The following is a 226084-nucleotide window of genomic DNA, read 5'->3' on the forward strand; positions in this document are numbered from 1 at the left end:
AACGCCGACGAACTCCGCATTGTCCGCAGGCACACGAACCGTCAGGTCGCCCTGGGCGACCTTGAGCACCAAGTAGGTCTTGTCCACGCCTTTGATCTGGCGAGTTTCGATGGCCTCGATCAGCGCGGCCCCGTGATGGGGATAGACCACGGTGTCGCCAACCTTGAACGTCATGTGACAGGTACCCCTTCCGTGGCTATCCAGGGTAACACGAGAACTGACTGTTATGAATGGCGTTTTCGCAGGTCAGGGCACATCTCGGGGCTTGACAACAGCGACACGAACGTGCTGCGAAGGGCTTCCGGAAGGGGGTATTCGCAGGTCGGAGGCGCTGTGCGGACCAGCCGAATCGACCACGTTACACCTGACGGACGAGCCCACCAGTGTGACGTACGTCCCGTTTTGCCGGGTTCTGAGTCGGGAAACCGAAGTACTCCGTTCGACTGGCGGGCACGCGTACGGAGCGGGTTCCGGCCCAATCCCGAATTGATCACGGATCGGCGTTCGAGGGAATCCGGAAATTGATCACCGCGCCGCGTCCGGAGGTTATGGGAATGCAAGATCGCGGGGCGGGTGCGGCACGGGGCGCGCGCAGCGGAGGGTCGGGTGCGGGGGCGGGGCGGCGGCTCGGTAACCTAAGCGCGCTGACACACCCTTAGGGCGGCTTTACCTCGGCCGTCCCGAGAGCCCACCCTCCCGTCCGTACGTCCTAGGAGTTGCCGCAGCCGTGAGCCGCAGCCTTCGACGCGGCGCCCTCGCCGCTACCGCCATCGTGTTCTCGATCGCCTCGCTCGCCGCGTGCGGTGCCGGCAACGACGCTCAGACTCTCCAGATCAAGCCGGACAACGCCGCCGCCACCAAGGGCGACATCAAGGTCCAGAACGTACTGGTGATCAGCCAGGGCGAGAAGGGCAAGAAGGGGCCGGCCGCCGTCTCGGCGACCGTCTTCAACACCGGCGAGAAGCCGCAGGTCCTCAGCGGCATCACGCTGCCGGCCACCAAGTCCAAGGTGGTCCTGAAGGGCGCCGGCGGCGCCGACAAGGTCATCGTGCCCCCGGGCGGCTCCGTGGTGCTGGGCGGCAAGGGCAACGCCTCCGCCTCCATCGAGGGCGGCATCGCCTCCGCGGTGGAAGCGGGCAACATCGAGGAAGTCGTCTTCCAGCTGAGCAGCACCGGTGACGTGCCCGTGGGCGCGCAGGTCGTACCCGCCGCCGGCATGTACGCCGGCTTCGGCCCGACCGAGGCCCCGGCCGCCCCGGCCGCCGCCCCGTCGGGCTCCCCCTCGGGCTCCCCGTCCGGTTCCCCCTCGGGCACGCCGTCCGGCTCCCCGTCGGGCGCCGCGGGCGCCTCGGCCTCCGGCACCCCGTCGCCGTCGGGCAGCGCCTCGCACGCCGCCGGTCACTGACACCGCGGGACGAAAAAATGGGGAGGGCCCCGGCCGCTGATGCGGCCGGGGCCCTCCCTTTTCGTCCGTACGCCCGCCGGCCTACGGCTCGAACTTGTAGCCGAGGCCGCGGACCGTCACCAGGTAGCGCGGGGCACCGGGGTCGGGTTCGATCTTGGCCCGGAGCCGCTTGACGTGGACGTCGAGGGTCTTGGTGTCGCCGACGTAGTCGGCGCCCCAGACCCGGTCGATCAGCTGCATGCGGGTGAGCACGCGGCCGGCGTTGCGCAGGAGCATCTCCAGCAGGTCGAACTCCTTCAGCGGGAGGTCCACCTTGGCGCCGGCGACGGTGACCACGTGCCGGTCCACGTCCATCCGTACCGGACCCGCCTCCAGGGCCGCCGGGGTGACCTCCTCCGGCTCACCGCGGCGGCGCAGCACCGCGCGGATGCGGGCGACGAGCTCGCGGGAGGAGAAGGGCTTGGTGACGTAGTCGTCGGCTCCTATCTCCAGCCCGACGACCTTGTCGATCTCGCTGTCCTTGGCGGTCACCATGATCACGGGGACGTTGGAACGGCCGCGCAGCTGCCGGCAGACCTCGGTGCCCGGCAGGCCGGGCAGCATCAGGTCGAGGAGGACGAGGTCGGCGCCGTTGCGCTCGAACTCGTCGAGCCCGTCGGGCCCCGTCGCGGCGATCGCGACCTCGAAGCCTTCCTTGCGGAGCATGTAGGACAGGGCGTCGCTGAAGGATTCCTCATCCTCGACGACGAGCACTCGGGTCACGGAAGGACCTCCGGGGCAGGGATGACTGGTTCTGTTTCACGCAGGGGTGGGGCGGGTGCCGTGGCCGTCGCCGGCGCCGGCACGGCGGCCTCCGGCAGGCGCAGGGTGAACGTGGAGCCCTGGCCCTCCGAGCTCCATACCGAGACCTCCCCGCCGTGCGAGGCCGCCACGTGCTTCACGATCGCAAGGCCCAGTCCGGTTCCGCCGGTGGCGCGGGAGCGGGCCGGGTCGACGCGGTAGAAGCGCTCGAAGATGCGCTCGCGGTCCTTCTCCGGGATGCCGATGCCCTGGTCGGTCACGGCTATCTCGATCAAGTCTCCACCCGGCGCGGTCACCCGGCGCGCGGCGATGCCGACGCGGGTGCGGGCGGGACTGTAGTTGACGGCGTTCTCCACCAGGTTGCCGAGGGCTGCCGCGAGCTGGCCCCGGTTTCCCCATACCCGCAGCTCGGCGGTGCCGCCGGCGGCCATGGTGATCTGTTTGGAGGTGGCCGTGTGGCGGCACCGGTCGATGGCCTCCGCCACGAGCGTGTCCACCCGTACGGGCTCGGCGTCCTCCAGCGGGTCGTCGTTCTGTACCCGGGAGAGGTCGATGAGTTCCTGCACGAGGTTGATCAGGCGGGTGGACTCGATCTGCATGCGGCCCGCGAAGCGGCTGACCGCCTCGGGGTCGTCGGCGGCGTCCATGACCGCCTCCGAGAGCAGGGAGATCGCCCCGACGGGGGTCTTCAGCTCGTGCGACACGTTCGCGACGAAGTCACGGCGGACCGCCTCGATGCGGCGGGCCTCGGTGAGGTCCTCGACGAGCAGGAGCACCAGGCGGGAGCCGAGCGGCGCCACCCGGGCGGAGACCGCGAGGGCCTCGCCGCGGCCGGTGCCGCGCCGGGGCAGGTCGAGCTCGATCTGGCGTATCTCCCCGTCCCGGCGGGTGTCGCGGGCCATGTGGAGCATGGGCTCCACGGCCAGCTTGCCGCCGCGGACCAGCCCCAGGGCGTACGCCGCCGAGCTGGCCTTCACCACCGCGTCGCCCTCGTCGAGGACGACGGCGGAGGAGCGGAGCACGGAGAGGACGGTGTCCACGCCGGGCGGGAGCACCGCGTTGATGTCGGGGCGCATGGAGCTCCGGGTGGGGCGGGCCTGGTCGCGCTCGCTCCAGCGGAACGCCAGCATCGCGATCACACCGGTGCACAGACCGGCGATCGCTGCAGCTGCGGCGACCGCCGCGTTCACGTCCATGGATCCAGGTTAAGCAGGCCGAACGACACTTCCACAGCCGTTCGGGTGCCAGCTCGAACACTCGTCGCCCAGAGTTCACCCTGGCGACGGGGTTGATTCACTTGTGATGCCGGAGTCGGACGCGTTGGCACCCGAACGTGTAGAACGTGGGGCCAGGAGCCACGCAGCATACGAGCAGGCAGTAAGACCGGCAGGAGAGGGACACCACCATGCGCGACGCGTACCACGAGGAACTGGACTCGATCGGAGAAAGCCTCGTCGAGATGGCCCGGCTCGTCGGTTCCGCGATCGGGCGGGCGACCACCGCGATGCTCGACGCCGACCTCAAGCTCGCGGAGAGCGTCATCGCCGCCGACCAGAAGGTCGACGACCTGCAGCACGACCTCGAAGCCCGCGCCATCGCGCTGCTGGCCCGCCAGCAGCCCGTCGCGACCGACCTGCGCATCGTGGTGACCTCGCTGCGCATGAGCGCCGACCTGGAGCGCTCCGGCGACCTGGCCCAGCACGTGGCGAAGCTGGCGCGGCTGCGCTTCCCGGACCGGGCCGTCCCGCGCGACCTGCACGCGACCATCCTGGAGATGGGGCAGCTGGCGCAGCGGCTGATGGCGAAGGCGGCCGAGGTCATCATCACGAAGGACGTCGACCTCGCGCTCCAGCTGGAGCAGGACGACGACGAGATGGACCAGCTGCACCGCACCCTCTTCCAGCACCTGATGGACGACCGCTGGAAGCACGGCATCGAGACGGCCGTCGACGTGACCCTGCTGGGCCGCTACTACGAGCGTTTCGCCGACCACGCGGTGTCGGTGGCGAAGCGCGTGGTGTACCTGGTGACGGGTGAGCACGCGGACGAGCTCCAGCAGCCGACGCAGGTCGACGGGGTCTGACCGTCCGCTTCCGCGCCCCAATGCGCCGTTGACGCGCCGGTGTGGCTGGGCATGAATGAGGCCAAGGCGCTACCACTTCCCGTACGCCGCCTGCGAGGAGGAACCATGCCCGATTCCCCCGTTCCCATCACCCCGGAGCAGGAGCAGCCGCCCCGTCCGCCGGAGCCCCTGCGCCTGCCGCTGCTCGCGGCCTGCGGCTGCGGGTCGGGCTGCGGCTGCGGCTGCCAGTCCGGCGCCCCCTGCCAGTGCGGGGGCTGACCCCGCTCACGGAGGCACCTGTGGAGGGCCCCGCCGGACCTGGCCGGTCCGGCGGGGCCCTTCTGCGTGTCGGTCAGTCGCCGGTGTTGGTGGCCCAGACCGGCTGGTTGGCGCTGTTGTAGACGACGGCGTTGCCGTCGTCCTGGATGGACAGGTAGTGGCCCTTGTGCCAGGTGCCGGCGGCCCAGACGGGGTTGCCGTTGCTGTCGTAGACGACGAAGTTGCCGTCCTCCTGGAAGACGGCGCTGTTGGCCTTGGGCCAGACGCCCGGCGCCTGCCAGGCCGCGCGGCCGTCCTTGTAGAGGACGAAGTTGCCGTCGCTCTGGACGCGCAGGACGGTCCGGCCGTTGCCGGAGGTCCAGGCCTGGTTCTTGTGGAGGGTGGAGCCGCCGTAGAAGTGGGAGTCGCTACGGGCGGTGGGGGCGGCGGCCGCGGGCGCGGACGAGGCGTCGGCGGCCGGGACGGAGGCGAGTACGGGCAGGAGCGCGAGGGCGAGCACGGGGAGACCGCGCCGCACGAAGTGCTTGATCATGGACCGGAGTTCTAGCCGGGCGGCCCGGGAGGCCGACAGCGCAGAAACGACACACTCACCCGTCCGGCCCAGCAAGCTCAGCGCCGAAACGCCACTGCACACGTACCCGGCACCCCTCTCCCCCATCTCAAACCGATGAAAAAGCCCCACCCCGGCGCAGAACCGTCGCCCATCCCCCGCGAAGCCCCGCCCGGGGGAAAACCGCTGGTGGGAGGCCACTCATCCACCGGCACGGCTGGACGTGAACGTACTGCGCGGTGTGCGGGGACCAGCCCTGGGGCCCGCAGACGGCCCCGGGGCGGCGAGAAGCCCCCCGCCCGCCGGGAAACGGCAGGTGGGGGGCTTCTTCGTGGGTAAGGGTTACTTCTTGCCCTGGTTCTTGACGGCCTCGATGGCGGCGGCCGCGGCGGCCGGGTCGAGGTAGGTGCCGCCCGGGTTGAGGGGCTTGAAGTCGGCGTCCAGTTCGTAGGCGAGCGGGATGCCGGTGGGGATGTTCAGGCCCGCGATGTCGGCGTCGGAGATGCCGTCCAGGTGCTTGACCAGGGCGCGCAGGGAGTTCCCGTGCGCGGCGACCAGGACCGTGCGGCCCGCGAGGAGGTCCGGGACGATGGCGTCGTACCAGTACGGGAGCATCCGGACGACGACGTCCTTGAGGCACTCCGTCTTCGGGCGCAGCTCCGGCGGGATGCTCGCGTAGCGCGGGTCCTCGGACTGGGAGAACTCCGTGCCGTCCGCGAGGGCCGGCGGCGGGGTGTCGTAGGAGCGGCGCCACAGCATGAACTGCTCCTCGCCGAACTCGGCGAGGGTCTGGGCCTTGTCCTTGCCCTGGAGGGCGCCGTAGTGGCGCTCGTTCAGGCGCCAGGAGCGGTGGACCGGGATCCAGTGGCGGTCGGCGGCCTCCAGCGCGAGCTGGGAGGTGCGGATCGCGCGCTTCTGGAGGGACGTGTGGACCACGTCGGGGAGGAGGTCGGCGTCCTTCAGGAGCTCGCCACCGCGGACCGCCTCCTTCTCGCCCTTCTCGTTGAGATTGACGTCCACCCAGCCGGTGAACAGGTTCTTCGCGTTCCACTCGCTCTCGCCGTGACGGAGGAGGATCAGCTTGTACGGTGCGTCGGCCATGCGTACGAGCCTAATGGACGTGCCGCCGCGCCCGCGCGCGGCACCGGAGGGCCGCGGAGGGCCTTCGATTGACGGGCGGCGTCAATCCAGTGGCGGCCCGACGGGCGTCCTCGTAACGTGCCGAGAGCAGGAGGGACGCTTACATCATCGGGGGGATTCCTTATGTCCGTCAGCAGGTTGAGACAGGCCGCGCGGGAGAGCGTGGCGGGGCTGCCGAGTGCCTTCTGGTGGCTGTGGGCGAGCACGCTGGTGAACCGGCTCGGGGCCTTCGTCGCCACGTTCATGACCTTGTACCTGACCCTGGACCGGGGTTACTCGGCCTCCTTCGCGGGACTCGTGGTGGCCCTGCACGGGCTGGGCGGGGTGATCTCCTCGCTGGTGGCCGGGGTGATGACCGACCGGCTCGGACGGCGGCCGACGATGCTGGCGGCGAACGTGTCGACGGCGTTCTCGGTGGCGCTGCTGGGGTTCATGGAGCATCCGGCGGCGATCGCGGCGGTGGCCCTGCTGGTCGGGATGACCTCGAACGCCTCGCGCCCGGCGGTGTCCGCGATGATGGCGGACATCGTCCGGCCGGAGGACCGCGTACGGGCCTTCGCGCTGAACTACTGGGCCATCAACCTCGGCTTCGCGATCAGTGCGGCGGTGGCGGGGCTGGTGGCGGAGTACAGCTACCTGGCCGGATTCCTGGGCGAGGCGGCGCTGACGCTGCTCTGCGCGGTGCTGGTGTTCGCGAAGCTGCCGGAGTCGCGGCCGGTGCGGAACGCGGCGCAGGAGGAGGCGGCCGGGCCTGAGGTCGGGCTGGGGGACGTCCTGCGGGACGGGCGGTTCATGGGGGTCGTCGGGCTGTCGTTCCTGATCTCGCTGATCTTCACGCAGGGTTCGGTGGGGCTGCCGGCGGCGATGGGCGCGGCGGGGTTCTCCCCCGGTGACTACGGGCTGGTCGTCGCGGTGAACGGGGTGCTGATCGTGGCGCTCCAGATCCCGGTGACGCGGTTCATCGAGCACCGGGACCCGCAGAAGCTGCTGGTGATCTCGGCGCTGCTGGCGGGGTACGGGTTCGCGATGACGGCCTTCGCGGGGCCGCTGTGGGCGTACGCGCTGACGGTGGCGGTGTGGACGCTGGCGGAGATCGTGAACTCGCCGACGCAGATGGGGCTGGTGGCGCGGCTGTCGCCGGTGCACGGGCGCGGGCGCTACCAGGGGATGTACACGATGTCGTGGGCGGTGGCCGCGCTGGTGGCGCCGCTGATGGCCGGCTTCGTGATCGACCGGCTGGGCGCGGCGTGGCTGTGGGGGGCCACGGGGGTCCTGGGGACGGTGGCGGCGGCGGGGTACTGGCTGCTGATGCGGGGGCTCTCCGAGGGTGACGCGGGGAGGGTCGCGGCCGGGTCCGGCGGCCCGGGCTCCGCTGCGGCGCCGACGGCGGTGGCGGCTTCCGCGGAGGCGTAGCACCGGCCCGGGCGGCGCCGGGGCCGGGCCAGGGCCGGGGCCGGCCCCGGCGCCGGGGCCCGGATGCGGCAGGCGCGTCGGCGCGGCCGGATCCGCCGGGCGCAGGGGCGCCTCAGGCGGAGGGGCGCGTCAGGCGCAGGAGCGCGTCGGGCGCAGGGGCGCGTCAGGCGCAGGGGCGCGTCAGGCGGAGGGGCGCGTCAGGTGCTTGAAGGCGTCCAGGTTGCGGGTGGACTCGCCGCGCGAGACGCGCCATTCGTACTCGCGCCGGATCGCGCTCGCGAAACCGAGCTCCAGCAGGGTGTTGAAGGCGCCGTCCGCCGCCTCCAGGACGGACCCGAGGAGGCGGTCCAGGTCCTCCGGGGTGACGACCGACAGCGGGAGCCGGGCCGTGAGGTAGACGTCGCCGAGGGGGTCGACGGCGTAGGCCATGCCGTACAGCTTGAGGTTGCGCTCCAGCAGCCAGCGGTGGACGCCCGCCTCGTTCTCGTCGGGGTGGCGGATGACGAAGGCGTTCACCGAGAGGGAGTGCCGGCCGATCCGCAGCGAGCAGGTGGTGCTCAGCTTGCGGGTGCCGGGGAGCTGGACGACGTAGCTGCCGGGCTGGGGGCTCTCCCAGCTCAGCTCGGCTCCGGCCAGCGTGGACTCGATGATCGCGGCGGTGTCAGCCATGGTGGGAGCGTACGCGACGGCGGTGGTCGTGCATGGCCGCGGTGTACACGTCCGCCGTACCGCTGGCGGCGGTGTCCCAGCCGAAGGACTGCGCGTGCCGTGCGGCCTCGGCGCCCATCCGGTCCGTGAGGCCCGGCTCGTCCACGAAGCGGCGCAGTTCGCGCGCGTAGTCGACGGGGTCGTGGCCGGGTACGAGGATGCCCGTCACCCCGTCGTCGACGGCGACGGGGAGCCCGCCGACCGAGGCCGCGAGGACGGGGGTGCCGGTGGCCTGGGCCTCGATGGCGACGAGCCCGAAGGACTCGCTGTACGAGGGCATGACCAGGACGGAGGCGGCCCGGAACCAGTCGGCGAGCTGGTCCTGGCGCACGGGCGGGTGGAAGTGCACGAGGTCGGCGATGCCGAGCTTCGCGGCGAGCTTGTGGAGGCCCTCGGGCTTGGCGAGGCCGCTGCCGCTGGGGCCGCCGACGACGGGGACGAAGAGGCGGGTGCGCAGCGAGGGGTCGCGGTCGACGAGCTCGGCGACGGCGCGGAGCAGGATGTCGGGGGCCTTGAGGGGCTGGATGCGGCCGGCGAAGAGCGGGATCACGGCGTCCTGCGGCAGCCCGAGGCGGGCGCGGGCGGCGGCGCGGCCGTCGCCGGTGGTGAAGCGGTCGAGGTTGACGCCGGGGTGCACGACGGCGACCTTGCCCGGGTCGGCCTCGTAGTGGCGGACGAGTTCGTCGGCCTCTTCGGCGGTGTTCGCGATGAGCCGGTCGGCGGCGGCCACGATCTGGGTCTCGCCGATGACGCGGGCGGCCGGTTCGGGGGCGTCGCCCTCGGCGAGGGCGGCGTTCTTGACCTTGGCCATGGTGTGCATGGCGTGCACGAGCGGGACGCCCCAGCGTTCGGCGGCGAGCCAGCCGACGTGTCCGGAGAGCCAGTAGTGGGAGTGCACGAGGTCGTAGTAGCCGGGGCGGTGGCCGGCCCAGGCCTGCATGACGCCGTGGGTGAAGGCGCACAGCTGGGCCGGGAGCTCCTCCTTGGCGAGGCCCTCGTACGGGCCCGCGTCCACGTGCCGGACGAGGACGCCGGGGGCGAGCTCGACGACGGGCGGCAGGCCGCCGGTGGTCGCGCGGGTGAAGACCTCGACCTCGATGTTGATCGCGGCGAGGCGCTTGGCGAGCTCGACGATGTACACGTTCATGCCGCCGGCGTCGCCGGTGCCGGGCTGGTGCAGCGGTGAGGTGTGCACGCTGAGCATGGCCACGCGGCGCGGCTTGCGGTGGTGGCCGACGGCCGGCAGGCGCAGGCGGGGCGGGTCGTGGCGGGTGCCGCGCGCGGCCGCGATGCGGCCGCTGATGCTGCCGCCGAGACGGGACACGTACTGGCTCAAGGGAGCAGTTCCTCTCGCTCGGATCGCTCGGACGACGGGCGGGGCAGCGCATGCGGGGCGGCATGGCTGCGGGAGCGCGGTCGGCGCCCTGCAAGGAGTGCAACCCGGATGGCGGTCCCCCGCATTCCGGGGGGCCGGGACTTCCTGCTCGGTTTGCCGGTTTTTTATCTTGGCGGGCCGCTCGGCATACGCTCGGCGCATGGTCTCCCGCAGCACTCCGCCGTCTCCCAAGCGCCCTGTCGGCACCGTGACGCGCGGGACCACGAACCCGAACCGGCTGCGGCGCATGGACCGCTGGATCGCGGCCTCGCACGGGGCGGCGCTGCGCCGCGCCGACGCTCCGGTGGCGGTGGACCTGGGGTACGGGGCCGCGCCCTGGACGGCGGTGGAGCTGCTGGCGCGTCTGCGGGAGGCGGCGCCGCGGGTGCGGGTGGTCGGCATCGAGATCGAGCCGGCGCGGGTGGCGGGGGCGAAGCCGTACGAGCGGGAGGGGCTGAGCTTCCGGCACGGTGGCTTCGAGGTGCCGCTGGAGGGCGGGGAACGCCCGGCCCTGATCCGTGCGGCGAACGTGTTGCGCCAGTACGACGAGGAGCAGGTCGCGGAGGTGTGGCAGCGGCTCTGCGCCCGGCTGGCCCCGGGCGGGCTGCTGGTGGAGGGGACCTGCGACGAGATCGGGCGGCGGCACGTGTGGGTCGCGCTGGGGCCCGAGGGGGCGCGCACGGTGACGTTCGCGACCCGGCTGGGCTCCCTGGAGCGCCCCTCGGACCTGGCGGAGCGGCTGCCGAAGGCGCTGATCCACCGGAACGTGCCGGGTGAGCCGGTGCACGCCTTCCTGCGGGACTTCGACCGGGCGTGGGCGGCGGCGGCCCCGTACGCCTCGTACGGGGCGCGGCAGCGGTGGATCCGTACGGCGCGGGCGCTGGCGGTGGACTGGCCGCTGGCGGACGGTCCGGCGCGGTGGCGGCAGGGGGAACTGACCGTGCGCTGGGAGGCGTTGCGCCCGGCGGGGTGAATGTCGGCGCGCGGGGAACCGGTTGTGGGGACCGTCCGTTGAGTCGGCTGGGGTGGGCGGGACGTGGGCGGTCATGATCGGAGCGGCATCCGGAAGGGTGTTGGAATTCACCGAGTCGTGGCACCATCCCGGTGACAGTGCCAAGTTACTGATGAATAGTCAGATCTGATGTCGGGTGATGTCCGGTCTGGCTCGGGGCGCCTGGGGGAGCCATGGGGACCGCGAAGCGAGCGTCGTCACGCGTGCAGGGAGTGTCCGCTCTCGCGCTGCTGTGCGCGATGGCGATACTGACGGCACCGGGGCTGGCGGCGGGCAGCGCGTACGCCGCGCCCGCGGCTCCTGCGGCTCCTGCGCCCGAGCCGGAGGGCAAGTCCCTGGACCAGGTCCGCAAGGAGATCGAGGACCTCTACCGGCAGGCCGGGACCGCCACGGACGCGTACAACCTCGCGGTGGGCGAGACCAAGGCGCAGTCCGAGCGGATCGTCGAGATCGCCAGGCTGGTGGTGGCGGGCCAGGACCGGATCACCGGCCTGAAGGACCGCGCGGGCGCGGCCGCCCGCGCCCAGTACCGCTCGGGCGGACTGCCGCCGGGCGCGGCGCTGGCGCTGAGCGACAGCCCGTCGGCGTACCTGGACGGCGCGGGCCGGCTGCGGCAGGGCGAGAAGGCCACGACGGACCTGCTGTCCGAACTGAACCGGACCCAGACCGACTTGGAGCGGTACGCGAAGGACGCGGGCGCGCTCTGGCAGAAGATGGAGGAGAACCGGGTCAAGCAGGAAGCCGCCAAGAAGCAGATCGAGGACAAGATCAAGGCGGCGGAGGCCCTGGAGAGCCGGCTGGCGGCCGAGGAGAAGGCCCGGCTGATCCAGCTGGAGCAGGAGGCGCAGTACAAGGCGCAGACGGCGTGGCTGTCGTCGGGCGCGATGAAGGACGTCAAGGGTGCGGCGACGGACGCCGGGAAGCGGGCCGTGCAGTTCGCCACCGCGCAGATGGGCAAGCCGTACGAGTGGGGTGCCGAGGGGCCGGGCTCGTTCGACTGCTCCGGACTGACCTCGCAGGCCTGGCTGGCGGCCGGGCGGCCCATCCCGCGCACCTCGCAGGAGCAGTTGCGGCTGCTGCCGAAGGTGGCGCTGAAGGACATGCGGCCGGGCGATCTGATCATCTACTTCGACGACGCGAGCCACGTCGGCATGTACGTCGGTGACGGCGCGATGGTCCACGCCCCGCGCCCCGGCCGCAACATCACGATGGCGGGCGCAGGCTCGATGCCGATCAAGGCCGTGGTCCGCCCCGACGCGTAAGCCCTGGCCGGGCGGTCAGGGGGCCGGGTCCGGGGGCATCCCCCGACCTGGACCCCCGGCGCGCCGCCGCCACCGGCCCCACCCGCCGCCACCGGCCGCCCCGGCCCCACCCGCCGGGACCGACCCGGCGGGGCGCCGCGGGGTCTCGGTGGGCGGACGGCGGGTGGTGACGTTGGTCATCCCGCCAACCCGGTCATCCCCCGTGATAAGGGCATATGACGGAGGCCCTCCCGCACCCCCGCCCCGATCGCCATTCCGCTCGCCGCCACCCGCCCGCTAGGGTCTGCGCATGAGCGCACCCTCGGGGGGAGGGAAGGAACCGGAAACGATGGCCGTACCCGTACCCGTACCGCGGCAGAGGGAGATCCCGGTCGCGGAGAGCGGTGCGGCGGCCGAGCCGCCGGTCACCGCCACCGCACCCCCGGCCTCACTCACCCTGCTGGTGATAGAGGACGACCCGGCGGGCGGACTCACCGTCCCCGAGATCCTCGACGCCGACGGCCACCGCATCCGCCTGCGCAGCGCCCGCAACCTCACCGAGGCCGCGCGCCTGCTCACGCCCGACGTGCACTGCGTCCTGCTGGACCTGGGCCTGACCCCGTCCGGCCCGGCCACCGGCCCGGCCGGTGGCTCCGAAGACGACGGCCTCACCGTCCTGCGCCAGGTCCTGCGCATCGCCCCACGGCACGCGGTCCTCGTCCTGACCTCCGAGGCGGACGCCGACCGCGCCGCCGCGGCGGTCCACGTCGGCGCCCAGGACTTCCTCTTCCGCGACGAGCTCGACGGCCGGCTCCTGAGCCGCGCCATCCGCTACGCCGTGGAGAGAAAGCGGGCGGACACCGCCCAGTACAAGCTCGCAGAATCGAAACTGCGCGCCCAGGAGAACGCCCGCCTCGAACGCGGCCTGCTCCCCACCCCCCTGCTGGACGGCTCCGACCTCCGCTTCGCCGCCCGCTACCGGCCCGGCCGCAGCCGGGCCCTGCTCGGCGGGGACTTCTACGACGCCGTCCGCACCCCCGACGGCACCGTCCACGCCATGATCGGCGACGTCTGCGGCCACGGCCCCGACGAGGCCGCCCTCGGCGTCGAGCTGCGCATCGCCTGGCGCGCGCTGACCCTGGCCGGGCTGTGCGGCGACGACCTGCTGGCCACCCTCCAGGAGGTCCTGGAGGTGGAGCGGCCCTGCGAGGAGATCTTCGCGACGCTGTGCACCGTGGACATCTCCCCCGACGGCCGCCGTGCGGGCCTGTGCCTGGCCGGCCATCCGGCCCCGCTCATATCGAGGCCGGGCCGCCGCGCGCAGCTGCTCCCGTACGAGAACAGCGGACCGGCGCTGGGACTGCTGCCCCGGGCCCGCTGGCCCCGCCGCCAGGTCGACCTGGGCGGCACCTGGAGCCTGATGCTCTACACCGACGGCCTCATCGAGGGCCGGATCGGCGACGGCCGCGAACGGCTCGGCCAGGACGGAATGGTCGAGATGATCAACCGTCACCTGGAGCGCGGCCTGAGCGGCGAGGGCCTCCTGGAGGCCTCCGTCACCGAGGCCCGCCGTCTCAACGGCGGCGAGCTCACCGACGACGTGGCGGTGGTCCTGCTCTCCCGCGCGGCGGGCTGATCCGTCCCGCCGGCACCCGCCGGTACCTAGCGGCCGCCGTTGTACGGGCCGTACGGTCCGTCGCTGCTGCTGCCGCCGCCCCGGCGGCGGCCGCCACCGGAGACCTGCTTGAGGGCGGGGCGCACGTCGACCATGAACACGATGCTCGCCACCAGGCCGGCGATCTGCAGGAACAGCATCCCGAGGAAGAAGTCGACCAGGACCGCGACGCCCAGGAGCACGCTCCAGAACGTCTTGGTCTGCTTCTCGGCGGCCCGGTACGCGTCCTCGCGCGCCGTCACCGCGAAAACGAAGGCCACGACGGCGAGCGCCAGCATGGCGTAGCCGAGCAACGGGAGCACCCCGTTGTTGAACCCCTGCATCAGCATCGTCCGGACCGCCTTCTCACCTCGGGCACACCTGACTCCACGCTACCGCCGGAGTCCCTTTCCCAAACGACAACGAACCGGGCACCGCTCGGGTGCCCGGTCCGCCGTGCGTCGATCAGCTCTCGCCGCCGGAAGCGGCGGCGGCCTTCTTGCCCGGGCCGGACGTCCCGCGGCGCGCGGTGGTCTTCCGCCCGGCGGGCTTCTCCTCGGCCCCGGCGGAGGCCTCGGCGGGCTCGGCGGCGGGCTCGGCGTCCGTCGCGGCCTGCGGCTCGGATGCCTCGGGCTCCACGGCCCCGGCGATGTCGACGATCTCGTCGGCGACCTCGCCGCGCCAGGACCGCACGGCCTGCTCGCCGTGCTCGGCGACCTTGTCGTAGGTCTCCTTGGCCCGTACGGCGTACTCGGCGGCCACGCCGACGCCGCGCAGCGCCAGGTCCTGGGCGGTCTCGCCCAGCTTCTTCGGGTCGATCGCGCCGAGGACCTCGTTGAACTTCGCGGTGACCGCCTCCTGGGCGACCTTGGCCTTCTCCTGCACGGCCTTGGTGTCCGCGTTCTTCACGGCCTCGATGCGCGCGGGGGCCTCGGCGCGCAGCTGCTCGATGATGCCGGGCACCTTCTTCGCCTGCTGGACGGCGAGGTCGGCGGTACCGGCGGCGAAGTAGAGGGGGGTGGGGTCGGTGAGGGTCTTCTTCAGGTCATCGGCGATGGCCATGTGCTGGTCCTCCCGGATCACAGTCAGTTCGTAGGGGGCACCGCGGTGGTGTCGGAGTCGGCGCCGGAGCCCTTGCCCGGAGCGGGATCGGGACCCGGAGCGGGAGCGGAGCCGTCCGTAGCGGCCCCATCCTCCTCCTCCAGGGCGTTCTCCCTGCGGAACGCGTCGTAGATCTGGAGCAGCACCTGCTTCTGCCGCTCGTTGATCGACGGGTCGGAGAGGATGACGGCCCGCGTCTCCACCTCGTCCCGGTCCCGCTCGTCGAGGATCCCGGCCTGCACGTACAGCGTCTCCGCGGAGATCCGCAGCGCCTTGGCCAGCTGCTGGAGGATGTCCGCGCTCGGCTTGCGCAGCCCGCGCTCGATCTGGCTCAGGTACGGATTCGACACCCCTGCGGCGTCGGCGAGCTGCCGCAGCGAAAGCTGGGCCTGCCGCCGCTGCTCGCGGAGGTATTCGCCGAGGTTTCCGACGTTGAGCGATGCCATACGCCGATCCTGCCGGACCTTGCTAACTATTGCAAGCGGATGCTTGCAATAACTCCCAGCACCCCCGCGCCCCGTCCCCCGGCACCCACTTTTTTGTGGGTACTTGGCCGGGTCCGGCGTCCGGGTGAGGCTTGTCCCGGGTGGCCGGGCCGGAGGTCGTGAGGAGGCGGGACTAGGTCCTGTCCGATGGGTCGAGTGACGCTCCCGCTGGGAACTCGTTCCGTGAGACATGGGGCGGGGAGATCTTTCGGATGAGGAGTGGGCTCGGCTGGAGCCGCACTTGCCGACGAATCGCGGGCGGGGTGGACGCTGGCAATGCCACCGTCGTGTGATCAACGGGATTCTGTTCCGGCAGCGGACCGGTCTCCCCTGGAGGGACCTGCCTACCTGCTTCGGTAGCTGGAAGACGGTTCACGACCGTCATCGAAGGTGGTCGGCGGACGGCACGTGGGACAGAATCCTGCGGGCCGTCCAGGCCGACGCCGATGCCGAGGGCCGGATCGACTGGAGCATGGTCAGCGTCGACTCCACGACCTGCCGCGCTCATCAGCACGCGGCTGGTGCCTCCACCCGCGCCCCGAGGATCCCGGGCCGGCGCAAGGGCCCGGCGCGCCACCGATCCGATGAGGCCCTGGGACGCTCGCGAGGCGGGCTCACAAGCAAGATCCACCTTGCCGGAGAGGGCGGGCGTCGCCCGCTCGGGTTCGTCATCACGCCCGGCCAGTGGGGAGACGCACCACAGATGATTCCCGTTCTGGAAGAGATCCGCGTGCCCCGGCAGGCTGGTGGACGACCGCGCACCCGGCCCGACCATGTCGGGGGCGATAAGGCGTACTCGTCACGCCGTAACCGGCGTCACCTGCGCAGACGCCAGATCAAGCACACGATCCCCGAGCCGAGAGACCAGCGGGCCAATCGTCAGCGCCGCGGCAGCCAAGGCGGCCGACCCGCAGGGTTCGACAAGGCGATCTACCGTCGACGCAACGAGGTCGAGCGGACCATAAATCGGCTCAAGAACTTCCGCGCCGTCGCTACGCGCTTCGACAAGCGGGCGTACGTCTTCCACGGAACGGTCACCGTGGCCGCGATCCGCCTATGGCTCCGTCCTGAGTGAAGGGCTCCGGCTCAGAGGTTCTTGGCACCCGGGTAGTGGTAGCGAAGTTCGCTGAGTACGCGCTCGTCGACAGCCCTGACGTCCCACAAAGAGCTGTCGAACTCGGTCAGGACGACCACCACCTCGTCCCCGGCGAACCCACGGGCTTCGGCGTCGATCAACTGGAGGAAGGGGGTCGTCAACGACAACAGCGTCAACGTATCCATGCCAGCGTCGGCTGACCTCTTCTCCATCTCGACACAGCGAGGATCGACAATCTCGTCGAACTCGACCCGCCACGTCAGGTCCAGGCCGAAGCTCCCAAGACGAACCACCAGCTCAGCCAGGGTCACGTAGTGCTTTCCGTGCCAGGCAGGAAACGTGACCCCCTTCATCCCCGCCCCTGCTTCGCCGGCATCGCGTGACATACAGCCCCCTTCATCCCAACGAACCCTAGGCCACTGCCCTGATCAGCCCACACGACCCATCGGACAGGACCTAGGAGGCCGGGCGGCCCTCGGGGGCCGTGGTGAGGCGCTCCAGGCGGCGGTGGCCCCAGTCGGAGACCGGGGCCAGTGCCTCGGAGAGTTCGCGGCCGAACCCCGTCAGGGAGTACTCGGTCTTCAGCGGCAGCACGTCGTGCACCTCCCGGTGCACCAGGCCGTCCGTCTCCATCTCGCGCAGCGCCTGGGTCAGCACCTTCTCGGTCAGCCCCGGCAGCAGCCGGCGCAGTTCGCCGGGCCGTCGCGGACCGGATTCCAGCAGCCACAGCAGCGCGGTCTTCCACTTGCCGTCGATCACGGCGATCGCCGCCGTCACCCCGCAGACGTTCGGGTCCAAGGCCCGGCTCCGCGTCATCTCCACCCCTCACAGCCGTCGATTCCCGTTGCTCCAGAAGGAGTTCCACCATGCAGTCTGCCGTCACCGTGCTCGGCCTGGGCCCGATGGGCCGGTCCCTGGCCCGCGCCTTCCTGGACGCCGGCCTGTCCGTCACCGTCTGGAACCGGACCCCGGGCCGGGACCACGAGCTGGTCGAACGCGGGGCCGTGGGCGCCGCCTCGGCCGAGGAGGCCGTCGCCGCGAGCGGGCTGACCGTCATCTGCGTGGTGAACTACGACGCGGCCGACGCCGTCCTGCGGGCCGCGGCCGTCGCCCGCGCCCTCAAGGGGCGCACCCTCGTGAACCTCAGCGCCGACACCCCCGAACGGGCCCGGGAGACGGGCGCCTGGGCGGACCGCCACGGCATCCGCTACCTGGACGGCGCGATCATGACCCCGACCACCACCATCGGCACCGCCGCCTCGGTCTACCTCCACAGCGGCCCGGAGGACCTCTACCGGGAACACCGCCCCCTGCTGGAGGCACTGGGCGGCACCCACACCCACCTCGGCGAGGACATCGGCCGGGCCGCGGCCTACGACATCGCCCTGCTCGACGTCTTCTGGACGGCCATGGCGGGCTACGCGCACGCCGTGGCGCTCGCGCGGGCCGAGGGCATCACCGCGCGGGAACTCGCCCCCTTCGCCCAGGGCATCGGCGCGATCCTGCCGCCGCTGTTCGCGCAGACCGCCGCGGACTTCGACGACGGCGGCTTCTCCGGCGAGGGCAACCCGCTCACCTCGGGGGCGTCGAGCATGGCCCACATCGTCCACGCCTCGGAGGCGCACGGCATCGACGCGGGCGTGATGCGCGCCGCCGAGGGGATGGCCCGGCGGGCCATCGGGCTGGGCCACGGGACGGACGGGTTCATCCGGGTCGCCGAGGTCCTCGGCCGCCACCGCTGACCCCGGCCGGCGGGCACCGGCGGGCACCGGCGGCACCCGCCGGACATTCGTTCCGGGAAGTTGTCACATCCGTACGGCGGCGCGGGTCAAAGGGATGTCGAACGAACGAGACACCGCCCCGAAGGAGCCCCCGATGTCCACCACCGCCACCGTCGTCACCCTGGTCGCCGCCTTCATGGCCGGATTCTCCGGGGTCTCGGTCTTCCTCCGCGCCACGTTCGTGGTCGAGCCCCTCGCGGAGTACGGCGTCCCGCGCCGCATCTGGAACCTGCTCGGCGCCGCCAAGGCCGCCGGGGCGGTCGGCCTCCTCGTCGGCTTCGCCGTCCCGGCCATCGGGATCGCCGCCGCCATCGGCCTGATCCTCTACTTCACCGGCGCCGTCATCACCGTCCTGCGGGCCCGCGCCTACGCCCACGCGGTCTTCCCGATGATCTACGCCGCCCCCGCCGTCGCCGCCCTCGCCCTGATCGCCTGAGACCAGGGCGGGGACGGCCGGCGGCCCGTCCTCAGCCTTGCGGGTCCAGGGCCGTCAGGTCCAGCGACTTCAGCCGCTCCGGGTCGGACAGGACGTCGATCGCGACGATCTTCCCGCCCACGACGGTGAAGGCCATCACCGACACGGCCCGGTCCTTGCGCACCACCACGACGCCCGCGGCGCCGTTGATCAGCGCCGGGCGGACGAACGGGGTGAGCGAGCCGTACGTGACCGCCTGGCCCGCCACCGTCCGCGCACCGTTGAGCACGACGGTGAGGGCCCCGCCCACGCCGCCGTCGGAACGCAGCACCACGTCCGGGTCGAGTACGGACACCAGCGCCTCGAACCGGCCGTCCCGCGCGGCGGCGAAGAACGCGTCCACCGCCTCCCGCTGCCGCCCGAGGTCCGGATCGGGCGCCGGGGCCTGCCCCTGCACCTTGCGCCGGGCGCGGGTGGCCAGCTGCCGGGTCGCCGCGGAGGTCTTCTCGATCAGCGGGGCGATCTCGTCGAACGGCACCGCGAACATGTCGTGCAGGACGAGCGCCAGCCGCTCCGCCGGCGACAGCGACTCCATCACCACCATCAGCGCCAGTCCGACCGAGTCGGCCAGCAGCACCTCCTGCTCCGGGTCGATCCGCCGCTCGGAACCGATCAGCGGGTCCGGGATCCGGGTCTCCGCCCGCTCCATCGGGTCCTCACGACGCTGCTCGCGCGAGCGCAGCAGGTTCAGGCAGACCCGCGACACCACCGTCGTCAGCCAGCCGCCGAGGTTCTCGATCCCGCTCGCGTCGGTCCGGTCCAGCCGCAGCCACGCCTCCTGGACCGCGTCGTCGGCCTCGCTCAGCGAGCCGAGCATCCGGTAGGACACCGCTCTGAGATGACTGCGGTGCTCCTCGAAACGCTCGGCCAACGAGGCCGTCACCTCGGGCGCCGCCGCCGGGGCCTGCGGGGGCGTCGGGGAAGAACTTCCGTCCACGTGTCACATTCCTTCCTCACTGCGGGTCAGTGCAGTAGACCCCGCTCACCCGGACGGGGTTGTAGCCGGGAGGCCAACTCCCGCTCCACCGATCGGAGATGAACCGAATGGCGCAGACGAACGCATCCCACGGCCCGCTGCTGGTCACCGGCGGCACCGGCACCCTCGGCAGCCTCGTCGTCCCCCTGCTGCGCGCCGCCGGACACCCCGTGCGCGTGCTGACCCGTACGGCCCGCGAGGACGCGGACGGGGTCACGTACACGAGCGGGGACCTGGTCGCGGACCGGGGCGTCGACGCCGCCGTGGAAGGCGTGGAGACCGTCCTGCACCTCGCGGGCGGGGCCAAGGGCGACGACGTCGCCGCCCGGAACCTGGTGCGCGCCGCGAAGGCGGCCCGTGTGCGCCACCTCGTACTGATCTCGGTGATCGGCGCGGACACCGTCCCCCTGGGCTGGTTCCGGGCCAAGCTGGAGGCCGAACGGGCCGTCACCGGCTCCGGGCTGCCGTGGACGGTCCTGCGCGCCGCCCAGTTCCACGAGCTGGCGTTCACCGTGGCCGGGAAGCTGGCCGGACTGCCCGTGGTGCCGGTGCCGGGCGGTCTGCGCTGGCAGCCCGTCGACTCCCGCGACGTCGCGCAGCGGCTCGCCGAGCTGGCCCTCGGGGAGCCCGCCGGGCTCGTCCCCGACCTGGCCGGACCCGACGTCCTCGGCCTGGGCGACCTCACCCGCGACTACCTCCGGGCCCACGGCCGCCGCCGCCCGATGCTGCCGGTGCGGATGCCCGGCAAGGTCGGCCGCGCCTACCGCGCCGGGGTGAACCTCTCCCGCGACGGCGCCCTCGTGGGGGAACGGACCTGGGAGGCCTTCCTCGCCGAACGCGTGCGCTGAGAGCCGGAGACCCGGGCCCGGGCCCCAAGCCCGAGACCCCGGCCCCCGGCCCCCGGCCCCCGGTCAGCCCGCGGCCGGCGCCGTCCCGATCACCACGGTCGCGTACCGCTCCTCCGAGGTGACCGCCCGCACCGCGAGCCCGCCCGACGTCAGGGCGGACGCCGTCAGCGGCGCCTGCCGGGCACTGGTCTCGATCAGCAGCCGGCCGCCCGGGGCCAGCCACCGCACGGCGTCCGCGGCCACCCGCCGGTGCACGTCCAGGCCGTCCGCGCCCCCGTCCAGGGAGACCAGCGGCTCGTGGTCGCGGGCCTCGGACGGCATCAGCCCGATCTCCTCCGTCGGCACGTACGGGGCGTTGACCACGAGGACGTCCACCCGCCCGCGCAGCTCCGCCGGGAGCGCCCCGTACAGGTCGCCCTCCCAGACGGAGCCGCCGTACGGGGCCACGTTGCGCCGGGCGTACTCCAGCACGGCCGGGTCGATGTCGGCCGCGTGCAGCTCGACCCCGCCCGGCACCTGGGAGGCCACCGCCGCCCCGAGGGCGCCGACCCCGCAGCACAGGTCCAGCACGACCGCGCCGCGCCCGGCCAGCGCCACCGCCTCCTCGGCCAGGAACTCGCTGCGCCGGCGCGGTACGAAGGCTCCCGCGCCCACCTCCACGCGCAGCCCGCAGAACTCCGCCCAGCCCACGACGTGCTCCAGCGGTTCACCGCCCGCCCGGCGGGCCACCAGCTCCGCCAGGTGCCCGTCGTCGGTGGCGGCCGCGACCAGCAGGTCCGCTTCCTCCTCGGCGAAGACGCAGCCCGCCGCACGCAGCCGTTCCACGATCGTCAACACGTCACTCTTCTCCTGGTTCCTCACGATGGTGTCAGAGCGGCGGATCAGAAGACGTCCGGGCACCACGGCCTGCGCGCGGTCCGGAACACGGCGTCCGCCAGCTCCACGGCGCCCGGCCGCTCCCCGGCCACCCGGCCGAGCTCGGCCAGCCGCACCGCCGAGGTGTCGCCGAGGTACAGGGCGCCCAGCGCGGACACGTCGAGCCGCAGGTCCACGGCTTCCTCCGTACGGGCACAGGTGCCGGCGCCCGCGTCGAGCCGGTAGCGCCCGCCCGCCGGGCCGTCCGGGTCGAGGACCTCCAGGACGAGCGTGCCGGGCACGGCGTACGTCCGCGCGGACAGGGCCCGTACGACGTCCAGCACGCGCACCCACAGGAAGTCGGCGGCGGTCACCAGCCTGGCCGCGCGCGGGTCGGGCAGCAGGTCCGGCACGAGGCTGTCGGGGGCGCGGTAGCCGGTGCGGACCTTCAGCACCCAGTCGATGGAGCACAGGAAGTGCCACAGGGCCCGCTCCGCCGCAGGGGTCGCGGCGATCAGGTCCGTGACGAACAGGGTCTGCTGCGGGACCTTCGCGTCGGTCCAGTGGTCGTCGGCCCGGTAGACGGCCAGCCCGGCCACCTCGCCGTCCGCCGTCCGGTACACCGCGAACATCTTCTGCTTGTAGGGGCGGTGGGACATCTGCGCCATCCCGGTCGTCAGGTCCCACCAGCGGTCGTCCCGCCCGATCGTGCCGTGCGCGCCCGCGCGCAGCCGCTCGTGCAGGGCGGGCCCCACCCGGCGCGCCTCCGCGGCGTCGACGAGGTCGATCCGGCTCCCGTCGGCGGGCAGCGGCCGGTGCCGGTCCAGTCCGGTGCGCGCGACGTCGATCTCCCACTCGGCGAGGGAGGCGGCGGGCCCGAAGCCGTAGCGCCCGTAGATCGGGTACTCGGCGGCGATCAGGGTGGCCAGGACGTCGCCGCGGGCCTGTGCGGCGTCGAGTTCGGCAGCCATCATGCGGGTCAGCACGCCCTGGCGGCGGTGGGTGGCCAGCACGGTGACGTTGGAGACCGCGCTGCACGGGACGGTGGCCCCGCCGGGCACGGTCAGCTCCTGGGCGAAGGAGCGGAAGGTCGCCACGCAGCGGCCGGTGACGGGGTCGAAACCGCCTTGTATGCGGGCGAGGTCACTGTGGGCGGCGCGCTGCGCCACGTCGGATTCGGTCGGGGTGGCCGGGGTGAGGAATCCGGTGTTGAGGGTGGTCAGCCAGTCAGGGAGTTCGGATGCGGCGATCGGCCGGACGTCAGCACTCATAACCGGCCACGCTAACCGCCGCACCGCGCCGGGTCGCCCGAATTTCCGCTGGTGGGACACAGGGTGGCGAAAGGTGTGCCGGAGGGTCTGCCGGAGGCTGTGGCGAAGGGTGCGCCGACGGGGGTGCCCGCGGGCCTGCGGACGGGCCGCCGCCCGCTACGCCAGCAGGTCGTCCACCTGTGCCTCGCCCTCCCGGTAGCGGCGGGTGATCTCCGCGCTGGAGTCGTCCGCCGTGCGCTGGAGCTGCTGCCGGCGCCGCGAGACCTGCTGTTCGTACCCGACCAGCCGGCCCATCGCGTCGTGCAGTTCGGCGTCCGTGCGCGCGGCCAGGTCCGACAGTTCGACCTCGGACAGCATCTCCGCCGCCAGCAGCCGGAACTCCTCGTTGTGCGGGGTGCCGAGCGTGACGTGCCGGGCGGAGGCGCTGCGGCTGGAGGGGGCGTCGGCGAGGATCTCCGAGAGCCGGTCCACCACCGGCGTCTCGGGGTCCGTACGGCGGGCCAGCTCGGCGCGCAGGATGTCGATGCGGCCCTGCAGGAGTCTGCGCACGTAGCTCAGGTCGGCCTCGTCGCGCTGGGCGTCGCGGCGCAGCGCGCGCAGTTCGGGCAGGCCGAGCGCGGTGGCGGGGGTGGTCGGCCCCGGGTCGCCGGTCCGCTGCGCGGGTGGCCGGGCCGCCGGTGCGGCGGCCTGTGGCACGGGTACTGCGGGTGCTGCGGGTGCAGGTACGGAGGTACCAGGAATATTCATGTGAACGTGTCCGTCCCCTCGACCGGTGCTGGGGGCACCGCCTGCGTGCATGGTGCCACTCCGCGTGGTGTGGACGCAGTCCCACGCCACCCGATCGGCCCCGGACGGGTGCACGCCTGGTACACAGGTGGTATGCGAGCAGTGGTGCAGAGGGTGGACGGCGCGAGCGTCGTGGTGGCCGGCGAGACGGTGGGCGAGATCGTCGGCGAGGGCTTGTGCGTGCTGGTGGGGGTGACCCACGACGACACTCCGGAGAAGGCGGCGCTGCTGGCGCGCAAGCTCTGGTCGGTGCGGATCCTGGAGGCGGAGAAGTCCTGCAGCGACATCGGCGCGCCGCTGCTGGTGATCTCCCAGTTCACGCTCTACGGGGACGCCCGCAAGGGCCGCCGCCCCACCTGGAACGCGGCCGCGCCCGGCCCGGTGGCGGAGCCGCTGGTCGACGAGGTGGTGGCGCAGCTGCGGGCGCTGGGCGCGACGGTGGAGACGGGCCGGTTCGGCGCGGACATGCGGGTCTCGCTGACCAACCACGGCCCGTTCACCATCGTCATCGACATCTGAGGCCGTGAGCAGCGCCCGTCAGGGCGCTACGACGACCTCCTGCGCGGCGGCCGTGTTCCCGGCCAGCAGCGGGGCGTCGACCGGCACGTTCCGCTTGACCAGCGCGAGGGCGATGGGCCCGAGCTCGTGGTGGCGCACGGCGGTGGTGACGAAGCCGAGCTGGCGGCCGTCCTCACCGTCGGCCGCGAGCCGTACGGGCGCGCCGTGCGGCGGGAGCAGCACCTCGGAGCCGTCCAGGTGCAGGAAGACCAGGCGGCGCGGGGGCTTCCCCAGGTTGTGGACGCGGGCCACCGTCTCCTGGCCGCGGTAGCAGCCCTTCTGGAGGTGGACGGCGGTGCCGAGCCAGCCCAGCTCGTGCGGGATGGTGCGGTGGTCGGTCTCCAGGCCGAGCCGCGGCCGGTGGGCCTCCACGCGCAGGGCCTCGTAGGCGAGGAGTCCGGCGGCGGGGCCGTGCGCGGCGGCGAAGTCCTCCAGCGCCTCGCGCGGGAGGAACACGTCGCGGCCGTGGGCGGTCTCGCGCACGCGGTGCTCGGCGGGGACCTCGGCGATGGAGCCGGCCGGGAGGTGGACGACGGCGAAGGCGTCGGTGCGGTCGGCGACCTCGACGCGGTAGAAGAACTTCATCGCCTCCAGGTAGGCGATCAGCGCCTCCTGGGTGCCGGGCTCGACGTGGGCCCACACGGTCTCGCCGTCGTCGACGAGGTAGAGGGCGTGTTCGATGTGCCCGTTGGCGGAGAGGATCAGCGCCTCGGTGGCCTGCCCGGCCGGGAGGTCGCTGACGTGCTGGGTGAGCAGCAGGTGCAGCCAGGCGAGGCGGTCCGGTCCGGTGACGGTGACGACCCCGCGGTGCGAGAGGTCGACGAAGCCGCGGCCGTCGGCGAGGGCGCGCTGTTCGCCGTAGAGCTCTCCGTAGTGGGCGGCGACGCCCTCGTCACGGCCTTCGGCCGGTACGGCGCCGCTGAGGTGGAGCAAGGGGCTGCTGGTCATGGCACCCAGCCTACGACCCCGCCGGCACCGTCACCGAGGGCGCTGGGCGGCGCACTTCGCGCACCGGCCGAAGATCGCGAAGTGCTTCATGTCCGTGTCGAAGCCGAAGGTGGCGCGGAGCTTCGCGGTGAACTCGGCGGCGACGTCGAGGTCGGCCTCGATCACCTCGTTGCAGTCGCGGCAGACCAGGTGGATGTGGTGGTGCCGGTCCGCGAGGTGATAGGTGGGGGCGCCGTGCCCGAGGTGGGCGTGCGAGACCAGTTTCAGCTCTTCGAGCAGCTCCAGGGTCCGGTAGACGGTGGAGATGTTGACCCCGGAGGCGGTCTTGCGCACCTCGACGAGGATCTCGTCGGGGGTGGCGTGTTCGAGGGCGTCGACGGCTTCGAGCACGAGCTGGCGCTGCGGTGTCAGCCGGTAGCCGCGCTGCCGCAGGTCGGTCTTCCAGTCGGTGGTCGCCACCCGGCCAGTGTAAGCGCGGGAAGGGGACCGTGGGCCGGGCCGCGGTCCCCTTCCTCACGTCTGCGTGCGCGGCGGGCTCAGCGGAAGAAGGCGATGCCGTCCTCGGGGAGCTCCGGGAGGTTGCGCGCCATGTCGGCGATCTCCTCCGGGGTGACGACCTTCTTGAGCTGGGCCGACATGTAGGGGCGCAGCTCGACCTCGGGGGTGGCCTTCTCGCCGACCCACATCAGGTCGCTCTTCACGTACCCGTAGAGGCGCTTCCCGCCGCTGTACGGGCCGGAGGCGGCCGTACGGGCCACCGCGTCGGTGACCACGTCGATCTGCGGCTTCTGGTCGGCGAGCTCGCCGTACCAGACCTCGACGACGCCCTGGTCGCGGACCATGACGATCTCGACCTTGCGGTCGGCGTCGATGCGCCAGTAGCCCGACTCGGACTCCAGCGGGCGCACCTTGTTGCCCTCGGCGTCGAGGACCCAGGTGTGGGAGGTGTACTCCAGGAAGTCCCGGCCGTCGTGGCTGAAGACGACTTCCTGGCCGAAGTTGCACTTCTCTTCACCGGGGAAGTCGAAGACGCCGGCGCCTTCCCAGTTGCCGAGGAGGAAGGCGAGGGGGACGAGGCCCGGGTTCAGGTCGGACGGGATCTGGATCATGGTTGGCTGCTCAGGCGATCTGTGGGAGGGGTTCCGGGGCGGTCGGCCGGTCGGCTGCTGCTCAGCGCTGACCCTGGTACAGCTTCTTGACGGCCAGGCCGGTGAAGGCCATGACGCCGACGCAGACCAGGACCAGCAGGGAGGTGAAGACTGCCTCAAGCACGGTGTGCTCCTCGGAGGATTCGGTGCGGTGTACGGGCCGGTCCCCAAGCCTACTGGCCCGGGAACCGGCACACCCTATGAGGTGGCCGTACCGGCCCTGCGCCCGGGTGGTCAGCCGAGCAGCTGGCCCTGGAGGATCACGGCCTGGTGCAAGGGGACGGCAGGGGTCGCACCCTTGCGGCTCTGCAGGATCACGGCCTGGACGTCACCCGACTGCACGCAGCCGGCCCTGATCTGCTCGTCGCCGAACGGGACGGATTCCTCCAGGACCGTCACGTCGTCGGTGGTCGGCGCCGCCTGGGCGACCCGGGCCTTGCCCCAGAGGTCGTCCGTCTCGATCCGGTTGACGCCGTTCAGGTTCATGTCGGCACTGCAGCCCTGGAAGACGTCGGCGAACCCGGAGGCGTGGAAGCACAGGGCCGTGCCGGCGAGGGCGCCGAGGACGAGGGCGGCGGCGATCAGGAGCGTGGTGCGGCCGCGCGACGGGCCGGGCGCGGCGGGACGGCGGCATCGGCGGCCGCGTCCGCGTCCGCCGGGGTTTCCACATTTACCGGCGGAAATTCGGGAGTGTCCGATTCCGCTCCGTTCTCCGCCGCTTTCCGCAGCTCGGGAACGGTCTGTTCGTGTTCCAAAGAAGTCCCCCCACAGGACTGAAGGCGGCGGGTTCATTTACCCGCGCACACCGAAGACACCTTCGTCCGGGAGGCAGTTGTACGCATCTTTATTACGGTCTTATATAGGCCCGATTCAGTCCTCGTGGCGCCGCTTTCCGTCCAGTTCGTCCCACCATTCATCCGATTTCGGATCCCCGGAGGGGTCGTCCCACCAGCGGTCGTCGGGGCCGCGGCGGTTCGCGACCATCGCGGCGATCGGGGGGATGACCATGGCGACCACGCACAGGGCCACCGCCGCCTCCACGGAGAACAGGCGCACGAAGGACCAGGCGGAGACGAAGAGGAACAGGCATCCGCCCATCAGCAGGAAGTAGGCGCGTCGGCGCCGGGCGTACATATCTCCAGCGTAGGGCCGTCCCCCGCCGGGGCAAGGGCTGTGGACGGCACGAAGGGCCGCACCCCGGTCCAGTGGCGTCCAACCCCCGGGGGTGCGGCCCTTCGGCCGGTTCAGCTGTCGGTCGCTCAGACCGCGATCGCGACGTCCGTCACGCCGCCGGCCTCGGCGACCACGACGGCACGGTCGGCCTGGGCACCCGGGACGAGCGCGCGCAGCGTCCAGGAGCCGGTCGCCGCGTAGAAGCGGAACTGGCCGGTCGCGGAGGTCGGGACCTCGGCGGTGAACTCGCCGGTCGAGTCCAGCAGGCGGACGTATCCGCTGACGGGCTCGCCGTCCTTGGTCACCTGGCCCTGGATCGCGGTCTCACCGGGCTTCAGCGTCGCGAGGTCGGGCCCGCCGATCTGTGCTCCACACATGTTCTCTGTCCTGTCCTAGAGAGGTTCTGCTGCTACGGGGCGCCGGGCGTCGCCTGCCCGGTCCGCCGGCGGGATTACTTGTTGGGGCCGAGCTCGATCGGCACGCCGACCAGCGAGCCGTACTCGGTCCAGGAGCCGTCGTAGTTCTTGACGTTCTCCTGGCCCAGGAGCTCGTGCAGCACGAACCACGTGAGCGCGGAGCGCTCACCGATGCGGCAGTAGGCGATGGTGTCCTTCGTGTCGAGGTCGACGCCCTCCGCCTGGTACAGGGCGGTCAGCTCGTCGTCGGACTTGAAGGTGCCGTCGTCGTTGGCGTTCTTCGACCACGGGATGTTGCGGGCGCTCGGCACGTGGCCGGGGCGCTGCGACTGCTCCTGCGGAAGGTGCGCCGGGGCGAGCAGCTTGCCGGAGAACTCGTCGGGCGAGCGGACGTCGACCAGGTTCTGGACGTTGATCGCGGCCAGGACGTCGTCGCGGAAGGCGCGGATCGAGGTGTCCTGCGGCTTGGCCTTGTACTGGGTGGCCGGACGGTTCGGGACGTCCTTGCCGTCGACCAGGTCGCGGGAGTCGAGCTCCCACTTCTTGCGGCCACCGTCGAGGAGGCGGACGTCCTGGTGGCCGTAGAGCTTGAAGTACCAGTAGGCGTAGGACGCGAACCAGTTGTTGTTGCCGCCGTAGAGGACGACCGTGTCGTCGTTGGAGATGCCCTTGGCGGAGAGGAGCTTCTCGAAGCCCTCCTGGTCCACGAAGTCGCGGCGGACCGGGTCCTGGAGGTCGCTCTTCCAGTCGATCCGGACGGCGTTGGTGATGTGGTTCTTGTCGTACGCGGACGTGTCCTCGTCCACCTCGACGATGACGACATTGGCGTCGTTCAGGTGGGCCTCGACCCAGTCGGCGTCTACGAGGACGTCGCTGCGGCTCATGATGTTCTCCTCCGGGGCAGTGTGCGGCGGGGCGGTGCTGGTGCAGCTGCGGGGCGGTGCTGGTGCGTACGTGCCGTTCCGGGTGGCGCGCTCGGGACCTGCGCGGGGAGGCGACAGGGGGCAGGAGGCGGGGAGCGGGGGCGGTCACGCCGCGGATGAAGGGCCGTCGTCCGGCCGGTGGAGCGGAAGGCTCACACCACTCAAATGGAGCGACAGAGCATGGCGGCGACGCGACACAGGTCTACTGCCCGCCGCTTCGTGAGGTCCGCCTGCTGATGCTTCATAGCCATGGATCGTAGGGACGAATCAGCCGCCCTGTCACCGGCGTGTCATATTTCGAGACAGGATCGTCCGCATGGCGGGATGAGAAAGCCCCGGACGGCCGCCTCGCGGCCCCCGGGGCTCTTCGTGCGGCCCGCCCTTCTGCAGGTCGGACCGCGTCGTCTCACTATCCGGCCAGCACCACGTCCGTACCGCTCAGCGTGACGTGTACGCCCTCCGCGTCCGAGGTCAGCCCGGTGAGGGCGAGTCCGGACGGCAGGCCCGCGTCGATGCGGCGGTCGAAGTCGGTCCGCTTGCGGACCGCGCTCTCGACGCCGGGTATCCCCTCGCCCGGCACGGATTCCGCGCGCACCCGGACGACCTTCCCGTTCTTCCCGTCGTTCGCGTCCACCAGGGTGACGGTCGACACCACGTCACGGGTCAGGCGCTTACCGAGGAACTCCACCGTCGCGGTCACCTTCACCTTGCCCGGCGCACCGCCGTAGGTGAGGTTCACGCCGCTCTGGGAGGCCTCGGTGAGGTCCGCGTAGGAGATCAGCGCGGAGCCCTCCGCCCGCTTGGCGGTGCCGCCGCTGTAGCTGCCGTTCAGCTTCACCTCTCGGAAGCTGGCGTCGAGCTCCGTCAGACGGGTCTTGCGGCCGTCGGCGGCGGCGTCGACGCCCTTCAGCTTCAGGTCCACCCGCTCCAGGTCGTGGCTGAGCGCCTGGGTCAGGAACGGGAAGCCGTGGATGTTCACCTCCACGCTCCCCGCGAGCCCCTGACGGGCCTGGAGGCGTTCGGCGAGCCGGTTCTCGGCATAGCCGACCGCCCAGCGGTCCGCGCCCACGAACAGGGCCCCCAGAACCACTCCGACGATCAGTACGAAGCGCAGGAAACGCAACGGACCCTCCCCCTACTTATCGGTACGTGCGTTCTAGTGGACCATGGTCCGCCGTCGGGCCCCCGTCAGCTCAGCCCACCACCCGGCCCAGCAGGTAGACGGCGGGCGCGGCCACCGCCAGCGGCAGCGCGACACCGGCCGTCATGTGGACGAACTTCGACGGGTAGTCGTACGCGGCCACGCGCAGGCCCACCAGCGCGCAGACCCCGGCGGCCAGGCCGAGCAGCGCCCCGCCCGCCCCGATGCCGGTCAGCCCGCCCACCGCGATGCCCGCACCGGCCGCGGCGGCCAGCGAGACGCCCACGGAGGGCACGGTCGGCAGCGGCAGGGCCCGCGCGAACACGGCGACGGCGACGGCGGCGGCGCCGACGCTCACCGCCTCCCCGTCGGCGGCCAGGAAGCCGGCGCACACGATGGCCAGGGCGGCGGAGGCCACCGAGGCCATGAGCCCGTACATCCGCTCGTCGGGGTCCGCGTGGCTGCGCAGCTGGAGCACCAGCGTCAGCAGCACCCAGGCCCCGAGGGTGCCGATGATCGCGCCGGGGCCGTACGGCTCGTCCACCGCGAGCACCGCGCCGTCCGCGACCACGGCTCCGGCGAAGGCGAGGGCGATGCCCTGGCGGGCCGGCCACATGCCGTTGAGGCGGAACCAGCCGGCCGCGGTGAGGGCCTGGAGGGCGATCAGCGGCAGGAGCAGGGCGTACGAACCGAACGCGGCGGCGCCGGCCAGCAGCAGCCCGAGGGCGGCGGTGAGTATGGCCGACTGCGGACCGGGGTCGATGATCGGCGACCGGCCCTCGGCGCGGGCCTGGGCCGGGTCGACGGCGCGCAGGGTGTTCCCGCCGAGGGTGGGCGGCGAGTACTCGGCGTCGGGGCCGGCGGGCCCGGACGCGGGAGCGGGGGCCGGGGCCGGGGCCGGGGCGGAGGCCTGCGGGGCCGCGGCGGCGGACGGCACGGGCGGCAGGTACGCCGTCCGCTCCGCCGCCGCGTCGGGGGCGGGCGGCTGGGGCGGCAGGTAGGCCGTCCGCTCGGCGGCGGCCTCCGTCACCGGCGGCAGGTAGGCCGTCCGCTCGGTGTCCCAGGCCTGCGGCTGCGCCTGCGCCTGGACGGGGGGCAGGTACGCGGTCTGCTCGGCGGCGCTGTCGCGTACCGGCGGCAGGTACGCCGTCTCGGCGGCGGCGTCCGCCCCCACCCCCGGGCCACCCGGCCACGGCGTCTGCGGAGCGGCCTGCTCCCGTACCGGAGGCAGGTACGCCGTCTCGGCCGCGGCGTCGGCCCCGGCACCCGGGCCACCCGGCCACGGCGTCTGCGGAGCGGCCTGCTCCCGTACCGGAGGCAGGTACGCCGTCTCGGCCGCGGCGTCGGCCGCCGGGGCCTGCTGCTGCCACGGCGCGGCGTGCCGGCCGTGGGACCGGGCCGGCGCCGGGGCCTGCGGGGCCTGCGGGGCCTCGTCACGGAACCAGCCCTCGGGTACCACCGGCTGCTGCTGCCCCTGGGGCTGCTGGGGCTGCTGGGGATGGGGCTGCTGCTGCACCGGCGGCAGATAGGCGGTCTGCTCGGCGGCACCGGCACCGGCACCCGCACCCGTGGCGTCCGGCCACGGCGCGGCGCCGGCCGGAGCCGCCCACTGCTGCTGCGCGGGCGGCGGGGCCTGCGGCGCGGCCTGGGCCTCGTCGCGGAACCAGCCCTCGGGCGCCACCGGCTGACCCGGCACGGAGCCCAGCGGCCGCTGCACGGGCTGGTAGCTGGTGTCCCAGGTGTCGGACTGCCAGGTCTGGGTCCCGTACGGGTCCTCCTGCGCGGCCCGCTGCTGTTCTTCGGGAGTGCTCATGGTCTCCGCTCACCCGCCCGCGAACGGCGGGAGCACCTCTACGGTGCCCCCCTCGGTCAGCGGTACGGCCTCGTGCGGGCGCTTGCCCACCGGCTCGTCGTTCACCAGGAAGGAGCAGCGCAGGAGAACCTGGGTCAGCTGCCCCGGGTGCCGTTCCCGCACGGCTTCGAGCGCCTCGGCCAGGGTGTGCGCCGAGTACGGCTCCTCCGCCGTACCGGCCGCGGCCTTGGCCGCCGCCCAGTAGCGGATGGTTCCGGTTGCCACTGCTGCTCCTCTTCGTAGGCTCCGTCGGCTCTCTATCGTCGGCCTCCATGATGACCCCTCCGGGTCACCACCCCGGCGTGCGTCAGCGCGCCCCGTGTGCGCCCGGGGATCCCTCCGGGGGTCCACCGATCCGGTGAAACCAGGGCATACGCAGGGGGAAGGCGTGGCACGAACCACAGAACGCGGTGTGCGGCAGCCCTCGGCCCCGAAAGGGAGGGTGGGCTATTCTGGCGGCGTAGAGGATCCGGGCAACGTAGCCCCCGGGTCCTTTTGTGCTTTCAGCACGTTGAACGAACCGAGAACAGTGGTATCCATCCGGACCCCAGGGCGCGGGGGCCGGGCCGGACGCCAGGCCATTCGTACGAAGCAGTACCACGCACGTCCTCGACGGGACCGAGGAGGAACCGACGTGATGGACCAGCGAACCGTGCACCCGCACGTGCACGACCACCCGACGCGGGCAGGTGGTCGGGCATGAGTTCTCTCCTGCTGCTGACCAATGCCCTCCAGCCGTCGACCGAGGTGCTCCCCGCACTCGGCCTGCTGCTGCACAACGTGAGGGTCGCCCCGGCAGAGGGTCCGGCCCTGGTGGACACCCCCGGCGCCGACGTGATCCTCGTCGACGGCCGCCGCGACCTGCCGCAGGTGCGGTCGCTGTGCCAGCTGCTGCGGTCCACCGGACCGGGCTGCCCCCTGATCCTGGTCGTGACCGAGGGCGGCCTCGCGGCCGTCACCGCCGACTGGGGCATCGACGACGTCCTGCTCGACACCGCCGGACCGGCCGAGGTCGAGGCGCGGCTGCGGCTGGCCACCGGCCGCCAGCAGCTGGGCTCGGACGACTCCCCGATGGAGATCCGCAACGGCGACCTGTCGGTCGACGAGGCGACGTACAGCGCGAAGCTGAAGGGCCGGGTCCTGGACCTGACCTTCAAGGAGTTCGAACTGCTGAAGTACCTCGCCCAGCACCCGGGCCGGGTCTTCACCCGGGCCCAGCTCCTCCAGGAGGTGTGGGGCTACGACTACTTCGGCGGGACCCGGACGGTCGACGTGCACGTACGACGGCTGCGCGCGAAGCTCGGCCCCGAGCACGAGTCGCTGATCGGCACGGTCCGCAACGTCGGCTACCGCTTCGTGACGCCGGAGAAGGTGGAACGGGCGGCGGCGGAGGCGGCCGAGCGGGCCGCGGCGAAGCAGGCGGCGCAGCAGGCGGCGGCGCAGCAGGCGGCGTCGGGCGCGGCGCAGGGCGGCGACCGGGCCGCGGCGGCCCCCCGGACGGAGGAATCCCCTGTGACCATCCACTCGGCAGGACGCCCTGCCCAGAGGTAGGTCACCCCGCGTAGACTGCCGCGCGTGGCCAAGGTGACGCGGGATGACGTTGCACGACTTGCGGGTACGTCTACCGCCGTCGTGAGCTACGTCATCAACAACGGACCCCGGCCGGTTGCCCCGGCCACGCGCGAGCGTGTCCTCGCCGCGATCAAGGAGCTGGGCTACCGCCCGGACCGGGTCGCACAGGCGATGGCGTCACGACGCACCGACCTCATAGGCATGATCGTCCCGGACGCCCGCCAGCCGTTCTTCGCGGAGATGGCGCACGCGGTCGAGCAGGCCGCCGCCGAGCGCGGGAAGATGGTCCTGGTCGGGAACTCCGACTACCGCGACGAGCGCGAGGTCCATTACCTGCGGGCCTTCCTCGGCATGCGGGTGTCCGGCCTGATCCTGGTCAGCCAGGGCATGAGCGAGCGCGCCGCCTCGGAGATCGAGGCGTGGGACGCCCGCATCGTGCTGCTGCACGAGCGGCCCGAGGCGATCGACGACGTCGCGGTGGTCACGGACGACATCGGCGGGGCCCAGCTCGCCACCCGGCACCTGCTGGAACACGGGCACGAGTACGTCGCCTGCATCGGCGGCGTCGAGAACACCCCGTCCGTCGGCGACCCGGTGGCCGACCACGTCGAGGGCTGGCGCCGGGCCATGCTCGAAGCGGGCCGTTCGGTGGAGGGCCGGCTCATCGAGGCCCCGTACAACCGCTACGACGCCTACACGGTCGCCCTGGAGGTCCTGGCCCGGCCCGACCGGCCGACCGCGATCTTCTGCGCGACGGACGACCAGGCCATCGGCGTGCTCCGGGCCGCCCGCGAGCTGCGCATCGACGTCCCCGAGCAGTTGGCCGTGGCCGGCTTCGACGACGTCAAGGAGGCGGCCCTGACGGACCCGCCGCTGACCACGATCGCCTCGGACCGCCCGGCGATGGCCCGCGCGGCCGTGGACCTCGTCCTGGACGACGCCCTGCGCGTGGCGGGCTCCCGCCGCGAGCGCCTCAAGCAGTTCCCCTCGGCCCTGGTGATCCGCCGCTCCTGCGGCTGCCGCTGACCGCCGCGCGCGCCCGGCCTGCCGGGCGTGCGGCCCGCCTCCTTATATCGGGCATACACGGTTCTGTCGGGCTTCTCAGCCGGGACTCAGGAAGCTCTCATGATCCGGCGGGACAGTCGGAGACATGACCGACAGCTTCCGCCGCGAAGGCGAGTACCCGCAGGAGAACCGGCCGGCCCAGAACCCGCCCTTCGGCGAGGACTGGCAGCGCGGCCGCGACCGGTTGGCACAGGACACCGGGGCCGGGGCGTACCCGCCGCCGCCCGCGTACCCGCCGGCCGCGCCGGCACCGGCCCCCGGCTGGCACGAGGCGCACCAGCCCCCCGTGATCCAGGGCGAGACCGTCCCGGCCGGCGGCGACGGCGACACCGGCGGCCATGGCGGCCACGGGGGCGGCGGATGGGCCGCCTGGGGCTCCGCCGCCCCGGCGGCACCCGCCGCCCCCGCCCATGCCGCCCGCGCCAAGCGCCCCGTCGCGCTGCTCGCCGCCGTCGCCCTCGCGGCGGCCGTGATCGGCGGCGGGACGGCCGCCGCCGTCCAGCAGTTCCTCGACCACCAGGGCTCCGCGGGTGGCGGCTTCAGCGGCACCAACGTCTCCCAGTCCAGCAACGGCACCGTCTCGGGCGTCGCCGAGCAGGTCAGCCCCTCCGTCGTGCGGATCGACACCCGCACCGGCTCCGGCCAGGGCACCGGCTCCGGCATCGTGATCACCGCCGACGGCGAGATCGTCACCAACAACCACGTCGTCAGCGGCGCCTCCGAGATCCAGGTGACGATGAGCGACGGCAAGAAGTACGCCGCCAAGACCGTCGGCACCGACCCCGACAAGGACCTGGCGCTGATCAAGCTCCAGGGCGCGAGCGGCCTGAAGCCCGCCAAGCTCGGCAACTCCGACCAGCTGCGCGTCGGCGACCAGGTCGTCGCCATCGGCTCCCCCGACCGCCTCACCGGCACCGTGACCAGCGGCATCGTCTCGGCCCTGGACCGGGACGTGAACGTACCGAAGTCGGAGCAGCAGCAGTCCCCGCAGCGCGGGCAGGGCGGCGGCTGGCCGTTCTCCTACGACGGGCAGCAGTTCAACGGGAACACCGGCTCGAACACCACCTCGTACAAGGCCATCCAGACGGACGCCTCCCTCAACCCGGGCAACTCCGGCGGCGCCCTCGTCAACCTGAACGGCGAGATCGTGGGCATGCCCTCAGCGATCTACTCCCCCTCCAGCGACAGCTCCTCCGCGGGCAGCGTCGGCCTCGGCTTCGCCATCCCGGTCAACACGGTCAAGGCCGACCTCGACGGCCTCCGCAAGGGCGGCACGGGAGGCATCGGCGACTCCGGCAACGGCAACGGCACCGGCTCCGACGGCTCGGGCAGCGGGCGCTCCGGCACCTCCTGGTTCTGATCCCGCCGGCCCCGCCACCGGCCCCGCGCCCGGTACGGCAGCCGCCCCCGGGCGCAGCCGCACCGGGCCGCGGCGCTCCCGTGCGACGCTGGGGGCAGACCTCCGCGGGACGGATCCCGCACGTCCGCCGCCCGCGGCCGGGGCCGGGGCCCCGGCCGCGGACACCACCACGACCACCACCCAGGGGGACCGCCGATGAACGCCACCGAAGGCGAACCGCAGCGCATCCTCGTCGTCGACGACGAGCCGGCCGTCCGTGAGGCCCTGCGCCGCAGCCTCGCCTTCGAGGGCTACGGGACCCGGACGGCGGTCGACGGACTCGACGCCCTCGACCAGGCGGCCACGTACGCCCCGGACCTGATCGTCCTGGACATCCAGATGCCCCGGATGGACGGCCTGACCGCGGCCCGCCGGCTGCGCGCGTCCGGCAGCGTCACCCCGATCCTGATGCTGACCGCCCGCGACACCGTCGGCGACCGCGTCACCGGCCTCGACGCCGGCGCGGACGACTACCTCGTCAAGCCCTTCGAGCTGGACGAGCTCTTCGCGCGCGTCCGCGCCCTGCTGCGCCGCAGCTCCTACCGCGCCCCCTCCGCCGCCCCGGAGAGCTCCGCCGACGTCCTGTCCTTCGGCGACCTGCGCATGGACCTCACCACCCGCGAGGTCACCCGGGGCCACCGCGCCGTGGAACTGACCCGGACCGAGTTCACCCTGCTGGAGATGTTCCTCGCGCACCCGCGCCAGGTCCTGACCCGCGAGCAGATCCTGAAGACCGTGTGGGGCTTCGACTTCGAGCCCAGCTCCAACTCCCTGGACGTGTACGTGATGTACCTGCGCCGCAAGACCGAGGCCGGTGGCGAGCCCCGCCTCGTCCACACCGTGCGCGGGGTCGGGTACGTCCTGCGCGCCGGCGAGGGCGGCCCCGAGTGAGCCCGACCGCCAGATTCCACGCGCTGCCGCTGCGCTCGCGGCTCGCGCTGCTGGTGGCGGTCGCCGTGGCGGTGGCGGTGGCGGCCGTCGCCGCCGTCGCCTGGGTGATGGTGCGCACCCAGCTGCGCGACCAGCTCGACCGCTCCCTGATGTCGACGAACGTCAGCGCACAGGTGGCGCGGACCCTGCGGGAGGGCTGCGTCGTCCAGCCGCCCAAGCCCACGCAGCAGATCGCCGGGAACCTGAACGCGACCGTGCAGATCGTCCTGTCCGACGGCACCCGCTGCTGGGTGGGCGGCCAGCCCGACCTGCCCGTGACCGGCGCCGACCGGCAGGTCGCGGCGGACGTGGAGGCCAAGCCCGTCCTGCACGACGTGACCACCCCCGACGGCGTCGACATGCGCGTCTACACCCTCCAGGCCAACCCGGCCGGGCCCGCCTTCGGCGTCTCCATCGCCAAGCCGCTGGGCGACGTGGAGAAGCCCCTGTCCACCCTGGCCTGGGTGCTGCTGCTGGTCAGCGGCATCGGGGTGGTCGGCGCCGGGGCCGCCGGACTGTGGGTGGCCCGGACGGGGCTGCGGCCGGTGGACGAACTGACCGGCGCCGTCGAGCACATCGCCCGGACCGAGGACCTGACCGTACGGATCCCCGACGAGGGGGACGACGAGATCGCCCGCCTGTCGCGCTCCTTCAACTCCATGACGGCCGCCCTGGCCTCCTCGCAGGAACGCCAGGCCCAGCTGATCGCCGACGCCGGCCACGAACTGCGGACCCCGCTCACCTCCCTGCGCACCAACATCGAGCTGCTCGCGCGCAGCGAGGAGACCGGCCGGGCCATCCCGCCGGACGACCGCCGCGAGCTGCTGGCCTCCGTGAAGGCACAGATGACGGAGCTGGCCGCGCTGATCGGGGACCTCCAGGAGCTCTCCCGCCCCGACGCCGCCCCGCACGGCCCGCTCGGGGTGGTGGCCCTGCACGAGACCGCCGCCGCCGCGCTCTCCCGGGCCCGGCTGCGCGGCCCGGAGCTGGTCTTCACCTCCACGCTGGAGCCCTGGTACGTACGGGGCGAGGCGGCGGCGCTGGAGCGGGCGGTGGTCAACGTCCTGGACAACGCCGTGAAGTTCAGCCCGCCGGGCGCGGCCGTCGAGGTCTCGCTGCGCGCGGGCGAGCTGACGGTGCGCGACCACGGGCCGGGCATCCCGGCCGAGGACCTCCCGTACGTCTTCGAGCGGTTCTGGCGCTCCCCGTCGGCCCGCGCGCTGCCCGGCAGCGGACTGGGCCTGTCCATCGTGGCCCGTACGGTCCAGCGCGCGGGCGGCACCGCCGTGCTGCGCGCCGCGGCCGACGGGGGCCGGGGCACGGAGGCGGTGCTGCGCCTGCCGGGCGCCCCGACGCCGCCGCCGTCGACCGCGTCAGTTGTGCCGGATCAGTGATTCGACCAGGCCGGACCGGGTGTTGGGGAAGTCCATCGGGACGATGCCGAGGCCGGTGCGGCCGGCCAGTTCGCCGCCGTCGACGAAGGAGTGGACCTGCGGGTTGAGCCGGTCGGAGTTCCAGCGCGGGGGCATGTAGGCGGCGGTGCTGACGTAGTTCACGAACAGTTTCCCGGGCTGCTGGACGGCCTTGCGGAACTGGTTCTCGATCCGGCCGCGCTTGGCGAAGGGCTCGGTGTTGTAGTCGTCCTGGACGTCGAAGACGTTGCCGTCGGCGTAGCGCAGGCCCGGCAGACCGCCGTTGTCGGCGAGGAGCACCACCTTGCCGCGGGCCTGGCCCAGCGATGCGGGCAGGGTGTCGGCGATGCGGAAGAGCGGGCGCCAGCCGCGGTGGTCGAGGTAGTCGTCGAAGACGGCGCGGAAGGTGGCGTCGCTCTCCTCGGAGTACTCCTGCTTGACGCGCATCAGGACGGTCTCGGAGGGATGCGCGGCGAGGAAGTTCCAGCAGGCGACCAGGACGTCCCCGAACATCAGGTCCTGGAAGAAGGCCGCGTGGTGGATGGCGAAGGAGCCGCCCGTCACCCGGCAGCGGACGTCCAGGAAGCGGATCCCGGAGTCGAGCTGCTGGGCTATCGAGGTGTTCTGGCAGGCGACGTAGAGCCCGCCCTTGGTGGCGCCCGAGTCGTGGGTGCCGGGGATGGTCATCCGCTGGAGCGGGGTGGAGTCGGCGAGGCCGGCCATCCAGTCCTGGCTGCCGAGGGTTCTCGCGGAGGCGGGGGCCGCCGTCCCGAGTCCCGTGAGCGCCGCGGCGCCCACCGCCGTCGCTCCGGTCAGAAAAGCCCGCCGATGCAGTGCCATGCCCGCCCCTTCGCCGCTCCGCTGTCGGGACGGGATTATGGCGTGCGCGGACCCGCCTTCACTACCCGTCGGTAGGCACTGATTCTTCGAGCAGCTCCACCATCCGCCGCAGCCCGCGCACGAGTTCCCGCCCGGTCGGCGCCTGCTCCTCGTCGGTCAGGGCCTGCACCATCACCCCGCTGAGCAGCGCGAGGTGCACCGATCCGAGGGCCCGTACGTCCTCCTGCGCGACCTCGTCCTCGGGCACCCCGGCCAGCTGCGCGGCGACCATGCGCCGGGACCGGCGCTGCCCCTCGGCGAGCACGGCGAGCAGCTCGGGCGAGGACTGGGCGTGCACGAAGGCCTCGATGTTGGCGAGCCAGAGCCAGCGCATGTCGAGGAAGTCCCGGCTCTTGCGGTCCCAGGTGTCGGCGTAGCGCTCCTCGGCGGTGGCGCCCTGCCCGGCGAGCCGGCCCGAGCCGGCGGCCCACTCGTCGATGGCCGCGAACAGGGCCTGGTTGAGCAGGGCCTCGCGCGATCCGAAGTGGTAGCCGATCGCGGCCATGCTCACCTGCGCCGCCGAGGCGATGTCGCGCACGGTCGTGCGCGCGTACCCCTTCTCCTCCAGGCAGCGGCGCGCTCCGGCCAGCAGGTCCTCGCGATTTCCCATGCCGGGATCGTATCCGCGCCAGCATTTTGGGCGTGCGCCCAAGACGATCGTATTGCGCGCTTGCCCAAATCCTGGCAGGGTTGACCCCGTCACCACAGGAGACGCACGCAGGACACACAGGGGAGAGCGGAACCATGCGCCACACGCTGACGATCGACGACCGCACGCTGTCGTACCTGGACTTCGGCGGCCCCGGCCGCCCGCTGCTCGCCCTGCACGGGGGCATGTCCGAGGGCCTCGCCTTCGCCGGCCTCGCCGAGGCCCTGGGCGACGAGTGGCGGGTCATCGCCCCCGACCAGCGCGGCCACGGAGACTCCGACCGGGCCCCCGACTACAGCCGCGCCGGATACGTCGCCGACGCCGTCGCCCTCCTCGACCACCTCGGACTGGACGCCCCCGTCGCCCTCCTCGGCTACTCGCTCGGCGGGCTCAACGCCGTCCACCTGGCCGCCGCCCACCCCGACCGGATCTCGGCGCTCGTCGACATCGACGGCGCCGTCGAGGTCCACCCCGCGGGCGGCGCGTGGATGGACTTCCTCAAGGGCATGCGGTACTCCGCCCCCACCCGGGAGGAACTCCTCGCCGCGGCCGGGCCGATCGGCTCCCAGTTCGTCGCCCAGGCGCTGCGCCCGCTGCCCGAGGGGGGCTGGCGGCTGCCGTTCCACCCCCAGGACATGCTCGACTCCGTCGAGGCCTGCCGCGGCGACCACTGGGACGCCTGGCTCGGGAGCACGTGCCCGGCCGTACTGGTCCACGGCGTCCGCAGCACGTCCCTCCCGCAGGCACAGGCCGACGCGATGGTCTCCCGGCGGCCCGGGACCTCGTACACGCCCCTGGAGGGCGACCACTTCGTGCCCTTCACCGACCCGGCCGGCGTCCACGGGGCCGTCGCGAAGTTCCTCGCGACGCTGTAGCCGGGGCGCCTGCCCCGGCCGACGCGCCGCGAAACGCCGGAGGGGCGGCGGGCCGGAAGGCCCACCGCCCCTCCGGGCGCGCCGTACGCGGGTACTACTTGACGACCGTGATCCGGTCCGCCGCCGGCGGGGCGATCGGGGCCGCGGCCGAGGACTTCCCCAGGAGGTTGTTGAAGGCCTCCAGGTCGGGGATGCCGACCAGCTTGTTCTTGTGCTCCTTCAGGACGGTGAAGCCGTCACCGCCGCCCGCGAGGAACTCGTTCATCGCGACCCGGTAGGTCTTGGCGGGGTCGATCGCCGCGCCGTTCAGCCGCACCGAGTCCACGACGATCCGGTCCGCGCCCGACTTCGTCATGTCCAGGGTGTACGTGAAGCCCTTCGACACCTGCAGGATCTTCGGGTTCGGGCCGTTGACCGTACCGCTGACCTGCTGCTGGAGCGCGGTGATCAGCTGCGCGCCCGTCAGGTCCACCACGTTCATCAGGTTGTTGAACGGCTGGACCGTGTACGACTCGCCGTACGTCACCACGCCGTCGCCCTCGGCGCCCGCGGCCTTGTACGCCAGGTCGGCCCGGATGCCGCCCGGGTTCATGATGGCCAGCTGCGCGCCGCCCCGGTCGGCCGGGGACGTGGCGTCCAGCTGCGCGTCGGCGATCAGGTCACCGAGCGGCTTCTCCGGCGCCTCGGAGCCGCGGCCCGCGATGTCGGCGGAGATGTAACCCATCGGACGGCTCGCGACCGGGGCCGCCAGCGCGTTCCAGCGGGTGATCAGCTCGGTCATGTCCGGGGCCTTGGGCAGGTCCCGGGTGACGACCTTGTTGACCGGCTTCGGCGACTTGACCGGCGTACGGACGATGTCCTTGGTCTGCCGGTCGTAGGTCAGCGTGGTGTCGGTGAACAGCCGGCCGTACGAGGCGGCCGAAGTGACCGTGCGCGGGTTGCCCGCCGGGTCCGGGATGTTGCAGGAGTACGCCTGGTGCGTGTGGCCGGTCACCAGCGCGTCGACCTTCGGGTCGACGTTCTTGGCGATGTCGACGATGGCACCCGAGATGCCGGCGCCCGCGCCCGGGACGTCACAGTCGTAGTTGTACGCGCCGCTCGCGGGCAGACCGCCCTCGTGGATCAGCGCCACGATCGACTTCACGCCCTGCTTGTTCAGCTCGGCCGCGTACTTGTTGATCGTCTCGACCTCGTCGCCGAACTTGAGGCCCTTGACCCCGTCGGCGGTCACGACGTCCGGAGTGCCCTCCAGGGTGACGCCGATGAAGCCGATCTTCACGTCCCCCTTCTTCCAGATGAAGGTGGGCGACATCAGCGGACGCTTGGTCTTCTCGTCCGTGACGTTCGCGGCCAGGTACTGGAACTGGGCGCCCGTGTACTCCTTGCCGTACTCGAAGCAGCCGTCGACCGGGTGGCAGCCGCCGTACGCCATGCGGCGCAGCTCGGTCTTGCCCTCGTCGAACTCGTGGTTGCCCACGCTCGTCACGTCGAGCTTCATCTTGTTGAGGGCCTCGACGGTCGGCTCGTCGTGGAAGAGACCGGACAGCATCGGACTGCCGCCGATCATGTCCCCGGCCGCGGCCGTGACGGAGTAGTCGTGGCCCTTGCGGGCATCGCGCAGCGCGGTCGCGAGGTACTCGGCCCCGCCCGCGGGTATCGCCTTGGTGGTGCCGTCTGCCTGACGTTCGGTCACGGTGCCGGAGGAGCCCTGCGGGGGCTCCAGCGTGCCGTGGAAATCGTTGAACGACAGCATCTGTACGTCGACGGTGCGGCCCGGAGCCGCACCGCCGCCACTCGCGGCACCGGCCGGCAGTGCGGCGGCGACCATCGCCCCGGCCCCCGCCGTGAGGGCGAGGGCGGACAGGGTCAACCGGCGTGCAGTGCGGTGCCGTTGTGGCTTCGCTGACATTTATTCCCCTTTGTGGACAGCGAGACAACTTGGGAGGTCCGCCGCAGCCTATGGTCAACGCGCGTAGCACGACAGGGGGTATCGGGTTGCGAGCTGGTTACGCACAGCCGTCCGCCGCTCCGGCCGCGCTCGGGTCCGCGTCCAGGAACCCACGGGGCCCGGACCTGCGGAAGGCCCCGACACCGGGCGTCGGTCGTAGGCTCAGAGCATGACTGACGCAGCAGCGGCCCTGGAGCCCGGACGGCACATCGAGATCCTCGACGAGCTGACGGAGGAACAGGCCGGATCCGTACTGGACCTCATCCACGAAGCGGCCCGCACGGACGGCACCACCGCCGTCTCCGAACAGGGCCGCCTGCAGCTGCGCGGCGGCCCGCGCGAGGGGATCCGCCACTTCCTCCTGACCGACGCCGGCCGGCTCGCCGGATACGGGCAACTGGAGGACACCGACCCGGTGGAGGCCCCCGCCGCCGAGCTCGTCGTGCACCCCGCGCTGCGCGGACGCGGCCACGGCCGGGCCCTCGGCTCCGCCCTGCTGCACGCCTCCGGCAAGCGGATCCGGGTGTGGGCGCACGGCGGCAAGTCCGCCGCCCGGCACCTGGCGCAGGTCCTCGGCCTGACCCTGTTCCGCGAACTGCGCCAGCTGCGCCGCCCCCTGGGCCCCGGGGCGGCGGGCCTGCCCGACGCCGCGCTCCCGCCGGGCGTGACGGTCCGCACCTTCGTCCCCGGCCAGGACGACACCGCCTGGCTCGCCGCCAACGCCGCCGCCTTCGCCCACCACCCGGAGCAGGGCGCGCTCACGCAGCGCGACCTGGACGACCGCATCGCGCAGCCGTGGTTCGACCCGAAGGGCTTCTTCCTCGCGGAGCGGGAGGGCGAGCTGATCGGCTTCCACTGGACGAAGGTCCACGCGGAGGAGCAGCTCGGCGAGGTCTACGTGGTCGGCGTCCGCCCGGGCGCACAGGGCGGCGGCCTCGGCAAGGCCCTGACCGCGATCGGCCTCCACCACCTGGCCGCGTCGGGCCTGCCCACGGCGATGCTCTACGTCGACGCCGACAACCCGGCGGCCCTGGCGGTCTACGAGGGCCTCGGCTTCACGACGCACGAGGTGGACCTCATGTACCGCACGGAGAGCTGAGGGCTCAGGGGGGCGGGGCGAGGTCGGGGCCGGGGGACGGCGGGACTCGGCCCCGACCCCGCCCCGCCCCCCTCCCCCGCCCCGCACGCCCCCGTCGACCCCCGTCACGCCCCACCGCGCCCCCACCCCCGGGAACCGCCCGCCAGCCGGAGCCAGGAAGCCATACGCCATTAACCGGGCATTAAGACGCGCTTGCCAGTCTCCGGACATGCAGCACCGCCTCCGCCCGACGGCGGACACTTCCGACGCGCCTGTCCTCCCCCGTGCGCGGAAGAATGGAGACATGAGCCACCAGCCGAGCGCGAGCCCCGCGGGCCCCACCGAGGTCCCCGCCCAGCAGCCGTCCCGCAACGCCGCCAGCACCGGCCCCGCAGGCCCCACCGGCCCCGCCGCCGCCCCGGCGGCGGTCCCGTCGGCCCTCACCCGGCCGACCGCCGCGCAGACACCGGCGCAGGCCAAGGCCGAGGCCCAGGCGCAGACGGCCCGGACGCGGGCGCGCCTCGGCTCCATAGCCGCGCACCGCCCCCACGCGGCGGACCTCGATCCCGACCTCGACGCCGATCTCGACGCCTACGAGGACAAGGACGACGACGGCGAGCTGCCCGCGAACCGCTTCCTCGACCGCGAACGCAGCTGGCTCGCCTTCAACGAGCGCGTCCTCGAACTCGCCGAGGACCCCGCCACCCCGCTCCTGGAGCGCGCGAACTTCCTGGCGATCTTCGCGAGCAACCTCGACGAGTTCTTCATGGTCCGCGTCGCCGGCCTCAAGCGCCGCATCGCGACCGGCGTCGCCACCCGTTCGGCCTCGGGCCTCCAGCCCCGTGAGGTGCTGGACCTGATCTGGACCCGCTCGCGCGAGCTCATGGCCCGGCACGCCGCCTGCTACCAGCAGGACATCGCCCCGCAGCTCGCCGAGGAGGGCATCCACCTCATCCGGTGGCCCGACCTCACCGAGAAGGAGCAGGCCCGCCTCTTCACCCTGTTCCGCAACCAGATCTTCCCGGTGCTCACCCCGCTGGCCGTGGACCCCGCGCACCCGTTCCCGTACATCTCCGGCCTGTCCCTGAACCTGGCCGTCGTCGTGCGCAACCCCGTCAGCGGCCACCGCCACTTCGCCCGCGTCAAGGTCCCGCCGCTCCTGTCCCGGTTCCTGGAGGCCTCCCCGCAGCGCTACGTCCCGCTGGAGGACGTCATCGCCGCGCACCTGGAGGAGCTGTTCCCCGGCATGGAGGTGCTCGCGCACCACATGTTCCGCGTGACCCGCAACGAGGACCTCGAAGTGGAGGAGGACGACGCCGAGAACCTCCTCCAGGCCCTGGAGAAGGAGCTCATGCGGCGCCGCTTCGGCCCGCCGGTGCGCCTGGAGGTCGAGGAGTCCATCGACCCCGGCGTCCTGGACCTCCTCGTCCAGGAACTGAAGATCTCCGCCGCCGAGGTGTACCCGCTGCCCGGCCCGCTCGACCTGACGGCCCTCTTCGGGATCTCCTCCCTGGACCGGCCCGAGCTGAAGTACCCGAAGTTCGTCGCCGGCACCCACCGTGACCTCGCCGAGGTGGAGTCCGCGTCCGCGCCCGACATCTTCGCCGCGCTGCGCGAGCGCGACGTCCTCCTGCACCACCCGTACGACTCCTTCTCCACCTCCGTGCAGGCCTTCCTGGAACAGGCCGCCGCCGACCCGGACGTCCTCGCGATCAAGCAGACGCTCTACCGCACCTCGGGCGACTCCCCGATCGTCGACGCCCTGATAGACGCCGCCGAATCCGGCAAGCAGGTCCTCGTACTCGTCGAGATCAAGGCCCGCTTCGACGAGCAGGCCAACATCAAGTGGGCGCGCAAGCTGGAGGAGTCCGGCTGCCACGTGGTCTACGGCCTGGTCGGCCTCAAGACCCACTGCAAGCTCTCGCTCGTCGTCCGCCAGGAGGGCGACACCCTGCGCCGCTACAGCCACGTCGGCACCGGCAACTACCACCCCAAGACCGCACGCCTGTACGAGGACCTCGGCCTGCTCACCGCCGACCCGCAGGTCGGCGCGGACCTCTCCGACCTGTTCAACCGGCTGTCCGGCTACTCCCGGCGCGAGACCTACCGCCGGCTGCTGACCGCCCCCAAGTCCCTGCGCGACGGACTGGTCTCGCGCATCGAGAAGGAGGCCGACCACCACCGGGCCGGCCGCCCCGCGTCCGTCCGCCTCAAGATGAACTCGATCGTCGACGAGGCCCTCATCGACTCCCTGTACCGGGCCTCCCGGGCAGGCGTCCCGGTCGACATCTGGGTCCGCGGCATCTGCGCCGTACGGCCCGGGGTCCCGGGGCTGTCGGAGAACATACGGGTCCGCTCGATCCTCGGCCGCTTCCTGGAGCACTCCCGGGTCTTCGCCTTCGGCAACGGCGGCGAGCCCGAGGTGTGGATCGGCAGCGCCGACATGATGCACCGCAACCTCGACCGCCGCATCGAGGCACTGGTCAGGGTCACCGACCCCGCCCACCGCGCGGCCCTGGACCGGATGCTGGAGACGGGCATGTCCGACGCCACCTCCTCCTGGCACCTGGGACCGGACGGCGAATGGACCCGGCACAGCACCGACGCCGAAGGCCAGCCGCTGCGGCACGTTCAGGAGATGCTCATAGACGCCCGGAGGCGCCGGCGTGGCTCAGCCAAACCATGACCCGACCGCAGGTGACGTGCTCGGCGCGTACCTGCGCTCCCAGGCCACCGCGTTCCTGCGGGGGTTGCGCGTGCACGAGGAAAGCGGGTCCGACGCGGCGGAAAGCAGCGAGGCGGCACGCGGCCTGCGGGGGGCCGCGCGCCGCATCGCGGGCTCGCTGAGCACGTTCCGGGTGGTGACCGAGTCTGCGTGGGCGGACTCCCTGCGCACCGAGCTCGTCTGGCTCTCCTCCACCCTGGCCGACGAGCACGCGTACGCCGCCCGGCTGTCGCGCCTGATGGAGGCCCTGCAGCGGCTCTCCGCGTCGCCCGAGGTCCCGGCGCCCCGCGGCAACGCGGCCTCCGCGGGGGCCCTCACCGTGGGCTCCGCGCGCGCGGGCGCCCTGCTGGAGCGCCAGCTCACGCTGGCGCGCACCCGCGCCCACTCGGCGACCCTCCAGGCGCTCGGCTCGTCCCGCTTCCACGCGGTCGCCGACGCCGTCGCGGTGCTGGCCTCGGAGGTGCCGCTCGACGCGGTCGCGGCGCGGGGGCGGGTGGAGGACGTCCTGGTGCCGCTCGCGGCGGTCACCGAGGACCGGCTGGGTTCGGCCGTGGCCGCCCTGCCCGACACCGGCGCGAGCACCCCGTACTCGGCCCACGCGGACGGCTCCTGGCACGAGGTGCGCCGCCTGCTGCGGGTCCACCGGTACGCGCGGGAGGCGCTGGGCGCGGACGTGTCCCGGCTCGCGGCGGCCGGCGAGGCCCTGGACGTGCACCGCGACGCCTCCGAGGCGGCCACCGCCTCGGCGACGGCCGCCCGCACCCCGCGGATCGCCCCGGCCACGGCCTACGCCCTGGGCGTCCTGCACGCCGACCAGCGGCACGCGGCCCTGGCGGCCCGCCTCTCGTTCCACCACATCTGGCACCCGGTCCCCACGCCCTCCTGACGCGCCCCCGGCCCGCCCCCACCGCCCCGCCCCGACCGCCCGATCCGGGCGGTCGGAGCCCCGGCCGGGCGGAGCGCGCGCAATGGTGGAACGGTGGACGGAGGACCCCTGCCGCGCAGGGGTCGCATCCGCACCGGTTCCCGCCCCCCGGCGGCAACGGCGAAAATCGGCCACCCCACCGACGGCCCACCGGCGGGCCGGGGAAGGTCACGGTGGGGTAACGGGGGGATAACGCCCGATTGCGCCCAGGTACAAACCACCCCATCCGCACCGGGCCGTCCGCCATGGTTCACCCTCCGTTCACCAACCCCCGTCGACCGCTTCACCTGTTCTGCCTAATTTCGGTACCGCACGGTGCGAGCCGCTGGGAAAAGCAGGGCACGCGCACCACACGACCCCGTAGTCCTCTTCGCACGCCGCCCCGAACCAGAAAGCGGCCGGCGGCTCCTCGGAAGGAACACCCGAAAGTGAAGCTTCAGCGCAAGAACCGGCTTCGTGCCTCCGCCCTCGGGGCCCTCGTCGTGTCCGGCGCCCTGGTCCTCACGGCGTGCGGCTCGGACGACAACACCAAGACCGACGCCGGTGGCAACACCCCGAAGGCCTCCGCCCCGGCCCCGGGCGACGTCAAGTGCGACGGCGCCAAGGGCAAGCTCCTGGCCTCCGGCTCCTCCGCGCAGAAGAACGCGGTCGACCTGTGGGTGAAGAACTACATGGCCGCCTGCCCGGGCGTCGAGGTGAACTACAAGTCCTCCTCCTCCGGTGAGGGCATCGTCGCCTTCAACCAGGGCACCGTCGGTTTCGCGGGCTCGGACTCCGCGCTGAAGCCCGAGGCCGTCGAGGAGTCGAAGAAGGTCTGCACCGGCGGTCAGGGCATCGACCTGCCGATGGTCGGCGGCCCGATCGCGCTCGGCTTCAACGTCGCCGGCGTGGACAAGCTGAACCTGGACGCCACCACGATCGCCAACATCTTCAACGACAAGATCAAGAAGTGGGACGACGAGGCGATCAAGAAGCTGAACCCCGGCGTCACCCTCCCCTCCACCGCGATCCAGGCGTTCCACCGCTCCGAGGACTCGGGCACCACCGAGAACCTGGGCAAGTACCTCAAGGCCGCCGCTCCCGAGGCCTGGACGTACGAGGCCGCCAAGAAGTGGCCGGCCCCCGGTGGCCAGGCCGCCTCCGGCTCTGCCGGTGTCGCCTCCCAGGTCAAGGCCGTCGACGGCGCGATCGGCTACTTCGAGCTCTCCTACGCCAGCTCGCAGAACATCAAGACGGTCGACATCAACACCGGCGCGGCCGCCCCGGTGAAGGCCTCCTCCGAGAGCGCCTCCAAGGCCATCGCCGCCGCCAAGATCGCCGGCACCGGCTCCGACCTGGCCCTGAAGCTCGACTACACCACCAAGGCCGACGGTGCGTACCCGATCGTCCTGGTGACGTACGAGGTCGTCTGCGACAAGGGCAACAAGGCCGAGACCCTGCCGACCGTGAAGTCCTTCCTGAACTACACCGCCTCGGACGCGGGCCAGAAGGTCCTCTCCGACAACGGCTACGCGCCCATCCCGGGCGAGATCATCACCAAGGTCCGCGAGGCCATCAACTCGCTGTCCTGAACCACTGAGCCTCCGGGCCGGGCCGATCCCGTCCGATCGGCCCGGCCCGGGGGCCCCTCCCCTCCACCCAGGGGATCCGGTGCACCGCCGCCAGGGGGCATTGCCCCCCACCCAGACCGGAAAGACCATGGCTTCCACCACACCCACCCAGATAGACCAGGCTCCGCCGGTCACCTCCAGCGGGAGGTCCACCGGCCGCGCCGGTGACAAGATCTTCGCGGGGCTCTCCAAGGGCTCCGGCATCCTGCTCCTGGTGATCATGGCGTCGATCGCCGGCTTCCTCACCTACCGCGCCTCGATCGCACTGTCGAAGAACGAGGGGAACTTCCTCACCACCTTCGACTGGAACGCGTCGGCGAACCCGCCCGTCTTCGGCATCGCCGTCCTGCTCTTCGGCACCGTCGTCAGCTCGATCATCGCGATGGCCATCGCCGTCCCGATCGCCGTCGGCATCGCCCTGTTCATCTCGCACTACGCGCCGCGCAAGCTGGCCGCCCCCATCGCGTACGTGGTCGACCTGCTGGCCGCCGTGCCGTCGATCATCTACGGCATCTGGGGCGCCCTCTTCCTGGTGCCGCAGCTGAACGGGCTGAACCTCTGGCTCGACGAGTACCTCGGCTGGACCTACGTCTTCGACAAGACCCAGGTCGGCGTCGCCCGCTCGCTCTTCACCGTCGGCATCCTGCTCGCGATCATGATCCTGCCGATCGTGACCAGCGTCAGCCGCGAGGTCTTCCTCCAGGTCCCGCGCATGAACGAGGAGGCCGCCCTGGCCCTCGGCGCGACCCGCTGGGAGGTCATCCGGATGTCCGTGCTGCCCTTCGGCCGCTCCGGCGTCATCTCCGCCTCGATGCTCGGCCTCGGCCGCGCCCTCGGCGAGACCATGGCCGTCGCGACCGTCCTCTCCCCGAGCTTCCTGATCAACGGCCACATCCTGGACCCGGGCGGCGGCACGTTCGCGCAGAACATCGCCGCCAAGTTCGACGAGGCCAACGAGTTCGGCCGCGACGCGCTGATCGCCTCCGGTCTGGTGCTCTTCCTGCTCACCCTGCTGGTCAACGGCGCAGCCCGGCTGATCATCGCCCGACGCAAGGACTTCTCGGGGGCGAACGCCTGATGAGCCACGCACTCCAGGACCAGCGGCCGGCCCCGGCCCACAAGTCCGCCGCCCCCGCCCGCCTGACCCGCGGCGGCCTGCCCCGCTGGGCCCCGGCCGGCATCGCGGCCCTCTCGATCGCCCTCGGCTGCGGCATCGGCGCCGTCGCCGGCCTCGCGAGCAAGATCCAGTGGGGCTTGATCGCCTCGATCCTGTTCGTCGTGATCACGTACACCGCCAGCGCGGTGGTCGAGAACCGCCGCCAGGCCAAGGACCGGATCGCGACCTCCCTCGTGTGGGTCTCGTTCGTCCTCGCGGTCATCCCGCTGCTCTCGCTGATCTGGATCACCGTCAGCCGGGGTCTGAAGGCGTTCAGCGCCGACTTCCTCACCCACTCGATGAACGGCGTCACCAGCTTCGAGCCGGGCGGCGGCGTCTACCACGCACTGCTCGGCACCATCGAGCAGGTCGCCCTCGCCGCCCTGATCGCCGCGCCGATCGGCCTGCTGACCGCCGTCTACCTGGTCGAGTACGGCAAGGGCAAGCTCGCCAAGGCCGTGACCTTCTTCGTCGACGTCATGACCGGCATCCCCTCCATCGTCGCGGGCCTGTTCATCCTGACGACCTGGAACCTGGCGCTCGGCTTCGGGCCCTCCGGCTTCGCCGGCGCGATGGCCCTGTCGATCCTGATGATGCCCGTCGTGGTCCGCTCCACCGAGGAGATGCTCAAGCTCGTCCCGAACGAGCTGCGCGAGGCCGCCCTCGCCCTCGGCGTACCGAAGTGGCGCGTGATCCTGAAGGTCGTGCTCCCCACCGCCATCGGCGGCATCGCCACCGGCCTGATGCTGGCCGTCGCCCGCATCGCCGGCGAGACCGCCCCGATCATGCTCCTGGTCTTCGGCACCCAGCTGATCAACGGCAACCCCTTCGAAGGCGCTCAGTCCTCGCTCCCGCTGTACATCTGGGAGCAGTACAAGGTCGGCAGTGACGCCTCCTACGACCGCGCATGGGCCGCAGCGCTCGTGCTGATCGCCTTCGTCATGATCCTCAATCTGGTGGCCCGCGGCATCGCCCGCTGGAAGGCCCCGAAGACCGGTCGCTGACGCGACCCCCTGAAAGCGAAGTGACCCCTCATGGCCAAGCGAATCGACGTCAGCGGCCTCTCCGCCTTCTACGGCACCCACAAGGCCATCGATGACATCTCGATGACCGTGGAACCCCGCTCCGTGACCGCCTTCATCGGCCCCTCCGGCTGCGGCAAGTCCACCTTCCTGCGCACCCTGAACCGCATGCACGAGGTCACCCCCGGCGGCCGCGTCGAGGGCAAGGTGCTGCTGGACGACGAGAACCTCTACGGCACCGGCGTGGACCCCGTCGCGGTCCGCCGCACGGTCGGCATGGTCTTCCAGCGCCCGAACCCGTTCCCCACCATGTCGATCTTCGACAACGTGGCGGCGGGCCTGCGCCTGAACGGCCGCTACAAGAAGTCCGAGCTGACCGAGATCGTGGAGAAGTCCCTCCAGGGCGCCAACCTCTGGAACGAGGTCAAGGACCGCCTGAACAAGCCGGGCTCCGGCCTCTCCGGCGGCCAGCAGCAGCGTCTGTGCATCGCCCGCGCCATCGCGGTCGAGCCCCAGGTCCTGCTGATGGACGAGCCCTGCTCGGCCCTGGACCCGATCTCCACCCTCGCCATCGAGGACCTGATCGGCGAGCTGAAGGAACGCTTCACGATCGTCATCGTGACGCACAACATGCAGCAGGCCGCCCGCGTCTCGGACCGCACTGCCTTCTTCAACCTGGCCGCCGTCGGCCAGCCGGGCAAGCTGATCGAGATCGACGACACGGACCGGATCTTCTCCAACCCGTCCGTCCAGGCGACCGAGGACTACATCTCCGGCCGCTTCGGCTAGACCGGGATGTGAGATGCGTCCTGCGGTGCTGCATGGCGGTGCCACCGCAAGGCGAAAGAAAAGGGCCGGCTCCCCCTGGGTGGGGGGAGCCGGCCCGCTTTCGTACCCGCGCTACACGAAGGCGAGGTCCACGATCCAGAAGCTGAGCGCCGCCACCAGGGCGGCCGCCGGCATGGTGATGAACCAGCCCAGGATGATGTTCTTGGCCACGCCCCAGCGGACCGCGTTGACGCGCTTGGTCGCACCCACACCCATGATCGCCGAGGTGATCACGTGGGTCGTGGAGATCGGCGCGTGGAAGAGGAAGGCCGAGCCGAACATGATCGACGCACCGGTGGTCTCCGCCGCGAAGCCCTGCGGCGGGTCCAGCTCGATGATCTTGCGGCCGAGGGTGCGCATGATGCGCCAGCCGCCCGCGTAGGTGCCCAGCGACAGCATCACAGCACAGACGATCTTGACCCAGACCGGGATCGCCGCGCCCGCGGACTGCACGTCGGCGATGACCAGGGCCATCACCACGATGCCCATCGTCTTCTGGGCGTCCTGGAGGCCGTGGCCCAGCGCCATGCCGGCCGCCGACACCGTCTGCGCGATGCGGAAGCCGCGCTTGGCCTTGTGCGGGTTGGACCGGCGGAACATCCACAGGATGGCGACCATGACCAGGTAACCGACGACGAGGCCGACCACCGGCGAGACGAACATCGGGATGACGACCTTGTCGATCACCCCGGACCAGATCACCTCGGTCCCGCCGGCCAGGGCCGCGCCCACCATCCCGCCGAACAGCGCGTGCGAGGAGGACGAGGGCAGGCCGAAGTACCAGGTGATCAGGTTCCAGACGATCGCGCCGACCAGCGCCGAGAAGAGGATCCACATGCCCCGGTTGCCGTGGGGCGTCTCGATCAGGCCCTCACTGACCGTCTTGGCGACCCCGCTGCCCAGGAAGGCACCGGCGAGGTTCATCACCGCGGCCATGGCCAGCGCAGCGCGCGGCGTCAGGGCCCGCGTCGAGACGGAGGTGGCGATGGCGTTCGCCGAGTCGTGGAAGCCGTTCGTATAGGTGAAACCGAGCGCGACACCGATGGTCACGATCAGAGCAAAGGTGTCCACGTGGTTCAGGACTCCTTGACCGCGATGGTCTCCACCGTGTTCGCGACGTGCTCGAACGCGTCGGCGGCCTCTTCCAGCACATCGACGATCTGCTTGAGCTTCAGCACCTCGATGGCGTCGTACTTGCCGTTGAAGAGCTGGGCGAGCAGCTTGCGGTGGATCTGGTCCGCCTGGTTCTCCAGCCGGTTGACCTCGATCCAGTACTCGGTGAGGTTGTCCATGGTCCGCAGGTGCGGCATGGCCTCAGCGGTCAGCTCGGCGGCCCGCGCCAGCACCTCGATCTGCTGCTCGACGCCCTTGGGGAGCTCCTCCACGTTGTAGAGGACGACCAGGTCGACGGCCTCCTCCATGAAGTCCATGATGTCGTCGAGGCTCGACGCGAGGTTGTAGATGTCCTCGCGGTCGAACGGCGTGATGAAGGAGGAGTTCAGCTGGTGGAAGATCGCGTGCGTCGCGTCGTCCCCCGCGTGCTCCGCCGCCCGCATCCGCTCCGCGATCTCGGCCCGGGCGGAGGGATCCGCTCCGAGCAGTTCCATCAGGAGCTTGGAGCCCGTGACGATGTTGTCCGCGGATGCGGCGAACATGTCGTAGAAGCTCGTCTCCCTGGGGGTCAGACGAAATCGCACGTGAGGTCCTCGGGGTGCATTGGATTCGGTCAGGCTGATGCTAGGCGTATCCCCCGGCCACGGCTAACCGGCGCGGTTCCCCAGTGTCCTCCATCGGGCACAGTGGGCGAGACGGACCCCTGTCCCTCGGACCGGGGCGAAGTACCCTATACCCATGAGGGGTATGCGCCCCTCATTCCGGACCACGGGAGGACCCATGACGACCATCGAGGCGGAGGGCTCCGGAGCCGAGACGGGCACCGCCCCCGGCACCCTGACCCACGAGGGCGGAGCCGTCCACGGCTACCACCACCAGAAGGACGAGCACCTCAAGCGGCTGCGCCGCATCGAGGGCCAGATCCGCGGCCTGCAGCGGCTCGTCGACGAGGACGTCTACTGCATCGACATACTCACGCAGGTCTCGGCGAGCACGAAGGCCCTGCAGTCCTTCGCCCTCCAGCTGCTGGAGGAGCACCTGCGCCACTGCGTCGCCGACGCGGCCGTCAAGGGCGGCACCGAGATCGACGCGAAGGTGGAAGAGGCCACGAAGGCCATCGCCCGCCTCCTGCGCACCTGACCCCCGGCGGCGGCGCCGCACCCGCGGCTCCGCCGGAATCCGGACACGGACACGGAGACGGACACGGACACGGACAGGGGTCCTAGAGACAGATGCCCATCAGCACCTCGTCGATCCGGTCCTGACTCAGTCGTTCCTCCACGGCCGTCGAGGCCGCGATGATCAGCTCACCGCACAGCTCGATCTCGGCGAGTGCCACGTGGTCCTGCACCGTCGTACCGCCCGCGGGAGTCACGCGTGTCACCTCTCTCTGCCGCCCTCGCCCGTCGGCGCTCGGCATCCCAGCGTAGGGATCGCACGTCGTGCCGCGCATGACACGGATGGACCATTTCCGGATAGCGGGGTCATGGCCCGGACGCACCGTCCGGGCCCGCCGTACCGGCTAGTCGGCGATCTTCCCGGCGTAAATGTCCCCGCTTGCGGGCAATACGACGGTCACCGGCGTGCCGAACCCGTACAGCAGCGTGGTCGAGGAGACATCGATCACGCCATTCTTGACGTACGTGAAACGGTGCCTGACCTGCCGCAGGCGCCCCTCCTCGTCCAGGTAGGCGTCGAAGGGCACGCTGTCCTTGCTGAACCCTTTCGCCGCCGCCTCCAGTGCCCCCTTGACCCCCGGCGAGGCGCTCTGCGCGGCCCGCCCGATGTCCGTCGTGCCCCGGTAGTGCCGCACCTTGGTGCCCGACACCTCGGTGACGCCGACGTACGTCACCTCCTGCGCCCCGCGCAGCAGCTCGGCGGCGGCCAGCGGATCGGTGGCCCCGCCCGTGACGAGGTTCCCGTCGGAGAGCGCGGCCGTGTCGAGGCGGACCCACTTGTCGTCGGGCACCCCGGCGCCCCGGTTCTTCATGTAGAGCGCGCCGGGGACGAGCAGCTCGGTGATGGGCCGGTGCTCGGGTTTGCCGGTCACGTCGGCGGGGAGCATCACCAGCAGCTGCCCCATCCGCTTCCTGAAGTCGACGCCGCCCTCGCCGCGGATGGTGACCCGGGTGCCGCCGGTGGCCATCTCCATGGCCGTACGGGCCTGGGCGCTGCCGGTGGCCACGAGCGCGTCGGCCGCCCCGCGGACGGCCGCGGCGGGATCCCCCGGCGGCCGGTCGTCGCCGGCGGCCGCGGTGGTACCGGTCCCCGTACCGCTCGCGGCGCCGCATCCGCCGAGTGCGGCGACGGCCACCGCCACGCAGACCGCGAGCACCGCCTCACCCGCACGCCTTCGTCTCCGCCTGTGCTGGTGCACCACCATCGCCTGCCAACCCCCAACGCGTTGACCGCTGTTTGCCCGAGACCCCCACCCGCTCCGGTTAACGAGGTCCGGGGTTTCCCGTCACGGCCGGGGACTGGCCGAGACCCGTACCGGGCCCGGTCGGACCGGGTACCGTGGGGATGTGGATCCGCACACCCAGGCGACTCCGGTCCCTCCGTTTACCGCTGTGCCACCTCCGCGTCACCCCGCGGAACCGGCGCAGCAGGCGCCCGGCCACATCACCAGCACGGCGGAGCGCGGCTCGTTCTGTCTGGCCGTCTGCAGTTGCGGCTGGACCGGTCCGGCCCGCCGCTCCCGCGACCTGGCCCGCAGGGACGCCACCCGGCACAGCGGGGAGTAGGCCCCGGCGGCGCCGTGGGGGCGGGTCGCCCGTTCGGACGGCCCGGGTGGCCGGGTGGCCGGGGAGCGGCTGCCCTGGAGTCATGCCAGGAACCGCACCCCGCCTCGCGGCCCTCCTCTGGGCCCTGCTGATCGCGCTCACCCCGGCCGCGGCGGCCTGGGCCCGCCCCGTGGGCACGGCGGACGGCCCGGGCGACGTGGCACTGGCGATCGGGGTCACCACCGCCGCGGCCGTGGCGACCGGGCTGTGGCTGCGGTCGCGCTACCGCCGTGACGACCCGGAGGACTCCGGCGCGGGCCGCGAGGACGGGGGCCCCGGGGGCGGCGACCGGTGAGTCCGCGTCCCCGCCCCCGTCCGGCGGCGGTGCGGCTGTGCTTCGGGGCGGCGGTGCTGTGCCTGCTGGCGGCGGTCCTGCTCGCGCTGTGGAACGCGTACGGGGGCTGACCGCGCCCCCTTTCCCGCCCTTCCCCCCTTACGCGGCGAGGTCGCTCTCGGCCGGCCGCTGCGCGAGCTCCACCGGCCGGGCCACGACCCGTTCCCCGGCCCGGACGAGCCGCCCCGCCCGCGGCGCCCGCGCGAGCGCCCGTACCAGCGGGGTCAGCGCGGCCATGGCCAGCGGCGCGAGGAGCAGCACGACGGCGGTGCCGAGCGCGAACCCGCCGATGACGTCGGTCGGGTAGTGCACGCCGAGGTAGACCCGGCACAGTCCCTCGGCGAGCGCCAGCCCGATGCCGACGAGCCCGAGCCGGCGGTTCGCCAGGAACACCCCGACGCCGAGAGCCATCATCAGGGTGGCGTGGCCGCTGACGAAGGAGTACCCGGCTCCGGGCCCGCCGGACATCCCGCCGAGCACCTCCAGCCCCTCGTGCAGGACGAACGGCCGCGGGCGCGCCACGAACCCGCGCAGCGGCACGTTCACGAGCAGGGCGACGGCGGCGGCGAGCGGTGCCCAGACGAGCGCGGCGAAGGATTCGGCGGCGGCCGTCTCGTCCTGGCGCCGGGCGCCGCGCCAACACCACAGCACCAGAAGGACCATGGCCAGCGGCAGCCCGTACCCGCCGACGAGCGCGACGCCCCGGTCGAACCAGCCCGGGGCGTGCCGGGCCAGGGCGTTGATCTCGTACAGCAGGCTGACATCCACATTCGGCCCACCTGTTGTGAGTCCAGCCATGCGACGCGGCCCCTTGCTTGCCTAGGTCCCCTGTGGACGCACGCCGGTGTGCGCCCCTCCAAACCCCCCGCCGATCACGTCTCGTGTTCATGGAACGCCCGTTCCGGCAGGTACGTTCCACTCTCCACCGAATGATCACTCCAACGTTATCCAAGAGTGATTCGTCGTCGCAGCTCAAGGCCTCCGCTTCACGGAGTGTCGCTAGGCCGCCGGGGTGGCGGCCGCCCGCTCCGGAAGGGCCGCGGCCCCGTCCTTGGTCACCCGGGTGGCACCGAAGTAGTCGGGAGTGTCGATCTTGTCGAAGCGGATGACCGCGCCGGTGTACGGGGCGTTGATCATGTAGCCGCCGCCCACGTACATGCCGACGTGGCGGATCTCCCGGGAGTTCGTCAGATCGTCGGAGAAGAACACGAGGTCACCGGGCAGCAGTTCGGCCCGCGAGGGGTGCGAGCCCGCGTTGTACTGGTCGTTGGCCACGCGCGGCAGCTCGATACCCACGGTCTCGTACGCCGCCTTGGTCAACCCGGAACAGTCGAACCGCCCGTTCTGGTCGGGCGTCCCGTTGCCACCCCACAGATAGGGCGTCCCGAGCTGCTTCTGCGCGAAGTAGATGGCCCCGGCGGCCTGCTGCGAGGGCGCCACCCGGCCGACGGGCCGGGCGAAGCTCTTCTCCAGGGACCGGATGGCCTTCACGTAGCCCTGGGTCTCGGTGAGCGGCGGCACGCCCCCGGCCTTGATGACGCGGTAGGGACCGGCGTTGTAGGCGGCGAGCATATTGTCCGACGCATCTCCCGGTACTCCCGCGACGTCCTTGGCCAGTTGGCAGTCGTACGAGGCGGCCGACGGGATCGCGTCCTTGGGATCCCAGATGTCCCGGTCACCGTCACCGTCGCCGTCGATGCCGTACGTGGCCCAGGTCTCCGGGATGAACTGGGCGATACCGCGCGCGTCCGCGTGGCTGACCACATCGGGCTTCCAGTTGCTCTCGGTGTACAACTGGGCCGCGAGCATGGCTGGATTGAGCGCGGGGCACAGGTTTCCCCACTTCTCCACCAACGGCTGGTAGATCGCCGGAACCGCCCCTTTGACCAGCGCCACGGCGCCCTGCCTGCCGCCCTTCGTGAGACCCGCCGCCGCCGAGTACGTGCCGACGACCAGCAGCGCGACGAAGGCCAGGCACACGCCGATCCCGATCCCGCTTGCCACCCAGAATTTGCGCACCCGTCAACACTGCCGCATAACAGGTCGCCTGACAGTGCATTCATCAGTCTGTCTTGACGTTATTTCACCGGAAAGCCGGTGCAGTAGAGGCTGCTGTATTCCCTGAGGCCCCGGACTCGATAGAACAGCACGGTCCAGTTGCCCGGATCGTTGGCCACCGGGATGGCCGGGAAGTGCCGCGTGTTCCCGTCGTTGTCCACGAGCTGTGTGGCGAAGTCGTCCGGGTAGGTCAGGTAGACGCCGCCGTCGGAGGTCTTCTGGGTGAGGTCGATCGGCTTGCTGGTGTAGCCGATGCTGTGGTTGTAGTCACGGAAGTTCTCGAACGGCCGCTGGGTCGTCGAGTCGATCTCGTGCGGCGGCTTGACGCCGACGGAGACGAGGTAGGGCCCCTTCTCCTGATGATATGGCTTCAGCATCACATGGATCTTGACCTTGCCCGCGACCGCCTTCGCGTTGGGGTCGGCGGCGTCCACCGCGGAGCCCACCAGGTACTGCGCCCGCTCCTCCGGCGGCAGGTTGCAGCTCCCCTCACCGGGCGCGGTACCGGTCCACAGGTCCCGGGACACCGTCGCGGGCTCGATGTGATCCGGCACGGACCCGGAGCCCGCGGTCGGGGCGGACGAGGCCGGTCCCGGGGCCGGGCCCGACGCCTGCGGCCCCGAGGGCGAGGAGGCCGGACCGCTGGGCGCGCCCTGGCCCGCCGGCGTGGCCCGGCCGGACGGCGGTCCGCCCGCCCGGGCACCGTCGCCGTCCCCCTTGTCCTGGAGCAGCAGGTACCCGCCCGTCCCGAGCCCGCCCACCAGCAGGCCCGCCACGACCGCCACCGCCCAGCGGGGCACGGACCGCGTCCGCTCCGTGGCGGGCGGGCTCGCGGGCACGTACGTCGGTACGTAGCCCGAACCTCCTGCGGGCAGCCCCGGCCCGATGGTGGACGGCAGCATCCCCGGGACCTGGCCCGTACCGCCCGCGGTCGCCGTGAGCGAGGCGTAGACGGGGTCGTCGACCAGCGCCGAGTCCACGGCGCAGCGGCGGATGATCTCGGCGAGGGCGGGCCGGGCGCCCGGCTCCGCCACCACGCAGGCCCTGATCAGCCCGGCCAGTTCGGGCTCCACGCCCGCGACGTCGATCTCCCCGTGGACGGCGCGGAAGTTGACCGTCGTCGGATCCCCGGTGCCGTACGGGGCCCGCCCCGTGGCCGCGTAGGCGAGCGTGGCACCGAGGGCGAAGATGTCGGCGGCGTCCGCGGCCTCCCCGCGCAGCAGCACCTCGGGGGCCGTGTAGCCGGGGGTGCCGGGAGCGGAGCCGGCCTGCGTCAGAGCCGTCTCGGCCACGCCCTTGGCGATGCCGAAGTCGATGAGCTGGGGCCCCTGTGCGCCCAGGATGACGTTCTGCGGCTTGAGGTCGCGGTGGGTGACCCCGTACGCGTGCACGCTCGCCAGCCCCTCCGCCAGCGCGGCGAACAGCCTGCGGCAGGCGGCGGCGGGCAGGGCCCCGAACTCGCGCACCGCGTGGCTGAGCGTGGGCCCGGCCACGTACTCGGTGGCGAGCCAGTACGGGGGCGCCGCCAGCGAGGCGTCGATCAGGTTCGCCGTGTACGCGGAGCGCACCGCGCGGACCGTCTCCGCCTCCCGGCGGAAACGCGCGAGCGCCTCCGGATGCCCGGTGATCTCCTCTTTGATCACCTTGATGGCCACCAGGCGACCGCCGGGCGAGCGCCCGAGGTACACCTGACCCATGCCCCCGGCCCCCAGCCGGGCCAGCAGCGTCTGTGCCCCTATATGGGCCGGGTCGTTGTCTCTCAGCGCCTCCACCCGCACGAGAGTGCCATACGGATGGTCCGGCGCCACAAGGGGATTGGTCTCAGCGCCCCGCCACGAACAGGCTCTGCGCCCCCCGCCCGATCGGCCCCTTCTCGTCGTGCAGCCGGGCGTCGGCCAGGCCGATGCCCGCCGCGTCCACGCTCGTCCGGGACTCCACGCAGACCCACTCCCCCACCGGGTGCCGGTGCACGTGCACGGTGAGGTCGCCGTTGACGAACACGAAGCGGCCGAAGTCCATGACCGCGCTGATGCCGTTCCCCGAGTCGGCGGCCACCAGCACCCGGTCCAGCGGCCGTACCGCCTCCCCCGCCACCAGCGGCACCCGCATCCGCATCCAGCAGGTCCCCGGCCCCGGCTCGGTGAAGGCCCCGTCGGTGAACCGGGCCTCCACCGAGGAGTGGTAGCCCTTCTCCCACGGCACCGGGAAGAACGGCGACGCCACCGCCTCCCCCGGAGGCGGCACCACCACCCCCGGGACCACCGCGGGCACCGGCTCCCCGGCCACCCTGATCCGCAGCGCCCGCGCCAGCATCACCGGGCCGGAGGCGCCCTCGGGCGTCAGGGCCGCCTCGACCAGCTCGGTGCTGCGACCCGCCCGCAGCACGCTCGTGGTGATCTCCAGGGCGCCGATCGGCACCGGCCGCAGGATCTCGTACGTGACGCGGGCGATCCGCATGTCCTCCCGCGCGCCCGCCCGTTCGTCGATCTCCCGCGCCAGCAGCGCGGCCGGCGGCCCGGCGTGCTGCGATCCCGCGTCCCACGGCCCGCGCGTGGCCTCGCCCGCCACGAACCGCCCCGCGCCGATCCGCTCGTAGAACCCGTCCTCAGCGTCCATGCCGCCGCACGCTACCCACAGGTAACCCCGGGCACCAGCCCCTCGCGGCGAGCCGCGCCCCGCTCAGCGCGCGAAGCCCAGCCCCACCCCCAGCCCCACCAGCACCGACCCGATCGCCCGGTTCAGCGCCTTCTGCGCCTTCAGCATCCGGTCGCGCAGCCGCGAGTCCGAGAAGAACAGCGCCACCGCCCCGAACCACACCAGGTGCGCCGCCGACATGAACAGCCCGTACCCCGCCTGCCGCCACGCCGGCGTCCCCGGCTCGACGACCTGGGTGAAGGTCGACACCACGAACAGCGTGGTCTTCGGATTCAGCACGTTCGTCAGGAACCCGGACCGCAGCGCGCCCAGCGGACTCAGCCCCGGCTTCGACTCCAGGTCCACGGTCAGCGTGTCCGGCGCCCGGAAGGTACGGATCCCGATCCACACCAGGTACGCGGCGCCCGCCAGCTTGATCGCCGTGAACAGGGCGGTCGACGAGGCGATCAGCAGACCGACCCCCAGCATCGTGTACGAGACGTGCACCAGCACGCCGGCCGCCACCCCGGCGGCCGCGAACAGCCCGGTGGGCCGACCGTAGAGGTAGCTGTTCCTGACCACCATGGCGAAGTCCGCGCCAGGACTGATCACCGCGAGCAGGGTGATGACGGCAACTGCGATCACTTCTGTCATGTACAGATGCTCCCCGCCCCCGCCCCGCGGATCAAGGCACTCCGACACCGCGCCTGCGGTGACAATGGAGGGGTGTCCACCACCGCCCGCCCCGCGCACCCCGAGCTCCCCGTCCTGCAGGCCGACTGCGGCAACTGCTTCGCCCTGTGCTGCGTAGCCCTGCCCTTCGCCAAGTCCAACGACTTCGCCGTGAACAAGTCCGCCGGAACCCCCTGCAAGAACCTCCGGCAGGACTTCCGCTGCGGGATCCACACCCGGCTGCGCGACCAGGGCTTCCAGGGGTGCACCGTCTTCGACTGCTTCGGGGCGGGACAGCAGATCTCCCAGGTCACCTTCGGCGGCCGCGACTGGCGCGCGCACCCCGACACCCGGGCCGCGATGTTCGAGGCCTTCCCCGTCATGCGGCAGCTGCACGAGCTGCTCTTCTACGTGGCCGAGGCGCTCGGCCTCCCCGCCGCGGCCCCCGTCCACCCGGCCCTGCGCACGGCGCTGACCCGGACCGAGGCCCTCACCCGGGCCGACGCCGAGGAACTGACCGGCCTCGACGTGGGCACCCTGCGCCAGGACATCAACCCCCTCCTCCTCAAGGCGAGCGAGCTGGTGCGCGCCAAGGCCCCGGGCCCCCGCAAGAACCACCGCGGCGCCGACCTGATGGGCGCCCGCCTCGCGGGAGCCGACCTGCGCGGCGCCAACCTGCGCGGCGCCTACCTGATCGCCGCCGACCTCGGCCGCGCCGACCTGCGCACCGCCGACCTGATCGGCGCCGACTTCCGCGACACGAACCTCCGCGGGGCCGACCTGCGCGACGCCCTCTTCCTGACCCAGGCCCAGCTGAACGCCGCCCGGGGCGACGCCGCCACCCGCATCCCCGCGTCCCTCACCCGCCCGTCCCACTGGCAGTAACCCGGGCGCCCCGGCGCCGCGGCGCCCCGACCCGCGGCGCCTCGACCCGCCGCGCCCGGCGCCCGCCGTGCGCGCGTGCGCCCCTCGCGCTCCCGCCCGCCCTTGCCCCCGTACGGTGAGCGACCCAACCGGAAGCCAACACTCCGGTCCGTGACCGGCCCCGACTCCGGCACCGGCTCCGGTCACGGCGCCGCACCCCGGTGCGGCCGGCGTCAGTAGGGCCGGACCACCGCCGTCCAGCCCAGCGTGCAGGCCAACGCCGTCGTGCACGAGTTCTCGTAGATGTCCCCGCCCGTGGTGAGCACCTTCACGTACACCCGCGGACCGCCCACCCGCACCGACACCCCGCACGCGTCGCGCGGGAAGCCCGGCGTCCTGGCCCGCGTCAGGTCCTGCCAGTAGTAGGGGGCCGTCGGCCCGGACCTCGCCCCGACGTACGCCCTCCCCCGGCTCAGCACGGCACTGAACTCCGAGGTCCCCGGCCCCGAGACGGTGTCGACGTCCGCACACGGCCCGTGCGGCCCGGCCGGACCCCGCTCCCCCTTCGGACCCCGGTCGCCCTTCGGCCCCTTGGGCCCGCGCGGCCCGGTACACCCCCCGCCCTTGAAGCCCCGGTCGTCATCCTTCCCGCACCCGTACCCGTACCCCTGCCCCTGCCCGGCCTCGACGGCCACCGCCGGGACCGGTACGGCCACCAGCCCGCACAGCAACGCCACGGCCACCCCGGCGGCCAGCCGGGCCCTGGGGCCCGGCTCCACAGCGAAACCCATCAGACTCCTCCTCACGCCCTCACGTCCTCACCACCAACGACCGCGAGCCTCCCTCCCAACCCGCCGCAAATATGGAAAGACTGACGGAATGTCGGACAAACATCAGCGGGACGGCCCAACGACACGCGCCCCACTGCGCCGAACGGCCGCCCCTCACCCGGCCCCGCGCACGCCGGGCCGACAATCATTGCCCGGGGTCACCCACCGTGATACACAGAGTGACCAGGTCAGGGCGCGCGGGAGGGGCGCACGCCGGGAGATCGGGTAAAGAGAGCCGCCAAGTCGACGACGGCGGCGGTTTCATCAGCGAAGATAGTGCGTGACCCCTGCCGTCGGGCACGGGCTACCGGAACTACCCATACAGGGGCGGTGAGTTACATGATCCTGGCAGCCGAAAAGGGCGACATCACCACCATCATCGGCGGAATCGCCCCGAACTGGGGGCCGTTCGGCAGTCTCGGCAACGAAGCGAAGGTCATGATCGAGGTGGTCATGGCCGTAGCGATCCTCCTCTGCCTCGGCATCGCCATCTGGGGCGCGGCCAAGCAGCGCATCGGCGCGACCGCACTGCGCGACACCTTCAGCGCGGAACAGGGCAAGGGCCTGATCGTGGCCGGCCTCACGGGAGTCTTCATCATCGGCTCCCTCGGCACCCTCTTCACGATCGTCTACGGAATGGCCGTCTAGCCGGACCGGCGCGGCCGGCCGCACCCTGATGAGGAATCACCACACCGCGCCTGAGCGGGAACGAGCGCTACCGTCGTACGACGCGGAGGGGGCGGACACGCAATGAGCAACGACGACCATTACGGCGGCGGCGACGTCGGCGGCACGGGCCAGACCCGCACCCGCCTCCCCGACTCCCCCTCCGACCCCTACGGCACCCCCCGCCGCACCCCCCGCGCCTCCCGTGGCCTGGTGACGGTGGTCGGCGTCGTGGTCCTGCTCGTCGCCGCCATCGCGTTCGCGAACCAGTCCTCGGACTCCCCGGGCGGCGACACCGCCTCGGACAAACCCCCGACCACCACCTCCACGGCCCCGACGGGCACGGCCCCGGTCACCACCAAAACGGCGGGCATCCCCAAGGGCTTCGCCCACGACGAACAGGGCGCGCAGTCGGCGGCGGCGAACTTCGCGGTGGCCCTGGGCTCGGACGGCATGCTCAAAAAGGACGTCCGGCACGCCCTCGTGGACGGCATCTACACCGCGGAGGCGGCACAGCGGAAGGGCACCCAGGACACGGCGTACTCACCCGCGTTCCTCGCCACCCTCGGTCTGGATCCGAACGGCAACGCCCCTCAGGGCAATACCTTCGTCACCCGTGCCGTTCCCGTGGGTACCCGCGTCGAGAGCTACACCCCCACCACGGCGAAGGTCGCGGTCTGGTACACGGGCCTGGTCGGGATGTCCGGCGCCAAGTCCACCACGCCGGTCCGTACCACCTGGAAGACCTGGATCTTCGAACTGACCTGGGCCGGGGAGGACTGGAAGGTCGTCTCCGACACCCAGCAGGACGGCCCCGCCCCGGTCCCCGGCGACGTCGCCGCGTCCTCGTCAGACGACATCAGCAAGGCCGTTCAGGAGTTCGGAGGCTTCACCTATGCCCGGTAGCCACCGCCGCCTCCGCATCGCCGGAGTGCTGGCCGCCGTACAGACGACCGTGGTGCTCCTGTCGGCCCGGGCCTTCGCCGCGCCGACGCCGACTCCGACGCCGACCCCGTCGGGCTCACCCTCGAAGAGCAGCCGCTGCGAAGGGGTCATCGGCCCGCTCAAGGAGGACTGCGAGCGCAGCGTCGGAGGAAACCCGGGTACGGGATCCGGTACCGGCCTCTCGACGGACAGCCCCACCGACGCCATCAACCCCCTCGCCTCCCTCGCCAAGGGCTGCGCCGACGCCGCCGCCTGGATCGTCAACAAGCTCAGCGAAGCCGTCAAGGGCACCGCCAACGTCGACTTCACCAACCCCGCCTTCCTCAAGCAGTACGCCGTCGTCTTCGCCGCCTCCACCATCCTCACCCTCGTCCTCTGGCTCCTCGCCGTGGCCAAGCGCGCCGTCCGCGGCGTCCCCCTCACCACCGCCCTCTCCGAAGCCATCGGCTTCCTCTGGCTCACGGTCCTCGCCTCCGCCTTCACCCCCCTGATCCTCTACACCGTCGTCTCCGCCACCGACGGCGTCACCGAGGTCATCGCCTCCGCCACCGGCAGCCAGACCGACGTCTTCTTCGGCTCCTTCTCCGAAGCCCTCAAGAAGGGCAGCGACATCGGCGGCGGCCCGATCATGCTGATCGTCGTCGCCCTCGTCACCGTCCTCGCCGCCGGCGTCCTCTGGCTGGAGCTCGTCATCCGCGCCGCCCTGCTCTACGTCGGCGCCCTCCTCGGCACCGTCGTCTACGCCGGACTCGTCGACCGCAACATGTGGGGCCACGTCCGCCGCTGGGCCGGCATCATGATCGCCGTCATCCTCGTCAAGCCGGTCATCGTCATCGTCCTCGGCCTCGCCGGGGCCCTCGCCGGCGAAAAGGGACCCGACGCCTTCTCCGCCGTCGTCTCCGGCCTCGCCATCATCCTCCTGGCGATCTTCGCCTCCGCGATGATCTACCGCTTCGTACCCGGCTTCGGCGACGAGATCGCCTCCGCCCGCAGCAACCGCTCCAAGGCCACCGACGGCGCCCAGGCCGCCGCCGTCATCAGCTCCCCGGCCTCCCTCGTCTCCCAGGGCATCAAGACCCACAGCAGCCGCGGCGGCGGTGCCCACCGCGCCTCCGGCGGCTCCACCGGAGGCGACGCCAACCAGATCTCCGGAGGCATGGCCGCCCACAGCAGCCGTGGCTCCGGCAGCGGGACCGGCGGCGGAACCGTCCCCTCCGCCGCGCCCCCGCCCCGCACTGGCTCCAGTACGAGGAACACAGGAGGTGACGGGCGTTGACGACCCAGTCCCACCAGCTCCACCCGGTCGCGCCCCGCCGCACGTATCTCATCGGCCGCGCCCGGCCCAACGCGATCGTCGGCAAGAACCGCGAAACCGGCGAGATCGCCCTGATCATCGTCGGCGCGTTCTTCGGCATGATGAGCGGCCTGCTCGTCCCCGACCTCACCCTGCGCATCGTGAGCCTCGCCGGGTTCCCCATGCTCGCCCTGGCCGCCGTGTACGTCCCCTACAAGGGCCGCACCTTCTACCGGTGGTTCGAGATCAGCCGCAGCTACAAGCGCACCCTGCGCCGCGGCACCACCTACCGCTCCGCCGCCATGGAATCCGGCACCCGCGCCGCCGACGGCCGCGAGGTCGAGGTCGGCCCGCCCCCCGGCATCGGCCGCATCAACTGGCTCGCCGCCCCCTTCGGCCCCGACGAGATCGCCGTACTCCTCCACGCCGACCGCCGCACCGTCACCGCCGCCATCGAGATCGAGGGCCCCGGCGTCGGCCTGCGCGACAGCGAGGACCAAGAAGCCCTCGTCGACCGCTTCGGCACCCTCCTCAAGCACGTCGCCAACGGCGACGGCTTCGTCACCCGCCTCCAGATGCTCGCCCGCACCCTCCCCGCCGACCCCGACGCCCACGCCAAGGACGTCGCCCAGCGCGGAGACACCCAGGCCCCCGGCTGGCTGCGCGACTCCTACGACCAGCTCCAGTCGATGGTCTCCACCTCCTCCGAGCAGCACCGCGCCTACCTCGTCGCCTGCATGCACTTCACCCGCGACCTGGCCGCCGAAGCCGTCGCCATCGCCCGCGCCGCGACCCCCCACAAGGGCCGCAAGCTCGACCGCGACTCCGGCCTCGCCATCGTCATGGCCCGCGAACTCACCGACATCTGCGCCCGCCTCGCCGAGGCCGACATCCGCGTCCGCCAACCCCTCGGCCAGGGCCGCCTCGCCTCCCTCGTGCACTCCATGTACGACCCGGACCACCCGATCGACCACATCCAGGCCATGACCAAGCGCAACGCCTGGCCCGCCGAACTCGACGCCGTCGAACCGACCTACCTCCAGGCCAAGACCCGCGAGTCCTCCACCCGCGCCCCCTGGTGCCACGCCACCGCGTGGGTCAAGGAATGGCCGATGACCCCGGTCGGCGTGAACTTCCTCGCCCCCCTCCTCGTCCACACCCCCGACGTCATCCGTACGGTCGCCGTCACCATGGACCTCGAACCCACCGAGGTCGCCATCGAGCGGATGCTCACCGAGAAGACCAACGACGAGGCGGACGCCAGCCGCGCCGCCAAGATGAACCGCACCGTCGACCCGCGCGACATCGCCGCCCACGGCCGGCTCGACCAGAGGGGTGAAGATCTGGCCAGCGGCGCTGCCGGAGTCAACCTCGTCGGGTACATCACGGTGTCCTCGCGTTCACCCGAAGCCCTCGCCCGCGACAAGCGCACCATCCGCGCCTCCGCCGGCAAGTCCTACCTGAAGCTCGAATGGTGCGACCGCGAGCACCACCGCGCCTTCGTCAACACCTTGCCGTTCGCCACCGGCATCCGACGCTAGCTGGAGGGAACGGCCGCCCCATGCGAGATCCCATGTCCGCCCTGACGGACGCCTTCACCAGCTTCCTCTTCGGCAAGGTCGAAACCACCCGCCTGCCCGTCCGCACCTCCACCGGCCAGGCGCAGGCCGTCTACCTGCCCACCGCCGCCCCCGGCCTCGGCGACTCCGGCGTCATCATCGGCCGCGAGGTCTACAGCGGCAAGGGCTACATCTACGACCCCTTCCAGCTCTACGGCCAGCAACTCCCGGCCCCCCACTGGCTGGTCCTCGGCGAATCCGGCAACGGCAAGTCGGCGCTCGAAAAGACCTACGTCCTGCGCCAGCTCCGCTTCCGCGACCGCCAGGTCGTCGTACTCGACGCCCAGGGCGAGGACGGCGTCGGCGAGTGGAACCTGATCGCCCAGCAGCTGGGGATAACCCCCATCCGCCTGGACCCCATCGCCGCCAACGACGACGGGATCCGCCTCAACCCCCTCGACCCGGCGATCACGACGACCGGCCAGCTCGCGCTGCTCCGGACCATCATCGAAGTCGCCATGGGCCACGGCCTCGACGAACGCTCCGGCTTCGCCCTCAAGGTCGCCCACGCCTACGTCGTGGACGCCATCCGGGACCGCCAGCCCGTCCTGACCGACATCGTGGAACAACTGCGCCACCCCGAAGCCGAATCCGCCCTCGCCATGAACGTCGACATAGACGACGTCCGGGCCTGGGGCCTCGACGTGGCCCTCGTCCTCGACCGCCTCGTCGACGGCGACCTGCGCGGCATGTTCGACGGCCCCACCACCGTCGGCATCGACCTCGACGCGCCCCTGATCGTCTTCGACCTCTCCCACATCGACCGCAACTCCATCGCCATGCCCATCCTCATGGCGATCGTCGGCGTGTGGCTGGAACACACCTGGATCCGCCCGGACCGGAAAAAGCGGATCTTCCTGGTCGAAGAGGCCTGGCACATCATCAACAGCCCCTTCGTCGCCCAGCTGTTCCAGCGCCTCCTCAAGTTCGGCCGCCGCCTCGGCCTGTCCTTCGTCGCCGTCGTCCACCACCTCTCGGACGTCGTCGACGGCGCGGCCGCCCGCGAAGCCGCGGCCATCCTCAAGATGGCCTCGACCAGAACGATCTACGCCCAGAAGGCCGACGAAGCCCGCGCCACCGGCCGGGTCCTCGGCCTGCCCCGGTGGGCGGTCGAGATCATCCCCACCCTCACCCCCGGCATCGCCGTCTGGGACGTCAACGGCAACGTCCAGGTCGTCAAACACCTGATCACCGAAACCGAACGCCCTCTCGTCTACACGGACCGCGCGATGACCGAGTCCTCCACCCCGCCGCAGCTCCCCGAGGACCTGCTGGCCGCCGAACTCGAAGCGGAGGAACGCGCCCTGTACATCGAGCGCCAGCGGGGCGCGGGCCCCGGCTCGGCCGCCACGGTGGCCTGACCATGTCCGACGCCAGACGTACAGAGCCCCCGGCGCGGGCCGGCGGCATCCCCGACGGAGTCCTGGTCGGCCTCCTGGCCTTCCTCCTCGGCCTCGCCGTCCTGGTCTGGTCGGCCACCGGCCTGGCCGCCCTCTTCTCGAAGGGCGCCTGGCCGGCCACGGTCACCTTCACCCGCACCCCGGGGGCCGTCCGCGCCCTGATAGCGCAACCCCACGACATCGCGGCCGCCTGGCCCGACACCGACCCGGCGGCCCTGTCCGGGTGGGGCCTGTTCTGGGGCCTGTTCATCAGCCAGCTGCTCGTGGCGCTGGTCCTCACGATCTTCACCATGGGCGTGGTGGCCCGCACCAAGGCCCGCCGCACCAAGCCGTACGCCCCCACCCCGGCGACACCCCCACAGCCCGGCCTCCACACCGCGCCTCCGGCGACTGGTGCGGCTATGGCTACGGGTACGGCTACGGCTTCGACCCTGGCCACGGCACCGGGTACGGCTCCCGCCCCGGCAACAGCCACGGCTCCGCCTCTGGCCCCGGGTACCGCTGCGGCCCCGGGTACGGCTGCGACCCCGGGTACGGCTCCGGGTCAGGGCTTCGGTACGGCTGCGGGTCAGGGCTTCGGTACGGCTCCGGGTCAGGCCTCCGGTACGGCTCCGATCCCGGCCCAGGACCCCGCATCCGCCACCGCGCCCATGCCCACCACCGTCCCCCAGGCCGCCGTCACGCCGGCCCCGCCCCGCCCCGCCCCCGTCGACGAGGCCTACCGCTACGGCTTCGGCTACGCCCCGAGGCCCCCCGACTCGGCCCAGACCCCGGCAGACTGCCTCACGGCACCCACCGCACCCAGCACGAACACCCGCCTCACCTACGCCACCCCCGCGGAGCGCCACCACCTCGCCGCGCAGGCCATCGCCTCCGCCGAAGGCGCCGTCCTCGTCGTCACCTCGTCCCCCGCCCTCTGGTCGGACACCAAGGACGCCCGGGCGAAACTCGGACCGGTGCTCCTCTACGACCCCTCGCACCTGTGCGACACCCCGGCCCGCATGCACTGGAACCCCGCGGAGGGCTGCGCCGACCGCGATACCGCCGCCGCGCGCGCGATCGCCCTGCTGGCCCCCGTACGCCCCCAGGCCCGCCTGGACGCGGCCGTCGCCGACACCGCCGAGACCCTCCTGCGCAGCTGGCTCCAGGCCGCCGCCCTGGACGGGCGCCCCTTCAAGCAGCTGCACCGCTGGGCCCAGGGCAACTCCGCCCAGGACCCCGTCCGCATCCTGCGCACCCACCTCCAGGCCGCCCCCGGTGCCGCCGGCGAACTCGAAAGCGCCCTCACCGGGCACCCCGAACGCCGTGAACAGGCCCAACACCTCACGGCCCGGGCCCTCTCCTGCCTGACCTCGATCCACATCCGCGAGGCCTGCACCCCGAACCGCACGGATGCCCTCACCCTCGCATCGTTCGTGGCCGAGGGGGGCAGCCTGTACGTGGTGGGCGAACCCCTCGAAGACCCCCGGACCCACCCGGGTGCGATGCCGCTGCTGACCGCACTCGCCTCCAGCGTGGTCGAGCACGGCCAGCGCGTGGCCGTACGGTCATCCGCCGGTCGGCTCGACCCACCACTGACCCTGGTCCTGGAGGACGTCGCGGCCGTGGCGCCCGTACCCCAGCTCCCGGAACTGCTGACGGACGAGACGCTCCCGCTCCTCGCCCTGTGCCGCAGCCGCGAACAGGCACGGGCCCACTGGCCCGCAGCCGACCTCCCCTGACCCGGTCCCGGCCCTACTCCGGCCGCGCGAACCCGTACTCCAGTTCCCGCGCCCCGGAGTCCCCGGGCACCGGCACGACCCGCCCGCTCGCCTCGAACCCGTAGCGCCGGTAGAACGCCGCGGCCCGCGCGTTCTCCTCGTGCACGAACAGCCGTACGCGCGCCAGCCCGGGCCCCTCCAACGACCAGGCCCACTCCAGCGCGGCCGTGAACAGGGCCTCGGTCAGCCCGGTCCCGCGCTGCTCATCCCGTACGAAGACCCCCACCAGATGCCCCTGCGCGGCCTCGACGGGGTTCCCGAAGAAGTCGGTCGTCCCGCCCTCCTCGACCAGCACGGTGACGGAGCCGTCCCATCGCCCGTCCGCCGCCTCGGCGACGAACTGCCGGGCGGCCCGCCCGCTCGCCGCCCCCGCGACCCGCCCCTGCCAGAACTCGTCGGGCCGGGCCTGCGCGTCCTCCAGCGTGTCCAGGAAGGCCACCGGGGCCGCCGGATCCTGCAACGCGGCGATCCGCAGCTCCTTGGCCTTCTCCCACTCATCGGCCTGCACCGTACGTATCACATGCTGCTTCATGGCCGGATCCTAACCACCCACCCCCACAGGTCTGTTGCAGACTGCACCCATGCACCAGCCGCACCCAGAACCCCACACCCGCGCGATCGCGCACGTCACCGCGCTCGCCTCGGGCCCCACCCTGGACCCGACGCTCCCGGTCACCCTGAACTTCCACCCGGACCGGTTCCTGAACGACCGTCCGGTGCTCACCGCCCTGGCCGAAGACGGCGTGTACCGCTCCCAGTTCGTCACGGGCACCAGCAACGGCGGGCTCACCGCCCACCCCGGCGGAGCGCGCTGGCAGTGGGAGAGCCGGATATTCGGCGGCGCCTACGACACCGCGCCGGCCGAGGCCCGCCCGGTGTACGGCGCCCTCAACTTCCGCGGCTCCGCGGCCGGCGCCGCCCCCCGGTTCGGCTCGGCTCACTTCCGTCTCGCCCCGGAAACCCTCTCCCGGACCACCTTCTGCTACCCGGACAGCTACCTGGAGCCGGAGTCCTTCGGGGTCGCCACGCGCATGTCCCTGATCGCCCTGGCCGAAGCCGACGAGCAGGACGCCCTGGACGACTACATCGAAGCCCAGGTGCACACCCCGGTCCGGCTCGACCGTGACGTCTCCGCCCTCGTACTGGACCCCAGTTACCGCGACACCGAGATCGAGGCGGCAGCGGCGGCCCTCCCCTGCCCCACGGAATGGCACCCGGGCTTCCGCCTCACCGTGACGGAACTGCGGCGCCACCCCGACTACCGGGGCCAGGAATTCGTCGACCTCGGCGCCTCCATCGCGGTGGCCGGCGTCCTGACCCCCCGCATCCTCGGCGAAGCGGCCCGCACCGGCGCCCACGACGAGCAGGCCCTGAAACGCGTCTGGCACTACCTGGCCCGCTTCGGCCTCGGAACCGGTCCGTAAACGCAGAAAAGCCCCGCACCATAAGGTGCGGGGCTTTCCCACAATGATTGTTCGGCGGCGTCCTACTCTCCCACAGGGTCCCCCCTGCAGTACCATCGGCGCTGAAAGGCTTAGCTTCCGGGTTCGGAATGTAACCGGGCGTTTCCCTAACGCTATGACCACCGAAACACTATGAAGTTGACCAACCGGGCATTGACACGGTTCGTTACTTCAGAACTAACACAGTGGACGCGAGCAACTGAGGACAAGCCCTCGGCCTATTAGTACCAGTCAGCTCCACCCGTTACCGGGCTTCCACATCTGGCCTATCAACCCAGTCGTCTACTGGGAGCCTTACCCTCTCAAGGAGGTGGGAATACTCATCTTGAAGCAGGCTTCCCGCTTAGATGCTTTCAGCGGTTATCCCTCCCGAACGTAGCCAACCAGCCATGCCCTTGGCAGGACAACTGGCACACCAGAGGTTCGTCCGTCCCGGTCCTCTCGTACTAGGGACAGCCCTTCTCAATATTCCTACGCGCACAGCGGATAGGGACCGAACTGTCTCACGACGTTCTAAACCCAGCTCGCGTACCGCTTTAATGGGCGAACAGCCCAACCCTTGGGACCGACTCCAGCCCCAGGATGCGACGAGCCGACATCGAGGTGCCAAACCATCCCGTCGATATGGACTCTTGGGGAAGATCAGCCTGTTATCCCCGGGGTACCTTTTATCCGTTGAGCGACGGCGCTTCCACAAGCCACCGCCGGATCACTAGTCCCGACTTTCGTCCCTGCTCGACCCGTCGGTCTCACAGTCAAGCTCCCTTGTGCACTTACACTCAACACCTGATTGCCAACCAGGCTGAGGGAACCTTTGGGCGCCTCCGTTACCCTTTGGGAGGCAACCGCCCCAGTTAAACTACCCATCAGACACTGTCCCTGATCCGGATCACGGACCGAGGTTAGACATCCAGCACGACCAGAGTGGTATTTCAACGGCGACTCCACCATGACTGGCGTCACGGCTTCAAAGTCTCCCACCTATCCTACACAAGCCGAACCGAACACCAATATCAAACTGTAGTAAAGGTCCCGGGGTCTTTCCGTCCTGCTGCGCGAAACGAGCATCTTTACTCGTAGTGCAATTTCACCGGGCCTATGGTTGAGACAGTCGAGAAGTCGTTACGCCATTCGTGCAGGTCGGAACTTACCCGACAAGGAATTTCGCTACCTTAGGATGGTTATAGTTACCACCGCCGTTTACTGGCGCTTAAGTTCTCAGCTTCGCAACCCCGAAAGGTCACTAACCGGTCCCCTTAACGTTCCAGCACCGGGCAGGCGTCAGTCCGTATACATCGCCTTACGGCTTCGCACGGACCTGTGTTTTTAGTAAACAGTCGCTTCTCGCTGGTCTCTGCGGCCACCCCCAGCTCACGGAGCAAGTCCGATCACCAGTGATGGCCCCCCTTCTCCCGAAGTTACGGGGGCATTTTGCCGAGTTCCTTAACCATAGTTCACCCGAACGCCTCGGTATTCTCTACCTGACCACCTGAGTCGGTTTAGGGTACGGGCCGCCATGAAACTCGCTAGAGGCTTTTCTCGACAGCATAGGATCATCCACTTCACCACAATCGGCTCGGCATCAGGTCTCAGCCTTAATGAGGGACGGATTTGCCTACCCCTCGGCCTACACCCTTACCCCGGGACAACCACCGCCCGGGCTGGACTACCTTCCTGCGTCACCCCATCGCTTACCTACTACAAGTCTGGTTCGTCGGCTCCACCACTTTCCTTTCCCCGAAGGGTCCGGAACGGCTTCACGGACTTAGCATCGCCTGATTCGATATTGGGCGTTTCAAAGCGGGTACCGGAATATCAACCGGTTGTCCATCGACTACGCCTGTCGGCCTCGCCTTAGGTCCCGACTTACCCTGGGCAGATCAGCTTGACCCAGGAACCCTTAGTCAATCGGCGCACACGTTTCTCACGTGTGTATCGCTACTCATGCCTGCATTCTCACTCGTGAACCGTCCACAACTAGCTTCCGCTGCTGCTTCACCCGGCACACGACGCTCCCCTACCCATCACAGCGGGCGTTGGCCCTATTGCTGCAATGACACGACTTCGGCGGTACGCTTGAGCCCCGCTACATTGTCGGCGCGGAATCACTTGACCAGTGAGCTATTACGCACTCTTTCAAGGGTGGCTGCTTCTAAGCCAACCTCCTGGTTGTCTCTGCGACTCCACATCCTTTCCCACTTAGCGTACGCTTAGGGGCCTTAGTCGATGCTCTGGGCTGTTTCCCTCTCGACCATGGAGCTTATCCCCCACAGTCTCACTGCCGTGCTCTCACTTACCGGCATTCGGAGTTTGGCTAAGGTCAGTAACCCGGTAGGGCCCATCGCCTATCCAGTGCTCTACCTCCGGCAAGAAACACACGACGCTGCACCTAAATGCATTTCGGGGAGAACCAGCTATCACGGAGTTTGATTGGCCTTTCACCCCTAACCACAGGTCATCCCCCAGGTTTTCAACCCTGGTGGGTTCGGTCCTCCACGAAGTCTTACCTCCGCTTCAACCTGCCCATGGCTAGATCACTCCGCTTCGGGTCTAGAGCGTGCAACTCAATCGCCCTATTCGGACTCGCTTTCGCTACGGCTTCCCCACACGGGTTAACCTCGCTACACACCGCTAACTCGCAGGCTCATTCTTCAAAAGGCACGCAGTCACGACTGTATGTGCAAGCACATACAGCGACGCTCCCACGGCTTGTAGGCACACGGTTTCAGGTACTATTTCACTCCGCTCCCGCGGTACTTTTCACCATTCCCTCACGGTACTATCCGCTATCGGTCACCAGGGAATATTTAGGCTTAGCGGGTGGTCCCGCCAGATTCACACGGGATTTCTCGGGCCCCGTGCTACTTGGGAGATGAGCAAGCAAGCCGCTGATGTTTCGTCTACGGGGGTCTTACCCTCTACGCCGGACCTTTCGCATGTCCTTCGACTACATCAACGGTTTCTGACTCGCCGACCGGCCGGCAGACCGATCAAGCTCATTCCCACAACCCCGCATGCGCAACCCCTGCCGGGTATCACACGCATACGGTTTGGCCTCATCCGGTTTCGCTCGCCACTACTCCCGGAATCACGGTTGTTTTCTCTTCCTGAGGGTACTGAGATGTTTCACTTCCCCTCGTTCCCTCCACATGCCCTATGTGTTCAGGCATGGGTGACAGCCCATGACGACTGCCGGGTTTCCCCATTCGGAAACCCCCGGATCAAAGCTCAGTTGGCAGCTCCCCGGGGCCTATCGCGGCCTCTCACGTCCTTCATCGGTTCCTGGTGCCAAGGCATCCACCGTGCGCCCTTAAAAACTTGGCCACAGATGCTCGCGTCCACTGTGTAGTTCTCAAGCAACGACCAGCCACCCATCACCCTCATCCCAAAGGACCAGGTTCACTGGGGCCGGCATCGCGAAGATAAGACCTTACGGCCGTACCCTCAGATACCCAACAACGTGCCAGGCACGATCCCCTCGACTATCACTGTTTTCCACGCCGAAGCAGTACTTACAGGATGGTCTGGAAACCGTGCCAAATAATCAACGTTCCACCCATGAGCAACCGTGCGATTCATTCGATCGCAGTCGGCTATATGCTCCTTAGAAAGGAGGTGATCCAGCCGCACCTTCCGGTACGGCTACCTTGTTACGACTTCGTCCCAATCGCCAGTCCCACCTTCGACAGCTCCCTCCCTTACGGGTTGGGCCACCGGCTTCGGGTGTTACCGACTTTCGTGACGTGACGGGCGGTGTGTACAAGGCCCGGGAACGTATTCACCGCAGCAATGCTGATCTGCGATTACTAGCGACTCCGACTTCATGGGGTCGAGTTGCAGACCCCAATCCGAACTGAGACCGGCTTTTTGAGATTCGCTCCACCTCACGGTATCGCAGCTCATTGTACCGGCCATTGTAGCACGTGTGCAGCCCAAGACATAAGGGGCATGATGACTTGACGTCGTCCCCACCTTCCTCCGAGTTGACCCCGGCGGTCTCCTGTGAGTCCCCATCACCCCGAAGGGCATGCTGGCAACACAGGACAAGGGTTGCGCTCGTTGCGGGACTTAACCCAACATCTCACGACACGAGCTGACGACAGCCATGCACCACCTGTATACCGACCACAAGGGAGGCACTATCTCTAATGCTTTCCGGTATATGTCAAGCCTTGGTAAGGTTCTTCGCGTTGCGTCGAATTAAGCCACATGCTCCGCCGCTTGTGCGGGCCCCCGTCAATTCCTTTGAGTTTTAGCCTTGCGGCCGTACTCCCCAGGCGGGGAACTTAATGCGTTAGCTGCGGCACCGACGACGTGGAATGTCGCCAACACCTAGTTCCCAACGTTTACGGCGTGGACTACCAGGGTATCTAATCCTGTTCGCTCCCCACGCTTTCGCTCCTCAGCGTCAGTAATGGCCCAGAGATCCGCCTTCGCCACCGGTGTTCCTCCTGATATCTGCGCATTTCACCGCTACACCAGGAATTCCGATCTCCCCTACCACACTCTAGCTAGCCCGTATCGAATGCAGACCCGAGGTTAAGCCTCGGGCTTTCACATCCGACGTGACAAGCCGCCTACGAGCTCTTTACGCCCAATAATTCCGGACAACGCTTGCGCCCTACGTATTACCGCGGCTGCTGGCACGTAGTTAGCCGGCGCTTCTTCTGCAGGTACCGTCACTTTCGCTTCTTCCCTGCTGAAAGAGGTTTACAACCCGAAGGCCGTCATCCCTCACGCGGCGTCGCTGCATCAGGCTTTCGCCCATTGTGCAATATTCCCCACTGCTGCCTCCCGTAGGAGTCTGGGCCGTGTCTCAGTCCCAGTGTGGCCGGTCGCCCTCTCAGGCCGGCTACCCGTCGTCGCCTTGGTGGGCCATTACCCCACCAACAAGCTGATAGGCCGCGGGCTCATCCTTCACCGCCGGAGCTTTCAACCCCCGCCCATGCGGGCAGGAGTGGTATCCGGTATTAGACCCCGTTTCCAGGGCTTGTCCCAGAGTGAAGGGCAGATTGCCCACGTGTTACTCACCCGTTCGCCACTAATCCACCCCGAAGGGCTTCATCGTTCGACTTGCATGTGTTAAGCACGCCGCCAGCGTTCGTCCTGAGCCAGGATCAAACTCTCCATGAATGTTTACCCGTAATCGGGTGCACACACACGTTGAGCGGGCACGTCATGTCGGAATATGACCGACGCGCCACAACGTCCTCGCTGTGTTTGGTTGCCTGCAAGCATCACCCGAAGGCGACCTCACAGGTCTTTTTCAAAGGAACCTCATCCACCGAAGTGGACGGGGTATCAACTTCTGGCGTTGATTTTTGGCACGCTGTTGAGTTCTCAAGGAACGGACGCTTCCTTTGTACTCACCCTCTCGGGCTTTCCTCCGGGCTTTCGTTCTGTGTTCTTGCGTTTCCGACTCTATCAGACTCTTTCGTGTCCGATTTTCCTCGGTGCTTTCCAGGTTCTGCGCTTTCGCGCTTTCCCTTTCCGGCGGTTCCGACTCTATCAGAAGTTTTCCACCGGATTTCCCCGGCTTCAGATTCCGAATGAAGAATCGAGTCCACCCCACAGGGGTTTGACGCCTTGTTGGGTGGGAGTCGCCGAACCTGTCCGGTTCGAGGCAACCGTTTGACTCTACAACCCTGCCTGGGGGGTGTCAAAACGGTGGGCGAGGGGTAGCGGCCGGCCTCGACTGCACACGTGCCGGGCAGTCCCAGGGGCTGGCGGTCACCTCACGAAGCGGTACTTCAGGTGCGTGGCGAGGGGGGGTCTTGACCACCCTGACGGACTCCAGGTCCCTCGGTCCGGCACCCGGCCCCTCGAAGAGTTTCAGCCCCGCTCCGAGGAGGCCGGGCACCACGTGCAGCTGGAGCTCGTCGACGAGCCCCTCCCTCAGGTACTGCCGCACCGTTTCGGCCCCGCCCGCGATGTCGACGTTCCTGTCGGCCGGGACGGCCTTCGCCTGGTCGAGGGCGCGGTGGATGCCGTCGATGACGAAGGTGAAGGTGGTCCCGCCCTCCTTGACCAGGGTCGGCCGGGGCCGGTGGGTGAGCACGAAGACCGGGACCCGGAAGGGTGGGAGTCACGGTTCTCCTCCCCTCCCGTCATACCCTGCCGCTCCCGCCAGCTCGCCAGGTTGTGGATCCACTCGAAGAGGGGCGGCACGGCGCCGTCCCCTGCCGGGTTGTCGATGGTCACGTCGGTACCGGCGATGTAGCCGTCGAGGGAGATGGCCAGATCCGCGGCGACGGTCACGGTCGCAGTCACGATGGGGCTCCTCGGGTCTCGGGACGTCCTGCCGTCGCCCTCACGTCGATCGGGGGCCGCCGCATTCGACACACCGGCGCCGCCCGTCCGCATTGACCTTCGAGCGGGTCTAAACCCAAGGATGGCGAGGCGCCCACCCACCACCTGAGCAGAGCGACGAGGCACACCCCATGACCACCACCCCACTGACCACCCCCGACCCAACCATGGAGGCCATCGGCCGGGCCGTCGCCGCAGGCGGAGCCGGCGACGTCCCCTCCGCCCGTCGGAAACTGCTGGCCCTGTGGTCCACGATCGGCGTCACCGGCGACCCCCTGCACCGCTGCGCCCTCGCGCACTACCTCGCGGACCTCTACGAGGACCCCGCCCAAGCCCTCGCCTGGGACATCCGGGCCCTGGACGCCGCCGACGCGGTGACCGAGCAGCGCGCCCTGGAGCACCACGCCGGGCTGCACATCGCCGGCTTCTACCCCTCCCTGCACCTCAACCTCGCCGACGCCTACCGCCGGCTCGGTTCCTTAGCAGCCGCCACCGAGCACATCGAGGCGGCCCAGGCGCAGACCTCCCGGCTCCCCCGGGATTCCTACGGTGACCTGATCCGCCACGCCATCCACGAGGTCGCCGAAGCCATCACCGCACAGGACCGCACCCCACGAACATCAGCACCCGCCTCCCCGTCCTGACCCGCCTCGACATCGGGAACCCGCCGAAGTACGCGAACGCCTGGCGGTGGCAGGCGAAGAAGGTGGCCAAGTCCTGATCCACCACCCGCCGGTACGGCTGCCCGTTGGGAGCCCTTCGCGGCGGCGCGACCGGCGTCTCGGCCAACAGGTACTTGGCGACCGTGTGCCGGGGGTTCAGCCCGGTCTCCTTCGCGGTCTCCTGCGGGCATCGCACCGGACTCATACAGACCGCGAAACCGCCTCAGCTCCAACCAGCGATGCGGATCCAAGACCACTCTCGCGACACCAACGGTGTACGCCGACAACCTCCGCCGCGCCGGGACATGTTCTGCCGGCACCGGATCACCGAGCCTGCCGGCCATCGGCTCCCCGTGTTCCTGCCCGCACTGCATGCCGCGTCGGAGGCCGTCGTCCAAGGCAGGCCGAGCGACCCCGCAACCGCACTCGGCGCTTCTACTCGACCGCCTGCGCCACCGTCACGTCGTGGGGCCAGGAGTCGTTCTCGATGAAGTGCTCAACTGCCTTGCAGGCCAAGGGGAAGGGGACGGTTTCCCTGTCGGGGTGCGTGTCGACCCGCCCGCTGGACGACAGGTATCCGCCGGAGACGCCCTCGCCCCGCGGATCGACCAGGTGCTCCTCGGGACCACCTGCCCCGTCCAGCAGAGCGACCCTCGCGCGTGCGCCGTTGGTGACCACGGACATCAGGCGGCCCCGGCCGTCCTCGAACCACGTCTCCTGGGTCCCCCAGTCCAGCCTGCGTACGAGCAACGACCGGGCTTCCGCACCGGAGTAGCCGTCGGAGGCCTGGCCCGGCAGACACCAGCGGTGGGGTTCGGTCATGGGATCTCTCCGGTGGGGGGCAGCTACTCGTAGCGCTTACGGGCCTGCAAGGCTCTCAGGGTGACTGAGACGACCCCTTATGACGACGACCGTGCCCGGTTCACCCGCCAGGCGCTGGCCCGCCTGGTGCTCTGCGATCACGCCGTGGACGTCGCGGACGCCGCCGGCCTGGTCGCCACCGAGAACGACGTGGACACCGGCCCCGGGGGCCGGGTGAGCCAGGCGTTCCAGCTCATCGAGCTCGCGGAGCGCGCTCTGGCCTCGGCCGTGGTCTTCGAACGAGAGCGGGGCAGCTCTTGGGCTGAGATCGCCCAGTACCTGGGGATCGGCCCCGCGGAAGCGGAAGAGCGCTTCGCCGCGGTACTCGGCGAGTGGGGCACGGCCTTCGACGTCCCCTACCGCCTCGACGAAACCGGCCGCAAGCGCATACCCCAGCTGCCCACAGCGGCATACGACCCCGCCTGGGTTTGCGAGAAGCTCGATCGCTGGGCCTCTCTCCAGAACATCGGGATCGATGCCGTGAGTTCTGGCCTGGTCATGGCCGACCCGGAGGAGGAGCCCCCGCCGGCCGTCCCGTAGCGGCGAACGGGCCGACCGGCCCGTAAACGCAGAAAAGCCCCGCACCATAAGGTGCGGGGCTTTCCCACAATGATTGTTCGGCGGCGTCCTACTCTCCCACAGGGTCCCCCCTGCAGTACCATCGGCGCTGAAAGGCTTAGCTTCCGGGTTCGGAATGTAACCGGGCGTTTCCCTAACGCTATGACCACCGAAACACTATGAAGTTGACCAACCGGGCATGGACACGGTTCGTTACTTCAGAACTAACACAGTGGACGCGAGCAACTGAGGACAAGCCCTCGGCCTATTAGTACCAGTCAGCTCCACCCGTTACCGGGCTTCCACATCTGGCCTATCAACCCAGTCGTCTACTGGGAGCCTTACCCTCTCAAGGAGGTGGGAATACTCATCTTGAAGCAGGCTTCCCGCTTAGATGCTTTCAGCGGTTATCCCTCCCGAACGTAGCCAACCAGCCATGCCCTTGGCAGGACAACTGGCACACCAGAGGTTCGTCCGTCCCGGTCCTCTCGTACTAGGGACAGCCCTTCTCAATATTCCTACGCGCACAGCGGATAGGGACCGAACTGTCTCACGACGTTCTAAACCCAGCTCGCGTACCGCTTTAATGGGCGAACAGCCCAACCCTTGGGACCGACTCCAGCCCCAGGATGCGACGAGCCGACATCGAGGTGCCAAACCATCCCGTCGATATGGACTCTTGGGGAAGATCAGCCTGTTATCCCCGGGGTACCTTTTATCCGTTGAGCGACGGCGCTTCCACAAGCCACCGCCGGATCACTAGTCCCGACTTTCGTCCCTGCTCGACCCGTCGGTCTCACAGTCAAGCTCCCTTGTGCACTTACACTCAACACCTGATTGCCAACCAGGCTGAGGGAACCTTTGGGCGCCTCCGTTACCCTTTGGGAGGCAACCGCCCCAGTTAAACTACCCATCAGACACTGTCCCTGATCCGGATCACGGACCGAGGTTAGACATCCAGCACGACCAGAGTGGTATTTCAACGGCGACTCCACCATGACTGGCGTCACGGCTTCAAAGTCTCCCACCTATCCTACACAAGCCGAACCGAACACCAATATCAAACTGTAGTAAAGGTCCCGGGGTCTTTCCGTCCTGCTGCGCGAAACGAGCATCTTTACTCGTAGTGCAATTTCACCGGGCCTATGGTTGAGACAGTCGAGAAGTCGTTACGCCATTCGTGCAGGTCGGAACTTACCCGACAAGGAATTTCGCTACCTTAGGATGGTTATAGTTACCACCGCCGTTTACTGGCGCTTAAGTTCTCAGCTTCGCAACCCCGAAAGGTCACTAACCGGTCCCCTTAACGTTCCAGCACCGGGCAGGCGTCAGTCCGTATACATCGCCTTACGGCTTCGCACGGACCTGTGTTTTTAGTAAACAGTCGCTTCTCGCTGGTCTCTGCGGCCACCCCCAGCTCACGGAGCAAGTCCGATCACCAGTGATGGCCCCCCTTCTCCCGAAGTTACGGGGGCATTTTGCCGAGTTCCTTAACCATAGTTCACCCGAACGCCTCGGTATTCTCTACCTGACCACCTGAGTCGGTTTAGGGTACGGGCCGCCATGAAACTCGCTAGAGGCTTTTCTCGACAGCATAGGATCATCCACTTCACCACAATCGGCTCGGCATCAGGTCTCAGCCTTAATGAGGGACGGATTTGCCTACCCCTCGGCCTACACCCTTACCCCGGGACAACCACCGCCCGGGCTGGACTACCTTCCTGCGTCACCCCATCGCTTACCTACTACAAGTCTGGTTCGTCGGCTCCACCACTTTCCTTTCCCCGAAGGGTCCGGAACGGCTTCACGGACTTAGCATCGCCTGATTCGATATTGGGCGTTTCAAAGCGGGTACCGGAATATCAACCGGTTGTCCATCGACTACGCCTGTCGGCCTCGCCTTAGGTCCCGACTTACCCTGGGCAGATCAGCTTGACCCAGGAACCCTTAGTCAATCGGCGCACACGTTTCTCACGTGTGTATCGCTACTCATGCCTGCATTCTCACTCGTGAACCGTCCACAACTAGCTTCCGCTGCTGCTTCACCCGGCACACGACGCTCCCCTACCCATCACAGCGGGCGTTGGCCCTATTGCTGCAATGACACGACTTCGGCGGTACGCTTGAGCCCCGCTACATTGTCGGCGCGGAATCACTTGACCAGTGAGCTATTACGCACTCTTTCAAGGGTGGCTGCTTCTAAGCCAACCTCCTGGTTGTCTCTGCGACTCCACATCCTTTCCCACTTAGCGTACGCTTAGGGGCCTTAGTCGATGCTCTGGGCTGTTTCCCTCTCGACCATGGAGCTTATCCCCCACAGTCTCACTGCCGTGCTCTCACTTACCGGCATTCGGAGTTTGGCTAAGGTCAGTAACCCGGTAGGGCCCATCGCCTATCCAGTGCTCTACCTCCGGCAAGAAACACACGACGCTGCACCTAAATGCATTTCGGGGAGAACCAGCTATCACGGAGTTTGATTGGCCTTTCACCCCTAACCACAGGTCATCCCCCAGGTTTTCAACCCTGGTGGGTTCGGTCCTCCACGAAGTCTTACCTCCGCTTCAACCTGCCCATGGCTAGATCACTCCGCTTCGGGTCTAGAGCGTGCAACTCAATCGCCCTATTCGGACTCGCTTTCGCTACGGCTTCCCCACACGGGTTAACCTCGCTACACACCGCTAACTCGCAGGCTCATTCTTCAAAAGGCACGCAGTCACGACTGTATGTGCAAGCACATACAGCGACGCTCCCACGGCTTGTAGGCACACGGTTTCAGGTACTATTTCACTCCGCTCCCGCGGTACTTTTCACCATTCCCTCACGGTACTATCCGCTATCGGTCACCAGGGAATATTTAGGCTTAGCGGGTGGTCCCGCCAGATTCACACGGGATTTCTCGGGCCCCGTGCTACTTGGGAGATGAGCAAGCAAGCCGCTGATGTTTCGTCTACGGGGGTCTTACCCTCTACGCCGGACCTTTCGCATGTCCTTCGACTACATCAACGGTTTCTGACTCGCCGACCGGCCGGCAGACCGATCAAGCTCATTCCCACAACCCCGCATGCGCAACCCCTGCCGGGTATCACACGCATACGGTTTGGCCTCATCCGGTTTCGCTCGCCACTACTCCCGGAATCACGGTTGTTTTCTCTTCCTGAGGGTACTGAGATGTTTCACTTCCCCTCGTTCCCTCCACATGCCCTATGTGTTCAGGCATGGGTGACAGCCCATGACGACTGCCGGGTTTCCCCATTCGGACACCCCCGGATCAAAGCTCAGTTGGCAGCTCCCCGGGGCCTATCGCGGCCTCTCACGTCCTTCATCGGTTCCTGGTGCCAAGGCATCCACCGTGCGCCCTTAAAAACTTGGCCACAGATGCTCGCGTCCACTGTGTAGTTCTCAAGCAACGACCAGCCACCCATCACACCCTGCCGAAGCAGAGCTTTACTGGGGCCGGCATCGCGAAGATAAGACCTTACGGCCGTACCCTCAGATACCCAACAACGTGCCAGGCACGATCCCCTCGACTATCACTGTTTTCCACGCCGAAGCAGTACTTACAGGATGTTCTGGAAACCGTGCCAAATAATCAACGTTCCACCCATGAGCAACCGTGCGATTCATTCGATCGCAGTCGGCTATATGCTCCTTAGAAAGGAGGTGATCCAGCCGCACCTTCCGGTACGGCTACCTTGTTACGACTTCGTCCCAATCGCCAGTCCCACCTTCGACAGCTCCCTCCCTTACGGGTTGGGCCACCGGCTTCGGGTGTTACCGACTTTCGTGACGTGACGGGCGGTGTGTACAAGGCCCGGGAACGTATTCACCGCAGCAATGCTGATCTGCGATTACTAGCGACTCCGACTTCATGGGGTCGAGTTGCAGACCCCAATCCGAACTGAGACCGGCTTTTTGAGATTCGCTCCACCTCACGGTATCGCAGCTCATTGTACCGGCCATTGTAGCACGTGTGCAGCCCAAGACATAAGGGGCATGATGACTTGACGTCGTCCCCACCTTCCTCCGAGTTGACCCCGGCGGTCTCCTGTGAGTCCCCATCACCCCGAAGGGCATGCTGGCAACACAGGACAAGGGTTGCGCTCGTTGCGGGACTTAACCCAACATCTCACGACACGAGCTGACGACAGCCATGCACCACCTGTATACCGACCACAAGGGGGGCACTATCTCTAATGCTTTCCGGTATATGTCAAGCCTTGGTAAGGTTCTTCGCGTTGCGTCGAATTAAGCCACATGCTCCGCCGCTTGTGCGGGCCCCCGTCAATTCCTTTGAGTTTTAGCCTTGCGGCCGTACTCCCCAGGCGGGGAACTTAATGCGTTAGCTGCGGCACCGACGACGTGGAATGTCGCCAACACCTAGTTCCCAACGTTTACGGCGTGGACTACCAGGGTATCTAATCCTGTTCGCTCCCCACGCTTTCGCTCCTCAGCGTCAGTAATGGCCCAGAGATCCGCCTTCGCCACCGGTGTTCCTCCTGATATCTGCGCATTTCACCGCTACACCAGGAATTCCGATCTCCCCTACCACACTCTAGCTAGCCCGTATCGAATGCAGACCCGAGGTTAAGCCTCGGGCTTTCACATCCGACGTGACAAGCCGCCTACGAGCTCTTTACGCCCAATAATTCCGGACAACGCTTGCGCCCTACGTATTACCGCGGCTGCTGGCACGTAGTTAGCCGGCGCTTCTTCTGCAGGTACCGTCACTTTCGCTTCTTCCCTGCTGAAAGAGGTTTACAACCCGAAGGCCGTCATCCCTCACGCGGCGTCGCTGCATCAGGCTTTCGCCCATTGTGCAATATTCCCCACTGCTGCCTCCCGTAGGAGTCTGGGCCGTGTCTCAGTCCCAGTGTGGCCGGTCGCCCTCTCAGGCCGGCTACCCGTCGTCGCCTTGGTGGGCCATTACCCCACCAACAAGCTGATAGGCCGCGGGCTCATCCTTCACCGCCGGAGCTTTCAACCCCCGCCCATGCGGGCAGGAGTGGTATCCGGTATTAGACCCCGTTTCCAGGGCTTGTCCCAGAGTGAAGGGCAGATTGCCCACGTGTTACTCACCCGTTCGCCACTAATCCACCCCGAAGGGCTTCATCGTTCGACTTGCATGTGTTAAGCACGCCGCCAGCGTTCGTCCTGAGCCAGGATCAAACTCTCCATGAATGTTTACCCGTAATCGGGTGCACACACACGTTGAGCGGGCACGTCATGTCGGAATATGACCGACGCGCCACAACGTCCTCGCTGTGTTTGGTTGCCTGCAAGCATCACCCGAAGGCGACCTCGCAGGTCTTTTTCAAAGGAACCTCATCCACCGAAGTGGACGGGGTATCAACTTCTGGCGTTGATTTTTGGCACGCTGTTGAGTTCTCAAGGAACGGACGCTTCCTTTGTACTCACCCTCTCGGGCTTTCCTCCGGGCTTTCGTTCTGTGTTCTTGCGTTTCCGACTCTATCAGATCCTTTCGGGCCTGACCCCCAGTCAGCGGGGTTTGCCTTCCGGGCTGTTGGGCCCTTCCGACTCCTGAACTCTAGCGGATTTCCCCGGCAACCGATAATCGGGCCTTCGGAAATGAATTCGGGCACGCCGAATTCGTTCCCAGTGGGAGATCGTGCTGAGTAGGTTGCCGCAACGAGGCGGCGGGATTCGTTGACGCCAGAACCTTCCGGCTCTGGGACAACTCGAAGAACCTTACGGATCCCCGAGGGCGGTGTCAACTCGGGTGGTCAGGCCGGGGACTGGAGGTCTTCGACGCGGTCCAGGAGCCGGGTGAGCATGTCGCCCAGGACCCCGCGTTCCGCCGTCGACAGGTCCTGGAGCAGGTCCTCCTCGAAGACCGTGGCCGCGCGCATCGCGTCGAGCCACTTGCTGCGGCCCTCGTCCGTCAGCTCCACGATCACCCGGACGCGGTTGGACTCGTCCCGCTCGCGGGTCACCAGTCCCTCCGCCGTCATGCGGTCGATCCGGTGGGTCATCGCCGCCGGCGTGAGGCCGAGCTGCTTCGCGAGCTCGCTCGGGCCCATCCGGTAGGGCGCCCCGGAGATGACGAGGGCCTTGAGGACCTCCCACTCCGCGTTGCTGATGCCCAGGGCCGCGGTCTGGCGCCCGTACGCGACGTTCATACGTCGGTTCAGGCGGCTCAGGGCCGAGACGACCTTCTCGACCTGGGGGTCGAGGTCCTGGAATTCGCGCTGGTAGACGGCGATCTGCTCGTCGAGGCTCGGCTCGTGGACGGGCGTGGCGCCGTCGGGGGTGTCACCCATGGGTCGAAGTATCGCACGAGCTCGTTGGCGTCTAACTCCTTCGATGTGTAGAGTTAAGGATCGAACTTTAGGTATGAAGTCTTCAGGCTTCAGTTAATCAAGGCGGGTGAGAAGTGACCAAGGTGATGGGCGCTGCGATGCGGCGGATCCAGGCCGGGAACGCGTTGACCGCGTTCGGCATCGGCTTCACGGTTCCGTTCCTCTACATCTACGTGGCGCAGGTGCGAGGTCTGGGCTCCATGGCCGCCACGAGCGCGTTCGTGGCGTTCGCCCTGGGTGCTCTCGTCGCGCTGCCCTTCACCGGTCGGGTCATCGACCGACGTGGTCCGGTGCCCGTGGTCATCGGTGCGGCCGTGGCCGCCTCGGTGGGCGCGCTGTCGCTCGGGCTGTCGACGGGGATCGTGGCGATCCTGCTTTCGGCGCTGGCGCTGGGTGCCGGGCAGGCCGTGATGCAGCCGGCGCTGGCCACGATGATCGTGTGGTGCTCGACGCCGTCCACCCGGACGCGGGCCTTCGCCCTCCAGTTCTTCATGCAGAACCTGGGTCTGGGCATCGGCGGTCTCGTCGGCGGCCAGATCGTCGACGAGAGCCGGCCCGCCAGCTTCACCCTGCTCTTCGGCATCGAGGCCGTGATGTTCCTGGTGCTGGCCGCGGTGATCGCCACCGTGCGGATGCCCCAGGTGGCGGGTCTCAAGGACGCCATGCCGCAGAAGGACGGGGCGCAGGCCGGCGGCGGCTGGAAGCGGATGCTGCAGCACAAGGCGATGGTGCAGCTGTGCGTGCTGGGCTTCGTGCTGTTCTTCGCCTGCTACGGGCAGTTCGAGTCGGGTCTGGCCGCCTTCGGGACCGAGGCCGCGGGGATCACCCCGTCCACCCTCGGGTTCGCCCTCGCCGCCAACACCGGTGCGATCGTCGTGGCGCAGTTCGTGGTGCTGCGGCTGGTGGAGAAGCGGCGTCGGACGCGGGTCATCGCGCTGGTCGGGCTGATCTGGACGGTCGCCTGGGTGATCGCCGGGTTCTCGGGGCTGGGGCACGGCAGCGCCGTGATGGCCGCGGGCGCGTTCGTGACGACGTACGCCCTCTTCGGGATCGGCGAGGCGATGCTGTCGCCGACGCTGGCTCCGCTGGTGGCCGATCTGGCTCCGGAGGGTTCGGTCGGGCAGTACAACTCGGCCTTCGCCCTGGTGAAGCAGATGGCGCTGGCGCTCGGGCCGCTGGGCGTGCCGCTGGGTGCCGGGATCCCGATGCTCTATATCGGCGTGTTCGTGGCGGTCTCGCTCGGCATCGCCTGGCTGGCGCTGCGGCTGGGCAGGCAGCTGAGCCCGGTGCAGGACAACCCGTCGCTGTCGCGGGTCGTGGCGCAGGGCGGGCCGGTCGCCGGCGCGGCGCCGGCGGGCATCGTCGCTTCGGAGCCCGCGCACGTGTAGTCGTACGCACGTGTAGTCGTACGTATGTATGGGTGTGGGAAAGGCCCCGGTCCTTTGGACCGGGGCCTTTCCCGTGTGCGGCTACTTGTCGGGGAGGGCGAACTCGCACCAGACGGCCTTGCCGCCGCCGGGGGTGCGGCGGGTGCCCCAGGACGAGGCGATGGTGGCGATGATCGAGATGCCGCGGCCGGTCTCGTCGGCCGGTTCGGCGCGGCGGCGGCGCGGGAGGTGGTCGTCCCCGTCGGTGACCTCGATGATCAGGCGGCGGTCGGTGCGGCGCAGACGCAGGCGCATGGGCGGCGTGCCGTGCTGGAGGGAGTTCGCGACGAGCTCGCTCGCGGCGAGGACCCCGAGGTCGCACAGTTCGGCCGGGAAGCGCCAGGAGGCGAGGACGCCCTGGGCGAAGGCGCGGGCGCGGGGGGCCGCTTCGACTCCGCCAAGGAGTTCGAGGGCTGCGTTGTGGAAGAGCTCGGCGTCGGCGCCGGTGCGGGCGGGCTGCTGGAGGACCATCACGGCGACGTCGTCGTCGTGGTCGGCGTCCACGCCGAGGGCGCGCATCAGGCGGTCGCAGATGATCGCCGGGGTGCCCTGGGCGCCGGAGAGGGCGCGTTCGAGGGCGGCGACGCCTTCGTCGATGTCCTCGCCGCGGCGTTCGACCAGGCCGTCGGTGTAGAGGACGGCGGTGGAGCCGGGGCCGAGCGCGATGGTGCCCGAGGAGTGGAGCCAGCCGCCGGTGCCGAGCGGGGGGCCGGTGGGGTCGGCGGCGCGGCGGACGGTGCCGTCCTCGTCGCGGACGAGGATGGGGAGGTGGCCGGCGGAGGCGTAGGCGAGGAGGCCTTCGTTGGGGTCGTGGACGGCGTAGACGCAGGTGGCGATCTGGCTGGCGTCGATCTCGGCGGCGAGGCCGTCGAGGAGTTGCAGGACCTCGTGGGGCGGGAGGTCGAGGCGGGCGTACGCGCGGACCGCCGTGCGGAGCTGTCCCATGACGGCCGCGGCGCGGACGCCGCGGCCCATGACGTCGCCGATGACGAGGGCGGTGCGGCCGGCGCCGAGGGTGATGACGTCGTACCAGTCGCCGCCGACGGCCGCTTCGGTGCCGCCGGGCTGTTAGGTGGCGGCGACGCGGAGGTCGTCGGGCTGCTCCAGCTCCTGGGGGAGGAGGGAGCGCTGGAGGGTGACGGCGGCCTCGCGCTGGCGGCGTTCGCTGGCGCGGAGGCGGTCGACGGCCTCGGCGTGGTCGGTGACGTCGGCGAGGTGGACCAGGATCCCGCTGTGGTGGGGGTCGGGTTCGCCGTCGGTGGCGGCCTTGGGGAAGTCCACGGGGGTGCAGGTGACGGTGTAGGAGCTGCCGCCGCCGGGGGCGGTGCGGTTCTTGGCCGTACGGGGCTTGCCGCTGCGCTGGACCTGGTCGAGGAGCGGGAGCAGGCCGAGGTCGCCGAGTTCGGGCAGGGCTTCGTGGGCCGGGGCGCCGGTGGTGCGGGGGCCGAAGCCGGCGGTGTAGGCGTCGTTGACGTAGGCGACGCGGTGCTCGGGGCCGTGGACGAGGGCCACGAGGGCCGGGAGCAGGCCGAGGACCTCCCGTACGGAGAGCTCGTCGAGGCCCGGTACGGCGGGCAGCGGTGCCGTGCCGGTGCCGCTGACGGTGGGGTCGGCCGGGCTGCCGTCGGGGGGCGGGGCGGATCGGGCGGCCGCGCCGCGGGCTGCCGGGACGGAGCCTTCGCCCCGTTTGGCCTGGGCTGCGGCGTGCTCGTTCCGGGCGGCGGCGCGGCGCTGCGTTCCGGGAAACCGGGCGCTCCAGCGCGTGAAGTTCACTGCGTTCAAGCCTCTTGGTGTCGCAAGTGGTCGCTGTGTCGCTCGTGGTGGGTCGCTGGACGGTGAGGTCACTCTGTGCAGGCGTGGGCCCACCTATGGTCACACGTCCAGTGTGGCCGACCGCACTGACAACGTCAGCCCTGGCTGTCCTTCGGGGGGTCGGGGGTGGGGGGCGGCGGGAGGTGGGGACGGTGTCCGCCCGCGGCGAGTTCGAATTCTGCCCTGGGGTGTTCGAGGGAGCCGAGGGAGACGATCTCCCGCTTGAAGAGGCCCGAGAGGGTCCATTCGGCGAGGACGCGCATCTTGCGGTTGAAGGTGGGGACGCGGCTGAGGTGGTAGGCGCGGTGCATGAACCAGGCGGGGTAGCCCTTGAGCTTGCGGCCGTAGACGTGGGCGACGCCCTTGTGGAGGCCGAGAGAGGCGACGGAGCCGACGTACTTGTGGGCGTACTCGGTGAGGACTTCGTCGCGCAGGGCGGCGACGAGGTTGTCGGCGAGCTGTTTGGCCTGGCGGACCGCGTGCTGGGCGTTGGGGGCGCATGTGGCGCCGGATTCGGCGGCGGTGATGTCGGGTACGGCTGCCGCGTCGCCGGCGGCCCAGGCGTGTTCGACGCCTTCGATGGTGAGGAAGGCGGTGCAGGCGAGGCGGCCGCGGTCGTTCCTGGGGAGGTCGGTGGCGGCGAGGACGGGGTGGGGTTTGACGCCCGCGGTCCAGACGATGGTGCGGGTGGGGAAGCGGGAGCCGTCGCTGAGGACGGCGACGCGGTTCTCGCAGGAGTCGAGGCGGGTCTCCAGGCGTACGTCGATGTTGCGGCGGCGCAGTTCGCGGACGGTGTAGGTGCCCATTTCGGGGCCGACCTCGGGGAGGATCCGGTCGCTGGCCTCGACCAGCACCCATTTCATGTCCTCGGGTTTGACGTTGTGGTAGTACCGGGCCGCGTAGCGGGCCATGTCCTCCAGTTCCCCGAGTGCCTCGACGCCGGCGTATCCGCCGCCCACGAAGACGAAGGTGAGGGCGGCGGCGCGGATCTCGGGGTCGCGGGTGGAGGAGGCGATGTCCATCTGTTCGATGACGTGGTTGCGCAGGCCGATGGCCTCTTCCACGGTCTTGAAGCCGATGCCGTAGTCGGCGAGGCCGGGGATGGGGAGGGTGCGGGAGACGGAGCCGGGGGCGAGGACGAGTTCGTCGTATTCGATCTCGATGTCGCCGGTGCCCTCCTCGGCGGTGGCGAGGGTCGTGACGGTGGCGGTCCGTTTGGCGTGGTCGATGCGGCGGGCCTCGCCGATGACGATGCGGCAGCGGTCGAGGACGCGGCGCAGGGGGACCACGACGTGGCGGGGGGAGATCGAGCCCGCGGCGGCCTCGGGGAGGAAGGGCTGGTAGGTCATGTAGGGCTCGGGTGTGACCACCGTGATCTCGGCTTCGCCGGATCTCAGCTTCCGCTGGAGGCCGAGCGCCGTGTACATGCCGACGTATCCGCCTCCGACCACGAGGATGCGCGTGGGGGGCGGGGTGCCGGGTGCGTCGCCCCGGGAGTTAGCAGCCTTCACCATCCCATGACGCAACGTGGCCGGGAGTTTGTCCACAGGCCCGGCACATTGTGTGACCGGTGAGGGTGGCGGGGCGGGTCTGCCGAGGGGGTCGAGTCGGGCGAAAGGTCCGCAGGTCAGAGGCTACGGAAGGGTCGATTCCGGAGACTTGCGGCGGAAAAGTGGGGATGAATGCTCCGATCGGGCGGTGCTCCGTCCGGGGCTGCCTCTTCTGAATTGACTCTGGCTCAACTATGTTCGTATCTCGTCGAGGAGTAGGACCAGGGCCCCATGACCGTGGCCCCCCTCGACACGAAGGCGGGGAGTGTCTCCGGGGGGAGACAAATGATTACCGGGGGATACATATGCATATTTCCGATTTCCATGGCTCTGTCACCGCGCTGTCCGCGGAGAGCGGCGGCCGCGTGATGGCGGGCGCCACGACCCACGGAGTGGGCCGTTCCACGCCGCTGCGCGTCGACGCCCAGCGCAACCTCGAACACGTCCTGCGGGCCGCCCGCGAGGTCTTCGGCGAGCTCGGCTACGGCGCTCCGATGGAAGACGTGGCGCGGCGCGCGCGGGTCGGTGTCGGCACCGTCTACCGGCGGTTCCCGAGCAAGGACGTCCTGGTCCGGCGCATAGCCGAGGAGGAGACCGCCCGGCTCACGGAGCAGGCCCAGTCCGCCCTCGGCCAGGAGGAGGAGCCCTGGCAGGCGCTGTCGCGCTTCCTGCGGACCTCCGTCGCCTCGGGCGCGGGCCGGCTGCTGCCGCCGCAGGTCCTGCGGGTCGGCGCGGCCGAGGAGGACGAGGCCGAGGAGGCCGCCGCCGCGGCGCGTGTGCCGCAGCAGCGGCAGGCCGTCGTGGGCGGGGTGCCGGACCTGCGGGTCGTGGGCTCGCGGAGCGCGGTCGAGGACGAGCCGGCGGAGGACTCCGGGGCGGGTGCGCTGCTGGAGGTCGTCGGGCGGCTCGTGGACCGGGCCCGGGAGGCCGGCGAGCTGCGGGCCGACGTCACGGTGGCCGATGTGCTGCTGGTGATAGCGACCGCCGCTCCCGCACTGCCGGACCCGGCGCAGCAGGCCGCGGCTTCGGCCCGGCTGCTGGACATCCTCCTCGAAGGGCTGAGGTCCCGGACGGCGTGAGCCGTGCGGGTACGGCGTGAGCCGTGAGCCGCGGATACGGCGTGAGCCGTGCGGGTGGCCCGTGCCGGTTGCTTGAGTCGTGCCGGGCGGCCCGTGCCGGTGGCCCGAGACGTACCGGGCGGCCGGAGCCGGTGGCCTGAGACGTGCCGGGTGGTTCTGTCCCGGAGGGGCGGGCCGGTGTGAGCCGTGTGGGTGGTTTCGTCCGGGGGCTCCGTCGGGGAGCGCCGTCGGGGAGTGTCGTGGGGCTCTGCCGGTCTTCGGTTTCGCCGGGGGCGGCGGGCCGTTGGCGGCGGGCCCCGGGCGGCGGTCCGGGAAGGGGCCGGGGCCCGGTGTTCGGGGGCTTTCGGGGAGGGTCGGCTCGCTGGGCGGGTGCTTCGCTTCCGGTCGGTTCGTCAACGGGTGGCCGTGGGGCGGGCGTCGCTCGAACGGGTGAGCACCGTTTCGGTGGTGTCGTCGAGTTGCCGGGACCTGCCCGGACGGGTGGATGCCGCGGAGAGACGTCCGGGGCACCTTCGCCGTGTGACACGCTGGCTCGGTGTACCGGGCTGAGTGTGTCGTGCGGGGGCTTCCGCGATGAGCGTTGACGGGCGGGACGGGTCCCTCGGTGGCTCCGGCGGGGAGGCCGGGCCGGGGAGCCTGCCCCCGCGGCAGGTGCCGGCCCAGCGCGAACCGGCGGGACGGCACGCCGCTCCGCGGCCGGGTGGCGCCGATCTGCCTCCGTCCGACGCCGACTTGATCGCCCGGATGCGCGGTGGTGACGACGGTGCGTACGAGGAACTGTTCCGTCGGCACTCCGAGGCCGTGCGCCGGTACGCCCGCACCTGTTGCCGGGACGGGCACACCGCCGACGACCTGACCGCCGAGGTGTTCGCGCGGACGCTCCAGGCCGTGCGGGGCGGTGCGGGGCCCGACCAGTCGGTGCGGGCGTACCTGCTCACCACCGTGCGGCGGGTCGCCGCGGCCTGGGGGAAGACCGCCCGGCGGGAACATCTGGTCGAGGACTTCGCGCTGTTCGCGGAGCAGGCCGCGGCCGGTACCGAGGGCGCGGGCGGCCTGGGCGGGCTGGGCGGCGACGACGGCCTGGAGCTGGGCGCGGACGTCCGGGCGATGCACGAGGCCGAGCGGTCGCTCGCCATGCAGGCCTTCCGGAGCCTGCCCGAGCGGTGGCAGGCCGTGCTGTGGCACACCACGGTCGAGGAGGCTTCGCCGAGTGCGATCGCCCCGCTGTTCGGGCTGAGCGCCAACGCGACGGCGGTGCTGGCCAGTCGGGCCCGGGAGGGCCTCAAGCAGGCCTACCTCCAGGCGCACGTGAGTTCCGCGCTGAGCGCGGGCGGCGACTGCGCCCGGTACGCGGACCGGCTGGGCGCCTATGCCCGGGGCGGGTTGCGGATGCGGGCGGAGCGGGGGCTGCGCAAGCACCTTGAGGAGTGCGCGAAGTGCCGGCTCGCCGCCGGGGAGCTGAAGGACGTCAACGCCGGGATCCCCGCGCTGCTGCCGGTCGCGGTCATCGGGTGGTTCGCCGCCGGGTACGCCGCCAAGGCGGCCGGGGTGGTTGCGGGTGGGGCCGTCGCGGCCGGTGGGGCGGGAGCCGCTGCTGCCGCCGCGGGCGGTTCCTCCGCGGGGGCCGGTGCCGCGGGTGCGGGAGCGGGAGCGGCCGGAGGGACCGGGGGTGCCGGGGCGGGGACCGGGGGTGCCGCTGCCGCCGAGGGGCTGGGGCTGCCCGCCAAGGCCGCCATCGCCGCCGGGATAGCGGTCGCCGCGGCCGCCGGGGTGGTGTTCGCCCTCGTCGGGGACGAGCCCGAGCCGGTGCGGGCCGCCGCGAAGCCCGCACCCGGGGTGGTGGCCCCGGCCGTGCCGAAGCCGGCCGCGTCCGCGGCTCCGGAGACCGGTGCGCCCGCGGCTCCGTCACCGGCCGCGCCGAAACCCGGGCCGCCCCGGCGCTCCCCGGAGCCCTCGGCTCCCGCATCGGTGCCGCCGTCGCCCTCGGCTGCCCCGGCACCGGCCCCGGCGTCGAAGCCGCCGTCGGCCTCGCCCCGACCCGAGCCGAAGCCCTCCCCGACTCCGACGCCCGCCCCGTCGCCCGCCAAGCCCTCGCCGAAGCCCCCGGCGGCCCAGGACTTCCAGCTGGCGCGGCTCGGGCACTCCGCGTACGGGCAGCACACCGCGCCGGAGGTGGAGACCTGGCGCAGCAGCTGGGTGTGGCAGCGGTGGGGGCTGGAGGTGGGCGGTCAGCGGTTCGGGCAGGGCATCACGGTGAACTCCCGTTCCTCGGTGGAGATCACCCTCAACCGGCAGTGCACCGGCTTCTCGGCGCGGGCCGGGGTGGACGGGCTGTCGCTGCTGACCGACGGGAAGCTGCGGTTCTCCGTCTACGGCGACGGACAGCGGCTGTGGCGGTCGGGCGCGCTCGGGTACGGCGACGCCCCGGCGGACGTCCGGGTGTCCCTGGCCGGGCACGAGACGCTGCGGCTGGTGGTGGAACAGGCCGGGCAGGGGCACCTGCCGACGCTGGCGAGCTGGGCGGACGCGGTGATCAGCTGCCGCTGAGCGCGGCGGGGGCGGCGGGGGCGGCGAGCAGGGCGGCCACCTCGGCGGGGGTGAGGGTCCGGCCCTCCGCTTCCGCCTCGGCCTGGGCGGCCGCCCCGAGCAGGGCGCGGGTGCGGGCCGGGAGGTCCTCCAGGACGGCCTCCTCGGGGACCGAGCGCGGGTGGCCCGCGCGCCAGGCGGTGGCCGCCGCGAGGACCCGTACGCTCTCGGCCGGCCGACCGGCGTCCGCCAGCAGCAGGGCGGCCGTCTCGGCGAGCGCGGCCAGGAACCGCTCCGCGCAGCGGGCGGCGACCGCGTCGGCGAGGCCCTGGGCGGCCTTGGCGAGGCCGGCTTCCGGGCCCTGTTCGCGCCGGAGCAGGGCGGCCTCGACGGTGGCCAGCCCGGCGGCGAACTGCGCGGGTCCCGTGATGCCGTCCGCCGCGGCGCGGGCCTCCTCGCACGCGGTGCGGGCCCGGGCCGTGTCCCCGCGCCGGAGGGCGAAGAACGCGGTGAGGAGCCGGGCGAAGGCCACGACGTCGTAGAGCCCGCCCTGCCGGTCGGCCTCCCGCTCGGCCTCCGCCAGGAGCCGCTCGGCGCCGTCGAGGTCGCCGCCGCTGTAGACGGCCTCCGCGATGCGGGCGAGGGCGAAGGGGACCTCGGTGTGGGCGCCGACCTCGCGGGCCAGGCGCAGGCATTCCTCGTACTCGGCGCGGGCCTCGTCGTAGCGGCCGCGCGAGAGGGCCATCTCGCCCGCCGCGCTGGCGACTTGGGCGCGGGACCAGCGGTCGCCGACCCGGGAGGCGATCCTGTGGAGCTCGGCGAGGTCGGCGTCCACGGTGGGCAGGCCGCCCGTCGTGTCGATGGCGGTGTGGGCGCGGAACATCAGGATGACGCCGAGTTCCCAGTCCCCGGCGTGGCGGCGGGCGTTGGCGACGCCCCGGTCGAGGTCGGCGAGGAAGTCGGCGGTTTCGCCGGTGAGGAAGCCGAGCGCGGGCCAGAGCATGCCCGGGAAGCGGACCGATTCGGGGGAGTCCTGTCGGAAGATGTCCTGGATGCGGCCGGCGAGGGCACGGTACTCGGGGGTGCGGAAGTGGTCGCCCCGGTTGCTCTCGGCCAGCAGGAACATGTGGAGGATCCGCAGGTGCAGGGCGTTCCAGTACGCGCGGGAGCCCTCGGGCCCGTCGGCAGGGGTGCGGTCGAGGATGCGGCCGATCCATTCGACGCCCTCGACGCGGTAGTCGCGCAGCCACCAGAACCAGCCGAGGGCGAGGGCGATGCGCTGGGCGGACTCCGTGGCGTCCGGGGTGGGGGTTCCCAGGGTGGTGTCGAGGGCGGTGCGGAGGTTGTCGAGCTCGGTCTCGACGCGCCGGATCCAGGGGAGCTGGGCCCGCGAGCGCATCAGGGGTTCGGCCCGCTCGGCGAAGGCGAGGTAGTGGGCGGCGTGGCGGCGGGCGGCGGCGTCGAGGGCGGCCGGGTCGGCGGCGGCGCGCTCGGCGGCGTACTCGTGGATGGTCTCCAGCATGCGGTAGCGCATGCCGGGCGTGCTCTCGTCGCCGTCGGGTTCGGCGAGGACGAGGGACTTGTCGACGAGTGAGCCGAGGACGTCGGCGACGTCGAGGGTGCCGACGGTGCCGGCGGTGCCGGCGGTGTCGGCGGTGTCGGCGGTGTCGGCGGTGTCGGCGGTGTCGGCGCAGACGGCTTCGGCGGCGGCCAGGTCGCAGCCGCCGGCGAAGACCGACAGGCGGGCGAGGACGGCCCGTTCGGAGGCGTCGAGGAGGTCCCAGGACCAGTCGACGACCGCGCGCAGGGTCTGCTGGCGGGGCAGCAGGGTGCGGGCTCCGCCGGTGAGGAGGCGGAAACGGTCGTCGAGCCGGTCGGCGATCTGGCGCGGGGTGAGCAGCCGCAGCCGGGCCGCGGCCAGTTCGATGGCCAGCGGCAGGCCGTCGAGGCGGGCGCAGATCTCGGCGACGGCGGCGGGATCGTCGGCCGGGGTGAAGCCGGGTCGGGCGGAGGCGGCGCGGTCGGCGAAGAGGCGGTGCGCGGTCGGGGGCGGCAGCGGTTCGACGGGGCGCAGGAACTCGCCCGGCACGCCGAGGGGTTCGCGGCTGGTGGCGAGGATGCGGACGCCTGGGCAGTGGGTGAGGAGGCGTTCGGCGAGTTCGGCGGCGGCGCCGATGACGTGCTCGCAGTTGTCGAGGACGAGGAGGAGGCTGCGGTGCGCGCAGTGCTCGACGAGGAGGTCGGCGGGGTCGGCGGTGGTGGTCTTCTCGCGGGCGACGAGGCTGCTCTCGCGCAGGCCGAGGGCGCTGAGTACGGCGCCGGGTACGGCGGCGGGGTGGTCGAGGCGGGCGAGTTCGACGAGCCAGCCGGAACCGGGCCGGCCGGCGGCGGCGTGCTCGGCGAGCCGGGTCTTTCCGGAGCCGCCGGGGCCGGTGAGGGTGACGAGCCGGGAGCGGGCGAGGTCGTCGGCGAGGGCGGCGAGTTCGGGCTCGCGGCCGACGAAGGAGGTCAGGCGGGGGCGGAGGTTGCCGCGGGGCTGCGGGGGCACGGGCGGGGCCGGTGCCGGGGCCTGGAGCAGCTCGGCGTGCAGGGCGCGGAGCCGCGGGCCGGGGTCGGTGCCGAGGCCTTCGGCGAGGTCGCGTCGGGTGCGCTCGTACGCGGCGAGGGCGTCGGCGGAGCGTCCGGCGGCGCGGAGTGCGCGCAGCTGCTGGGCGCGCAGGTCCTCGTCGTACGGATGTTCGTGGATCAGCGCCTCGATCTCCGGCAGGAGTGCGGCCGGTGCGGTGGCGCCGCTGCGCAGGTCGGCCTCGACGCGGTCGCGCGCGGCGCGGGTGCGGCGGGCCTCGGCGGGGGCGGCGTGGGAGGTGCGGGCGGGCTCGGGGAGGTCGGCGAGGGCGGGGCCGCGCCAGAGCGAGAGGGCCTCGCGGAGGGTGGCCGCCGCGGCGGCGGGGTCGGCGGCGGGCGCGGCGAGCTGCTCGGTGCCGAGGGCTGCCAGCCGGGTGAAACGGTGGAGGTCGACGTCCTCGCGGGCCGCGGCGAGGCGGTAGCCGCCGGCGGGGTCGGCGCGGACGCTGTCGCGGGACCCGAGGGCGCGGCGCAGTCGGGAGACGAGGGCCTGCAGCGCGGCGGGGGCGTCCCGGGGCGGGTCGTCGCCCCAGACCTCGTCGACGAGGTCGGCGACGGGGGTGGCGGCGGGACCGCCGGCGCGCAGGGCGAGCGCGGCGAGGAGCGCGCGCAGGCGGGCGCCGCCGAGGGGAAGGGGGGCGCCGGTCTCGTCACGTGCCTCGGTGACGCCGAGGATGAGGTACCGCACCGGGCAATTCTGCCCTGCCCCTGCGGGGAGCGCCGCGCAGTTTCCCGGCCCCGGCCCGGGGGCGCTCGGGCACGGACCCCGCGGGGCGGGGCACGGACCCTTCCGGGCCCCGGGCCCACGGAGGGTCCCGGCACAGGGGGTGAGCCGGTGCCCGGTGGGTGGGGTCAGGATGTGTGGAGGGTGGTGAGGGTGCGGGTGGCGATTTCGTGGCCGATAGGGAGGGATGCGGTCGCCGCCGGTGACGGGGCGTTGAGGACGTGGATCGTGCGCGGGGCCTCGCGGATGAGGAAGTCGTCCACGAGGGTCCCGTCCCGCAGGACGGCCTGCGCGCGGACTCCGGACCCGGCCGGGGTGAGGTCCGCTGCGGTGACGCCGGGCAGGAGGCGGCGTACCGCGTCCGTGAAGGCCCGCTTCGACAGCGAGCGGTGGATCTCCCCGGCCCCGTAGCGCCAGTGGCGGGACGCCATCCGCCAGGATCCCGGCCAGGCCAGCTCGGTGGCGAGGTCGCGGGGCCGGACGGTGGCCCAGTCGTAGCCCTCGCGGGCCAGCGCGGGGACGGCGTTCGGGCCGACGTGGACGCCGCCGCCGATGCCCCGGGTGAGGTGGACGCCGAGGAAGGGGAAGGCCGGGTCGGGCACCGGGTAGACCAGCCCCCGGACCAGCTCCGGGCGGGCCAGGTCGTGGTACTCGCCGCGGAAGGGGATGATCCGCATGCCGGGGTCGTCGCCGGCGAGGCGGGCGATCCGGTCGCACTGCAGGCCGGCGCAGTTCACCAGGACCTTCGCCCGGACGACGAGGCCGGACGTGGTGCGTACCGCGACGGCGGAGGAGCGGCGGGAGATCAGGTCCACCTCGGCGCCGTAGACGATCTCGGCGCCGGAGGACTCCGCGAGCTGGGCCGCGACCTGTCCGTAGTCGACGATGCCGGTCGTGCCGACGTGGATGGCGGCCAGGCCGCTGATCTCCGGCTCGTACTCCGCGATCTGCGCGGGGCCGAGCTCGCGCACCGGGATGCCGTTCTCGCGGCCGCGCTGGACGAGGGAGTGCAGGCGCGGCAGTTCCGCGCGCTCGGTGGCGACGATCAGCTTGCCCGTCACCTCGTGGGCGATGCCGTGCTCGGCGCAGAACTTCACCATCTCGGCGGCCCCGCGCACCGCGAAGCGCGCCTTGAGGGATCCCGGGCGGTAGTAGATGCCGCTGTGGATCACCCCGCTGTTGCGGCCCGTCTGGTGCCGGGCGGGGCCGGCCTCCTTCTCCAGTACGGCCACCCGGGTCCCCGGGGCCAGCCGCGACAGGGCATGCGCCGTCGACAGGCCGACGATCCCGCCACCGATCACCAGCACATCGCAGTCCACGCCGCCGCCCACGCTGACACCTCCCACCCCTGCATACTGCACCCCGCCACCGACAGAGCGGCTACGCGGGTGTCACCAGGAGCGGTCGGGCACGCTCGCGCAGCTCGGCGACGCGCGGTTCGTCCCCGTACGGTTCCAGCCGGTGCAGCAGGTCCCGTACGTACTCGTTGGTCCGCGCCGAGGAGATCCGGCCCGCGACCTCCACGGCCCGGGTGCCGGCGGCGCAGGCCGCGTCGAGGTTGCCGGACTCCAGCTCCGCGACGGCGCTCACGACCAGGCGCAGCCCGTGCGAGCGGACGTACTCCTCCGTGGGGCGGGAGAGCGCCTGCTCGGTGAAACGCCGCACCTGACGCGGGAGTTTCAGGTCCCGGTAGCATTCCGCGGCATCCGCCGCGAAACGGTCGTAGGAGTAGAAACCCAGCCAGGTCGGGTCGGGGTCGCCGTCGCGGGAACGCTCCAGCCAGCCCTCGGCGGCCCTCAGTGCGGCTCCGGCGGCCGCCGAGTCGCCCGCCTTGGCGTGGGCGCGGGCCTCGACGAGGCGGAAGAAGCTCATGGTGCGGGCGGTGGCCAGGCCCCGGTTGCGTTCGACGGCGGCCTGGGCGAGGTCCACGCCTTCGTCGGGGAAGTCCCGGTAGGTCGCCTGGAGCGACATCGAGGCCAGGACGTAGCCGCCGAGCGGTACGTCGGCGGCCGCGCGGGCCAGGCGCAGTGCCTGGATGTAGTAGCGCTGGGCCGCCTCCTGCTGGCCGGTGTCGAAGGCCATCCAGCCCGCCAGCCGGGTCAGTTCGGCGGTGGCGCCGAAGAGGGCGCGGCCCACCTCGTCGCTGTACGAGCCGAGCAGCAGCGGTGCCGCGTCGACCCGCAGGCACTCGGGGACCATCGACGAACGCCAGTCGCCGCCGCCGTACTTGGAGTCCCAGCGGCGGGCGTCCTCGGCGGCCTCGCGCAGCTTGGTGACGTCGCTGTGGCCGACGCGCTGCGGGGAGGCGTCCGGGAGCACGGCGGCAGGGACGGGAGGGGCGGGAGGAGCCGGAGCCGTGGCAGGGGCGGGCGCCGCCGCGGGGGTCTGGCGCCCGGTTTCGGGTCCTGGCCCGGCGGGCACAACGCCCTGCGCCGGGGTCTGCGCGGACCGTCCGGTCGCCGCGGACGCCTGCCGGGGCGCCACGGCCCGGGCGGCTCCACCCGCTCCACCCGCTCCACCCGTCGCGCCGGAGGCCTCCCCGGCCGCCGGAGCCGGAGCCGCCGGAACCGGCACCGGAAGCGGGGTCTTCTCCCGTACGGGGCCCGGTTCGCGCGCCACCGAGCTGTCGGCCGGACATATCAGCCAGCGCGACGCGGGCGTCGCGTACGCCGACACCGCGAAGGACCCGGCGAGCGACTGCCAGATCCCGCCACCGCCCCGCCGTCCCGCGAGGTCGAGCCGGTAGAGGTCGGTCGCCGAACGCACGGCCGCGCCGATGTCGCGCGGGAAGGCCAGCCCGACCTCGGGCGCGGGGTCCGCGTCCGCCAGGCCGATCTCGTGCAGCGGCACCGGGCGGCCGAGCTTCGCGCCGATGGCCGCCGCGATCAGGTGCGGCGCGGCGCCCTGGGGCACCATCCCCTTCGACACCCACCGCGCGACCGAGGTCTTGTCGTACCGGAGCGTCAGACCGCGCTGCGCGCCGAGGTCGTTGACCCGTCGGGCCAGTCCCGCGTTGCTGATGCCCGCGAGGGCGAGGACGGCGCCGAGCTTCTCATTGGGCTCGCGGAGCTCCCTGGACATGCGCCACCCCTCGTCACACGCGGAACGCAGACGCCGCCGGGGCATAGGCGCCCGGCATTTCGTAAACCCAGCGTAGTTCCCCGCCTCCCAAGCGTTAAGGCCCCGCCTTCCGTATGGCGGGATTGTTGTCCGTATGCACAGTCCGGGCGGGGCCCGCCCCCGGGGCGCACGTGTCAGCTCGTGCTCCGCCCGTGTGGCCGTGCGCCCGGCCGTGCGCTCTGGCCGGTCCCGGGGCCCGGCGATTCGATGTGCGGTGCGTGGGTCGGCCCGCCGCGTGGAACCGGCGGGCCGGGGGATGCCGCCGCCTCAATCCCCGCGGGTGGCGGAACGGTCCGGGGGGTGGAGACCGCCTCCCGGACCGCGGCCCGCGCGGGCGCCGCCCCGGACCCGAGCGGACCGCAGCGGACCGCAGCGGGCACTCAGCACGGCCTAAGAATGGCCGAAACCGACCTATGGGGCGGTGGGAACGGAACGCCAAATACCGAGTGGCCAGGGCGTGTTCGTTCACATGCGCGCCCCCGAAGCCACTCTCGCACGCCCGTCTCGTGGCAGCATGGACCCCGAGCCACCCGGGGTCCCGCCGGCCGCGCCCTCCGGCGCCGACCGCGTCGTCCGAGCCGTCCGTTGCCCCGGTCATGTGCCCACGGGCTGGGGGAGGCGGCGGTGCGCTGGTTGGTCGGGTGGAGCAGTATCGCCGCGAGCTTCGGCACGGCCGGCCGGGTCTCCCACCAGGGCGAACCGCACCGCGGCGGCGGCCGGGCCGACTACGCGGACCCCGCCCGCGGCCCGTACGGACCCCCCGGGGCGCACCCCCACGCGGCCCCGCCGCGCGGCGGCATCGCGGACGCCGCCTACGCCGACGATCCGGCCGCCCAGGACGCGGAACGCACCGTCCACCCCGTCGGCTCCCAGCTGCTCTGGGGCGACCCCGACCCCCTCTGGGCCGTCGGCGACTGGCGCCCCGACGAGATCCGCACCGTCACCGCCGACCCCGCGGACCCCTTCACCCGGCTGGCCGTCCTCGGCTGCTGCGGGGCCACCGACGCCGAGCTGCGCCGCGCCCTGTACGCCGCCCGCGGCGGCGCCCTGCGCCACCTCACGGAGTGGCCGGGCAGCTACACCGCCGTCGTCCAGGCCGGCCGCCGCATCACCGTCCTCGGCGACCTCGCGGGAGCCCGGCCCGTCTTCTACACGCCCTGGGCGGGCGGGACCGCGTACGCCACCGCCGCCCTCCCGCTCGCCGACCTGATCGAGGCGCAGCTCGACGTCGGCCACCTCGCGGCCCTGCTGGCCTGCCCCGACAGCCCGGAGGCACTGGGCGACGGCACACCGTACGTCGGCGTGCGGCGGATCCCGCCCGGCCACACGCTGATCCTGCGCGAGGGCTCCCGGGAGATCACCGGGTACGAGCCGGTGGCCTCCCTCGCCGTGGCCGCGCCCGAGGCCGACCCGGAGCGTGCGGTAGAGGGCGTACGGGAAGCGTTGACGGCCGCGGTGCGCGCCCGGCTCACGGCGCCCCGGCATGCTCCCGACGCACTGGTGACCGACCCCGGGCCCGTGCCCGGAATGGGACCCGCCGACCGGCGCGCGGCCCGGGGCGCCCCCGCGCCCGGGGTGGGCGCCGACCTCTCCGGCGGCAGCGCCTCGGCGACGCTGGCCCTCCTCGCCGCCGGGCTCCCCGGCGCCCCCGGCACCCTGCCCGGCACCGGCTCCCGGCTGCTCGCCGTCACCTTCAACGACCTGGCCACCCCGCAGGGCCGCGAGGCCGAACTGGAACGCGCCCACGCCCTCGCCGCCGACCCCCGGCTGCACCACGTCGTGGTGGCGGCGGCCGCGGAGGCCCTCCCCTACGCGGAACTCGACGGCCCGCTCACCGACGAACCCGGCCCCTCCCTGGTCTCCGCCGCCCGGGAGCGCCGCCGCCTGGCGGCCGGCTCCGCGGACCACTTCACCGGACACGGGGCCCGCCAGGTCCTCGACGCGCACCCCGCCCGGATGGCCGACCTCCTGATGGACCGCAGGCGCCGCCACCTGCTGCGCCCGGTCGCCGCCCTCGCCCGCGCCGCCTCGGCCTCCGGGGAGTCCCTCCTCGTGCCGCTCACCGTGTACTCGGCGGCCCGCCGGCTGGCCCGTACGCCGTACCGCGCGGGCATCGAGGCGGCGGCCGCCCGGCTGCGCGAGGGCGGGGTCGCCGCCGCGGTCTCGGGGCCGGTCGACGCTTCCCTGGCGGCCCTGACCTGGTCCCGCCCGGGGCCGGCCGCGGGCTGGCTGACCGGGGAGGCACTGGCGGAAGTATCGATCCGCCTCCGGGCCGCCGCCGGACGGCCCCCGCTCTCGCTGCGGCCCGGCGAGGCCCGTGCCCGCGCGCTGCTGGCCCGCCACGCGGCCGACCACCGGGTCTTCGAGCAGGCCGTGGAGGTCCGCAGCCAGCGCCTGCACGCGCCGTTCCTCGACAACCAGGTCGTACGGGCCGCGCGCGCCCTGCCGGAGTCCCTGCGGGTGCAGCCCGGGGCCCGCGCCGAGATCCTGCGCCGCGTGCTGGCCTCCGCCGGGGTGCGGGAACTGCCGCCCGGGTGGGGCGCCACCGCCCACGCCCCGAACGAGACCGCGACCCGGCTCGGGCTGCGGGCCGCCCTGCCCGGCCTGCTCTCCCTGTTCTCCGCCCCGCTGCTGGCGGACGCCGGGCTGGTCGAGGCCCGGGTCGTGCAGCGGGCCCTGTCCGACGCCGCCGACGGCAGGCCCGTACCGCTCGACGGGCTGGCGGAGCTCGTCTCGATGGAGCTGTGGCTGCGCCGCCTCCTCGCCCGCCGGGGAACCTGCTGGACGGGCACCTCCACCCCGCGCCGCCGGGCGGTCCCGGCCCTCGACGCGTCCCTGCCCCGCCTCACCCGGGGCGCCCCGGCCGCCCGCTAGGCAGCCGCCCCGCCGTCGCCCCCACGACGTAGAATCGGCGCATTGTGTCTGAGTCCCCGAACCCCCAGCCCAGCCTCCCGGACACCGCGCCCGAGGCGACCGCGTACGTGCCCCCCAAGTGGCGCACCGAGCCCCGTTTCCCCGACGGCCCCGCGCCCGACCCCGCCGGATCGCACCACGAGCGGCGGATCCGCAGCTTCCAGCCGCGCCGCAGCCGGGTCACCACCGGCCAGGGCGAGGCGCTGAAGCGGCTCTGGGGCACCTGGGGGCTCGACATCGACGGCCACGAGGTCATCGACCTGAAGAAGCTCTTCGACGGCCTGCCCGTGGTCCTGGAGATCGGCTTCGGCATGGGCGAGGCCACCGCCCAGATGGCCGCCGCCGACCCCTCGACCGGCATCCTCGCCGCCGACGTGCACACCCCGGGCCAGGGCAACCTGCTCGCGCTCGCCGAGCGCGGCGGGATGACCAACGTCCGCGTGGCCAACGGCGACGCCATCATCCTGCTCCGCGAGATGCTGCCGCCCGACTCCCTCGCCGGAATGCGCGTGTACTTCCCGGACCCGTGGCCCAAGGCCCGCCACCACAAGCGACGGCTGATCCAGCCCGAGTTCCTCGACCTGGCCGCCACCCGGCTGGCGCCGGGGGCCCTGCTGCACTGCGCGACGGACTGGGAGCCGTACGCGGAGCAGATGCTCGAAGTCCTCACCGCGCACCCGGAGTTCGAGAACACGCAGGCCGACGGCGGCTACGCGCCGCGCCCCGAGTTCCGCCCCCTCACCCGCTTCGAGGGCCAGGGACTCGACAAGGGCCACGTCGTCCACGACCTCCTCTTCACCCGCGCCCGCCCCAAGAACTGACAAACATCACTCCGAGTGTCCGAGCGGCTCGGTAGGGTCACCATGTGCTCCGAGCGCTCTCCCGTGTGCTCGCACGCACACCGGACCCGGTCCGCGTGTGCGTGCCCGTCACCCTGCTCACCGCGACCGGGTTCACGATCCTGGAACTCGTGCGGGAGCAGACCGGCACGGCCGGTTTCCTCGTAGGCCTCGGCCTGGCCCTGCTGCCGGTCCCGCCGCTGATGGCGGCGTTCCGGTGGCTGGGCCGGGCCGCGCCCGCCCCCTGGCGGCAGTTGATGTTCTGCTTCGGCTGGGGGGCCTGCACCGCGGCGCTGATCGCGATACTGGCGAACAGTTTCGCCACGGAGTGGATAGCCGCGGCCACCACCGACCCCTTCGACGCCGACCGGTTCGGCTCGGTGGCGATCGCGCCGGTCGTGGAGGAGAGCGCCAAGGCCGCCGCGCTGCTGCTCGTCTTCGCCTTCCGAAGACGGCAGTTCACCGGCCCCGCCGACGGGTTCGTACTGGCCGGGTTCACCGCCACCGGCTTCGCCTGCACGGAGAACGTCCTCTACCTGGGCAACGCCTTCGAGGAGGACCTCGCCAAGGGCACCGGCGTCCTGGACTCCGTGACGGCGGCGACGTTCTTCGTGCGGGCGGTGCTCTCGCCGTTCGCGCACCCCCTGTTCACCGTGCTGACCGGGCTCGGCTTCGGCATGGCCGCGGTCGGCGCGGGCCGCGTGCGCGGGGCGGGCCCGCCGCTGCTGGGCCTGGGCCTGGCCATGGGTCTGCACGCGCTGTGGAACGGCTCCTCACATTTCGGTGAGTACGGTTTCTACGCGGTCTACGGCTGCGTGATGGTCCCGGCGTTCGCGCTGCTGCTGGGGCTGGCCGTGCGGATACGGCGTCACAGACTGCGGGCCGTCGCCGCCGAGCTGTCGGTGTACGCCCGCGCGGGCTGGCTCGGCCCGGCGGAAGTGCCGGCGCTGGCCTCGATGCCGGCCCGGTCCCTGGCCCGGGCCCTGGCCCGCCGCAGCGGAGGCCGGCCCGCCGCCCGCGCGGTGTCCCGCTACGCGGCGGACGCCGCCGCCCTGGCCCTGCTGCGCCGGCACACCCGGCAGAGCGCCGCCCCCGATCGGGAATTCGCCGTACGGGAGCGGGAGTTGCTGGACCGCCTCTGGCTGCGCCGGGCGACGGCCGGGCCCGTCCTCGCGCGGGCGGCGGTGCTGGAGGAGCTGCTGCCGCCGTGGTACGACCCGCTGGCCGGCCCGCACACCCCTCAGCCGCCCCAGGCCACCCGGGAGCCCCTGGCCACCCTGCCGTCACAGGCCTTCGCACGGCCGCCGGCACCCACGACACCGGCACAGGCACCCACACCGACACCGTCCGCGACGGCGGTGCCGTCCCCCAGGACCCCGGCCCTGTCCGCCTCCGTCCGCCCCTGATCGCTAGAGGGCGGCGCGGGGGCGGGCGGCGAGGGCGGACCACCATGCGGAGGCGAGCAGCAGGACCCCCGGAGCGATTCCGGCGACGGCCGACACGGCCGCGGCCCCCGCACCGGCCACGCCCAGGAGCAGTCCGGCGGCACCGCAGGCCGTCATCGCGGCGCCGAGCACGTGCAGCGAGGTCTGGCGCCACACGGCCGCGAGGGCGAAGAAGTGCACCCCGACGACGAGCGCGATGCACGCCACCGCCAGGTGCGGCGCGTGGAACACGCGGGCCGTGAGGAAGAGACCAGCCAGGGCCGCGACCGCCTCGGCGGCCACCACCAGCCAGTAGCGCCGCCCGAAGGCCGTGCGCGCCGCGGGTGCCGCAGGCTCCGTACGAGCAGTCGCGTCGGCGCCGGCACCGGCCGCCGGGGGCCGGGACGCGAAGAACAGGCCGACGAACGCGGCGATGGCGAGCAGCCGCATCGGGACGGTCAGGGGCGCCGCGGCGCCCGCGTTCACCGCGATGAAGGCGAGCCCGAAGGCACCACCGATGATCAAGCCCGTACGCCCCCGTGTCATGTACACAGTGTCCCGAAATTCGATCATGGAATCCAGCTCCGGAGGGGGGCGGCCCCGGCGAGGATCCGGGCGGCCCGGCTAGACGCTGAGCCCCTTGGACTCCAGCCACGCCAGCGGGTCGACCGTCGAGCCGCCCTTGCGCACCTCTAGGTGCAGGTGGGCCCCGGTGACGTTGCCGGTCGCGCCGACCCGGCCGATGGTCTCGCCCGCGCCGACCGTCCCGGAGGTCACCGACATGGAGGAGAGGTGGCAGTACCAGACCTCCGTACCGTCGTCGAGCTGGAGCACGATCCGGTAGCCGTAGGCACCCGACCAGCCGGCCGAGATGACCTTTCCGCCGCCCACGGCCTTGACCGGGGTGCCGGTCGGCGCCGCGAAGTCGAGGCCGGTGTGGTGGCCGGAGGACCACATGGAGCCGGAGTCGCCGTAGTGCGAGGTGAGGGTGTATGAGGAGGTGGGGAGGGAGTAGCCGCCCGAGGCCTTCGTGCCCGCACCCGCACCCGACCCGGATCCGCCGCCCTCCGCGCCCTCCGCGGCCTTGGCCGCCGTCGTCGCGGCCGCCTCGGCCGCCTTGTCCGCTTCGGCCTTCTCCGCGGCGGCCTTCTCGGCGGCCGCGCGAGCCGTCTCGGCTTCCCTGTCGGCCGCTTCCTTCTGGGCGCGGGCCTCCTGGGCCGCCGCCTCGCGCGCGGTCCGCTCGGCGTCCGCCCGCGCCTGGGTCTCGACGGCCTCCTGCTGCGACTCGGCCTGCTGGAGGATGCGGTGGCGCAGCGCCTCCCCCGCGTCGGCCTGCCCGTGGCCCCGGCCGTCGGCCTGCCCCGGGATCCCGGCGCTCTGCGCGGCCGCCGCCCCGGCGGGTGCCGCGGTGTCCGTACCGGCCGCCCCGGCGGCGTGGCCGCCGCCGCCCAGCAGGTCGGGGAGGTCGGGGAGCGAGGGCATGGATATCGCGACCTGGGGCCGGTCCTGCGCGGTGGCGATGCCGCCCGCACCGACCGCCGCGATCACGCCGACGCCGAGCACGGTCGAGCTGCGGGCGAGTCCGCCGCGCTGCTTGAGGACGCGGTGTTTGCCGCGGACCGAACGGGCCGAGTCCTCCGTCGGGTTCCACTCGCCCCAGGCTCCGGCGGTGGGCGTCTCCGGAACGTCGATGCCTTCAGGGGAAGGCGAGTTGGAGGCCACCGGGGCACACTCCTCATGAGCGAGAACGCGCACGGGTGCCGTCTCTTGCGACGGCTGGGACGACCGCGCTGCGTTATCGAACGGTAATAGACGCGGGGGAGTGATTCCAAGCTGTTGCGACTGATCGTTAACGCCAATCAGCCACGCCCCGAACAGCTCTGGCCCGAACATTCACCTCACCGAGCCTCAACTCAGGGCAAAACCCCACGCTCACCCTCTTCACTTCAGCCACGATGGCCCGAATGACGAACCGTCAATCTCCTTGCACAGAGCACCCCGTGGACTACGCACCGTCACCATCCGGACGTCACTCCTCCTCGCGCCGCACCACGGGGACCGTCCGCCTGCGCTCCGGCTGCCCCTCCTCGGGCCGCCCCACCGCCAGCAGCGCCATGTCGTCGGTGGTCCCGCCGCCCGTGTGCCGTCGGACGTCGCTGCTGAGGGCGCCGAGCACCTCGCCCGGCCCCGGGAAGACCCGCCCCCGCAGCCGGGCCGCCGGATCGTAGAAGACGCCGGCCGCGTCCCGGGCCTCGGTGACCCCGTCGGTGTACAGGAGCAGGGTGCTGCCCGGCGGGAAGGGCCACTCCCCGACCGGATCCCGCGGCCCGGGCCACAGCTCGCCCAGCCCCAGCCCCAGCGGGAGCGCGGGCTCGGCCGGTTCGAGGACCGCCAGGCCGCCGTCGGCGTACAGCAGCAGCGGCTCGGGATGGCCCCGGTTGAGCAGCCTCAGCACCCCCGCCCCGGCCGGGATCTCCCCGAGCACGCAGGTGGTGAACCCCTCGACCGCGTCCAGGCTGTCCCGGCGGACGCCCTCACGGGCCAGGGCCCGCTCCAGCCGCTCCGCGAGCGCCTCCAGGGTGGGTTCGGTGTCGGCGGCCTCCCGGAAGGCGCCCAGGACCACGGCGACGGCCTCCACGGCCCCCAGCCCCTTGCCCCGTACGTCGCCCACCGCGAGCCGCACCCCGTACGGGGTGTCCTGGACGGCGTAGAGGTCCCCGCCGATGAACGCGTCGGCCTGCGCGGCCTCGTACCGCGCGGAGACGTGCAGCCCGCCGATCCGCTCGGCCGGTGTCGGCAGCACGGCCCGCTGGGCGGCCTCGGCGATCCCGCGCGCGGAGGCGAGCCGCTCGCCGCTGCGCCGCACGACCCGGTTGATGAGCAGGGCCAGCCCGGAGACGGTCACCACCGTCACCAGCTCGGTCAGCGCGTCCGCCTTCCAGTCGACGGCGTTGTGGAGGTGCAGGGCCACCACGGCGCCGGAGGCGGCGACCCCGGTCACGGCGGTCGCCAGGAAGCTGAAGACGGGGGCGGCGATCAGCGGGGCCGCCGAGAAGAAGGGTGAGCCCGTGAAGCGGGGCGGGGTCAGCACGTCGAAGACGAGGCCGAGGAGGATCAGCAGGGCCGGGAGCACCCGGAGCACCTGACGGCCCGCCCCGTCGCCGGGCTCCGTCGTCCCGCTCGCGTCACCGCCCTGCCGGCCCAGCCCCGCCACGCTGCTCTCCTGCCGCCCGGTCCAGCCCCGCCCTCCAAGGCTGGCGGTCCGGCCGCCGCACGGCGACCGGACCGGGCCGAGCGGGTGAAGCAACGGAGCGAGGAACGGAGCAAGGAGCGGGGCAGGGAGCGGAACAAGGGCAACGCGTACGACGAAGGCCCGGTTCCACAAGGGAACCGGGCCTTCGTACTGAGTAGCGGGGACAGGATTTGAACCTGCGACCTCTGGGTTATGAGCCCAGCGAGCTACCGAGCTGCTCCACCCCGCGTCGGTAAACCCAACTCTACGTCATCCGGGGGACGGCTCCCGCCAATTACCGGACCGACCACCCCTCACAGCCACATCACCGCAGGTCAGAGGCGTAAAGAAAGGTTCCGGCCCGGCTCCGGACCCCCACCCGGCAGCCCCCGTCCCCCTCCGGCCGCCGATGGCGGGAAACCGCCGCGTCCGGTCCCGGTCGATACCCGATCGGCCTGGGGGCCCTCTCCCGCTATGCTCTGGGGTGAGCGCGCCTGGGCCATTAGCTCAATTGGCAGAGCAGCGGACTTTTAATCCGTTGGTTGTCGGTTCGAGTCCGACATGGCCTACCGCACCGAGGTCGCGGGGACACCCCCCGGCCTGCAACCGAGCGCCCCGTCCGGCTTCTTCCGGGCGGGGCGCTCGGTCGTTTCCGGCCTCCGGCGCCGGTCGCGCCTTCCGGGGCCGCCTGCGGGCGCGGTCCGGGGCACGGAAAAGGGGTCGGCCCCCACGGCACCGGAGTGCTGTGGGGGCCGATCCTTCGTCAGGCGGCGCTCAGGCGTCAGCCGTTGCGCTTCCAGCGGGGCTTGTCGTCACGACGGCCGCCGAAGGAGCCGGTCGAACCGGAGCCGGAGGGGCGGTTGTCGTCGCGGCGGCCGTAGGGGCGCTCGCCGGCGCCACCGGAGCGGAAGCCACCGGACGGACGGTCGTCGCGGCGGAAGCCGCCACGGTCGCCACCACGGTCGTCACGGTTGAAGCCACCGGACGGACGGTCGTCGCGACGGAAGCCGCCACCACGGTTGTCGTCACGACGGTCACCACCGGAACGGAAACCACCCGACGGACGGTCGTCGCGGCGGAAGCCACCACGGTCGCCACCACGGTCGTCACGGTTGAAGCCACCGGACGGACGGTCGTCGCGACGGAAGCCGCCACCACGGTTGTCGTCACGACGGTCACCACCGGAACGGAAACCACCCGACGGACGGTCGTCGCGGCGGAAGCCACCACGGTCGCCACCACGGTCGTCACGGTTGAAGCCACCGGACGGACGGTCGTCGCGACGGAAGCCGCCACCACGGTTGTCGTCACGACGGTCACCACCGGAACGGAAACCACCCGACGGACGGTCGTCGCGGCGGAAGCCACCACGGTCGCCACCACGGTCGTCACGGTTGAAGCCACCGGACGGACGGTCGTCGCGACGGAAGCCGCCACCACGGTTGTCGTCACGACGGTCACCACCGGAACGGAAACCACCCGACGGACGGTCGTCGCGGCGGAAGCCACCACGGTCGCCACCACGGTCGTCACGGTTGAAGCCACCGGACGGACGGTCGTCGCGACGGAAGCCGCCACCACGGTTGTCGTCACGACGGTCACCACCGGAACGGAAACCACCCGACGGACGGTCGTCGCGGCGGAAGCCACCACGGTCGCCACCACGGTCACCGCGGTCGTCGCGGCGGTTGTCGCGGCGCTCGTAGTTGCCACGGTCGTCACGGCGCTCGAAGGTGCGCTCCTGGGCGACGGGCTCGGCCACGGCGGCGACGGCTGCCGCGACCTCGGCCTCGGCGGCCTCGACGACCTCGGCGACGGCGGCCTCCGGGTCCTCACCGCGCTCGCGGGCGGAACGGGCGACGAGGCGGTCGGCCTCCTCGCGCAGCTCCGCGGCGCGGCGGGTCAGGCGCTCCAGCTGCTTGGTGAGGTCGGCGACCTCGCGCTCGGCCTGCTTGGCGGCGTTGTTCGCCGAGTCGGCCTGGACCTGGGTGAGCGAACGCGCACCGGTGATCTCGGCGACCTCGGGGTCGAACGCGCCGACGCCCTGGACGATGTGGCGCGAGGCGTCCACGCCCGCGTCCTCCATCAGGCGGAAGATCTGGCGGCGCTGGTGCGGCAGGGCCAGGGAGACCACGACGCCCGACTTGCCGGCGCGGGCGGTACGGCCCGAGCGGTGCAGGTAGTCCTTGTGGTCGCCGGCCGGGTCCACGTTGAGGACCAGGTCGATGCCGTCGACGTGGATGCCGCGGGCGGCGACGTCGGTGGCGACGAGCGCGTTGACGTAGCCGTCCTTGAAGTCGGCGAGGACGCGGGTACGGGCGCCCTGCGTCATGCCGCCGTGCAGCGCGTCGGCCTTCACGCCGGCCTCGATGAGCTGCTCGGCGATGCGGTCGGCGCCCAGCTGGGTGCGGACGAAGATGATGGTGCGGCCCTTGCGGGCGGCGATCGCGGCCGTGACCGGCGCCTTGTCCTTCGGCTTCACGACGAGGACGTGGTGGGTCATGGTCGAGACGTTGCCCTGGGCGCTGTCGACCTCGTGCGTGACGGGGTTGGACAGGTAGCGCTTGACCAGGGTGCCGATCTCGTTCTCCATGGTGGCGGAGAAGAGCATGCGCTGGCCGCCGCCGGGGATCTGGTCGAGCAGCTCGGTGACCTCGGGCAGGAAGCCCAGGTCGGCCATCTGGTCGGCCTCGTCGAGGACGGCCACCTCGACGTTCTCCAGGGAGCAGGCGCCGCGGTTGATGATGTCGCGCAGACGGCCCGGGGTGGCGACGAGGACGTCGACACCGCGCTCCAGGGCGTAGATCTGGTTGCCCATGGAGGTACCGCCGCAGACGACCTTCATCTTCAGGCCGAGGACGTCGCCGTAGGGCTGGAGGGCGTCCGCGACCTGCATCGCGAGCTCACGGGTCGGGGTGAGGATGATCGCGCGGGGCTTCTTCTTCTCGGTGAAGCCACCGGCCAGGCGGGCCAGGGTGGGCAGACCGAAGGAGAGGGTCTTGCCGGAGCCGGTGCGACCGCGTCCGAGGATGTCCTTGCCGGCCAGGGCGTCCGGGATGGTCGCGGCCTGGATCGGGAACGGGGTGGTGACACCGTTCTGGGCGAGCTTGCGCACGACGCCCTCCGGCAGACCGAGGTCCGCGAAGGTGGTGGTGGGCTCGGCGTCGCCGGCCTCGTCGGCGGAGTCGGCGGTGTCGCCGGTCACGTCGGCCTCAAGGGCCTCGATGATCTCGTCCGCCTCGATGGCCTCCATGGCCTCGGTGACCGCAAGGGTCTCGGCGTCGACGATCTCGTGGGTGTCGTTCTCGGGCATGACGGAACGGTCAGAACTGGAAATGGACATGCGAAATGCGAAACCTTCCGGAGTCTCGGCACGCGCCCAAACTCCGTGAATCGCAAATCGACCGCCTCAATGCGGTCAGCCACGGCTAGGGAGAGTACGCGCCACACGGCGCTCTTCGGATTCGGCGCCGGGCAATGGGATCAAACGATCTATAACCATACGCACCCTCCTGGGGGTCTGGCAAGTCGCCCGGCCAGAATCCCCTCTGACCTGCGACGATGCCCGGGGTGCGGATCCAGGGCAGCCCGGCCGGACCGGGCGGGGGCCGCCGCCCGCTAGGCCGATCCGGTGGTCGGCTCGGGGGCCGGCGGGGTCGGCGGAGCGGTGTCCGGGGGCGTGGGGTGCGTCACAGGAGGGGTCGGCTCCGCCGTGGGCGGGGTGGTCGTGGACCCCCCGCTCCCGCCGGAGCCACCCGAACCGGAACCAGAACCTCCGGATCCCGAGCCGCCCGACCCGGACCCGGACCCCGATCCGGAGCCAGAACCACCGGAACCCGAGCCGCCCGAGCCGGACCCGGAACCCGACCCGCCGCCCGACGGCACCTGCCCCTGACCGCCCGCCCCGCCACCCGGCCCGGCCGACGGCGAGGGCACCCCGGGCTTCGCGGGGGCGCCCGGGCCGGGAGAGGCGCCGGTCGCGCCGGAGGCCTTCCCGGGCTCACCCGACTTGCCTTCCTGGTTCCCCGTACCGTCCTTCACGCCATGGCCGTTGCCGTGGATCCCCGAACCGTGACCGACCTGGCCGGCACCCGCCCCGGCGGTGTCCTTGCCGCCGACGGAGGCCGCCGGCCCCGGCTTCGCGGCCTCCTCGCCGACGCTCATGCAGCCCGCCGTCGCGGCGACGGCGAGCGCGGAGACGGCCAGTCTCAGGGAAGCGGACAGGGGGCGCGGCAAAGGGCGCACGGGGGCACCTCCGGGACACTGGACGGGGTCCGCGTTGGGCGGGTCAATGAGCCCAACTCCCTTTACCCCGTAAGAGACACGCCCCTTACGCGAACAGCTGCCGGGCCACCTGGGACCCGAGGTGCACGGCGCCCAGCCCGACCAGCACCGATCCCAGGACGTTCGCGACGGCCAGGAACTTCCAGCCGCGCTCCGCCAGCCGCAGCGTCTCGTAGGAGAAGGTCGAGTACGTGCTCAGCGCGCCGCACAGGCCCGTCCCGAGCAGCGGCACCGCCCCCGAGGACCCGGCCCCGGCCAGCACCGCCCCCGTCAGCCCGCCCAGCAGCAGGCAGGCGGCGGCGTTGACCACGAAGGTCCCCCACGGGAAGACGGAGTCGTGCCGTGACTGGACCGCCCGGTCGGTCAGGTAGCGCAGCGGCGCCCCGACGACCGCGCCCGCCACCACCAGCAGCCAGTTCACCCGCGCCCCCGTCCGCCGGGCCGGCCCGGCGCGGGCCGCACAGCGGACCCGGCCACGAGCCGGGTCACCGAGGCCGCCGCCCAGACGGCGCCCAGCGCGGCGGCCACCGTCAGCCCGGCGTACGCCAGCGCGACCTGCGCCCGCCCGGCGTCGAGCAGCCCGGAGAACTCGACGGCGTACGTCGAGAAGGTGGTGAACCCGCCGAGCACCCCGACGCCGAGGAACGGCCGCACCAGCGGATGGGGGGCGCTGCGCCCGCCCTCGCTGATCAGCACCATCAGCACGCCGATCAGCGCACAGCCCGAGACGTTGATCCAGAAGGTGGCCCAGGGGAACGCCCCGGGCCCGGCCGGCCACAGCAGGCCCACCCCGAAGCGCGCCGAGGCCCCCAGGGCCCCGCCCGCCGCGATCGCCGCCAGCACCCGGCCCTGGGGCTCGGCCCGCTGGGCCGGGACGTGGAGGTCGACGTCGGGGTCGATCGCCTCGCCGCCCGGTACCGGGCGGGTCACCCGTAGCCCAGCGCGTGCAGTCGTTCGTCGTCGATCCCGAAGTGGTGGGCGATCTCGTGCACCACCGTCACCTCCGTCTCGGCGACCACGCTCTCCCGGTCCTCGCACATCCGCAACGTGGGGTTCCGGTAGATGGTGATGCGGTCCGGCAGCACGCCGGCGTACCACTCGCCGCGCTCCGTGAGCGGGGTCCCCTCGTAGAGGCCGAGCAGCTCGGGATCGTCCGCCGGGGGCTCGTCCTCGACGAACACCGCGACGTTGTCCATCAGCCGCGTGAGCTCCGGCGGGATGCGGTCCAGGGCCTCTGCGACGAGCTCCTCGAACTCCTCGCGCGTCATCTCCAGCACCCGGCCATTGTCGCCCCGGGGGAAACCGTTTTGGCGATAGCTCCCCCGATCCCATATGCTTCTCACGTCCCCGACGCGCTGGAAAGTGCCCGGCGGGCCTTTAGCCCTCATCGTCTAGTGGCCCAGGACGCCGCCCTTTCAAGGCGGTAGCACGGGTTCGAATCCCGTTGGGGGTACGCAGTACATGTGCGAGACTTGTTCTCGCACAATGCAAGGACCTGTGGAGCAGTTGGTTAGCTCGCCACCCTGTCAAGGTGGAGGTCGCGGGTTCAAGTCCCGTCAGGTTCGCTGAGGCTGGAAACAGTCTCGTGGCTGGGTAGCTCAGTTGGTACGAGCGATCGCCTGAAAAGCGATAGGTCGCCGGTTCGACCCCGGCCCCAGCCACAAAAGGAAGGCCCCGTCCATCGGACGGGGCCTTCCGCGTTCACCCCTCCCGCTGCGTCCGGCGCCAGCGCACCAGTCCGACCGCCACGGCACCCGCGGCGACCAGGCCCAGCAGCGCCCAGTCCGGCACCGCCTCCGCGACGGAACGCACCCGCTCCTCCACCGCGTACGAGTCGTCCACGTCCAGCAGCCCGGGCAGGGCGCTCGCCCCGTCGTAGGCCAGGAACAGGGCGCCCAGGGTGATGAAGAACAGCCCGGACAGCAGCGAGGTCGAGTGCAGCCGGAGCGGGCCCAGCCGCAGGGGCCGCCCGCGCAGCCAGCGCCGGCGGCCCAGGTCGAAGCGCTCCCAGAGCAGGGCCAGCAGGAACAGGGGCACGGCCATGCCCAGGGCGTACACCGCCAGCAGCAGTCCGCCGTAGACCGGGCTGCCGCTGACCGCCGCCACCGTCAGGACGCTGCCCAGGATCGGGCCGGCGCAGAAGCCGGCCAGCCCGTAGACGGCGCCCAGCGCGTACACCGACAGCGCGGTGACCGGCCGGATCCGCCCGGACATCTCGGAGATCCGGCGGGAGGAGAAGCCCAGCCCGAGGATCTGCGCGAGACCGAGCGCGATGATCAGCCAACCGCCGAAGAGGACGAGCCCCTCGCGGTGGCCGTGGAAGAACCGGCCCGCGTACGAGCCCGCCGCGCCCAGCGGTACGAGGGTGCTCGCGAGGCCCGCGTAGAAGATCCCGGTGCGGGCCAGGAGCCGGGAGGCGGAGTCGATCGAGTAGGCGAAGAAGGCGGGCAGCAGCAGGGCGCTGCACGGGCTCAGCAGGGCGAGGAGGCCGCCCAGCAGGGCGGCCAGGTATCCGATGCCGTTCACTTGCCGGCCGCCGCGGCCGCCCGGCTGATGGCGGCCTCGAAGGCGGCGAGGGGCTGGGCGCCCGCCAGGGGCTGGCCGCCGACCAGGAAGGAGGGGGTGGAGCTCACGCCGATGCGGTAGCCCTCCTCCTGGTCCCTGCGCAGCGCTTCTGCGGCCTGCGGGCCGGCCGTGTCCCGCCGGAAGCGTTCCAGGTCGGGGACCCCGGCCTCGCGGGCCAGCTCGACGAGGCGTTCCTCGCCGAAGCCCTTCTCCTTGGCGCCGTCGGCGTACGCGGCCGCGTGGAAGGCCGCGAAGCGGTCCTGCTGCCCGGCAGCCCAGGCGGCCTTGGCGGCGGCCTCGGAGTCGGCGCCGAAGATCGGGAAGTTGCGCCACTCGATGCGCAGGGTGCCGGCGTCGACGTACTTCTTCACCAGGGCGGGCTCAGTGTCCCGGGCGAACTTGCCGCAGTAGCCGCACTTGAAGTCGGAGTACTCGACGAGGACGACGGGCGCGTCGGGGCGGCCGAGCGCCAGCTTGTCGCCGGCCTCGCGGCGGGCCAGGGCCTTGAGCTCGGCCAGGGGGTCCTCGGCTCGGGGGGTGGAGCCGGCGGCGGAGGCGGTGGTGTCGCGGGACCCGTCCCGCGAGGACGAGGCCTGCCACGAGACGAGTCCGAGGGTGATCGCGGCGACGGCGACCCCGGCGCAGACCAGCAGGGGCGTGCGGGAGGCGCGTTTGCGGGGGGCGGGCTTGCGGGTGGAAGAGGACATACGGGTGCTCCTGAGGGGCGGAAGGTGAGGGGGACCGGCGGTGACCGCTCCCCTTACACCCGCAGCACCGACAGCTCCACCGGGCCGGGCGGCGTCCGGTCCGGCCCGCGTACGAGGACCCGCAGGGGCGCGGTGCCGCGCGGGCGGACCTCCCCGGGCACGACCCCGCCGGCCGGCAGCTGCGCGTGCTCGCACCCGCTCCGCGGCGGCACGACGGGGACACCCCCGCGCTCCGGCCCGTCGGGCGCACAACGTGGCCCCTGCTCCTGCACCCCCGCCATGACGACCGACCCGAAGGCGGGAGCCGCCTGGGCCGGGGTGGCGTGGGCCGGGGTGGCGTGGGTCGGGGTGGCGTGGGTCGGGGTGGCGTGGGTCGAGGTGACCTGGGTCGGGGCGGCCGACGCGGTGGGGGCCACGGTGGCCAGCAGTGTCGTGAGGACGGCGGCCAGGAGGCACCACACACGACGGCGGCGGGACACAGTGGGCTGCCTCTCACTTGCGCAAACGGGGGGACTCGTCCCGAAATGGTACGGGGAGGGGCACAAATGCGTTCGCCACCCGCCGGGCCCAGGTGAGATCCTCGACCAGGTATGTCTACTTCCTTCGCCGCCCTGCAGACGCTTCTCGGTGAGATCTCCCTCCGTGACGCGCACCGCCTCGGCCGCCGCCTCGAAGGCGCCCGCCGCATCCGCAAGCCCGAGGCCAAGCAGGCCGTGCTCGACGAGATCGCCGCGGAGGCCGAGAAGGCCGCCGCGCGGCTCGCCGGCCGTGCCTCGCGGATGCCGGAGGTCACGTATCCCGAGAACCTGCCCGTCAGCCAGAAGAAGGACGAGATCGCCGAGGCGATACGCGACCACCAGGTCGTGATCGTCGCGGGCGAGACCGGCTCCGGCAAGACCACCCAGATCCCCAAGATCTGCATGGAGCTGGGGCGCGGGGTCCGGGGCATGATCGGGCACACCCAGCCCCGCCGGATCGCCGCCCGCACGGTCGCCGAGCGCATCGCGGAGGAGCTGAAGTCCGAGATCGGCCAGACGGTCGGCTGGAAGGTCCGCTTCACCGACCAGGTGGACCAGGACGCGACCTTCGTGAAGCTGATGACGGACGGCATCCTGCTCGCCGAGATCCAGACGGACCGCGAGCTGCGCGCCTACGACACGATCATCATCGACGAGGCCCACGAGCGGTCCCTGAACATCGACTTCCTGCTCGGCTACCTGGCGACGCTGCTGCCCAAGCGCCCCGACCTGAAGGTCGTCATCACCTCGGCGACCATCGACCCCGAGCGGTTCTCCCGGCACTTCGGGGACGCGCCGATCGTCGAGGTCAGCGGGCGGACGTACCCGGTGGAGGTCCGCTACCGGCCGCTCCTGGAGGAGGACTCCGAGGACGCCGACCGGGACCAGATCACCGCGATCTGCGAGGCCGTGGAGGAGCTCCAGGCGGAGGGGCCGGGCGACATCCTGGTGTTCCTCTCGGGTGAGCGCGAGATCCGGGACACGGCGGACGCGCTGGAGAAGCGCAAGCTCCGTTTCACCGAGGTGCTCCCCCTCTACGCCCGTCTCTCGCACGCCGAGCAGCACCGGGTGTTCCAGCAGCACACGGGCCGGCGGATCGTCCTGGCGACGAACGTCGCGGAGACGTCCCTGACGGTCCCCGGCATCAAGTACGTGATCGACCCGGGCACGGCCCGCATCTCGCGCTACAGCCACCGCACCAAGGTGCAGCGGCTGCCCATCGAGCGGATCTCGCAGGCCAGCGCCAACCAGCGCAAGGGCCGCTGCGGCCGTACCAGCGACGGCATCTGCATCCGGCTCTACTCCGAGGACGACTTCGACGCCCGTCCGGAGTTCACGGACGCCGAGATCCTGCGCACGAACCTGGCCTCCGTCATCCTCCAGATGACCGCGGCGGGCCTGGGCGAGATCGAGAAGTTCCCCTTCATCGACCCGCCGGACCACCGCAACATCCGCGACGGCGTGCAGCTGCTCCAGGAGCTGGGCGCGCTGGAGCAGGGCGAGAAGTCCGCCCAGGAGGGCAGGAAGGGGCAGCGGCTCACCCCGATGGGCCGCCAGCTGTCCCAGCTGCCCGTGGACCCGCGGCTGGCGCGCATGGTGGTGGAGGCGGACAAGAACAACTGCGTCCGCGAGGTCATGGTGATCGCGGCGGCGCTGTCGATCCAGGACCCGCGCGAGCGGCCCTCGGACAAGCAGACGCAGGCGGACCAGAACCACGCCCGGTTCAAGGACGAGACGAGCGACTTCCTCTCGTTCCTGAACATGTGGCGCTACGTGCGCGAGCAGCAGAAGGAGCGCGGCTCGTCCTCCTTCCGCCGGATGTGCAAGCAGGAGTACCTGAACTTCCTGCGCATCCGCGAATGGCAGGACATCTACTCGCAGTTGCGCACGGTCGCCAAGACGATGGGGATCCACGTCAACGAGGCGGACGCCCCCGAGACGAACATCCACATCTCGCTGCTGGCCGGCCTGCTGTCGCACATCGGCCTGAAGGACACCGACAAGAACGAGTACCTGGGCGCCCGCTCGGCCAAGTTCGCGATCTTCCCGGGCTCCTCGCTCTTCAAGAAGCAGCCGAAGTTCCTGATGTCGGCGGAGCTGGTCGAGACCTCGCGGCTGTGGGCGCGGGTGAACGCCAAGGTGGAGCCCGAGTGGGTGGAGCCGCTCGCGCAGCACCTGATCAAGCGCACGTACAGCGAGCCGCACTGGGAGAAGGACCAGGCGGCGGTGATGGCGTACGAGAAGGTGACCCTGTACGGGGTGCCGATCGTCGCCCAGCGGAAGATCAACTACGGCCGCATCGACCCCGAGGTCTCGCGGGAGCTGTTCATCCGCAACGCGCTGGTCGAGGGCGACTGGCGCACGCACCACAAGTTCTACGCCGACAACCGCAAGCTCCTCACCGAGGTGGAGGAGCTGGAGAACCGGGCGCGGCGCCGGGACATCGTGGTCGACGACGAGACCCTCTTCGACTTCTACGACCAGCGCATCCCGGAGCACGTGGTCTCGGGGGCGCACTTCGACTCCTGGTGGAAGCACAAGAAGCGCGAGGAGCCCGAACTCCTCGATTTCGAGCGCGAGATGCTGCTCACGGAGAAGGCGGCCGGGGTCACCAAGGCCGACTATCCGGACAGCTGGCAGCAGGGCCGGCTGAAGTTCCGGGTGACCTACCAGTTCGAGCCGGGCGCGGACGCGGACGGCGTGACCGTCCACATCCCGCTCCAGGTGCTGAACCAGGTCACGGACGAGGGCTTCGACTGGCAGATCCCGGGGCTGCGCGAGGAGGTCGTCACCGAGCTGATCCGCTCGCTGCCGAAGCCGATCCGCCGGCACTACGTACCGGCGCCGAACTTCGCGACCCGCTTCCTGGACACGGCCGTCCCGCTGCAGGAGCCGCTGCACGTGACGCTGGCGCGGGAGCTGCACCGGATGGTCGGGGTGCCGGTCTCGGCCGACGACTTCGACCTGACCCGGATCCCGGACCACCTGAAGATCACCTTCCGGATCATCGACGAGCGGCGCAAGAAGCTCGCCGAGGACAAGGACCTGGAGGCCCTGCGGCTCTCCCTGAAGCCCAAGGCCCGCCAGGCCCTGTCCAAGGCCGCGGCGGCCACCGCCGAGCGGGCGGGCGGGGAGTCGCTGGAGCGCTCCGGGCTGACCGACTGGACGATCGGCACCCTGACCCGGGTCTTCGAGACCCGGCGGGCGGGCCAGCCGGTGAAGGCGTACCCGGCGCTGGTGGACGCGGGGACGAGCGTCTGCGTACGGCTCTTCGACACCGAGGCCGAGCAGCAGCAGGCCATGTGGCTGGGCACCCGGAGGCTGATCCTCCTCAACATCCCGGTGAACCCGGCGAAGTTCGCCTCGGACAAGCTCACCAACCAGCAGAAGCTGGCCCTGTCCCGCAACCCGCACGGCTCCATCCAGGCGCTGTTCGACGACTGCGCCACGGCGGCGGCCGACAAGCTGATCGCCGACCACGGCGGTCCCGCCTGGGACGAGGCGGGCTTCCGCAAGCTCTACGACGCGGTGCGGGCCGACCTGGTGGACACGACCGTACGGACGGTCGCGCAGGTGCAGCAGGTGCTCGCCGCCTGGCAGGCCTGCGAGCGGCGGCTGAAGGCGACCAACAGCCTGGCCCTGATGGCCAACGTCGCGGACGTGAAGGCGCAGCTGGCGGCCCTGGTGCCGGCCGGCTTCGTGACCCTCGCGGGCCTGCGCCGGCTGCCGGACCTGATGCGGTACCTGGTGGCGGCCGACCGGCGGCTCCAGCAGATGCCGACGGGCGCCCAGCGCGACACCACGCGCATGGAGAAGGTCCACGAGATGCGGGACGAGTACCTGTGGCTGCTGGAGCAGCTGCCGAAGGGCCGCCCGGTGCCGGAGGCGGTCACCGAGATCCGCTGGATGATCGAGGAACTGCGGGTCAGCTACTTCGCCCACGCGCTCGGGACGGCCTACCCGATCTCCGACAAACGCATCGTGAAGGCGGTCGACGCCCTCGCTCCGTGATCGGGTTCGACCGCACCCCCTGACCTGCTGTACAGTGTCATTCGCAGCCGGGGAACCGGCCGCGAACGAGGACCTGTGGAGCAGTTGGTTAGCTCGCCACCCTGTCAAGGTGGAGGTCGCGGGTTCAAGTCCCGTCAGGTTCGCAGAAACGTCAGGGCCCGCACCCCGTAAGGGATGCGGGCCCTGACGCGTTTCCCGGCACCGGCCCCGGACGCGTGAGGTCACCCCTCCCGTCTCATGATCACCCGGCGACCCCGAACGACCCTGAGGGCCCCTCAGCGCCTCGATCGGACCCCGCACCGCTCCCTACGTCCACCTCCTGCCCGACGGGCCCTCCAGGGGGCTTCCAGCGGCTCGGGCTACACCTGTCGCCCGGGAGGGGAAAATCCCCCGTCCACACGAGGCGCTCTGCACCGGAGATCCCCTTACGGGGTGCATTGCCGGATGTACAAGAGTTATCAGCTGTGACGGGAGTCACCACACGAGTTTTTGAAACCCGCACGTTTATCGGACTCCTACGCCCGCTCGATTTAATATGTGCAATGGCACCCACTCCGCCGACACCCCAGGAGCCGCGGGCCGGCGCCCCCTCCGGGCATAAAAAAAGATCGCGCTGGACCCGGCGGAGTCCAGCGCGATCGACGGTGTGGCCTGTTGGGGCAAGCTCCACCGTATGAAGCCATGTGGGTTTCATCGGATTGGGGGACCCGATACGAACCCGGTTAAAGCAGTGGTGCTACGGGACCTCAGGCCTCGCTGCGCTGCTGCGGAATTCCCGCGAGCAGTGCGCGAACCTCGGCCTCGCGGTAACGGCGGTGTCCACCCAGGGTGCGGATGGACGTGAGCTTGCCAGCCTTGGCCCAGCGGGTGACCGTCTTCGGGTCCACGCGGAACATCGTGGCAACCTCAGCCGGGGTCAGCAGCGGCTCGGCATCAGGGGTGCGAGCGGTCATGAGCGGCCTCCTCGGGAGAACCGAACCATCTCGGTTCTTTCCTCTAAATTCTGCACCTTGGCCCACGTTGCCCGAAATGGACATACGCAGGCCGAGTCGGTTATAGGACGAACGGCTTGTCCTCGGCACTACAACTACACCATCCGTCCAGCCCCAAGGGCCAAACCGATGGAATTGCCCTCCGAGGTGTTCATCAGCGGCGGAAGCCGATGGACCGCCCCATAACGGACAGTCACCCCACTGTGACGATCAGTCACAGAGCGATCAGGAGTCTTCAGACCCCCCATAGAGTGCAATACCGAGCATTCCGCCCTTAGTTGGGCGGAAGGAACCCTCCCCGGACTCCTTGTCCTATTTTGGCACGAGGGTAGGGGAAGGGCGCAAGGGTGTAGATAGTGCGGTCCGTCACGCTTGGGCCAATGGCCCGTATCGGGACGTAGGTCCTGGAACTAAGACCCTAATGTGGTGATCAAGCCTCTGATCTGCAACTTATACCCGATCGGCCGATGCCTACCGATACGGGCGATACGCACCGCGGCCGAACGGGGGTGCGGTCACCGTCACACGATGCCTCATCCGTCAGTTCGCGAACAGTCTCTCCCGCACCTTTCGCCAGCGCAGTGCAAGTTCGCCGTACACCTGGGACGCCCCGTCGAGGTCCCCCGCCCGCAGCGCCGCGATCCCCTCCGCGAGATCCCGGGCCGACCGGTCCCCCGCCAGCGCGTCAGCGGGCAGCGCGTGCAGCAGCCCGCCGTAGTCCAGTTCGACCATCGACCGCGGGTGGAACTCCTCCAGCCAGCTGCCGACCTCCACCAGCCCCTCGGCCAGCGGCCCGTACCCCTCCGCCTGCCGCAGCGTCCGCAGCCCCCTGGCCAGCCGCCGCCGCGCCTGCACCATCGGCGTCCGGTACCGCAGCCGTTCGCCCGGCACGTACTCCCGCTCCTCGTCCGCCACCAGCACGAACCAGCGCAGCGGCACCTGCCACACCCCCGTGCGGATCCACGGGCGGGCGTCCGGGTTCCGCTCGCGCCACGCCTCGTACTCCTCGGCGGCCCGGCGGCGGGTCCCCGCCGGGAGGACCGCGTCGAGGACCGGCGGGGGGAAGGACTCCGCCAGCTCCCGCAGCGCCAGCCAGCCGCGCAGCCGCGTCCGCCAGGGGCAGACCAGCAGCGACCCGTCCAGCTCCGTCGTGAAGGCGTCCGCGCTCTCGTGCGCCGGGACCCCGACCACGGGCACCCGCACCAGATCGGAGAGCGACCGACGCAGCTCGTCCTGGGCCGTCGGGGCCGTCCCGCGCCGCGCGTAGTCCGCCCAGTGGGTCCGCTCCGGCTCCGGGAAGGCCGCCAAGGGCTCGTAGACCCGCAGGTAGGAGGCGTACGGGACGACCGGCACGGGGCGGGGGGAATCGTTCACCCTCACGTACTCCCCCCATTTCGGGCCCGGTTCACCTCCGGGGCACCGATGCCGGGCCCGCAGGTGCGTGCGCGCCCGGGCCGGGGGCGGTCACACGGGAGTGTTCCGATCCCCGGACAGGGGCCGCCCGCGCGGGCCGCAGGTCTTACTCTGCTCCCAGTGCGCCCTCCCCCACCCGCAGGGCGGGCGTCCTTTCCGCCGCATCTCTTCCATGGGAGTCACCACCGTGACCGAAATGACCGACGGCGTCCTGCACACCCTGTTCCGCAGCGAACAGGGCGGCCACGAGCAAGTCGTGCTGTGCCAGGACCGAGCGTCAGGCCTCAAGGCCGTCATCGCCATCCACTCCACCGCCCTGGGCCCCGCCCTCGGCGGCACGCGGTTCCACGCGTACGCCTCCGACGAGGAGGCCGTCCGGGACGCGCTCAACCTCTCGCGCGGCATGTCGTACAAGAACGCCCTCGCCGGTCTCGACCTCGGCGGCGGCAAGGCCGTGATCATCGGCGACCCGTCGGCGCTCAAGAGCGAGGAACTGCTGCTGGCCTACGGCCGGTTCGTGGAGTCCCTCGGCGGCCGCTACGTCACCGCCTGCGACGTCGGCACGTACGTCGCCGACATGGACGTCGTCGCCCGCGAGACCCGCTGGGCCACCGGACGCTCCCCCGAGAACGGCGGCGCCGGCGACTCCTCGGTGCTCACCGCCTTCGGCGTCTTCCAGGGCATGCGCGCCAGCGCCCAGCACCTGTGGGGCGACCCGACGCTGCGCGGCCGCAAGGTCGGCGTCGCCGGCGTCGGCAAGGTCGGCCGCCACCTGGTGGAGCACCTGCTCGCGGACGGCGCGGAGGTCGTGATCACGGACGTCCGCGAGGAGTCCGTGCGCGAGATCCTCGACAAGCACCCCGGCGGCGAGGTCACGGCGGTCGTCGACACCGAGGCGCTGATCCGCACGGAGGGCCTGGACATCTACGCCCCCTGCGCGCTCGGCGGTGCGCTGAACGACGACTCCGTCCCGGTCCTGACCGCGACCGTCGTCTGCGGTGCGGCCAACAACCAGCTCGCCCACCCGGGCGTCGAGAAGGACCTCGCCGACCGCGGGATCCTCTACGCGCCCGACTACGTGGTCAACGCGGGCGGTGTCATCCAGGTCGCCGACGAGCTGCACGGCTTCGACTTCGACCGGTGCAAGGCCAAGGCCGCGAAGATCTTCGACACCACGCTGGCCATATTCGCACGTGCGAAGGCAGACGGGATCCCGCCCGCCGCGGCGGCCGACCGGATCGCCGAGCAGCGGATGGCCGACGCGCTCGCCGCGCGCACCGCGGCCCGTACGGCCTAGGTCCGGCGGGACCCGCCGGGGTGCGGCGAGACGGAACTCACTGCACTTCGGCGGGTCGTGGGCCAGGAAAGCGTTAAAATCGCAGCTGACCAGCGAGTACGGGGTGTCTCGCTGGTTCTGCGCCGAGGCGTGTCATGCGGGCGGCGTACCGTATGGCCGCGGAAGCAGGTACCGTTAAACCCCTACGGACGGTCTCTCCACGGAGAGCCCGCTCCGAACCATGAACGCGTGTCAGACTCTGGGGCCGTCGAGCCCCGTCACCGAGGGGGTCGAGCCATGGGGCGCGGCCGGGCCAAGGCCAAGCAGACAAAGGTCGCCCGCCAGCTGAAGTACAACAGCGGCGGGACTGACCTCTCGCGTCTGGCCAATGAGCTGGGCGCATCGCCGACAGAGCCGCTGCCTATCAGCGCGCCGGTCGAAGTCGATGACGATCTGGACGACGACGACCCGTACGCCAAGTACGCGGATCTGTACAACGACGACGACGAGGACGAGGACGAAGAGTCCGGTCCGTCGGCGCACCGTCGCGGGGCTTGACGCGCAGATTCTCTGCACCAGGTGTTCTGCCTGCGGCTCCCATACTCGTAAAACACGGAAACCCGGTCCAGGGCATTGCCCCGGACCGGGTTTCCGTGCTGCTCAGACCGCGTACGAGCCGGTGAGGGTCGCGCCCTCGGCGTGGTCGCCCCGGTCGAGGATCTCGCCGGCGACCCAGGCGTCGACGCCCCGGTCCGCGAGGGTGGTCAGGGCCACGTCCACCGACTCCTGCGGGACCACGGCCATCATGCCGACGCCCATGTTCAGGGTCTTCTCCAGCTCCAGCCGCTCGACCGATCCGGCCTTGCCGACCAGGTCGAAGACGGCGCCCGGGGTCCAGGTGGAGCGGTCGACCGTGGCGTGCAGGTGGTCCGGGATGACCCGGGCCAGGTTCGCCGCGAGGCCGCCGCCGGTGATGTGCGAGTAGGCGTGGACCTCGGCCGTGCGGGTGAGCGCCAGGCAGTCCAGCGAGTAGATCTTGGTCGGCTCCAGCAGCTCCTCGCCGAGGGTCCGGCCGAGCTCCTCGACGTGCTGGTCCAGGGACATCCCGGCCCGGTCGAAGAGGACGTGGCGGACGAGCGAGTACCCGTTCGAGTGAAGGCCGGACGAAGCCATCGCGATGACGGCGTCCCCCGTACGGATGCGATCGGCGCCCAGCAGGCGGTCGTACTCGACGACACCGGTGCCCGCGCCGGCCACGTCGAAGTCGTCCGGGCCTAGCAGGCCCGGGTGCTCGGCGGTCTCGCCGCCGACCAGGGCGCAGCCGGCGAGGACGCAGCCCTCGGCGATGCCCTTCACGATGGCCGCGACACGCTCGGGGTGCACCTTGCCGACGCAGATGTAGTCCGTCATGAAGAGCGGCTCGGCGCCGCAGACGACGATGTCGTCCATGACCATCGCGACCAGGTCGTGGCCGATCGTGTCGTACACGCCCAGCTGGCGGGCGATGTCGACCTTGGTGCCCACCCCGTCGGTGGCCGAGGCCAGCAGCGGGCGCTCGTAGCGCTTGAGGGCGGAGGCGTCGAAGAGGCCGGCGAAGCCGCCGAGGCCGCCGAGGACCTCGGGGCGCTGCGTCTTCTTCACCCACTCCTTCATCAGCTCGACGGCGCGGTCGCCCGCTTCGATGTCCACGCCTGCGGCTGCGTAGCTGGCACCGGTGGTCTTCTCTGTCATGACAGGAGAGAGCTTTCGTGTCGTTACTGCGTGTGGTGCTGGGCCCTGGGAGAAGCCTCAAAGACAGGGCCCAGCGCAGGTCGAGCCGGCCAGTGGGAGGACTGGCCTACGGGCGGCGGAGCGCGTCGGCGGCGTCGGTACCGCCCGCGAGCTCGGACTCCAGGAGCTGCTTGCCCAGGAGCTGCGGGTCGGGCAGCTCCATCGGGTACTCGCCGTCGAAGCAGGCACGGCAGAGGTTGGGCTTCTGGATGGTGGTCGCCTCGACCATCGCGTCGAGCGAGATGTACGAGAGCGAGTCCGCGCCCAGCGAGGTGGCGATCTCGTCGACCGTCATGCCGTTGGCGATCAGCTCGGCCCGGGTGGCGAAGTCGATGCCGAAGAAGCACGGCCACTTCACCGGCGGCGAGGAGATCCGGATGTGGACCTCGGCCGCACCGGCCTCGCGGAGCATCTTCACGAGCGCGCGCTGGGTGTTGCCGCGGACGATCGAGTCGTCGACGACCACCAGGCGCTTGCCCCGGATGACTTCCTTGAGGGGGTTGAGCTTGAGGCGGATGCCGAGCTGGCGGATCGTCTGCGAGGGCTGGATGAAGGTCCGGCCGACGTAGGCGTTCTTGACCAGGCCGGATCCGTACGGGATCCCGCTGGCTTCGGCGTATCCGACGGCGGCGGGCGTGCCGGATTCCGGCGTCGCTATCACCAGGTCGGCGTCGACCGGGGCTTCCTTGGCGAGGCGCCGGCCCATCTCGACGCGCGAGAGGTAGACGTTGCGGCCGGCGATGTCGGTGTCCGGGCGCGCCAGGTAGACGTACTCGAAGACACAGCCCTTGGGCTTCGCTTCCGCGAAGCGCGAGGTGCGCAGGCCGTTCTCGTCGATCGCGATGAGCTCGCCCGGTTCGACCTCGCGGACGAAGCTGGCGCCGCAGATGTCGAGGGCGGCGGTCTCACTCGCGACCACCCAGCCGCGCTCCAGGCGGCCGAGGACCAGCGGGCGGATGCCCTGCGGGTCACGGGCGGTGTAGAGGGTCCCCTCGTCCATGAAGACGAGCGAGAAGGCGCCCTTGACCTGGGGGAGGACCTTGGCGGCCGACTCCTCGATGGTCAGGGGCTTGCCGTCGTCGTCGGTCTGGCCGGCGAGGAGGGCGGTGACGAGGTCGGTGTCGTTGGTGGCCGCCACCTGGGTGGCGCGGCCGTCCTGACGGGGGAGGTCGGCGACCATCTCGGCAAGCTCGGCGGTGTTCACCAGGTTGCCGTTGTGACCCAGGGCAATGGAGCCGTGGGCGGTCGCGCGGAAGGTCGGCTGGGCGTTCTCCCAGACGGAGGCTCCGGTGGTCGAGTAGCGGGCGTGACCGACCGCGATATGACCCTGGAGCGAACCGAGGGAGGTTTCGTCGAAGACCTGGGAAACGAGGCCCATGTCCTTGAAGACGAGGATCTGGGAACCGTTGCTCACAGCGATGCCCGCGGACTCTTGTCCGCGGTGCTGCAGTGCATACAGTCCGAAGTAGGTGAGCTTGGCGACCTCTTCACCCGGAGCCCAGACACCGAAGACGCCGCAAGCGTCCTGGGGGCCTTTTTCGCCGGGGAGCAGGTCGTGGTTGAGTCGTCCATCACCACGAGGCACGCTCCCGAGTGTAGGCGAGATCGACCACTGGTCCGAATTGGGGACGCCCGGGAAAAGTCACAGTGCGGACAGTCCGGTTACCCGTGCGGAGGGTGATCGATCAGGGGTGTCTCGGCATCCGGAATGCCCTGGTTGACAGGGACCTGTGCGTTCGTACAGGCTTCCGGCTCATGCAGCCCCTCGGTGACCGAGCCGTCACCCTCGTCGAGCGCCGGCACGTGGACCTGGTCCGTGTCGCGAGCGCCATCTGTCGTCGCTGCGCGTAGTTCCCACGCGCGCTGACGCGCGCCGTCCGCCGGCTTCCGGCGTTTCCCGTCGCCACACCCGGTGTTGCGCCGTTCCGCACTGACTTCCGCTCTTCCCTTCCCCCGCCCGTCCGGGCCGCTCCGCCGTGCCGCGCGCCGTCCCGCGCCGCCTCGGAGGGGCCTACGGGCCATGCCCTGGAGCCCTTGTGTCTTCATACGAATCCCACCTGTCCCGGCGTGCCTTCGGCGGTGCCGTCGGCGTGGGTGCCGCCGCCGCCGCGGTGGGGCTGGGCGCGAGCCCCGCCGCCGCTGCCGAGAACCCCTCCGCGGGGCCCGAGGAGCGGGAGTTCCGGGCGGCCCGGGAGCGGCGTTCCCGGCGCCCGAACATCCTGTTCATCCTGGGCGACGACCTGGGCTGGGCCGACCTGTCCTCGTACGGCTCCCCGCACATCAAGACCCCGAACCTGGACCGGCTGGCCCGTCAGGGCGTGCGGTTCACCGACGCCTACTCGGGCTCCGCGACCTGCTCGCCGACCCGCTTCAGCCTGTACACGGGCCGGTATCCGGCGCGCACCAAGGGCGGGCTGGCCGAGCCGATCGCCGACAGGTCGGCGGGGCTGGAGCCGTCCCACCCGACGCTGGCCTCGCTGCTGAAGGAGGCGGGGTACTCCACCGCCCTGATCGGCAAGTGGCACGCGGGCTACCTGCCGGACTACAGCCCGACCAGGTCGGGCTGGGAGGAGTTCTTCGGGAACTTCGGCGGGGCCCTGGAGTACTACTCCAAGCTCGGTCTGGGCGGCGAGTACGACCTCTACGAGGGGGACGCCGAGTACAAGGACCTGCGCTACTACACGAAGATCATCACGGAGCGGGCGAGCGAGTACGTCTCCCGCGACCATCACGGCAAGCCGTGGCTGCTGAACCTGAACTTCACCACCCCGCACTGGCCGTGGATCGCCGAGGGGGACACGGCGGAGAGCGCCGAGATCGTCCGCCGGATCAAGGCGGGTGACGGGCGGGCGCTGTGGCACCAGGACGGCGGCTCGGTCGAGAAGTACAAGCAGATGGTCGAGGACCTGGACCGGTCGGTCGGCGAGGTGCTGAAGGCGCTGAAGCGCTCCGGGCAGGAGGACGACACGATCGTGGTGTTCTCCAGCGACAACGGCGGCGAGCGCTTCTCGTACAACTGGCCGCTGTCAGGCAACAAGGCCTCGCTCCAGGAGGGCGGGATCCGGGTGCCCAACATCCTGCGCTGGCCCGCCCGGGTGGACGGGGGCCAGGTCAGCCGGGTGCCGGTGTTCAGCCCCGACTGGACGGCCACGCTGCTGGAGCTGGCCGGGACCCGGCCGCACCGGGCGTACCCGCTGGACGGGGTGAGCCTGGCCGGATACCTGCTGCGGGGGGAGCGGATCGCCGAGCGGAACCTGTTCTGGCGGGTGCGCGGGGAGCGGGCGCTGCGCCGCGGGGACTGGAAGTACTACCGGGGCAAGTCGGGCCGCGACCAGCTGTTCAACCTGGCCGGGGACGTCCGCGAGCAGGCCGACAAGGCGGCGGTGGAGCCGGCCCGGCTGGCGGAGCTGCGGGCGGCCTGGGAGAAGACGGACGCGGGACTGCTGCCGTACCCGGCGTGACCTCGTCGGTCGTCGGTCGTCATTCGGCGGCGGAGCCCGCCTCGGCGGTGAGGTTCCGGCCGTCGGGGGCGGTCAGGGTGAGGGTCCGGTCGTGGACGCGCCAGGTCAGGGGGCCCGCGGCGAACAGTGCGGTCAGGACCCGTTCCTGCTCTCCCGCCGGGCCCTCGCAGGCCATCCGGGTGGTGGCCGGCGGACCGATGGTGAGGGTGGTGCCCGTGACGGTGACCGGGGCGCTGAAACGGTTGCAGCCGAGGGTGCCGCTCACCTGCCCGTCGGGGGCGAGCGAGAACCTGGCCTCCCGGCCGGCGGGGGCGGCGGTGCCGTCCACGGCGCCGACCGTCCAGGTGGTCGCGGTGAGCGGGGCGTCCACGGCGGGCGGCCGGGTGGCGGCGCCGTCCGGGGTGAGGGCGGCGTCGGGGGCGCCGCCCTGGCAGCCGGCGAGGGCGAGCGCGGCGAACAGGACGGGCCCGGGGGCGAGGTTCCTGAGGGTACGCATGCTCCTGGGACGGGGCGCGGGCCCGGCCGGTTCCCCGCCCTCGCCCGTTCAGCCCATCAGGGGCAGCAGCCCGGCCAGGTCGGCGCGCTCGCCGCTGGCCCTGACCGTGGCGGCGTCGAGTTCCCGCGCCCAGGCGGTGCGGCCCGTGGCCAGGCGGAGCCAGGTCAGCGGGTCGGTCTCCACCACGTTGGGCGGGGTGCCGCGGGTGTGGCGGGGGCCCTCGACGCACTGGACGACCGCGAAGGGCGGGATCCGCACCTCCACCGAGCCGCCGGGCGCCTTCACCGCGAGGGCGTCGGCGAGCAGCCGGGTGCAGGCGGCGAGGGCCTGCCGCTCGACGGGGACCTCCAGGCCCGGCACGGCCCGGTTGAGGTCGTCGGTGTGGACGACCAGCTCCACGGTGCGGGTGACGAGGAAGTCGGCGAGGGTCATGTCCCCGATCCACAGGTCGAGAACCCGGCTGCCGGCGTTGCGCTCCAGGGCCTCGGCCATCCGCGCGGCCGCCCGGTCGTAGAGCTCGGGCAGCGGGGCGCCCGTGAGGGTCTCGCGGGCGGCCTCGCTGATCTTCCCGGCGAGGGAGGCGGTGGCGAAGGGCCACTCGACGGCGCTCAGCTCGGGGACGGCGGCGGGCGGCCGGGCCAGGCCGCCGGCCAGGGAGTCCGCGATCCAGGCGATGTGGGCGGCGAGTTCGGCGACGCTCCACTCCCCGAGCCCGCTGGGCCGCGCGAGCTGCTCGGGGGTCAGGGTCCGTACCGCCGCGGCGACGTGGCCGAACTGGGCGGTGACGGCCGCGCGGACCTTCGCCTGGTCGTAGGTGCGCGGCTTCTTCTTGGCGGGCGGCATGGGGCGACCCTACTCGCGGGCGGCCCCGGGCGGGGTCGCGGCCGACAGCAGGACGAGGAGGGGGACCACCCGCGCGCCGGGAACCTCGTGGCGGCCCCGGCCGGTCGTGTGCAGCCAGCCGGCGGCGGTCAGCTGGCGCAGGTGGTGGTAGACCTGGCCGCTGGTGCCGACCCCGTCGAGGGCGGTCAGTTCGGCGGCGGTGCGGCGTCCGGCCAGGATCTCGCGCAGCAGGCGCAGCCGTACGGGGTTGCCGAGGGCGGCGAGGGAGTCGGCGGTGCGGCTGCCGTCGGTCCCGCCGTCGGGTACGTCGGGTCCGTCGGCGAGGAGTGCGGTGGTGGGGGCGGCCTGCTGCCATTCGTAGCGCTCGCCGGTGGGGAGGGTGACCGCGCCGGTGAACAGGACGCCGCCGGTGTCGGCGCCGAGGGCCGGGAGCCGTTCCTTCCAGCCTTCCAGGGCCCAGAAGTCCCCTTCGGGGGGCTCCGGGCGCGGGGGCGGGTCCGCTTCGAGTGCGTCCAGCCGGCGTTCCAGCTCGGCGACACGTGCTTCCAGGTCCATACCCTGAAGTTACGTCATTACGTAAGTCCGTACAAAATCGGGCGTCCACCGGTCCGGACAACGGACGAGCCCCCGGCCGGAGGAATCCGGACCGGGGGCTCGTACGCGTACGGGCGGGGCGGGGATCAGGCCAGCAGGGCCGGGATCGTCGCCTCGTGGGCCTCGCGGAGCTCGGCCAGCGGGAGGCTGAACTCGCCCTGGACCTCGATCTCCTCGCCGTCCACCACACCGATGCGGGTCGCGGGCAGACCGCGCGCCCCGCACATGTCGGTGAAGCGGAGCTCCTCGCTGCGCGGGACGGACACGATGGCGCGGCCCGCGGACTCGGAGAAGAGGAAGGTGAAGGCGTCCAGGCCCTCGGGCACCACGACGCGGGCGCCGTTGCCGCCGCGCAGGCAGGATTCGGTCAGCGCCTGGATGACACCGCCGTCCGACAGGTCGTGCGCGGCGTCGATCATGCCGTCGCGCGAGGCCGAGATCAGGATCTCGCCCAGCAGCTTCTCGCGGCCCAGGTCCACCTTGGGCGGCAGGCCGCCGAGGTGGTCGTGGACGACCTGCGACCAGGCGGAGCCGCCGAACTCCTCGGCGGTGTCGCCGAGCAGGTACAGCAGCTGGCCGGTCTCCTTGAACGCCATCGGCGTCCGGCGGTTGACGTCGTCGATCACGCCGAGGACCGCCACGACCGGGGTCGGGTGGATCGCCACCTCGCCGGTCTGGTTGTAGAGCGAGACGTTGCCGCCGGTCACCGGGGTGCCCAGCTCCAGGCAGGCGTCCGCGAGACCGCGGCAGGCCTCGGCGAACTGCCACATGACGTCCGGGTCCTCGGGGGAACCGAAGTTCAGGCAGTCGGAGATCGCGAGCGGCTTGGCGCCGGTCGCGGCCACGTTGCGGTACGACTCCGCCAGCGCCAGCTGCGCACCCGCGTACGGGTCGAGCTTGGCGTAGCGGCCGTTGCCGTCGGTGGACATGGCCACGCCGAGGTTGGACTCCTCGTCGATGCGGACCATGCCGGCGTCCTCGGGCTGCGAGAGCACCGTGTTGCCCTGCACGAAGCGGTCGTACTGGTCGGTGACCCAGGACTTCGAGGCCTGGTTCGGGGACGAGACCAGCGCCAGGACCTGCGCGCGCAGCTCCTCGGAGGTCTGCGGCCGCGGCAGCTTGCCGGCGTCGTCCGCCTGGAGGGCGTCCTGCCAGGAGGGGCGCGCGTACGGGCGGTGGTAGACGGGGCCCTCGTGGGCGACGGTGCCCGGGGGCACGTCCACGATCTGCTCGCCGTGCCAGAAGATCTCCAGGCGCTCGCCCTCGGTCACCTCACCGATGACGGTGGCGATGACGTCCCACTTCTCGCAGATCTCCATGAAGCGGTCGACGTGCTGCGGCTCGACGATCGCGCACATGCGCTCCTGCGACTCGCTCATGAGGATTTCCTCGGGCGAGAGGGTCGCGTCGCGCAGCGGGACGGTGTCCAGCTCGACGCGCATGCCGCCGCTGCCGGCGGAGGCCAGCTCGGACGTGGCGCAGGAGAGCCCGGCGCCGCCGAGGTCCTGGATGCCCGCGACCAGCTTCTCCTTGAAGATCTCCAGGGTGCACTCGATGAGGAGCTTCTCCTGGAAGGGGTCGCCGACCTGCACCGCGGGGCGCTTGGTGGGCTTGGTGTCGTCGAAGGTCTCGGACGCGAGGACCGAGACGCCGCCGATGCCGTCGCCGCCCGTGCGGGCACCGTAGAGGATGACCTTGTTGCCGGGGCCGGAGGCCTTGGCGAGGTGGATGTCCTCGTGCTTCATCACGCCGATGCAGCCGGCGTTGACCAGCGGGTTGCCCTGGTAGCAGGCGTCGAAAACGACCTCGCCGCCGATGTTGGGCAGGCCCAGGCAGTTGCCGTAGCCGCCGATGCCCGCGACGACGCCCGGCAGGACGCGCTTGGTGTCGGGGTGGTCGGCCGCGCCGAAGCGCAGCGGGTCGACGACGGCGACCGGGCGGGCGCCCATGGCGAGGATGTCGCGGACGATGCCGCCGATGCCGGTGGCCGCGCCCTGGTAGGGCTCGATGTAGCTCGGGTGGTTGTGCGACTCGACCTTGAAGGTGACCGCGTACCCCTGGCCGACGTCGACGACGCCGGCGTTCTCGCCGATGCCGACGAGCATGGCGTCGTTCTGCGGGACCTTCTCGCCGAACTGCTTCAGGTGGACCTTGCTGCTCTTGTACGAGCAGTGCTCGGACCACATGACGGAGTACATGGCGAGCTCGGCGCCGGTGGGCCGGCGGCCGAGGATCTCGCGGATCCGGGCGTACTCGTCCTCCTTGAGGCCGAGTTCCTTCCAGGGCTGGGAGGCGTCCGGGGTCTCGGAGGCGTTCTTGACGGTGTCGAGGCTCATGCGCTGACCAGCTTCTTCAGGACCGACGTGAAGAACGGGAGGCCGTCGGTGCGGCCCGTCCCGATCAGCGGCTCGACCGCGTGCTCGGGGTGCGGCATCAGGCCGACGACGTTGCCCGCGGCGTTGGTGATGCCGGCGATGTCGCGCAGCGAGCCGTTCGGGTTCACGTCGAGGTACCGGAAGGCCACTCGGCCTTCGGCCTCCAGTTCGTCGAGCGTGCGCTCGTCGGCGGTGTAGCGGCCGTCCATGTTCTTGAGCGGCACGGAGATCTCCTGGCCGGCGGTGTAGTCGCCGGTCCACGCGGTCTCCGCGTTCTCCACCCGCAGCTTCTGGTCGCGGCAGATGAAGTGCAGGTGGTTGTTGCGGAGCATCGCCCCCGGCAGCAGGTGCGCCTCGGTGAGGACCTGGAAGCCGTTGCAGATGCCGAGGACGGGCATGCCGCCCTTGGCCTGCTCGATGATGGTCTCCATCACCGGCGAGAACCGGGAGATGGCTCCGGCGCGCAGGTAGTCCCCGTAGGAGAAGCCGCCCGCGAGGACGACCGCGTCGACCTGGTGGAGGTCCTTGTCGCGGTGCCAGAGCGAGACAGGCTCGGCCCCCGCGAGGCGGACGGCGCGCAGCGAGTCACGGTCGTCGAGCGTTCCGGGGAACGTGACGACACCGATGCGAGTGGTCACCGTCAGGCCTCGACCTTCACGGTGAAGTCTTCGATGACGGTGTTGGCGAGGAAGGTTTCGGCCATCTTGTGGATGCGGTCGAGGGCGGCCTGGTCGACCGGTCCCTCCACTTCCAGCTCGAAGCGCTTCCCCTGGCGGACGTCGGCGATCCCCTCGAAGCCCAGGCGCGGCAGTGCACGCTGCACCGCCTGGCCCTGGGGGTCGAGGATCTCCGGCTTGAGCATGACGTCGACTACGACGCGTGCCACTGGCACTCCCGATGAGGTGGTTGGTGCAAGGCGGTTCCCTCAGCGTACCCGGCCAAAATTTCTACGCGGGTAGATATCGGGCGGCCGCAACCGGCCCGCCGTTTCGGCTTCACCAACGCTTCGCAAAATCCACCGGAAAACCACGCGCACGGCATTGCGGCGGGACACGCGGGGAGAATTAACTGGGCTTCGCAATTGAATGAGAATCGCGGTACAAAGGAATCAGCCGGGATTCCGACGGTTTGATGCATTCCACCGAAACATCCACACAGGCGACATCACCGCACGTCACGCGCGCGGGGACGGCGCACGAAGGGACCGATATCCGTGGCGCAGCGCGTAGTAGTCACGATCTCCGACGACATCGACGGCGGAGAAGCGGCGGAAACGGTCGTGTTCTCCCTGGACGGTAAGACCTACGAGATCGACCTCAATGTGGCCAACGCAAAGAAACTGCGGAAGGGCCTGGCCCCCTTCGTGGCCGCGGGCCGCCGGCAGTCCCGTTCCGGCAAGGCGTTCAAGCACACGTCCGTCGCCCCCGACCCGGCGGTCGTCCGGGCCTGGGCCCGGTCCAACGGCCACGACGTGCCGCCCCGCGGGCGCATCCCGAAGCGGGTCTACGCGGCCTACAACGAAGCCCACTGACCCCGGATTTGCCATCCACCCCCTCCGATCGGCTAGTGTGTGGATCACGCCGAGGGGCGAGGCCGAAAGGCCGGAGCCCCGAAGTCGTGCGGGTGTAGTTCAGTAGCAGAACACCCCCCTTCCAGGGGGGAGGCGCAGTGTGCAATCCCTGTCACCCGCTCTGCAGCGCTTTACCGTCCACGGTTGTGGATCAGGTAGAGTGATGCACGCAGAGCACGGCACTTGTGCCGTGGGAAGCATGCGGACGTAGCTCAGTTGGTAGAGCACCACCTTGCCAAGGTGGATGTCGCGCGTTCGAGTCGCGTCGTCCGCTCAGAGAACAAAGGCCCCGATCTCCGATCGGGGCCTTTGTCGTTCTCCGACGCGATCACCCCCCTCTCCCCTTTTGTGGCACACCTCACTTTCCGGTGACAAATGTCATCGCGGGCCGTGACGGCACGCACTGCCGGACCCGCCGGACCGCACCGAGGCTGGGTCCATGAGCGACACAGCGAAGCCGGGGCGGTGGTGTCGAACGGTCACCTCGGGGCGCCGGCCGCCGTCACACTGGTCTGGATCATGGTCGCGGTGACGGCCGTGCGGCGGCGGTCCGCCGGGTACCGCGCCGCCAGTACGAGGGATCCGGGGGAACGGGCCGTGTCGAAGCTGACCGGGTGGTGGAAGCGCCGCAGCAGTGCGGGGAAGGTCGAGCTGTACACGCGCTGGTCCTTCCACTTCTTCATAGCCATGGAGATCGTGGGGTTCGGGCTGCCCGGGCTGGCCCCGGCGGCCGACGGCGGCCCGCTCGCGGTCTCCTTCGCCCTCCTCCTGGTGGTGAGCGTCCACTCCCTCGTGATCGGGTGCCTGACCTCCAGGGCGCTGGACTGGATCGTGGGCAGCCGGGAACGGCCCGTACGGCTCGTGGCGGCGGTGGTCGTCGTGACGGCCGTCGCCTGCCTGGCCCTCCTCGTCCTGCGCCGGACCGGGCACCTCGACGAGTCGGTGTCCATCACGCTGGTGGGCGGGCTGGCCGGCTTCGGCTGTGGCGCGGTGGTGCTCGCCCTGGAGAAGGTCCGGCACATGCGGTACGTCCCGCTGGCCGCGGCGGGGGCCGCGGGCGCGGCGGCGTACGCCCTCGGGATCGGCGCGGGCGAGTCCCTCGGGTACCTGATCGGGGTGCTGCTGACCGGCATGTTCCTGGCCATCGCCTACGGGTTCTCCGGGTGGCTGCTGACCACCGTCCACGAGCTGGACCGGACCCGCGAGCTCCAGGCGCAGCTCGCGGTGGCCGAGGAGCGGCTGCGGTTCGGCCGGGACCTGCACGACGTGATGGGCCGCAACCTCGCGGTGATCGCGCTCAAGAGCGAGCTGGCGGTGCAGCTGGCCCGGCGCGAACGGCCGGAGGCGGTCGACCAGATGATCGAGGTGCAGCGGATCGCGCGGGAGTCGCAGCGGGAGGTGCGCGACGTGGTGCGGGGGTACCGGGAGGCGGACCTCGCGGTGGAACTGGAGGGCGCGCGCGGGGTGCTGAGCGCCGCCGGAATGGACTGCCGGGTCGAGTTCGAGGCGGCCGGGCGGACGCTGTCGGCCGAGGTGCAGTCGGCACTGGGCTGGGTGGTCCGGGAGGCGACCACGAACGTACTGCGGCACGGGGACGCCCGGAACTGCCTGATCCGGGTGACGGCCGGGGGGCCTTCCGGCGCGGTGACCCTGCTGGTGGAGAACGACGGGGCGCCCGACGCCCCGGCCGGCCCGCCCGGATCGGGGCTCGCGGGACTGCGGGAGCGGCTCGCGGCGGTGGACGGGACCTTGCTGGCGGGACCGGTCGAGGGCGGCCGGTTCCGGCTGCGGGCCGAGGTTCCGGGAGACGGACCGAGACGAGTGGAGGTGCGGGCGTGACTCCCGTACGGGTACTTCTGGCCGATGACGAGCACCTGATCCGGGGTGCGCTGGCCGCGCTGCTGGGCCTGGAGGACGACCTGGTGGTCGTCGCCGAGGCCGCCTCGGGGCCGGAGGCCCTGGCGATGGCGCGGGCGCACCGGCCCGACGTGGCGGTGCTCGACCTGGAGATGCCGGGGGCCGACGGTGTGAGTGTCGCCACAGCGATCCGGGCCGAACTGCCCGACTGCAGGACCATGATCGTGACCAGTCACGGCCGTCCCGGGCACCTGAAGCGGGCGCTGGCGGCGGGCGTGCGGGCCTTCGCCCCGAAGACGGTCTCGGCGCAGCGGCTGGCCGAGCTGATCCGCACCGTGCACGGCGGAGGCCGGTACGTGGACCCGGAGTTGGCGGCCGACGCGATCAGCGCGGGGGACTCCCCGCTGACGGCCAGGGAGGCCGAGGTCCTGGAACTCGCGGCGGACGGGGCGCCGATCGCGGAGATCGCGGAGCGGGCCTCGCTGTCCCCGGGGACGGTGCGCAACTACCTGTCGTCGGCGGCCACGAAACTCGGCGCCGAGAACCGTCACACCGCAGTGCGTCTCGCACGCGAGCGAGGTTGGGTATAGTTGTCCTCGCGCCAAGGCGCACAGGCGGACATAGCTCAGTTGGTAGAGCACCACCTTGCCAAGGTGGATGTCGCGCGTTCGAGTCGCGTTGTCCGCTCAGCTGAAGGCCCCGATCGGTTCTCCGATCGGGGCCTTCTTCGTGTCTCAGCTCCAGGTCTGGCCGGTGAGGCGCTCGTAGGCCTCGACGTACTTGGCCCGGGTCCGCTCGACGACCTCCTGCGGGAGGACGGGCGGCGGCAGTTCGCCCTTGGAGTCCCAGCCGGAGGCCGGGGAGGCCAGCCAGTCACGGACGTACTGCTTGTCGAACGAGGGCTGGGCGTGGCCCGGCTCCCACTGGTCGGCGGGCCAGAAGCGGGAGGAGTCCGGGGTGAGGACCTCGTCCGCGGCGACCAGGGTGCCGTCCTTGTCGAAGCCGAACTCGAACTTGGTGTCCGCCAGGATGATCCCGCGCTCGCGCGCGATGTCCCGGGCGCGCCCGTACACGGCGAGGGTGGCCTGGCGCAGCAGCGCGGCCGTCTCGGCGCCGGTGGTGCGGGCGACCTCCTCGTAGGAGACGTTCTCGTCGTGGTCGCCGACCTCGGCCTTGGCGGCCGGGGTGAAGATCGGGGCGGGCAGCTCGGAGCCGTCCACGAGGCCCTCGGGGAGGGCGAGTCCGCAGACCGTACGGGACTGCTTGTACTCGGCGAGGCCGGAGCCGGTGAGGTAGCCGCGGGCCACGCACTCGACGGGGACCATGTCGAGGTTCTGGCAGACCAGGGCGCGGCCGGCCCAGTCGGCGGGGGCGCCGGCGGGCAGTTCGGTGCTGATGACGTGGTTCGGGACCAGGTCGGCGAGCTGGTCGAACCACCAGAGGGAGAGCTGCGTCAGGATGCGGCCCTTGTCCGGGATCGCGGTGGGCAGCACCCAGTCCGCGGCGGAGATGCGGTCGCTGGCGACCATGACGAGGCGGCCGTCCTCGTCGCGGTAGAGGTCACGGACCTTGCCGGTGTGGAGGTGGACGAGGCCGGGCACCTGCACCGGCTCGGGCTTTTCGACGAATCCGGGCACGGAGTCTCCCTGTGGTTCTGTACGAGCGCAGGGCCATTCTCCCGCACGGGGGCCCGTGCCCGGGTCGGGGGGTCGGCCGCCCGGGTCGGCGGGGGCGCCCGTCCGGGTCGGCGGGGGCGCCCGTCCGGGTCGGCGGGGGCGCCCGTCCGGGTGGTCGGGGGCGGCTTCGCGGGGGACCGCGTGCGGGGGCGGGCGGGGTCAGTCGCGCTTGCAGATCCGGTCGAGGAGGTTGGCCGTGGCCCGCTGGACGCGCTCGTCGACGTGGCCGGGGCGGTCGAGCGCCGGGGACCAGGCGAAGGTGCCGGACGCGAAGACCAGGGCGCCGCTGGGCGCGCGGTAGAGGGAGGTCTCCTGGTGGCGCTTGGCGCCCTCGCTGTCGAGGTACGGGGAGTGCGCGAGCAGGATCCGGTCCCGGTGCTCCGGGAGCTGGGTGCGCGGGAAGTAGCGGTCGGCCTCGCCGGCGACCAGGCCGTCGAGTTCGTCGTTCTCGGCCGCGCCCGTGGAGTCCCAGAGCCAGTGCGTGGCGTTGCGCACGACCAGGGGGGCCGGGTCGGGCACCCGTCCCGCGTACTGGATGCCGAGGAGCTGCTGTTCGGGGCGGTCGACCTCGCGCCACAGGCTGGGCCGGCCGGGGCCGCGGCGTTTTCGGCAGGTGAGGAGGCGGTCCTCGACCCCGGAGGGGGACGGGCCCAGTTCGACCTGCCAGTACATGGTGTTGGCGGAGAGGAAGACCAGCGAGGTGCCGTGGTCGCGGGCCCGCTCGACGGTGCGGCGCATGGGGGCCGACCAGTACTCGTCGTGGCCGGGGAAGACCAGGCCGCGGTAGCGGGTGGGGTCGACGCGGCCGGCGTGGAGGTCGCGGGTGTCGGCGTAGGCGAGGTCGTAGCCGTAGCGCTCGGCCCAGCGGATGAAGTCGTAGGCGTGGCCGACGTGCAGGGGCAGGCCCGCGCCCGCGTAGGGGCGGTCGAAGGAGACCGTGATGGCGGCGTCGCGCTCGCCGAGGAGGCGGCCCTCCTCGTCCCAGGCGTGGTAGAGGCTGGCGCCGGTGCGGCCGTCCTCGGGGTAGAGGTTGTAGGCCTGCCAGGTGATGTCGGGGAGCAGCAGGAGGAGGTCGGCGGGCTGGTCGTCGCGGACCGTGAAGGGGATGTGGGAGCGGTAGCCGTCGACGGTGGTCAGGACGGCCACGTACGCGCCGACGCTCCAGTACGAGGGCACCTGGAGGCGCCAGGAGAGCCACCAGTGGTGGCAGGAGACGGTGCGGTCGGCGGTGAGCGGGGGCGGCTGGACGATCCCGGACAGCCGGGGGCTGGTGGTGATCTTGGAGGCGCCGTCGCCGGCGTAGTGGCCGATCCGGTAGACGTCGACCGAGAACTGCTGGGGCGGGTCGACGGTGATGTGGAAGTCGATGGCCTCGCCGGGGGCGACCGCGCCGGTGGAGGCGAAGCCCTTGATCTGGCGGTGCACGTCGTCGGCGGTGAGCGGGCCGCTGCTGCGGGCGCGGGGGACCCGGCCGGGGGTCACGGCGGGGTCCACGTACCAGGGGACGACGTGGCCGGTGTCGTCGAAGTACAGCTCGCTGCCGCGGAACCAGGGCAGGGGGCCCTGGCCGAAGGGGTCGTTGACCGCGTGCGCGAGCGCACCTGACTCCCACCGCCGGATCTGGTCCGCACCCATACCGTCCCCTCCCTCACTCCCCCGAACGCGATTCCGTCAGTCCGGTCCGGCGGTTTTCGGACAGCGCCGCCGCGACCGGTCCCAGCACATCACATAACGCACGCAGTCCGTCACCGTTCGTCGCGAATTGGCGTGACCGGAACCCCGGGCGGCGCCTTCAGACGAGGCGGACGGGCTTCTCGGGCCGTACGCCGACCTCCGCGAGCCATTCGCGCAGGGGCGCCGGGTCCCCGTCCTCGACGAGGGAGAGCACCCGGGGGGCCAGGTCGGCGCGGCGGCGCCCGCCGACGAGGAGCACCGGGCCGTCGAGCCAGTCCAGGCCCGGGGCCGCGCCGGCCGAGTCCACGGCGGCGCAGCAGACCAGCGCGGTGACGTGGTCGGCCAGCAGGTCCCGGCCACTGCGCGGGGGCTGGAGCGGGAAGAGCGGCAGCGTGTCCGCGCCGCCGGTGCGGCCGGGGCCCGCGGCGGAGCCCGCGGCGCGTTCCTCCCGTGCCAGGTCCCCGCCGATCCGCCCGGCCAGGGCGTCTCCGGCGGCGGCCTCGCCGGTGGGGTCGGTGAGGTACGCGAGCACCCGCTCCAGCGTCGGGCCGCCGAAGCCGTCCTCGGCGGGCGGCACGAAGGCGGGGCGCCCGCCGCCCGCCGCGTCCCGGCCGGGTCCCGCGGACGGGCCCGCGGGAGCCGTGACGGGGCCCGGGGCGGAGCCGGAAACGGCTGCCGGGGCAGGGCGCGGGGCGGCGGACGGGGCGGCGGTCCTCGCCGGCACCGGGGGCTTCGGCGGGGTCTGCGGGGTCTGGGGGGTCGCCGGGGACCTCGGGAGGCCCGCCGGGACGGAGAGGGCGTCCAGCGCCGTGTGGAGGCGGGCCGCCTCCGTACGCCACTTGCGGTCCACGACCTCCTCCGGGTACGCCGCCCAGTCCACCGGCGACCAGTCCGGTCCGGCCTCGGCCGGACCGCCGTGGAAGAGCCGGGCGGCCAGCAGGGAGGTGGCCTCGTCGACCGCGCCGGGCTGCTCCAGCAGGTCGCACGCGGGACGCTCGCCCAGCCGGGAGGTGAACTCGTCGGCCAGCCGGTCGCGACGGGACAGCTCGGTCAGGGCGGAGACCACCCCGGCGTCTAGGTGGGCGGGCCAGCGGCCCATCCGCCAGGCGGGCAGGGCGACCCGGGTCAGCAGCCGGTCCCAGCCCGCGTAGGCGAGGCCGACCTGCTCCTGGGCGACGATGCGCAGCCCGTAGTCCACGCCCTGGGCGCGGTCGGCGGCGGCGGCCGCCACCCCGCGCTCCATCTCGGCGGCGTCCGTCCGGCACAGCCTCAGCAGCAGCCGGGCGCAGTGGGCGATCCAGCCCAGGCCGGGCCGGCTCCCGACGTCCACAGCGGCGTCGAGTCCGCGGACGAAGCCGCGCGCGTCGGCTATGTCCGGGTGGGCGGAAGGGCCCGTACCGGCGACGACCGGCGCGAGGACCGCCCGTAGCTCGGCGACCCGCATCCACCACAGGAAGGGCGAGCCGATCACCAGCACGGGGGCGGCGCCCGGCTCGGACTCCGGCCCCGCGGGACCGGCTATGCCGCCGGAGGCGCGGACCCCGGCCCGGCGGTGGGCCGCGTGCGCACGGTCCTCCAGCCAGCTGTCGCAGTCCGGGGTCAGGGCTATCGCGGAGGGCGCGGGAACGTCCATCCGGTCGGCGAGGTCGCGCACCAGGCGGTAGAGGTCGGGCGCGGCGGCCTCGGAGAGCGGGACCGTCGGCGTCACGGCGGGGCGGGCGCGCAGGACGACGGCGCCGAAGATCCCGCCGGCCAGCAGCACCAGCGCGGCGACGGCGCACACGGCCAGGGTCACCGCCGGCCAGGGGTCACCGGCCAGCCGGCCCGTCATCCGGGCGGCCACGAGCACCACCGCGAGGGCGGCGGGCAACAGCACGGCTGCCAGCGCCCTGCTGCGGACCCGCAGCACGGCGAGGGCCCGGGAACGCGCGGACGGCGTGCCCACTTCTGCGGTCGAACCGGTTCCGGACACGGCCGGACCTCACCCCCTCTGCCCTGCGGCGGCGTTGCTCACTCCCCCACTGTGACACCCGCCACCGACATCGCAATGCCGGTGGGCCATGTGCCGGAATGCTTGCGCCGCACCCTAGTTGGGGCCGGCGCGGACGTCAGGCGGTCCGGGTGACGATCACCCGATGGAATGGCTTTGGGCAAAGGTGGATGCGTTCGAACGCGGCCGGATGCAGTCGCACGCGAAGACGCGCGCGGGCCCGGTGCGCCTTCCCGCGCACCGGGCCCGCCTCGCCACGACCCTGCTGGTCAGCGGCCTTCGGCCGCCTTGGCCGCAATGTCCGTACGGTGCTGCGAACCGTCGAGCTTGATCCGCGAGACCGCCTTATACGCCTTCTCGCGGGCCTGTGCCAGGTCGGAACCGGTCGCCGTCACCGACAGCACCCGACCCCCCGCACTGACCACCGCGTCGCCCTCGCGCCGGGTCCCGGCGTGGAGCACGTAGGCGTCGGGCGCGTCCTGGGCCGCCACCTCGGCGAGGCCCTCGATCGGGTCCCCGGTCCGCGGGGTCTCCGGGTAGTTGTGCGAGGCGATGACCACCGTGACGGCGGCGTCGTCGCGCCAGCTCAGCGGCGGCTCGGCGTCCAGGGTGCCGCGGGCGGCGTTCAGCAGGACGCTCGCGAGCGGGGTGCGCAGCCGGGCGAGGACGACCTGGGTCTCGGGGTCGCCGAAGCGGGCGTTGAACTCGATGACCCGGGTGCCGCGGGAGGTGATCGCGAGGCCGGCGTAGAGCAGGCCGGAGAAGGGGGTGCCGCGGCGGCGGAGTTCGTCGACGGTGGGCTGGAGGACCAGCGCCATGACCTCGTCGACGAGCTTGGGGTCGGCCCAGGGGAGCGGAGAGTACGCGCCCATGCCGCCGGTGTTGGGGCCCTCGTCGCCGTCGAGCGCGCGCTTGAAGTCCTGCGCGGGCTGGAGCGGGAGGACGGTGACGCCGTCGGTGATGGCGAAGAGCGAGACCTCGGGGCCGTCCAGGTACTCCTCGATGACGACCCGGTCGCAGGCCAGCGCGTGGGCGCGGGCGGCGGCCCGGTCCTCGGTGACCACGACGCCCTTGCCGGCCGCGAGACCGTCGTCCTTGACGACGTAGGGGGCGCCGAAGGCGTCGAGCGCCTCGTCGACCTCCTCCGCGGTGGTGCAGACGTAGCTGCGCGCCGTCGGGACCCCGGCGGCGGCCATCACGTCCTTGGCGAAGGCCTTGGAGCCCTCCAGCTGCGCCGCCTGCGCGGACGGGCCGAAGACGGGGATGCCGGCCGCGCGGACGGCGTCGCCGACCCCGGCGACCAGGGGCGCCTCCGGTCCGACGACGACCAGGTCGGCGCCGAGTTCGGTGGCGAGCGCCGCGACCGCGGCGCCGTCGAGGGCGTCGACCGGGCGCAGCTCCGCCACCTCGGCGATGCCGGCGTTGCCGGGGGCGCAGTAGAGCGCGGAGACGTCGGGGTCGAGGGACAGAGAGCGGCACAGGGCGTGTTCGCGGGCGCCGCCGCCGATGACGAGGACCTTCACGCCGCCCAGGGTAGCCCGGACGGCGTGGCGCGTTTCGTGCGGCCACCCAACTACGAGGGGCTACTCATTCGTGTATTCCTCCACAACGGTGGCTCCGAGCTCGCGCACGATGAGGTCGTGTCCGGTCAGGGCGCTCTCGACGAGGTCCGGATCGTCCTCCTCGGCGAAGTCGTCCTCGGGGGCGACCGGCGGGGGCGCCTGCTGTACCGGGGGCTGCGGTGCGGGGGCCGACTGCTGGGGCGGCTGGTACTGCTGTTGCGGGGCGGGCGCCTGGGGCTGCTGCGGGGGCGGCGGCGGGGTGTGGGCGGGTGCGGCCGGGGCCCCGTACGAGGGGTGCTGGACGGGAGCCGGGCTGCCGCCCCCGCCCGCGCCGACCACGGCGTCGATCTTCCAGTTGACCTGGAACTGCTCGGCCAGGACCGCCTTGAGGACGTCCTCGCTGCCGCTGCTCGCGAAGTTGTCGCGGGCTCCGGGGTTGGGGAAGCCGAGCTGGAGGGTGGTCCCGTCGAAGCCGGTGACCTGGGCGTTCTGGCTGAGCAGGATCCAGGTGAAGCGGCGGCGGTTCTTGACGGCCTCCAGGACGGCGGGCCACATCGCCTGGACCTGCCCGGCTCCGGCGGCCATGCCGGGGGAGGGCGCGGCGACGGGGGCGGCGGCCTGCGCGGGAGCCGCCACGGGGGCGGCGGCGGGCGCGGGCGCCGGGGTGCCGCTGCCGGGGGCCGCGGCGCTGGGCCAGGCTCCCGCGGCGGGCTGTGCGGGGGCGGCGGCGGGCGCGGCGGCCTGCGCGGGAGCCGCCGCGCCGGGCCAGGCGCCGGGGGCACCGCTGCCGGGCTGCGCGGCTCCGGGCCAGGCACCGGGGGCGGGTGCGGGCGCGGCGGCGGGCGGAACGGGGGCGACCGCGGGCGGGGCGACCGGGGCCGGGACCACGGGCGCCGCCGGAGCGGCCACGGGCGCCGGGGCCTCCTCCGGCGCGGGGGCCCGTACGGCGGCACGCGCGGCGGCGACCCCGCCGCCCGGCCCGGCCGGGGCCATGCCGTGCGCCTCGGGCGCGGGCACGTACCCCATGGCGGGCGCGGCCGCGGGCGGGGCGGTGAAGGACCCGGCGGCGAAGGCCCCGGCGGGGGGCCCGCTGCGCTCCAGCCGGTCCAGCCGGGCCTGGAGGGAGCGCTCGTCGTCGAAGGCGGCCGGGAGCAGGACCCGGGCGCAGATCAGCTCCAGCTGCAGCCGGGGCGAGGTCGCCCCGCGCATCTCGGTGAGCCCGGCGTTGACCAGGTCGGCGGCGCGCGACAGCTCGGCGGCGCCGAAGACGGAGGCCTGGGCCTGCATCCGCTCGACGACGTCGGCGGGGGCGTCGATGAGCCCCTTCTCCCCGGCGTCGGGCACGGCGGCCAGGATCACCAGGTCGCGCAGCCGCTCCAGCAGGTCGGCGACGAAGCGGCGCGGGTCGTTGCCGCCCTCCACCACGCGGTCGACGACCTCGAAGGCGGCGGCCCCGTCCCCGGCGGCGAAGGCGTCGATGACGGAGTCGAGGAGCGAGCCCTCGGTGTAGCCGAGCAGGGAGGTCGCCATGGCGTACGTCACACCCTCGTCGGCGGCGCCGGCGAGCAGCTGGTCCATGACCGACATGGAGTCACGCACCGACCCGGCCCCGGCCCGCACGACGAGCGGCAGCACGCCGTCCTCGACCTTGGCTCCCTCGCGGCCGCAGACCTCGCCCAGGTAGTCGCGCAGGGTGCCGGGCGGAACCAGCCGGAAGGGGTAGTGGTGCGTGCGCGAACGGATGGTCCCGATGACCTTCTCGGGTTCCGTGGTGGCGAAGATGAACTTGAGGTGCTCCGGCGGCTCCTCGACCACCTTCAGCAGGGCGTTGAAGCCCGCCGAGGTGACCATGTGGGCCTCGTCGATGATGTAGATCTTGTACCGGCTGGACGCGGGCCCGAAGAAGGCCTTCTCGCGCAGGTCACGGGCGTCGTCGACACCACCGTGCGAGGCGGCGTCGATCTCGATGACGTCGATCGATCCCGGCCCGTTGCGCGCCAGGTCGCGGCAGGACTGGCACTCGCCGCACGGCTCCGGGGTGGGACCCTGCTCACAGTTCAGGCAGCGGGCGAGGATGCGCGCGCTGGTCGTCTTTCCACAACCGCGCGGCCCGCTGAACAGGTACGCGTGATTGACCCGGTTGTTCCGCAGGGCCTGCATCAGCGGGGCAGTGACATGCTCCTGCCCGATGACCTCGGCGAACGACTCGGGGCGGTAGCGGCGGTACAGCGCAAGGGACGACACGTCTACGAGGTTATCCGGGCCCACCGACATCAGCGGCCCGCCGACGCCCCGGACCCGCCCCCGGACCGGCGCCCGGACCCGCCCCGGAACGCAAAGCGCCCCCCACGCACCCGCCAGAGCCCACTTACCCTTGCTGCCTTCCGGCCCTGGGGGAGTTGGGTGAGATAGCGCCACGTGAGGGGCTGGGCCCCACCCTAGCGGATCCGGGACCCCGGAATCGACCCACCCCCGAACCGATCCGCTCACGGGACCCCGCGCCGGCCCCCTCCGGAAACCCAAGATCGGATCGTGTTCGCGAGCACCCCTCAACGTCTTGTATTGTTTGCGGCGGAGGATTCGCCTAGAGGCCTAGGGCGCACGCTTGGAAAGCGTGTTGGGGGCAACCCCTCACGAGTTCGAATCTCGTATCCTCCGCCAGTGCCTCACCGGGCACGTTGTCGAAAAGCCCCGCTGCTCGCAGCGGGGCTTTTCGTTTGTCCCGGCGTCGCGGTCCCCGCTAGCCGATCCGGTCCGCGGCCCACTCGGCCCACTCGCGGCGCATGGCGTTGAGGCGGAGGCCGTACTCCAGGGCGATGCGGCCGTTGACCGACAGGGGGTCGTCGCCCCAGTCGATGGACTCCTCCAGGCGGCGCAGGTCCTCGTACTCCCGCTGCGACATGTCCGCCAGCCAGGCGAGGTAGCCCCGCGCGTGCTCCGGGGGAAGCACGTCGAGGAAGAAGACGCGCAGCAGGAGGTCGCTGCGGGTGTTGCGCTGCGGCCTGGTCTCGGTGAGCCAGTGGCGCAGTTCGGTCAGGCCCTCGTCGGTGAGGGTGTACTCCTTGCGGCCGCGCGGGCCCTCCGCCGAGACGGTGATCAGGCCGTCGGCGGAGAGCTTGGAGAGCTCCGTGTACATCTGGCTCTGGGTGGCCGGCCAGACGTTGGCCAGTGAGGTCTCGAAGCGCTTGAGCAGGTCGTAACCGCTGGCGGGGCGCTCTGACAGGAGTCCGAGGAGGGCGTGTCGAAGGCTCATGCCCCTCACCTTACCTTCCATCATTGACATGTCAGTTCTGGAACGTCTAACTTCGACATGTCAGAACAGGAACGTCAGTCAGACCGGGGGTTGTCCGATGTCCTACGTGCGCACCTTCCTTCCGTGGATCGTCTTCGCGGTGTTCCCGTCCGACCGGTGGCAGTGGGGCGCGCTCGCCGGTCTGGTCGCCGCGGTGGCCGTGACCCTCCAGCAGCGCCGGGCGGGGGCCGGCTTCGACGCGCTGATCATCGAGATCGGGTCGGCGGTCTTCTTCGCGGCCCTGACGGGCATCGCCTTCGCCGATCCGGACTCCGGGGTCCACGCCTACTCCGCGGCCCTCTCCTCGGCCACCCTGGCCCTCATCGCCGGGGGCTCGCTGCTCGTGGGCAAGCCGTTCACCCTCGGCATCGCCAAGCGCACCACCCCCCGCGAGCTCTGGGGCCTGAAGCCGTTCGTCCGGATCAACACCGTCATCACCGGCGTGTGGACCGGCGCCTTCGCGGTCACGGCCGGCGCACTCGCGGCCCTCGCCCACGCCGGTCAGGGGCACTCGACCGGCGCGACGCTGGTCCAGGCCGCCGGGTTCGTCGTCCCGATGCTGTTCACGGTCCGCTACGTCGCCGCCGCCCGGGCCAAGGCGCAGGGCGGTGCCCGATGAGCACTCCCCGTCACCTCGCGGGCAACTACGCCCCGGTCCGGGAGGAACTCACCGCCCACGACCTCACCGTCACCGGCCGGCTCCCCGACGCCCTCACCGGCTGGTACCTGCGCAACGGGCCGAACCCGGCCGACGCCGCCTCCGCCCACTGGTTCTTCGGGGACGGCATGGTCCACGGCGTCCGGCTGGAGGGCGGCCGCGCCGTCTCGTACCGCAACCGGTGGGTGCGCACCAGCACCTTCACCGACGGCGCCCGCGGGTACGACGAGCGGGGCCACCGCGACCTCACCGCGGGACCGGCCAACACCCACGTCGTGCGGCACGCCGGGCGCACCCTCGCCCTCGTCGAGACGGCCCTGCCGTACGAGCTCTCCCCCGGCCTGGACACCGTCGGCCCGTACGACTTCGGCGGCAGGCTGGCCACCGCGATGACCGCGCACCCCAAGGCCTGCCCCGTCACCGGGGAGCTGCACTTCTTCGGCTACGGGACCCTGGAGGCCCCGTACCTCACCTACCACCGGGCGGACGCCTCGGGCGAGTTGGTGCTCAGCAGGCCGGTCGAGGTGCCCGGCCCGACGATGATGCACGACTTCGCCCTCACCGCCGGGCACGTGGTCTTCATGGACCTGCCCGTGGTGTTCGACCTCGGCCTCGTCGGCAAGGGGATGCCCTACCGCTGGGACGACGGCTACGGTGCGCGGCTGGGGCTGCTGCGCCGCGACGACCCGCACGGGCGGGTGCGGTGGTTCGACATCGACCCCTGCTACGTGTTCCACACGCTCAACGCGTACGACGCGCCGGACGGGACCGTCGTCGTGCACGGCATGCGCTATCCCGAGCTGGGGCGGCGCGCCGCGGACGGGTCCGTCGACGAGGACCGGCAGGCCGTGCTCTGGAAGTGGACGGCCGACCCGGCCACGGGGACCGTCCGGGAGGAGCAGTGCGACGACCGGCCCGGCGAGTTCCCCCGGGTGGACGACCGGCTGACCGGGCTGGACGCGGCGTTCGGCCACGTGACCTGCGGGAGCGCCCTGGTCCGCTACGACCTGCGGACCGGCGCCTCGGCCTCCCACGACTTCGGCCCGGGCCGCACGCCGGGCGAGGCCGCCTTCGCCCCGGCCGACGCGGACCCGGCCGGGGGCGGGCCGGGCTGGCTGATGACGTACGTCCACGACGCCCGCACCGACCGCAGCGACCTGGTCGTGCTGGACGCGGACGACCTCGCGGCGCCGCCGGTCGCCACCGTCCACCTCCCGGCGCGGGTGCCGCACGGCTTCCACGGCAACTGGCTGGCCGACCCCGGGGCCTGAGGACCGGCGCGCTAGGGGAGGGCGCGGCGCAGGGAGGCCGGGGTGGTGAACAGGTGCGTGCGCAGGCCCTGGGCCCGGGCGGCGCGGAGGTTGTCCTCCCGGTCGTCCACGAAGAGGATCCGGCCGGGTTCGAGGCCGAGGGCGCGCAGGGCCCAGCCGTAGGCCTCCGGTTCGGGTTTGGCGTGGCCGATCCGGCAGGAGAGGGCGCGGACCCCGAAGTGGCCGAGCCAGGGGTGGTGGCGCTCGTAGTGGCCGGCGAGGTCCTCGGGGATGTTCGAGAGGAGCGCGATCGGCCGGCCGCTCACGGCCAGTTCCCCGATCAGGTCCACCATCTCCTCGTCGACGGCGCTCCAGCTCGCGACGTCGGCCTCGATCAGGGCGGCGGTGCGGCGCGCGTCGAAACGGACGCCGAGGGTCCCGGCGACGGCCCGCCAGTACGCGGGGCCGGTGAGGTCGCCGCGGTCGTAGGGCGGGCGCAGGGACCAGTACGCGCCCCGGAAGGCCGCGGCGGGTACGCCGGCGGTGGCGACGAGCCGGGCCCACCCCTCGGGGGACTGGTGGCGGGCGATGACGCCGAAGAGGTCGAAGAGCACTGCGTCGGGGGTCGCGGGGGTCGCGGGGTCCACAGGGTTCACGGGGTCTACGGGGTTCACGCCTTCCGTACGATGACGCCCTCGGCCGTCAGCGCCCCGGTCGCCTCGGCCGGGGCGTCCTCGCCGGTCACGACGGCGTGCAGCCGTGACGCCGGGATGACGTGGGCCAGGGCGGTACGGGAGAGCTTGGCGGGTTCGGCGACGGCGATGACGCGGCGGGCCGAGGCGATGGCCGCGCGCTTGACGGCGGCGTCGGCCAGGTCGTAGGCGGTCAGGCCGTCGGCGGCGGTCAGCCCGCAGCAGCCGATGATCGCGGTGTCGAAGCGCAGGGCGGCGAGAGAGGCCTCGGTCAGCGGGCCGATCAGGGAGAGTTCCCCGCGGCGCGGCTGGCCGCCGGGCAGCAGCAGCGTCAACTGCGGGGCGTCCGCGAGGGCGTTGGCGGCTTGCAGGGACAGCGGCATCACGGTGAGGCGGCGGTGGTGCAGGGCGCGCGCCACCTCCAGGCAGGTGGTCCCGCTGTCCACGACGACCGATTCCCCGTCCGCGATCAGCGCGGCGGCCTCGGCCGCGATGCGCCGCTTGAGCTCCGGGCCGTCCTGGGCGCGCAGGGCGAAGGGGGGTTCCTCGCCGCGCAGCAGCAGGCTGCGGGCGCCGCCGCGGTAGCGCTCCAGCACGCCCTGCTCGGCCAGGAGCTCCAGGTCGCGCCGGATCGTCATCTCGGAGGCGCCGGTGAGCTCGGCCAGCTCCAGGACGCTGCGGCGGCCGCTCTCGCGCACCGCGTCGGTGATCTGCCTCAGTCGGTCTGCACTCATACCTCACATTCAACACCCCTGATGTTCGAAGAGCAAGATTCCGAACATCAATCATGTTTGTTATGTTCGAATGCATGGAGACTTCCCTGCGGAACGGGCGGCGCGCCACCTTCGCCTTCTTCCTCCTCAACGGCTTCCTCATGGGCATGTGGATCGTCCACATCCCCGTCGTGGAACGGCACACGGGCATCGGCCACGCGGAGCTGGGCCGGCTCCTGCTCCTCCTGGGCGCCGGGGCCTTCCTCGGCATGCGCCTGGCCGGGCCGCTCACCGACCGTCTCGGCGCCCGCCGGGTCCTCCCGGCGAGCGCGGCCCTGTGCGGCGCGGCCGTCGTCCTGCCGGGGCTGGCCGACGGCGCCCCCGCCCTGGGCGCGGCCCTGCTGCTCCTCGGGATCGGCAACGGCACCCTGGACGTGAGCATGAACGCCCACGCCGTCGAGGTGGAGCGCGGCTACGACCGGCCCCTCATGTCCGCCTTCCACGCCGCGTTCTCCGTCGGCGGGGTGCTCGCCGCCCTGGCCGGCGCCCTGGTGCTCGACCGGGGCTGGAGCCCCGCCGCCGTGCTGGGCGCCACCGCGGCCGGGAGCCTCGTCGTCACGGCGTGCACCACCCGGCTCCTGCTGCCCCACGCGCCCGCGCACACCCCCTCCGACCCGACCCCCTCCGACCCGGCCGCCATCGGCCCCCTCACCACCGGCCCCGTCACCACGGTCCGCCCCACGGCGTCCCCGCGCCGCATCCGGATCCTGGCCGCACTCGCCTTCCTGCTCATGCTCTGCGAGGGCGTCGCCAACGACTGGAGCACCCCGCACCTGCGGGACGTCCTCGGCGCGCCCGCCGGCACCGCCGCCCTCGCCTACGGGGCCTTCGCCACCGCCATGACCGCCGGACGGATGCTCGCCGACCGGGTGGCGGGGCGCGTCGGCCCGGCGGCCGTCCTGCGCGCCGGCTCGGCCGTCGCCGCGGCGGGTCTGGCCCTGGCGGCGCTGGCCCCGAACGTCCCGGCGGCGCTGACCGGCTGGGCCGTACTGGGCGCGGGCCTGTCCGGCTGCGTCCCCCAGCTCTTCAGCGCCGCGGGCCACGCCGACCCGGCCGCCGCCGGGGCCAACGTCGCCCGCGTCGCGGGCCTCGGCTACCTCGGGATGCTCGCCGGACCGGCGGTGATCGGACCGCTGACCCACCTCGTCCCGCTCGGCCCCGCGCTGCTGCTGCCGGTGGTGCTGTGCCTGGTGGTCAGCGCCGCCTCCGGGGTCCTGGCGCCCGGGCGCCCGTCCCGGACCGCCTGACCGGACGGCCCGGCGCGGTGCCGTCGTGCGCCCCCGGCCGCTCGGCATGCTGGGTCCCATGGGACAAAGCGGTTTCCAACGGGCGGGAACGCCGGCCCGGGACTACTCCGGTGCGGTCTACGGCTCGCTCCTCGCCGCCTCCGTCATCGCCACGGCGGGCACGCTCGGCGCCTTTCCCCGGCTCCAGCTCGTGGTCATGCTGATCACCACCGGCCTGGTCTTCTGGGTGACGCACGTCTACGTGCGCGTCGTGGGCGACCGGCTGGCCCACCAGGCGCTGTCGTGGGAGATGGTCCGTCACGAGGCGCACCGGGAATGGCCGATCGCCGGGGTCTCGATCCCGCCCGCCATCGCCGTGCTGGTGTGCCCGTCCCTGGGGCTCGGGCCCGAGGGCACCGGGTGGGTCGCGCTCTGCGTCGCCCTGGCCCAGCAGATCGGCTGGGCCACCGCGGCCCTCGTCAGGGTCGGTGCCACCCGCCGCCTGATCGCCCTGACCGGTCTGGTCAACCTGCTGATGGGCCTGGCCCTCGTGGGCGCGAAGGTCCTGGTCAAGCACTGAGACGGGGACGCCGTACCGCTACGGGTTCTTCGCGCGGGGCTGGGTGTCCGGGATCCGCTGGGTGAAGAACAGGGCGACGACCGCGGCGAAGGCGAGGACGGCGAGGGCGGCGCGCAGCCCGTCGAGGCGGGCGTCGGCGTTCGCGTCGAGGGCGGCCTGGGAGACCTCCGCGCTGGCGCCCGATTCGTCGAGGACGGTCTTGAGCTGCGCGTCCGACAGGAAGGGCACGCCGCCCGCGAGTTCGACGGTCGCCTGGGTCTTGACCTCGGTGGGGACCGCCGGGTTCTGCTGGACGGTCGCCAGGAAGGAACTCGTCATGGTGGCGATCAGGATCGACCCGGCGAGTGCCGTTCCGATCGAGGCGCCGAGGTTGGTCACGGCGTTCTGGACGCCGCCGACCTCGGCGCTCTGCTCGTCCGGCACCGCGGACACGGTGACCGAGCCGAGCTGGGACGCCAGGGCGCCCATGCCGAGTCCGATCAGCAGCAGGGGGACCGTGACGATCTCCGCGCCCGCGTCCGCGTCGAGCGCTCCCATCAGCACCACCGCCCCCAGGAGCAGCGCGAGCACCCCGGAGCGCACCACCCGTCGTGGTGAGACGTCCGGGAGCAGGCGCGGGATCAGGACCGCGGCGGCCAGCAGGGTCAGCGAGAGGGGCAGGATGCGGACGCCGGTCTGGAGCGCGGACAGGCCGAGGGCCACCGACAGGTAGAGCGGTACGAGGAAGAACACCCCCATCTGCACGAGGTACTGGAAGAAGAACATCGTCAGACCGCCCGTGAGCTGCCGGTTCCGCAGGAGGACCGGGTCCACCAGCGGCTCCTTGCCCCGGTGCACGAGGCGGGCCTCCCAGCGCAGGAAGAGCCACACCAGGAACAGGCCGGCCAGCGTCAGCCACACGACCGGCGAGACCCCGAGCCAGGCAGGGGCGTCGGGCTTCGGCCGGAACCATCCCCACTCGTCCGAGCGCAGCACTCCGTAGACGAAGATGCCGAGGCCGAGGGCGCAGAGCACGCTGCCGACGAGGTCGAACCGGGGGCGGGTGACGGCCGGGGCGTCCGCGATGCGCCGGGCGAGGACCAGGATGCCGAGCACGATGACGACCTCGCCCGCGAAGACCCAGCGCCAGGAGAAGTACGTCGTGGCGATGCCGCCGATGAGCGGTCCGACCGCGATGGCCACGGCTCCCGCGGCCGTCACCAGTCCGTAGGCGGCGGCCCGGCGTTCGACGCCGAAGTTGCCGGCCACGAGGGCGACGATCGCGGGCAGGATCAGCGCGGCTCCCACGCCCTCCAGGAACGACCAGCCGATCAGGAGCACGGTGAGGTTCGGGGCCAGGGCCGTCGTCAGGGAGCCGCAGCCGTAGATGACGCAGCCGATCACGAAGGCGCGTTTGCGGCCGATGATCGCGCCGACCTTGCCGCCGGGGATCATGAACATCGCCATCACGAGCGTGTAGGCCGTGATCGCGCCCTGGATCCCGGTGACGGTGGTGCCCACGTCCGCGGCCACCGTCGCGATCGAGACGTTCATGACGGAGCTGTCGAGCGCCATCAGGAACTGTCCCGCCGCGAGCGTCAGCAGGACCACCCGTCCCTTGGCCGTGGTGTCCGGAGTACCCGCCGCGGTTCCCATGGGCGGCATCGTCCCAGCGACCCCGGGGGGCGGCCCCCCGACCCGCCGCCGGGTTACGCCGGTTGGCGGCGGTGAGGGGGCTCAAGGGGTGGTGGCCGGGCGCCGAAGGAGCGGGTAGCCGCTGTTGTCCCGCCGTCGAAGGGGAGTCCCCGTGCGTCCGATGCCTCGTGCGATGCCGCGTACCGTCCTGGCTGCCGTCCTGCTGTGCGTAGCCGCCGTGGGGGCGGCGCCTGTCGCCCAGGCCCAGGCCCGGGCCGGGGTCCCTGTCGCCCTGTCTCAGCTCCAGCGGCCGGCGGGCGCCGAGGACGGCCGCGCCACCGAGCCGTACGTCGTGACGCTCGCCCCCGGCGCCGATCCGGAGCGGGTGATGCGCGAGACGGGGGTCACGCGGGTCCGGTTCGTCTACCGGGACACGGTCCGCGGGTTCGCCGCCGACCTGGAACCGGAGCAGGTGGCGGCGCTGTGGGCGCGCCCCGACGTGGTGGCCGTCGAGCGGGACGGCGAGGCCGTCGGGGCGCCGGTGGGGCCTTCGGTTACAGGCCGTTGGTGAAGAGGAGCTTGTTGGGGCTGGACTTGCCGATCTTGGTCAGCACGTCCTTGGTGGACTCTCCTTCGAGGAACTCGTAGAGCTCGGCCGGGTCGGCCTTCGGGTGCGCCGCCTTGTAGAGGGCGGCCACCCCCGCGACGTGCGGGGAGGCCATCGACGTGCCGTCGAGGGCGACGCTGCCGCCGCCGAGCTTCGCGGAGACGATGCCCTCGCCGGGCCCGTAGAGGGTGGTGCAGGAGCCGTAGTTGGAGAAGGAGGTCTCCTCGTCGTACTGGTTGCTGGCGGCGACCGTGACCACGCGCTGGGCGGAGGCGGGCGAGACGAAGCAGGCGTCCTTCGCGTCGTTGCCCGCCGCGACGACCGGCAGCACGCCCGCGTCGGACAGGGCGGTCGCGGCGTCGTTCAGGGCCTGCGACCTGTCCCCGCCGAGTGAGCCGTTGAGGACCGCGGGCTGCTTGGCGTTCTTGGCGACCCAGTCGAAGCCCGCGATCATCCCCGAGTAGGTGCCCCGGCCGTCGCAGCCGAGGACGCGGACGCTGACGAGGTTGACCTTGCTCGCGACCCCGTAGGTCTTGCCCCCGACCGTGCCCGCGACGTGGGTGCCGTGGCCGTTGCAGTCCTGGCCCTGGCGGCCGTCGCCCATGGCGTCGAAGCCGAAGGCGGCACGGCCGCCGAATTCGGTGTGCGCGTAGTCGATGCCGGTGTCGAGGACGTACGCGGTCACCCCGGCGCCGTTGCCGTCGGTGGTGAAGTTGTTGTCGAGCGGCAGGTTCCGCTGGTCGATCCGGTCCAGGCCCCAGGAGTGGGACGGGGCCCGGGTGCCCGGCGTCGTGGCCGGCTGGGGCGGGGCCATGACCTTGGCGTCCTGCTCGACCGACTTCACGCCCGGGCTCACGCGGACGATGTCCAGCTGGAGCGGGGTGAGGGGGGCGGCGAAGCCGTTGAGGGCCCTGCCGTAGACGAAGGTCGGCTTCAGGCCCAGCTTCTGGGCGGTCTTCGCCGCGTCGACGCCCTTGTTCAGGGTCACGATGTAGCTGCCGGGTACGGCGTTGGCGGAGGTGTGCAGGGGTACGGGGGTCGGTTCCGGCGCGGCTTCCGAGGCCGAGGCGGCCGCGACGGGGGTCAGCGCGAGCAGGGCGGCGACGGTGACACGCATGGGCATGCGCATGGAGAGGCACTCCGATCGGGGTGGGGGGAACGCCCGTACCGAAGCAGCTCGCCGCGATCACCGGAAGCGCATCGGGCGGTGTGGCGCGGGCTCCCCCGTCGTCGAGCCGCCGTGCGCTGCGCCGTGTGGGGCAGTCCGCGAGCGCCCCTCCCGTGCCCACCACCCGGCCGGGCCCCGGGGATGAACGTTCCTTCGCCCGCCGCCCCGAGGCCCCCGGCCCTCCCCCGAACGAGGACCCCGCCGAACGAGTGGGGCAACGCGCGCGAGCGGTGGGGGAAGGTCCCCCACCGCTCGCGCGCGTCCGCCGTGCCCGGCGTCTCCTACGAGGGCTCAGCGCGCGCCCGCCGCGACCGGTTCGGTCTCCTGCGCCGGGGCGGCGGTCCCCTTGCGGTCCCGCATCAGGACCAGGGCCAGTCCGGCGGCAGCCAGGACGCCCAGGGCGGCGGCGCCGAAGGTGGCCGACATGGCGGAGGTGAAGGCGGACCGGGCGGCGTCGGCCAGGGCCGGGTCGGTCAGGGCGGCGGCGACCGAGTGCCGGGCGGCCTCCGGGGCGGAGGCGGGCATCCCACCGCCGTAGACGCTGCTGAGGAGGGCCCCGAGGACGGCCACGCCCAGGGCGGCCCCGGCCTGCTGGACGGTGTCGTTGAGGGCCGAGCCGACGCCGGCGTGCTCCTCGGGGACGGCGCCCATCAGGGCGGCGGTGGCGGCGGGCATCGCCAGGCCGCCGCCGATGCCCATGACCGTCATGGCGGCGCACAGCGGCCAGAAGCTGTCGCCGGCCTCCAGGGTGGCCAGGAGCCCGAAGCCTGCGGCGATCACGGCGAGGCCGACGGCGGTCATGATCCGGTTGCCGACCTTGTTGCCCAGGGTGGCGCCGAGGCCGTTGAAGAGCAGGGTGGCGACGGCGAGCGGGGTGAAGGCGAGCCCGGTCTCGGTGGGGCTGTAGCCGCCGACGAACTGGAGGTACTGGGTCAGGACCAGCATCAGGCCGCCGTTGGCGAAGGTGAGCAGGACCAGGGAGAAGCTGGCGCCGCTGAACATCCGGTTGCGGAAGAGGTCGAGGGGGACCATCGGCGAGTCGGTGCGCAGCTCGTGGACCACGAAGCCGCCGAGGGCGAGCACGGCGACGGCGGCCCAGACGGTCGGGCCGTCCTGGGGGAAGGCGATGATGGCCCAGATCAGGGCGGTCATCCCGGTGACGGACAGGGCCATGCCGGCGAAGTCGGGCTTGCGCCAGGGGCCCCTGGACTCGGGCATCAGGATCAGCGCGGCGGCGATGGCGAGCAGGGCGATCGGCACGTTCATCAGGAAGACCGCGCCCCACCAGAAGTGGGCGATGAGCACGCCGCCGAGCGCGGGGCCGCCGACCAGGCCGAGGACGGCGACGGCGCCCCAGGCGGAGATGGCCTTGCGGCGCTCCTCCTCGTCGAAGACGGTGATCAGGATCGAGAGGGTGCTCGGCATCACGAGGGCTCCGCCGATGCCCATGACCACGCGTCCGGCGATGAGCTGGGCCGGCGAGTCCGCGTAGGCGGCGAGGAGCGAGGCGATCCCGAAGAGCGCGAGTCCGATGACCATCACCCGGCGGCGGCCGAAGCGGTCGGAGAGGCTGCCCGCGGTGAGCAGGAGTCCGGCGAAGACCAGGATGTAGGACTCGATGATCCACTGGATGGCTTCGGCCCCGGCGCCCAGGTCCTCGGCGATCGGCGGGATCGACACGGTCAGCACCATGTTGTCGACGACCAGTACGAGCGTGCTCAGGCAGAGCACGATCAGGATGAGCCAGCGGCGCGGATCGCGCGCCGCCCCGCTCGTGGTGATCCCGTCCAGCGCGTCCATGGCGGTCCCTCTCCCCTTCTCCACACTGCTGCGTACACCGTTCGCTCGGTGTCGTGAACAACGTACGCCGATGCGTACAGCGTTCGCAACCCCCTGTGCGGCATCCCGGCGCGGATAAGCTGCGCGCGTGCCGTCGTACTCGATCGGGCAGGCCGCGGGTCTGCTGCGCGTGAGCCCGGAAACCGTGCGCCGCTGGGTCGACGCGGGGCGGCTGCCCGCCGCGCGGAACCCGGACGGGACCCGCGTGGTGGACGGCGCGGCGCTCGCCGCCTTCGCCAAGGAACGGGCCACCGGCCTGCACCCGTTGCCCGAGACGGCCGCCGCCACCTCCGTGCGCAACGCCTTCGCGGGGATCGTCACCGCGGTACGGGTCGACGAGGTGACGGCCCAGGTGGACATCCAGTCGGGCCCGCACCGGATCGTCTCCGTCGTGACCCGGGAATCGGTGGAACAGCTCGGGATCGCGGTCGGGGTCAGCGTCACCGCCCGCGTGAAGTCCACGGAAGTGCACGTGGACGTCCCCTGAGACGGCCGGGCCTCCCGGGCCCGGCCGCCGTCCCGGGGGCTAACCGCAGCGCAGGGCCGCGTACAGGTCCAGCTTGTGGTCCAGGCGGGACAGGTCGCGGCCGGTCAGGGCCTCCACCCGCTCGATCCGGTAGTGCACCGTGTTCACGTGCAGGTGGAGGACCTCCGCCGTACGCGCCCACGAGCAGTTGTTGGCCAGGAAGACCTCCAGGGTCTCCCGCAGCATGCCGTCGCCGAGCGGCCCCAGCGTCCGCGTGCCGTAGACGCCGCGCACCTCCGGCGGCACCCCGGCCAGCAGTTCCGCCAGGGTGTCCAGCTGCTCGACGGCCCGTACGGGGCTCTCGGCACCCGCCGCCGTCAGCGTGAACAGCGCCTGGTTCAGCGAGGCCCGCAGCTGCTCCGGCCCCGCCGCCCGCGCGCCCGCGCCCAGGCGCAGGTCGGCGTCCGGGCCCCCGCACGCCTGGAGCAGCGGCCACACCGCGCGCAGCCCGGCGGTGACGTCGACCCCCGCGTCCGGGTCGTCGTACAGGACGGCGGCGCAGTCCCCGACGGCCCAGCGGACGCCCTCCAGGTGGCCCAGCGCCTCGGCCAGCGCGTCGCCGGAGGTGGCGGCGAGCACCCGGTAGGGCCCGCCCGCGGGCAGTCCGGCGGCGGCCAGCGCCTCCTCCAGGGCCACCGGGTCGCCGTCCTGCGCCAGCAGGGAGACCAGCGCCTGCCCGGCGGCCCGCCCGGCGGCGGCGCGGCGGGCGTGCCCGTCCCGGTACCGGGCCAGGACCTCGGCGATCTCGTGGAGCACCCGCGGGGGCGCCGCGTCCGCGTCGGGCACGTACAGCTGCCAGGCGTCGTACGGGGAACTGTCGGACTCCACGCGCAGCGACAGCCCGTCCCGCGCGGGGGCCACCCGCTGCGCCGGGATCACCGGCGCGGACGGGGTGCGCGCCACGGTGCGGCCGCTCGCGGTCAGTACGTAGCAGGACACCCTGCCCAGGTGGGCGCAGGCCCGGTCGAGGAGTTCGTCCGGTCCGGCCCCGTGCTCCAGGAGCCGGCTCAGCTCGGCGCGCACGTTCTCGGGGAGCGCGAAGGTCCGGGTCGGGCGGCGGCTGAGGTCGCCCCACTGGCGCAGGTAGACGGCCTCGGTGACCGCCCGGAAGCTGGTCCGCGCCGGGACGGCCACGAGCGGCACCCGGTAGGCCCGGCAGGCGGCGACGAGGTCGTCGGGGACCCCGCCATGGGTCTCCTCACCTGCGAAGAGGGCGGTGGCACCGGCCCCGGCGAGCGCCGAGACGAAGCGGTCCACCTTCCTCGGTTCGCCCTCCGACCACCACACGAGTCCGCTGAGCACCAGCTCGCCGGGGCCCAGGAACCGGCCCGGGTCCTCCAGGTCCGTGGAGGTGACCCCGCTGACCTCATGGCCGAGAAGGGCCTCCTCACCCCAGAGCAGTGTGAGACCGAGGCTGTCGGACTGAAGCAGGTCGAGGACGTGCATGGCAGGGACTCCTTGCGGTGGGGGTGACCCACATTCGCCAGGTGAATACGAGAAACCTCATCGTAAATGCAAGGGCAACCCCTGCCCATGACTCTTGGTTGATTATCCAAGGGGGACGGCTGGAACCCGTCTGGTTTCCGTGTCCGGGACCAGTCGTTTCGCCCCCTGCCCGTTGCTTCACTGAGGAGAACGCCCGGGTTGCAGAGAGGCTGGTGGCGCGAAATGGACCTCAACACGGTGCTCGACGTGCGCGACGCGCGCCGCCGCGAGCCCTGGCGCCCCGGCGACGCCTGGCTCGGCGGGGGCACGTACCTCTTCTCCGAGCCGCAGCCCCACGTCCGCCGCCTCGTCGACCTCTCCCGCATGGGCTGGCCGCCCCTGTCCTGGCAGCCCGACGGCTCCCTCGACATCGCCGCCACGTGCACCATCACCGAGCTCTCGCGGTTCGGCCGGTCGCTGCCGATGACCGCCGCGCCGCTGATCGAGCAGTGCTGCCGGGCCTTCCTCGCCAGCTTCAAGATCTGGAACATGGCCACCGTCGGCGGCAACCTCTGCAACGGCCTGCCGGCCGGCCCGATCATCTCCCTGTCCGCGGGCCTCGACGGGACCGTCCTGCTCCAGGGCCAGGACGGCGCCACCCGCCGGCTCGCCGTCACCGACTTCATCCGCGGCGCGGGCGTCAAGGACCTGCGCGACGGCGACCTGCTGCGCTCGGTGCGCATCCCGGCCCGCGCACTGGCCTGCCGGACGGCCTTCCGCCAGGCCTCCCTCTACGGATTGGGCCGCTCCGGCGCCCTGGTCATCGGCACGGCCGACCCCCAGGACGGCTCCTTCGCCCTGACCGTCTCGGCCGCCACCACCCGCCCCTTCCGCTTCTGGTTCGCCCTGTGGCCGACCGCCGCCGAACTGCGGGCGGCCATCGACGACACCGTCCGCCCGGCCGAGTGGTTCGACGACATCCACGGCCTGCCCGAATGGCGGCGGCACATGGCGCTGCGCCTCGCGGAGGAGATCCGCCGCGAACTCACGCTGGAGGAGGGTTCCCGATGAGCTACGGGATCGAGATCAACGAGCAGCGCTTCGAGGACGAGCCGCGGGCCGGCCAGTGCCTGCGCACCTACCTGCGCGAGCGCGGCTGGTTCGGCGTCAAGAAGGGCTGCGACCAGGGCGACTGCGGGGCCTGCACCGTCCACGTCGACGGCGCGCCGGTGCACAGCTGCCTCTACCCGGCCGTCCGCGCCGAGGGCCGCTCCGTCACCACCGTCGAGGGCCTGGCCAAGCCGGGCGGCGAGCTCCACCCGGCGCAGCAGCAGTTCCTCGACGCCCAGGGCTTCCAGTGCGGCTTCTGCACGGCCGGGTTCCTGATGACCACCGCCGCCCTCCAGGCCGAGGAGGGCACGGCCCACGACGACGGCAAGCTCCGGGACCTCCCGCGCGCCTTCAAGGGCAACATCTGCCGCTGTACGGGGTACCGCGCCATCGAGGACGCGGTGCGCGGGGTCAAGCACACCGAGAGCCCCGGGGCCGGGCAGGCCGTCGGCAAGTCCCTGGGCGCCCCCGCCGGCCCCCTCGTGGTCACCGGCACCGCCCGCTACACCTTCGACGTCGAGGTGCCGGGGCTGCTGCACATGAAGCTGCTGCGCTCCCCGCACCCGCACGCCCGGATCGTCTCCATCGACACCCGCGACGCCCTGGAGGTCCCGGGCGTGCACGCCGTCCTCACCCACCACGACTCCCCCGACCGGCTGTACTCCTCCGCCCGCCACGAGCACCCCACCGAGGACCCCATGGACACCCGGGTCCTGGACGACGTGGTCCGCTTCGTCGGCCAGCGGGTGGCGGCCGTCGTCGCCGACAGCGAGCAGGCGGCCGAGGAGGGCTGCCGCCGCGTGGTCGTCACGTACGAGGAACTGCCGTACGTGATCGACCCGGAGGAGGCCATGCTCCCGGGCGCGCCGGTCCTCCACCCCAAGGGTCCCGAATCGGGGATCTTCCGCGCCGGGAACAACGTGTGCGGCGAGGTCCACAACACGATCGGCGACATGGAGAAGGGGTACGCGGAGGCGGACGTCGTCCTGGAGGAGACCTTCCGGACCCAGCGCGTGCAGCACGCCAGCCTGGAGACCCACGGCAGCGTCGCGTACTTCGAGCCCAAGGAGGACGGCGACGGCGAGCGCATCACCGTCCGCTCCTCCACCCAGGCGCCGTTCCTGACCCGTCGGGCGCTGTGCGCGCTCTACGACCTGGGCGAGGACGAGGTCCGCGTCGTCGCGGGCCGCGTGGGCGGCGGGTTCGGTGGCAAGCAGGAAATGCTGACCGAGGACATCGTCGTCCTCGCCGCCCTGAAGCTGCGGCGGCCGGTGAAACTCGAATTCACCCGGGCCGAGCAGTTCTACGGTGCCACCACCCGCCACCCCTTCAAGATCACCATCAAGATCGGTGCCAAGGCCGACGGCACCCTGACCGCGCTGCGCATCCGCGTGCTCTCCAACACCGGCGCCTACGGCAACCACGGCCCGGCCGTCATGTTCCACAGCGTCGGCGAGTCCTTCGCCGTCTACAAGGCGCCGAACAAGCAGGTGGAGGCGTACTCCGTCTACACCAACGGCGTACCGGCCGGCGCCTTCCGCGGCTACGGCCTGGGCCAGGTCCTGTTCGCCCTCGAATCGGTGATGGACGAACTCGCGCTGCGACTCGGCATGGACCCGCTCGAACTGCGCGAGAAGAACGTCATCGGCGCCGGCGACCACATGGTGACCCCGATCGGCCACGAGCCGGACCTCTTCATCGCCTCCTACGGGATGAAGCAGTGCATGGACGTCGTCCGCAAGGCCATCGCCGAGGACCGCAGCCACGAGGACGTGCCGGAGGGCTGGCTGACCGGCACGGGCTCGGCCGTCGCGATGATCGCGACCGGTCCGCCCGGCGGGCACTTCGCCGACGCCACCCTCAGCCTGCTGCGCGACGGCACGTACGACATCGCGGTGGGCACGGCCGAGTTCGGCAACGGCACCACCACCGTCCACAAGCAGATCACCGCCGGTGCGCTGAACACCACCGTCGACCGGATCACGGTCCGCCAGTCGGACACGGACGTGGTCCGCCACGACACCGGCGCGTTCGGCTCGGCCGGCACGGTGGTGGCGGGCAAGGCCGTGATGCTGGCGGCCGACTCCCTCGCGGAACGCCTCAAGACCTTCGCGGCCCGCCACACGGGCGTGGCCCGGCACCTGTGCAGGCTGGGGGCCGAGGCCTTCGACTGCGCGGGCCGGACCGTCACCCTCAAGGAGCTGTACGAGGCCGCGTACGACAAGGGCAAGCTGCACGAGGTGACGGCCGAGGGCCACTGGACCGGCTCCCCCCGCTCGGTGGCCTTCAACGCCCAGTGGTTCCGCCTGGCCGTGGACCCCGACACCGGCGAGATGCGGATCCTGCGCAGCGTGCACGCGGCGGACGCGGGCCAGGTCATGAACCCGATGCAGTGCCGCGGCCAGGTCGAGGGGGGCGTGGCCCAGGCCCTGGGCGCCACCCTCTTCGAGACGGTACGGGTGGACGAGCGCGGGGAGGTCACCACGGCCGCCTTCCGCCGCTACCGCCTCCCGCAGTACGCGGACGTCCCGCGCACGGAGGTCCACTTCATGCAGACCTCGGACTCGATCGGGCCGCTCGGCGCCAAGTCCATGTCCGAGAGCCCCTTCAACCCGGTCGCCCCGGCCTTCACGAACGCCCTGCGGGACGCGACGGGCGTGCGCTTCACCGAGCTGCCGGTGACGCGCGACGTCGTCTGGCGCGGGATCGCCCGGAAGGTGCAAGGTGAATCCCACAAATGACGCCCAACTGCGGCTCATAGGTACCCCTGAACCTCGCAGATGAGGTTCCAGGGGGACGCGAGTCGGGCATGTCCTACCCATGGCCACACTCCTGCTGCACGGCGAGCTCGACCATCCGGCGACCCTGAGCGTCCGCGACCTGCGGGCCTGGCCGCAGCACCGGGCCGAGGTCACCTTCGACTGCGCGACCAACGGCCCGCAGCACCGCGTCTTCGAGGGCGCGCTGCTGCGGGACGTGATCGCGGGCGCGGGCCCGGTCTTCGACGCCCGCCGCCGCAAGGACCGCAGCCGCTACCTCCTCGCCGTCAGCGGCGACGACGGCCACCACACCGTCCTGTCCTGGGCGGAGCTGGACGACGACTTCTGCGGCAGCCCGGTCCTGCTGGCCACCCGCCTCGACGGGGCGTACCTCGACGGGCCGGGCAGCCAGCTGGTGGTCCCCTCCGACCGCTGCGGCGCCCGCTACGTCAGCGCCGTCACCCACGTCTGGTTCGGCACCCTGACCGTCCCGGCGCTCGTCGGGGTGTAGGCGGCCCTGAGGCCGGGGCGGAGACCCGTGGACACGCGGGACTGGTCGTGATGGTGGCGGGCCAGTTCTCGGGTCGGCTCCGGCAGCCCGGCGGCGCGGCCCGCTAGACGCGCCGGCGGCCGGCGCCGGTCGCGACGAGCCGGTCGAGCGTTGCCTGAAGATCCACGCGCCCCTCCTTCACCCCCGCACGCCGTATCACACACCGTTACCCTACCCATACCTTCGGTGACGGAATGGATCGCTCCCGAAGGAAGAGGCGAACACATGATGCGAGGCACGGCGAAGGTCCTCGGGGCCTGCGCGGCGGCGGCGATGCTGGCGCTCACCACCCCGGGCACGGCGCAGGCGGCCCAGGGGGTCCTGTTCATCGACCGCGCACCCCACCAGGACCCCTCGGGCTGCTACCCGCTGGGCGACTTCGCCCCGTCGGAGGTCGCGAACTTCACCGACGAGGTCGCCTTCGTCTGGTCGGGCCCCTCCTGCGACGGACGCGTGACCCACCCGGTCCTCCCGGGCCAGGTCACCGTCGCCCACGGCCGGAGCATCTTCATCCAATGATCAGGCGGCCTGGAGGGACACCTCGGTCGACTTGATCAGCGCGACGACGGAGGAACCGGCGGCCAGGCCCAGGGCCTCGACGGCGTCGGCGGTGATCGCGGCGGTCAGCCCGCCGCCGTTCACGTCGACCTTGACGGAGGCCATGGCCGGCCCGGCGGCGATGTCGACGACGGTCCCGGCGATCTGGTTCCGGATGGACAGCCCCTCGACGGGCCCGGTCGCCAGGGCCACCTCGGTGGCCTTGACCAGCGCCTTGACGGAGGACCCGGCGGCGAGGCCGAGGTCCTTGACGGCGTCGAGGGTGATGGCGGCGGTGATGTCCTGACCACCCTCCAGGCGGACCTTGACCGTCGCCATCGCCTCACCGGTGGTGACGGCGGTGACGGTTCCGGCGATCTGGTTGCGGATGCTCAGGCTCATGGGCGGTTCGACCCCTTACGTAGACACCTCGCGCGGCCCGGGACGAACCGCACGGAATCGACGCTATGTGCCCTTGTGTTGACTTTCGTTCAGCCCCTCGCATCCGCGAACCAGAACCACCCACACGGCTGGTTCCTGCGGTTATCCCAGGTCAGAGGCTCGGAAAACGAAGCCGACGCTCCCGCGGGCCGGCCCCGCGCACATCCGTGCGGGCCGAACCGGGGTAGATCCATTATCGGGGCCCGCGGCGGGCCTTGTCACCGTTCTCCAGAATGATCTTTACGCCCGAAATGCACTCCTAGGCTTGCGGCAACGAACACAACGGATCGACCCACAGCAGGAGTTGAGAGTGGCGCACGACATCGCCGCACTGGCGGCGGAACTCACGGCCATGGCCAGAGCCGATCACCGTTCCGCCGTCCACGCGAACAGCGAGGACCCCGCCGAGCAGCTGGCCTGGCGTCGGCTGACCGCGCGGCACGGCGATCGGCTCGGCGAGATCATGAACGAGCACGGCTGGCCGACCGCGGAGCTCTTCGGCGAGGAGGCCGCACGTGCGGCCTGGCTGATCGCCCAGCACGCCGACCGGCAGCTCGACGTACAGCGGCGCGCCCTCCGGCTGATGGAGCAGGCGGTGTCGGAAGGCGCCGCCGGTCCGCGCGAGCTGGCCTTCCTCAGCGACCGCACGCTGGTCAACGAAGGCCGTCGCCAGATCTACGGCACTCAGATCGCCGGGGTGAAGGACGGAGCACCGGTGCCGTGGCCCTGCGAGGAGCCCGAGCGTATGGACGCACTGCGCGCGGAAGTCGGCATCGAACCCTTCGACACGTACGTGGCCAGGTTCTCAACGGCCTGACGGCCCGCGTTCGTTGGCCCTGACACCGCCTCGGGGCGGCCTCAGGGTCGGGCGGGGGATGCCCCCGGTGCCGCCGGGCAGCGCACGGCGGCACCGTAGGGGCCATGCAGACGACCACGCTCCGCCGCGCAGCCGCCTCCCTCGGCCTCGCCGCCGCCCTCGCCGGCCTGGCGGTCGCCCCCGCCCTCGCCGCCGAGGCGCCCTCGTACGACTTCACCGACTGCCCGGCCATCCCCGCCGGGGTCGACGCCACGCGGTGGAAGTGCGAGGTGCTCACCGCCACCGGATCGCTGCGCCTGGGCAGCCGGGACGTTCCCGAGCTGGCCCCGATGACCATCACCCACGCCGAGGGCCCGCTGCCCGACGGCACGAACGGCCAGGTCTGGGGCGCCCTGCGCGGCGGCCCGACCACCGTCCCCGGTGGCTTGGTCGGCAGGATCCCGCTCTCCCTCCAGCCCGAGTACGGCGGCCGGTCCGACTTCTACTCGGTCGGCGACAGCATGGGCCTGTTCTCCCTGCGCTACCGCGCCGTGAGCCCCCTGCTGCCCCCGGGCTGCGTCATCGGCGGCGACGGGGCGCCGATCGAGATCCGCCTCAAGCGGGTGGGCAAGTCCGAGTGGATCTCCAAGAACCCGCCGGTCATCAAGTTCGCCGCGACCGACACCGCCTTCACCGCCCCGGCCTCCACCGGCTGCGGACCGCTGACCCGCCTCGTGAACGACCGCCTCGGCCTCCCGGCCGACACCGGCAACACGATCACCCTGTCCGCCCTGTACACCTTCAAGACGTACGACCAACTGCCCCCGCGTTGACGGCTCTCGGCCCCGTCCGCCGAATTCCGTTCCCCCACGACCCGGTCCACCCGTACGTTTCTTTTGCTTCGCAGTACCGGGGAAAGAACCGCGCCCAACCCCACCAGCCTCCCCGTGGAGGCGCCCTCACTCACACGGGTGAACAAGTCCAACTCAGCTGGATTTGGGAGCGGTTGCGGGGCATATGCTCGCCCCGACAACCCCCAAAAATGAGACGGCCCCCGTCGGGACGGCAATCCCGGGCGAGGGCCTGACCAACAAGGAAGTCGCCACTTCCCCATGGCTCTTAGGCACCTTAGCGCGCCCCCTCGCCCGCCGTACGGCGTTCATCACTCGAACGTCCGGCACACGACCCGGTACACCGTCGTCGGCAACCACCTGATCCAGAATCCGAAGATCAGCCTCACCGCCAGGGGCCTGGGCGCGTACATCCAGTCGCTGCCGCCCGGAACGCCCATCGGCATCAAGGAACTGGCCAGGCGGGTCCCCGAGGGGGAGATCCGGATCGCCTCCGCGCTCCGCGAGCTGGAGGCCCACGGCTACCTGAAGCGGGTCCGCGAGCAGCTCCCCGACGGCCGCTTCGTCACCCGAACGATTTCCTACAACCACCCGAAGGCGTCCCTCACCGCCCCGCCTCCGCCTCCGCCGCCCCCGCCCCCGGAACCGGAACCGGAGCCCGCCCCGATGCCCGAGGCCGAGCCCGCGCCCGAACCGGAACCCGAGCCGGAACCGGAGCCCCAGGGGGCCGAACCGGCGCCCGCACCCGCCCCGGAGCCCGAGCCGGAACCGGAGCCTCCCTCGCCCCGGCGTCAGGCGGCCATGACCCTGCTCGCGCGGCTGCGCCGCATCGACCACCGCCTGCTCCTCGGGCAGCGGGACATCGAGCGCCTCGCGGGCGACGTCGAGGTCTGGCTGGAGCGCGGCGCGAGCATGGACGCGATCACCACCGCGCTGACGGCCCGGATCCCCCACCCGCTCACCAACCCGGCCGGACTGATCGCCCACCGCCTCAAGGCGCAGCTCCCCCCGATCCTGGAACCGGAGTCCAGACGGGCCGCCCCCGTACGCCCCCACCCCATGCAGAACTGCACGCGCTGCGACCGCGGCTTCCGCGGCCCGGCCCCCGGCACCTGCGGGGGCTGCTCCGAGGATCCACCGCCACCCGGGGGAGGGAACTTCGCGATATCGGCCGTGTGGGAGGGTGAGCCACCACACATCTGAGGGGGGACGGGATCGTGCGCGCACGTCATGTCGCGGGGGCGGTGACGGTGGCCGCCATGACGGTACTCGGCACCTCAGCCTGCTCCGCCGGCCCGCAGGCCGGCCCGCCGTCGTCCGCACCGCCGTCGGCAGGACAGTCGGCCTCCGCGTCCGCGCGGGACCGGCTGCGCGACGGGCTGCTGACCCAGGCCCAACTGCCGCGGGGCTTCCACCTGCTGACGGCAGAGATCAACTCGACGACGACCGCCGCACCCCACGGCCCCGCCTCCACCGTTCCGATCGCGTCGATGCCGTGTTCCGAACTCGGCGTCCAGTCCTTCATGACGCAGCACGCCCCGCCCCTGGAGGACGTGGCGGTCGGAATGGAACAGGTACCGGAACAGATATCGGAACAGGTACCCGACGACGCCTGGTTCGGGCAGGAGGCGCTCGACCGGTACGCACCCGGCCGGGCGGCCGAGGTCATGGCCGCCATACGCGCCGCCGCCCAGCGCTGCCCCTCCTACGCCAACGCCCTCGACAGCGGTACCACCACGCAGGAGACCGTGTCGGTGACGGCGGCGGGCGTCCCGGCGGACGACAGCCTGGTGCTCCGGATCGCGTCCGCCCTGCCCGACGATCCCGAACCGTACGTCAGCGAGCAGGCGTTCGTCCGCGAGGGGGACGTGATCCTCATGGTGCAGAAGCTGGTCGCGAAGAAGCCGCGGGCAGGTGTGGAGGCCGTCCTCCCGGCCGCCGTGGCCGCCTACCGCGCGGCCACGGCGCACTGACCGGACCCGGTCGGACCCGGTCGGACCGGGGTCAGCCGAACTTCGGCATCTCCCCGGCCGTCGTCGACATGTCGATCACCGCGAACGCCGCGCCCTGCGGGTCCGTGACCGCCGCGAAGCGGCCGAAAGGGCTGTCCATCGGCCCGAAGTGGAGTCTTCCGCCCCGCGCCTGGGTCTTCGCGACGGCCTCGTCGCAGTCCGGGACGCCGAAGTAGACCTGGATGTAGGACGGGATCTCCGGCGGGAAATCGTCGCCCATCTTCATCCGGCCCAGCACCGGGTTCTCCTTGCCGCCCAGGCTGAAGATCTTGAAGTCCATCCCGGCCGCGTCCGGATCGTCGCAGTCCGCACTGCCCGACTCCATCTGCTGGGACTCGTACGGGAAGACCTTCTCCAGGAACCCGTCCGCCTTGCCCGGCTCCCGGCTGAAGACCTCCGCCCAGGCGTACGCACCGGCCTCTCCGAGCTTCTCGAAGCCCTTGTGCTCGCCCGGCTGCCAGACGCCGAAGACCGCGCCGCTCGGCTCCTTGGCGATCGCCATCGTGCCGAAGGTGCCGACCTGCATCGGCTCCATCACCAGCTCGCCGCCCGCGGACTTGATCTTCTCGGCCGTGGCGGCCGCGTCCGGCGAGGCGAAGTACAGACACCACTGCGAGGCGGCCTCACCCCCCGGCATCGGCGGTACGACGGCCGCGACCGCCTTCCCGCCCGAATAGGCCTGCGTGTAGTTGCCGTACTCGCTGCTGGCATCGCCGAAGGTCCAGCCCAGCACGTCGGCGTAGAACTCCTTCGCACCCTCCACGTCGGTGAACATCGCGTCCACCCAGCACGGGGCGCCCTCAGGGAAATCGGACATGGTCGATCGACTCCTGTGTCGTACTTCGTCCACTACGCATCCACTGCCTGTCGGATTCCACGCTAGGCGGGGGGTCTGACAACCGCGCGCCGACCGCGCGCGGGGGCCCGGGGCGGGGGAGGCTGGAGCCATGGACGACATCACCATCCGGCTCGCGCAGCAGCCCGAGGCCGACGCCCTCCTCTCACGCAGCCCGCTCGCCGCGCTCGTCGGGATGCTGCTGGACCAGCAGGTGCCGATGGAGTGGGCGTTCTCGGGGCCGTACACGATCGCCGGGCGGCTCGGCGCCGACGACCTCGACGCGGACGCCATCGCCGCCATGGACCCCGAGGCCTTCGCGGCGCTGCTGTCGCAGAAGCCCGCCGTGCACCGGTACCCGGGGTCCATGGCGAAGCGGATCCAGCAGCTGTGCGCGTACCTGGTGGAGCACTACGACGGGGACGCGGAGGCCGTCTGGCGGGACGTGGCGAGCGGCGACGAGCTGCTGGGGCGGCTGAAGGCGCTGCCGGGGTTCGGGGAGCAGAAGGCGAAGATCTTCCTCGCGCTGCTGGGCAAGCGGCTGGGCGTCCGGCCCAAGGGCTGGCGGGAGGCCGCCGGGGACTACGGACGGGCGAACGTGTACCGCTCCGCGGCGGACATCACGGGGCCGGAGTCGCTGGCGAAGGTCAGGGAGTTCAAGCAGGCGCAGAAGGCCGCCGCCAAGGAAGCCAAGGGGGCCGCCGACTGAACCGCCGGAGGACCGCCGGACGGACCGCCGGAGAGCCGCCGGACGGACCGCCGGAGAGCCGCCGGACGGGCCGGAGCGGGCGCGCGGCCGCGGAGTTGACGAACTTCCGTCGCGGATCGGCCGGGGGACGCGGGGGCGTTCATAGGATCGCGAGATGACCGAAAACCTCACCCGCGCCGCCACCGCCGAGATCATTTCCGACGGCCCCGGCAGCCTCATCACCCTGCTCACCGACACCGACGAGCTCACCTGCAACACCGCGAGCTTCGAGGTCGGCGCGACCGGTGCCCCGGTGCACTTCCACACCAAGGCCACGGAGTTCTTCCACGTCACCGACGGAGCGCTCGACGTCCTCGTCGGCGACGAGGTCCACACCCTGTCCAAGGGCGACTTCATCACCATCGCGCCCGGCGTGAAGCACGCCTTCGCCCCGGCCGCCGGCAAGACGGCCGAGGTCTTCGTCGGTTTCACGCCCGGCATGGGGCGCTTCGACTACTACCGGCTCCTGGGCCGGGTGCGGGCGGGCGAGGCCACCGTGCAGGACATCATCGACAGCCAGCCCACCTACGACAACCACTACGCGGAGAGCGAGGCCTGGGCCGGCCGCACCCGCAGCGCCGAGGCGTAGACCTCGTCGGCGCCGAGCCAGCGCAGCTCCTCCGCGAGCAGCTCGGCGCTGCTGCGGATCTTCAGGGCGACCTTCCGGTCGGGCCACCCCGGCAGCACCAGCTGCGCCAGGACCCCGGCCGGCCGGTCGACCCGTACCTCCCCGGCGGTCGTCGCCAGCCGGACCCGGGTGATGACCGGCCCGTCGGTGGCGACCCGCTCCACGGCCACCCCCAGCCGGTGCTCCAGCCAGCGCGCCAGCAGCTCGGCGCTCGCGTTGTCGGGCTCGCTCTCCACCGCCGCGCCCGTGACCGGGAGCGCCTTCTGGTCGAAGGAGGAGGTCAGCAGCGAGCGCCACGGCGTGAGCCGGGTCCAGGCCAGGTCGGTGTCCCCGGGGGCGTACGAGGCGGCGCGCTCGGTCAGGACGCCGACCGGGTCGGCGGCCGCCTGGGAGTCGGTGATGCGGCGCTGCGCGAGGCGGCCCAGTTCGTCGCGGGCCGGGTCGGCGGGGGCCTCGGCGGGCCACCACGCCACCACGGGCGCGTCCGGCACCAGCAGCGGCAGCACGACCGAGCCGGCCTGCGAGGTGAGGTCGCCGTGCAGGCGCAGCAGCACGATCTCCCCGGACCCGGCGTCGGAGCCGACGCGCAGCTCGGCGTCGAGGCGGGTCCGGTGCCGCCGCTGCGGGCCGCGCGAGGTCCGCTTGATCACCGCGATGATCCGGCAGGGGTGCTCGTGGGAGGCCTCGGAGGCCGCGCGCACGGCGTCGTAGGCGTTCTCCTCGTCGGTGACCACGAGGAGCGTCAGGACCAGCCCCATCGTGGGGCTGCCGACGGCTCGGCGGGCGGCGAGCATCGCCCGGTCGATCTTGCTGGACGTGGTGTCGGTCAGTTCGGTCCGCATGCCCCGAGTCTGTCAGCGCCGGGCGGTCGTCCGGCACCCGGTTCGCTCGATTACGCCTGGACCCGCGACCGGGCCCACGACCGGCCCGGCGAACAGCGCCGGCGAACAGCCCCACGACCGGACCGGTCAGCGACGCCGCTTGGCCGTGCCGAAGAGGGAGCGGGAGATCTCGCGGCCCAGCTGCGTGCCGACCGAGCGGGCCAGCGAGCGGAACAGTCCGCTGCCCACCACCTGTTGGGCCAGCGAGGGCTCCGGCTTCGGGGCGCTGCGGGCCGCCTTCGCCGCCTCCTTGGCCTGCTTCTCGGCCTCCGCCGCCGCGGCGGCCTCCTCGGCCGCGGCCTCGGCGGCCGCCTGTTCGGCGCCGATCTTCTCGTAGGCCGATTCGCGGTCCACCGGCTCCGCGTAGCGGGAGTACAGCAGGGAGGACTTCACCGCCCGGTCCAGGTCCGCCGGGTCGACCGGGCCCATCAGTGACCGCGGGGCGCGCAGCCGGGTCGCGGCGACCGGGGTCGGGGCGCCGTTCTCGCTGAGCACCGTGATGACGGCCTCGCCGGTGCCGAGCCCGGTGAGCAGCTCCTCCAGGTCGTAGGGGGAGCGGGGGAAGGTCTTCACGGTGGCCTTGAGGGCCTTGGCGTCGTCGGGGGTGAAGGCGCGCAGGGCGTGCTGCACCCGGTTGCCGAGCTGCGCCAGGACGTCCGCCGGCACGTCCTTGGGAGTCTGCGTCACGAAGAACACGCCGATGCCCTTGGAGCGGATCAGGCGCACGGTCTGGGTGATGGAGTCCAGGAAGGCCTTGGACGCGCCGTTGAACAGCAGGTGCGCCTCGTCGAAGAAGAAGACCAGCTTGGGCCGCTCCACGTCGCCGACCTCCGGCAGGTCGGCGTAGAGGTCGGCCAGCAGCCACATCAGGAAGGTGGAGAACAGCTGCGGTTTGTCCTGCACCGCCGGGAGTTCCAGTACGGAGACCACTCCGCGGCCGTCGGCGGAGGTGCGCAGGAACTCGCTCGTGTCGAACTCGGGCTCGCCGAAGAACTCGGACGCGCCCTGCTGCTCGAAGGCGGTCAGGGCCCGCAGGATCACTCCGGCGGTCACCGTGGACAGTCCGCCGATGCCCTTGAGTTCGGGTTTTCCCTGGTCGGAGACGAGGAAGGCGACCACGGCCCGGAGGTCCTTGAGGTCGATGAGCTCCAGTCCCTTGCTGTCGGCGTAGTGGAAGATCAGGCCGAGGGACTGTTCCTGCGTCTGGTTGAGCTGGAGGACCTTGGACAGCAGCACCGGGCCGAAGGCCGTCACGGTCGCCCGCAGGGGGATGCCCGCGCCGATCCCGCCCAGCGCGTAGAACTCGGCGGGGCAGCCGGCCGGCTGCCAGTCCTGGGCGACGTCGGCGGCCCGCTCGCGGACCCGGTCGTTCTCGGTGCCGGGCGCGGAGATCCCCGAGACGTCGCCCTTGATGTCGGCGAGGAAGACGGGCACGCCGGCCGCGGAGAGCTGTTCGGCGATCAGCTGCAGGGTCTTGGTCTTGCCGGTGCCGGTGGCCCCGGCCACCAGGCCGTGCCGGTTGAGCATGGACAGCGGGATGCGGATCTGCCGGTCGGGCAGGCAGGTGCCGTCCCAGAGCAGGGCGCCGAGATCGAGCGCGGGCCCGGTGAAGGCGTACCCGGCCGCGATCTGACCGGCTGGGTCGGTGCTCTGACTCATGCATCACTCCCGAAATAGCCCTGTCCGCCACTTTTGCACCAACGGAGCGCGGCTGCGCCCGGAGGCGCGGGCCCGGTAGGCTTTCCGTGTGATCTTCAAGCGCATCGGAAGCGGGCGGCCGTACCCCGACCACGGCAGGGAAACCACCCGGCAGTGGGCGGACGTCGCCCCGCGCCCGGTCCGGCTCGACCAGCTCGTGACGACCAAGGGGCAGCTGGACCTCGAAACGCTGCTCGCCGAGGACTCCACCTTCTACGGCGACCTCTTCGCCCACGTCGTGAAGTGGCAGGGCGACCTGTACCTGGAGGACGGGCTGCACCGCGCCGTGCGCGCGGCGCTCCAGCAGCGTCAGGTGCTGCACGCACGCGTCCTGGAAATGGACTGATTGCGCCTTTCGGGTCAGCCTTACCCGATCAACAGATCATTTAGTAGGCATCGTTCCGGTACGGCACTACGCTGCGCCCATGAGCATGCTCACTCCCCCCGGCATGGGCGGAAAGTACCGCATCACGGGAGCTGCCTACCCCCGCATGAGCCGTCCCCGGCGACGCCGCAAGGTCGTGCTCGCCCTGCTCGGATCGGTCCTCGCGCTGGCCCTGCTCGGTTACGGGGCACTGCAGCTCATCGACGTGTTCCGAGGCGACGGCGGCAAGCGGAACGCGGCGGCCGGCAAGGACTGCCCCACGGCGTCCGCCACTCCCGCCAAGGCGGCCAAGGCCGGCAACACCGGCCCCGGCGCGGCCCCCTCCGCACCCCCTGCGGTCGCACTCCCCCCGCCCGGCCAGATCACGGTCAACATCTACAACGCGACCCCGCGCGCCGGGCTCGCCAAGGCGGTCCGCGACGAGCTGGAGAAACGCGGCTTCGTCATCGGCCAGGTCGGCAACGCCCCTCCCGACTTCGACAAGAAGGTCCCCGGCGCCGGGATACTGCTCGGCTCCCCGCGGACCGACAAGGCGGCGTACTCCGTCCTCGCCGCCCAGCTCACCGGGGTCACCACCCAGACCGACACCCGCGAGGGCACGGACATCGACCTGATCCTGGGCGACGCCTTCAAGGAACTCACCCCGAAGGCGGACGCGGACAAGGCACTGGCCGCCCTGGCCAACCCGGTCCCCGCGACCGCCCGGAAGTGCTGAGGCGGGCGGACCGGACCCACCGGCCGCCCGCCCGCCCCACCCGTCCCGCCCGAATACCGCCGTGTGCGGTCTACTCCGCCGAGCCGTACATGCGGTCGCCCGCGTCGCCCAGGCCCGGCACGATGTAGCCGTGCTCGTTGAGCCGCTCGTCCACGGCGGCCGTCACCACCGTCACCGGCGTGCCCGCGAGCTCGCGCTCCATGACCTCGACGCCCTCGGGCGCGGCCAGCAGGACCACGGCGGTCACGTCGTCGGCGCCGCGCTTGATGAGCTCCTGGATCGCGGCGACCAGCGTGCCGCCGGTGGCCAGCATCGGGTCGACGACGTAGACCTGGCGCCCGGAGAGGTCCTCGGGCATGCGCGTCGCGTACGTGGAGGCCTCCAGGGTCTCCTCGTTGCGGACCATGCCCAGGAAGCCCACCTCGGCGGTCGGCAGCAGCCGCACCATGCCGTCCAGCATGCCGAGACCGGCGCGCAGGATCGGCACGACCAGCGGACGCGGGTGCGACAGCTTGACGCCGGTGGTCGGGCCGACCGGCGTCTCGATGTCCGACTGCTCGGTGCGCACGTCGCGGGTGGCCTCGTACGCGAGGAGCGTCACCAGTTCGTCGGCGAGCCGACGGAAGGTGGGGGAGTCGGTGCGCTTGTCGCGCAGCGTGGTGAGTTTGTGCGCCACCAAGGGGTGATCGACGACCTGCAAACGCACAACATCCTCCAAGACTCAGCCGGGCTTCGACCTGCGATCTGCGACCTGCGACCCTGCTACCTGCAAAAACGGTCGCCTGTTCGCGACCCACTGGCAAAAGGCTACGCGCTGGGAGGACCCCCGCGCGTCCCCGGCGGCGCCCGCGCCCGGTACCGGCGCGCCGGTACGGCCCGACGTGCGCCGCGCCGCGCCGCCCAGCACCCTTGACTGGTGAGCAACCCACCGGTGATCGCGGCCGTCGACGGATCCGACCACAGCCTGCGGGCCCTGGAGTGGGCCCGTACGGCCGCCCTGAGCCGCGGGACCGGCCTGCTGGTGGCCCATGTGCTGCCCGACGTCTCCCAGTTGTACGCGGGCCGCCGCTCCTCCCTGCACGACCCGAACGAGCCGGAACGGTTCGCCGACCCCGTGGGCGACTACGTGCGCGCCGTCCTGGAAGCCGCCCCGGAACTGCCCCGGGAGGTCCGCTACGAGGCCCTGGAGGGCTCCGTGCCGGAAGCCCTGCGGGTGATCGCCGCCGAGGCCGCGCCGACGATGCTGGTGATGGGCTCCCGCGGGCGCGGCGGGTTCGCCACCCTGCTGCTCGGCTCCAACAGCAGGGCCGTCGCCACCACCGCGACCTGCCCCGTCGTGGTCGTCCCGCACGCGGACCGCGACGCGCCCGGCGGCGGGAACGGCGAGGGGAACGGCGGCGGGAACGGCGGCGGGAACGGCGGCGGGAACGGCGCGGCCCGCCCGCACGGCGCCGGGGCCTCCGCCGGCCGCGTGGTGCTCGGGCTGCACGCCGCCGAGACGCCCGAGGACGTACTGCTCTTCGCGTTCGCCGAAGCCGCCGCGCGGGGGACCACCGTCCAGGTGGTCTCCGCCTACGCCGTCCCGCCCGGCCCGACCCTGATCGTCGACAGTCCTTTCCAGGTGATCCCGCCCGAGGCGCTCGCCGACGACGGGGATGCCGTACCCGCCGAACGGGAGATGCTGCGCTCCCAGACGCAGCGCCTCGCCCCGCTGCGCACCCGCTACCCGGACGTGCCCGTCGAGCAGGCGGCGGTGCCCGGGGACGCCGCCGGTCGGCTGGTGGACGCGTCGCGGACGGCGGCCCTGGTCGTGGTGGGCCGCCACCACCCGCGGCGGCGGTCCCTGCTGATGGGATCGGTGGCGAACGCGGTCCTCCAGCACGCGCACGGACCCGTGGCCGTCGTCCCGGCCCTCCATCCCGACGAGGACGCCTGACCTGGGCCGATCTGGCGAGGGGTGGCATCAAACGCGCCGACCGGGGGAAGGTGGGAGCGGGGGGACTGCTTCGCGCCGGCGGAGGAGGACGACCGGACCAGCCGTGGGTGGTGGCCGATGCCCGACACGCAGACGAACGAGACCGACGCGATCGACGGGAGCAGCGCGAGGAGCGGCACCGAGGCGTACGAGGCGCCGGAGACGGCGGCGCAGCGCAGGGCGCGGCGCGCCCAGTTCCTGCGCGACCTGAACGAGGCCCGGGAACTGCGCGACCGGGTCCAGCCCCGGCGCGCCCGTGCGGCCCGGATGCGCCAGCAGATGCGGATGCGCACATTCCGTTGGTGAGCGGCCGGACGGCCGTCACCGCGACCGGCGCCGCGACACGGCCGCCGCGCCGAAGACCTCTCGCAAAGCCGCTGTTTCTGCCACGATGCCGATTGGGCGGGGTGCGGACCGGCGAGCGTCACGGCCGTTGCGGACCCCACCCTCCGGCCGGGGGGACCTCCAACCGGCACGCCTATGACCAGTGGGAGAGTCACGGTGTATTTCGCCGCACTGCTCGCGCGCACCGAAGACGGGTGGGAAGCGAGCGACCTGGAACTCGACGACGTCGAGTCCCTCAGTGATCTGATCGATCTCGCCCGGTCCGCCGCTGTCGACGACGACACGGTGGTCGCCCTCATCGAGCAGGAGGACGCCTGGTTCGGCGTCGTCCGCGTGGACGGGGAGGAGGACCCCCGGTACTACGTGTCGAACGCCGCCGTCGCCGACCGCAGCTCCTACGGCTCGATGCTGACCAAGGAGCTGCTGGGCAACGACGAGGAGGACGACGACCTCGACGAACTGGACCTGGACGGGACCGAGGACGGCGAGGACGAACCGATCGCCGCGTTCACGGACGAGGACGACGACGCGGACGACGGGGTGGGACCGGGCGCCGAGCCGGTCCCGGCCGGTCCGCTCGGCGACCCCCGGCTGCTGGACGACCTCGGCGTCGGCCACAAGGAACTCATGTCCCTCGACGGAGACGCCCTCTCGGAGATCGCCGACGCCCTCGGCGCCACCGAGGTACTGGAGGCCGTCCGCTAGTGATCACCGTGCACGACACCCCGTACGACCCCGATCCCGTCCGGGATCCCTGGCGCGACCCCATGCGCCTGGCGATGGCGGAAGCCGCCCTGGCGGTACCGGCCGGCGACGTGCCGGTCGGTGCCGTCGTGCTCGGCCCGGCCGGGGAGCTCCTCGCCTCCGGCCACAACGAGCGGGAGGCCACGGGCGACCCCACGGCGCACGCCGAGGTACTGGCGCTGCGCCGGGCGGCCGCCCGGCTCGGGGAGTGGCGGCTTCCGGGGTGCACTCTCGTGGTGACGCTGGAGCCGTGCGTGATGTGCGCGGGGGCGCTCGTGCAGGCGCGGGTGGCCCGGGTCGTCTACGGCGCGGGGGACGAGAAGGCGGGCGCGGCGGGGTCGCTGTGGGACCTCGTGCGCGACCGCAGGCTCAACCACCGCCCCGAGGTAATCCGCGGGGTGCTGGAGCAGGAGTGCGCGCGGCAGCTGACGGAGTTCTTCCGCGAGCTGTGAGGGGACGGTGAGGAGGGCCACTCGGGTCCGAGTTGCAAAGCACTCCCCGCCATCGGCTAGGATCTATCTCGGTAGTGTGTCCGAGTGGCCGAAGGAGCTCGCCTCGAAAGCGAGTATGGGGCAACCCATCGGGGGTTCAAATCCCTCCACTACCGCCCTTGACGAGAGCCCCGGTTCGTACGAACCGGGGCTCTCGCGCATGCCCGCCGTGACCGGCCGACCGCTCGGCCGTTGTCACGGCATGAACAAGACCCAGCGCATCCTCGCCGCCATCGCCCTCGCGGGGGCCGCCGCGGGCCTCGCCGCACCCGCCGCCTCCGCCGCGGGCCTCGCCCCCCTCACCCTCCCGGACCTGCCGACGGCGACCCCGGACATGCCGGCGGGCGCCCAGCCGCGTTCCGTCCAGGAGATCGGCTCGAAGCTCAGCCAGGGGGCCAACCAGCTCAACCAGCTGATGGAGCTGCCGAACCAGCTGGCGCCCGTGATCGCACCCGTCCAGCCGATCGCGGACCTCGCCGGCGGCCTCGAATAGCCGCACCCGCAGCCGCACCCGGCGGCACGGCACACGCGAAGAAGGCCCCGACCGGAGCCGGGACCTTCGACGTGGGAACGGGGGAAGTGGCACCGGGGGGACAAGCCACTTCCCCCGGTGAGGACGGAACCTGCCAGCCCGGGCCGCGGTCAGGGGGGGAAGCTCGCGGCTCGGACCCCGCAGTGAGGTCCTGTCCCTCGCCCACCGATTTCCTGCCAGAACCGGTGGGCTCCCCTCAATCGTGCGCCCCGCACCACCCGGCACGCAGCGGCAAAGGGCCCGTTCCACCGGGTCATTGGTCCTTAAAGGACAGGTGAGTGCCACAACTTGACCGGTTAGACTCCACCGACTTTGCAGTACCGGTTGGGGAGGCCGACACCGTTCATGGACACCAAGAAGCTCATCACGGGCGTCCTCACCGTGTTCGTACTCTTCGTGATCATCACCCAGCCGAAGCGGGCGGCCGAAATGGTGGGAATCGGCTTCCAGGGCCTGTCGGACGCGGCCACCGGCATCGGCGAGTTCATCACCGAACTGGTGAGCTGAACCCGTACGCTGAAGCGGTTTCCGGACTTCCCGGCCCCCCACTCCGACGGGTGGGGGGTCTTTTGCATTCCCACGGTTCGAACATAATGCCCCGATATGCCCAACTTGCCCTCAACACGGCGATATACGGTGCTTGCGCACAGTGCACCTGTCTTGTGATGCTATGACCGCTTTTGACGGATAGTTGAACGAAAGGGTGGCGTGACCGTGCCGGCCAGTACTGCGCCTCAGGTGCCACCCCAGCAGGACCCCCAGGTGCCCCACCCGCAGGAGCCCCGCGAGGAGCCGCACGAGGAACCCCCCTCCCCTCCGGCCGCCCCGCGGCCGCAAAGCCGGGGGGCCGACACCCGGGCCCTCACCCAGGTCCTCTTCGGGCAGCTGAAGGGCCTCCAGCCGGGCACCAGGGAGCACGAGCGGGTGCGCGGGGCCCTGATCGAGGCGAACCTCCCGCTCGTCCGTTACGCGGCCGCCCGCTTCCGCAGCCGCAACGAGCCGATGGAGGACGTGGTCCAGGTCGGCACGATCGGCCTGATCAACGCGATCGACCGGTTCGACCCGGAGCGCGGGGTCCAGTTCCCCACCTTCGCCATGCCCACGGTGGTCGGCGAGATCAAACGCTACTTCCGGGACAACGTCCGCACCGTCCACGTCCCGCGCCGCCTCCACGAGCTGTGGGTGCAGGTCAACGCCGCCACCGAGGACCTCACCACCCTCCACGGCCGGACCCCGACCACCCCGGAGATCGCCGAGCGGCTGCGGATCAGCGAGGACGAGGTGCTGTCCTGCATCGAGGCCGGCCGCAGCTACCACGCGACCTCGCTCGAAGCCGCCCAGGAGGGCGACGGGATGCCCGGCCTGCTCGACCGGCTCGGCTACGAGGACCCGGAGCTGGCCGGGGTCGAACACCGAGACCTCGTACGCCACCTGCTCGTACAACTGCCCGAGCGCGAGCAGCGGATCCTGCTCCTGCGGTACTACAACAACCTCACGCAGTCGCAGATCAGTGCCGAGCTGGGGGTCTCCCAGATGCACGTGTCGCGGCTGCTCGCGAGGAGCTTCGCCCGTCTGAGATCCGCAAACAGGATCGAGGCTTAACCGGATCGGGTGGAGGTGTTCCAGCGTTTCCCTACAGAACCGGCTCATTCCGCTCGGTCGGTGGTCTGTCGCTGGAGATACTTGTCGACATGACGCTACAGCGTGTTGCCGACATGTGACATTCTGCTGGAACCGCGTTTGCCGCAGCCCCGCCTCCGGTATTCAGGTGGAGGCTGCGTTCCTCCGACGGGCGCGCAGAGAAGCGCGACCGTCCGCGACCTCAAGGGGGTGGCATGTCCGTAGACCAGGGCAGCTCCAAGGTGCTCACGCTCGTCAAGCGTGAGGTGCCGGCAGCACCCGCGGCGCACGACCGCTCGGAAGCCATCGACACCCGGACACTCTCCCGCTCCCTCTTCCAGCGCCTGGCCGCACTGGACGCGGACAGCCCCGAACGGGCGTACGTACGCGACACCCTGATCGAGCTGAACCTGCCGCTGGTGCGCTACGCGGCGGCGCGGTTCCGCAGCCGCAACGAGCCGATGGAGGACATCGTCCAGGTCGGCACCATCGGCCTGATCAAGGCGATCGACCGGTTCGACTGCGAACGCGGCGTGGAGTTCCCGACGTTCGCGATGCCGACCGTCGTGGGCGAGATCAAACGATTCTTTCGAGACACTTCCTGGTCCGTCCGCGTCCCGCGCCGGCTCCAGGAGCTGCGCCTGGCGCTGACCAAGGCCAGCGACGAGCTCGCCCAGAAGCTGGACCGGTCCCCGACCGTGCCGGAACTGGCGGCCGTGCTCGGCGTCTCCGAGGAGGAGGTCGTCGACGGTCTGGCCGTCGGCAACGCCTACACCGCCTCCTCGCTCGACTCGCCCTCCCCGGAGGACGAGGGCGGCGAGGGCTCGCTCGCGGACCGGCTCGGGTACGAGGACACCGCGCTCGAAGGGGTCGAGTACCGGGAGTCCCTCAAGCCGCTGCTCGCCAAACTCCCGCCCAGGGAGCGGCAGATCATCATGCTCCGCTTCTTCGCGAACATGACCCAGTCGCAGATCGGCGAGGAGGTCGGCATCTCCCAGATGCACGTCTCCCGGCTGCTGACGCGGACGCTCGCGCAGCTGCGCGTGGGCCTGATCGGGGAGTGACACCGGGCCCGCCCGGGCGTTGAGCGCAGGCCGCGGGGTTCCCATTTGACATGCCGTCAGGAACACTGGCGCGATGCGAACGGGATCCCGCACGGCCCTCGCCCTCACCCTGTGCGCCGCGGCCGCCGCCACCCTCGCGGGCTGCGGCGGTCCGCCGCACGAGGGCTACGTGGCCCTGGGCGCGGCCGCCCCCGGCCCGGAGCGGGGCGCGGGGGAGAACGTGGCACCACGGGGCGGGGTCGAGTTCCAGGCCCTGCCGCCCGGCGCCGCGTCCTCCGGTACGTCGCCCGGCCCGTCGGGGGACCGGCCCGGCGGGAGCTCCGCCCCGGGGGGAGCGACGGCCACGCCCCCCGGCGGCTCCGCCGACGCCCCCGGCACCCCGCCCGGCGCGGGCACCCCGACCACCCCGGACCCCTCCGGGGGCGCGGGCTCAGCGGGCGGCACGGGCGGCGCGGGTTCAGGCGGCGCGGGTTCCGCAGGCGGCACGGGCGGCTCCGGCGCGGGCTCGGGCGCGGGCTCGGGTGGCACCTCCGGCGGCAGTCCGACCCCACCCGGCACTCCGGGCACGCCGACCCCACCCGTCCCTCCCGGCACGAAGCCCGGCACCCCGACGCCACCGCCGCCGGCCACCCCGGCCCGCCTCACGCTGAGCGCCCCGGCCCGCGCGGCCGCGTCCGAGCGCTGGTGCGAGCGCGTCACGGTGACCTTCACCAACACCGGCTCCACCGCCGCCCGTTCGGGAACGGTCAGCTTCGCGACGCACGTCATCGGCGCGCTCGGCATCGACTGGGCCACGGTCACCACCAGCCAGCCGCTGCCCACCCCCATCGCGGGCGGCACGTCGAAGACGCAGACCTACACGGTCTGCGTGGAGTCCTGGCGGGTCCCCCTGGGCATGCACGTGGACACCCGGAACGTCACCGCCGTCTACGGCTAGCCGAAGGCCTGCCACAGGGCCACGCCGACCACGACCAGCAGGACGAGGCCGACGGCCAGCCACAGGCCCGTCTTGGAGCCGGACTCCTTGGGACGCCGGCGCGCGCCCGGCACGGACGGGGTTCGGGCCGGTTCGGCCTCCTCCACGAACGCGCGGAACATCTGGGTGCTGCCCGCGGGGTCGTAGGCACCCTCGGGGTCAGGTGAGTTGTGGTTCGCAGCCATGGCTCAGGACCCTAACGGGTTTTCCGATTCCTTTACCGCCGGACCCCTCAGTTTCATTTGCCTGTAGCAACCATTCGGTTCTATGGTTGCCTGAAGCAACGAGATGGGGGGCGGTCCCGTGACCACGCCGACGGCGCAGAGCACCACCCGGTACGAGGAGCTGGCCCGCCAGCTCACCGGCATCGGAGCGGTCCGCCGCGACCTGGCCCGGATCCTGCCCCCCGACTGCCCGCCCGGTGCCGCGGGCGTCCTCACCGTGCTCGACCGGCACGGCGAGATGCGGCTCAGCCGGCTCACCGAGTTCATGGCCGTCGACATCTCCGTGTCGAGCCGCCACGTCGCCCACCTGGCGGCCCGCGGCTGGATCGAACGGGAGACCGACCCGGGCGACGGCCGCTGCCGGATCCTGCGCCTCACCGACGCGGGCCGCGCCGTGCTCGGCGAGCTCGGCGTCCGCTACACGGACGCGCTGGAGAAGGCGCTCGCCGACTGGTCGCCCGAAGACATCGACGCACTCAACACCCTGCTGGCCCGACTCCGATCGAGCTTCTAGACAGAAGGAACCACATGGCTACGACCACACCCCCCGGTGTGCGGGGAGGCGGCCAGTCGGAAACCACGTCCGACGGCGCACCCATGACCCACGCCCAGATCATGAAGGCGCTGTCCGGGCTCATGCTCGGCATGTTCGTCGCGATCCTGTCCTCCACGATCGTCTCCAACGCCCTGCCCAAGATCATCAGCGATCTCGGCGGCACCCAGTCCTCCTACACCTGGGTCGTCACCGCCGCCCTGCTGTCGATGACGGCCGCGACCCCCCTGTGGGGCAAGCTCTCCGACCTCTTCAGCAAGAAGCTGCTGGTCCAGATATCCCTGGTCATCTACGTCCTCGGCTCCGTCGTCGCGGGCCTGTCGCAGAACACCGGCATGCTCATCGCCTGCCGCGTGGTCCAGGGCATCGGCGTCGGCGGCCTCTCCGCCCTCGCCCAGATCGTGATGGCCGCGATGATCTCCCCGCGCGAGCGCGGCCGCTACAGCGGCTACCTCGGCGCGGTCTTCGCCGTCGGCACCGTCGGCGGCCCGCTCCTCGGCGGCGTCATCACCGACACCTCCTGGCTCGGCTGGCGATGGTGCTTCTACGTCGGCGTGCCCTTCGCGGTCATCGCCCTGATCGTGCTCCAGCGGACCCTGCACCTCCCGGTGGTCCGCCGCGAGGTCAAGGTGGACTGGCTGGGCGCCACCCTCATCAGCGGCGCCGTGTCCCTGCTGCTGATCTGGGTCACCCAGGCCGGCACCTCGTACGACTGGATCTCCTGGCAGACCTGGGCGATGACCGGCGGCGCCGTGGTCCTGGGCCTGCTCTTCGTCCTCGTCGAGTCCCGCGCGAGCGACCCGATCATCCCGCTGCGCCTCTTCCGCAACAAGACCATCAGCCTGGCCGCGGCCGCCTCGCTCTTCGTCGGCATCGCGATGTTCTCCGGCACGGTCTTCTTCAGCCAGTACTTCCAGCTGGCCCGGGGCGAGTCCCCCACCATGTCGGGCATCCTGACCATCCCGATGATCGGCGGCCTCTTCGTCTCCTCGACCGTCTCCGGCCAGATCATCACCAAGACCGGCAAGTGGAAGGCCTGGCTGGTCTCCGGCGGCGTGCTGCTGACCGCCGGACTCGGCCTGCTGGGCACCCTGCGCTACGACACCGCCTACTGGCACATCGCGATCTTCATGGCGCTGACCGGTCTCGGCCTCGGCATGATGATGCAGAACCTGGTCCTCGCCACCCAGAACCAGGTGGCCCCCGAGGACCTCGGCTCCGCCAGCTCCGTCGTCACCTTCTTCCGCTCGCTCGGCGGTGCCGTGGGCGTCTCGGCGCTCGGCGCGGTCATGGCCAACCGGGTCACCCACTACGTCAAGGACGGCCTGGCCGAGCTCGGGCCGAAGGCCGCCGCAATGGGCCACGGCGGCACCGGCGGGGGCGGGATCCCCGACCTCGACAAGCTGCCCGCGCCGTTCCGCACGGTCGTCGAGTCCGCGTACGGGCACGGCGTCGGCGACGTCTTCCTCTACGCCGCCCCGTTCGCCCTGCTCGCCCTGGTGCTGGTGGTCTTCATCAAGGAGGTCGCCCTGAAGTCGAGGCCGGCCGCCCACACCCCGGCCGCCGAGGGCTCCACGGCCGTCCCGGCCCAGTCCCAGGCCGGGGCCGGTACGGCAGCGGCGGAGGCCGCGGCCCGGCAGTAACCGCGAGAAGGAGGCGCGGACGGGGCATGACCGCCCCGTCCGCGCCTCCTTTCCCTTACCCCCTCACCGGGGGCGCAGGCCCGGGGCCCGGCCCCCGGCCTTGGCCTCGATCCCCGCGATCAGGACGTCGAGGGCCAGGCCGAAGTCCGCGTCCGGCGCCCGCCGGACCGTACCCCCGCAGCCGCTCAGCCCACAGCCGTTGAGGAACTGGGACACCGCCAGGTGGGCCCCCGTCCGGCCGGGGTCCACCAGGCCGGTGGCGTCCAGCAGCCGCTGGAGCGCGGCGTCGAAGGCCCGCGCGTGCGGGCCGATGTTCGGGTAGGCCACGCTCAGCGGTGCCACCCACGGATGCTCCGCCAGCAGTCGCCGGTACCCGCAGGCCAGGGCCCGCAGCCGGCCCGGCCAGGCCTCCCGCGGGGGTGGCCCGGCCGGGAGCCGCTGCTGGCCCAGCGCGCTGTCCAGGGCCAGTTCGAGCAGGTCGTGCTTGGTGTCCACGTACCAGTACAGGGACATCGCGGTGACCCCGAGTTCGGCGGCCAGGCGCCGCATGGAGAACCGGCCCAGGCCCTCCGCGTCGAGCAGGCGCACGGTGGCGGCCGTGATCCTGTCCCGGTCCAGTCCCGATGGTGCCTCGCTGCGGCGTCTGGCGGGTGCGGCGGGCCTGACGGCCAGCCACACACTGGTCCTGGTCCCGCCCGGATCGGCCTCGGTCGCCATGGAGGCACCCTCCTCGCCACAAGGGGATCAGCCCGGAATGCCCGGTCCGCCCTCTTGATGCTAGGGGGTTGGCCGTCCGTGGAGGCGGGATCAGGACGAGCCGGTCGAGGGAGCCGTCAGGTCGTAGAAGGTGGCTCCGCCCACGGTGGTGGCCTTGAAGGCGCCCTTCACCCAGTCCTCGACGGCGCTGCCCGCGGCCCCGCCGGGACCGCCCCCGCGGCCCGCCTCCCCGTCACCGCGGGCGATGAACCAGTGGATCCTCCCGGCCTTCACGTACTCCTGGAACCGCTCCAGGGTCGGGGAGGGGTCGCTGCCGTTGAAGCCGCCGATCGCCATCACCGGGGCGCCCGAGGCCAGCTGGTAGCTCGCCGCGTTCTGCGAACCGATGGCCGCCGCCGCCCAGGTGTAGCGGGAGGCGTCGGCGCGCAGCGCGGCCGTGGCCGCCGCACCGACCCGGGTCCCGCCGAGCAGCCCACCGGGACCGCCCTGGCCGCCGCCCCGGCCGCCGCGGCCGGCGCCGGGTCCCTCGGGGCCGACGAGCGCGCCGGGTCCGCCCGGCATCCCCGCGGCGCCCGGGCTCCGGCCCGGCATCCCCTGCGGCGGGGCCTCCCCGCCCGGGGCGAACCGGCCCGGCATGCCGCCGGGTCCCCGCATCCCGCCGGGGCCGCCCCGGCCGCCCGCCACCGCCGGACCGGCGGTGACGATGGAGCCCGTGTGGCCGGTGCCCACGGTGGTCAGGCAGTACGCGAACGGTCCCGCGAGCGCCGCCAGGAGCCCGACGGCCGCGGCCCCGAGCAGCGCGCGGCGCCCCAGCCGGGCCGCGAACGGCAGCGCGACGGCCGCCCCGACCCCCGCGACCAGCACCGTCCAGCGCAGCCACGGCAGGTACCCGGCGGAGCGGCCGAGCAGGACGAAGGCCCACCACGCCGTCAGCGCGAGGGTCCCGGAGAGGGCGAGGGCGGCGGGGCGGCCGCCCCGCTCCTCCCACAGCACGGCCACGCCCATGCCGACCAGTGCCGCCACGAAGGGGGCGAGGGCGACGGTGTAGTACTCGTGGAAGATGCCCTGCATCCAGCTGAAGACCACGGCCGTGATCAGCAGGCAGCCGCCCCAGGCGAGGAAGGCCGCGCGGGCCATGCCCTCCAGCGTGTCCGTGGTCCGGGAGGCCCGCCAGGTGACGACCAGCCCGGCCACCAGCAGCACCAGGGCCGCGGGCAGCAGCCAGGAGATCTGGCCACCGACACTGCCCGAGAAGAGCCGGCCGATCCCGGTCTCCCCCCAGCCGCCGCCACCGGGACCGCCGGGGCCGCCCGCGCCCCCTCCGCCCCCTCCGCCGACGCTGCCCGTCTCGTTGCCGCTGATCCGGCCGAGGCCGTTGTAGCCGAAGGTCAGCTCCAGGAAGGAGTTGTGCTGCGAGCCGCCGATGTACGGGCGGGAGCCGGCGGGCCACCACTGGACCACGGCCACCCACCAGCCGCCCGCCACCAGCGCGGCCAGCCCGGCCAGCAGCAGCTGCCCCAGCCGCCGGCGCAGCCGCGTCGGCGCGCAGACGGCGTAGAGGACCGCCAGCGGCGGCAGGATCACGAACGCCTGGAGGGTCTTGGTCAGGAAGCCGAGGCCGACCGCGACCCCCGCCCAGACCAGCCACCGGGTGTGCGCCCCTTCGAGGGCGCGCAGCACGCAGTACACGGTGACGGTCAGCAGCAGGGTGAGCAGCGCGTCGGGGTTGTTGAAGCGGAACATCAGCGCGGCCACGGGGGTCAGCGCGAAGGCGGTGCCGCTCAGCAGGGCCGCCGCCGGGCCGAACTGGCGGCGCACGGCCGCGTACAGCACGGCGGTGGTCGCGACGCCCATCAGGGCCTGCGGGACCAGGATCTGCCAGGCGCCGAGCCCGAAGAGCCGGACCGACAGCGCCATCGGCCACAGGGCGGCCGGGGGCTTGTCGACGGTGATGGAGTTGGCGGCGTCGGAGGAGCCGAAGAAGAAGGCCTTCCAGCTCTCGGAGCCCGCCTGTACGGCGGCGGAGTAGAAGGAGTTGGCGTAGCCGGAGGCGCTCAGGTTCCAGAGCAGGAGCACCGTGGTGGCCAGCAGCAGGGCGGCGTACGCCGGGCGTTCCCAGCGCGGCCGGGTGGCCGCGCCGTGCGCGGTGGCGGGAACGGGGGCGGCGGGTGGGAAGAGCGGCAGCGCTGCCGTGGTCACGGACCCTCCTCGGTCGTGGTGGGGATGGTGGGGGTGCCCTCGCGCGGTTCCGGGAAGACCCAGGCGCGGAACAGCAGGAACCGGAGCACGGTGGCGGCGAGGTTGGCGGTGATCAGCACGGCCAGCTCGGTGCCGTGGGCCGGCTCCGCGGTGGCCGCTCCGAGGGCCGCGAGGGACCCGCTGGTCAGGGCCAGCCCGATGGCGAACACCACGAGGCCCTGGGCCTGGTGACGCACCGCACGGGCCCGCCCGCGCACCCCGAAGGTCAGCCGGCGGTTGGCGGCCGTGTTGGCGACGGCGCACAGCAGCAGCGCGGCCGCGTTGGCCGCCTGCGGTCCGGCCGCTTCCCGCAGCGCGGAGTAGAGCAGCAGGTAGAGCAGGGTGCTCAGCACGCCGACGGCGCAGAACCCGAGCAGCTGCCGGGCCAGTCCCCGCGGCACCCCCGGCAGGGCGCCGCGGTCGCGCGGGTCGTCCCCGAAGGGCCGGGCGAGCCGGTCGAGGGGCAGCGCCCCGACGGCCAGCGCCCGCCCCACCCGCCAGACCCCCTTGAGGTCCTCGGCGGCGGTGCGGACGAGGTGGACGCTGGAGTCGGGGTCGTCGACCCAGTCCACCGGCACCTCGTGGATCCGCAGCCCGGCCCGTTCGGCGAGCACCAGCAGCTCGGTGTCGAAGAACCAGCCGGAGTCCTCCACCAGCGGCAGCAGCCGCTCGGCCACCTCGCGCCGGATGGCCTTGAACCCGCACTGGGCGTCGCTGAAGCGGGCGGCGAGGGAGGAGCGCAGCAGCAGGTTGTAGGCCCGGGAGACGAACTCCCGTTTCGCTCCGCGCACCACCCGCGAGGAGCGGGCCAGCCGGGTGCCGATGGCCAGGTCGGAGTGGCCGGAGATCAGCGGGGCCACCAGCGGCAGCACCGCGTTCAGGTCCGTGGAGAGGTCCACGTCCATGTACGCGAGGACGGGCGCCTCCGACCGGCTCCACACGGTGCGCAGGGCCCGGCCGCGGCCCTTCTCCTCCAGCCGCGTGCTGCGGACCTCGGCGAGGCCGCGGACGAGGTCCGCGGCGACCTCGGGGGTGCGGTCGGTGCTCGCGTTGTCGGCGACGGTGATGCGGAAGGGGTAGGGGAAGGTGCGGGTGAGGTGGGCGTGCAGCCTGCGCACGCACGGGCCGAGGTCCTCCTCCTCGTTGAAGACCGGGATCACCACGTCGAGTACGGGCACACCGGGCCGGAGCGCGAGGGGCGCCCGGGCCGGCAGGGCCCCTGGAGAGGCGTCGGTTGACATGTTCCGACCCTCGCGGGGGGCGCTGTCACCGCTGTGTGGTGAGCCTGTGGCCCGTCTGTGAGTCCCCGGCCGGGCCGGGGGCGAGGGGCAGCGCGACCTCGAAGGCCGTGCGGCCGGGCGCGCTGTGCACCTCGACCCGCCCGCCGTGCGCCGAGACGACGGCCTGCACGATGGCCAGGCCCAGGCCGGTGGAGCCGGCGGAGCGGGAGCGGGAGGCGTCGCCCCGGGCGAAGCGCTCGAAGACGTGGGGCAGGAGCTCGGGCGGGATGCCGGGGCCGTCGTCCTCGACGCGGAGCCGGACGGCGGATGTTTCACGTGAAACACGGGCCGTGACGGTGGTGCCGGGCGGGGTGTGGGTGCGGGCGTTGGCCAGGAGGTTGACCAGGATCTGCTGGATCCGGGCCGCGTCGGCCCGTACGGGCGCGGGCTCGTCGGGCAGGGCCAGATGCCAGTGGTGGTCGGGGCCGGCGGCCCGCGCGTCGCTGACGGCGTCCACGACGAGGGGGGCCAGGTCGGTGTCGGCGGTGGACAGCGGGCGGCCCGCGTCGAGGCGGGCGAGCAGCAGGAGGTCCTCGACCAGACCGGTCATCCGGGTGGCCTCGGACTCGATCCGGCCCAGTGCGTGCCGGGTGTCGGGGCCCGGCTCCTCGCGTCCCCGGCGGGTCAGTTCGGCGTATCCCCGGATGGAGGCCAGCGGGGTGCGCAGCTCGTGGCTGGCGTCGGCGACGAACTGGCGGACCCGCATCTCGCTCTGCTGGCGGGCGGTGAGCGCGGAGGAGACGTGGCCCAGCATCCGGTTGAGGGCGGCGCCGACCTGGCCGACCTCGGTGCGGGGGTCCGCCTCGGCGTCGGGCACCCGCTCGTGCAGGTCGGGTTCGCCGCTGTGCAGGGGGAGTTCGGAGACCCGGGTGGCGGTGGCGGCGACCCGGCGCAGCGGGCGCAGGGCGACGCCGATCAGGGCCTGTCCGGCGAGGGAGGCGGCGATCAGCCCGGCCAGGGTGACGGAGACCTCGACCCCGACGAGGGTGCCGACCGTACGGTCGACGTCGCGGAGCGGGATGGCGAGGACCAGGCTGCCGTCGGCGGCGCTGCGCACCCGGTAGCCGCCGAGGCCCGGGAGTTCCGCCTGCACCGGCCCGGGACGGCCGTGCGCGGCCCGGCGGGCGGCGGCCAGGAGGGCCTGGGACTGGGTCTCGCCGAGGGGGCGGACGTGATCGAGCGGGGATCCGTCACCGGAGGAGCTGAGCCCGGAGGCGAGGACCTTGCCGTCGGGACCGAGGCGGATCCCCGCGGTGCCGTTCGGGTTGCCCGGGGCCAGGACGAAGCCGAGGCTGTTCTCCCGGGCGGCCTTCCCGGCGCCGGGGCCGCGGAAGGCCATGTCGAGGGAGACGTTCAGCTGCTCGTCGAGCCGGTCGACCAGGTACGAGCGCAGCGCGAGGGTGGTGACGGCGCCGATGGCCGCCCCCACGACGGCGATCAGCGCCACCGCCGAGACGACGAGCCGGGTCCGCAGGGACCAGCGGCGGCGGAGCAGGGCCGGGCGCAGGGCCACTACTCGGCCGGCTTGATCAGGTAGCCGGCGCCGCGGCGGGTGTGGATCATCGGGGGCAGTCCGGTGCCGCCCTCCAGCTTCCGGCGCAGGTAGGAGATGTAGAGCTCGACGACGTTGGCCTGGCCGCCGAAGTCGTAGGACCAGACCCGGTCCAGGATCTGGGCCTTGCTGAGCACCCGGCGCGGGTTGCGCATCAGGTAGCGCAGCAGCTCGAACTCGGTGGCGGTGAGGTGGACCTCCTGGCCTCCGCGCACCACCTCGTGGCTGTCCTCGTCGAGGCTCAGGTCCCCGACGGTCAGGACCGAACCGCCCCGGGCCGCCTGGGCGGCGCCGGAGCGGCGGACCAGGCCGCGCAGCCGGGCGACGACCTCCTCCAGGCTGAACGGCTTGGTGACGTAGTCGTCGCCGCCCGCCGTGAGACCGGCGATCCGGTCCTCGACGGAGTCCTTGGCGGTCAGGAACAGCACCGGGACCTGCGGGATCTCGCGGCGCAGCCGGCCGAGGACGGCCAGCCCGTCCATGTCGGGGAGCATGATGTCGAGGACCACCACATCGGGGCGGAACTCCCGCGCGGCCCGTACCGCGCCCGCCCCGTCGCCGGCGCTGCGGACCTCGCAGCCCTCGTAGCGCAGGGCCATGGACAGCAGCTCGGAGAGCGAGGCCTCGTCGTCGACGACGAGGACCCGGCAGGGGCCGCCGTCGGGCCGCACCAGGGCCGTCGGAGTGGTGGTGGACGTGGACGCGTGGGAGGTGGTCGTCGCAGTCATGGCTTCACGCTGGCCGCCGCCTCTGAGAGCGTTCTTGCCCCTTCCTGTGAATCTCCTGAGAAACGCCGCTCAGGAAACGGGGGCCGGTTCGAGCCCGAACAGGCGGGCGCCGTTGTCGTGGCAGACGGCCCTCAGCCAGTCGTCGCCGAGGCCCAGGCGTTCGAGGGCCCGGAGCTGGTGCTCGTAGGGGTAGGGGATGTTCGGGAAGTCGGTGCCCAGCAGGATCCGGTCCCCGAGGTCCGCGAGCCGGCCGAGGTCCGCGGGCGGGAAGCCGCTGAGCCGCTCGGAGAAGTCGGTGAAGACCATCGTGGTGTCGAGGAGGACCCCGGGGTGGCGGTCGGCCAGGTCGAGGAAGTCGGCGTACTCGGGCATGCCCATGTGGGCGATGATCAGCCGCAGGCCGGGCGTGCGCTCCAGCAGCCGGCCCACGGGCCCCGGACCGGTGTACTTGCCCGCCACGGGGCCGGAACCGCAGTGGATCACGGTCGGGATCCCGGCCTCGGCCAGCAGCCCCCACACCGCGTCCAGCCGCTCGTCGTTCGGGTCGTACCCGCCGACCTGGAGGTGCGCCTTCAAGACGCGGGCCCCGCCCTCCACGGCCCGGCGGACGTACGCGGCCGCGTCCTCCTCGGGGAAGAAGGTGGCGGTGTGCAGGCAGTCGGGGGTGCGGGCGGCGAAGTCCGCGGCCCAGGAGTTGAGCCAGGCGGCCATCGCGGGCTTGTGCGGGTAGAGCATGGAGGTGAAGGCCCGGACCCCGAACTCCCGCAGCAGCGCGACCCGCTGCTCCTCCTCGTGCCGGTAGGTGATGGGCCACGGGACGCCGGTGAGCGGGCCGAACCCGTCGAAGTAGTCCCAGACCTTGGCCAGGACCCGCTCGGGCATGAAGTGCGTGTGCACGTCGACCAGTCCGGGCAGCCCGAGCCGCTCGCGGAAGGCGCGGAGCGTCTCAGTCGTTGCGGGCAAAGCCGTGGCTCCGCTCTACGGTCGCGACGTGCAGGGTGTAGCTCTCGTACCAGTGGGCGCGGCCCTGCTTCATCGCCGCCTGGTGCTCCATGTCCTCCCGCCACACGCCCAGGGACTCGTGGTCGCGGAAGTAGGCGACGGTGATCCCGAGGCCTCCGGGGGTGCGCGCGGACTCGTAGCCCAGGAAGCCGGGGTTCTCGGCGACGAGCTCGTTCATCCGGGCGTTGGTCTCGGGGTATCCGCTCTCGTCGGGGGTGCGGACATTGCTGAATACGGCCATCACATAAGGCGGTTCGAACGCCTGAACGGGCTGGATGCTCATGCCCTCCACCCTCGGCGGACGGCCCCCGGCATGTCCACCGCAAACGGCTCCGGAAGGCCAAAGGGATCCAAGTTTTGACCTTGCCCGTCTCGCCTTGCCCGGCGGACGGTTCCCCCGTCAGAACAGGCCGTCCTGCCCGGCCGGGGGCCCCACCGGCGGGATGTCCGCGAGCGGAACGTCGGTGACCGCCCCCTCGGGCGCCGCGGCCAGTTCCCAGCCGGCCAGCAGCCGGGTGTCCAGCACGAGCCCGTCGGCGAAGTGCAGGTCCGGCCCGGCGGCGCCCACGAGCCGGCCCGCGACGGTCCCGCCGGGCACCAGTTCCGTGACCACCCGGGCCGGATCGGGCAGCCCGGCCGGCCAGAACACCCCGGCGTGGTCGGTGACCTCGCAGCCCACCCGTTCCAGCGAATCCGGCCACCCGGGCAGCGCGGCGGCGCGGGCGTGCAGTTCGGCGACCTCCCGGGCCCGCTCGGGCCCGGCCGGCAGCCGCCCCCGTACGGCGCGCTTGCGGGCGTACGCGATCCGGTCGGGCACCCCCAGGGCGGCGCGCAGCAGTTCCTCGGTCCGGCGCGCGGCCATCAGCGGCCCGCGCCCCAGCCAGGCCCAGGTGACCGCCCCCTGCTCCAGCAGCCGGACCGCCCCGCGCTCCTCTGCGGTGATGCCGACCTTGACCATCCCGGGCCCGAACCAGGCGAGGTACACCCGGTACGTGCGCGGATCGGCGGCGTTGGTGTCGGCGGCCACCGAGAAGGACCGGTCGAGACGGGCGCACTCGGGGCACTGGGCCGATCCCGTCCGCCCGGGTACGGTCCGGGCCGCCGGGCACGGGGTCCGCCTGCCGGCCCGCCGCACCCCCGGACAGCGGCGCTCGCCCCGCGCCCCGAAGGCCAGGGGCCGCCCGTACCCGAGGGCACTGGTGCGCTCCCGGCCGGCCGGGTCGCACCAGCCGATGGCGGGGCCGTCGGCGCTCCACCGGATCCCCGTGCACCGCCAGGTCACAGGGGGAGGGACCGCTCGAAGAAGGTCTCCAGCACCACGGTGGCCTGGGTGCCGCTGACCCCGTCGATGGCGTAGAGGCGGCGCAGGACGTCCTGCAGCTGCCCGGTCGTGGCGGTGCGCACCTTGACCAGGACGGACGCGCTGCCCGCGATGATGTGCGCCTCCTGGATCTCGGCGATGGCCTCGAAGGCCTCGCGGGAGTCCCCCATCCAGGCGCGGGAGTCGACCATGACGTAGGCGAGCACCCCGCTGCCGACCGCGGCCGGGTCCACCTCGACGGTCGTGCGCAGGATGACCCCGCGCTCGCGCAGTTTGCGCACCCGCTCGTGGGTGGCGCCGGCCGAGAGTCCGACGGCCGCGCCGAGGGCGGCGTAGGACTGGCCGGCGTCCTCCTGGAGGCGCCGGACGAGTGCCCGGTCGATGTCGTCCACGCGCTGTTCCTCCCCTGGGACCCGCAGCTCTTGCGAAGACGGTACCTGATCCTGCAATCTCACGATCACGCCGAACAAAATTCGGCCGACTACTCCACTGGGGGAACCATGTCAGGCATTGCCGACCTCGCCTTGTACGAAATCCTGGATGAACGTTTCCGTACCGGCCGCTGCGCCAACGGCGACCTGCGCCTGGAGCGGCTCCACGACGACTGCCGCTGGGCCGAGGGTCCGCTGTACCTCCCGGCCTGGCGCCAGCTGGTGTGGAGCGACATCCCCAACGACCGGATGCTGCGCTGGGACGAGGCCACCGGCGCGGTCTCCGTCTTCCGCTCCGCGGCCGGGCACTCCAACGGCAACACCCTGGACCGGGAAGGCCGCCTGATCACCTGTGAGCAGGGCAACCGGCGCGTCACCCGCACCGAGCCCGACGGCCGGATCACCGTCATCGCCGACCGCTACGACGGCAAGCGGCTCAACAGCCCGAACGACGCGGTGGTCCGCTCGGACGGCTCGGTCTGGTTCTCCGACCCCGACTTCGGCATCACCAACGACTACGAGGGCCGGCGCGCGCCGAGCGAGATCGGCGCCTGCAACCTCTACCGCGCCGACCCGGCCACCGGCGAGGTCCGGCTCGTCGCGGACGGCTTCCTCGGCCCGAACGGCCTGGTCTTCTCCCCCGACGAGAGCGAGCTGTACGCGGCCGACACCCGTGCGGGCCACATCCGCGCCTTCAAGGTCGGCGACGACGGCACCCTCGGCGGGGACCGGGTCTTCACGGCCTGCCCGTCGGTGGACAACATCCGCTTCGACGACGAAGGCCGGCTCTGGGCGGCCGCGATGGAATCGGGGGTGCACTGCTACGCGGCGGACGGCGACCTGATCGGCCGCCTGCGCGTCCCGGAGCCCGTCTCGAACATCGCCTTCGGCGGCCCGAAGAACAACCGCCTCTTCATCACCGCCACCACCTCGCTCTACTCCCTGGTGATGTCGGTGACGGGCCTGCCCCGCGTCCTGCCCGCCCGGCCGTAGACGAGCGGGGGCCGCCCGTCACCCGGACGGCCCCCGACCACCGCCCGACGGGACCTAGCGGGCCACGAACTGCGTCAGGATCGCCTGGACCTCGTAGATGTCCACGCCCTTGGTGAAGGTCTTCTCGATCGGCGTCGCACTGCCCGATATCCAGATCTTCAGCTCGGCGTCCAGATCGAAGTGCCCGGCCGTCTCGACGGAGAAGTGCGTGATGCTCCGGTACGGGATCGAGTGGTACTCCACCTTCTTGCCGGTGAGGCCCTGCTTGTCGACCAGCACCAGGCGCCGGTCGGTGAACAGGATCGTGTCCCGGATCAACAGGTACGCGGCGTGCACCTGCTCCCCGTGACCCATCAGCCGGGCGTAGTCCCGCTGCGCCGAGGCGGGATCGATGTGGTGGGCATTCCCGAACAGACCCATGGAGTCCCCCTTCAAAGGTTCAAAAGACCATCCGACCGCGAAGGCTATCCACGCGGACGTGAGGACAACGCAAGAGGCCCCCCGGTGAACCGGGGGGCCTCTTCGGCTGTGCACTCGGCAGGATTCGAACCTGCAACCTTCTGATCCGTAGTCAGATGCTCTATCCGTTAAGCTACGAGTGCTTGGCTTCCCGGTGTTTTCCGCCCGGTTGGCCTTGCGAGAACAACAATACATGGACCTCGCCGGGACGCGAAATCCATTAGCCTCATGGCTTCTGACCTGCGGAAACGCCCCGGAAGAAGATCGTCTACCTGGATCCGCGGCCACCCTGGAGCCCGCCGGGTTACCCACCGGAGGCCATCCGAAACCCCTGAACCCGCGAGCCCGGCGGTACGGGCCCCGCGTCCGACCCCTGAACGCACCGAAGCCCCGGTCCGTGAGGACCGGGGCTTCGTGAGTGCGGAGGCGGAGGGATTTGAACCCTCGATGGGGTGTAAGCCCCAAACCGCATTAGCAGTGCGGCGCCATAGACCGGACTAGGCGACGCCTCCAGCACACCCTCGCGTACGAAGGTGCGTGCAGATGATGACACAGCCGCGGGGCCGGTCACCAATCCGCTCCCACGGTACAAGGCGCCGGGCCCGCAGGGCAAAGCCTTAAGACACGGAACGTCGGAGCGGGCGCGTCGTTGGTGAGGCGTACGACGTACGGACGACCTGGAGTGCCCCATGCTGCGTCTCGCCGCCTTCGCCGTCACCTCCGCCCTGGCCGCCGCGGCCGCCGGCCCGCTGCCACCGCTGCCCCTCGGACGGCTGCTGGCGTCCCCCGACCGCCTCACCGTCGCCGTGTCCGACACCGGCAACCGCCGGATCGACGGCGAGTACCGGCTGGAGTGCCGCCCGGTCGGCGGCGACCACCCCGAGGCCAAGGAGGCCTGCGACCGCCTGGAGCAGCTCGCCCGGGAGGGCAAGGACCCCTTCGCCGCCGAACCCAAGCGCCGGATGTGCACCTTCCAGGACGGCGGGCCCGCCAAGGCCCGCATCACGGGAACGTGGCACGGACGGAAGGTGGACAGCACGTTCCACCGGAAGAACGGATGCGACATCGCCCGTTGGAACGACCTGGAACCTGTGCTTCCGAGTGCGCGTTCCTGACCTGGGAGGATGCGGCGGATGCGCGGTTTCCCCCGTACATCCGCCACCTCGCCGCGGGACGGTGCCCTTAGACTCCTCCCGTGACATGCCGGTAGTCGTGGTCAGGGAGGAAGCTCGTCGTGAGCAGCAGGCCATCCCGAGGCGCTGCTCGCCTCGCAGCAATACTCGACGCGCTTCCGGACGCGCTGTTGCTCGTCAACGCCAACGGCACGGTCGTCAACGCGAATTCGATCGCCCTTGAGGTCATGGAGAGCCCCGGCACGGGTCTCGTCGGCCGCGGGGTGCTCGACCTCCTGCCCGAGTTCGACTCCAAACTCATCCCCGGTTCGATGCGCCGTCCCGGTGACGACGAGGACGGCCGCGCCAAGCCCAAGCGGATGACCGCGCGCCGCACCGACGGCAGCGAGTTCCCCGTCGAGGTCACCAGCGCCCACCTCGACGGCCGTGACGCCTACCGCGAGCCCCAGCCCGCCTACACCGGCGACGAACTGCTGATGCTCGTCGTACGGGACCTCTCCGAGACCGTGGACACCGAGGCCGAGCTGGCCCGGTCCCAGCGGCAGACCGAGATGATCCTGCGCGCCGCCGCCGAAGGCGTCGTGGGCACGGACACCGACGGCCGGGTCGTCCTCGTCAACCCCGCCGCCGCGCAGATCCTCGGGTACCGCGCCACCGACCTCGGCAACCGCGAGCTGCACGGGCTGATCCAGCACTCGCGCGCCGACGGCTCCCCCTTCCCCTTCGACGAGTCCCCGCTCGCCGACACCCTGCGCAGCGGGCGCAAGCACCGGGTCCGCGGCCAGGTGCTGTGGAACAAGGCGGGCCAGCCCGTCGCCGTCGACCTGACCACCTCGCCCGTGCGGGACGGGGAGCTGCTCGTCGGCGCCGTCATGACCTTCACCGACCGGCGCCCCTACGACGCCCTCGCCGCGCGCCACGCCCAGCTGACCGCCGTCCTCGGCGAGTCGCTGCGCGGCCCGCTGGAGGAGCTGCGTGGGGAGCTGGCCACCCTGGCCGCGGACGACGCGGGGCAGCTGTGGCCCGAGGCCAACCAGCTGCTGCACCATCTGGCCGCCGGCTACTCGCGGATGACCACCCTGGTGGACAACGTGCTCGGCTACCAGCGGCTGGACGCGGGCAGCGACAAGCTCAAGAAGAAGAACGTTCTGATCAACACGGTCGTCGCGGCCGGGATCGACGGGGCCGTCGAGCTGATCGGCCCCGGGCGGGCGCAGTTCGCCGTCCACGCGCCGACCATCGAGGCCGAGGTGGACGCGCAGCGGATCTCGACCGCGCTCGCCCACCTGGTCGCGGACGTCGCGGGCGTGGACGCCACCGGCAAGACCCCCCAGGGCAGCGGCTACATGGACTCCACGATCGTGGTGGCCGCCGCGCAGCGCGGTGACGTCGTACGGATCGAGGTGCGCGGCCCCTACGAGGGCGGCGACCCCGTGCACGAGCCGATCGTGCGGGGCATCGTCGCCGCGCACGGCGGGGTCCTGCAGACGGTGGAGGTGCCGGGCGCGCCCGGCGGGGCGTTCGTGCTGGAGCTGCCGCTGGGTTCGGGAGCCGGGACGGTCACCCTGCCGGAGCCGGAGCCGGAGCCGGACGCGGCCGACGGCGAAGAGGCCCCCGGGGAGGGCGGACCGGGCCGGACCGGTGGCCCCGGCGCTCCCGGTGGCCCCGGCGCTCCCGCCGGACGGCGGGCCCGGCGCGGGGTGGACGCCTTCCTGGAGGACGAAGGCGACCGGGAGCAGGCCTCCGGGGCCCGCGAGGGCGGTGGCGCGCTGGCGCTGCCGTCCGGACGGCGCCGCGCCGACGGCAGCCCCGCCGAGGCCCCCTCGGGCCCCGCGGAACTCGCGCAGTCCCCGGTGAACCCCGCCGGGCTGGGCACCGGGCGCCGCCGGGGCCGTGACGGCGACGGCAGCGAAGGCCCCGGCGGGCTCGAACTGCCGGGCGCCGGGCGCCCCGTACCCCCGCAGGGCACCGCCATGCCGGCGCTGCCGCCCGTACCGGCGGTGCCGTCGGTTCCGGTGACCGAGCACCCCGCCGGACGCCGCCGGGCGCTGGGGGCCGCCGCCGCGCCGTCGCGGCCCGGCTCCGGTCCGGTACCGGCCTCCGGGCTCGGGGCTCCCGTCGCGCAGCGGCCGATCGCGCCCGAGGGCGGCTTCGCGCTGCCCGCGGGTCCGGCTCCGGCCGGTCCTCCCCCCGCTGCTTCCGCTTCCGCCCCCGCCCCCGCGTCCCCCGTTTCCGGGGAGGCCGACGGGGACTCCGACGGGCCGGGCGGGCGCCGGGGCCGACGGGTGCTCGCCGCGCCCGGCGGCAGCGAGCCGCAGACCCCCGCCGCCACCGCGGACGAGGGGGAGTCCGTACCTCCGACCGGGCGTCGGCGTGCGCTGCCCGCGACCCCCGCGTGGCCCGTTCCGGCGGCCCGGACCGCCCCCGAGGACACCGACGGCGCCGGCCGGGCCGCGGCCGTGCCCGCCGCACGGCAGGCCACGGACGCCCCGGCGGGCGCGGGGCAGCCGATCAGCGTGCGCGCGCTCGGCACCCTGGGCCAGGGCATCTCCGTGGACCCCTCCGCCGCGGGCCCCGGCGGGTCCGGGTCCGGCCGTCGGCGCCGGCTCTCCGAACCGGCCCCCCAGGGGCGCGCCTTCGCCATAGGGGCCCCCGAGGCGGGCTCCGCCGAGGGTCCCGAGCCGCTGGACGGGCCCGGTGGCGCCGTCGAGGTGGTCAACCGTCCCGTTCCGCTTCCGGTGGACGACGAGCTGCCGCCCGAGCCGCTGGACAACCCGCGCCGGCTGCTGGTGTGGCCCGCGCCGGACGCCCAGACGCAGCAGGCGCTCAGCGACGGCGGCTACCGCCCGGTGATCGTGCACTCCCGCGAGGAAGTGGACGCGCAGATCGCGGCGTTCCCCGCCGCGCTGTTCGTCGACCCGCTGACCGGGCCGATCACCCGGACCGCCCTGCAGTCCCTGCGCCAGGCCGCGGCGGCCGCCGAGGTGCCCGTACTGGTGACGGCCGGGCTGGGACATGCCACGCGGGAGGCCGCGTACGGCGCCGATCCGGCGGTGCTGCTGAAGGCGCTCGCGCCCCGCGACAGCGAGCAGCACCCTTCCCGGGTGCTGCTCATCGAGGAGCACGAGGAGATCGCGACCGCGCTGACCGCCGCGCTGGAGCGGCGGGGCCTACAGGTCGCACGGGCCGGCGCGGACACCGACGCGGTGGAGCTGGCGACCCGGATGCGGCCCAACCTGGTGGTCATGGACCTGATGCAGGTGCGGCGGCGGCGGGCCGGGATCGTGGACTGGCTGCGTGCCAACGGGATGCTGAACCGCACCCCGCTGGTCGTCTACACGGCCACCGGGATCGAGCCGGCGCAACTGCCGCGGCTGGCCTCCGGCGAGAGCGTGCTGTTCCTCGCCGAGCGGGCCACGACGGCCGACGTGCAGGGCCGCATCGTGGACCTGCTGGCCAAGATCGGGACCAACTAGTCATCCTGGCCCGATGGCCATCACCAACACGTCCGAGCAGACCGTCCCCGCCGACAACGGAGAGGTGAACCTGCTCATCGCGCGGCAGGTGGAGCCCGGTCACGAGGAGACCTTCGAGGCCTGGGCCCACGGGATCCTGGAGACCGCCGCCGGTTTCCCGGACCACCTCGGGTACGGGCTCTTCCGGCCGACGACGCAGGGCGGGCCCTGGTTCCTGGTGCACCGCTTCCGCAACCAGGCGGCGTTCCAGCGCTGGCAGGACTCCCCGGAGCGGGCGCAGTGGTTCGCGAACTGCCTCGGCCACCACCACACCGAGATAGCCCGGCGCGAGCTGCAGGGCATGGAGACCTGGTTCGCCAAGCCGGGTACGACCCGGCCCGCGCCGCCGCGCTGGAAGATGGCGATCAGCTCGGGGCTGGCCATCTTCCCGATCTCGCTCGCGGGCAACGCGGTGCTCGGGCCGTACCTGGTGGACGTGAACTTCGTGCTGCGGACCGCCGCCTTCGCGGTGGTCTTCAGCACCCTGATGACCTACGCGGCCATGCCCGCGGTCAGCAGGCTGCTGCGGCCCTGGCTGACCCGCGGCTGATCAGGCCAGGGTGGTGACGTCGAGCTCGCCGTCGGCGTACTGCTTGCGGATCACCTTCTTGTCGAACTTGCCGACGCTCGTCTTCGGTACCGCCTCCACGACCGTCCAGCGCTCCGGGAGCTGCCACTTGGCGATCGACCCGGAGAGGAAGGCGCGCAGTTCCGCGTAGTCCACCGTGGCTCCCTCCTTGAGGACCACCGTGGCCAGCGGGCGCTCGCCCCACTTGTCGTCCGGGACGGCGACGACGGCGGCCTCGGCCACCTCGGGGTGCGCCATCAGCGCGTTCTCCAGCTCCACGCTGGAGATCCACTCGCCGCCGGACTTGATGACGTCCTTGGCCCGGTCGGTCAGGGTGAGGTAGCCGTCGGGGCTGATCACGCCGACGTCCCCGGTCTTGAGCCAGCCGTCGGCGCTGAACTTGTCCTGCGGGCGCAGGGGTTCCCCGTCCGCTCCGCCGTAGTAGGCGCCGGCGATCCAGGTGCCGCGCACCTCCAGCTCGCCCGCGGACTCCCCGTCCCAGGGCAGGCGGTCGCCGCCGGGCCCGATGAGGCGGGCCTCCACGCCCGCCGGGAAGCGGCCCTGGGTGACCCGGTACGGCCACTCCTCCTCGGCGCTCAGCCCGGCCGGCGGGTGCGCCATGGTGCCCAGCGGGGAGGTCTCGGTCATGCCCCACGCGTGGCAGAGCCGGACGCCGAGCTTGTCGTAGGCCTCCATCAGGGAGGGCGGACAGGCCGCGCCGCCGATGGTGACCTGCTTCATCGAGGTCAGGTCCCGCGGGTGGGCGGTGACCTCGGCGAGCAGACCCTGCCAGATGGTCGGGACGGCCGCGGCGTGCGTGGGCCTCTCGCGCTCGATCATCTCGGCGAGCGGGGCGGGCTGCAGGAACCGGTCCGGCATCAGCATGTTGATGCCGGTCATGAAGGTGGCGTGCGGCAGGCCCCAGGCGTTCACGTGGAACTGGGGGACCACGACGAGGCTGGTGTCCCGGTCGGTGAGGCCCATCGACTCGGCCATGTTGACCTGCATGGAGTGCAGGTAGATGGAGCGGTGGGAGTAGAGGACGCCCTTGGGCTCCCCGGTGGTGCCGGAGGTGTAGCACATGGCCGCGGCCTGGCGCTCGTCCAGCTCGGGCCAGTCGTAGTGGTCGGAGCGGCCCTCCAGGAGCTCCTCGTACTCGTGGACCCGTACGTCGAGTCCGTCGAGGACGGAGCGGTCGCCGATGCCCGCGACCACCACGTGCTCGACGGTCGGCAGGTGCGGCAGCAGGGGGGCCAGCAGCGGCAGCAGGGTGCCGTTGACGAGCACGACCCGGTCGGCGGCGTGGTTGACGATGAAGACCAGCTGCTCGGGCGGCAGCCGCAGGTTGAGCGTGTGCAGGACGGCGCCCATGGAGGGGATCGCGAAGTACGCCTCCACGTGCTCCGCGTTGTTCCACATGAGGGTCGCGACACGGTCTTCCTGCCGGACTCCGAGCTCGTCGCGGAGTGCGCCCGCGAGCCGGGTGGCGCGGACACCGATCTCGGCGAAGCTGCGGCGGTGCGGCTCGGCCTCCCCGGTCCAGGTCGTGACCTGGGACTTCCCGTGGATCGTCATCCCGTGCTGCAGTATGCGGGTGACGAGGAGTGGTACGTCCTGCATGGTGCTCAGCAAAGCGTCCTCCCGGTGAGCGCTGCGGCGCTGCGGCGGCTTTCGGATGCTGCCGATTCTGTGCACATACCGGTCGGCATGTCACTACCCGGGGGTACAAACAGCGGGGCGGATCACTGTCCGGGGCCGCGGGCCGGTCGGTGTTTCACGTGAAACAACGTCGGGTGTTTCACGTGAAACACCGACGGGCCGGGTGGGGCGGGGTCAGCGGACCGGGGTCAGTTCGGGGTCCTCGCGGAGTTTGACGAGCGCGCGGGAGACGGCGCTCTTGACGGTTCCGACCGAGACCCCGAGGAGCTCTGCGGTCTGCGCCTCGGTGAGGTCCTCGTAGTAGCGCAGGACGACCATGGCCCGCTGCCGGTCGGGCAGCCGGGTCACCGCGCGCCACATCGCGTCGCGCAGCGCCTGGGCCTCGGCGGGGTCGGCCGCCGGCGGCTCCTCGACCTCCGGGATCTCGTCGCAGACGAACTCGTCGACCTTGCGCTTGCGCCACTGCGAGGTCCGGGTGTTGACCAGGGCCCGCCGGACGTAGCCGTCCAGGGCCCGGTGGTCCTCGATGCGGTCCCAGGCGACGTAGGTCTTGGCGAGGGCCGTCTGGAGCAGGTCCTCGGCATCGCAGGGATTGGCGGTGAGGGACCGCGCCGTGCGCATCAGGACCGTGCCGCGCGTCCGGACGTACGCCGAGAACGACGGGTACGTCGTCGGGTTCGAGGCGAGTGTGCACACAGGCGTGGTCATGACTCCACGCTAGGAGCGGACGGCGCCTGTGGGATCGGCCGCAGGTGCCGAAGGCGGGTCCATCTCAGGTTGTAGGGCCGGGCCGCGGCCCACCTCCTGTAGGTGGAGGAGGCGGGCGCGGACCGGGACCGCGGTCAGACGTCGGCGCCCAGGATCAGCCCGGAGGTGGGCACCCCGGTCCCGGCCGTGACGAGCACGTGCCCGGCGCCGGCGACCTGGTTGACGGAGGTGCCGCGCAGCTGGCGGACGGCCTCGGCGATGCCGTTCATGCCGTGCAGGTACGCCTCCCCGAGCTGGCCGCCGTGGGTGTTGAGCGGGAGCGCGTCGGCGGCGACGAAGTCGGCGGCCTCGCCCGGTCCGCAGAAGCCGAACTCCTCCAGCTGCATGAGCACGAAGGGGGAGAAGTGGTCGTAGAGGACGGCCACGTCGATGTCCGCGGGGTGCAGGCCGCTGGTGCGCCACAGCTGGCGGGCGACCACGTCCATCTCCGGAAGCCCGGTGAGGTCGTCGCGGTAGAAGGAGGTCATCGCCTCCTGGCGGCGGCCGGCCCCCTGCGCGGCGGCGGTGATCACGGCGGGGCGCCGGCGCAGGTCCCGGGCCCGCTCGGTGGTGGTGACGACGAGGGCCTGGCCGCCGTCCGTCTCCTGGCAGCAGTCCAGGAGCCGCAGGGGCTCCACGATCCACCGGGAGGCGGCGTGGTCGGCGAGGGTGATGGGCTTGCCGTGGAAGTAGGCGGCGGGGTTGTTCGCCGCGTGCCGCCGCCCGGTGACCGCGACGTGGCCGAAGGCCTCGGGCGTCAGGTGGTACGCGTGCAGGTAGCGCTGGGCCGCCATGGCCACCCAGGAGGCCGGCGTGAGCAGGCCCCAGGGCAGGGCCCAGCCGAGGGCTGCGCCCTCCGCCGAGGGCTCGCGCTGCTGGACCCCGGAGCCGAAGCGGCGCCCGGAGCGCTCGTTGAAGGCGCGGTAGCAGACCACCACCTCGGCCACCCCCGTGGCGACGGCGAGGGCGGCCTGCTGGACGGTGGCGCAGGCCGCGCCGCCGCCGTAGTGGATGCGGGAGAAGAAGGAGAGGTCCCCGATGCCGGCCGCCTGGGCCACCGTGATCTCGGGGCTGGTGTCCATCGTGAAGGTGACCATGCCGTCGACGTCGGCGGGGGTGAGACCGGCGTCGTCGAGGGCGGCGTGGACCGCCTCGACCGCGAGCTTGAGCTCGCTGCGGCCCGAATCCTTGGAGAACTCGGTGGCGCCGATGCCGGCGATGGCCGCGCGGCCGCCTAGGTCGTCCCGGGTGCGGACGCTCATGCCCCGGCCCCCAGGGTGACGGTCACGGTGCCCGTGACGTGGTGGCCGATGCGGTTGGCGCCGACGACCCGGATCTCGACCGTGTCCCCGTCGAGGGCGCTGACGGTGCCGGTGAGGGTCATGGTGTCGCCGGGGTGGTTGGGGGCTCCCAGGCGGATGGCGACCTTGCGCAGGACGGCGTGCGGGCCGAGGTGGTCGGTGACGTAGCGGCCGACCAGGCCGTTGGTGGTCAGGATGTTCATGAAGATGTCCGGGGAGCCCTTCTCGCGGGCGAGTTCCGCGTCGTGGTGCACGTCCTGGTAGTCACGTGAGGCGATGGCGCCCGCGACGATCAGGGTGCGGGTGACCGGGATCTCCAGGGGCGGCAGTGCGTCGCCGACGTTCATGCGCTCTCCTCCTGCGTCGCGGCGAGGGTGTCGCCCAGCTCGGCCAGCAGTGCGCTGCCGCAGCCCAGATAGGCGTCCAGCTGGCGCCCCCACAGGAAGTGCCGGTGGACGGGGTGGTCCAGGTCGGCGCCCATGCCGCCGTGCAGGTGCTGGCCGGTGTGGACGACCCGCTTGCCCGCTTCCGAGGCCCACCAGGCCGCCGTGAGCGCGTGCTCGCGGGCCCCGAGCCCCTGGTCGATCCGCCAGGCCGCCTCGTACGCGGTGACCCGGATCGCCTCGGTGTCCATGTACGCGTCGGCGGCGCGGAGCATGACCCCCTGGTTCGTGGACAGCGGCCGGCCGAACTGCTCGCGGGTGGAGGTGTACTCGACCGCGCGGGCCAGCGAGCCGGCGCAGACACCCGCCTGGAGGCCGGCGAAGGCGGTGCGGGCGCCCGCGAGCACCCGTTCGTAGGCGTCCTCCCCGCCCAGCCGCTCCGCCGCGGCGCCGGTCAGGGTCAGCCGGCCCGCCGACCAGGGGGCGGTCGTCTCCACCGGGGACGTGGTCACGCCGGGCGCGTCCGTCCGTACGAGCCACAGCGCCCGCCGCGCGTCGGGGACCAGGACGTGCGTGGCGTCGCGCAGCCAGGGGACGGCGGGCGCGGTGCCGGTGAGGCGGCCGTCGGGCGTGGCGGTGATCCGGCCGTGGCCGGGGAACGCGCCGGTGGCGACGGCCTCGCCGGAGCCGAGGGCGGGCAGCAGGGCGGCGCGCTGGGCGGGGCTGCCGTGGGCGGCGACCGGCAGGATGCCGTACGCGCAGGTGGCGGCGTACGGGACCTGCGCGGTGGTGCGGCCCTGTTCCTCCAGCAGCAGGACCAGGCCGAGGAGGCCGACCTCTTCCACGGCCGCGGTCAGTCCGGCGGAGGTGAGGGCCTTCCACAGCTCGGCGTCGCTGCCGGTGCCCGCCGCGGCGAGGCGTTCGTGGGTGGCCAGGTCGCGGAAGATGCGGGCGGCGAGTCCGGCCGCCGCGCTCTGTTCCTCGGTGGGGTGGAAGTCCATGTCAGCCCGCCTCTCCGCGGAAGACGGGGAGTTCGAGCGTGTCGTCGACGCGCAGGAACTCCAGCCGGACGGGCATGCCGATGCGGACCTTGTCGTAGGGGACGCCGGTGATGTTGCCGATCACGCGCACGCCCTCGGCGAGCTCCACGAGGGCCACCGCGTACGGCGGGTCGAAGGCGGGGAAGGGCGGATGGTGCATGACGACGTAGCTGAAGACCGTGCCGGTGCCGGCCGCCTCGACGGTGTCCCAGCCGGGGGAGGCGCAGGCGTTGCAGCCGGGCAGCCAGGGGAAGCGCAGGGTGGAGCAGGCGGTGCAGCGCTGGATCAGCAGCCGGTGCTCGCGGACTCCGTCCCAGAACCCCTGGTTGTCGCGGTTGATCACGGGGCGGGGGCGCGCCGGCCTGGGCGGGGCCTTCGGGGGCGCGGCGGCGAGGGCGTACTTGAGGATGCGGAAGCGGTGCGTACCGGCGGGCTCGCCGTTCGCGCGGACGTCCATCCGGGTCGTCACGAAGTGCCCGGTGCCGAGTCTGGTGGTCTTGCGCGGGGAGACCGATTCGATGACGGCGTCGAAGGTCACCGTGTCCCCGGGGCGCAGCGGGCGCAGGTACTCCTGCTCGCAGTCGGTGGCGACGACCGAGGTGCAGCCCGCGGAGTCGAGGAGGGCGAGGAGCTCGTCGTAGGCGGAGGAGCGGTCGGTGTGGCCGGAGAGCCCGCCCATCGTCCAGGCCTGGAGCATGGTGGGCGGGGCGACGGCGTCCGGGCCGCGGTAGGCCGGGTTGGTGTCTCCCATCGCCTCGCACCAGTGGCGGATCATGGGCTCGTTGACGGCGTCCTTGGCCCGGCCGGCGGTGGCGGCGGGGCGCCCTTCGAAGGTCTTGAGCAGGTGGTGGAACCGCTCGTCCCTCTCATCCCGCTCGTCCCGCTCGTCCCGTTCGGCGCTCCCGGCCGCCGCGTCCCCCGTCATCGCTTCCTCCCCTTCATGCCGAGCCGCATCATGGCGACGATCTCGCGCTGTACCTCGCTGACGCCGCCGCCGAAGGTGTTGATCTGGGCGGCCCGGTTCATCCGCTCCAGCTCGCCGCCCGCGAAGGCGTCCGGGCCTCTGATCAGGGCTTCTTCGCCGACGACCTCCTGGCAGACGCGGTACACCTCGACGGTGGACTCGGTGCCGAGGAACTTCACCCCGCTGGCGTCGCCGGGGGCCAGGGTGCCCGCGCCGACGTCCTGGACCAGGCGCCAGTTGAGGAGGCGCACGGCGGCCAGACGGGCATGGGCCTCGGCCAGCCGGGACCGCACCCAGGGCCGGTCGGCCGGGCGCTCGCCGGTGGCGGGGTCGGGGGTGCGGGCGTGGGCGAGCGCCTGCGCGTAGAAGTCCTCGGCCTGCATGCCGATGGCGGCGAGGGCGACGCGTTCGTGGTTGAGCTGGTTGGTGATCAGGCCCCAGCCGCCGTGTTCGGGGCCGACGAGGTGGCCCACGGGGACGCGGACGCCCTCGTAGTAGGTGGCGGTGGTGGTGAGGCCGCCGACCGTGTCGATGGGGGTCCAGGCGAAGCCGGGGCTGTCGGTGGGCACGAGGACGATGGAGATGCCCTTGTGCTTGGGGGCCTCGGGGTCGGTACGGCAGGCCAGCCAGATCCAGTCCGCGTTCTGGGCGTTGGAGGTGAAGACCTTCTGCCCGTCGATCACCCAGTCCCCGCCGTCGCGGACGGCGCGGGTGCGCAGCGAGGCCAGGTCCGTGCCGGCCTCGGGCTCGGAGTAGCCGATGGCGAAGACGACCTCGCCCCGCAGGATCCGGGGGAGGAAGTACTCCTTCTGCTCCGGGGTGCCGTACTTCATGAGGGTGGGGCCGACGGTGTTCAGGGTGACCATGGAGACGGGGGCGCCGGCCCGGTAGGCCTCGTCGAAGAAGACGAACTGTTCGTCGGGGCCGCGGCCCCGGCCCCCGTACTCGACGGGCCAGCCGAGGCCGAGCAGGCCGTCGGCGCCGATGCGGCGCAGGAGCGCGCGCTGGGCGTCCGGGTCCTCGGGCACCCCGTCCGGCAGCAGGTTCCGGAAGTACTCCCGCAGTTCGGTGCGCAGCCTCAACTGGCCTTCGGACGGGGCGAGGTGCACGGCACTGGCCTCCCGGCATCGCATCGGACGAGTGGATCTGACTGTCCGTCAGATCCACTGCCGATGTCAAGGTCGGGAGGGCGCCGGGAACGGTCCGGGAACGGGACGCGAAAGGGCGCCCGCACTACCGGACCCCAGCCGGTCCGGTCGTACGGGCGCCCTCGTCGTTCAGCGCGGCTCAGCGGTCACCGCGGGTCAGCGGTCACCGCGGTCCGGCGGACACCTACCACCAGGGGTGGAAGTTCAGCGCGATGTTGGAGTTGGCCTGCTGGATCGCCGTGAAGGCCGATCGGTTGACCTGTGCGGTGTTGTTCTGGTTCGAGGCTCCGGAGCCGGTGGCCACCTGCTGCGAGGTGGAGGAGTTGCCGTGGTTGTCGCCGCCCACACCGCTGCCCACGATGCCGGCGACGCTCGCATTCGATCCGTCGTTCGCGAACGAGCCGTTGTCGGCCGAGGCCACGCCGCCGAACAGGGCGACGGCGAGGGGGAGAGCGGCGACGGCGGCGATGGCGCGGGCGGTACGGATGCTTGCCATGTCTGAATCCTCCAGAAAACCGAAGTCGGGTTCTTCCCGAGGCAGTTGGCCGACCGCCCCGGTCGTTCCGTGGTGCGGACGACGTCGCGAGACCAGAGTTGCCCACCGAATCCCCGGCGAACCACCCCGCAGTCAGCTATTCCCCCGCAAGCATGACCAACAGTGGATAAACGCGATTCGCGCCCCTGCTGCCCCACGTCAGCACACGCGCACCAGCAGAACCCTTTCCGCACAAAAGGTGAATCGTTCCGTCAAAGCTGCCGGTCCCGGACATGCCGAAGAGGGCCGCGTCGTCCGGGAACCCCACCGTCTCCCGGTCCTGCGGCCCTGCCGTACCAAGCTTCACGCCCCCCGCACGCCCCCGGCGCCCGCCGGGGTCATTCCACCGCGCCCCGCTCCCGGGGGCACTCCGCAGCGCGATCCACGGCCACGACGACCGGGCTCCAGCGCCTGCGCACCTACGTCTCGTACGTTCCCTGCCTGCCCTGCCGGGCCTGCCTGTCCTACCAGTCCCGCCTGCCCTGCCGGGCCACCGCGGGCCCCGTCACTACGCCGCGAGCGCCATCCGCCCCCGCTGCCCCACGCCACCACCACGCACGCCCACCACATCCGCACCCACGGGCGTGCCACTCACAGGCGCACCCGCACCGCGTACCGCGTCGGCCGCGAGCGCCGCCGCCGTGGTGGACCGCCGGACGGAAGGGCTCTTGCCGTGCGCCTCGGCGCGGATCCGCTGCTTGATGGTCGGCGGGAGCGAACCGCCCCGCATCATCGCCCGCCACGTCCGGCGCGCCACCGGAACCGTCCGGCGCACGGCGGGGACCATCGGAGTGGCAACGGTGGCGGCGGCCGCGACCGGGGCCGCCTTCCCGCCGAAACCGAGGGCGGTCAGGACCGCCACGAGTGCGGCGAGGAGAGTAGTCCAGATCGACGTGATGCTGCTGCGGTGGGTCATGACGAGCGCCTCGTTCCTCGATGTTCCGAAGGGCGGATCTGCATACATTCGTCATGATGTGGCCGCAACCGCAGAACCCCCACCACGCGCGCCGTTCTTCTGACAAACACCACTCGTATGAACCAAAACAGAGGGCGGGCCCACACGGGGCCCGCCCTCTGACCTGGGAATCAACCGCCAGGGGAGTCGGAAGGACGAAAAAACCGCCGGGCCGCCCCCGGACTACGGGTGTGGCGGCTTGGCTTCCCCTTCGGGGCGTCCCAGCTGGTCCTTGATCTTCTCCTGGGCCATGTCGACCTGGCCTGCGTACTTGCCCTGGGTCTTGCCGTCGACGTAGTCACCGGCCTTGTCGACCCCTTGGCCGGCCTCCTTCTCGTGGCCCTTCAGCATCTGCTTGAGCTTGTCCATCATGGACATGAATGCTCCTTCCGCTGTGTTCCGTCCCCTCCAGCATCGCGGCCCGCCCCGCACACCGCATCCGCGCGCCGGCCCGCCCGACGACGCCCCGGAAACGCCGAACGGCCCCTGACCGTGTTTCCCGGTCAGGGGCCGTTCCTGTGCGGTGGGTGTGGGATTTGAACCCACGGTGACTCGCGCCACGACGGTTTTCAAGACCGTTCCCTTAGGCCGCTCGGGCAACCCACCTGGCCGGTACAGAGTACCGGGATGTGAGGGTGGGTGGGGTGGGTGTTTCCGGGGTGCCGGGGGTGGTCGGGGTCAGGAGGTCTGGGCCTTGTCGTAGGCCGCTTTGGCCTCGTTGCCGAAGTAGGGGCCGAACATCCGGTTCGGCAGGAAGTTGTAGCCGAAGCTGTTCACCGACACCTGGGTGCCCAGGCCGGTGGTCTCGTCGAAGTCCTGGAGCCAGGGGCCGCCGCTGGAGCCGCCCGTCATGTTGCAGCCCAGGCTGTGGTCCTTGGTGAGAAGGAAGTCCTTGCCGGTGGTGCCGCTGCAGTAGACGAGCCTGGTGCCGTCGTAGGGCGCGGCCGCCGGGAAGCCGAAGGAGTACATCTTCTTGGTGTAGCCGCCGTTGAAGAGGATGCCCTGGGCCCCGACGACCTCGCTGAGCTTGCGGCCGTTCAGCGGGGCGACCACCGCCAGGCCGACGTCCATGTTCATGTCCTCGCTCGCCGCCCACTGGTCGGTGGCGAGGGTCTTGGTCGCCGGCCACTGGCCGTAGGGCGCGTTCCCGTTGTCGTAGGCGGGGACGAAGACCCAGTTGGCGTGCCAGGCGCCCTGGTACTTCACGCAGTGCCCGGCCGTGATGACGGTGCTGCCGTTGGCGCTCGTGATCGAGTCTCCGGAGCAGGAGGCCGTCCGGTCGCCCATCGTGAAGAAGACCCGGCCCGACGTCCTCACGATCGCCCCGCCGCCGGTCCAGGCCCCGCCGGCCTGCGGGAACGACGTGGGGGATGCCGCCGTGGGGGCCACCCGGAGGGAGGGGCCGGGCGCGGCCGGGGTCGTACGGGCGCCGCCGGGGGTGGCCGTCACGTCCAGCGGGGTGGCCTGCCGCATCCGTTCCGCCGTCCAGAAGCCGGCCGTCTGCGACGGCCGGAACGAGGCGGGCGGTTCCGCGGCGGCCGAGGGGGAGGCCGCCGTCAGGGCCCCCGCGAGCAGGGCGCCCGCGGCGAGGAGGACGGATGCCGCCGTGCGATGACGATTCACGCAGGACTCCTTCTGCCGTGCCCGGACCCGTGTGACCCGGGCAGGGTGGGGTGAAGAGCTGTCGGTGCGGATCGGCGGTACGGGTGAGCGCACGTGCGGGGGCACCGTCGCACGCGCGCCCCGAAATGTCAGCGGGCAGTCCGGACGTTCGGTCGGTTCCGGCCAGGAAATGGCCAACTCCCGCCGGGACAAGGGGTCATACGGTGAGCAGGACCCCGAGGTACGAGACCCCGGCCACCATCACCCAGGCCCCCAGCCCCAGCAGGGCCGCGCGCCCCCCGGTCCGGGCCAGGGTGGGAAGGTCGACCGCGCTGCCCAGGCCGAACAGGGCCGCCGCCAGCAGCAGTCCCTGCGCGGTGTGCGCCCACTCCAGGGCCACGTCGGGCAGCACGCCCGTGGCGCGGAGCGCGGCCGCCGCCAGGAACCCCGCCACGAACAGGGGCACCGGAGCGGGCCTGCGCCCCGAGGCGGTGCGCACCCCGCGCCGCCGGGCGCGCATCGAGAAGGCCACGGCCGCCACCAGCGGAGCCAGCAGCGCCACCCGCATCAGCTTGACCAGCACCGCCTCGCCCAGTGCCCCGGGCCCGGCGGTCTGGGCCGTCGCCACGACCTGCCCGACATCGTGGACGCTGGCCCCCACCCACCGCCCGAAGGCGAGGTCGGAGAGTCCCAACGGGTCCTGGAGGAGGGGGAGTACGGCGATGGCGAGCGTCCCGCAAAGGGTCACCAGCGCCACCGAGGTGGCCACGTCCTCCTCGTCGCTGCCGGACACCTCACTCACCGCGCCGATCGCCGAGGCGCCGCAGATCGAGTAGCCGGTGGCGATCAACAGGGGCTGGTCCCCCGGGAGTCCGAGGCGCCGGCCCAGCCAGACGGTGCCGAAGAAGGTGGCCGCGACCACGCCGCTCACCATCGCCACCGTCGCCCAGCCCAGCCGGACCACCTGGTCCAGCCCCAGGGCGAGGCCCAGCAGGACGATGCCGATGCGCATCAGGCGCCGGCCGGCCAGCGACAGGCCCGGGCGGGCCGGTCCGCGCACCACGCCCCGTAGACCGGGCAGGTGGGCCGCCGCGATGCCGAGCACCACCGAAGCGGTCAGCATCGGTACCGCCGGGACCACCTCGTGCACGCACCACGCCACCAGGGTCCCGGCGGCGGCCAGGCCCAATCCGGGCCAGGAGGTGGATGTTTCACGTGAAACACGGGGCAGGCGCGGCCGCACCGGCCGGTGGACGGTGCGGTTCAGGAGGGCCATCAGCCGGTCGGTTCCGGGTAGACGCGGCGGACGCTGCTGCCGAGGCGGCCCACGTCGGCCCCGTAGACGTGCAGGGATATCGCCGTCGTACGACAGGAGTTGCGCACCTTGTGGATGTCGCCGGGCGGGGCGAACCCGCAGACGTCCCCCTGGCCGTTGACCACTTCCTCTGTCGGCACGAGCCGCGCCGCGCCCCCGGGTCCCGCGGCGGGGGCCAGCCGGTAGCGGACCTCGCTCTCGGCGCCCTCGTGCACCCCGGCCACGCACCAGGAGACGTGGTCGTGGATGGAGGTCTCCTGGCCCGGCAGCCACACCAGGGCGACGACGGAGAAGCTCCCGTCGGGCTCGGTGTGCAGGATGTGCTGCCGGTACCGGTCGGGGTGCCCCTCGCACTGTTCGGGCGTGAGCAGCTCGGGCTCGCCCAGGTGCGGGGCGAGGCGCTCACCGACGAGGTAGGCGGTCAGGTCGGGGGCCAGCCCCCGGTCGACGACCTTGCGGATCTCACTGACGAGGGCGGCCATCCTCGCGGTCGTACGGGCCGGCGTGGTGGTGGTCATGGGAGCAGCGTCCGCCGCCCCATCCATCACGTCCAACGACAGTTCTTCCCTGAAATCCCAAGGTGAGCTTATGGATCGAGGGTGGGTGGAGCCGGTGGCTCAGCAGCCGATGCGGTTCGCGGCGACGCGCTTCAGCTCGTCCAGCACCACGGCGGTCGCCGGGATCCGCAGGTGGTCGCGGTAGACGTAGGCGGCGATGTGACGGCGGGCCGCGGGCTCCAGCACCCGCCCGCAGACCCGGGTGAGGGAGAGCGACGGCAGTACCAGCGCGGGCATCATGGCCACGCCCAGCCCCTGCGCGACGAGGCTCTGGACCACCAGGTTGTCGTCGGTGGCGAACCTGATGTCGGGGACGAAGCCCAGCTCGGCGCATTCGTGCAGCAGGTTGGCGCGACATCGGGGGCAGCCCGCGATCCAGCGTTCCTCGGCGAGGTCGGCCAGGTGCACGGCGCGGCGCCGGGCGAGCGGGTGGCCGGTCGGGAGCAGCACGGTCAGCTGGTCCTCCAGGAGCCTGACCTCGGCGACCTCCTCCGGCACCTCCTCGTGCAGCCCGGGGTAGGTGAAGGCGAGGGTGATGTCGCACTCGCCGCGCTGGAGGCGGCGCAGGGACTCCGGGGGCTCGCCCTCCAGCAGCTCGACCTGGACGCCGGGGTGGTCCTTCGCCAGCCCGCTGAGGGCCTCGGGGACGAGGGTGACGTTGGCGCTGGGGAAGCCGCAGACCCGTACCCGCCCGGTGCGCAGCCGGGTGTAGGCCTTGAGCTGGGCCTCGGCGGCCGAGAGGGAGCCGAGGATGGACTCGGCGTGCCGGGCCAGGGACTCTCCGGCCTCGGTGAGCTTCATCTTCCGGCCCACGCGGGTGAACAGCGGGGTGCCGACGGCGCGTTCGAGCGCCTTCATCTGCTGGGTGATCGCGGGCTGGGTGTAGCCCAGGACGCGAGCGGCCGCCGAGTACGAACCCGCGGCGACCACTTCATGGAATGTCCGTATGTGCCGTGAATCGAACACGAGCGAAGCATAAGCAGATATTGGGAGGGGCCGTAGACGGAATCCCGCCCACGGCCCCTCCCATCAAGCCAGTGTCGAGCGGCTACTTGTCGCCGACCCGCGAGCCGAGGGTGATGTCGACCGTGGTGGGCTTGCCGTCCCGCAGGTAGGTCAGCTTCACGGTGTCACCCGGCTTGTACGTCCAGATCAGGCTGATCAGCGTCGGACCGCTGTCGACCTGCCGGCCGCCGAACTCGGTGATGACGTCGCCGGGCTTGAGGCCCGCCTTGCCGGCCGGGCCGTTGGGGTCGACCAGCTCGTTGGCGGCCGCGCCCTGCTCGGAGATCTTGGCGCCGTCGGTCTTGGCCTGGAGGTCGACGGAGACCGAGATCACCGGGTAGACCGGCTTGCCGGTCTTGATCAGGGAGTCGGCGACGTTCTTGGCCTGGTTGATCGGGATGGCGAAGCCGAGGCCGATCGAGCCGGCCTGTCCGCCGCCGAAGCCGCCGTTGCCCGCGGACTGGATCGCGGAGTTGATGCCGATGACCGCGCCGCGGCCGTCGAGGAGCGGACCGCCCGAGTTGCCGGGGTTGATGGAGGCGTCCGTCTGGAGGGCGCTCATGTACGAGTTCTTGCCGCCGGAGCCGTCGCCGGAGGCCACCGGACGGTTCTTCGCGCTGACGATGCCGGTGGTGACCGTGTTGGACAGGCCGAACGGGGCGCCGATCGCGATGGTCGAGTCGCCGACCGCGACCTTGTCGGAGTCGCCGAGGGCCAGCGGCTTGAGGGCCGACGGCGGGTTCTTCAGCTTGAGCACGGCGACGTCGTAGCCCTGGGCGCGGCCGATCACCTCGGCGTCGTACTTCTTGCCGTTGGAGAAGGTCGCCGAGAGCTTGCCGCCGTTGGCGGCGGAGGCCACCACGTGGTTGTTGGTGAGGATGTGGCCCTGCTCGTCGTAGACGAAGCCGGTGCCGGTGCCGCCCTCGCCGTCCCCGGCCGAGGCCTCGATGGTGACGACGCTGGGCAGCGCGGACGCGGCGAGGCCCGCGACGGAGCCGGGCTCGCGCTTGATGTCCTTGGGGGTGGTGGCGGTGATCGTGGTGGAGCCCGTGGCGTCGTCGCCGCGCTGGGCCGCCCAGTAGCCGACGCCGCCGCCGATGCCGCCGGCGAGCAGGGCCGCCGCCAGGACGGCGGCGACCAGGCCGCCCCTGCCCTTCGGCTTGGGCTGCGGAGCGCCGTCGGTGTGGAGCGGGGTGCCCCAGCCGCCGCCGTGGCCGCCCTGGCCGCCGTACGCGGGCACCGCGGGCGGCGGCGGGGGCCAGCCCTCGGCGCCGTACGCCGCCGGGGCGCCGCCCGGGGGCCCGGGCTGGGGCTGCGGCTGGGTGTGCCCGTAGGCCGGGGGCTGGTCCTGCGGCCGGTCGTACGCCGGGGGGTCCGCCGGGGTGGGCGGAAGCTGCTGGGTCTGCTCGGCGCCGGGCGCGGGCTGCGTGTGCTCGGCACCGGGCGCGGGCTGCGCGGAGGACGGAGCCGCGTCGGGGGTGGAGGCGGCCACGGGCACGGGGGGTGCGGACGGGGCCGCGGGGGGTGTCGGGGCCGCGGTGCCCTCGTTCTCGGTGCTCACAGCTCTCTCTCCTCAGTCACGCACGGCCTACACGGCTACTGGAAATCAGGCGGTTCCGGGCCCTTCACCGGCCCGGCACCGGTCCGACTGAACGTTCGACGTGCCGCACAAGTTCCAGGGCGAAGCCTTTCCCATGACCCGTCAGAGCACTGTAAGCCGGACCTGTGCATCTCCCCCCATCCTTTATCTCCGACATATCCGGCGCATCCCCAGGACTCACCCCGACGCACGACGGCCTCTCGATGGCACCATGACCGGGTGACCCACGCACTGCCGCGCCCCATCCAGGTCGTCGCCCACCGCGGCGCCTCGGAGGACGCCCCCGAGCACACCCTGGCCGCCTACCGCAAGGCCATCGAGGACGGCGCCGACGGCCTCGAATGCGACGTCCGGCTGACCGCCGACGGCCACCTGGTCCTGGTCCACGACCGCCGGGTGAACCGCACCTCGAACGGCCGCGGCGCCGTCTCCGCCCTGGAGCTGTCCGAACTCGCCGCCCTCGACTTCGGCTCCTGGAAGGACCGCGAGGAGTCCCCCGACTGGGACGCCGACCCCGAGCGCACCTCCGTGCTCACCCTGGAGCGGCTGCTGGAGCTGGTGTCCGACTCCGGCCGCCCCGTCCAGCTGGCCATCGAGACGAAGCACCCGACCCGCTGGGCCGGACAGGTGGAAGAACGCCTCCTCTTCCTCCTCAAGCGCTTCGGGCTCGACGCCCCGCCCGCCGGGGGACCCCACCCCGTCCGGGTCATGAGCTTCTCCGCCCGCTCCCTGCACCGGGTACGGGCGGCCGCCCCCACGGTCCCGACCGTCTACCTGATGCAGTTCATCTCGCCCCGTATGCGCGACGGGCGGCTGCCGGCCGGGGTACGGATCGCCGGGCCCGGGATGCGGATCGTGCGCAACCATCCGGGCTACATCCGCAAGCTCCAGGCCGCCGGGCACTCCGTCCACGTATGGACCGTGAACGAACCCGAAGATGTTCAGCTATGCGCTGATCTGGGTGTAGAAGCGATCATCACGAACAGGCCACGCCAGGTTCTGTCACAGCTGGGACGCTGACGTCCCGTTTTGCGCACCCGTCCCACACACCCCGTACGTGACAGGGTGTGCCCCGGCGCATCCGCTCCGCGTTCAGTGGTCATGAATGCGTCAGAGCTCCTCGTCAGGGCGGTTTCCGGTCCAGGCCATCGGGGCATCCAGACCATGGCGTGGGGCTAAGGAGGTTCCGGGGGTGACGTTGGTGATGGCACAGGAAGTGCCCACGTCGTCGTGCATGGACATTCGCCATGGGCCGGCGGGCGTGGGCGAGGCGAGGCACCGCATGCGCGAACAGCTGCGCGTCAGCGGACTGTCCGAATCGGTCGTGGACGACGCCGTACTGATCCTGTCCGAACTGCTCAGCAACGCCTGCCGGCACGGCCGGCCGCTGGGCGCGCGGGAGATGGGGGACGGCGAGATACGCGCCGCCTGGCGCGTCGACAAGGCGGGGCGGCTGACGGTCGAGGTCACGGACGGCGGCGGTCCCACGCGCCCGGTCCCGGCCACGCCCTCGGTCACCGCGCGCGGCGGCCGCGGGCTGAACATCATCAGCGCCCTGGCCCAGGACTGGGGCGTCCGGGACGGGGCGGCGGGTGAGGTCACCGTGTGGGTGATAGTCGCCCACGGGCCCCGGCACGACGATTTCGCTACGCGCGTCACTGCCCCGGCGATCGACTTCGTATCGGCCTTCGACGACCTGGATCCCTGAAGAGGCCCGCCCCCCGGCCGGAATCCGGCCGTGGCACCGGTCATCCGTACGGGCGGCCGCCCGGGAGCGCACGCCGACCGTGCTCCCGGCCGCACCCCACCGGTTCCGGCGGTACGAACGGCTAGGCTCGCGCCTGAGACACCGCCGTACCGCCGCAACCGGGAGACACCCACGATGGCCAAGAAGCGCCCCGCCGCGAAGACCGCGAAGCCGCAGATCCAGAACGGGGAAATCCCGGTGGTGGGCGCGCGCGAGCCCTGTCCCTGCGGATCCGGGCGCCGCTACAAGGCCTGCCACGGCGCAGCCGCCTCGCACGCGGTGACCGAGCACGTGCGGCGCCCCTTCGAGGGCCTGCCGGGCGAGTGCGACTGGGTGGCGCTGCGCGAGCTGGTCCCCGCGGCCACCATCCCGCTGACCCTCAAGGGCGGCCTGCCCGAGGGCGTCCCCTCCGTCACGCTGGTGACCGTACTGCCCATGGCCTGGCCGGCCCTGCGCCGCGAGGACGGCTCCGTCCTGCTCGGCCTGCAGAACGACTCGTCCTCCGGGGACCTGGCCCGCGACATGGCCGACACCCTGGAGCGCGCGCTCGTCGCGGAGCCGGGCACCCCGGTTCCGGCCCGGCGGGTTCCCGCCGAGGGCAGCCGACTTCAGGATCTCCTGGACCTCGACGGCGTTTTCGAGCCGGTTGTGCACAGCGGCTTCGAATTCTGGATTCCGGAGTCGGAGAACGCCCAGAACGCCTCCCCGGAGATCGCCGCCTCCCTGGAGCGGGCCAACGCCGCCGCCATCCCCACCGTCAAGCTGGCCTCCGTGGACGCGGCCTACTGGTGCGAGACCCCGGACAAGAACCACCTGCGCTGGGTCATGCCGCACCCCGAGGAGAAGCTCCTCGACGCCCTCGCGCGGCTGCACGCCGCCGGCACCTCCTCCCTCGGCGAGGGCACGAAGCTCGTCGGCTCCTTCCGCGCGCACGGCCTGATGGTCCCGGTCTGGGACCTGCCCACCGGGGTCACCGCCGAGGACGTGGAGAAGCCCGCCGCGGAGTTCGCGGAGCGGCTGGCCGGGGCCCTCGCCGCGGACGCCCCGCTCACCACGGAGGAGCGCCGGGCGCGCGGCGGTCTCACCAACCGCCAGGTGACGCTCAGCTGACGTCCCCACAGCCCGCGAGGCCGGTGACCGGAGTCACAACTCCCGCTAATCGCCTGCAAATCGATGTCTGAATATCAGAGATCGAATTTGCGAACAGGCGATCTCTTGTTACCGTTCTTGTAGCCCGGTCGCTGGTGCATCCCCCGTCGCCAGCGACCGGGCCCTTGTTTTTCAGGCGGTGCTCAACCCTCGCGCGGTGCCGGTGAGTTGCTCCCGGACCGCAGCAGCAGTCGCCCTTCATCATCCGGAACTGCAAACTCCGCAACGGCCGAGTAGCCGTCGGGCGCACCCACCGATTCCTCGCGGGGCGTCTCGCACAGGCCCGGCTCGTCACCCGGACCGACCGCGCAGCGGATCTGCACCGTGCGGCCGGCCGGCCCCATGACGGTCAGCACGGCGTCCAGGGGCCGCCCGCTCGTGTTCCGGTAGTAACTGCGGCCCCAGGTCTGCCCGTCGCCCTCCAGCACACAGGTCTGTGCCTCCAGGCCCTGCGGAGCGGTGAGCTCGGGTCCGCAGCGGGAGTCCGTGCGGGGCTGCTCGGCCGGCCCGGGGCTCGCGGCGCGGGCCGCGGCGCGCGCCGCCGCGTCCGGCGGACGGGCAGGGCCCGACAGGCCGAGCGAGGAGAGCAGCCCTCCGCCCTTTCCATCACCCTGACCGGCGAAATCCGGCCCGGCGATCGCTCCGGCCAGGGGGAGCGACAGGATGATCAGCACGCCGGCACCGATGGCGATCAGACGGAGATTCATTCGCCGAAGATAGCGACGCGGGAATGGGGCCCGGAGATCCCCGCGCCCAATTCCCTTGGAAACCCGTCGCGCCGACACCCGTACGAGTGACTCAGTACGCGAGCCGGCTGCCCCCGCCGGGAGCCCCGCTGCTCGCCTCGACGAGCGCGTCCACGACCGCCTCGACCTCCGGCAGCCACAGGCCGTCCCGCCCCGCCGCGGGCTCCCGCTCCCAGCGGACCTGCCCGCCTCCGGAGGCCGTCGAGGGCGGCAGCAGCAGGTACCCGCCCTCGCCGTGGAAGCGCAGCGAGGAAGGGACGTGGTCCTTGGCGTAGAGGAGTTCGCCGAGCCGCTCCAGCGAGTACGGCGCCACCAGCAGGGACCACCGGGTGGGCGTGGCGACGATCGGGCCGAGCCGCATGCCCTGCGCGTCCAGCCGTACGACGGCACGCGCGGCCGCCCCCGCCGACAGGCTCACCGCGCACGGTGCGGCCCCGCCCGTGGCCAGCAGCACCGGGGCGGTGGGCCGGCGGGTCCACCACCAGGCCACCATCCTGGCGTCGGCCGACGCGGCCAGCAGCCCGGGATCGAAGGGATGGGCTCCGGGCACCACGCAGTCGGGATCCGGGCAGGCGCAGCGGGTGCTGTCCGCACCGGCCCGGCCGACGCCGGGCAGTACGGGCCACCGCCAGAGGGTGGCGCAGGTCAGCGCACCGTCGAGGAGGGACGGAACCGCCCCGGCCGCCGCGGTGGAGCGGGGGGCGGCGCGCGGGGATTTGAAGCGATCGCGGAGCCGCTGGAGACGCCTTCCGAGGATCTCGCGCATGAGCGCTCGTTCCTTTCCGTTGAACGCCGAGGGCCACATCACACCATGTAACCGGTGTTTCACCACACGTACACGTTTCGCGTCACTGTCCGCCGGAAGCAGGTTCACACGGTTCGTGCAGTTTTCTTACGGGTCCGTCAAACGTCCGGCGGGGCCCGGTGCCAACGCCCCGGACGGCCCGCACCGGTAGCGGGACCGGCTGCCGCCGCTAAGGACGACGGCCCGTGCCGGGCGGTTCCCGGCGGTGCCGGGAGGCGCCAACTGGCCCCGGCCACTGCCGATTACGTACCCGGAGTGCTTGTGACGCCCGTCCAGTCGATCGCAAAAACCGTCCGCTTCCCGCGTTTTCCGGCCAAGTTTTAGCCCCGGCTCGACCGTGAGTTGCCGCCCCACGGACACCAGGATTCCCGCCTGGGCAATGCTGGACATCGCTCCTCGTGTGCGTGTAGATGTGGATCCATCGATGGCGGCGCAGCACGATCTGGGGGTTTGCGATGCTATATGGCGAATCGCACCAGGTGGAAAGGCGGACGCCATGAGCGCCCCGCATCTGCCGAAAGTGGCTGGAATCGATCCAGCAGTTACAGCGTCAGCGCACACTCCGACGCCCACGCCCGTTTCCACGTCACCTTCCGCCCCGCCCCGAACCGCCCCCGCCCAGGCCGTACCGCCTGCCGCGAGCAGCGTCATCCAGGACCGGCTGGCGGGCATGGTCTCCGACCTCACCACCCTCCACGAACTCACCGAGCGCCTCGCCCGCGCCAGTGACCTCGCCTCCTCCCTCCAGGAGTTCCTGCGCGCAGGCGCCGCACTCGTCGGCGCCCGCCGCGGACTCGTCGTCCTCGAACCCTCCGACGGCCTCGGCCCCGGCACCACGATCGGCCTCGGTCTGGGCCGCGCGGACCTCGGACACATCGAGACGGTGCCGCGCAGCGCCACCTCCTACGGCCGCATCCTCGACGGACTCCCCGACGCCCACGGCGGCTCCGAGGTGCTCCCCGAACCGGGCGCCCCGGTGCCGTCCCCCGCGGGCGGCGCCCTCGAACCCGCCGTCGACCCCCGCCACCGCGAGGTCGCGGCCCGGCTCGGCTACGCCGCCAGCTACGCGCTGCCGCTGACCGCGGACGCCACCGGCCGGCTCGGCGCCGCCGTCTGGCTCTACGACGAACAGGCCGAGCCGGACGACCGCCAGCGCGACCTCGTCGGGCTCTACGTCCGGCACGCCGCCGAGCACCTGGCCCGGATGCTGGAGGTGGAGCGCTCCCGCGCCCGGCTCGCCACCGTCGCCGAGGAACTGCTGCCCAGCCGGCTGCCCCGCATCCCCGGCGTCCAGCTCGCCGCCCGGCACCACACCGGGCCGCGGGGCGGTGGCGACTGGTACGACGCGCTCCCGCTGCCCGAGGGCGCCATGGGGCTGGCCGTCGGCTCGGTCACCGGCTCCGGGCCGAGCGCCGTGGCCGCGATGGGCCGGCTGCGGGCCTCGCTGCGCGCGTACGCCGTCATGGAGGGCGAGGACCCCGTCGCGGTCCTGTCCGACCTGGAGCTGCTGCTGCGCCTGACCGAGCCCGCGCGCTCGGCCACCGCGCTCTTCGCGTACTGCGAGCCCGCCGCCCGCAAGATCGTCCTCGCCGGGGCCGGGCACACCCCGCCCCTGCTCATCGGCGAACGGCGCACCGAGTACGTGGAGACCTCCCTGTCCGCGCCGCTGGGGATGCTGGCGTGCTGGGAGGCACCGAGCGTGGAGATCGAGCCCGCGCCCGGAGAAACGGTGCTGCTCTACACGGACGGCCTGCTCCGGCGCACCGGCGACCCCATGGACCGGGCGTACGCCCGGCTGCACGCGGCGGCCGCGGGGGTTCCCCGCAGCGCCCGGGACGACCCGGCGGCCCTGTGTGACCACATCCTGCGCACCGTGCTGCCCGGGGAGGACCCCGACGCCGTGGCGGCCGACCCGGCGGAGGACATCGTGCTGCTCGCGGCCCGGTTCGACTGACGCGGGGCGCGCGGAACGCCGCCGCCGGCCCCCGGCACCGGGCCGGACGGGGCTCGTCGCCCGGTATGACTGATATGTCACAGCCATCGCCGGGCGCCGCCTCCCCCCACATACGATGAACGGGGTCCGCATCCGGACCCTGCGTGTCGTAGCGGCTGAGGAGAAGACGTGGCGGACGAGCTCACCCCGGAGACCCCGGCAGAAGAGCAGCCCCAGAAGAAGCACAAGCAGCGCAAGAACGGCCTGTACCCGGGCGTCAGCGAGGAACTCGCCGAGAACATGCGCACCGGCTGGGCGGACACCGAACTGCGCGGTCTGGAGCCCATCGCCCAGGCGGGACACACCGCCGACCGCCGCGCCGCCCTGTCCGCACGCTTCCCCGGCGACCGCCTGGTCATCCCCGCGGGCCGGCTGAAGACCCGCTCGAACGACACGGAGTACCCCTTCCGCGCGTCGACCGAGTACGCCTACCTCACCGGTGACCAGACCGAGAACGGCGTGCTGGTCCTGGAGCCCACGGGCGACTCCGGCCACACCGCCACCATCTACCTGCTCCCCCGCTCCGACCGGGAGAACGGCGAGTTCTGGCTGTCCGGCCAGGGCGAGCTGTGGGTCGGCCGCCGCCACTCCCTGACCGAGGCCGAGCAGCTGCTCGGGATCCCCGCCAAGGACGTGCGCGAGCTGGCCGACGCCCTCGCCGAGGCCGAGGGCCCCGTGCGGGGCCTGCGCGGCCACGACGCCGTCGTCGAGAAGGCGCTGACCGACAAGGTCACCGCCGAGCGCGACGAGGAACTGCGCGTCTACCTCTCCGAGGCCCGCGCCGTGAAGGACGCGTTCGAGATCGGCGAGCTCCAGAAGGCCGTCGACTCCACCGTCCGCGGCTTCGAGGACGTCGTGAAGGTCCTCGACAAGGCCGAGGCCACCTCGGAGCGCTACATCGAGGGCACCTTCTTCCTGCGCGCCCGCGTCGAGGGCAACGACGTCGGCTACGGCTCCATCTGCGCCGCCGGCCCGCACGCCTGCACGCTGCACTGGGTCCGCAACGACGGCGACGTCCGCTCCGGCGACCTGCTGCTGCTCGACGCCGGTGTGGAGACCCACTCCCTCTACACCGCCGACGTCACGCGCACGCTGCCCATCAACGGCACGTACACCGACATCCAGCGCAAGATCTACGACGCGGTGTACGAGTCCCAGGAAGCCGGCATCGCCGCCGTGAAGCCGGGCGCGAAGTTCCGCGACTTCCACGACGCCTCCCAGCGCGTGCTCGCCGAGAAGCTCGTCGAGTGGGGCCTGGTCGAGGGCCCCGTCGAGCGCGTCCTGGAGCTGGGCCTGCAGCGCCGCTGGACCCTGCACGGCACCGGCCACATGCTCGGCATGGACGTCCACGACTGCGCCGCCGCCCGCACCGAGGCCTACGTCGACGGGACGCTGGAGCCGGGCATGTGCCTGACCGTCGAGCCCGGCCTGTACTTCCAGGCCGACGACCTGACCGTGCCCGAGGAGTACCGCGGCATCGGCGTCCGGATCGAGGACGACATCCTCGTCACCGAGGACGGCAACCGGAACCTGTCGGCCGGTCTGCCCCGCGCCTCGGCCGAGGTCGAGTCCTGGATGGCGCGGCTCAAGGGCTGACGCGTCCCTCACGTGACGGTGGGCGGGAACCGGACCGGTTCCCGCCCACCGTCACGTCTGCGGCGAACCGTCTACGAGGCCTTCAGCAGCGCGTCGTCGCGCCACTTCAGCATCTTGTCGAAGCTCACCACCGCTCCCCGGCCCGGCCGGTTGCGCAGGCGGACGTGGTCGGAGAGCTCGGCGATCAGTCCCAGGCCCCGGCCGTGCTCGGCCAGGGCGGGTCTGCGGCGGGACACCGTGGCGGGCGGGAATCCGGGCCCCGAATCGGTCACCTCGATGCGGCAGCGGTCCCCGTCCAGGTAGGCCGTGACGTGGTACGCCTCGGTCCCGTAGGGGACACCGACGCCGCGGGCACCCCCGGCGGAGATCCCGCCGTGACCGCCGTGATCACGGTGAACGCCGTGGCCACCGTGCTCCACCGCGTTCGCGCAGGCCTCGGTCAGGGCGACCGACAGGTCGAAGGAGATGTCCGGATCCACCCCCGCGGTCTCCATCGTCCCCAGCAGCAGTCGCCGTGCGAGCGGCACGCTCGCGGCTTCGCGCCTCAAGTGGAGAGACCACCAGATGCTCATACGGATACCTATTGCCGCCCACGGGCCGGCGTAAGCCCCCGAGCTCCGGGAGAGCCCTCATTCGGCCGACGCAACTCTCCCGGACGCCGGTGTACGGCCCCTCCCGGACGCCGTTTCCGGCCTGCGACCGACTACGCACCGTGCCCGCGCGGACGGCACGCCGTGCGCGCGCCGGCCTTGGACCGGAACCCTACGGTCCCTCCAGTACCTGCCGTATGCAGGGCCTAAGCGCAGTGCGATGATGGCCCGGCCATGACTACGACCCCCACGACGCGCGCCGGAGCAGGGCTCCGGACGACCCGGGCCGCGGTGTTCACCGCGGTCTGCGTCGCGCTGTCCGCAGCCGGCCACGCCGTGGCCTCCTGCGCGACC

General features: G+C 72.0%; 204 protein-coding genes, 14 tRNA genes, 6 rRNA genes, 1 other RNA gene and 3 pseudogenes (2 of these 228 only partly in view). 101 read left to right on the forward strand and 127 right to left on the reverse strand.

Annotation, left to right across the window (positions count from 1 at the left end):
• Positions 1 to 174: the 5' portion of a CarD family transcriptional regulator gene (locus SLAV_RS17555; protein WP_003953493.1), read on the reverse strand. Its footprint begins 309 nt before the window's first position; only the first 174 of its 483 coding nucleotides appear in the window; it begins with the start codon at positions 172 to 174; its stop codon lies off the left edge, out of view.
• Positions 175 to 727: 553 nt separating this feature from the next.
• Between SLAV_RS17555 and SLAV_RS17565 the strand changes: the two genes are divergently transcribed.
• A complete protein-coding gene (locus tag SLAV_RS17565) occupies positions 728 to 1405 on the forward strand; it encodes a hypothetical protein (protein ID WP_030232382.1) in 678 nt (225 codons plus the stop codon).
• 81 nt (positions 1406 to 1486) lie between these two features.
• Here SLAV_RS17565 and phoP read toward each other — a convergent pair whose 3' ends face one another.
• Together phoP and phoR are read right to left on the reverse strand one after the other, a co-directional pair.
• On the reverse strand, positions 1487 to 2158 hold the full coding sequence (phoP, locus tag SLAV_RS17570) for a two-component system response regulator PhoP (RefSeq protein WP_466527820.1): 672 nt from the start codon (positions 2156 to 2158) through the stop codon (positions 1487 to 1489).
• Positions 2159 to 2163: 5 nt separating this feature from the next.
• On the reverse strand, positions 2164 to 3402 hold the full coding sequence (gene phoR / locus SLAV_RS17575; RefSeq protein WP_030232379.1) for a two-component system sensor histidine kinase PhoR: 1239 nt from the start codon (positions 3400 to 3402) through the stop codon (positions 2164 to 2166).
• A 209-nt stretch (positions 3403 to 3611) separates the two neighbouring features.
• Here phoR and phoU point away from each other — a divergent pair, with 209 nt between their 5' ends.
• Entirely contained in the window at positions 3612 to 4289 is a 678-nt protein-coding gene (gene phoU / locus SLAV_RS17580; protein WP_030232376.1) for a phosphate signaling complex protein PhoU, read from the forward strand.
• A gap of 105 nt (positions 4290 to 4394) precedes the next feature.
• On the forward strand, positions 4395 to 4547 hold the full coding sequence (locus SLAV_RS41530) for a hypothetical protein (protein WP_167456794.1): 153 nt from the start codon (positions 4395 to 4397) through the stop codon (positions 4545 to 4547).
• A 73-nt stretch (positions 4548 to 4620) separates the two neighbouring features.
• Here the strand turns inward: SLAV_RS41530 and SLAV_RS17585 are convergent, their stop codons facing one another.
• Positions 4621 to 5079, reverse strand: coding sequence for a hypothetical protein (locus tag SLAV_RS17585; protein WP_030232373.1), 459 nt, complete (start codon positions 5077 to 5079; stop codon positions 4621 to 4623).
• 360 nt (positions 5080 to 5439) lie between these two features.
• Entirely contained in the window at positions 5440 to 6198 is a 759-nt protein-coding gene (locus SLAV_RS17590; protein ID WP_030232369.1) for a phosphoglyceromutase, read from the reverse strand.
• 162 nt (positions 6199 to 6360) lie between these two features.
• Between SLAV_RS17590 and SLAV_RS17595 the strand changes: the two genes are divergently transcribed.
• Positions 6361 to 7650: an MDR family MFS transporter gene (locus SLAV_RS17595; RefSeq protein ID WP_078950411.1), complete on the forward strand. Its 1290-nt coding sequence runs from the start codon at positions 6361 to 6363 to the stop codon at positions 7648 to 7650.
• A gap of 180 nt (positions 7651 to 7830) precedes the next feature.
• On the opposite strand, the gene SLAV_RS17600 is transcribed toward SLAV_RS17595, so the two are convergent.
• Entirely contained in the window at positions 7831 to 8319 is a 489-nt protein-coding gene (locus SLAV_RS17600) for a type III secretion system chaperone family protein (RefSeq protein ID WP_030232362.1), read from the reverse strand.
• Positions 8312 to 9694, reverse strand: a complete 1383-nt coding sequence (gene mshA, locus SLAV_RS17605) for a D-inositol-3-phosphate glycosyltransferase (RefSeq protein ID WP_030232359.1) — start codon at positions 9692 to 9694, stop codon at positions 8312 to 8314. The genes SLAV_RS17600 and mshA overlap by 8 nt, the downstream gene beginning before the upstream one ends.
• Positions 9695 to 9893: 199 nt before the next feature.
• Here mshA and SLAV_RS17610 point away from each other — a divergent pair, with 199 nt between their 5' ends.
• From SLAV_RS17610 to SLAV_RS17620, 3 genes are all read left to right on the forward strand, one after another.
• Entirely contained in the window at positions 9894 to 10706 is an 813-nt protein-coding gene (locus tag SLAV_RS17610) for a class I SAM-dependent methyltransferase (protein ID WP_030232355.1), read from the forward strand.
• A 212-nt stretch (positions 10707 to 10918) separates the two neighbouring features.
• Positions 10919 to 12007 carry a C40 family peptidase gene (locus SLAV_RS17615; RefSeq protein ID WP_051841085.1) on the forward strand — a complete coding sequence of 363 codons (1089 nt, stop codon included), beginning with the start codon at positions 10919 to 10921 and terminating at the stop codon, positions 12005 to 12007.
• A 328-nt stretch (positions 12008 to 12335) separates the two neighbouring features.
• The gene (locus SLAV_RS17620; protein WP_030232349.1) at positions 12336 to 13622 is read left to right on the forward strand and encodes a PP2C family protein-serine/threonine phosphatase; all 1287 of its coding nucleotides are present in this window, start codon (positions 12336 to 12338) and stop codon (positions 13620 to 13622) included.
• A gap of 26 nt (positions 13623 to 13648) precedes the next feature.
• Here the strand turns inward: SLAV_RS17620 and SLAV_RS17625 are convergent, their stop codons facing one another.
• The 3 genes from SLAV_RS17625 to SLAV_RS17635 all read right to left on the reverse strand — a co-directional run bounded on the left by SLAV_RS17625 (position 13649) and on the right by SLAV_RS17635 (position 15187).
• Complete coding sequence (locus SLAV_RS17625; protein WP_030232346.1) at positions 13649 to 13990, reverse strand: DUF2516 family protein; 342 nt, start codon at positions 13988 to 13990, stop codon at positions 13649 to 13651.
• Between the two features lie 115 nt (positions 13991 to 14105).
• On the reverse strand, positions 14106 to 14702 hold the full coding sequence (locus SLAV_RS17630) for a hypothetical protein (protein ID WP_030232343.1): 597 nt from the start codon (positions 14700 to 14702) through the stop codon (positions 14106 to 14108).
• Positions 14703 to 14725: 23 nt separating this feature from the next.
• Complete coding sequence (locus tag SLAV_RS17635) at positions 14726 to 15187, reverse strand: helix-turn-helix domain-containing protein (protein ID WP_037687633.1); 462 nt, start codon at positions 15185 to 15187, stop codon at positions 14726 to 14728.
• Positions 15188 to 15416: 229 nt separating this feature from the next.
• On the opposite strand from SLAV_RS17635, the gene SLAV_RS17640 reads away from it, so the two are divergent.
• Positions 15417 to 16301: an IS5 family transposase gene (locus SLAV_RS17640; RefSeq protein ID WP_030232338.1), complete on the forward strand. Its 885-nt coding sequence runs from the start codon at positions 15417 to 15419 to the stop codon at positions 16299 to 16301.
• An 11-nt stretch (positions 16302 to 16312) separates the two neighbouring features.
• Here the strand turns inward: SLAV_RS17640 and SLAV_RS17645 are convergent, their stop codons facing one another.
• The gene (locus tag SLAV_RS17645) at positions 16313 to 16708 is read right to left on the reverse strand and encodes a hypothetical protein (RefSeq protein ID WP_234333685.1); all 396 of its coding nucleotides are present in this window, start codon (positions 16706 to 16708) and stop codon (positions 16313 to 16315) included.
• 70 nt (positions 16709 to 16778) lie between these two features.
• Complete coding sequence (locus SLAV_RS17650; RefSeq protein ID WP_030232333.1) at positions 16779 to 17138, reverse strand: winged helix-turn-helix transcriptional regulator; 360 nt, start codon at positions 17136 to 17138, stop codon at positions 16779 to 16781.
• Between the two features lie 50 nt (positions 17139 to 17188).
• Between SLAV_RS17650 and SLAV_RS17655 the strand changes: the two genes are divergently transcribed.
• Both SLAV_RS17655 and SLAV_RS17660 read left to right on the forward strand, forming a co-directional pair.
• On the forward strand, positions 17189 to 18064 hold the full coding sequence (locus SLAV_RS17655; RefSeq protein ID WP_030232330.1) for an NAD(P)-dependent oxidoreductase: 876 nt from the start codon (positions 17189 to 17191) through the stop codon (positions 18062 to 18064).
• 133 nt (positions 18065 to 18197) lie between these two features.
• Positions 18198 to 18539, forward strand: coding sequence for a DoxX family protein (locus SLAV_RS17660; protein WP_030232327.1), 342 nt, complete (start codon positions 18198 to 18200; stop codon positions 18537 to 18539).
• 31 nt (positions 18540 to 18570) lie between these two features.
• Here the strand turns inward: SLAV_RS17660 and SLAV_RS17665 are convergent, their stop codons facing one another.
• A complete protein-coding gene (locus SLAV_RS17665; protein ID WP_030232324.1) occupies positions 18571 to 19461 on the reverse strand; it encodes a sigma-70 family RNA polymerase sigma factor in 891 nt (296 codons plus the stop codon).
• 161 nt (positions 19462 to 19622) lie between these two features.
• Here SLAV_RS17665 and SLAV_RS17670 point away from each other — a divergent pair, with 161 nt between their 5' ends.
• Positions 19623 to 20402: an SDR family oxidoreductase gene (locus SLAV_RS17670; RefSeq protein WP_030232321.1), complete on the forward strand. Its 780-nt coding sequence runs from the start codon at positions 19623 to 19625 to the stop codon at positions 20400 to 20402.
• A gap of 63 nt (positions 20403 to 20465) precedes the next feature.
• Here SLAV_RS17670 and SLAV_RS17675 read toward each other — a convergent pair whose 3' ends face one another.
• From SLAV_RS17675 to SLAV_RS17685, 3 genes are all read right to left on the reverse strand, one after another.
• Positions 20466 to 21236, reverse strand: a complete 771-nt coding sequence (locus SLAV_RS17675) for a putative protein N(5)-glutamine methyltransferase (RefSeq protein ID WP_051841084.1) — start codon at positions 21234 to 21236, stop codon at positions 20466 to 20468.
• Positions 21237 to 21283: 47 nt separating this feature from the next.
• Entirely contained in the window at positions 21284 to 22528 is a 1245-nt protein-coding gene (locus tag SLAV_RS17680; protein WP_030232314.1) for a GNAT family N-acetyltransferase, read from the reverse strand.
• 156 nt (positions 22529 to 22684) lie between these two features.
• Positions 22685 to 23275 (reverse strand): RsiG family protein, encoded by a 591-nt coding sequence (locus SLAV_RS17685; RefSeq protein WP_030232312.1) that lies wholly within the window; start codon positions 23273 to 23275, stop codon positions 22685 to 22687.
• Positions 23276 to 23407: 132 nt separating this feature from the next.
• On the opposite strand from SLAV_RS17685, the gene dtd reads away from it, so the two are divergent.
• The gene (dtd, locus tag SLAV_RS17690; protein ID WP_030232309.1) at positions 23408 to 23833 is read left to right on the forward strand and encodes a D-aminoacyl-tRNA deacylase; all 426 of its coding nucleotides are present in this window, start codon (positions 23408 to 23410) and stop codon (positions 23831 to 23833) included.
• Positions 23834 to 23851: 18 nt separating this feature from the next.
• Here dtd and ygfZ read toward each other — a convergent pair whose 3' ends face one another.
• From ygfZ to SLAV_RS17740, 11 genes are all read right to left on the reverse strand, one after another.
• Entirely contained in the window at positions 23852 to 24820 is a 969-nt protein-coding gene (gene ygfZ, locus SLAV_RS17695) for a CAF17-like 4Fe-4S cluster assembly/insertion protein YgfZ (RefSeq protein ID WP_030232306.1), read from the reverse strand.
• A 30-nt stretch (positions 24821 to 24850) separates the two neighbouring features.
• Positions 24851 to 25279: a Fur family transcriptional regulator gene (locus SLAV_RS17700; RefSeq protein ID WP_030232304.1), complete on the reverse strand. Its 429-nt coding sequence runs from the start codon at positions 25277 to 25279 to the stop codon at positions 24851 to 24853.
• Between the two features lie 77 nt (positions 25280 to 25356).
• Positions 25357 to 25929 carry a heme-binding beta-barrel domain-containing protein gene (locus SLAV_RS17705; RefSeq protein WP_030232302.1) on the reverse strand — a complete coding sequence of 191 codons (573 nt, stop codon included), beginning with the start codon at positions 25927 to 25929 and terminating at the stop codon, positions 25357 to 25359.
• Positions 25930 to 26202: 273 nt separating this feature from the next.
• Positions 26203 to 26454 carry a hypothetical protein gene (locus SLAV_RS17710; RefSeq protein WP_030232299.1) on the reverse strand — a complete coding sequence of 84 codons (252 nt, stop codon included), beginning with the start codon at positions 26452 to 26454 and terminating at the stop codon, positions 26203 to 26205.
• 384 nt (positions 26455 to 26838) lie between these two features.
• Positions 26839 to 27174, reverse strand: coding sequence for a DUF3099 domain-containing protein (locus tag SLAV_RS17715; protein WP_078950409.1), 336 nt, complete (start codon positions 27172 to 27174; stop codon positions 26839 to 26841).
• 53 nt (positions 27175 to 27227) lie between these two features.
• A complete protein-coding gene (locus SLAV_RS17720) occupies positions 27228 to 27518 on the reverse strand; it encodes a DUF1416 domain-containing protein (RefSeq protein ID WP_030030422.1) in 291 nt (96 codons plus the stop codon).
• A gap of 74 nt (positions 27519 to 27592) precedes the next feature.
• Positions 27593 to 28441: a sulfurtransferase gene (locus tag SLAV_RS17725; protein ID WP_030232284.1), complete on the reverse strand. Its 849-nt coding sequence runs from the start codon at positions 28439 to 28441 to the stop codon at positions 27593 to 27595.
• Between the two features lie 200 nt (positions 28442 to 28641).
• Positions 28642 to 28731: an Ms5788A family Cys-rich leader peptide gene (locus SLAV_RS43665; protein ID WP_351033174.1), complete on the reverse strand. Its 90-nt coding sequence runs from the start codon at positions 28729 to 28731 to the stop codon at positions 28642 to 28644.
• A gap of 158 nt (positions 28732 to 28889) precedes the next feature.
• Positions 28890 to 29603 carry an LmeA family phospholipid-binding protein gene (locus SLAV_RS17730; protein WP_030232275.1) on the reverse strand — a complete coding sequence of 238 codons (714 nt, stop codon included), beginning with the start codon at positions 29601 to 29603 and terminating at the stop codon, positions 28890 to 28892.
• A 70-nt stretch (positions 29604 to 29673) separates the two neighbouring features.
• On the reverse strand, positions 29674 to 30942 hold the full coding sequence (locus tag SLAV_RS17735) for a hypothetical protein (RefSeq protein WP_063760319.1): 1269 nt from the start codon (positions 30940 to 30942) through the stop codon (positions 29674 to 29676).
• Positions 30943 to 31443: 501 nt separating this feature from the next.
• On the reverse strand, positions 31444 to 31698 hold the full coding sequence (locus tag SLAV_RS17740) for a MoaD/ThiS family protein (protein WP_030232270.1): 255 nt from the start codon (positions 31696 to 31698) through the stop codon (positions 31444 to 31446).
• A 474-nt stretch (positions 31699 to 32172) separates the two neighbouring features.
• Between SLAV_RS17740 and SLAV_RS17745 the strand changes: the two genes are divergently transcribed.
• The 5 genes from SLAV_RS17745 to SLAV_RS17765 all read left to right on the forward strand — a co-directional run bounded on the left by SLAV_RS17745 (position 32173) and on the right by SLAV_RS17765 (position 37833).
• Positions 32173 to 33024, forward strand: a complete 852-nt coding sequence (locus tag SLAV_RS17745) for a response regulator transcription factor (protein WP_030232268.1) — start codon at positions 32173 to 32175, stop codon at positions 33022 to 33024.
• A 24-nt stretch (positions 33025 to 33048) separates the two neighbouring features.
• The gene (locus SLAV_RS17750; RefSeq protein ID WP_030232265.1) at positions 33049 to 34071 is read left to right on the forward strand and encodes a LacI family DNA-binding transcriptional regulator; all 1023 of its coding nucleotides are present in this window, start codon (positions 33049 to 33051) and stop codon (positions 34069 to 34071) included.
• A gap of 124 nt (positions 34072 to 34195) precedes the next feature.
• Positions 34196 to 35470, forward strand: a complete 1275-nt coding sequence (locus tag SLAV_RS17755; protein ID WP_030232262.1) for a S1C family serine protease — start codon at positions 34196 to 34198, stop codon at positions 35468 to 35470.
• A gap of 195 nt (positions 35471 to 35665) precedes the next feature.
• Positions 35666 to 36400: a response regulator transcription factor gene (locus SLAV_RS17760; RefSeq protein ID WP_030232259.1), complete on the forward strand. Its 735-nt coding sequence runs from the start codon at positions 35666 to 35668 to the stop codon at positions 36398 to 36400.
• Positions 36397 to 37833: a sensor histidine kinase gene (locus SLAV_RS17765; protein ID WP_030232255.1), complete on the forward strand. Its 1437-nt coding sequence runs from the start codon at positions 36397 to 36399 to the stop codon at positions 37831 to 37833. The genes SLAV_RS17760 and SLAV_RS17765 overlap by 4 nt, the downstream gene beginning before the upstream one ends.
• On the opposite strand, the gene SLAV_RS17770 is transcribed toward SLAV_RS17765, so the two are convergent.
• Positions 37813 to 38691, reverse strand: coding sequence for a phosphatidylinositol-specific phospholipase C (locus tag SLAV_RS17770; RefSeq protein WP_030232252.1), 879 nt, complete (start codon positions 38689 to 38691; stop codon positions 37813 to 37815). The genes SLAV_RS17765 and SLAV_RS17770 overlap by 21 nt on opposite strands.
• Before the next feature lie 61 nt (positions 38692 to 38752).
• Positions 38753 to 39340 (reverse strand): TetR/AcrR family transcriptional regulator, encoded by a 588-nt coding sequence (locus SLAV_RS17775; RefSeq protein ID WP_030232250.1) that lies wholly within the window; start codon positions 39338 to 39340, stop codon positions 38753 to 38755.
• Between the two features lie 134 nt (positions 39341 to 39474).
• Here SLAV_RS17775 and SLAV_RS17780 point away from each other — a divergent pair, with 134 nt between their 5' ends.
• Positions 39475 to 40254: an alpha/beta fold hydrolase gene (locus tag SLAV_RS17780; RefSeq protein WP_030232247.1), complete on the forward strand. Its 780-nt coding sequence runs from the start codon at positions 39475 to 39477 to the stop codon at positions 40252 to 40254.
• A 94-nt stretch (positions 40255 to 40348) separates the two neighbouring features.
• Here SLAV_RS17780 and SLAV_RS17785 read toward each other — a convergent pair whose 3' ends face one another.
• Positions 40349 to 42163: a bifunctional metallophosphatase/5'-nucleotidase gene (locus SLAV_RS17785; RefSeq protein WP_051841082.1), complete on the reverse strand. Its 1815-nt coding sequence runs from the start codon at positions 42161 to 42163 to the stop codon at positions 40349 to 40351.
• Positions 42164 to 42371: 208 nt separating this feature from the next.
• Between SLAV_RS17785 and mshD the strand changes: the two genes are divergently transcribed.
• From mshD to pstB, 7 genes are all read left to right on the forward strand, one after another.
• A complete protein-coding gene (gene mshD / locus SLAV_RS17790; protein ID WP_030232240.1) occupies positions 42372 to 43301 on the forward strand; it encodes a mycothiol synthase in 930 nt (309 codons plus the stop codon).
• Positions 43302 to 43584: 283 nt separating this feature from the next.
• A complete protein-coding gene (locus SLAV_RS17795) occupies positions 43585 to 45966 on the forward strand; it encodes an RNA degradosome polyphosphate kinase (RefSeq protein ID WP_030240530.1) in 2382 nt (793 codons plus the stop codon).
• The gene (locus SLAV_RS17800) at positions 45947 to 46891 is read left to right on the forward strand and encodes a CHAD domain-containing protein (RefSeq protein ID WP_037689043.1); all 945 of its coding nucleotides are present in this window, start codon (positions 45947 to 45949) and stop codon (positions 46889 to 46891) included. Before SLAV_RS17795 ends, SLAV_RS17800 begins: the two co-directional genes overlap by 20 nt.
• 467 nt (positions 46892 to 47358) lie before the next feature.
• The gene (pstS, locus tag SLAV_RS17805) at positions 47359 to 48501 is read left to right on the forward strand and encodes a phosphate ABC transporter substrate-binding protein PstS (protein WP_030240535.1); all 1143 of its coding nucleotides are present in this window, start codon (positions 47359 to 47361) and stop codon (positions 48499 to 48501) included.
• A 127-nt stretch (positions 48502 to 48628) separates the two neighbouring features.
• Positions 48629 to 49618, forward strand: coding sequence for a phosphate ABC transporter permease subunit PstC (pstC, locus tag SLAV_RS17810; protein WP_030240538.1), 990 nt, complete (start codon positions 48629 to 48631; stop codon positions 49616 to 49618).
• Complete coding sequence (gene pstA / locus SLAV_RS17815; RefSeq protein ID WP_030240540.1) at positions 49618 to 50700, forward strand: phosphate ABC transporter permease PstA; 1083 nt, start codon at positions 49618 to 49620, stop codon at positions 50698 to 50700. Before pstC ends, pstA begins: the two co-directional genes overlap by 1 nt.
• A gap of 30 nt (positions 50701 to 50730) precedes the next feature.
• Positions 50731 to 51507, forward strand: a complete 777-nt coding sequence (gene pstB, locus SLAV_RS17820) for a phosphate ABC transporter ATP-binding protein PstB (RefSeq protein WP_030240542.1) — start codon at positions 50731 to 50733, stop codon at positions 51505 to 51507.
• 111 nt (positions 51508 to 51618) lie between these two features.
• Here pstB and SLAV_RS17825 read toward each other — a convergent pair whose 3' ends face one another.
• Positions 51619 to 52617, reverse strand: a complete 999-nt coding sequence (locus tag SLAV_RS17825; RefSeq protein ID WP_030240552.1) for an inorganic phosphate transporter — start codon at positions 52615 to 52617, stop codon at positions 51619 to 51621.
• Positions 52618 to 52622: 5 nt separating this feature from the next.
• The gene (locus tag SLAV_RS17830; protein ID WP_030240555.1) at positions 52623 to 53243 is read right to left on the reverse strand and encodes a DUF47 domain-containing protein; all 621 of its coding nucleotides are present in this window, start codon (positions 53241 to 53243) and stop codon (positions 52623 to 52625) included.
• A 196-nt stretch (positions 53244 to 53439) separates the two neighbouring features.
• On the opposite strand from SLAV_RS17830, the gene SLAV_RS17835 reads away from it, so the two are divergent.
• Entirely contained in the window at positions 53440 to 53799 is a 360-nt protein-coding gene (locus tag SLAV_RS17835) for a metal-sensitive transcriptional regulator (RefSeq protein WP_030240557.1), read from the forward strand.
• Positions 53800 to 53881: 82 nt separating this feature from the next.
• On the opposite strand, the gene SLAV_RS41535 is transcribed toward SLAV_RS17835, so the two are convergent.
• Positions 53882 to 54079, reverse strand: a complete 198-nt coding sequence (locus tag SLAV_RS41535) for a hypothetical protein (protein ID WP_199922239.1) — start codon at positions 54077 to 54079, stop codon at positions 53882 to 53884.
• A gap of 102 nt (positions 54080 to 54181) precedes the next feature.
• On the reverse strand, positions 54182 to 55042 hold the full coding sequence (locus SLAV_RS17840) for an SCO4651 family lipoprotein (RefSeq protein ID WP_030240559.1): 861 nt from the start codon (positions 55040 to 55042) through the stop codon (positions 54182 to 54184).
• A 187-nt stretch (positions 55043 to 55229) separates the two neighbouring features.
• Between SLAV_RS17840 and SLAV_RS41540 the strand changes: the two genes are divergently transcribed.
• Positions 55230 to 55403 carry a hypothetical protein gene (locus tag SLAV_RS41540; protein ID WP_167456796.1) on the forward strand — a complete coding sequence of 58 codons (174 nt, stop codon included), beginning with the start codon at positions 55230 to 55232 and terminating at the stop codon, positions 55401 to 55403.
• Between the two features lie 82 nt (positions 55404 to 55485).
• A complete protein-coding gene (locus SLAV_RS17845; protein WP_030240561.1) occupies positions 55486 to 55737 on the forward strand; it encodes a hypothetical protein in 252 nt (83 codons plus the stop codon).
• Between the two features lie 138 nt (positions 55738 to 55875).
• On the opposite strand, the gene SLAV_RS17850 is transcribed toward SLAV_RS17845, so the two are convergent.
• From SLAV_RS17850 to SLAV_RS17870, 5 genes are all read right to left on the reverse strand, one after another.
• A complete protein-coding gene (locus SLAV_RS17850) occupies positions 55876 to 56574 on the reverse strand; it encodes a phosphatase PAP2 family protein (protein WP_030240563.1) in 699 nt (232 codons plus the stop codon).
• A gap of 201 nt (positions 56575 to 56775) precedes the next feature.
• Positions 56776 to 57795 carry a C40 family peptidase gene (locus SLAV_RS17855; protein WP_030240565.1) on the reverse strand — a complete coding sequence of 340 codons (1020 nt, stop codon included), beginning with the start codon at positions 57793 to 57795 and terminating at the stop codon, positions 56776 to 56778.
• 59 nt (positions 57796 to 57854) lie between these two features.
• On the reverse strand, positions 57855 to 59606 hold the full coding sequence (locus tag SLAV_RS17860; RefSeq protein ID WP_051841495.1) for a serine/threonine-protein kinase: 1752 nt from the start codon (positions 59604 to 59606) through the stop codon (positions 57855 to 57857).
• Positions 59607 to 59655: 49 nt separating this feature from the next.
• The gene (locus SLAV_RS17865; RefSeq protein ID WP_030240569.1) at positions 59656 to 60450 is read right to left on the reverse strand and encodes a thioesterase family protein; all 795 of its coding nucleotides are present in this window, start codon (positions 60448 to 60450) and stop codon (positions 59656 to 59658) included.
• Between the two features lie 63 nt (positions 60451 to 60513).
• Positions 60514 to 61122: a LysE family translocator gene (locus SLAV_RS17870; protein WP_030240572.1), complete on the reverse strand. Its 609-nt coding sequence runs from the start codon at positions 61120 to 61122 to the stop codon at positions 60514 to 60516.
• A 72-nt stretch (positions 61123 to 61194) separates the two neighbouring features.
• Here SLAV_RS17870 and SLAV_RS17875 point away from each other — a divergent pair, with 72 nt between their 5' ends.
• Positions 61195 to 62025 carry a pentapeptide repeat-containing protein gene (locus tag SLAV_RS17875; protein WP_030240574.1) on the forward strand — a complete coding sequence of 277 codons (831 nt, stop codon included), beginning with the start codon at positions 61195 to 61197 and terminating at the stop codon, positions 62023 to 62025.
• Positions 62026 to 62237: 212 nt separating this feature from the next.
• On the opposite strand, the gene SLAV_RS17880 is transcribed toward SLAV_RS17875, so the two are convergent.
• Complete coding sequence (locus SLAV_RS17880) at positions 62238 to 62795, reverse strand: hypothetical protein (RefSeq protein ID WP_051841494.1); 558 nt, start codon at positions 62793 to 62795, stop codon at positions 62238 to 62240.
• Between the two features lie 378 nt (positions 62796 to 63173).
• Between SLAV_RS17880 and SLAV_RS17885 the strand changes: the two genes are divergently transcribed.
• The 6 genes from SLAV_RS17885 to SLAV_RS17910 all read left to right on the forward strand — a co-directional run bounded on the left by SLAV_RS17885 (position 63174) and on the right by SLAV_RS17910 (position 70479).
• Entirely contained in the window at positions 63174 to 63482 is a 309-nt protein-coding gene (locus tag SLAV_RS17885) for a DUF8827 family protein (RefSeq protein WP_008742356.1), read from the forward strand.
• Positions 63483 to 63584: 102 nt separating this feature from the next.
• Positions 63585 to 64406, forward strand: a complete 822-nt coding sequence (locus tag SLAV_RS17890) for a DUF8175 domain-containg protein (protein ID WP_030240577.1) — start codon at positions 63585 to 63587, stop codon at positions 64404 to 64406.
• Positions 64396 to 65721: a hypothetical protein gene (locus SLAV_RS17895; protein ID WP_030240579.1), complete on the forward strand. Its 1326-nt coding sequence runs from the start codon at positions 64396 to 64398 to the stop codon at positions 65719 to 65721. The genes SLAV_RS17890 and SLAV_RS17895 overlap by 11 nt, the downstream gene beginning before the upstream one ends.
• Entirely contained in the window at positions 65718 to 67280 is a 1563-nt protein-coding gene (locus SLAV_RS17900; RefSeq protein WP_030240581.1) for an SCO6880 family protein, read from the forward strand. The genes SLAV_RS17895 and SLAV_RS17900 overlap by 4 nt, the downstream gene beginning before the upstream one ends.
• A gap of 20 nt (positions 67281 to 67300) precedes the next feature.
• On the forward strand, positions 67301 to 68719 hold the full coding sequence (locus tag SLAV_RS17905; protein ID WP_030240582.1) for an ATP-binding protein: 1419 nt from the start codon (positions 67301 to 67303) through the stop codon (positions 68717 to 68719).
• Positions 68720 to 68721: 2 nt separating this feature from the next.
• The gene (locus tag SLAV_RS17910) at positions 68722 to 70479 is read left to right on the forward strand and encodes a hypothetical protein (protein WP_030240583.1); all 1758 of its coding nucleotides are present in this window, start codon (positions 68722 to 68724) and stop codon (positions 70477 to 70479) included.
• Positions 70480 to 70492: 13 nt separating this feature from the next.
• Here SLAV_RS17910 and SLAV_RS17915 read toward each other — a convergent pair whose 3' ends face one another.
• Positions 70493 to 71050 carry a GNAT family N-acetyltransferase gene (locus SLAV_RS17915; RefSeq protein ID WP_030240585.1) on the reverse strand — a complete coding sequence of 186 codons (558 nt, stop codon included), beginning with the start codon at positions 71048 to 71050 and terminating at the stop codon, positions 70493 to 70495.
• Positions 71051 to 71099: 49 nt separating this feature from the next.
• Between SLAV_RS17915 and SLAV_RS17920 the strand changes: the two genes are divergently transcribed.
• Positions 71100 to 71942, forward strand: coding sequence for a DUF3626 domain-containing protein (locus SLAV_RS17920; protein ID WP_030240588.1), 843 nt, complete (start codon positions 71100 to 71102; stop codon positions 71940 to 71942).
• A 49-nt stretch (positions 71943 to 71991) separates the two neighbouring features.
• On the opposite strand, the gene rrf (SLAV_RS17925) is transcribed toward SLAV_RS17920, so the two are convergent.
• From rrf (SLAV_RS17925) to SLAV_RS17945, 4 genes and pseudogenes are all read right to left on the reverse strand, one after another.
• A 5S ribosomal RNA gene (gene rrf, locus SLAV_RS17925) occupies positions 71992 to 72108 on the reverse strand.
• Positions 72109 to 72182: 74 nt separating this feature from the next.
• Positions 72183 to 75305, reverse strand: a 23S ribosomal RNA gene (locus tag SLAV_RS17930).
• A gap of 284 nt (positions 75306 to 75589) precedes the next feature.
• A 16S ribosomal RNA gene (locus SLAV_RS17935) occupies positions 75590 to 77114 on the reverse strand.
• The 16S, 23S and 5S rRNA genes sit together here, the layout of an rRNA operon.
• Before the next feature lie 597 nt (positions 77115 to 77711).
• Positions 77712 to 78239, reverse strand: a pseudogene (locus SLAV_RS17945) (dihydrofolate reductase family protein).
• 182 nt (positions 78240 to 78421) lie between these two features.
• On the opposite strand from SLAV_RS17945, the gene SLAV_RS17950 reads away from it, so the two are divergent.
• Positions 78422 to 78934: a hypothetical protein gene (locus SLAV_RS17950; RefSeq protein WP_030242319.1), complete on the forward strand. Its 513-nt coding sequence runs from the start codon at positions 78422 to 78424 to the stop codon at positions 78932 to 78934.
• A gap of 453 nt (positions 78935 to 79387) precedes the next feature.
• Here the strand turns inward: SLAV_RS17950 and SLAV_RS17960 are convergent, their stop codons facing one another.
• The gene (locus SLAV_RS17960) at positions 79388 to 79774 is read right to left on the reverse strand and encodes a hypothetical protein (RefSeq protein WP_051841597.1); all 387 of its coding nucleotides are present in this window, start codon (positions 79772 to 79774) and stop codon (positions 79388 to 79390) included.
• 60 nt (positions 79775 to 79834) lie between these two features.
• On the opposite strand from SLAV_RS17960, the gene SLAV_RS17965 reads away from it, so the two are divergent.
• The gene (locus SLAV_RS17965; protein ID WP_030242310.1) at positions 79835 to 80353 is read left to right on the forward strand and encodes a hypothetical protein; all 519 of its coding nucleotides are present in this window, start codon (positions 79835 to 79837) and stop codon (positions 80351 to 80353) included.
• Between the two features lie 75 nt (positions 80354 to 80428).
• On the opposite strand, the gene rrf (SLAV_RS17970) is transcribed toward SLAV_RS17965, so the two are convergent.
• The 4 genes from rrf (SLAV_RS17970) to SLAV_RS17985 all read right to left on the reverse strand — a co-directional run bounded on the left by rrf (SLAV_RS17970) (position 80429) and on the right by SLAV_RS17985 (position 86649).
• Positions 80429 to 80545 (reverse strand): 5S ribosomal RNA (gene rrf, locus SLAV_RS17970).
• Positions 80546 to 80619: 74 nt separating this feature from the next.
• A 23S ribosomal RNA gene (locus SLAV_RS17975) occupies positions 80620 to 83742 on the reverse strand.
• A 282-nt stretch (positions 83743 to 84024) separates the two neighbouring features.
• Positions 84025 to 85549: ribosomal RNA gene (locus SLAV_RS17980) — 16S ribosomal RNA — on the reverse strand.
• A 563-nt stretch (positions 85550 to 86112) separates the two neighbouring features.
• Positions 86113 to 86649: a MarR family winged helix-turn-helix transcriptional regulator gene (locus SLAV_RS17985; RefSeq protein WP_030225653.1), complete on the reverse strand. Its 537-nt coding sequence runs from the start codon at positions 86647 to 86649 to the stop codon at positions 86113 to 86115.
• A gap of 125 nt (positions 86650 to 86774) precedes the next feature.
• Here SLAV_RS17985 and SLAV_RS17990 point away from each other — a divergent pair, with 125 nt between their 5' ends.
• Complete coding sequence (locus SLAV_RS17990) at positions 86775 to 88076, forward strand: MFS transporter (protein WP_199922118.1); 1302 nt, start codon at positions 86775 to 86777, stop codon at positions 88074 to 88076.
• An 81-nt stretch (positions 88077 to 88157) separates the two neighbouring features.
• Here SLAV_RS17990 and SLAV_RS17995 read toward each other — a convergent pair.
• Positions 88158 to 89888, reverse strand: a pseudogene (locus SLAV_RS17995) (ATP-binding SpoIIE family protein phosphatase).
• A gap of 134 nt (positions 89889 to 90022) precedes the next feature.
• On the reverse strand, positions 90023 to 91441 hold the full coding sequence (locus tag SLAV_RS18000; RefSeq protein WP_030225646.1) for an NAD(P)/FAD-dependent oxidoreductase: 1419 nt from the start codon (positions 91439 to 91441) through the stop codon (positions 90023 to 90025).
• A 341-nt stretch (positions 91442 to 91782) separates the two neighbouring features.
• Here SLAV_RS18000 and SLAV_RS18005 point away from each other — a divergent pair, with 341 nt between their 5' ends.
• Positions 91783 to 92556 (forward strand): TetR/AcrR family transcriptional regulator, encoded by a 774-nt coding sequence (locus SLAV_RS18005; RefSeq protein WP_030225645.1) that lies wholly within the window; start codon positions 91783 to 91785, stop codon positions 92554 to 92556.
• 573 nt (positions 92557 to 93129) lie between these two features.
• A complete protein-coding gene (locus SLAV_RS18010; protein ID WP_030225644.1) occupies positions 93130 to 95103 on the forward strand; it encodes a sigma-70 family RNA polymerase sigma factor in 1974 nt (657 codons plus the stop codon).
• Here SLAV_RS18010 and SLAV_RS43170 read toward each other — a convergent pair.
• From SLAV_RS43170 to SLAV_RS18025, 3 genes are all read right to left on the reverse strand, one after another.
• The gene (locus SLAV_RS43170; protein ID WP_100660908.1) at positions 95090 to 98395 is read right to left on the reverse strand and encodes an AfsR/SARP family transcriptional regulator; all 3306 of its coding nucleotides are present in this window, start codon (positions 98393 to 98395) and stop codon (positions 95090 to 95092) included. The two genes, SLAV_RS18010 and SLAV_RS43170, sit on opposite strands and share 14 nt — an antisense overlap.
• Before the next feature lie 164 nt (positions 98396 to 98559).
• Positions 98560 to 99792, reverse strand: a complete 1233-nt coding sequence (gene lhgO, locus SLAV_RS18020) for an L-2-hydroxyglutarate dehydrogenase (RefSeq protein ID WP_030225642.1) — start codon at positions 99790 to 99792, stop codon at positions 98560 to 98562.
• Positions 99793 to 99811: 19 nt separating this feature from the next.
• The gene (locus SLAV_RS18025; RefSeq protein WP_030225641.1) at positions 99812 to 101512 is read right to left on the reverse strand and encodes an NsdA family TPR-like regulatory protein; all 1701 of its coding nucleotides are present in this window, start codon (positions 101510 to 101512) and stop codon (positions 99812 to 99814) included.
• Positions 101513 to 102175: 663 nt separating this feature from the next.
• Between SLAV_RS18025 and SLAV_RS18030 the strand changes: the two genes are divergently transcribed.
• From SLAV_RS18030 to SLAV_RS18040, 3 genes are all read left to right on the forward strand, one after another.
• A complete protein-coding gene (locus SLAV_RS18030; protein WP_037686183.1) occupies positions 102176 to 104425 on the forward strand; it encodes an asparagine synthase-related protein in 2250 nt (749 codons plus the stop codon).
• A gap of 44 nt (positions 104426 to 104469) precedes the next feature.
• On the forward strand, positions 104470 to 105285 hold the full coding sequence (gene trmB, locus SLAV_RS18035) for a tRNA (guanosine(46)-N7)-methyltransferase TrmB (RefSeq protein WP_030225635.1): 816 nt from the start codon (positions 104470 to 104472) through the stop codon (positions 105283 to 105285).
• A gap of 65 nt (positions 105286 to 105350) precedes the next feature.
• Positions 105351 to 106709: a PrsW family intramembrane metalloprotease gene (locus SLAV_RS18040; protein ID WP_234333386.1), complete on the forward strand. Its 1359-nt coding sequence runs from the start codon at positions 105351 to 105353 to the stop codon at positions 106707 to 106709.
• Positions 106710 to 106712: 3 nt separating this feature from the next.
• Here the strand turns inward: SLAV_RS18040 and SLAV_RS18045 are convergent, their stop codons facing one another.
• The 4 genes from SLAV_RS18045 to SLAV_RS18060 all read right to left on the reverse strand — a co-directional run bounded on the left by SLAV_RS18045 (position 106713) and on the right by SLAV_RS18060 (position 110209).
• Positions 106713 to 107273 carry a hypothetical protein gene (locus SLAV_RS18045; protein ID WP_037686281.1) on the reverse strand — a complete coding sequence of 187 codons (561 nt, stop codon included), beginning with the start codon at positions 107271 to 107273 and terminating at the stop codon, positions 106713 to 106715.
• Between the two features lie 78 nt (positions 107274 to 107351).
• Positions 107352 to 108449 carry a M23 family metallopeptidase gene (locus SLAV_RS18050; RefSeq protein WP_030225629.1) on the reverse strand — a complete coding sequence of 366 codons (1098 nt, stop codon included), beginning with the start codon at positions 108447 to 108449 and terminating at the stop codon, positions 107352 to 107354.
• Positions 108450 to 108756: 307 nt separating this feature from the next.
• A complete protein-coding gene (locus SLAV_RS18055; RefSeq protein WP_030225627.1) occupies positions 108757 to 109941 on the reverse strand; it encodes a PP2C family protein-serine/threonine phosphatase in 1185 nt (394 codons plus the stop codon).
• A 194-nt stretch (positions 109942 to 110135) separates the two neighbouring features.
• Positions 110136 to 110209: transfer RNA gene (locus SLAV_RS18060), tRNA-Met, on the reverse strand.
• A gap of 246 nt (positions 110210 to 110455) precedes the next feature.
• On the opposite strand from SLAV_RS18060, the gene SLAV_RS18065 reads away from it, so the two are divergent.
• Positions 110456 to 110528, forward strand: a tRNA-Lys gene (locus SLAV_RS18065).
• A 212-nt stretch (positions 110529 to 110740) separates the two neighbouring features.
• On the opposite strand, the gene SLAV_RS18070 is transcribed toward SLAV_RS18065, so the two are convergent.
• The 4 genes from SLAV_RS18070 to SLAV_RS18090 all read right to left on the reverse strand — a co-directional run bounded on the left by SLAV_RS18070 (position 110741) and on the right by SLAV_RS18090 (position 115520).
• A complete protein-coding gene (locus SLAV_RS18070; protein WP_425276222.1) occupies positions 110741 to 113272 on the reverse strand; it encodes a DEAD/DEAH box helicase in 2532 nt (843 codons plus the stop codon).
• Positions 113273 to 114289: 1017 nt separating this feature from the next.
• On the reverse strand, positions 114290 to 114664 hold the full coding sequence (locus tag SLAV_RS18080; RefSeq protein WP_030225624.1) for a fluoride efflux transporter FluC: 375 nt from the start codon (positions 114662 to 114664) through the stop codon (positions 114290 to 114292).
• Positions 114661 to 115173 carry a FluC/FEX family fluoride channel gene (locus tag SLAV_RS18085; RefSeq protein WP_078950096.1) on the reverse strand — a complete coding sequence of 171 codons (513 nt, stop codon included), beginning with the start codon at positions 115171 to 115173 and terminating at the stop codon, positions 114661 to 114663. Before SLAV_RS18085 ends, SLAV_RS18080 begins: the two co-directional genes overlap by 4 nt.
• The gene (locus SLAV_RS18090; protein ID WP_030225620.1) at positions 115170 to 115520 is read right to left on the reverse strand and encodes a metallopeptidase family protein; all 351 of its coding nucleotides are present in this window, start codon (positions 115518 to 115520) and stop codon (positions 115170 to 115172) included. The genes SLAV_RS18085 and SLAV_RS18090 overlap by 4 nt, the downstream gene beginning before the upstream one ends.
• Before the next feature lie 103 nt (positions 115521 to 115623).
• Between SLAV_RS18090 and SLAV_RS18095 the strand changes: the two genes are divergently transcribed.
• From SLAV_RS18095 to SLAV_RS18105, 3 genes are all read left to right on the forward strand, one after another.
• A tRNA-Glu gene (locus tag SLAV_RS18095) sits at positions 115624 to 115696 on the forward strand.
• 38 nt (positions 115697 to 115734) lie between these two features.
• Positions 115735 to 115808 (forward strand) — tRNA-Asp (locus SLAV_RS18100).
• Between the two features lie 22 nt (positions 115809 to 115830).
• Positions 115831 to 115904 (forward strand) — tRNA-Phe (locus SLAV_RS18105).
• Between the two features lie 40 nt (positions 115905 to 115944).
• On the opposite strand, the gene SLAV_RS18110 is transcribed toward SLAV_RS18105, so the two are convergent.
• Genes SLAV_RS18110 through SLAV_RS18120 form a run of 3 tightly spaced genes read right to left on the reverse strand, consistent with a single transcriptional unit; the run spans position 115945 to position 117994 of the window.
• Entirely contained in the window at positions 115945 to 116769 is an 825-nt protein-coding gene (locus SLAV_RS18110; protein WP_030225618.1) for a cytochrome c biogenesis CcdA family protein, read from the reverse strand.
• Positions 116766 to 117515, reverse strand: coding sequence for a DsbA family protein (locus SLAV_RS18115; RefSeq protein ID WP_030225615.1), 750 nt, complete (start codon positions 117513 to 117515; stop codon positions 116766 to 116768). The genes SLAV_RS18110 and SLAV_RS18115 overlap by 4 nt, the downstream gene beginning before the upstream one ends.
• Positions 117516 to 117568: 53 nt before the next feature.
• Positions 117569 to 117994, reverse strand: coding sequence for a hypothetical protein (locus SLAV_RS18120; protein ID WP_158740452.1), 426 nt, complete (start codon positions 117992 to 117994; stop codon positions 117569 to 117571).
• A gap of 111 nt (positions 117995 to 118105) precedes the next feature.
• On the opposite strand from SLAV_RS18120, the gene hrpA reads away from it, so the two are divergent.
• Both hrpA and SLAV_RS18130 read left to right on the forward strand, forming a co-directional pair.
• Complete coding sequence (gene hrpA, locus SLAV_RS18125; RefSeq protein WP_030225613.1) at positions 118106 to 122044, forward strand: ATP-dependent RNA helicase HrpA; 3939 nt, start codon at positions 118106 to 118108, stop codon at positions 122042 to 122044.
• Positions 122045 to 122113: 69 nt separating this feature from the next.
• A tRNA-Asp gene (locus SLAV_RS18130) sits at positions 122114 to 122187 on the forward strand.
• A gap of 603 nt (positions 122188 to 122790) precedes the next feature.
• On the opposite strand, the gene bldC is transcribed toward SLAV_RS18130, so the two are convergent.
• The gene (gene bldC, locus SLAV_RS18135; RefSeq protein ID WP_003949541.1) at positions 122791 to 122997 is read right to left on the reverse strand and encodes a developmental transcriptional regulator BldC; all 207 of its coding nucleotides are present in this window, start codon (positions 122995 to 122997) and stop codon (positions 122791 to 122793) included.
• A gap of 579 nt (positions 122998 to 123576) precedes the next feature.
• Positions 123577 to 124410 (reverse strand): DUF8083 family protein, encoded by an 834-nt coding sequence (locus SLAV_RS18140; protein ID WP_030225612.1) that lies wholly within the window; start codon positions 124408 to 124410, stop codon positions 123577 to 123579.
• A gap of 226 nt (positions 124411 to 124636) precedes the next feature.
• On the opposite strand from SLAV_RS18140, the gene SLAV_RS18145 reads away from it, so the two are divergent.
• A complete protein-coding gene (locus SLAV_RS18145; protein ID WP_030225603.1) occupies positions 124637 to 125746 on the forward strand; it encodes a Leu/Phe/Val dehydrogenase in 1110 nt (369 codons plus the stop codon).
• Positions 125747 to 126022: 276 nt separating this feature from the next.
• Positions 126023 to 126283, forward strand: coding sequence for a DUF3073 domain-containing protein (locus SLAV_RS18150; RefSeq protein ID WP_030225602.1), 261 nt, complete (start codon positions 126023 to 126025; stop codon positions 126281 to 126283).
• A gap of 102 nt (positions 126284 to 126385) precedes the next feature.
• Here the strand turns inward: SLAV_RS18150 and purM are convergent, their stop codons facing one another.
• Together purM and purF are read right to left on the reverse strand one after the other, a co-directional pair.
• Positions 126386 to 127456, reverse strand: coding sequence for a phosphoribosylformylglycinamidine cyclo-ligase (purM, locus tag SLAV_RS18155; RefSeq protein WP_030225600.1), 1071 nt, complete (start codon positions 127454 to 127456; stop codon positions 126386 to 126388).
• 106 nt (positions 127457 to 127562) lie between these two features.
• Complete coding sequence (gene purF, locus SLAV_RS18160; RefSeq protein WP_030225597.1) at positions 127563 to 129080, reverse strand: amidophosphoribosyltransferase; 1518 nt, start codon at positions 129078 to 129080, stop codon at positions 127563 to 127565.
• A 170-nt stretch (positions 129081 to 129250) separates the two neighbouring features.
• Between purF and SLAV_RS43670 the strand changes: the two genes are divergently transcribed.
• The gene (locus SLAV_RS43670) at positions 129251 to 129346 is read left to right on the forward strand and encodes a putative leader peptide (protein WP_323188240.1); all 96 of its coding nucleotides are present in this window, start codon (positions 129251 to 129253) and stop codon (positions 129344 to 129346) included.
• A 185-nt stretch (positions 129347 to 129531) separates the two neighbouring features.
• Positions 129532 to 130956 (forward strand): sulfatase-like hydrolase/transferase, encoded by a 1425-nt coding sequence (locus SLAV_RS18170; RefSeq protein ID WP_030225594.1) that lies wholly within the window; start codon positions 129532 to 129534, stop codon positions 130954 to 130956.
• A gap of 19 nt (positions 130957 to 130975) precedes the next feature.
• Here SLAV_RS18170 and SLAV_RS18175 read toward each other — a convergent pair whose 3' ends face one another.
• The 6 genes from SLAV_RS18175 to purS all read right to left on the reverse strand — a co-directional run bounded on the left by SLAV_RS18175 (position 130976) and on the right by purS (position 136156).
• Positions 130976 to 131452, reverse strand: a complete 477-nt coding sequence (locus SLAV_RS18175) for an META domain-containing protein (protein ID WP_051840256.1) — start codon at positions 131450 to 131452, stop codon at positions 130976 to 130978.
• A 48-nt stretch (positions 131453 to 131500) separates the two neighbouring features.
• Positions 131501 to 132295, reverse strand: coding sequence for a maleylpyruvate isomerase family mycothiol-dependent enzyme (locus SLAV_RS18180; protein ID WP_030225590.1), 795 nt, complete (start codon positions 132293 to 132295; stop codon positions 131501 to 131503).
• Between the two features lie 9 nt (positions 132296 to 132304).
• Positions 132305 to 132850, reverse strand: a complete 546-nt coding sequence (locus tag SLAV_RS18185) for an ArsR/SmtB family transcription factor (RefSeq protein ID WP_030225588.1) — start codon at positions 132848 to 132850, stop codon at positions 132305 to 132307.
• 125 nt (positions 132851 to 132975) lie between these two features.
• Positions 132976 to 135225, reverse strand: a complete 2250-nt coding sequence (gene purL / locus SLAV_RS18190; protein WP_037686178.1) for a phosphoribosylformylglycinamidine synthase subunit PurL — start codon at positions 135223 to 135225, stop codon at positions 132976 to 132978.
• Positions 135222 to 135902 carry a phosphoribosylformylglycinamidine synthase subunit PurQ gene (gene purQ, locus SLAV_RS18195; protein ID WP_030225586.1) on the reverse strand — a complete coding sequence of 227 codons (681 nt, stop codon included), beginning with the start codon at positions 135900 to 135902 and terminating at the stop codon, positions 135222 to 135224. Before purQ ends, purL begins: the two co-directional genes overlap by 4 nt.
• 2 nt (positions 135903 to 135904) lie before the next feature.
• The gene (gene purS / locus SLAV_RS18200; protein WP_008740952.1) at positions 135905 to 136156 is read right to left on the reverse strand and encodes a phosphoribosylformylglycinamidine synthase subunit PurS; all 252 of its coding nucleotides are present in this window, start codon (positions 136154 to 136156) and stop codon (positions 135905 to 135907) included.
• Between the two features lie 321 nt (positions 136157 to 136477).
• Between purS and SLAV_RS18205 the strand changes: the two genes are divergently transcribed.
• The 3 genes from SLAV_RS18205 to SLAV_RS18215 all read left to right on the forward strand — a co-directional run bounded on the left by SLAV_RS18205 (position 136478) and on the right by SLAV_RS18215 (position 137108).
• Complete coding sequence (locus tag SLAV_RS18205) at positions 136478 to 136795, forward strand: histone-like nucleoid-structuring protein Lsr2 (protein ID WP_030225583.1); 318 nt, start codon at positions 136478 to 136480, stop codon at positions 136793 to 136795.
• An 88-nt stretch (positions 136796 to 136883) separates the two neighbouring features.
• Positions 136884 to 136955 (forward strand) — tRNA-Gly (locus SLAV_RS18210).
• A gap of 80 nt (positions 136956 to 137035) precedes the next feature.
• Positions 137036 to 137108, forward strand: a tRNA-Gly gene (locus tag SLAV_RS18215).
• A gap of 205 nt (positions 137109 to 137313) precedes the next feature.
• Here SLAV_RS18215 and SLAV_RS41545 read toward each other — a convergent pair.
• Complete coding sequence (locus SLAV_RS41545) at positions 137314 to 137523, reverse strand: hypothetical protein (RefSeq protein WP_167456777.1); 210 nt, start codon at positions 137521 to 137523, stop codon at positions 137314 to 137316.
• Here SLAV_RS41545 and SLAV_RS18220 point away from each other — a divergent pair.
• The 3 genes from SLAV_RS18220 (at position 137432) to SLAV_RS18230 (ending at position 139378) form a co-directional block, all read left to right on the forward strand.
• Positions 137432 to 138673, forward strand: coding sequence for a sensor histidine kinase (locus tag SLAV_RS18220; RefSeq protein WP_030225581.1), 1242 nt, complete (start codon positions 137432 to 137434; stop codon positions 138671 to 138673). The two genes, SLAV_RS41545 and SLAV_RS18220, sit on opposite strands and share 92 nt — an antisense overlap.
• Positions 138670 to 139281 carry a response regulator transcription factor gene (locus SLAV_RS18225; RefSeq protein ID WP_030225579.1) on the forward strand — a complete coding sequence of 204 codons (612 nt, stop codon included), beginning with the start codon at positions 138670 to 138672 and terminating at the stop codon, positions 139279 to 139281. The genes SLAV_RS18220 and SLAV_RS18225 overlap by 4 nt, the downstream gene beginning before the upstream one ends.
• Before the next feature lie 24 nt (positions 139282 to 139305).
• Positions 139306 to 139378 (forward strand) — tRNA-Gly (locus SLAV_RS18230).
• A gap of 47 nt (positions 139379 to 139425) precedes the next feature.
• Here the strand turns inward: SLAV_RS18230 and SLAV_RS18235 are convergent.
• From SLAV_RS18235 to ffs, 6 genes are all read right to left on the reverse strand, one after another.
• On the reverse strand, positions 139426 to 140328 hold the full coding sequence (locus tag SLAV_RS18235; RefSeq protein ID WP_030225578.1) for a phosphoribosylaminoimidazolesuccinocarboxamide synthase: 903 nt from the start codon (positions 140326 to 140328) through the stop codon (positions 139426 to 139428).
• A gap of 198 nt (positions 140329 to 140526) precedes the next feature.
• Positions 140527 to 142002, reverse strand: coding sequence for a N,N-dimethylformamidase beta subunit family domain-containing protein (locus SLAV_RS18240; RefSeq protein WP_030225576.1), 1476 nt, complete (start codon positions 142000 to 142002; stop codon positions 140527 to 140529).
• Between the two features lie 157 nt (positions 142003 to 142159).
• Positions 142160 to 144013 (reverse strand): M48 family metalloprotease, encoded by a 1854-nt coding sequence (locus tag SLAV_RS18245; RefSeq protein ID WP_030225574.1) that lies wholly within the window; start codon positions 144011 to 144013, stop codon positions 142160 to 142162.
• Between the two features lie 287 nt (positions 144014 to 144300).
• Positions 144301 to 145554, reverse strand: coding sequence for a phosphoribosylamine--glycine ligase (purD, locus tag SLAV_RS18250; protein ID WP_030225573.1), 1254 nt, complete (start codon positions 145552 to 145554; stop codon positions 144301 to 144303).
• Between the two features lie 60 nt (positions 145555 to 145614).
• Entirely contained in the window at positions 145615 to 147837 is a 2223-nt protein-coding gene (locus tag SLAV_RS18255; protein WP_030225571.1) for a DNA polymerase III subunit gamma and tau, read from the reverse strand.
• An 88-nt stretch (positions 147838 to 147925) separates the two neighbouring features.
• An RNA gene (gene ffs, locus SLAV_RS18260) (signal recognition particle sRNA small type) lies at positions 147926 to 148024 on the reverse strand.
• Positions 148025 to 148166: 142 nt separating this feature from the next.
• Here ffs and SLAV_RS18265 point away from each other — a divergent pair.
• Positions 148167 to 148254, forward strand: a tRNA-Ser gene (locus SLAV_RS18265).
• Between the two features lie 79 nt (positions 148255 to 148333).
• Here SLAV_RS18265 and SLAV_RS18270 read toward each other — a convergent pair.
• The gene (locus tag SLAV_RS18270; RefSeq protein WP_030225570.1) at positions 148334 to 148846 is read right to left on the reverse strand and encodes a PadR family transcriptional regulator; all 513 of its coding nucleotides are present in this window, start codon (positions 148844 to 148846) and stop codon (positions 148334 to 148336) included.
• A gap of 97 nt (positions 148847 to 148943) precedes the next feature.
• On the opposite strand from SLAV_RS18270, the gene SLAV_RS18275 reads away from it, so the two are divergent.
• Both SLAV_RS18275 and SLAV_RS18280 read left to right on the forward strand, forming a co-directional pair.
• The gene (locus SLAV_RS18275) at positions 148944 to 149504 is read left to right on the forward strand and encodes a hypothetical protein (protein WP_030225568.1); all 561 of its coding nucleotides are present in this window, start codon (positions 148944 to 148946) and stop codon (positions 149502 to 149504) included.
• Complete coding sequence (locus SLAV_RS18280; RefSeq protein ID WP_030225566.1) at positions 149501 to 150814, forward strand: carotenoid oxygenase family protein; 1314 nt, start codon at positions 149501 to 149503, stop codon at positions 150812 to 150814. Before SLAV_RS18275 ends, SLAV_RS18280 begins: the two co-directional genes overlap by 4 nt.
• An 11-nt stretch (positions 150815 to 150825) precedes the next feature.
• On the opposite strand, the gene SLAV_RS41810 is transcribed toward SLAV_RS18280, so the two are convergent.
• Together SLAV_RS41810 and SLAV_RS41815 are read right to left on the reverse strand one after the other, a co-directional pair.
• Positions 150826 to 151449 carry an HAD family hydrolase gene (locus SLAV_RS41810; protein ID WP_234333381.1) on the reverse strand — a complete coding sequence of 208 codons (624 nt, stop codon included), beginning with the start codon at positions 151447 to 151449 and terminating at the stop codon, positions 150826 to 150828.
• Positions 151450 to 151463: 14 nt separating this feature from the next.
• Positions 151464 to 152219 carry a DeoR/GlpR family DNA-binding transcription regulator gene (locus tag SLAV_RS41815; RefSeq protein WP_030225562.1) on the reverse strand — a complete coding sequence of 252 codons (756 nt, stop codon included), beginning with the start codon at positions 152217 to 152219 and terminating at the stop codon, positions 151464 to 151466.
• A gap of 74 nt (positions 152220 to 152293) precedes the next feature.
• Between SLAV_RS41815 and SLAV_RS18295 the strand changes: the two genes are divergently transcribed.
• A complete protein-coding gene (locus tag SLAV_RS18295; protein ID WP_030225560.1) occupies positions 152294 to 153505 on the forward strand; it encodes an MFS transporter in 1212 nt (403 codons plus the stop codon).
• A gap of 58 nt (positions 153506 to 153563) precedes the next feature.
• Positions 153564 to 154064 carry a hypothetical protein gene (locus SLAV_RS18300; RefSeq protein WP_234333379.1) on the forward strand — a complete coding sequence of 167 codons (501 nt, stop codon included), beginning with the start codon at positions 153564 to 153566 and terminating at the stop codon, positions 154062 to 154064.
• Positions 154065 to 154082: 18 nt separating this feature from the next.
• Here the strand turns inward: SLAV_RS18300 and SLAV_RS18305 are convergent, their stop codons facing one another.
• On the reverse strand, positions 154083 to 155699 hold the full coding sequence (locus SLAV_RS18305) for an MFS transporter (RefSeq protein WP_030225553.1): 1617 nt from the start codon (positions 155697 to 155699) through the stop codon (positions 154083 to 154085).
• A gap of 172 nt (positions 155700 to 155871) precedes the next feature.
• Between SLAV_RS18305 and SLAV_RS18310 the strand changes: the two genes are divergently transcribed.
• Positions 155872 to 156249 (forward strand): protease inhibitor I9 family protein, encoded by a 378-nt coding sequence (locus SLAV_RS18310; protein ID WP_030225538.1) that lies wholly within the window; start codon positions 155872 to 155874, stop codon positions 156247 to 156249.
• Here the strand turns inward: SLAV_RS18310 and SLAV_RS18315 are convergent.
• A complete protein-coding gene (locus SLAV_RS18315; protein ID WP_030225536.1) occupies positions 156233 to 157414 on the reverse strand; it encodes a S8 family peptidase in 1182 nt (393 codons plus the stop codon). The genes SLAV_RS18310 and SLAV_RS18315 overlap by 17 nt on opposite strands.
• 330 nt (positions 157415 to 157744) lie before the next feature.
• The gene (locus SLAV_RS18320) at positions 157745 to 159253 is read right to left on the reverse strand and encodes an MFS transporter (protein WP_030225534.1); all 1509 of its coding nucleotides are present in this window, start codon (positions 159251 to 159253) and stop codon (positions 157745 to 157747) included.
• A gap of 127 nt (positions 159254 to 159380) precedes the next feature.
• Here SLAV_RS18320 and SLAV_RS18325 point away from each other — a divergent pair, with 127 nt between their 5' ends.
• Positions 159381 to 159779 carry a TOBE domain-containing protein gene (locus SLAV_RS18325; RefSeq protein WP_030225533.1) on the forward strand — a complete coding sequence of 133 codons (399 nt, stop codon included), beginning with the start codon at positions 159381 to 159383 and terminating at the stop codon, positions 159777 to 159779.
• Between the two features lie 39 nt (positions 159780 to 159818).
• On the opposite strand, the gene SLAV_RS18330 is transcribed toward SLAV_RS18325, so the two are convergent.
• Positions 159819 to 161264 carry a helix-turn-helix domain-containing protein gene (locus tag SLAV_RS18330; protein ID WP_030225531.1) on the reverse strand — a complete coding sequence of 482 codons (1446 nt, stop codon included), beginning with the start codon at positions 161262 to 161264 and terminating at the stop codon, positions 159819 to 159821.
• A 222-nt stretch (positions 161265 to 161486) separates the two neighbouring features.
• On the opposite strand from SLAV_RS18330, the gene SLAV_RS18335 reads away from it, so the two are divergent.
• From SLAV_RS18335 to SLAV_RS18350, 4 genes are all read left to right on the forward strand, one after another.
• The gene (locus SLAV_RS18335) at positions 161487 to 162314 is read left to right on the forward strand and encodes an FAD binding domain-containing protein (RefSeq protein ID WP_030225529.1); all 828 of its coding nucleotides are present in this window, start codon (positions 161487 to 161489) and stop codon (positions 162312 to 162314) included.
• Positions 162311 to 165094, forward strand: coding sequence for a molybdopterin-dependent oxidoreductase (locus SLAV_RS18340; protein ID WP_030225527.1), 2784 nt, complete (start codon positions 162311 to 162313; stop codon positions 165092 to 165094). Before SLAV_RS18335 ends, SLAV_RS18340 begins: the two co-directional genes overlap by 4 nt.
• Before the next feature lie 79 nt (positions 165095 to 165173).
• Positions 165174 to 165623, forward strand: coding sequence for a molybdopterin-dependent oxidoreductase (locus SLAV_RS18345; protein WP_051840251.1), 450 nt, complete (start codon positions 165174 to 165176; stop codon positions 165621 to 165623).
• A 264-nt stretch (positions 165624 to 165887) separates the two neighbouring features.
• Positions 165888 to 166181 carry a hypothetical protein gene (locus SLAV_RS18350; protein WP_051840249.1) on the forward strand — a complete coding sequence of 98 codons (294 nt, stop codon included), beginning with the start codon at positions 165888 to 165890 and terminating at the stop codon, positions 166179 to 166181.
• Here the strand turns inward: SLAV_RS18350 and SLAV_RS18355 are convergent, their stop codons facing one another.
• Positions 166182 to 166601 carry a TOBE domain-containing protein gene (locus SLAV_RS18355; RefSeq protein WP_030225520.1) on the reverse strand — a complete coding sequence of 140 codons (420 nt, stop codon included), beginning with the start codon at positions 166599 to 166601 and terminating at the stop codon, positions 166182 to 166184.
• A gap of 349 nt (positions 166602 to 166950) precedes the next feature.
• Between SLAV_RS18355 and SLAV_RS18360 the strand changes: the two genes are divergently transcribed.
• The 4 genes from SLAV_RS18360 (at position 166951) to SLAV_RS18375 (ending at position 170260) form a co-directional block, all read left to right on the forward strand.
• Positions 166951 to 167457, forward strand: coding sequence for a DUF6624 domain-containing protein (locus SLAV_RS18360; protein ID WP_030225517.1), 507 nt, complete (start codon positions 166951 to 166953; stop codon positions 167455 to 167457).
• A 104-nt stretch (positions 167458 to 167561) separates the two neighbouring features.
• Positions 167562 to 168269: a hypothetical protein gene (locus SLAV_RS18365; RefSeq protein ID WP_030225516.1), complete on the forward strand. Its 708-nt coding sequence runs from the start codon at positions 167562 to 167564 to the stop codon at positions 168267 to 168269.
• A 279-nt stretch (positions 168270 to 168548) separates the two neighbouring features.
• Positions 168549 to 169490 (forward strand): hypothetical protein, encoded by a 942-nt coding sequence (locus tag SLAV_RS41040; protein ID WP_030225515.1) that lies wholly within the window; start codon positions 168549 to 168551, stop codon positions 169488 to 169490.
• Between the two features lie 14 nt (positions 169491 to 169504).
• The gene (locus SLAV_RS18375) at positions 169505 to 170260 is read left to right on the forward strand and encodes a hypothetical protein (RefSeq protein ID WP_158740450.1); all 756 of its coding nucleotides are present in this window, start codon (positions 169505 to 169507) and stop codon (positions 170258 to 170260) included.
• Positions 170261 to 170291: 31 nt separating this feature from the next.
• Here SLAV_RS18375 and SLAV_RS18380 read toward each other — a convergent pair whose 3' ends face one another.
• Complete coding sequence (locus SLAV_RS18380) at positions 170292 to 171116, reverse strand: VOC family protein (RefSeq protein ID WP_030225512.1); 825 nt, start codon at positions 171114 to 171116, stop codon at positions 170292 to 170294.
• A 130-nt stretch (positions 171117 to 171246) separates the two neighbouring features.
• On the opposite strand from SLAV_RS18380, the gene SLAV_RS18385 reads away from it, so the two are divergent.
• The gene (locus tag SLAV_RS18385) at positions 171247 to 171843 is read left to right on the forward strand and encodes an HhH-GPD-type base excision DNA repair protein (protein ID WP_030225509.1); all 597 of its coding nucleotides are present in this window, start codon (positions 171247 to 171249) and stop codon (positions 171841 to 171843) included.
• A gap of 154 nt (positions 171844 to 171997) precedes the next feature.
• Positions 171998 to 172471 carry a cupin domain-containing protein gene (locus SLAV_RS18390; RefSeq protein ID WP_030225507.1) on the forward strand — a complete coding sequence of 158 codons (474 nt, stop codon included), beginning with the start codon at positions 171998 to 172000 and terminating at the stop codon, positions 172469 to 172471.
• Here the strand turns inward: SLAV_RS18390 and opcA are convergent.
• Together opcA and SLAV_RS18400 are read right to left on the reverse strand one after the other, a co-directional pair.
• Positions 172420 to 173352: a glucose-6-phosphate dehydrogenase assembly protein OpcA gene (opcA, locus tag SLAV_RS18395; RefSeq protein WP_030225505.1), complete on the reverse strand. Its 933-nt coding sequence runs from the start codon at positions 173350 to 173352 to the stop codon at positions 172420 to 172422. The genes SLAV_RS18390 and opcA overlap by 52 nt on opposite strands.
• 126 nt (positions 173353 to 173478) lie before the next feature.
• Positions 173479 to 175050: a helicase HerA-like domain-containing protein gene (locus SLAV_RS18400; protein ID WP_030225502.1), complete on the reverse strand. Its 1572-nt coding sequence runs from the start codon at positions 175048 to 175050 to the stop codon at positions 173479 to 173481.
• An 88-nt stretch (positions 175051 to 175138) separates the two neighbouring features.
• Here SLAV_RS18400 and SLAV_RS18405 point away from each other — a divergent pair, with 88 nt between their 5' ends.
• Complete coding sequence (locus SLAV_RS18405; RefSeq protein WP_008740979.1) at positions 175139 to 175435, forward strand: type II toxin-antitoxin system VapB family antitoxin; 297 nt, start codon at positions 175139 to 175141, stop codon at positions 175433 to 175435.
• A 79-nt stretch (positions 175436 to 175514) separates the two neighbouring features.
• Complete coding sequence (locus tag SLAV_RS18410; protein WP_100660911.1) at positions 175515 to 176189, forward strand: LytR C-terminal domain-containing protein; 675 nt, start codon at positions 175515 to 175517, stop codon at positions 176187 to 176189.
• A gap of 70 nt (positions 176190 to 176259) precedes the next feature.
• Here the strand turns inward: SLAV_RS18410 and upp are convergent, their stop codons facing one another.
• Positions 176260 to 176895: a uracil phosphoribosyltransferase gene (upp, locus tag SLAV_RS18415; protein ID WP_030225496.1), complete on the reverse strand. Its 636-nt coding sequence runs from the start codon at positions 176893 to 176895 to the stop codon at positions 176260 to 176262.
• A gap of 210 nt (positions 176896 to 177105) precedes the next feature.
• Here upp and SLAV_RS18420 point away from each other — a divergent pair, with 210 nt between their 5' ends.
• From SLAV_RS18420 to SLAV_RS18465, 10 genes are all read left to right on the forward strand, one after another.
• Positions 177106 to 178125, forward strand: coding sequence for a universal stress protein (locus tag SLAV_RS18420; RefSeq protein WP_037686175.1), 1020 nt, complete (start codon positions 177106 to 177108; stop codon positions 178123 to 178125).
• Between the two features lie 117 nt (positions 178126 to 178242).
• Positions 178243 to 178470, forward strand: coding sequence for a hypothetical protein (locus tag SLAV_RS18425; RefSeq protein ID WP_030225491.1), 228 nt, complete (start codon positions 178243 to 178245; stop codon positions 178468 to 178470).
• 195 nt (positions 178471 to 178665) lie between these two features.
• A complete protein-coding gene (locus SLAV_RS18430; protein ID WP_030225490.1) occupies positions 178666 to 179214 on the forward strand; it encodes a tRNA adenosine deaminase-associated protein in 549 nt (182 codons plus the stop codon).
• A 62-nt stretch (positions 179215 to 179276) separates the two neighbouring features.
• Entirely contained in the window at positions 179277 to 179705 is a 429-nt protein-coding gene (gene tadA / locus SLAV_RS18435) for a tRNA adenosine(34) deaminase TadA (RefSeq protein ID WP_051840298.1), read from the forward strand.
• Positions 179706 to 179775: 70 nt separating this feature from the next.
• A tRNA-Ser gene (locus SLAV_RS18440) sits at positions 179776 to 179860 on the forward strand.
• Between the two features lie 86 nt (positions 179861 to 179946).
• A complete protein-coding gene (locus tag SLAV_RS18445) occupies positions 179947 to 180237 on the forward strand; it encodes a hypothetical protein (RefSeq protein WP_030225484.1) in 291 nt (96 codons plus the stop codon).
• Between the two features lie 384 nt (positions 180238 to 180621).
• Positions 180622 to 180783, forward strand: a complete 162-nt coding sequence (locus tag SLAV_RS18450) for a hypothetical protein (protein WP_167456797.1) — start codon at positions 180622 to 180624, stop codon at positions 180781 to 180783.
• Between the two features lie 207 nt (positions 180784 to 180990).
• Positions 180991 to 181878 (forward strand): RNA polymerase sigma factor SigF, encoded by an 888-nt coding sequence (locus tag SLAV_RS18455; protein WP_030225483.1) that lies wholly within the window; start codon positions 180991 to 180993, stop codon positions 181876 to 181878.
• Between the two features lie 233 nt (positions 181879 to 182111).
• Positions 182112 to 182960: an RNA polymerase sigma factor SigF gene (locus SLAV_RS18460; protein WP_030225481.1), complete on the forward strand. Its 849-nt coding sequence runs from the start codon at positions 182112 to 182114 to the stop codon at positions 182958 to 182960.
• 73 nt (positions 182961 to 183033) lie between these two features.
• Positions 183034 to 183897, forward strand: coding sequence for a hypothetical protein (locus SLAV_RS18465; RefSeq protein WP_030225478.1), 864 nt, complete (start codon positions 183034 to 183036; stop codon positions 183895 to 183897).
• On the opposite strand, the gene SLAV_RS18470 is transcribed toward SLAV_RS18465, so the two are convergent.
• Positions 183894 to 184121 carry a hypothetical protein gene (locus SLAV_RS18470; RefSeq protein WP_030225475.1) on the reverse strand — a complete coding sequence of 76 codons (228 nt, stop codon included), beginning with the start codon at positions 184119 to 184121 and terminating at the stop codon, positions 183894 to 183896. The two genes, SLAV_RS18465 and SLAV_RS18470, sit on opposite strands and share 4 nt — an antisense overlap.
• Before the next feature lie 103 nt (positions 184122 to 184224).
• Between SLAV_RS18470 and SLAV_RS18475 the strand changes: the two genes are divergently transcribed.
• Both SLAV_RS18475 and SLAV_RS18480 read left to right on the forward strand, forming a co-directional pair.
• Entirely contained in the window at positions 184225 to 184674 is a 450-nt protein-coding gene (locus SLAV_RS18475; RefSeq protein ID WP_051840247.1) for a MarR family winged helix-turn-helix transcriptional regulator, read from the forward strand.
• Between the two features lie 83 nt (positions 184675 to 184757).
• Positions 184758 to 186344, forward strand: a pseudogene (locus SLAV_RS18480) (MDR family MFS transporter); the annotation flags it as partial.
• A gap of 75 nt (positions 186345 to 186419) precedes the next feature.
• On the opposite strand, the gene SLAV_RS18485 reads toward SLAV_RS18480, so the two are convergent.
• The 9 genes from SLAV_RS18485 to SLAV_RS18525 all read right to left on the reverse strand — a co-directional run bounded on the left by SLAV_RS18485 (position 186420) and on the right by SLAV_RS18525 (position 195586).
• Positions 186420 to 187073, reverse strand: a complete 654-nt coding sequence (locus SLAV_RS18485) for a TetR/AcrR family transcriptional regulator (protein WP_030225468.1) — start codon at positions 187071 to 187073, stop codon at positions 186420 to 186422.
• A gap of 90 nt (positions 187074 to 187163) precedes the next feature.
• On the reverse strand, positions 187164 to 189272 hold the full coding sequence (locus SLAV_RS18490; protein ID WP_030225465.1) for a glycosyltransferase family 39 protein: 2109 nt from the start codon (positions 189270 to 189272) through the stop codon (positions 187164 to 187166).
• On the reverse strand, positions 189269 to 190552 hold the full coding sequence (locus SLAV_RS18495; RefSeq protein ID WP_051840245.1) for a bifunctional glycosyltransferase family 2/GtrA family protein: 1284 nt from the start codon (positions 190550 to 190552) through the stop codon (positions 189269 to 189271). Before SLAV_RS18495 ends, SLAV_RS18490 begins: the two co-directional genes overlap by 4 nt.
• 25 nt (positions 190553 to 190577) lie before the next feature.
• The gene (locus tag SLAV_RS18500; RefSeq protein WP_199922113.1) at positions 190578 to 192104 is read right to left on the reverse strand and encodes a sensor histidine kinase; all 1527 of its coding nucleotides are present in this window, start codon (positions 192102 to 192104) and stop codon (positions 190578 to 190580) included.
• The gene (locus SLAV_RS18505; RefSeq protein ID WP_030225456.1) at positions 192104 to 192871 is read right to left on the reverse strand and encodes a response regulator transcription factor; all 768 of its coding nucleotides are present in this window, start codon (positions 192869 to 192871) and stop codon (positions 192104 to 192106) included. Before SLAV_RS18505 ends, SLAV_RS18500 begins: the two co-directional genes overlap by 1 nt.
• A gap of 69 nt (positions 192872 to 192940) precedes the next feature.
• Complete coding sequence (locus tag SLAV_RS18510) at positions 192941 to 193834, reverse strand: amidohydrolase family protein (RefSeq protein WP_030225453.1); 894 nt, start codon at positions 193832 to 193834, stop codon at positions 192941 to 192943.
• Positions 193818 to 194156: an antibiotic biosynthesis monooxygenase family protein gene (locus SLAV_RS18515; protein ID WP_030225451.1), complete on the reverse strand. Its 339-nt coding sequence runs from the start codon at positions 194154 to 194156 to the stop codon at positions 193818 to 193820. The genes SLAV_RS18510 and SLAV_RS18515 overlap by 17 nt, the downstream gene beginning before the upstream one ends.
• Positions 194157 to 194273: 117 nt before the next feature.
• The gene (locus tag SLAV_RS18520) at positions 194274 to 195155 is read right to left on the reverse strand and encodes a DUF2797 domain-containing protein (RefSeq protein WP_030225449.1); all 882 of its coding nucleotides are present in this window, start codon (positions 195153 to 195155) and stop codon (positions 194274 to 194276) included.
• Positions 195152 to 195586, reverse strand: coding sequence for an Lrp/AsnC family transcriptional regulator (locus tag SLAV_RS18525; RefSeq protein WP_030225447.1), 435 nt, complete (start codon positions 195584 to 195586; stop codon positions 195152 to 195154). Before SLAV_RS18525 ends, SLAV_RS18520 begins: the two co-directional genes overlap by 4 nt.
• A 108-nt stretch (positions 195587 to 195694) precedes the next feature.
• Between SLAV_RS18525 and SLAV_RS18530 the strand changes: the two genes are divergently transcribed.
• Positions 195695 to 196618: an SMP-30/gluconolactonase/LRE family protein gene (locus tag SLAV_RS18530; RefSeq protein ID WP_030225444.1), complete on the forward strand. Its 924-nt coding sequence runs from the start codon at positions 195695 to 195697 to the stop codon at positions 196616 to 196618.
• A 54-nt stretch (positions 196619 to 196672) separates the two neighbouring features.
• Here SLAV_RS18530 and SLAV_RS18535 read toward each other — a convergent pair whose 3' ends face one another.
• The 3 genes from SLAV_RS18535 to SLAV_RS18545 form a co-directional block, all read right to left on the reverse strand.
• Positions 196673 to 197038: a PH domain-containing protein gene (locus tag SLAV_RS18535; RefSeq protein WP_030225442.1), complete on the reverse strand. Its 366-nt coding sequence runs from the start codon at positions 197036 to 197038 to the stop codon at positions 196673 to 196675.
• Positions 197039 to 197147: 109 nt separating this feature from the next.
• Positions 197148 to 197220, reverse strand: a tRNA-Arg gene (locus SLAV_RS18540).
• Between the two features lie 278 nt (positions 197221 to 197498).
• Positions 197499 to 197589 (reverse strand) — tRNA-Ser (locus SLAV_RS18545).
• Positions 197590 to 197766: 177 nt separating this feature from the next.
• Here SLAV_RS18545 and SLAV_RS18550 point away from each other — a divergent pair.
• The 3 genes from SLAV_RS18550 to SLAV_RS18560 all read left to right on the forward strand — a co-directional run bounded on the left by SLAV_RS18550 (position 197767) and on the right by SLAV_RS18560 (position 202275).
• Positions 197767 to 198192 (forward strand): SSI family serine proteinase inhibitor, encoded by a 426-nt coding sequence (locus tag SLAV_RS18550; protein WP_030225439.1) that lies wholly within the window; start codon positions 197767 to 197769, stop codon positions 198190 to 198192.
• A 119-nt stretch (positions 198193 to 198311) separates the two neighbouring features.
• Entirely contained in the window at positions 198312 to 201686 is a 3375-nt protein-coding gene (locus SLAV_RS18555) for a response regulator (RefSeq protein ID WP_030225437.1), read from the forward strand.
• A gap of 13 nt (positions 201687 to 201699) precedes the next feature.
• The gene (locus SLAV_RS18560) at positions 201700 to 202275 is read left to right on the forward strand and encodes an antibiotic biosynthesis monooxygenase (RefSeq protein WP_030225435.1); all 576 of its coding nucleotides are present in this window, start codon (positions 201700 to 201702) and stop codon (positions 202273 to 202275) included.
• On the opposite strand, the gene SLAV_RS18565 is transcribed toward SLAV_RS18560, so the two are convergent.
• From SLAV_RS18565 to SLAV_RS18640, 16 genes are all read right to left on the reverse strand, one after another.
• The gene (locus SLAV_RS18565; protein ID WP_030225433.1) at positions 202276 to 203925 is read right to left on the reverse strand and encodes a long-chain fatty acid--CoA ligase; all 1650 of its coding nucleotides are present in this window, start codon (positions 203923 to 203925) and stop codon (positions 202276 to 202278) included.
• Between the two features lie 201 nt (positions 203926 to 204126).
• Positions 204127 to 204660 carry a SigE family RNA polymerase sigma factor gene (locus SLAV_RS18570; RefSeq protein ID WP_030225430.1) on the reverse strand — a complete coding sequence of 178 codons (534 nt, stop codon included), beginning with the start codon at positions 204658 to 204660 and terminating at the stop codon, positions 204127 to 204129.
• Positions 204661 to 204794: 134 nt separating this feature from the next.
• Positions 204795 to 205961 (reverse strand): lipid-transfer protein, encoded by a 1167-nt coding sequence (locus SLAV_RS18575; protein WP_030225420.1) that lies wholly within the window; start codon positions 205959 to 205961, stop codon positions 204795 to 204797.
• Positions 205958 to 206347 (reverse strand): MaoC family dehydratase, encoded by a 390-nt coding sequence (locus SLAV_RS18580; RefSeq protein ID WP_030225418.1) that lies wholly within the window; start codon positions 206345 to 206347, stop codon positions 205958 to 205960. Before SLAV_RS18580 ends, SLAV_RS18575 begins: the two co-directional genes overlap by 4 nt.
• Positions 206344 to 207384, reverse strand: coding sequence for an acyl-CoA dehydrogenase family protein (locus SLAV_RS18585; RefSeq protein ID WP_030225416.1), 1041 nt, complete (start codon positions 207382 to 207384; stop codon positions 206344 to 206346). Before SLAV_RS18585 ends, SLAV_RS18580 begins: the two co-directional genes overlap by 4 nt.
• Before the next feature lies 1 nt (position 207385).
• Complete coding sequence (locus SLAV_RS18590) at positions 207386 to 208348, reverse strand: bifunctional MaoC family dehydratase N-terminal/OB-fold nucleic acid binding domain-containing protein (protein WP_030225413.1); 963 nt, start codon at positions 208346 to 208348, stop codon at positions 207386 to 207388.
• The gene (locus SLAV_RS18595) at positions 208345 to 209496 is read right to left on the reverse strand and encodes an acyl-CoA dehydrogenase family protein (protein WP_030225409.1); all 1152 of its coding nucleotides are present in this window, start codon (positions 209494 to 209496) and stop codon (positions 208345 to 208347) included. Before SLAV_RS18595 ends, SLAV_RS18590 begins: the two co-directional genes overlap by 4 nt.
• Positions 209497 to 209719: 223 nt before the next feature.
• A complete protein-coding gene (locus SLAV_RS18600) occupies positions 209720 to 210031 on the reverse strand; it encodes a hypothetical protein (protein WP_030225406.1) in 312 nt (103 codons plus the stop codon).
• A 547-nt stretch (positions 210032 to 210578) separates the two neighbouring features.
• Entirely contained in the window at positions 210579 to 210986 is a 408-nt protein-coding gene (locus SLAV_RS18605) for a DUF6344 domain-containing protein (RefSeq protein WP_078950089.1), read from the reverse strand.
• Between the two features lie 222 nt (positions 210987 to 211208).
• Positions 211209 to 211403, reverse strand: a complete 195-nt coding sequence (locus SLAV_RS18610) for an antitoxin (RefSeq protein ID WP_030225394.1) — start codon at positions 211401 to 211403, stop codon at positions 211209 to 211211.
• A 143-nt stretch (positions 211404 to 211546) separates the two neighbouring features.
• Positions 211547 to 211631: transfer RNA gene (locus SLAV_RS18615), tRNA-Ser, on the reverse strand.
• A 72-nt stretch (positions 211632 to 211703) separates the two neighbouring features.
• Positions 211704 to 212648: a trypsin-like serine peptidase gene (locus SLAV_RS18620; protein ID WP_030225391.1), complete on the reverse strand. Its 945-nt coding sequence runs from the start codon at positions 212646 to 212648 to the stop codon at positions 211704 to 211706.
• A 196-nt stretch (positions 212649 to 212844) separates the two neighbouring features.
• Positions 212845 to 213903 carry a YeiH family protein gene (locus SLAV_RS18625; protein WP_078950088.1) on the reverse strand — a complete coding sequence of 353 codons (1059 nt, stop codon included), beginning with the start codon at positions 213901 to 213903 and terminating at the stop codon, positions 212845 to 212847.
• On the reverse strand, positions 213903 to 214460 hold the full coding sequence (locus tag SLAV_RS18630; protein ID WP_030225386.1) for a cysteine dioxygenase family protein: 558 nt from the start codon (positions 214458 to 214460) through the stop codon (positions 213903 to 213905). The genes SLAV_RS18625 and SLAV_RS18630 overlap by 1 nt, the downstream gene beginning before the upstream one ends.
• Positions 214461 to 214559: 99 nt before the next feature.
• On the reverse strand, positions 214560 to 215465 hold the full coding sequence (locus SLAV_RS18635) for a LysR family transcriptional regulator (protein WP_030225385.1): 906 nt from the start codon (positions 215463 to 215465) through the stop codon (positions 214560 to 214562).
• Positions 215466 to 215547: 82 nt separating this feature from the next.
• On the reverse strand, positions 215548 to 217065 hold the full coding sequence (locus SLAV_RS18640; protein ID WP_030225381.1) for a S1C family serine protease: 1518 nt from the start codon (positions 217063 to 217065) through the stop codon (positions 215548 to 215550).
• Positions 217066 to 217323: 258 nt separating this feature from the next.
• Between SLAV_RS18640 and SLAV_RS18645 the strand changes: the two genes are divergently transcribed.
• The 3 genes from SLAV_RS18645 to SLAV_RS18655 all read left to right on the forward strand — a co-directional run bounded on the left by SLAV_RS18645 (position 217324) and on the right by SLAV_RS18655 (position 219961).
• Positions 217324 to 218124: a glycerophosphodiester phosphodiesterase gene (locus tag SLAV_RS18645; protein WP_030225378.1), complete on the forward strand. Its 801-nt coding sequence runs from the start codon at positions 217324 to 217326 to the stop codon at positions 218122 to 218124.
• A gap of 85 nt (positions 218125 to 218209) precedes the next feature.
• On the forward strand, positions 218210 to 218812 hold the full coding sequence (locus tag SLAV_RS18650) for an ATP-binding protein (RefSeq protein WP_078950087.1): 603 nt from the start codon (positions 218210 to 218212) through the stop codon (positions 218810 to 218812).
• A 174-nt stretch (positions 218813 to 218986) separates the two neighbouring features.
• Complete coding sequence (locus SLAV_RS18655) at positions 218987 to 219961, forward strand: DUF5926 family protein (RefSeq protein WP_030225374.1); 975 nt, start codon at positions 218987 to 218989, stop codon at positions 219959 to 219961.
• Positions 219962 to 220143: 182 nt separating this feature from the next.
• On the opposite strand, the gene SLAV_RS18660 is transcribed toward SLAV_RS18655, so the two are convergent.
• Together SLAV_RS18660 and SLAV_RS18665 are read right to left on the reverse strand one after the other, a co-directional pair.
• Positions 220144 to 220707 (reverse strand): hypothetical protein, encoded by a 564-nt coding sequence (locus SLAV_RS18660; RefSeq protein WP_030225364.1) that lies wholly within the window; start codon positions 220705 to 220707, stop codon positions 220144 to 220146.
• A 91-nt stretch (positions 220708 to 220798) separates the two neighbouring features.
• The gene (locus SLAV_RS18665) at positions 220799 to 221512 is read right to left on the reverse strand and encodes a bifunctional DNA primase/polymerase (protein WP_030225362.1); all 714 of its coding nucleotides are present in this window, start codon (positions 221510 to 221512) and stop codon (positions 220799 to 220801) included.
• 418 nt (positions 221513 to 221930) lie between these two features.
• Between SLAV_RS18665 and SLAV_RS18670 the strand changes: the two genes are divergently transcribed.
• Both SLAV_RS18670 and SLAV_RS18675 read left to right on the forward strand, forming a co-directional pair.
• The gene (locus tag SLAV_RS18670) at positions 221931 to 223505 is read left to right on the forward strand and encodes a PP2C family protein-serine/threonine phosphatase (RefSeq protein ID WP_078950085.1); all 1575 of its coding nucleotides are present in this window, start codon (positions 221931 to 221933) and stop codon (positions 223503 to 223505) included.
• Positions 223506 to 223673: 168 nt separating this feature from the next.
• Positions 223674 to 225140: an aminopeptidase P family protein gene (locus SLAV_RS18675; protein WP_030225356.1), complete on the forward strand. Its 1467-nt coding sequence runs from the start codon at positions 223674 to 223676 to the stop codon at positions 225138 to 225140.
• Positions 225141 to 225211: 71 nt separating this feature from the next.
• Here SLAV_RS18675 and SLAV_RS18680 read toward each other — a convergent pair whose 3' ends face one another.
• On the reverse strand, positions 225212 to 225712 hold the full coding sequence (locus SLAV_RS18680) for an ATP-binding protein (RefSeq protein ID WP_030225355.1): 501 nt from the start codon (positions 225710 to 225712) through the stop codon (positions 225212 to 225214).
• A gap of 252 nt (positions 225713 to 225964) precedes the next feature.
• Here SLAV_RS18680 and SLAV_RS18685 point away from each other — a divergent pair, with 252 nt between their 5' ends.
• A protein-coding gene (locus SLAV_RS18685) for a hypothetical protein (RefSeq protein WP_030225354.1) crosses the window boundary here: on the forward strand, positions 225965 to 226084 show its 5' end (the start). It continues 696 nt past the right edge of the window; only the first 120 of its 816 coding nucleotides appear in the window; the start codon lies at positions 225965 to 225967; its stop codon lies off the right edge, out of view.

It is taken from the genome of Streptomyces lavendulae subsp. lavendulae, from assembly GCF_002803845.1.
GTDB lineage: Bacteria > Actinomycetota > Actinomycetes > Streptomycetales > Streptomycetaceae > Streptomyces > Streptomyces lavendulae.

Bases quoted from the DNA above. Each gene is read 5' to 3' on its own strand.
- phoR (WP_030232379.1), bottom strand. From the start codon at position 3,402: ATGGACGTGAACGCGGCGGTCGCCGCAGCTGCAGCGATCGCCGGTCTG.
- phoU (WP_030232376.1), top strand. From the start codon at position 3,612: ATGCGCGACGCGTACCACGAGGAACTGGACTCGATCGGAGAAAGCCTC.
- SLAV_RS41530 (WP_167456794.1), top strand. From the start codon at position 4,395: ATGCCCGATTCCCCCGTTCCCATCACCCCGGAGCAGGAGCAGCCGCCC.
- SLAV_RS17585 (WP_030232373.1), bottom strand. From the start codon at position 5,079: ATGATCAAGCACTTCGTGCGGCGCGGTCTCCCCGTGCTCGCCCTCGCG.
- SLAV_RS17590 (WP_030232369.1), bottom strand. From the start codon at position 6,198: ATGGCCGACGCACCGTACAAGCTGATCCTCCTCCGTCACGGCGAGAGC.
- SLAV_RS17595 (WP_078950411.1), top strand. From the start codon at position 6,361: ATGTCCGTCAGCAGGTTGAGACAGGCCGCGCGGGAGAGCGTGGCGGGG.
- SLAV_RS17600 (WP_030232362.1), bottom strand. From the start codon at position 8,319: ATGGCTGACACCGCCGCGATCATCGAGTCCACGCTGGCCGGAGCCGAG.
- SLAV_RS17610 (WP_030232355.1), top strand. From the start codon at position 9,894: ATGGTCTCCCGCAGCACTCCGCCGTCTCCCAAGCGCCCTGTCGGCACC.
- SLAV_RS17615 (WP_051841085.1), top strand. From the start codon at position 10,919: ATGGGGACCGCGAAGCGAGCGTCGTCACGCGTGCAGGGAGTGTCCGCT.
- SLAV_RS17620 (WP_030232349.1), top strand. From the start codon at position 12,336: ATGGCCGTACCCGTACCCGTACCGCGGCAGAGGGAGATCCCGGTCGCG.
- SLAV_RS17625 (WP_030232346.1), bottom strand. From the start codon at position 13,990: ATGCTGATGCAGGGGTTCAACAACGGGGTGCTCCCGTTGCTCGGCTAC.
- SLAV_RS17630 (WP_030232343.1), bottom strand. From the start codon at position 14,702: ATGGCCATCGCCGATGACCTGAAGAAGACCCTCACCGACCCCACCCCC.
- SLAV_RS17635 (WP_037687633.1), bottom strand. From the start codon at position 15,187: ATGGCATCGCTCAACGTCGGAAACCTCGGCGAATACCTCCGCGAGCAG.
- SLAV_RS17640 (WP_030232338.1), top strand. From the start codon at position 15,417: ATGGGGCGGGGAGATCTTTCGGATGAGGAGTGGGCTCGGCTGGAGCCG.
- SLAV_RS17645 (WP_234333685.1), bottom strand. From the start codon at position 16,708: ATGTCACGCGATGCCGGCGAAGCAGGGGCGGGGATGAAGGGGGTCACG.
- SLAV_RS17650 (WP_030232333.1), bottom strand. From the start codon at position 17,138: ATGACGCGGAGCCGGGCCTTGGACCCGAACGTCTGCGGGGTGACGGCG.
- SLAV_RS17655 (WP_030232330.1), top strand. From the start codon at position 17,189: ATGCAGTCTGCCGTCACCGTGCTCGGCCTGGGCCCGATGGGCCGGTCC.
- SLAV_RS17660 (WP_030232327.1), top strand. From the start codon at position 18,198: ATGTCCACCACCGCCACCGTCGTCACCCTGGTCGCCGCCTTCATGGCC.
- SLAV_RS17670 (WP_030232321.1), top strand. From the start codon at position 19,623: ATGGCGCAGACGAACGCATCCCACGGCCCGCTGCTGGTCACCGGCGGC.
- SLAV_RS17680 (WP_030232314.1), bottom strand. From the start codon at position 22,528: ATGAGTGCTGACGTCCGGCCGATCGCCGCATCCGAACTCCCTGACTGG.
- SLAV_RS17685 (WP_030232312.1), bottom strand. From the start codon at position 23,275: ATGAATATTCCTGGTACCTCCGTACCTGCACCCGCAGCACCCGCAGTA.
- dtd (WP_030232309.1), top strand. From the start codon at position 23,408: ATGCGAGCAGTGGTGCAGAGGGTGGACGGCGCGAGCGTCGTGGTGGCC.
- ygfZ (WP_030232306.1), bottom strand. From the start codon at position 24,820: ATGACCAGCAGCCCCTTGCTCCACCTCAGCGGCGCCGTACCGGCCGAA.
- SLAV_RS17705 (WP_030232302.1), bottom strand. From the start codon at position 25,929: ATGATCCAGATCCCGTCCGACCTGAACCCGGGCCTCGTCCCCCTCGCC.
- SLAV_RS17710 (WP_030232299.1), bottom strand. From the start codon at position 26,454: ATGAACCTGAACGGCGTCAACCGGATCGAGACGGACGACCTCTGGGGC.
- SLAV_RS17720 (WP_030030422.1), bottom strand. From the start codon at position 27,518: ATGTGTGGAGCACAGATCGGCGGGCCCGACCTCGCGACGCTGAAGCCC.
- SLAV_RS17725 (WP_030232284.1), bottom strand. From the start codon at position 28,441: ATGAGCCGCAGCGACGTCCTCGTAGACGCCGACTGGGTCGAGGCCCAC.
- SLAV_RS43665 (WP_351033174.1), bottom strand. From the start codon at position 28,731: ATGGCTATGAAGCATCAGCAGGCGGACCTCACGAAGCGGCGGGCAGTA.
- SLAV_RS17745 (WP_030232268.1), top strand. From the start codon at position 32,173: ATGAGTTCTCTCCTGCTGCTGACCAATGCCCTCCAGCCGTCGACCGAG.
- SLAV_RS17755 (WP_030232262.1), top strand. From the start codon at position 34,196: ATGACCGACAGCTTCCGCCGCGAAGGCGAGTACCCGCAGGAGAACCGG.
- SLAV_RS17760 (WP_030232259.1), top strand. From the start codon at position 35,666: ATGAACGCCACCGAAGGCGAACCGCAGCGCATCCTCGTCGTCGACGAC.
- SLAV_RS17770 (WP_030232252.1), bottom strand. From the start codon at position 38,691: ATGGCACTGCATCGGCGGGCTTTTCTGACCGGAGCGACGGCGGTGGGC.
- SLAV_RS17775 (WP_030232250.1), bottom strand. From the start codon at position 39,340: ATGGGAAATCGCGAGGACCTGCTGGCCGGAGCGCGCCGCTGCCTGGAG.
- SLAV_RS17780 (WP_030232247.1), top strand. From the start codon at position 39,475: ATGCGCCACACGCTGACGATCGACGACCGCACGCTGTCGTACCTGGAC.
- SLAV_RS17785 (WP_051841082.1), bottom strand. From the start codon at position 42,163: ATGTCAGCGAAGCCACAACGGCACCGCACTGCACGCCGGTTGACCCTG.
- mshD (WP_030232240.1), top strand. From the start codon at position 42,372: ATGACTGACGCAGCAGCGGCCCTGGAGCCCGGACGGCACATCGAGATC.
- SLAV_RS17795 (WP_030240530.1), top strand. From the start codon at position 43,585: ATGAGCCACCAGCCGAGCGCGAGCCCCGCGGGCCCCACCGAGGTCCCC.
- pstC (WP_030240538.1), top strand. From the start codon at position 48,629: ATGGCTTCCACCACACCCACCCAGATAGACCAGGCTCCGCCGGTCACC.
- pstA (WP_030240540.1), top strand. From the start codon at position 49,618: ATGAGCCACGCACTCCAGGACCAGCGGCCGGCCCCGGCCCACAAGTCC.
- pstB (WP_030240542.1), top strand. From the start codon at position 50,731: ATGGCCAAGCGAATCGACGTCAGCGGCCTCTCCGCCTTCTACGGCACC.
- SLAV_RS17835 (WP_030240557.1), top strand. From the start codon at position 53,440: ATGACGACCATCGAGGCGGAGGGCTCCGGAGCCGAGACGGGCACCGCC.
- SLAV_RS41535 (WP_199922239.1), bottom strand. From the start codon at position 54,079: ATGCCGAGCGCCGACGGGCGAGGGCGGCAGAGAGAGGTGACACGCGTG.
- SLAV_RS17840 (WP_030240559.1), bottom strand. From the start codon at position 55,042: ATGGTGGTGCACCAGCACAGGCGGAGACGAAGGCGTGCGGGTGAGGCG.
- SLAV_RS17845 (WP_030240561.1), top strand. From the start codon at position 55,486: ATGCCAGGAACCGCACCCCGCCTCGCGGCCCTCCTCTGGGCCCTGCTG.
- SLAV_RS17850 (WP_030240563.1), bottom strand. From the start codon at position 56,574: ATGGCTGGACTCACAACAGGTGGGCCGAATGTGGATGTCAGCCTGCTG.
- SLAV_RS17865 (WP_030240569.1), bottom strand. From the start codon at position 60,450: ATGGACGCTGAGGACGGGTTCTACGAGCGGATCGGCGCGGGGCGGTTC.
- SLAV_RS17870 (WP_030240572.1), bottom strand. From the start codon at position 61,122: ATGACAGAAGTGATCGCAGTTGCCGTCATCACCCTGCTCGCGGTGATC.
- SLAV_RS17880 (WP_051841494.1), bottom strand. From the start codon at position 62,795: ATGGGTTTCGCTGTGGAGCCGGGCCCCAGGGCCCGGCTGGCCGCCGGG.
- SLAV_RS17885 (WP_008742356.1), top strand. From the start codon at position 63,174: ATGATCCTGGCAGCCGAAAAGGGCGACATCACCACCATCATCGGCGGA.
- SLAV_RS17890 (WP_030240577.1), top strand. From the start codon at position 63,585: ATGAGCAACGACGACCATTACGGCGGCGGCGACGTCGGCGGCACGGGC.
- SLAV_RS17895 (WP_030240579.1), top strand. From the start codon at position 64,396: ATGCCCGGTAGCCACCGCCGCCTCCGCATCGCCGGAGTGCTGGCCGCC.
- SLAV_RS17905 (WP_030240582.1), top strand. From the start codon at position 67,301: ATGCGAGATCCCATGTCCGCCCTGACGGACGCCTTCACCAGCTTCCTC.
- SLAV_RS17910 (WP_030240583.1), top strand. From the start codon at position 68,722: ATGTCCGACGCCAGACGTACAGAGCCCCCGGCGCGGGCCGGCGGCATC.
- SLAV_RS17915 (WP_030240585.1), bottom strand. From the start codon at position 71,050: ATGAAGCAGCATGTGATACGTACGGTGCAGGCCGATGAGTGGGAGAAG.
- SLAV_RS17920 (WP_030240588.1), top strand. From the start codon at position 71,100: ATGCACCAGCCGCACCCAGAACCCCACACCCGCGCGATCGCGCACGTC.
- SLAV_RS17950 (WP_030242319.1), top strand. From the start codon at position 78,422: ATGACCACCACCCCACTGACCACCCCCGACCCAACCATGGAGGCCATC.
- SLAV_RS17960 (WP_051841597.1), bottom strand. From the start codon at position 79,774: ATGACCGAACCCCACCGCTGGTGTCTGCCGGGCCAGGCCTCCGACGGC.
- SLAV_RS17985 (WP_030225653.1), bottom strand. From the start codon at position 86,649: ATGGGTGACACCCCCGACGGCGCCACGCCCGTCCACGAGCCGAGCCTC.
- SLAV_RS17990 (WP_199922118.1), top strand. From the start codon at position 86,775: ATGGGCGCTGCGATGCGGCGGATCCAGGCCGGGAACGCGTTGACCGCG.
- SLAV_RS18000 (WP_030225646.1), bottom strand. From the start codon at position 91,441: ATGGTGAAGGCTGCTAACTCCCGGGGCGACGCACCCGGCACCCCGCCC.
- SLAV_RS18005 (WP_030225645.1), top strand. From the start codon at position 91,783: ATGCATATTTCCGATTTCCATGGCTCTGTCACCGCGCTGTCCGCGGAG.
- SLAV_RS18010 (WP_030225644.1), top strand. From the start codon at position 93,130: ATGAGCGTTGACGGGCGGGACGGGTCCCTCGGTGGCTCCGGCGGGGAG.
- SLAV_RS18025 (WP_030225641.1), bottom strand. From the start codon at position 101,512: ATGTCCAGGGAGCTCCGCGAGCCCAATGAGAAGCTCGGCGCCGTCCTC.
- SLAV_RS18045 (WP_037686281.1), bottom strand. From the start codon at position 107,273: ATGACACGGGGGCGTACGGGCTTGATCATCGGTGGTGCCTTCGGGCTC.
- SLAV_RS18070 (WP_425276222.1), bottom strand. From the start codon at position 113,272: ATGCCCGAGAACGACACCCACGAGATCGTCGACGCCGAGACCCTTGCG.
- SLAV_RS18115 (WP_030225615.1), bottom strand. From the start codon at position 117,515: ATGTCCTCTTCCACCCGCAAGCCCGCCCCCCGCAAACGCGCCTCCCGC.
- hrpA (WP_030225613.1), top strand. From the start codon at position 118,106: ATGTCTACTTCCTTCGCCGCCCTGCAGACGCTTCTCGGTGAGATCTCC.
- bldC (WP_003949541.1), bottom strand. From the start codon at position 122,997: ATGACCGCTCGCACCCCTGATGCCGAGCCGCTGCTGACCCCGGCTGAG.
- SLAV_RS18150 (WP_030225602.1), top strand. From the start codon at position 126,023: ATGGGGCGCGGCCGGGCCAAGGCCAAGCAGACAAAGGTCGCCCGCCAG.
- purM (WP_030225600.1), bottom strand. From the start codon at position 127,456: ATGACAGAGAAGACCACCGGTGCCAGCTACGCAGCCGCAGGCGTGGAC.
- SLAV_RS43670 (WP_323188240.1), top strand. From the start codon at position 129,251: ATGCAGCCCCTCGGTGACCGAGCCGTCACCCTCGTCGAGCGCCGGCAC.
- SLAV_RS18175 (WP_051840256.1), bottom strand. From the start codon at position 131,452: ATGCGTACCCTCAGGAACCTCGCCCCCGGGCCCGTCCTGTTCGCCGCG.
- SLAV_RS18180 (WP_030225590.1), bottom strand. From the start codon at position 132,295: ATGCCGCCCGCCAAGAAGAAGCCGCGCACCTACGACCAGGCGAAGGTC.
- SLAV_RS18185 (WP_030225588.1), bottom strand. From the start codon at position 132,850: ATGGACCTGGAAGCACGTGTCGCCGAGCTGGAACGCCGGCTGGACGCA.
- purL (WP_037686178.1), bottom strand. From the start codon at position 135,225: ATGAGCCTCGACACCGTCAAGAACGCCTCCGAGACCCCGGACGCCTCC.
- SLAV_RS41545 (WP_167456777.1), bottom strand. From the start codon at position 137,523: ATGGCTATGAAGAAGTGGAAGGACCAGCGCGTGTACAGCTCGACCTTC.
- SLAV_RS18240 (WP_030225576.1), bottom strand. From the start codon at position 142,002: ATGGGTGCGGACCAGATCCGGCGGTGGGAGTCAGGTGCGCTCGCGCAC.
- SLAV_RS18270 (WP_030225570.1), bottom strand. From the start codon at position 148,846: ATGAGCCTTCGACACGCCCTCCTCGGACTCCTGTCAGAGCGCCCCGCC.
- SLAV_RS18275 (WP_030225568.1), top strand. From the start codon at position 148,944: ATGTCCTACGTGCGCACCTTCCTTCCGTGGATCGTCTTCGCGGTGTTC.
- SLAV_RS18280 (WP_030225566.1), top strand. From the start codon at position 149,501: ATGAGCACTCCCCGTCACCTCGCGGGCAACTACGCCCCGGTCCGGGAG.
- SLAV_RS41815 (WP_030225562.1), bottom strand. From the start codon at position 152,219: ATGAGTGCAGACCGACTGAGGCAGATCACCGACGCGGTGCGCGAGAGC.
- SLAV_RS18295 (WP_030225560.1), top strand. From the start codon at position 152,294: ATGGAGACTTCCCTGCGGAACGGGCGGCGCGCCACCTTCGCCTTCTTC.
- SLAV_RS18300 (WP_234333379.1), top strand. From the start codon at position 153,564: ATGGGACAAAGCGGTTTCCAACGGGCGGGAACGCCGGCCCGGGACTAC.
- SLAV_RS18305 (WP_030225553.1), bottom strand. From the start codon at position 155,699: ATGGGAACCGCGGCGGGTACTCCGGACACCACGGCCAAGGGACGGGTG.
- SLAV_RS18310 (WP_030225538.1), top strand. From the start codon at position 155,872: ATGCCGCGTACCGTCCTGGCTGCCGTCCTGCTGTGCGTAGCCGCCGTG.
- SLAV_RS18315 (WP_030225536.1), bottom strand. From the start codon at position 157,414: ATGCGCATGCCCATGCGTGTCACCGTCGCCGCCCTGCTCGCGCTGACC.
- SLAV_RS18320 (WP_030225534.1), bottom strand. From the start codon at position 159,253: ATGGACGCGCTGGACGGGATCACCACGAGCGGGGCGGCGCGCGATCCG.
- SLAV_RS18330 (WP_030225531.1), bottom strand. From the start codon at position 161,264: ATGCACGTCCTCGACCTGCTTCAGTCCGACAGCCTCGGTCTCACACTG.
- SLAV_RS18335 (WP_030225529.1), top strand. From the start codon at position 161,487: ATGGACCTCAACACGGTGCTCGACGTGCGCGACGCGCGCCGCCGCGAG.
- SLAV_RS18340 (WP_030225527.1), top strand. From the start codon at position 162,311: ATGAGCTACGGGATCGAGATCAACGAGCAGCGCTTCGAGGACGAGCCG.
- SLAV_RS18345 (WP_051840251.1), top strand. From the start codon at position 165,174: ATGGCCACACTCCTGCTGCACGGCGAGCTCGACCATCCGGCGACCCTG.
- SLAV_RS18350 (WP_051840249.1), top strand. From the start codon at position 165,888: ATGATGCGAGGCACGGCGAAGGTCCTCGGGGCCTGCGCGGCGGCGGCG.
- SLAV_RS18355 (WP_030225520.1), bottom strand. From the start codon at position 166,601: ATGAGCCTGAGCATCCGCAACCAGATCGCCGGAACCGTCACCGCCGTC.
- SLAV_RS18365 (WP_030225516.1), top strand. From the start codon at position 167,562: ATGCAGACGACCACGCTCCGCCGCGCAGCCGCCTCCCTCGGCCTCGCC.
- SLAV_RS41040 (WP_030225515.1), top strand. From the start codon at position 168,549: ATGGCTCTTAGGCACCTTAGCGCGCCCCCTCGCCCGCCGTACGGCGTT.
- SLAV_RS18380 (WP_030225512.1), bottom strand. From the start codon at position 171,116: ATGTCCGATTTCCCTGAGGGCGCCCCGTGCTGGGTGGACGCGATGTTC.
- SLAV_RS18385 (WP_030225509.1), top strand. From the start codon at position 171,247: ATGGACGACATCACCATCCGGCTCGCGCAGCAGCCCGAGGCCGACGCC.
- SLAV_RS18390 (WP_030225507.1), top strand. From the start codon at position 171,998: ATGACCGAAAACCTCACCCGCGCCGCCACCGCCGAGATCATTTCCGAC.
- opcA (WP_030225505.1), bottom strand. From the start codon at position 173,352: ATGCGGACCGAACTGACCGACACCACGTCCAGCAAGATCGACCGGGCG.
- SLAV_RS18400 (WP_030225502.1), bottom strand. From the start codon at position 175,050: ATGAGTCAGAGCACCGACCCAGCCGGTCAGATCGCGGCCGGGTACGCC.
- SLAV_RS18410 (WP_100660911.1), top strand. From the start codon at position 175,515: ATGAGCATGCTCACTCCCCCCGGCATGGGCGGAAAGTACCGCATCACG.
- SLAV_RS18425 (WP_030225491.1), top strand. From the start codon at position 178,243: ATGCCCGACACGCAGACGAACGAGACCGACGCGATCGACGGGAGCAGC.
- tadA (WP_051840298.1), top strand. From the start codon at position 179,277: ATGCGCCTGGCGATGGCGGAAGCCGCCCTGGCGGTACCGGCCGGCGAC.
- SLAV_RS18445 (WP_030225484.1), top strand. From the start codon at position 179,947: ATGAACAAGACCCAGCGCATCCTCGCCGCCATCGCCCTCGCGGGGGCC.
- SLAV_RS18450 (WP_167456797.1), top strand. From the start codon at position 180,622: ATGGACACCAAGAAGCTCATCACGGGCGTCCTCACCGTGTTCGTACTC.
- SLAV_RS18460 (WP_030225481.1), top strand. From the start codon at position 182,112: ATGTCCGTAGACCAGGGCAGCTCCAAGGTGCTCACGCTCGTCAAGCGT.
- SLAV_RS18465 (WP_030225478.1), top strand. From the start codon at position 183,034: ATGCGAACGGGATCCCGCACGGCCCTCGCCCTCACCCTGTGCGCCGCG.
- SLAV_RS18470 (WP_030225475.1), bottom strand. From the start codon at position 184,121: ATGGCTGCGAACCACAACTCACCTGACCCCGAGGGTGCCTACGACCCC.
- SLAV_RS18475 (WP_051840247.1), top strand. From the start codon at position 184,225: ATGGGGGGCGGTCCCGTGACCACGCCGACGGCGCAGAGCACCACCCGG.
- SLAV_RS18485 (WP_030225468.1), bottom strand. From the start codon at position 187,073: ATGGCGACCGAGGCCGATCCGGGCGGGACCAGGACCAGTGTGTGGCTG.
- SLAV_RS18495 (WP_051840245.1), bottom strand. From the start codon at position 190,552: ATGTCAACCGACGCCTCTCCAGGGGCCCTGCCGGCCCGGGCGCCCCTC.
- SLAV_RS18505 (WP_030225456.1), bottom strand. From the start codon at position 192,871: ATGACTGCGACGACCACCTCCCACGCGTCCACGTCCACCACCACTCCG.
- SLAV_RS18515 (WP_030225451.1), bottom strand. From the start codon at position 194,156: ATGAGCATCCAGCCCGTTCAGGCGTTCGAACCGCCTTATGTGATGGCC.
- SLAV_RS18530 (WP_030225444.1), top strand. From the start codon at position 195,695: ATGTCAGGCATTGCCGACCTCGCCTTGTACGAAATCCTGGATGAACGT.
- SLAV_RS18535 (WP_030225442.1), bottom strand. From the start codon at position 197,038: ATGGGTCTGTTCGGGAATGCCCACCACATCGATCCCGCCTCGGCGCAG.
- SLAV_RS18550 (WP_030225439.1), top strand. From the start codon at position 197,767: ATGCTGCGTCTCGCCGCCTTCGCCGTCACCTCCGCCCTGGCCGCCGCG.
- SLAV_RS18560 (WP_030225435.1), top strand. From the start codon at position 201,700: ATGGCCATCACCAACACGTCCGAGCAGACCGTCCCCGCCGACAACGGA.
- SLAV_RS18570 (WP_030225430.1), bottom strand. From the start codon at position 204,660: ATGACCACGCCTGTGTGCACACTCGCCTCGAACCCGACGACGTACCCG.
- SLAV_RS18575 (WP_030225420.1), bottom strand. From the start codon at position 205,961: ATGAGCGTCCGCACCCGGGACGACCTAGGCGGCCGCGCGGCCATCGCC.
- SLAV_RS18580 (WP_030225418.1), bottom strand. From the start codon at position 206,347: ATGAACGTCGGCGACGCACTGCCGCCCCTGGAGATCCCGGTCACCCGC.
- SLAV_RS18585 (WP_030225416.1), bottom strand. From the start codon at position 207,384: ATGGACTTCCACCCCACCGAGGAACAGAGCGCGGCGGCCGGACTCGCC.
- SLAV_RS18590 (WP_030225413.1), bottom strand. From the start codon at position 208,348: ATGACGGGGGACGCGGCGGCCGGGAGCGCCGAACGGGACGAGCGGGAC.
- SLAV_RS18600 (WP_030225406.1), bottom strand. From the start codon at position 210,031: ATGGCAAGCATCCGTACCGCCCGCGCCATCGCCGCCGTCGCCGCTCTC.
- SLAV_RS18605 (WP_078950089.1), bottom strand. From the start codon at position 210,986: ATGACCCACCGCAGCAGCATCACGTCGATCTGGACTACTCTCCTCGCC.
- SLAV_RS18610 (WP_030225394.1), bottom strand. From the start codon at position 211,403: ATGTCCATGATGGACAAGCTCAAGCAGATGCTGAAGGGCCACGAGAAG.
- SLAV_RS18625 (WP_078950088.1), bottom strand. From the start codon at position 213,903: ATGGCCCTCCTGAACCGCACCGTCCACCGGCCGGTGCGGCCGCGCCTG.
- SLAV_RS18630 (WP_030225386.1), bottom strand. From the start codon at position 214,460: ATGACCACCACCACGCCGGCCCGTACGACCGCGAGGATGGCCGCCCTC.
- SLAV_RS18650 (WP_078950087.1), top strand. From the start codon at position 218,210: ATGCGTCAGAGCTCCTCGTCAGGGCGGTTTCCGGTCCAGGCCATCGGG.
- SLAV_RS18655 (WP_030225374.1), top strand. From the start codon at position 218,987: ATGGCCAAGAAGCGCCCCGCCGCGAAGACCGCGAAGCCGCAGATCCAG.
- SLAV_RS18660 (WP_030225364.1), bottom strand. From the start codon at position 220,707: ATGAATCTCCGTCTGATCGCCATCGGTGCCGGCGTGCTGATCATCCTG.
- SLAV_RS18665 (WP_030225362.1), bottom strand. From the start codon at position 221,512: ATGCGCGAGATCCTCGGAAGGCGTCTCCAGCGGCTCCGCGATCGCTTC.
- SLAV_RS18670 (WP_078950085.1), top strand. From the start codon at position 221,931: ATGCTGGACATCGCTCCTCGTGTGCGTGTAGATGTGGATCCATCGATG.
- SLAV_RS18680 (WP_030225355.1), bottom strand. From the start codon at position 225,712: ATGAGCATCTGGTGGTCTCTCCACTTGAGGCGCGAAGCCGCGAGCGTG.